This window comes from Sulfitobacter sp. 1A13421 (genome assembly GCF_043557285.1).
Taxonomy (GTDB): Bacteria; Pseudomonadota; Alphaproteobacteria; order Rhodobacterales; family Rhodobacteraceae; genus Sulfitobacter; species Sulfitobacter faviae.
The window spans coordinates 1-230686 of record NZ_JBIFFQ010000004.1 but is presented as its reverse complement, the minus strand read 5'-3'; the positions used below and the strand labels follow the sequence as shown (position 1 = coordinate 230686).

The 230686-nt window shown below is 63.2% G+C and carries 209 protein-coding genes and 3 tRNA genes (1 of these 212 cut by a window edge); 61 read left to right on the top strand and 151 right to left on the bottom strand.

Annotation, left to right across the window (positions count from 1 at the left end; genetic code table 11):
* The 6 genes from ACGYLI_RS10025 to ACGYLI_RS10000 all read right to left on the bottom strand — a co-directional run.
* On the bottom strand, positions 1-488 hold the 5' portion of the coding sequence (locus tag ACGYLI_RS10025; RefSeq protein WP_067262400.1) for a flagellar hook assembly protein FlgD. It extends 181 nt beyond the left edge of the window; only the first 488 of its 669 coding nucleotides appear in the window; it begins with the start codon at positions 486-488; the stop codon falls past the left edge of the window.
* An 11-nt stretch (positions 489-499) separates the two neighbouring features.
* Positions 500-1840: a flagellar hook-length control protein FliK gene (locus ACGYLI_RS10020; RefSeq protein WP_394419089.1), complete on the bottom strand. Its 1341-nt coding sequence runs from the start codon at positions 1838-1840 to the stop codon at positions 500-502.
* Between the two features lie 53 nt (positions 1841-1893).
* Complete coding sequence (locus ACGYLI_RS10015) at positions 1894-2523, bottom strand: hypothetical protein (protein WP_209217519.1); 630 nt, start codon at positions 2521-2523, stop codon at positions 1894-1896.
* Between the two features lie 276 nt (positions 2524-2799).
* A complete protein-coding gene (locus tag ACGYLI_RS10010) occupies positions 2800-3729 on the bottom strand; it encodes a flagellar motor protein MotB (protein WP_394419088.1) in 930 nt (309 codons plus the stop codon).
* Between the two features lie 42 nt (positions 3730-3771).
* Positions 3772-4242, bottom strand: a complete 471-nt coding sequence (locus ACGYLI_RS10005; RefSeq protein ID WP_067262409.1) for a MucR family transcriptional regulator — start codon at positions 4240-4242, stop codon at positions 3772-3774.
* 186 nt (positions 4243-4428) lie between these two features.
* Positions 4429-5526: a hypothetical protein gene (locus ACGYLI_RS10000; RefSeq protein ID WP_394419087.1), complete on the bottom strand. Its 1098-nt coding sequence runs from the start codon at positions 5524-5526 to the stop codon at positions 4429-4431.
* Between the two features lie 96 nt (positions 5527-5622).
* Here ACGYLI_RS10000 and motA point away from each other — a divergent pair, with 96 nt between their 5' ends.
* The 4 genes from motA to ACGYLI_RS09980 all read left to right on the top strand — a co-directional run bounded on the left by motA (position 5623) and on the right by ACGYLI_RS09980 (position 7682).
* The gene (gene motA, locus ACGYLI_RS09995; protein WP_067262415.1) at positions 5623-6489 is read left to right on the top strand and encodes a flagellar motor stator protein MotA; all 867 of its coding nucleotides are present in this window, start codon (positions 5623-5625) and stop codon (positions 6487-6489) included.
* Positions 6489-6743: a hypothetical protein gene (locus tag ACGYLI_RS09990; RefSeq protein WP_394419086.1), complete on the top strand. Its 255-nt coding sequence runs from the start codon at positions 6489-6491 to the stop codon at positions 6741-6743. Before motA ends, ACGYLI_RS09990 begins: the two co-directional genes overlap by 1 nt.
* On the top strand, positions 6740-7165 hold the full coding sequence (locus ACGYLI_RS09985; RefSeq protein ID WP_209217524.1) for a hypothetical protein: 426 nt from the start codon (positions 6740-6742) through the stop codon (positions 7163-7165). The genes ACGYLI_RS09990 and ACGYLI_RS09985 overlap by 4 nt, the downstream gene beginning before the upstream one ends.
* A gap of 178 nt (positions 7166-7343) precedes the next feature.
* Complete coding sequence (locus tag ACGYLI_RS09980; RefSeq protein ID WP_394419085.1) at positions 7344-7682, top strand: peptidoglycan-binding protein; 339 nt, start codon at positions 7344-7346, stop codon at positions 7680-7682.
* Between the two features lie 30 nt (positions 7683-7712).
* Here ACGYLI_RS09980 and ACGYLI_RS09975 read toward each other — a convergent pair whose 3' ends face one another.
* From ACGYLI_RS09975 to ACGYLI_RS09965, 3 genes are all read right to left on the bottom strand, one after another.
* Complete coding sequence (locus tag ACGYLI_RS09975) at positions 7713-8630, bottom strand: MYG1 family protein (RefSeq protein ID WP_394419084.1); 918 nt, start codon at positions 8628-8630, stop codon at positions 7713-7715.
* A gap of 90 nt (positions 8631-8720) precedes the next feature.
* Positions 8721-9803: an alpha/beta hydrolase gene (locus tag ACGYLI_RS09970; protein ID WP_394419083.1), complete on the bottom strand. Its 1083-nt coding sequence runs from the start codon at positions 9801-9803 to the stop codon at positions 8721-8723.
* A gap of 103 nt (positions 9804-9906) precedes the next feature.
* On the bottom strand, positions 9907-10623 hold the full coding sequence (locus tag ACGYLI_RS09965; RefSeq protein WP_271689262.1) for a GntR family transcriptional regulator: 717 nt from the start codon (positions 10621-10623) through the stop codon (positions 9907-9909).
* Between the two features lie 124 nt (positions 10624-10747).
* Between ACGYLI_RS09965 and ACGYLI_RS09960 the strand changes: the two genes are divergently transcribed.
* The 3 genes from ACGYLI_RS09960 (at position 10748) to ACGYLI_RS09950 (ending at position 14168) form a co-directional block, all read left to right on the top strand.
* The gene (locus ACGYLI_RS09960) at positions 10748-12097 is read left to right on the top strand and encodes a glutamine synthetase family protein (RefSeq protein ID WP_394419082.1); all 1350 of its coding nucleotides are present in this window, start codon (positions 10748-10750) and stop codon (positions 12095-12097) included.
* Positions 12097-13401 carry an FAD-binding oxidoreductase gene (locus ACGYLI_RS09955; protein ID WP_271692072.1) on the top strand — a complete coding sequence of 435 codons (1305 nt, stop codon included), beginning with the start codon at positions 12097-12099 and terminating at the stop codon, positions 13399-13401. The genes ACGYLI_RS09960 and ACGYLI_RS09955 overlap by 1 nt, the downstream gene beginning before the upstream one ends.
* A gap of 71 nt (positions 13402-13472) precedes the next feature.
* A complete protein-coding gene (locus tag ACGYLI_RS09950; protein ID WP_394419081.1) occupies positions 13473-14168 on the top strand; it encodes a haloacid dehalogenase type II in 696 nt (231 codons plus the stop codon).
* Positions 14169-14171: 3 nt separating this feature from the next.
* On the opposite strand, the gene ACGYLI_RS09945 is transcribed toward ACGYLI_RS09950, so the two are convergent.
* The 11 genes from ACGYLI_RS09945 to ACGYLI_RS09895 all read right to left on the bottom strand — a co-directional run bounded on the left by ACGYLI_RS09945 (position 14172) and on the right by ACGYLI_RS09895 (position 28610).
* The gene (locus ACGYLI_RS09945; RefSeq protein ID WP_394419080.1) at positions 14172-14906 is read right to left on the bottom strand and encodes an ABC transporter permease; all 735 of its coding nucleotides are present in this window, start codon (positions 14904-14906) and stop codon (positions 14172-14174) included.
* Positions 14903-15838, bottom strand: a complete 936-nt coding sequence (locus ACGYLI_RS09940; RefSeq protein WP_394419079.1) for an ABC transporter ATP-binding protein — start codon at positions 15836-15838, stop codon at positions 14903-14905. Before ACGYLI_RS09940 ends, ACGYLI_RS09945 begins: the two co-directional genes overlap by 4 nt.
* Positions 15835-16920, bottom strand: coding sequence for an ABC transporter permease (locus ACGYLI_RS09935; RefSeq protein ID WP_394419078.1), 1086 nt, complete (start codon positions 16918-16920; stop codon positions 15835-15837). Before ACGYLI_RS09935 ends, ACGYLI_RS09940 begins: the two co-directional genes overlap by 4 nt.
* A 98-nt stretch (positions 16921-17018) precedes the next feature.
* Positions 17019-17933, bottom strand: coding sequence for an ABC transporter substrate-binding protein (locus ACGYLI_RS09930; RefSeq protein ID WP_394419077.1), 915 nt, complete (start codon positions 17931-17933; stop codon positions 17019-17021).
* Positions 17934-18119: 186 nt separating this feature from the next.
* Positions 18120-21170 carry an efflux RND transporter permease subunit gene (locus tag ACGYLI_RS09925; protein WP_394419076.1) on the bottom strand — a complete coding sequence of 1017 codons (3051 nt, stop codon included), beginning with the start codon at positions 21168-21170 and terminating at the stop codon, positions 18120-18122.
* 4 nt (positions 21171-21174) lie between these two features.
* Entirely contained in the window at positions 21175-22254 is a 1080-nt protein-coding gene (locus ACGYLI_RS09920; RefSeq protein WP_394419075.1) for an efflux RND transporter periplasmic adaptor subunit, read from the bottom strand.
* A 2-nt stretch (positions 22255-22256) separates the two neighbouring features.
* On the bottom strand, positions 22257-22847 hold the full coding sequence (locus tag ACGYLI_RS09915) for a TetR/AcrR family transcriptional regulator (RefSeq protein ID WP_394419074.1): 591 nt from the start codon (positions 22845-22847) through the stop codon (positions 22257-22259).
* 120 nt (positions 22848-22967) lie between these two features.
* Positions 22968-23879 carry an AEC family transporter gene (locus ACGYLI_RS09910; RefSeq protein ID WP_394419073.1) on the bottom strand — a complete coding sequence of 304 codons (912 nt, stop codon included), beginning with the start codon at positions 23877-23879 and terminating at the stop codon, positions 22968-22970.
* Between the two features lie 120 nt (positions 23880-23999).
* Positions 24000-26243: a TRAP transporter permease gene (locus ACGYLI_RS09905; protein WP_394419072.1), complete on the bottom strand. Its 2244-nt coding sequence runs from the start codon at positions 26241-26243 to the stop codon at positions 24000-24002.
* 111 nt (positions 26244-26354) lie between these two features.
* Positions 26355-27335, bottom strand: a complete 981-nt coding sequence (locus tag ACGYLI_RS09900) for a TAXI family TRAP transporter solute-binding subunit (RefSeq protein WP_067268061.1) — start codon at positions 27333-27335, stop codon at positions 26355-26357.
* A gap of 288 nt (positions 27336-27623) precedes the next feature.
* Complete coding sequence (locus ACGYLI_RS09895; protein WP_394419071.1) at positions 27624-28610, bottom strand: zinc-dependent alcohol dehydrogenase family protein; 987 nt, start codon at positions 28608-28610, stop codon at positions 27624-27626.
* Positions 28611-28767: 157 nt separating this feature from the next.
* Between ACGYLI_RS09895 and ACGYLI_RS09890 the strand changes: the two genes are divergently transcribed.
* Positions 28768-29673, top strand: a complete 906-nt coding sequence (locus tag ACGYLI_RS09890; protein ID WP_394419070.1) for a LysR substrate-binding domain-containing protein — start codon at positions 28768-28770, stop codon at positions 29671-29673.
* Positions 29674-29689: 16 nt separating this feature from the next.
* Here the strand turns inward: ACGYLI_RS09890 and ACGYLI_RS09885 are convergent, their stop codons facing one another.
* From ACGYLI_RS09885 to ACGYLI_RS09810, 16 genes are all read right to left on the bottom strand, one after another.
* Positions 29690-30403 carry a hypothetical protein gene (locus ACGYLI_RS09885; protein ID WP_394419069.1) on the bottom strand — a complete coding sequence of 238 codons (714 nt, stop codon included), beginning with the start codon at positions 30401-30403 and terminating at the stop codon, positions 29690-29692.
* 47 nt (positions 30404-30450) lie between these two features.
* Positions 30451-30810: a response regulator gene (locus ACGYLI_RS09880; RefSeq protein ID WP_271692087.1), complete on the bottom strand. Its 360-nt coding sequence runs from the start codon at positions 30808-30810 to the stop codon at positions 30451-30453.
* Positions 30807-32810, bottom strand: a complete 2004-nt coding sequence (locus ACGYLI_RS09875) for an ATP-binding protein (protein ID WP_394419068.1) — start codon at positions 32808-32810, stop codon at positions 30807-30809. The genes ACGYLI_RS09880 and ACGYLI_RS09875 overlap by 4 nt, the downstream gene beginning before the upstream one ends.
* Positions 32797-33762 (bottom strand): PleD family two-component system response regulator, encoded by a 966-nt coding sequence (locus tag ACGYLI_RS09870; RefSeq protein ID WP_394419067.1) that lies wholly within the window; start codon positions 33760-33762, stop codon positions 32797-32799. Before ACGYLI_RS09870 ends, ACGYLI_RS09875 begins: the two co-directional genes overlap by 14 nt.
* A 4-nt stretch (positions 33763-33766) precedes the next feature.
* Entirely contained in the window at positions 33767-35182 is a 1416-nt protein-coding gene (locus ACGYLI_RS09865) for a hypothetical protein (protein WP_394419066.1), read from the bottom strand.
* Entirely contained in the window at positions 35179-37071 is a 1893-nt protein-coding gene (locus ACGYLI_RS09860) for a glycosyltransferase family 2 protein (RefSeq protein WP_394419065.1), read from the bottom strand. Before ACGYLI_RS09860 ends, ACGYLI_RS09865 begins: the two co-directional genes overlap by 4 nt.
* Before the next feature lie 6 nt (positions 37072-37077).
* A complete protein-coding gene (locus ACGYLI_RS09855) occupies positions 37078-39021 on the bottom strand; it encodes a cellulose biosynthesis cyclic di-GMP-binding regulatory protein BcsB (RefSeq protein WP_394419064.1) in 1944 nt (647 codons plus the stop codon).
* 12 nt (positions 39022-39033) lie between these two features.
* Entirely contained in the window at positions 39034-39369 is a 336-nt protein-coding gene (locus ACGYLI_RS09850; protein ID WP_394419063.1) for an Hpt domain-containing protein, read from the bottom strand.
* A 245-nt stretch (positions 39370-39614) separates the two neighbouring features.
* On the bottom strand, positions 39615-41915 hold the full coding sequence (locus ACGYLI_RS09845) for a molybdopterin cofactor-binding domain-containing protein (RefSeq protein ID WP_394419062.1): 2301 nt from the start codon (positions 41913-41915) through the stop codon (positions 39615-39617).
* A gap of 4 nt (positions 41916-41919) precedes the next feature.
* Positions 41920-42390 carry a (2Fe-2S)-binding protein gene (locus tag ACGYLI_RS09840; RefSeq protein ID WP_394419061.1) on the bottom strand — a complete coding sequence of 157 codons (471 nt, stop codon included), beginning with the start codon at positions 42388-42390 and terminating at the stop codon, positions 41920-41922.
* Positions 42391-42545: 155 nt separating this feature from the next.
* Positions 42546-43304: an SDR family NAD(P)-dependent oxidoreductase gene (locus ACGYLI_RS09835; protein ID WP_394419060.1), complete on the bottom strand. Its 759-nt coding sequence runs from the start codon at positions 43302-43304 to the stop codon at positions 42546-42548.
* A 27-nt stretch (positions 43305-43331) separates the two neighbouring features.
* The gene (locus tag ACGYLI_RS09830) at positions 43332-44954 is read right to left on the bottom strand and encodes an ABC transporter ATP-binding protein (RefSeq protein ID WP_394419059.1); all 1623 of its coding nucleotides are present in this window, start codon (positions 44952-44954) and stop codon (positions 43332-43334) included.
* Positions 44951-45790 (bottom strand): ABC transporter permease, encoded by an 840-nt coding sequence (locus ACGYLI_RS09825; protein WP_271689235.1) that lies wholly within the window; start codon positions 45788-45790, stop codon positions 44951-44953. Before ACGYLI_RS09825 ends, ACGYLI_RS09830 begins: the two co-directional genes overlap by 4 nt.
* Positions 45787-46758 carry an ABC transporter permease gene (locus ACGYLI_RS09820; RefSeq protein WP_271689234.1) on the bottom strand — a complete coding sequence of 324 codons (972 nt, stop codon included), beginning with the start codon at positions 46756-46758 and terminating at the stop codon, positions 45787-45789. The genes ACGYLI_RS09825 and ACGYLI_RS09820 overlap by 4 nt, the downstream gene beginning before the upstream one ends.
* Before the next feature lie 75 nt (positions 46759-46833).
* Positions 46834-48408 carry an ABC transporter substrate-binding protein gene (locus tag ACGYLI_RS09815; RefSeq protein ID WP_394419058.1) on the bottom strand — a complete coding sequence of 525 codons (1575 nt, stop codon included), beginning with the start codon at positions 48406-48408 and terminating at the stop codon, positions 46834-46836.
* A 99-nt stretch (positions 48409-48507) separates the two neighbouring features.
* Positions 48508-49326, bottom strand: coding sequence for a GntR family transcriptional regulator (locus ACGYLI_RS09810; RefSeq protein WP_394419057.1), 819 nt, complete (start codon positions 49324-49326; stop codon positions 48508-48510).
* On the opposite strand from ACGYLI_RS09810, the gene ACGYLI_RS09805 reads away from it, so the two are divergent.
* Genes ACGYLI_RS09805 through ACGYLI_RS09785 form a run of 5 tightly spaced genes read left to right on the top strand, consistent with a single transcriptional unit; the run spans position 49291 to position 55629 of the window.
* On the top strand, positions 49291-50319 hold the full coding sequence (locus ACGYLI_RS09805) for a histone deacetylase family protein (RefSeq protein ID WP_394419056.1): 1029 nt from the start codon (positions 49291-49293) through the stop codon (positions 50317-50319). The genes ACGYLI_RS09810 and ACGYLI_RS09805 overlap by 36 nt on opposite strands.
* Positions 50316-51878 carry an acetolactate synthase large subunit gene (locus ACGYLI_RS09800; RefSeq protein WP_394419055.1) on the top strand — a complete coding sequence of 521 codons (1563 nt, stop codon included), beginning with the start codon at positions 50316-50318 and terminating at the stop codon, positions 51876-51878. The genes ACGYLI_RS09805 and ACGYLI_RS09800 overlap by 4 nt, the downstream gene beginning before the upstream one ends.
* Positions 51879-51895: 17 nt before the next feature.
* Positions 51896-53185 carry an ArgE/DapE family deacylase gene (locus ACGYLI_RS09795; protein ID WP_394419054.1) on the top strand — a complete coding sequence of 430 codons (1290 nt, stop codon included), beginning with the start codon at positions 51896-51898 and terminating at the stop codon, positions 53183-53185.
* The gene (locus ACGYLI_RS09790) at positions 53182-54294 is read left to right on the top strand and encodes a phosphotransferase (protein ID WP_394419053.1); all 1113 of its coding nucleotides are present in this window, start codon (positions 53182-53184) and stop codon (positions 54292-54294) included. The genes ACGYLI_RS09795 and ACGYLI_RS09790 overlap by 4 nt, the downstream gene beginning before the upstream one ends.
* A gap of 3 nt (positions 54295-54297) precedes the next feature.
* Positions 54298-55629: an aspartate aminotransferase family protein gene (locus ACGYLI_RS09785; protein ID WP_394419052.1), complete on the top strand. Its 1332-nt coding sequence runs from the start codon at positions 54298-54300 to the stop codon at positions 55627-55629.
* Positions 55630-55639: 10 nt separating this feature from the next.
* On the opposite strand, the gene ACGYLI_RS09780 is transcribed toward ACGYLI_RS09785, so the two are convergent.
* The 9 genes from ACGYLI_RS09780 to ACGYLI_RS09740 all read right to left on the bottom strand — a co-directional run bounded on the left by ACGYLI_RS09780 (position 55640) and on the right by ACGYLI_RS09740 (position 67428).
* Positions 55640-57256 (bottom strand): ABC transporter ATP-binding protein, encoded by a 1617-nt coding sequence (locus tag ACGYLI_RS09780; RefSeq protein ID WP_394419051.1) that lies wholly within the window; start codon positions 57254-57256, stop codon positions 55640-55642.
* A 19-nt stretch (positions 57257-57275) separates the two neighbouring features.
* Positions 57276-58094 carry an ABC transporter permease gene (locus ACGYLI_RS09775; RefSeq protein ID WP_082852164.1) on the bottom strand — a complete coding sequence of 273 codons (819 nt, stop codon included), beginning with the start codon at positions 58092-58094 and terminating at the stop codon, positions 57276-57278.
* A gap of 2 nt (positions 58095-58096) precedes the next feature.
* Positions 58097-59053 carry an ABC transporter permease gene (locus tag ACGYLI_RS09770; RefSeq protein ID WP_394419050.1) on the bottom strand — a complete coding sequence of 319 codons (957 nt, stop codon included), beginning with the start codon at positions 59051-59053 and terminating at the stop codon, positions 58097-58099.
* A gap of 82 nt (positions 59054-59135) precedes the next feature.
* Complete coding sequence (locus ACGYLI_RS09765; protein ID WP_394419049.1) at positions 59136-60707, bottom strand: ABC transporter substrate-binding protein; 1572 nt, start codon at positions 60705-60707, stop codon at positions 59136-59138.
* A 394-nt stretch (positions 60708-61101) separates the two neighbouring features.
* Positions 61102-62712 carry a BCCT family transporter gene (locus ACGYLI_RS09760; RefSeq protein ID WP_394419048.1) on the bottom strand — a complete coding sequence of 537 codons (1611 nt, stop codon included), beginning with the start codon at positions 62710-62712 and terminating at the stop codon, positions 61102-61104.
* Positions 62713-62758: 46 nt separating this feature from the next.
* The gene (locus ACGYLI_RS09755; protein WP_394419047.1) at positions 62759-63886 is read right to left on the bottom strand and encodes a mechanosensitive ion channel family protein; all 1128 of its coding nucleotides are present in this window, start codon (positions 63884-63886) and stop codon (positions 62759-62761) included.
* A 3-nt stretch (positions 63887-63889) separates the two neighbouring features.
* A complete protein-coding gene (locus ACGYLI_RS09750) occupies positions 63890-65491 on the bottom strand; it encodes a sodium:solute symporter (protein WP_271689221.1) in 1602 nt (533 codons plus the stop codon).
* 60 nt (positions 65492-65551) lie between these two features.
* Positions 65552-66319 carry a PRC-barrel domain-containing protein gene (locus tag ACGYLI_RS09745; RefSeq protein ID WP_394419046.1) on the bottom strand — a complete coding sequence of 256 codons (768 nt, stop codon included), beginning with the start codon at positions 66317-66319 and terminating at the stop codon, positions 65552-65554.
* Between the two features lie 92 nt (positions 66320-66411).
* The gene (locus tag ACGYLI_RS09740; RefSeq protein ID WP_271692114.1) at positions 66412-67428 is read right to left on the bottom strand and encodes a sodium:calcium antiporter; all 1017 of its coding nucleotides are present in this window, start codon (positions 67426-67428) and stop codon (positions 66412-66414) included.
* Positions 67429-67635: 207 nt separating this feature from the next.
* Between ACGYLI_RS09740 and ACGYLI_RS09735 the strand changes: the two genes are divergently transcribed.
* Genes ACGYLI_RS09735 through ACGYLI_RS09700 form a run of 8 tightly spaced genes read left to right on the top strand, consistent with a single transcriptional unit; the run spans position 67636 to position 75910 of the window.
* Positions 67636-68247 (top strand): gluconate 2-dehydrogenase subunit 3 family protein, encoded by a 612-nt coding sequence (locus tag ACGYLI_RS09735; protein ID WP_394419045.1) that lies wholly within the window; start codon positions 67636-67638, stop codon positions 68245-68247.
* Positions 68247-70031 carry a GMC family oxidoreductase gene (locus tag ACGYLI_RS09730; protein ID WP_394419044.1) on the top strand — a complete coding sequence of 595 codons (1785 nt, stop codon included), beginning with the start codon at positions 68247-68249 and terminating at the stop codon, positions 70029-70031. Before ACGYLI_RS09735 ends, ACGYLI_RS09730 begins: the two co-directional genes overlap by 1 nt.
* Positions 70032-70053: 22 nt before the next feature.
* Positions 70054-70872, top strand: a complete 819-nt coding sequence (locus tag ACGYLI_RS09725; RefSeq protein ID WP_209217572.1) for a c-type cytochrome — start codon at positions 70054-70056, stop codon at positions 70870-70872.
* An 8-nt stretch (positions 70873-70880) separates the two neighbouring features.
* The gene (locus ACGYLI_RS09720) at positions 70881-71381 is read left to right on the top strand and encodes a c-type cytochrome (RefSeq protein ID WP_394419043.1); all 501 of its coding nucleotides are present in this window, start codon (positions 70881-70883) and stop codon (positions 71379-71381) included.
* Positions 71378-72319 carry a cytochrome c oxidase subunit II gene (coxB, locus tag ACGYLI_RS09715; RefSeq protein ID WP_394419042.1) on the top strand — a complete coding sequence of 314 codons (942 nt, stop codon included), beginning with the start codon at positions 71378-71380 and terminating at the stop codon, positions 72317-72319. The genes ACGYLI_RS09720 and coxB overlap by 4 nt, the downstream gene beginning before the upstream one ends.
* Positions 72316-74853 carry a cytochrome c oxidase subunit I gene (ctaD, locus tag ACGYLI_RS09710; protein WP_394419041.1) on the top strand — a complete coding sequence of 846 codons (2538 nt, stop codon included), beginning with the start codon at positions 72316-72318 and terminating at the stop codon, positions 74851-74853. The genes coxB and ctaD overlap by 4 nt, the downstream gene beginning before the upstream one ends.
* Positions 74850-75179, top strand: coding sequence for a hypothetical protein (locus ACGYLI_RS09705; RefSeq protein WP_067267230.1), 330 nt, complete (start codon positions 74850-74852; stop codon positions 75177-75179). Before ctaD ends, ACGYLI_RS09705 begins: the two co-directional genes overlap by 4 nt.
* A gap of 14 nt (positions 75180-75193) precedes the next feature.
* Positions 75194-75910, top strand: a complete 717-nt coding sequence (locus ACGYLI_RS09700; RefSeq protein ID WP_394419040.1) for a cytochrome c oxidase assembly protein — start codon at positions 75194-75196, stop codon at positions 75908-75910.
* Positions 75911-75915: 5 nt separating this feature from the next.
* Here the strand turns inward: ACGYLI_RS09700 and ACGYLI_RS09695 are convergent, their stop codons facing one another.
* The 10 genes from ACGYLI_RS09695 to ACGYLI_RS09650 all read right to left on the bottom strand — a co-directional run bounded on the left by ACGYLI_RS09695 (position 75916) and on the right by ACGYLI_RS09650 (position 84796).
* A complete protein-coding gene (locus ACGYLI_RS09695) occupies positions 75916-76557 on the bottom strand; it encodes a potassium channel family protein (RefSeq protein WP_394419039.1) in 642 nt (213 codons plus the stop codon).
* A 10-nt stretch (positions 76558-76567) separates the two neighbouring features.
* Complete coding sequence (locus tag ACGYLI_RS09690; protein WP_394419038.1) at positions 76568-78037, bottom strand: TrkH family potassium uptake protein; 1470 nt, start codon at positions 78035-78037, stop codon at positions 76568-76570.
* Positions 78038-78073: 36 nt separating this feature from the next.
* A complete protein-coding gene (locus ACGYLI_RS09685; RefSeq protein ID WP_394419037.1) occupies positions 78074-78769 on the bottom strand; it encodes a c-type cytochrome in 696 nt (231 codons plus the stop codon).
* Positions 78770-78772: 3 nt separating this feature from the next.
* A complete protein-coding gene (locus tag ACGYLI_RS09680; RefSeq protein ID WP_394419036.1) occupies positions 78773-79207 on the bottom strand; it encodes a c-type cytochrome in 435 nt (144 codons plus the stop codon).
* A 3-nt stretch (positions 79208-79210) separates the two neighbouring features.
* Positions 79211-80815, bottom strand: coding sequence for a flavin monoamine oxidase family protein (locus tag ACGYLI_RS09675; protein WP_394419035.1), 1605 nt, complete (start codon positions 80813-80815; stop codon positions 79211-79213).
* Positions 80816-80903: 88 nt separating this feature from the next.
* On the bottom strand, positions 80904-81872 hold the full coding sequence (locus tag ACGYLI_RS09670) for a Gfo/Idh/MocA family protein (RefSeq protein WP_394419034.1): 969 nt from the start codon (positions 81870-81872) through the stop codon (positions 80904-80906).
* A gap of 17 nt (positions 81873-81889) precedes the next feature.
* Positions 81890-82534 carry a hypothetical protein gene (locus ACGYLI_RS09665; RefSeq protein ID WP_394419033.1) on the bottom strand — a complete coding sequence of 215 codons (645 nt, stop codon included), beginning with the start codon at positions 82532-82534 and terminating at the stop codon, positions 81890-81892.
* A 204-nt stretch (positions 82535-82738) separates the two neighbouring features.
* Positions 82739-82885, bottom strand: coding sequence for a hypothetical protein (locus tag ACGYLI_RS09660; protein WP_156505615.1), 147 nt, complete (start codon positions 82883-82885; stop codon positions 82739-82741).
* A gap of 17 nt (positions 82886-82902) precedes the next feature.
* The gene (locus ACGYLI_RS09655; RefSeq protein ID WP_271689205.1) at positions 82903-84090 is read right to left on the bottom strand and encodes a zinc-dependent alcohol dehydrogenase; all 1188 of its coding nucleotides are present in this window, start codon (positions 84088-84090) and stop codon (positions 82903-82905) included.
* Between the two features lie 10 nt (positions 84091-84100).
* The gene (locus tag ACGYLI_RS09650; RefSeq protein WP_394419032.1) at positions 84101-84796 is read right to left on the bottom strand and encodes an SRPBCC family protein; all 696 of its coding nucleotides are present in this window, start codon (positions 84794-84796) and stop codon (positions 84101-84103) included.
* A 206-nt stretch (positions 84797-85002) separates the two neighbouring features.
* On the opposite strand from ACGYLI_RS09650, the gene ACGYLI_RS09645 reads away from it, so the two are divergent.
* Both ACGYLI_RS09645 and ACGYLI_RS09640 read left to right on the top strand, forming a co-directional pair.
* The gene (locus ACGYLI_RS09645) at positions 85003-85758 is read left to right on the top strand and encodes a transporter substrate-binding domain-containing protein (protein ID WP_394419031.1); all 756 of its coding nucleotides are present in this window, start codon (positions 85003-85005) and stop codon (positions 85756-85758) included.
* The gene (locus ACGYLI_RS09640) at positions 85755-86771 is read left to right on the top strand and encodes a cation transporter (RefSeq protein ID WP_394419030.1); all 1017 of its coding nucleotides are present in this window, start codon (positions 85755-85757) and stop codon (positions 86769-86771) included. The genes ACGYLI_RS09645 and ACGYLI_RS09640 overlap by 4 nt, the downstream gene beginning before the upstream one ends.
* 98 nt (positions 86772-86869) lie before the next feature.
* Here the strand turns inward: ACGYLI_RS09640 and ACGYLI_RS09635 are convergent, their stop codons facing one another.
* Entirely contained in the window at positions 86870-87724 is an 855-nt protein-coding gene (locus tag ACGYLI_RS09635; RefSeq protein ID WP_271692136.1) for an SDR family oxidoreductase, read from the bottom strand.
* A 270-nt stretch (positions 87725-87994) separates the two neighbouring features.
* Between ACGYLI_RS09635 and ACGYLI_RS09630 the strand changes: the two genes are divergently transcribed.
* Positions 87995-88219, top strand: a complete 225-nt coding sequence (locus tag ACGYLI_RS09630) for a hypothetical protein (protein WP_394418763.1) — start codon at positions 87995-87997, stop codon at positions 88217-88219.
* A 21-nt stretch (positions 88220-88240) separates the two neighbouring features.
* Here the strand turns inward: ACGYLI_RS09630 and ACGYLI_RS09625 are convergent, their stop codons facing one another.
* The 7 genes from ACGYLI_RS09625 to ACGYLI_RS09595 form a co-directional block, all read right to left on the bottom strand.
* Positions 88241-88486, bottom strand: a complete 246-nt coding sequence (locus ACGYLI_RS09625; protein WP_394419029.1) for a hypothetical protein — start codon at positions 88484-88486, stop codon at positions 88241-88243.
* Between the two features lie 66 nt (positions 88487-88552).
* Positions 88553-89392, bottom strand: coding sequence for a hypothetical protein (locus ACGYLI_RS09620; RefSeq protein ID WP_394419028.1), 840 nt, complete (start codon positions 89390-89392; stop codon positions 88553-88555).
* Positions 89393-89481: 89 nt separating this feature from the next.
* On the bottom strand, positions 89482-89799 hold the full coding sequence (locus ACGYLI_RS09615; protein WP_394419027.1) for a hypothetical protein: 318 nt from the start codon (positions 89797-89799) through the stop codon (positions 89482-89484).
* Between the two features lie 105 nt (positions 89800-89904).
* Positions 89905-90864 (bottom strand): calcium-binding protein, encoded by a 960-nt coding sequence (locus tag ACGYLI_RS09610; protein ID WP_394419026.1) that lies wholly within the window; start codon positions 90862-90864, stop codon positions 89905-89907.
* A 169-nt stretch (positions 90865-91033) separates the two neighbouring features.
* The gene (locus tag ACGYLI_RS09605; protein WP_394419025.1) at positions 91034-91387 is read right to left on the bottom strand and encodes a helix-turn-helix domain-containing protein; all 354 of its coding nucleotides are present in this window, start codon (positions 91385-91387) and stop codon (positions 91034-91036) included.
* Between the two features lie 227 nt (positions 91388-91614).
* Entirely contained in the window at positions 91615-91995 is a 381-nt protein-coding gene (locus ACGYLI_RS09600; RefSeq protein WP_394419024.1) for a hypothetical protein, read from the bottom strand.
* A gap of 102 nt (positions 91996-92097) precedes the next feature.
* Complete coding sequence (locus ACGYLI_RS09595; RefSeq protein ID WP_394419023.1) at positions 92098-93000, bottom strand: DUF305 domain-containing protein; 903 nt, start codon at positions 92998-93000, stop codon at positions 92098-92100.
* Positions 93001-93221: 221 nt separating this feature from the next.
* Here ACGYLI_RS09595 and ACGYLI_RS09590 point away from each other — a divergent pair, with 221 nt between their 5' ends.
* Entirely contained in the window at positions 93222-93473 is a 252-nt protein-coding gene (locus ACGYLI_RS09590; RefSeq protein WP_394419179.1) for a metal-sensitive transcriptional regulator, read from the top strand.
* Between the two features lie 12 nt (positions 93474-93485).
* Here ACGYLI_RS09590 and ACGYLI_RS09585 read toward each other — a convergent pair whose 3' ends face one another.
* Complete coding sequence (locus ACGYLI_RS09585) at positions 93486-93788, bottom strand: hypothetical protein (RefSeq protein ID WP_394419022.1); 303 nt, start codon at positions 93786-93788, stop codon at positions 93486-93488.
* 45 nt (positions 93789-93833) lie between these two features.
* Positions 93834-96113, bottom strand: coding sequence for an adenosylcobalamin-dependent ribonucleoside-diphosphate reductase (locus ACGYLI_RS09580; protein WP_394419021.1), 2280 nt, complete (start codon positions 96111-96113; stop codon positions 93834-93836).
* Positions 96114-96280: 167 nt separating this feature from the next.
* On the opposite strand from ACGYLI_RS09580, the gene ACGYLI_RS09575 reads away from it, so the two are divergent.
* The gene (locus ACGYLI_RS09575) at positions 96281-96700 is read left to right on the top strand and encodes a DUF1489 family protein (protein WP_394414438.1); all 420 of its coding nucleotides are present in this window, start codon (positions 96281-96283) and stop codon (positions 96698-96700) included.
* A gap of 3 nt (positions 96701-96703) precedes the next feature.
* Here the strand turns inward: ACGYLI_RS09575 and ACGYLI_RS09570 are convergent, their stop codons facing one another.
* From ACGYLI_RS09570 to hisS, 10 genes are all read right to left on the bottom strand, one after another.
* Positions 96704-98524, bottom strand: a complete 1821-nt coding sequence (locus ACGYLI_RS09570; protein ID WP_394419020.1) for an AMP-dependent synthetase/ligase — start codon at positions 98522-98524, stop codon at positions 96704-96706.
* A gap of 11 nt (positions 98525-98535) precedes the next feature.
* A complete protein-coding gene (locus ACGYLI_RS09565) occupies positions 98536-99330 on the bottom strand; it encodes an ABC transporter ATP-binding protein (RefSeq protein ID WP_271689106.1) in 795 nt (264 codons plus the stop codon).
* A 71-nt stretch (positions 99331-99401) separates the two neighbouring features.
* Complete coding sequence (locus ACGYLI_RS09560; RefSeq protein ID WP_271692183.1) at positions 99402-100610, bottom strand: ABC transporter substrate-binding protein; 1209 nt, start codon at positions 100608-100610, stop codon at positions 99402-99404.
* Positions 100611-100638: 28 nt separating this feature from the next.
* Positions 100639-100827 carry a hypothetical protein gene (locus tag ACGYLI_RS09555; RefSeq protein WP_394419019.1) on the bottom strand — a complete coding sequence of 63 codons (189 nt, stop codon included), beginning with the start codon at positions 100825-100827 and terminating at the stop codon, positions 100639-100641.
* The gene (locus ACGYLI_RS09550; RefSeq protein WP_394419018.1) at positions 100824-101708 is read right to left on the bottom strand and encodes a branched-chain amino acid ABC transporter permease; all 885 of its coding nucleotides are present in this window, start codon (positions 101706-101708) and stop codon (positions 100824-100826) included. The genes ACGYLI_RS09555 and ACGYLI_RS09550 overlap by 4 nt, the downstream gene beginning before the upstream one ends.
* The gene (locus tag ACGYLI_RS09545; RefSeq protein ID WP_394419017.1) at positions 101705-102709 is read right to left on the bottom strand and encodes a branched-chain amino acid ABC transporter permease; all 1005 of its coding nucleotides are present in this window, start codon (positions 102707-102709) and stop codon (positions 101705-101707) included. The genes ACGYLI_RS09550 and ACGYLI_RS09545 overlap by 4 nt, the downstream gene beginning before the upstream one ends.
* Positions 102710-102782: 73 nt before the next feature.
* Complete coding sequence (locus ACGYLI_RS09540; RefSeq protein ID WP_394419016.1) at positions 102783-103598, bottom strand: ABC transporter ATP-binding protein; 816 nt, start codon at positions 103596-103598, stop codon at positions 102783-102785.
* Positions 103599-103809: 211 nt separating this feature from the next.
* Entirely contained in the window at positions 103810-104499 is a 690-nt protein-coding gene (hisG, locus tag ACGYLI_RS09535; RefSeq protein WP_067624598.1) for an ATP phosphoribosyltransferase, read from the bottom strand.
* On the bottom strand, positions 104496-105578 hold the full coding sequence (locus ACGYLI_RS09530; protein ID WP_394419015.1) for an ATP phosphoribosyltransferase regulatory subunit: 1083 nt from the start codon (positions 105576-105578) through the stop codon (positions 104496-104498). The genes hisG and ACGYLI_RS09530 overlap by 4 nt, the downstream gene beginning before the upstream one ends.
* Positions 105578-107074, bottom strand: a complete 1497-nt coding sequence (gene hisS / locus ACGYLI_RS09525) for a histidine--tRNA ligase (protein WP_394419014.1) — start codon at positions 107072-107074, stop codon at positions 105578-105580. The genes ACGYLI_RS09530 and hisS overlap by 1 nt, the downstream gene beginning before the upstream one ends.
* 178 nt (positions 107075-107252) lie before the next feature.
* On the opposite strand from hisS, the gene ACGYLI_RS09520 reads away from it, so the two are divergent.
* On the top strand, positions 107253-107447 hold the full coding sequence (locus ACGYLI_RS09520) for a SlyX family protein (protein ID WP_082851915.1): 195 nt from the start codon (positions 107253-107255) through the stop codon (positions 107445-107447).
* 20 nt (positions 107448-107467) lie between these two features.
* Here ACGYLI_RS09520 and ACGYLI_RS09515 read toward each other — a convergent pair whose 3' ends face one another.
* Both ACGYLI_RS09515 and dnaE read right to left on the bottom strand, forming a co-directional pair.
* Entirely contained in the window at positions 107468-108034 is a 567-nt protein-coding gene (locus ACGYLI_RS09515; RefSeq protein ID WP_394419013.1) for a hypothetical protein, read from the bottom strand.
* A 94-nt stretch (positions 108035-108128) separates the two neighbouring features.
* Complete coding sequence (gene dnaE / locus ACGYLI_RS09510) at positions 108129-111665, bottom strand: DNA polymerase III subunit alpha (RefSeq protein ID WP_394419012.1); 3537 nt, start codon at positions 111663-111665, stop codon at positions 108129-108131.
* 200 nt (positions 111666-111865) lie between these two features.
* On the opposite strand from dnaE, the gene xdhA reads away from it, so the two are divergent.
* From xdhA to ACGYLI_RS09460, 10 genes are all read left to right on the top strand, one after another.
* Entirely contained in the window at positions 111866-113257 is a 1392-nt protein-coding gene (gene xdhA / locus ACGYLI_RS09505; protein WP_394419011.1) for a xanthine dehydrogenase small subunit, read from the top strand.
* A complete protein-coding gene (gene xdhB / locus ACGYLI_RS09500) occupies positions 113254-115668 on the top strand; it encodes a xanthine dehydrogenase molybdopterin binding subunit (protein WP_394419010.1) in 2415 nt (804 codons plus the stop codon). The genes xdhA and xdhB overlap by 4 nt, the downstream gene beginning before the upstream one ends.
* Complete coding sequence (gene xdhC, locus ACGYLI_RS09495; protein ID WP_394419009.1) at positions 115665-116420, top strand: xanthine dehydrogenase accessory protein XdhC; 756 nt, start codon at positions 115665-115667, stop codon at positions 116418-116420. The genes xdhB and xdhC overlap by 4 nt, the downstream gene beginning before the upstream one ends.
* Complete coding sequence (locus ACGYLI_RS09490; protein WP_394419008.1) at positions 116417-117934, top strand: ABC transporter ATP-binding protein; 1518 nt, start codon at positions 116417-116419, stop codon at positions 117932-117934. The genes xdhC and ACGYLI_RS09490 overlap by 4 nt, the downstream gene beginning before the upstream one ends.
* Before the next feature lie 42 nt (positions 117935-117976).
* Positions 117977-119059 (top strand): ABC transporter permease, encoded by a 1083-nt coding sequence (locus tag ACGYLI_RS09485; protein ID WP_394419007.1) that lies wholly within the window; start codon positions 117977-117979, stop codon positions 119057-119059.
* Positions 119059-119979 (top strand): ABC transporter permease, encoded by a 921-nt coding sequence (locus ACGYLI_RS09480; protein WP_394419006.1) that lies wholly within the window; start codon positions 119059-119061, stop codon positions 119977-119979. The genes ACGYLI_RS09485 and ACGYLI_RS09480 overlap by 1 nt, the downstream gene beginning before the upstream one ends.
* Positions 119980-120049: 70 nt before the next feature.
* Complete coding sequence (locus ACGYLI_RS09475) at positions 120050-121123, top strand: BMP family ABC transporter substrate-binding protein (protein ID WP_271689091.1); 1074 nt, start codon at positions 120050-120052, stop codon at positions 121121-121123.
* 161 nt (positions 121124-121284) lie between these two features.
* Positions 121285-122223 (top strand): aldo/keto reductase, encoded by a 939-nt coding sequence (locus tag ACGYLI_RS09470; protein WP_394419005.1) that lies wholly within the window; start codon positions 121285-121287, stop codon positions 122221-122223.
* Entirely contained in the window at positions 122220-122873 is a 654-nt protein-coding gene (locus ACGYLI_RS09465) for a DUF938 domain-containing protein (RefSeq protein WP_394419004.1), read from the top strand. Before ACGYLI_RS09470 ends, ACGYLI_RS09465 begins: the two co-directional genes overlap by 4 nt.
* Entirely contained in the window at positions 122870-123658 is a 789-nt protein-coding gene (locus ACGYLI_RS09460; protein ID WP_394419003.1) for a GH25 family lysozyme, read from the top strand. Before ACGYLI_RS09465 ends, ACGYLI_RS09460 begins: the two co-directional genes overlap by 4 nt.
* Positions 123659-123846: 188 nt before the next feature.
* Here ACGYLI_RS09460 and ACGYLI_RS09455 read toward each other — a convergent pair whose 3' ends face one another.
* From ACGYLI_RS09455 to ACGYLI_RS09440, 4 genes are all read right to left on the bottom strand, one after another.
* Positions 123847-124557, bottom strand: a complete 711-nt coding sequence (locus ACGYLI_RS09455) for a hypothetical protein (protein WP_394419002.1) — start codon at positions 124555-124557, stop codon at positions 123847-123849.
* A gap of 32 nt (positions 124558-124589) precedes the next feature.
* Positions 124590-127082, bottom strand: a complete 2493-nt coding sequence (locus ACGYLI_RS09450; protein ID WP_394419001.1) for an FAD-dependent oxidoreductase — start codon at positions 127080-127082, stop codon at positions 124590-124592.
* Between the two features lie 288 nt (positions 127083-127370).
* A complete protein-coding gene (locus ACGYLI_RS09445; RefSeq protein ID WP_394419000.1) occupies positions 127371-128774 on the bottom strand; it encodes an FAD-binding oxidoreductase in 1404 nt (467 codons plus the stop codon).
* A gap of 100 nt (positions 128775-128874) precedes the next feature.
* Complete coding sequence (locus tag ACGYLI_RS09440; protein ID WP_394418999.1) at positions 128875-129861, bottom strand: 2-hydroxyacid dehydrogenase; 987 nt, start codon at positions 129859-129861, stop codon at positions 128875-128877.
* Between the two features lie 155 nt (positions 129862-130016).
* On the opposite strand from ACGYLI_RS09440, the gene ACGYLI_RS09435 reads away from it, so the two are divergent.
* From ACGYLI_RS09435 to ACGYLI_RS09400, 8 genes are all read left to right on the top strand, one after another.
* Entirely contained in the window at positions 130017-130526 is a 510-nt protein-coding gene (locus ACGYLI_RS09435; RefSeq protein WP_394418998.1) for an SH3 domain-containing protein, read from the top strand.
* Between the two features lie 78 nt (positions 130527-130604).
* The gene (locus tag ACGYLI_RS09430) at positions 130605-131597 is read left to right on the top strand and encodes an NADPH:quinone reductase (RefSeq protein ID WP_394419178.1); all 993 of its coding nucleotides are present in this window, start codon (positions 130605-130607) and stop codon (positions 131595-131597) included.
* Positions 131598-131668: 71 nt separating this feature from the next.
* A complete protein-coding gene (locus ACGYLI_RS09425; protein WP_394418997.1) occupies positions 131669-133012 on the top strand; it encodes a mechanosensitive ion channel domain-containing protein in 1344 nt (447 codons plus the stop codon).
* Between the two features lie 62 nt (positions 133013-133074).
* A tRNA-Gln gene (locus tag ACGYLI_RS09420) sits at positions 133075-133149 on the top strand.
* Between the two features lie 105 nt (positions 133150-133254).
* A complete protein-coding gene (locus ACGYLI_RS09415; RefSeq protein ID WP_394418996.1) occupies positions 133255-133626 on the top strand; it encodes a polyketide synthase in 372 nt (123 codons plus the stop codon).
* A gap of 42 nt (positions 133627-133668) precedes the next feature.
* The gene (locus tag ACGYLI_RS09410) at positions 133669-134160 is read left to right on the top strand and encodes a copper chaperone PCu(A)C (protein WP_394418995.1); all 492 of its coding nucleotides are present in this window, start codon (positions 133669-133671) and stop codon (positions 134158-134160) included.
* A 33-nt stretch (positions 134161-134193) separates the two neighbouring features.
* Positions 134194-134553, top strand: coding sequence for a hypothetical protein (locus ACGYLI_RS09405; RefSeq protein ID WP_394418994.1), 360 nt, complete (start codon positions 134194-134196; stop codon positions 134551-134553).
* Positions 134554-134593: 40 nt separating this feature from the next.
* On the top strand, positions 134594-136003 hold the full coding sequence (locus ACGYLI_RS09400) for a PepSY-associated TM helix domain-containing protein (protein WP_394418993.1): 1410 nt from the start codon (positions 134594-134596) through the stop codon (positions 136001-136003).
* Between the two features lie 45 nt (positions 136004-136048).
* Here ACGYLI_RS09400 and ACGYLI_RS09395 read toward each other — a convergent pair whose 3' ends face one another.
* From ACGYLI_RS09395 to ACGYLI_RS09375, 5 genes are all read right to left on the bottom strand, one after another.
* Complete coding sequence (locus ACGYLI_RS09395; RefSeq protein WP_394418992.1) at positions 136049-136963, bottom strand: D-amino acid aminotransferase; 915 nt, start codon at positions 136961-136963, stop codon at positions 136049-136051.
* A gap of 232 nt (positions 136964-137195) precedes the next feature.
* Complete coding sequence (locus ACGYLI_RS09390) at positions 137196-138002, bottom strand: ABC transporter permease (RefSeq protein ID WP_209217161.1); 807 nt, start codon at positions 138000-138002, stop codon at positions 137196-137198.
* Positions 137995-138762, bottom strand: a complete 768-nt coding sequence (locus ACGYLI_RS09385) for an ABC transporter ATP-binding protein (RefSeq protein WP_394418991.1) — start codon at positions 138760-138762, stop codon at positions 137995-137997. The genes ACGYLI_RS09390 and ACGYLI_RS09385 overlap by 8 nt, the downstream gene beginning before the upstream one ends.
* Before the next feature lie 81 nt (positions 138763-138843).
* Positions 138844-140103 carry a cation:proton antiporter gene (locus ACGYLI_RS09380; protein ID WP_394418990.1) on the bottom strand — a complete coding sequence of 420 codons (1260 nt, stop codon included), beginning with the start codon at positions 140101-140103 and terminating at the stop codon, positions 138844-138846.
* Between the two features lie 173 nt (positions 140104-140276).
* Positions 140277-141296, bottom strand: a complete 1020-nt coding sequence (locus tag ACGYLI_RS09375) for an ABC transporter substrate-binding protein (protein ID WP_394418989.1) — start codon at positions 141294-141296, stop codon at positions 140277-140279.
* A 123-nt stretch (positions 141297-141419) separates the two neighbouring features.
* Here ACGYLI_RS09375 and ACGYLI_RS09370 point away from each other — a divergent pair, with 123 nt between their 5' ends.
* Both ACGYLI_RS09370 and rpe read left to right on the top strand, forming a co-directional pair.
* The gene (locus ACGYLI_RS09370) at positions 141420-144626 is read left to right on the top strand and encodes a 4Fe-4S double cluster binding domain-containing protein (RefSeq protein ID WP_394418988.1); all 3207 of its coding nucleotides are present in this window, start codon (positions 141420-141422) and stop codon (positions 144624-144626) included.
* A 65-nt stretch (positions 144627-144691) separates the two neighbouring features.
* A complete protein-coding gene (gene rpe, locus ACGYLI_RS09365) occupies positions 144692-145381 on the top strand; it encodes a ribulose-phosphate 3-epimerase (RefSeq protein ID WP_394418987.1) in 690 nt (229 codons plus the stop codon).
* 33 nt (positions 145382-145414) lie between these two features.
* On the opposite strand, the gene ACGYLI_RS09360 is transcribed toward rpe, so the two are convergent.
* The 15 genes from ACGYLI_RS09360 to lepA all read right to left on the bottom strand — a co-directional run bounded on the left by ACGYLI_RS09360 (position 145415) and on the right by lepA (position 162562).
* Positions 145415-146914: a class I adenylate-forming enzyme family protein gene (locus ACGYLI_RS09360; protein ID WP_394418986.1), complete on the bottom strand. Its 1500-nt coding sequence runs from the start codon at positions 146912-146914 to the stop codon at positions 145415-145417.
* Positions 146915-146967: 53 nt separating this feature from the next.
* Positions 146968-147735, bottom strand: a complete 768-nt coding sequence (locus tag ACGYLI_RS09355; RefSeq protein ID WP_394418985.1) for an oxepin-CoA hydrolase, alternative type — start codon at positions 147733-147735, stop codon at positions 146968-146970.
* On the bottom strand, positions 147732-148139 hold the full coding sequence (locus ACGYLI_RS09350) for a PaaI family thioesterase (RefSeq protein WP_394418984.1): 408 nt from the start codon (positions 148137-148139) through the stop codon (positions 147732-147734). The genes ACGYLI_RS09355 and ACGYLI_RS09350 overlap by 4 nt, the downstream gene beginning before the upstream one ends.
* Positions 148120-149253 carry an acyl-CoA dehydrogenase family protein gene (locus ACGYLI_RS09345; protein ID WP_394418983.1) on the bottom strand — a complete coding sequence of 378 codons (1134 nt, stop codon included), beginning with the start codon at positions 149251-149253 and terminating at the stop codon, positions 148120-148122. The genes ACGYLI_RS09350 and ACGYLI_RS09345 overlap by 20 nt, the downstream gene beginning before the upstream one ends.
* On the bottom strand, positions 149250-150449 hold the full coding sequence (locus tag ACGYLI_RS09340) for an acyl-CoA dehydrogenase family protein (protein ID WP_394418982.1): 1200 nt from the start codon (positions 150447-150449) through the stop codon (positions 149250-149252). Before ACGYLI_RS09340 ends, ACGYLI_RS09345 begins: the two co-directional genes overlap by 4 nt.
* Before the next feature lie 11 nt (positions 150450-150460).
* Entirely contained in the window at positions 150461-151636 is a 1176-nt protein-coding gene (locus ACGYLI_RS09335) for an acetyl-CoA C-acyltransferase (RefSeq protein ID WP_394418981.1), read from the bottom strand.
* Positions 151633-153729 carry a 3-hydroxyacyl-CoA dehydrogenase NAD-binding domain-containing protein gene (locus ACGYLI_RS09330; RefSeq protein ID WP_394418980.1) on the bottom strand — a complete coding sequence of 699 codons (2097 nt, stop codon included), beginning with the start codon at positions 153727-153729 and terminating at the stop codon, positions 151633-151635. Before ACGYLI_RS09330 ends, ACGYLI_RS09335 begins: the two co-directional genes overlap by 4 nt.
* Positions 153730-153745: 16 nt before the next feature.
* Positions 153746-154534: an IclR family transcriptional regulator gene (locus ACGYLI_RS09325; protein ID WP_067267052.1), complete on the bottom strand. Its 789-nt coding sequence runs from the start codon at positions 154532-154534 to the stop codon at positions 153746-153748.
* Positions 154531-155871, bottom strand: a complete 1341-nt coding sequence (locus ACGYLI_RS09320) for a TRAP transporter large permease (protein WP_067267050.1) — start codon at positions 155869-155871, stop codon at positions 154531-154533. The genes ACGYLI_RS09325 and ACGYLI_RS09320 overlap by 4 nt, the downstream gene beginning before the upstream one ends.
* Positions 155871-156404 (bottom strand): TRAP transporter small permease, encoded by a 534-nt coding sequence (locus ACGYLI_RS09315; RefSeq protein WP_067267049.1) that lies wholly within the window; start codon positions 156402-156404, stop codon positions 155871-155873. Before ACGYLI_RS09315 ends, ACGYLI_RS09320 begins: the two co-directional genes overlap by 1 nt.
* A gap of 26 nt (positions 156405-156430) precedes the next feature.
* On the bottom strand, positions 156431-157486 hold the full coding sequence (locus ACGYLI_RS09310) for a C4-dicarboxylate TRAP transporter substrate-binding protein (protein ID WP_394412332.1): 1056 nt from the start codon (positions 157484-157486) through the stop codon (positions 156431-156433).
* A 267-nt stretch (positions 157487-157753) separates the two neighbouring features.
* Positions 157754-158524 (bottom strand): MBL fold metallo-hydrolase, encoded by a 771-nt coding sequence (locus ACGYLI_RS09305; RefSeq protein ID WP_394418979.1) that lies wholly within the window; start codon positions 158522-158524, stop codon positions 157754-157756.
* An 80-nt stretch (positions 158525-158604) separates the two neighbouring features.
* Positions 158605-159435: a 3-keto-5-aminohexanoate cleavage protein gene (locus tag ACGYLI_RS09300; protein ID WP_394418978.1), complete on the bottom strand. Its 831-nt coding sequence runs from the start codon at positions 159433-159435 to the stop codon at positions 158605-158607.
* A 148-nt stretch (positions 159436-159583) separates the two neighbouring features.
* Complete coding sequence (locus ACGYLI_RS09295) at positions 159584-160621, bottom strand: hypothetical protein (RefSeq protein WP_394418977.1); 1038 nt, start codon at positions 160619-160621, stop codon at positions 159584-159586.
* Positions 160622-160759: 138 nt separating this feature from the next.
* On the bottom strand, positions 160760-162562 hold the full coding sequence (gene lepA, locus ACGYLI_RS09290) for a translation elongation factor 4 (RefSeq protein ID WP_067266602.1): 1803 nt from the start codon (positions 162560-162562) through the stop codon (positions 160760-160762).
* 235 nt (positions 162563-162797) lie between these two features.
* Between lepA and ACGYLI_RS09285 the strand changes: the two genes are divergently transcribed.
* Positions 162798-163139, top strand: coding sequence for a hypothetical protein (locus ACGYLI_RS09285; RefSeq protein ID WP_394418976.1), 342 nt, complete (start codon positions 162798-162800; stop codon positions 163137-163139).
* A 4-nt stretch (positions 163140-163143) separates the two neighbouring features.
* Here the strand turns inward: ACGYLI_RS09285 and ACGYLI_RS09280 are convergent, their stop codons facing one another.
* From ACGYLI_RS09280 to ACGYLI_RS09250, 7 genes are all read right to left on the bottom strand, one after another.
* Positions 163144-163605, bottom strand: a complete 462-nt coding sequence (locus ACGYLI_RS09280; RefSeq protein ID WP_394418975.1) for a low molecular weight phosphatase family protein — start codon at positions 163603-163605, stop codon at positions 163144-163146.
* Positions 163606-164109: a UPF0262 family protein gene (locus ACGYLI_RS09275; protein ID WP_269451601.1), complete on the bottom strand. Its 504-nt coding sequence runs from the start codon at positions 164107-164109 to the stop codon at positions 163606-163608.
* Positions 164110-164258: 149 nt separating this feature from the next.
* Complete coding sequence (gene hisD, locus ACGYLI_RS09270) at positions 164259-165560, bottom strand: histidinol dehydrogenase (protein WP_394418974.1); 1302 nt, start codon at positions 165558-165560, stop codon at positions 164259-164261.
* 51 nt (positions 165561-165611) lie between these two features.
* Positions 165612-165941 carry a hypothetical protein gene (locus tag ACGYLI_RS09265; RefSeq protein WP_394418973.1) on the bottom strand — a complete coding sequence of 110 codons (330 nt, stop codon included), beginning with the start codon at positions 165939-165941 and terminating at the stop codon, positions 165612-165614.
* Between the two features lie 30 nt (positions 165942-165971).
* Complete coding sequence (locus ACGYLI_RS09260; RefSeq protein ID WP_168612797.1) at positions 165972-166442, bottom strand: DUF2948 family protein; 471 nt, start codon at positions 166440-166442, stop codon at positions 165972-165974.
* Positions 166439-167710, bottom strand: a complete 1272-nt coding sequence (gene murA, locus ACGYLI_RS09255; protein WP_394418972.1) for a UDP-N-acetylglucosamine 1-carboxyvinyltransferase — start codon at positions 167708-167710, stop codon at positions 166439-166441. Before murA ends, ACGYLI_RS09260 begins: the two co-directional genes overlap by 4 nt.
* A gap of 3 nt (positions 167711-167713) precedes the next feature.
* Positions 167714-167890 (bottom strand): hypothetical protein, encoded by a 177-nt coding sequence (locus ACGYLI_RS09250; protein ID WP_168612795.1) that lies wholly within the window; start codon positions 167888-167890, stop codon positions 167714-167716.
* A gap of 85 nt (positions 167891-167975) precedes the next feature.
* On the opposite strand from ACGYLI_RS09250, the gene ACGYLI_RS09245 reads away from it, so the two are divergent.
* Positions 167976-168050, top strand: a tRNA-Thr gene (locus tag ACGYLI_RS09245).
* Between the two features lie 258 nt (positions 168051-168308).
* Here ACGYLI_RS09245 and ACGYLI_RS09240 read toward each other — a convergent pair.
* Entirely contained in the window at positions 168309-168830 is a 522-nt protein-coding gene (locus tag ACGYLI_RS09240; protein ID WP_394418971.1) for a superoxide dismutase family protein, read from the bottom strand.
* A 104-nt stretch (positions 168831-168934) separates the two neighbouring features.
* On the opposite strand from ACGYLI_RS09240, the gene ACGYLI_RS09235 reads away from it, so the two are divergent.
* A tRNA-Arg gene (locus tag ACGYLI_RS09235) sits at positions 168935-169011 on the top strand.
* 28 nt (positions 169012-169039) lie between these two features.
* Here ACGYLI_RS09235 and ACGYLI_RS09230 read toward each other — a convergent pair.
* The 3 genes from ACGYLI_RS09230 to ACGYLI_RS09220 form a co-directional block, all read right to left on the bottom strand.
* Positions 169040-169399: a response regulator gene (locus ACGYLI_RS09230; protein ID WP_394418970.1), complete on the bottom strand. Its 360-nt coding sequence runs from the start codon at positions 169397-169399 to the stop codon at positions 169040-169042.
* 6 nt (positions 169400-169405) lie between these two features.
* Entirely contained in the window at positions 169406-170854 is a 1449-nt protein-coding gene (locus ACGYLI_RS09225) for a histidine kinase dimerization/phosphoacceptor domain -containing protein (protein WP_394418969.1), read from the bottom strand.
* Between the two features lie 329 nt (positions 170855-171183).
* On the bottom strand, positions 171184-172683 hold the full coding sequence (locus ACGYLI_RS09220) for an MHYT domain-containing protein (RefSeq protein WP_394418968.1): 1500 nt from the start codon (positions 172681-172683) through the stop codon (positions 171184-171186).
* 437 nt (positions 172684-173120) lie between these two features.
* Here ACGYLI_RS09220 and ACGYLI_RS09215 point away from each other — a divergent pair, with 437 nt between their 5' ends.
* Positions 173121-174926, top strand: coding sequence for a histidine kinase N-terminal 7TM domain-containing protein (locus ACGYLI_RS09215; RefSeq protein ID WP_394418967.1), 1806 nt, complete (start codon positions 173121-173123; stop codon positions 174924-174926).
* A gap of 15 nt (positions 174927-174941) precedes the next feature.
* Here the strand turns inward: ACGYLI_RS09215 and ACGYLI_RS09210 are convergent, their stop codons facing one another.
* On the bottom strand, positions 174942-175649 hold the full coding sequence (locus tag ACGYLI_RS09210; RefSeq protein ID WP_394418966.1) for an SDR family oxidoreductase: 708 nt from the start codon (positions 175647-175649) through the stop codon (positions 174942-174944).
* Between the two features lie 67 nt (positions 175650-175716).
* The gene (locus ACGYLI_RS09205) at positions 175717-176436 is read right to left on the bottom strand and encodes a LuxR family transcriptional regulator (protein WP_168612790.1); all 720 of its coding nucleotides are present in this window, start codon (positions 176434-176436) and stop codon (positions 175717-175719) included.
* A 621-nt stretch (positions 176437-177057) separates the two neighbouring features.
* Between ACGYLI_RS09205 and ACGYLI_RS09200 the strand changes: the two genes are divergently transcribed.
* The 3 genes from ACGYLI_RS09200 to arsJ are packed head-to-tail and all read left to right on the top strand — an operon-like array spanning position 177058 to position 180154.
* Positions 177058-177900 (top strand): helix-turn-helix domain-containing protein, encoded by an 843-nt coding sequence (locus tag ACGYLI_RS09200; protein WP_394418965.1) that lies wholly within the window; start codon positions 177058-177060, stop codon positions 177898-177900.
* The gene (locus tag ACGYLI_RS09195) at positions 177897-178895 is read left to right on the top strand and encodes an ArsJ-associated glyceraldehyde-3-phosphate dehydrogenase (protein ID WP_394418964.1); all 999 of its coding nucleotides are present in this window, start codon (positions 177897-177899) and stop codon (positions 178893-178895) included. The genes ACGYLI_RS09200 and ACGYLI_RS09195 overlap by 4 nt, the downstream gene beginning before the upstream one ends.
* Positions 178892-180154, top strand: coding sequence for an organoarsenical effux MFS transporter ArsJ (arsJ, locus tag ACGYLI_RS09190; RefSeq protein WP_394418963.1), 1263 nt, complete (start codon positions 178892-178894; stop codon positions 180152-180154). Before ACGYLI_RS09195 ends, arsJ begins: the two co-directional genes overlap by 4 nt.
* Before the next feature lie 3 nt (positions 180155-180157).
* Here arsJ and ACGYLI_RS09185 read toward each other — a convergent pair whose 3' ends face one another.
* The 12 genes from ACGYLI_RS09185 to ACGYLI_RS09130 form a co-directional block, all read right to left on the bottom strand.
* Entirely contained in the window at positions 180158-181663 is a 1506-nt protein-coding gene (locus ACGYLI_RS09185) for a mannitol dehydrogenase family protein (RefSeq protein ID WP_394418962.1), read from the bottom strand.
* 72 nt (positions 181664-181735) lie between these two features.
* A complete protein-coding gene (locus ACGYLI_RS09180; protein WP_394418961.1) occupies positions 181736-182740 on the bottom strand; it encodes an ABC transporter ATP-binding protein in 1005 nt (334 codons plus the stop codon).
* 15 nt (positions 182741-182755) lie between these two features.
* Entirely contained in the window at positions 182756-183586 is an 831-nt protein-coding gene (locus ACGYLI_RS09175; RefSeq protein WP_394418960.1) for a carbohydrate ABC transporter permease, read from the bottom strand.
* Between the two features lie 12 nt (positions 183587-183598).
* Positions 183599-184465 (bottom strand): carbohydrate ABC transporter permease, encoded by an 867-nt coding sequence (locus ACGYLI_RS09170; protein ID WP_136720472.1) that lies wholly within the window; start codon positions 184463-184465, stop codon positions 183599-183601.
* 117 nt (positions 184466-184582) lie between these two features.
* A complete protein-coding gene (locus ACGYLI_RS09165; RefSeq protein WP_394418959.1) occupies positions 184583-185887 on the bottom strand; it encodes an ABC transporter substrate-binding protein in 1305 nt (434 codons plus the stop codon).
* 115 nt (positions 185888-186002) lie between these two features.
* Entirely contained in the window at positions 186003-187034 is a 1032-nt protein-coding gene (locus ACGYLI_RS09160; protein WP_394418958.1) for a LacI family DNA-binding transcriptional regulator, read from the bottom strand.
* A gap of 148 nt (positions 187035-187182) precedes the next feature.
* Complete coding sequence (gene eda, locus ACGYLI_RS09155; RefSeq protein ID WP_394412395.1) at positions 187183-187836, bottom strand: bifunctional 4-hydroxy-2-oxoglutarate aldolase/2-dehydro-3-deoxy-phosphogluconate aldolase; 654 nt, start codon at positions 187834-187836, stop codon at positions 187183-187185.
* A gap of 3 nt (positions 187837-187839) precedes the next feature.
* Entirely contained in the window at positions 187840-189648 is a 1809-nt protein-coding gene (edd, locus tag ACGYLI_RS09150; protein ID WP_394418957.1) for a phosphogluconate dehydratase, read from the bottom strand.
* Positions 189645-191108 (bottom strand): glucose-6-phosphate dehydrogenase, encoded by a 1464-nt coding sequence (gene zwf / locus ACGYLI_RS09145; RefSeq protein WP_394418956.1) that lies wholly within the window; start codon positions 191106-191108, stop codon positions 189645-189647. Before zwf ends, edd begins: the two co-directional genes overlap by 4 nt.
* 149 nt (positions 191109-191257) lie before the next feature.
* A complete protein-coding gene (locus ACGYLI_RS09140) occupies positions 191258-192184 on the bottom strand; it encodes a carbohydrate kinase (RefSeq protein ID WP_394418955.1) in 927 nt (308 codons plus the stop codon).
* A 3-nt stretch (positions 192185-192187) separates the two neighbouring features.
* Positions 192188-193372, bottom strand: coding sequence for an ROK family transcriptional regulator (locus ACGYLI_RS09135; RefSeq protein WP_394418954.1), 1185 nt, complete (start codon positions 193370-193372; stop codon positions 192188-192190).
* Between the two features lie 141 nt (positions 193373-193513).
* Positions 193514-194584 (bottom strand): alcohol dehydrogenase family protein, encoded by a 1071-nt coding sequence (locus ACGYLI_RS09130; protein WP_394418953.1) that lies wholly within the window; start codon positions 194582-194584, stop codon positions 193514-193516.
* A gap of 87 nt (positions 194585-194671) precedes the next feature.
* Here ACGYLI_RS09130 and ACGYLI_RS09125 point away from each other — a divergent pair, with 87 nt between their 5' ends.
* Both ACGYLI_RS09125 and ACGYLI_RS09120 read left to right on the top strand, forming a co-directional pair.
* The gene (locus tag ACGYLI_RS09125; RefSeq protein WP_394418952.1) at positions 194672-195205 is read left to right on the top strand and encodes a TetR/AcrR family transcriptional regulator; all 534 of its coding nucleotides are present in this window, start codon (positions 194672-194674) and stop codon (positions 195203-195205) included.
* Between the two features lie 18 nt (positions 195206-195223).
* Positions 195224-196159 carry a DMT family transporter gene (locus tag ACGYLI_RS09120; protein WP_394418951.1) on the top strand — a complete coding sequence of 312 codons (936 nt, stop codon included), beginning with the start codon at positions 195224-195226 and terminating at the stop codon, positions 196157-196159.
* A 14-nt stretch (positions 196160-196173) separates the two neighbouring features.
* On the opposite strand, the gene ACGYLI_RS09115 is transcribed toward ACGYLI_RS09120, so the two are convergent.
* The 7 genes from ACGYLI_RS09115 to ACGYLI_RS09085 form a co-directional block, all read right to left on the bottom strand.
* Positions 196174-197139, bottom strand: a complete 966-nt coding sequence (locus tag ACGYLI_RS09115) for a 2-hydroxyacid dehydrogenase (protein ID WP_394418950.1) — start codon at positions 197137-197139, stop codon at positions 196174-196176.
* A 3-nt stretch (positions 197140-197142) separates the two neighbouring features.
* On the bottom strand, positions 197143-197304 hold the full coding sequence (locus ACGYLI_RS09110; RefSeq protein WP_169306085.1) for a hypothetical protein: 162 nt from the start codon (positions 197302-197304) through the stop codon (positions 197143-197145).
* A 10-nt stretch (positions 197305-197314) separates the two neighbouring features.
* A complete protein-coding gene (locus tag ACGYLI_RS09105) occupies positions 197315-198670 on the bottom strand; it encodes an amidase (protein WP_394418949.1) in 1356 nt (451 codons plus the stop codon).
* A complete protein-coding gene (locus ACGYLI_RS09100) occupies positions 198660-200078 on the bottom strand; it encodes a TRAP transporter large permease subunit (RefSeq protein ID WP_394402454.1) in 1419 nt (472 codons plus the stop codon). The genes ACGYLI_RS09105 and ACGYLI_RS09100 overlap by 11 nt, the downstream gene beginning before the upstream one ends.
* Positions 200075-200659 (bottom strand): TRAP transporter small permease subunit, encoded by a 585-nt coding sequence (locus ACGYLI_RS09095; protein WP_093928097.1) that lies wholly within the window; start codon positions 200657-200659, stop codon positions 200075-200077. Before ACGYLI_RS09095 ends, ACGYLI_RS09100 begins: the two co-directional genes overlap by 4 nt.
* 75 nt (positions 200660-200734) lie before the next feature.
* Positions 200735-201865: a TRAP transporter substrate-binding protein gene (locus tag ACGYLI_RS09090; RefSeq protein WP_067266961.1), complete on the bottom strand. Its 1131-nt coding sequence runs from the start codon at positions 201863-201865 to the stop codon at positions 200735-200737.
* A 234-nt stretch (positions 201866-202099) separates the two neighbouring features.
* Positions 202100-203047 (bottom strand): SDR family oxidoreductase, encoded by a 948-nt coding sequence (locus ACGYLI_RS09085; protein ID WP_394418948.1) that lies wholly within the window; start codon positions 203045-203047, stop codon positions 202100-202102.
* A gap of 154 nt (positions 203048-203201) precedes the next feature.
* Here ACGYLI_RS09085 and ACGYLI_RS09080 point away from each other — a divergent pair, with 154 nt between their 5' ends.
* The gene (locus ACGYLI_RS09080; RefSeq protein ID WP_394418947.1) at positions 203202-204095 is read left to right on the top strand and encodes an AraC family transcriptional regulator N-terminal domain-containing protein; all 894 of its coding nucleotides are present in this window, start codon (positions 203202-203204) and stop codon (positions 204093-204095) included.
* A 25-nt stretch (positions 204096-204120) separates the two neighbouring features.
* Here ACGYLI_RS09080 and ACGYLI_RS09075 read toward each other — a convergent pair whose 3' ends face one another.
* The 7 genes from ACGYLI_RS09075 to ACGYLI_RS09045 all read right to left on the bottom strand — a co-directional run bounded on the left by ACGYLI_RS09075 (position 204121) and on the right by ACGYLI_RS09045 (position 213331).
* Positions 204121-205260: a M20/M25/M40 family metallo-hydrolase gene (locus tag ACGYLI_RS09075; RefSeq protein ID WP_394418946.1), complete on the bottom strand. Its 1140-nt coding sequence runs from the start codon at positions 205258-205260 to the stop codon at positions 204121-204123.
* A gap of 69 nt (positions 205261-205329) precedes the next feature.
* Positions 205330-206502 carry a M20 aminoacylase family protein gene (locus ACGYLI_RS09070; RefSeq protein WP_394418945.1) on the bottom strand — a complete coding sequence of 391 codons (1173 nt, stop codon included), beginning with the start codon at positions 206500-206502 and terminating at the stop codon, positions 205330-205332.
* Complete coding sequence (locus ACGYLI_RS09065; RefSeq protein ID WP_394418944.1) at positions 206499-208184, bottom strand: ABC transporter ATP-binding protein; 1686 nt, start codon at positions 208182-208184, stop codon at positions 206499-206501. Before ACGYLI_RS09065 ends, ACGYLI_RS09070 begins: the two co-directional genes overlap by 4 nt.
* A gap of 3 nt (positions 208185-208187) precedes the next feature.
* Positions 208188-209075: an ABC transporter permease gene (locus ACGYLI_RS09060; protein WP_067266950.1), complete on the bottom strand. Its 888-nt coding sequence runs from the start codon at positions 209073-209075 to the stop codon at positions 208188-208190.
* A 1-nt stretch (position 209076) separates the two neighbouring features.
* Entirely contained in the window at positions 209077-210018 is a 942-nt protein-coding gene (locus ACGYLI_RS09055) for an ABC transporter permease (protein WP_067266948.1), read from the bottom strand.
* A 112-nt stretch (positions 210019-210130) separates the two neighbouring features.
* Complete coding sequence (locus ACGYLI_RS09050; protein WP_394402441.1) at positions 210131-211741, bottom strand: ABC transporter substrate-binding protein; 1611 nt, start codon at positions 211739-211741, stop codon at positions 210131-210133.
* 33 nt (positions 211742-211774) lie between these two features.
* Positions 211775-213331, bottom strand: a complete 1557-nt coding sequence (locus ACGYLI_RS09045; RefSeq protein WP_394418943.1) for a M81 family metallopeptidase — start codon at positions 213329-213331, stop codon at positions 211775-211777.
* Between the two features lie 148 nt (positions 213332-213479).
* Between ACGYLI_RS09045 and ACGYLI_RS09040 the strand changes: the two genes are divergently transcribed.
* Complete coding sequence (locus ACGYLI_RS09040; protein WP_394418942.1) at positions 213480-214286, top strand: IclR family transcriptional regulator; 807 nt, start codon at positions 213480-213482, stop codon at positions 214284-214286.
* A 146-nt stretch (positions 214287-214432) separates the two neighbouring features.
* Complete coding sequence (locus ACGYLI_RS09035) at positions 214433-215851, top strand: amidase (RefSeq protein ID WP_394418941.1); 1419 nt, start codon at positions 214433-214435, stop codon at positions 215849-215851.
* A 97-nt stretch (positions 215852-215948) separates the two neighbouring features.
* Here the strand turns inward: ACGYLI_RS09035 and ACGYLI_RS09030 are convergent, their stop codons facing one another.
* The 9 genes from ACGYLI_RS09030 to ACGYLI_RS08990 all read right to left on the bottom strand — a co-directional run bounded on the left by ACGYLI_RS09030 (position 215949) and on the right by ACGYLI_RS08990 (position 225571).
* Positions 215949-217427, bottom strand: a complete 1479-nt coding sequence (locus tag ACGYLI_RS09030) for a chlorohydrolase family protein (RefSeq protein WP_394418939.1) — start codon at positions 217425-217427, stop codon at positions 215949-215951.
* Entirely contained in the window at positions 217412-218617 is a 1206-nt protein-coding gene (locus ACGYLI_RS09025) for an amidohydrolase family protein (RefSeq protein ID WP_394418937.1), read from the bottom strand. Before ACGYLI_RS09025 ends, ACGYLI_RS09030 begins: the two co-directional genes overlap by 16 nt.
* A gap of 12 nt (positions 218618-218629) precedes the next feature.
* Positions 218630-219370 (bottom strand): aspartate/glutamate racemase family protein, encoded by a 741-nt coding sequence (locus ACGYLI_RS09020; protein WP_394418935.1) that lies wholly within the window; start codon positions 219368-219370, stop codon positions 218630-218632.
* The gene (locus tag ACGYLI_RS09015) at positions 219370-220002 is read right to left on the bottom strand and encodes a flavin reductase family protein (RefSeq protein ID WP_168613626.1); all 633 of its coding nucleotides are present in this window, start codon (positions 220000-220002) and stop codon (positions 219370-219372) included. The genes ACGYLI_RS09020 and ACGYLI_RS09015 overlap by 1 nt, the downstream gene beginning before the upstream one ends.
* A gap of 5 nt (positions 220003-220007) precedes the next feature.
* On the bottom strand, positions 220008-221045 hold the full coding sequence (locus ACGYLI_RS09010) for an ABC transporter ATP-binding protein (protein WP_394418933.1): 1038 nt from the start codon (positions 221043-221045) through the stop codon (positions 220008-220010).
* Positions 221042-222007, bottom strand: coding sequence for an ABC transporter ATP-binding protein (locus ACGYLI_RS09005; protein WP_394418931.1), 966 nt, complete (start codon positions 222005-222007; stop codon positions 221042-221044). Before ACGYLI_RS09005 ends, ACGYLI_RS09010 begins: the two co-directional genes overlap by 4 nt.
* 9 nt (positions 222008-222016) lie before the next feature.
* Entirely contained in the window at positions 222017-222940 is a 924-nt protein-coding gene (locus ACGYLI_RS09000; protein WP_394418929.1) for an ABC transporter permease, read from the bottom strand.
* A gap of 12 nt (positions 222941-222952) precedes the next feature.
* Complete coding sequence (locus tag ACGYLI_RS08995) at positions 222953-223939, bottom strand: ABC transporter permease (RefSeq protein ID WP_394418927.1); 987 nt, start codon at positions 223937-223939, stop codon at positions 222953-222955.
* Positions 223940-224005: 66 nt separating this feature from the next.
* Positions 224006-225571: an ABC transporter substrate-binding protein gene (locus tag ACGYLI_RS08990; RefSeq protein WP_394418925.1), complete on the bottom strand. Its 1566-nt coding sequence runs from the start codon at positions 225569-225571 to the stop codon at positions 224006-224008.
* A gap of 201 nt (positions 225572-225772) precedes the next feature.
* Here ACGYLI_RS08990 and ACGYLI_RS08985 point away from each other — a divergent pair, with 201 nt between their 5' ends.
* Both ACGYLI_RS08985 and ACGYLI_RS08980 read left to right on the top strand, forming a co-directional pair.
* A complete protein-coding gene (locus ACGYLI_RS08985) occupies positions 225773-226468 on the top strand; it encodes a GntR family transcriptional regulator (protein ID WP_394418923.1) in 696 nt (231 codons plus the stop codon).
* A complete protein-coding gene (locus ACGYLI_RS08980; RefSeq protein ID WP_394418921.1) occupies positions 226468-227850 on the top strand; it encodes an amidohydrolase family protein in 1383 nt (460 codons plus the stop codon). The genes ACGYLI_RS08985 and ACGYLI_RS08980 overlap by 1 nt, the downstream gene beginning before the upstream one ends.
* A 58-nt stretch (positions 227851-227908) precedes the next feature.
* Here the strand turns inward: ACGYLI_RS08980 and ACGYLI_RS08975 are convergent, their stop codons facing one another.
* Both ACGYLI_RS08975 and ACGYLI_RS08970 read right to left on the bottom strand, forming a co-directional pair.
* Positions 227909-229363: a sodium:alanine symporter family protein gene (locus ACGYLI_RS08975; RefSeq protein WP_271688992.1), complete on the bottom strand. Its 1455-nt coding sequence runs from the start codon at positions 229361-229363 to the stop codon at positions 227909-227911.
* 442 nt (positions 229364-229805) lie between these two features.
* On the bottom strand, positions 229806-230615 hold the full coding sequence (locus ACGYLI_RS08970) for a hypothetical protein (protein WP_394418919.1): 810 nt from the start codon (positions 230613-230615) through the stop codon (positions 229806-229808).
* Positions 230616-230686 lie beyond the last annotated feature (71 nt).

The following is a 230686-nucleotide window of genomic DNA, read 5'->3' as shown; positions in this document are numbered from 1 at the left end:
GGCAAGCCCACGGAATCGAGGCGGTTCCACTCCACGTCGATCACCTCCCCTTCGGCGGTGGAGGGGCCGGGCATCTCACGGATCAGCGTGCCGTCTTCGGAGAAGATCCGGACGGTCACCTCCTCCGCCCCGGCGTTGAGCTGGTAGCTCAGCGGGAATTCATCTTCGGTCATGCGCACTTGGGTCGAGGGCACCAACACGTCGCGCCCGATCAATTGCAGGTCCGACATTGCACCCACGGTGGAAAGCATGGTCGAGATTTGCTCAAGGCTCGCGTTGGTGGCAATGCTCTGCTCCACTTGGGTCAACTGCGCCAATTGCGAGACGAACTGCGTCGAATCCACCGGGTTCAGCGGGTCTTGGTTCGAAATCTGCGCCGTCAGCAGGGTGAGAAAGCTGTTGTAGCTTTCCTGAAGCTCAGCGGATGAGGTCGCCGCCGCCGAGGTGTTGGCGGTGCTCAGGGTGCTTGCTGTGGTCGCGTCGATCATGGTCTCGCCTTTCAGGTGAGGATATCTAGCTGCCCGGCGCCGAGGCGGGGGCTGGAGGTCTGGGCCGTGGGCGCGGCGTCACCGCCCTGCGCGTCATCGGCCTGTGCTGTGGTCTGGGTGAACGCAGGGCCCTGTTGCTGCCCGCCGTTGCGGCCCCGGTCGCCAAAGGTCTGAAAATCGAGGTCCGCATTCTCGGCGCTGATGCCGCGCGATTGCAGCGCGTCCAGCAGTTGCTCACGGTCTTGCCGCAGCATGTTCAGGACCGAGGCGCTTTCGGTGGTCATGGCGATCTGCATGCGCCCTGCCTCACTGCGCACGACCTCGATCTCGATCTCGCCCATACCGTAGGGGGAGAGCGAGAACCGCAGCTTGTTGTCCGCCGTATCAAGGCTGCGGATCTGTTGGCTGACGTGCTGGCGAAGCTGTTCTTCCGGCGCGGCGGCAGGGTTCGGCGCGGGAGCCGGCGTGGGCTGCGGCGGGCTGAGGCGTAGCCGCTCGCTCTGCGGTGCCTGCGGCGCGGTCAAAGCGGCGACCTCGCGCAGGACGGCCTCCGCCGCCGGGGCATTTGTGCCGGGCTGGGCGGCCTTGGCGGCATCGACAGCGGCGCTGAAACGCTCGGCGGCGGCTGTGAGGCGCGGGTCTGCGGCTTCAATGCTCAAGTCCACCTTGGGGGCGGTCGTGCTGCCCTCGGCCTTCGCGGCGAGGGGCGGTTCTGTCGCCCCTACGGTGGCGGCTCTCGGGGCCGGTCCCTCACTCGGCAGGACCGTTTTAAACCCGCTCTGTTCGGCAGGGCCTTCGGCCTGCAACACTGGCGCGGCCCCTTCGGAGGCAATCACGCGCGCCCCCTGCTGGGCCTGCCCCATAGCCATACGTCCCACAACCGGCAGCGCGGCCGAGGCGATGCTCAATTGGCTCGCCGGGGTGGGCAGGCGCAGGGCACCGGCGATCCTCTCCTCCAATGCGGCTTCAAGGCTAGGATCATCCAAATTCGCCACCGCCTCCAGCGCACCGAGGTTTTCGGGCGGCGCTTCGCCCAAGGCTTCGGCAAATGCGGCGAGGGCGGCTTTCGGGGTGATTTGCTGGCTGGTCTCCTCCAACCCGGCGAGGGTGTGATCCATTAGGGCCATCAGCCCCTCTGCCGTCTCAAGGTCGATGTCCTCGGGCAGCGTATCGGGAGCGGCTGCCGCTGGCGCGGCGGCTTGCAGGTCTTGGCCCTGCGCCTCCGACGCGCCCCCCTGCCCGGCCAACCCCTGCATCAGGGCGGCAAAGCCTTCGGCAGCCCCCTTCCCCGAGGGCTGCCCGAGACCTGCGGCATTCGACACCGCAGGTGCTGCCTGAAGTTGAGCGATCATCTGACATCCTCCAACTTGGGATCCACGGCGGGATTCCGAAGGCTCTTGTAGGATCAGGAGATCCGCACGTTCCCGCGCTGATCTTCAAAGGCGCGGCGTGCGCTGCGGGCCTCGACGAGGGCTTTCAGCCGCAGGGTCCACTGGTTAAGGGTCACGGGCGTCTCTGTCCCGGTCAGCGCACGCAGCGAGATCTGCGCGCCCTCGGCGGGGGCTGCAAAGACCGAATGACTGTCGACCGGACGGCCCCAGTACTGCCCCAGAACCGCGCTTAGCCCCATGCGGAAGGCCGCAGGCTCAAGCCCCAGCTTGAGCAGCTCATCCGCCTCAGCGGCGTGATGGTAGGCCTGCCCCAAAGCGTGCAGAACGCTGTCTTCGTCCATCATCGGGAACAGGCCGCGCCCGATGATCCCGATCAGCACCTCGCCCACCAGCGCGCCGGCGGCTTGGGAGATATTGGTGAAATTGTCGCTTTTGCGAATAACGACGAGCGAGCCATAAGGCACATCGGCGTCGAGTTCTTCGGCAAGGATATCGCCAAGGCAAATGCCCGGGATCGGTTCGATGCAATCTGGCATTGCCACCGGGTGACCGGCCCAATCCTGCATCTCGAAGACCGAAGCTTGAACCGGAATCAGCGCCCGGATCAGCATGTTGAAATGACGGCCATCGGCCGATGAATCCATGTGGCAGGCACCCTTCCAGATGCCACCTATAAGTGAGTTTACCTGCATTTCCGCCTCGTTCAGGACGTTCTGTCCATGGTTTATCCGGGCGATTTTTAAAGGTTTTTTAGGTGCCCGGTGCTCGATTATTACATAAGGTCTAGATCGCAAGACCTTGACCGTCAACAATTTTACAAGACCGTGCCATTTTTTTGGGAATCAGCGGCAGGGATGTCGCACTTTTGCCAAGGATGGAAATCTCGCACAACCGGGCCGATAGAGCCTTGAAAACAAGGACTACTCGGCCTGATAGACCAAGCGAATCGAGATGCGACGGTTTTCCGGGGCCAAGGGATCGACCGGGCTGATCGGTTGCGTGTCGGCCACACCCGACACCCGCATAAAGCGCGCGCCTGCGATGCCGGCGGCCATCAACGTGCGGCGCGTGGCATTGGCGCGGTCTGCCGAAAGCTCCCAATTCGTATAGCCATTGTTCGCGCCAAAGGCGGCGGCATCGGTATGGCCCACAATCTCGACCGGCTGGTTCTGTTCGGCGATCACATCGCCGATGGCCAGCAGCAGCTCGCGGGTCTTCGGGGTTACCTCGGCGCTGCCCCGCGCAAAGAGCGACCGTTCATCTTGGTCCAAGACCTGAACCGTCAGCGCCCCGTTCGATTTCTCAAGCCGGACATTGCGTGCCAGATCGTTCAAAGCGCTGTCCGAGGTGATCCGCTCGGCGATGTCCTCGGCCATGCGGTCGATCTCGGACTGGCGGCGCTCGGATTCCTCGATCGCGGCGAGTGTGGCGGGATCGGCGGGCGCCGCGAGCTCGGGCGCTTCGGCATATTCCACAACCACGGCGGCGGGTTTATCACGCAGACGGCTGTCGAAGACCATCATCGGATTGTCACGGCCAAAGGTCGGCTTTTGCACATTGCCGGTGTTGTCGACCGCGCCGGTCATCACCCCTGCGGCCATCAACGGGCGCAGGTCCGCCGCCGCATCCGAAGAGGATCCGCCGTCCGACACCGTGGGGGTAAAGTAATTGGCGAGCCCGCGCAGCTTTTCCTCATCCGAGGCAGCAAGGATCCACAGCAACAGGAAAAACGCCATCATCGCGGTCATGAAGTCCGCATAGGCCACCTTCCAACCGCCGCCGTGGTGGGCGTGGCCGCCCTCCGCGTCGTAGCGCTTGATGATGATCATCGCGTTCTTCTTGTCAGCCATCACGCGGCCTCCCGATTACGCAAGACCGGGCACGGGGCCAGATCAGGAAAGCTCTGCGTTGTTGTCCGATTTGTCGCGGCTGTATTTGCCCAGCCCTGCGCGTTTGGCGTATTCGGCCTTGCGCTTGGAATAGCTCGGCGCGACCAGCGGCGTGTCGGCAGGCAGGTTGAACATCACGCGGTATTCCGCTTCGGTCAGCCCATGTTCGGCCCCGAGGTGACGTTTCAGCATCTTGAACCCCTTGCCGCAACACAGGCAAAAGATCGTGTCTTCGGTCATCGGCTGCTCGCCCGGTGCGGCGGTCATGCCCTGCGCCTTGGGCGCGACGGGGGCCACGGCGGCGGCGGGGATATTGGCCAATGCGGTGGCGGGAGCCTCAGCGGGGGTCGCGCGCAGACGCTCGACCAAGGTCAGGATATCGTCGATGGTCACGTCGCTGCGGCTGGCGAACCCCGAAACGATGGTCGCAATCGCGGTATCGCTCAGATTCTGCTTGGGGGGTACATTAGGCATGAAGCAACTTCCTTGTTAAGTTAATCTTGCCTTCTGCAAGGTTCGCGAAGCATTCAAAGAGCGCTTCGCAAGGGACGCAGCAAAGATAAATAATTCTTCGCCGTTTATTCTTATCACGATTCGAATTATATTTGGAACCCGCGCAAGCATTGGCAAGCACTTTTTCGCCATATCGTGCGGAATGCATCACGGCTCCATCTGCGCGACGGTTTTGAAGATCGCGCTTTTCGGGGCCGGATCGGGGGCTACGTCATTGCCGGTGGTCTGGGCGATGATCGTGCTGAACAGACCGGTCACCCCCAGCCCTGCCACCGCGATCAGTGGCACATGCAGGGACTTCCACAGGCTCTTGCGGGGTGCGGGAGGCTGCGGCGCCAATGCCGCGGGGTCGAGCAACTCAGGCTCGGGCGCCGGGGGCACCTCGATCGGCGCGCCGAACTCGACAAAGATGCCGCGCGGCATGACGGCCACCTTCACTTCGCGCCGCGCGCAGCTGTCGCTGAAGCCCGCGGGGAAGAGCTCAGCCGGGATATCGATCACCATATCATCCTTGGGCCGCCACTCTGCCGCCAGCGTGTCACGGGGGATATAAACCGAAGCGAAATCATCCCGAAAGGCGATGTCACGCACCAAGGTCGGCACCATGGGCAGCGGCTGTTCCGGGTTGGAGGCGATTCGCATCCGCCCCCCGGCAAGCCACATCTCAAGACGGACATAGAAACACTCCCCCGGCTGCACCTCGGCAGAGGGCATATAGCCTTCGGGCGGGCCCGAGCGCAGCTTGCGACGCTTGCGGTTGCCGATAGGGAAGATCTTGTTGGTGCTAACGCGCTGAAACTGGTCCAATTCGGGCCGCTGGCGCATCAACTCGTCGAAATCCAACCCCTCTTCGCGGGCGAAATTGTAGTTGATCAGATAATCCGCCGCCGTTTCCTCAAGCGTTTTGCTGTCCTGAATGGCCTTCAACAGCGCATTTTCCTCAGAAAACAACAGCCTACGGCAGGGGTGGCCCTCAACCTCGGGGCTGACGGCAAAGCTGCCCACGGGACGGTCGAGGATATCCGCTACCCGATCGAAAACTGCATGTTCTTCGTCATTGTGAAAGACCACGAACTCGCAAAGACCGGCGGCATCCATGCAAAGCAGCAGCCGCATCTCTTCGGGCCAGCCGGGCACAAGGACCGAAAGCTCAGAGGGATCGACGAAATAGGCGAAGGCATCGGGCTCGTGCAGAGCGTCGACATCATCCCTCAACTCTTCTTTGACCGAAAAACCACTATTCATCATAGAAACCCAAGTTCTTTCCTAGATAATACTTGTATAGACCCATTCGCTCAAGGATAAAGTAAGAATAGTTTCTTTTTGGAGGCGTGTGCAGCAATGACACTCTTGCTTGGTCTTGTAATGGTCTTCGGTCTGGTCTTTGGCGGCTTCATGCTGTCGGGGGGCAATATGGACATCGTCCTGCACGCCCTTCCCTACGAAGGCATGATGATCGGCGGCGCCTCCCTCGGGGCCTTCGTGATCGCCAACTCCTTTTCGGTGGTGAAGTCTTCGCTGGCCGGGGTGATGCGGGTGATCAAGGGGCCGCGCTGGAAGGCGGCGGATTACAACGATCTGCTGGCGCTGATGTTCGAACTAGCACGTCTTTATAAGACCAAGGGCATCGTCGCGATGGACGAGCATATCGAAAACCCCGAGGCCAGCCCGATCTTTCAGCGCTACCCCAAGCTGATGAAAGACCACTTCCTAACCGACCTCATCGCCGATAGCTTTCGCATGATGTCGATGCAATTCGACGACCGCTTCCAGATGGAAGACGTGTTGAACCGCAAGATCAAAAAACACCACCACGAGGCGCTCGTCTCGGCCCGCGCGATCCAGAGCATGGCGGACGGCCTGCCCGCCATCGGCATCGTCGCGGCGGTTCTGGGGGTGATCAAAACCATGTCGTCGATCGACAAGCCGCCAGAGATCCTTGGTGCGATGATCGGCGGTGCCTTGGTCGGCACTTTCCTTGGGGTTTTCCTTGCCTATTGCATGGTGCAGCCCATCGCAGGCCGGTTGGAGCAGATCGAGGAAGAAGACGGAGCGATGTATACGGTGATCCGCGATGTCATCGTGGCCATCGTGGCGGGCCATCCGCCCAGCATCTGCATCGAACTGGGCCGCGGCAACATTCCCACGACGAAACAGCCGAACTTCTCCGCCGTGGAGGCCTCGCAGCGCGAACTGCCTGCGGTATGATGCGCCCCCTGCCCCTGATCGTGCTGATCGCGCTCCTTGCCGGGCCGGGGCTGGCGGCGGGACCGGCCAAGGAAAAGGACGCGGAAGAGGTCGACAAGACCGCCGAAGCAGAGGCCCGGCTGCCCAATTCCATGCGCCGCCACGGTGTCATCGGCCATGTCCCCCCGATGGAGGGGCTGCCGCTGCTCGACGCCGAGATGCTGGAACGGATGCGCGAGCGGCTCATCGTTCTGTCACAGGGCGCAGAGCAGTGAAGCCAAAGCGCGGCGACGGGCTGGCGGTACTCTCGCGGCTGAAACGCTTTGAGATGGAGAATGTCGCGCTGGAGATGGCCGAGGTGAACCGCGCGCTGACCCAGATCGAGAACGAACGCCACAGCCTGATGGAACAGCTCAACGACCGGGGCGATCCTGATGCGGTGGAATCGACGCGGGTGGTTTCGGCCTTTATCCGCAACGTCTCGGAAACCATCCACCGCAAGGAAGCCGAGGCCGAGCGGCTGCGCGCCGACAGCGCAGGGATTCACGATAGGCTGAACGGGCTTTTTGCCGAGGCCAAGCGCATCGACCTGATCCGCAACCGCCGGGCCGAGGCCCGCAGGCAGGCCCTGCAAGAGGCCGAAACCGCCGCCCAAGCCGAAGGCTTTCTGTCGATCTGGCTCGACGATCAGCGCTAGTGGGCCTATCCATTTACGGGAACTATTTCGGAAAATTCCCCTAAATAGCGAACACCGGACAAGAAAAAACCGCAATTCGATTCCATCAAAGCCCCATTGAAAATGCCGCCCTGGGGAGGGGGGCGCCGAGGCCATCGCGTTTTTATTCCGGCTTCGGTATAGTTTGAGAGGATTTACGATGAAGCGAAGAGGATTTTTCACCGCCGCCGCCATCGGTGCCGCGTCTTTGAGCGTCAGCCCGCTCTGCGCGCAATCGGCGGAGGTGACCCTTGCCGAGGTGCGCGCCCTGTTCCAAAGCCGCGACCTCGGCGCGCGCCGGATGGTGCAGGACAGCCTGAAACACGAGGGCTATTATAAGGGGGCCATCGACGGCGCATGGGGGCCGAGGACCGAAGCCGCCTTTCGCGCGCTCATGGCCTCCGACCGCTACCAACGCCACGCGCCGACATGGACGTTTGCCCATGAGGTTCAGGTCAGCGAAACGATGTTCTTCCTGACTTCCGACGCCTATATGTGACTGCGCCCGGGGCCCTTTCGGGCCTCGGCCTTACCCCGCCTCCGCGACCGCCAGCTCGGCCATGCGCAGCGCCGCGTCCCGGTTTGCCGCCACGGCAATGAACCGCGCGTTATGACAGAACTTGGCCCCCGGCACGCCGCTTGCGGCCTCCAATTCGGCATCCGTTAGCCCGGCCCAAGCCTCGGGCAGATCGGCGCGGGCCTCGAAACTATCACCGCTTTTGCGGATCGTGGTCAGGGCCCAATCGTCCCCGCGCGGATGCACGACGAAGAGCAGGTGATCGGCCCCGGCCTTTTCCACCGCCGAGCGGAAGGGCATGCCCGTGGGCAGTTCCAAGACGCGCCCGCGGCCTGCCGCCTCAATCGCCTGCATCACCATCGCCTCGGCCCGGCGCTTGGCGGCTTTGCCCTTGATCGCGGCCTCCACAAAGGCCCGCGCGACAGGCAGGGCGGCCATGAAGGCGCGGTCGTCGGCATCCTCACCACGTTCGTCGAAAACGGGCTTTAGCGTCTCCAAGAGCACCGGCAGGGTCATGCCCGCCAGCGGCCCCGCGACCGAGGGTTCAAGCGCGCCATTGTCGATCAGGTCGACCGGCAGCACGAAGCCTTGGTCGAAACTGTGGTGGATATCCTCCACATCCGCCTCGGGCACTTCGAAGCTGCGCAGATAGTCGCGGCCATAGTGCTGCCAGACCAGCCCGAAAGAGCTGTAGGGCTGGCCATCCTCGCGCAGCGGTCCCGGGCGCTGGTGATGGTCAAAGATCAGCGCGTCGGCGTCATAGTCGCGGCCCACGTCATAGATGATCCGCCCCGCGCCGGGGGTGATCCACGCGGCATCGCGACTGCGCATCAGCACCGCCTCTGGGTAGAGCCGGGTCAGGATGACGGAGGACAAAAGCTCATCCGCGTGAAAGCCGCCCGAATGGGTGACAAGATGGGTGATGGTCATGGGGCTGGCTCCGCTGCGGCTGGGGAAATCGGTCAATGGTGGCTTGCGCCCCCATACTGCGCGGCGCGGGCCAAGTGCAAGCCGCCCGCCCTAGCGCGACAGCGCGACCAGCGTGGCCGAGACGGGGTCGAGGATGAAGGCCCCCACCTGCGCCCGGGCCTGCGCCAACCCATCGCGCCGCTCGGGCATCAACTGCACGAGAGAGGCAAAGCGGTTATGATGGGTGCCGTCCACCGCGCCGATGGCCGAGATATCGACCAGCAAGACGCCATAGCGTTTGGCCAGCGCCTGCACCGCGGGGGAGCTGGCACTGGTGCGCCCGATCCGAGGCCGCGCCCCGGCAAGCCCCGCCGAGATGCGCAGCGCCCGGTCGTCCGGTGCCACAAGGATGGCCATGGGCGGATCAAGCGGCCCGATCACCTCGACCTGTTTGCGAAAGACATCCACGTCGATGTCAGGCGCCGCAAGGACCACATCGCTCAGCCGGGCGATCACCGCATCATGCCCCGACAGGCGCAACTGCCGCAGCGCCTCCACCACCAGCCAGCCGCCCATGCTGTGGCCGAAAAGCGTGATCTCGCCCACGTCGGGATCGGCGGCGAGGGTGCCGAGCATGGCGGCCAGTTCATCGCGCGAATAGAGCGCCGCGTCCTTATCCGCGACATAGCCCACCACCGTCCCGGCAGAGGGCCAAGCGAAGAGGATCGGCTGCTCGGGCAAATGCCCATCCGCCGTCACCTGCGCCAACCGAAAAAGCGATTCCGGGAAGGTCTGGTTGTAGCCATGGACGAAGACCAGCACGTCCTGCCGCCCCCGGCCAGAGCGGTGGATATCGAGCCCCGGCAGCGGATCGCGCGCCGTCACCGCAAAGCTGCGGCTCGGGTCTGGCTTCTCATTGGGCCATTCGATCTTGCTGGCCTCATGGTCGGGCGGGATGGCGATGGTGAACCGCTCGTAATTCAGCGCCCGCGCGCGGGCGTCGGTATAGGTGCCGGTCTGCGGATCGCGCCCGCGGGTCGAGGCCACGGTGATCGCCAAACTCTGCGCAGCTTCGGCCTCGGGCACCACCGTCAAAGTCTCCCCGCCCGGGCGCGGTGCGCAGGCCGACAGTAAGACCACCGCAACCGCGCAGAGCGTCTGTAGCCCCCGGCCCCCAATCCCATGTCCCTGCATAACGCCCCCCGGCCCTTCCTTCGGCGCAGTTCTAGCCCAATTGGCCCATAAAGTCATAGACGAAAGGCCCCTGCGACTTCGACGAAACAGCCCCGCTTCTAACCTACGGCAGCCCGATCTCTCTGCCCGCCTCTGCCGCCAGCAGCTTGCGGCCCGTGTCGAGCACGCCGTCGACGATGTCATTGGCAATCGCCGCGCTCAGCGCCGCGCCATCGCGGGCAGTGAGGGCGGCCAGCACCTCTTTGTGGCGGTCGATCTGATAGTATTCCGCCACCTCGGTGATGACCTGCCGCTGGAAAGGGCCGAGTTGCAGCCAGATGCTTTCGATCATCGGCAAGGACGCCTGCGCGGGGTTCACGGAGTAAAGCATCCGGTGGAAGGCTTGGTTCAGCAGCGTCAGTTGATCCGCGTTTCTTTCGGCCACGAAACGGTCCATGCTGCCGTCGATCTCGGTCAGGCGGTCGATCACGATGTCCGAGATATAGGGCAAGGCGCGCAGGGCGGCGTGGGTCTCAACCGCGATGCGCAGGGCGACCAGTTCCTCAAACCGCTCGGGGGTCATCAGCGGCACGGTCAAGCGGCGGTTGTCCTTGATCTGGATGGCATGTTCCGAACTCAGCCGCCGCACCGCCTCGCGCACCGGGGTCGGACTGAGGCCGAGCCGCTCCGCAATGCCGCGCATGGTCAGCGAGGTGCCCGGCGTGATCGCGCCCAGCATGATCGCATTGCGCAGCCGCTCGTAAACATATTCCTGCGTCGTCCCGCCCGGAATTTCGGGGATTTCGGGAATGTTGAGCGCATCGTTATCGGTGTCGATCATCTGGCCGCCTTTAATCTTTCGCCGCCGACCATACGCCCGGGGGCAATTGACACACAAGCGGATAGTGATATGACATTCTAACAAATGGTATCACATTTTTAGGTTCGATATCGAAAGGAACCCCATGTCCGAGACCAAAGCCGAAGCGTGGTTGGCGCAACATCCCGAGATCGAATCGATCTTTGCCTGCGTTTGTGACCTCAACGGCACCATGCGCGGCAAACGGGTGCCCGCCGATCAGGTGTCCAAAGTCGTCGAAGGCGGGCTGCGCCTGCCGCTGTCCATCGTCGGCATGGATATCTGGGGCGAGGATGTTGAAAACAGCGAGCTGGTGTTCGAGACTGGGGATTCCGACGGGCTTTGCGACTTCACCGGGCGGCCCCTGATGCCGATCACATGGACCACGCGCCCCACGGCGCTGGCCATGCTTTGGATGCGTCAGGAAAACGGCAAGCCCTTCCCCGGCGATCCGCGTCGCGCGCTGGCCGAGGTGGCCGCGCGGTTCAAGGCGCGCGGGTTGACCCCCGTGGTCGCCACGGAACTGGAGTTCTACCTCTTCGACCCGACCGAGGATCACCCGCAGGCCCCCTGCTCTCCGGTCACGGGCAAACGGCTGGATTCCGACGGTGCGCTGTCGCTGGACGAGTTGCAGCATTTCGATGAGTTCCTGAACGAGGTCTATGACGCCTGCGAATTGCAGGGCATCCCGGCTGATGCCGCCATTTCGGAAAACGGGGCGGGGCAGTTCGAGATCAACATGCGCCATGTGGACGATCCGCTGCGCGCCGCAGATGACGCGGTGCTGTTCAAACGTTTGGTCCGCGGCATCGCCCGCAAACACGGCTTCGCCGCCACCTTCATGGCCAAACCCTATGGCGATCTGGCGGGCAGCGGCTTTCACGTTCACTTTTCCTTGGTGGATGAAAACGGCGTCAATGTCTTCGACAACGGCGGGGAGGAAGGCACGGCCCTGATGCTTAACGCCGTTGCCGGTCTGCTGGCCACGATGCAGCAAAACACGCTGACCTTCGCGCCGCATGAAAACTCCTACCGTCGCCTGCTGCCGGGCGCCCATGCGCCGACCAATGTCGCTTGGGGCTATGAGAACCGCACCGCCGCAATCCGCATCCCGGGCGGCGACCCCAAGGCCCGCCGCATCGAGCATCGCGTCGCCGGGGCCGACGCCAACCCCTATCTGGTGCTGACCAGCATCCTGGGCGGCGCGCTGTTGGGGATCGAGCAGGACATGCAGCCTGTCGCCCCGATCACCGGCGACGCCTATACAATGAAGCTCGACAACCTGCCGCTCGACTGGGCCACGGCCATCGACGCCTTCCGCAAGGGGCCGGATGTGCCCGGCCTGTTCTCTGCCCGGTTGCAGACCATGATGGTCGAATGCAAGACGCAGGAGTTGCGCAAATTTGCGCGGCAAGTGACCCATTTCGAATATGACACCTATCTGGAGATCGTCTGATGTCGCGCCATCCCTACGCCGGAGACGGCAGCCATACGTCAAGCTACTACGCCGCCTCGGCCAACCCCGCCCCCGCGCGCCCCGAATTGCAGGGCGATCACGAGATCGACGTCTGCATCGTCGGCGCGGGCTACAGCGGGCTGTCGACCGGTCTGCATCTGGCCGAAAAGGGCTATAAGGTCGCCATCATCGAAGGCGCGCGCGTGGGCTGGGGGGCCTCGGGGCGCAATGGCGGGCAGATCGTCAACGGGCTGAACGCGAGCCTGCAAACGATCAAGCGCCGCTACGGTCAGGACACCGCGACCTTCGTCGCCGGCCTGGTGCAAGAGGGTGGCGAGATCATCCGCGAGCGGGTCCGCACCTATGACATTCAATGCGACCTCAAGGACAAGAACATCTTCACCGGCCTCACCACGGCGCATATGCGCGAGTTGGAGGAGCGGCAGAAGCTCTGGCAAAGCTACGGCATCGACAATCAAGAGATGCTGGACAAGGAACAACTGCGCGCCCACGTCAATTCCGACCTCTACGAAGGCGGGCTGATCGACCATTCGGGCGGCCATATGCACCCCCTGAACCTCGCCCTCGGCGAAGCGGCGGCCTTTGAGAAGAACGGCGGCACGATCTATGAAATGTCCCCAGTCACGGATGTCGATCACGAGGCCGCCCGCCCCGTGGTCCGCACGGCCAAGGGGACGATGACCTGCAAGACACTGGTGCTTTGCGGCAATGCCTACCTCGGCCACGTGGTGCCGACGCTGGCCCCGCGTGTGATGCCCGTCTCGACCCAAGTGATGGCCACCGAACCGCTGAGCGAGGCGCAAGCCCATGCGCTGCTGCCCACCGATGCCTGCGTCGAAGACATTCGCTATATTCTCGACTACTACCGCCTGTCGGGCGACAAACGCATGCTCTTTGGCGGCGGCACTGTCTATGGCGGCGCGGACCCGCGCGACATCAAAGCCAAGCTCAAGCGCAACATGGACAAGGTCTTCCCCCAGCTGAAAGACGTGAAGATCGACTATGCTTGGAGCGGGAATTTCGCCCTCTCCTTCAGCCGCGTGCCGCAGATGGGCCGGATCGGTGACAACACCTATTTCGCCCATGGCTACAGCGGCCACGGCGTGACCGGTTCGCATACCTTCGGGCGTATCCTTTCGGAAGCGATCGACGGCGACCTCACCCGCTTTGACGTTTTCGCCAATGTGCCATGGTTCCCCTTCCCCGGCGGGCGGATGTTCCGCGTGCCCTATTCGGTCGTGGGGTCATGGTGGTACGGGCTGCGCGACCGCTTGGGTGTCTGAAACCTTTTGACAGGGCTGGGGGTTTCTTCACAGTGGCGGGCATGGCGCACGTCATGAGTGGAAGGACCCCCATGCCCGATCAAAAGCCCGCCTCCGTGATCGTCTTCGACGTGAATGAGACCCTGCTCGACATCACCACGTTGGAGCCGCTCTTCGCGCGCCTCTTCGGCGACGCTTCGGTGCTGCGCGAATGGTTTGCCGAGCTGATCCTCTATTCCCAGACCATGACCCTCTCGGGCCGCTACGCGCCCTTCGGCGCGCTGGCGGGTGGCGTCTTGCGGATGGTCGGCGCGAACAAGGGCGTGGCGGTCACGGATGAGGACCTGGCCGAGTTGAAATCCCGCATCGGCTCCATGCCCGCCCACCCGGATGTCGCCCCTGCCCTGCGCAGGCTGCAAGAGGCGGGGTTTCGACTGGTCACGCTGACCAATTCGCCCCCCTCTCCCGCGCCAACGCCGCTGGGTAGAGCCGGGATCGCCGACTTCTTCGAGCGAAGCTTTAGCGTTGATGAGGTGGCAAAGTTCAAACCCCATCCTGCGACTTACCAGATGGTGGCCGAGGCGCTTGATCTGCAAACCGATGATCTTTGCATGGTGGCTTGCCATCTGTGGGACACCATCGGCGCGCAGGCGGCGGGCTGTCAGGGGGCCTTCCTCACCCGGCCCAACAACAACCTAATCGAGGTGCAAGAGGTGCCGCAGCCGCATTACCTTTCGGACGATCTGGCGGATTTGGCCGAGCAGATCATCGCCGCGAACGGGCGCTGATCCTCAGCCGCCCATGCGCCGCGCCAACCGCGTTTCAAGCTGCACCATGGCGTCATAGATCAGCACCGCGAAAAGCCCCACGGCCAGCCCGCCCTGCACCACGAAGGCGGTGTTATTGGTCAAAAGCCCCGCGATGATCACCTCGCCCAAGGTCCGTGCCGCCACGGTTGAGCCGATGGTCGCCGTGCCAAGCGCAATGACCACCGACAGCCGAATGCCCGTCAGCGCTACCGACAGGGCCAGCGGCAGTTCCACCCGCCAGAGCCTTTGCCAACGGCTGAGCCCGATGCCGCGGGCGGCCTCCATCGTGGCGGGCGGCAGGTTGGTGAGGCCGGTGACCGCATTCTCGAAGATCGGCAGCAGGCCATAGAGAAACAGCGCCACCAGCGTCGGCCCCGCCCCGAAGCCCAAAGCCGGAACGGCCAGCGCCAGCACCGCCACGGGCGGGAAGGTCTGGCCCATATTGGTGATGGTGCGCGACAGCGGGCGAAAGGCCGCGCCCGCCGGGCGGGTTACGAGGACCGCCAGCGTCACCGCCACCACCGTCGCCGCAGCCGAAGCCATGGCCACCAGCGCCAGATGGCTTAGCGACAGCGACAAGAGCGAGGCGCGGGTGTAGATCACCGGACCATTCTCCGGAGCCAAGGGCGCGAACAGCGGGGCGAACCACTCAGGCCGCAGGACCAACGCCAACAGCACCGCCACCAGAAGCGGCCGCAGGATCCAGCCGATCCTCATGCGTGCTGCCCGGCCCGGGCGCGGATCGCATCGAGGGTCACCCGGCCCATCGGCACGCCGTCTTTCGCCACCGGCACTGCTGCGCGCCCCGTCCACAGGCAGGCCGAGAGCGCGTCGCGCAGGCTGGCATCGGCGGGCAGCGCTTCGCCTTCGGCGCTGCCCTCTTCCACCAATTCGGCGACGGGGATCAGTGAAAGAAGCCGCAGGGGCCGCTCCACATCGCCGACCATATCCGCCACGAAATCCGTCGCGGGTGCGGCGATGATCTCGGCCGGCGTGCCGTGCTGCACCAGATGCCCCCCGTCCATGACCGCCACCCGGTCGCCCAGCCGGATCGCCTCTTCCATGTCGTGGGTCACCAGCATGATGGTCGACCCCAGCCGCTGCTGGATGTGCCGCAGGTCTTCCTGCGCGCGGGTGCGAATGATCGGATCGAGCGCGCCAAAGGGTTCGTCCATCAGCAACAGATCGGGCCTTGAGGCCAAGGCTCGCGCCACGCCGACCCGCTGCTGCTGCCCGCCCGAAAGCTCCGCCGGATAACGGTCGCGGAATTGCGCGGGGTCCATCGAGAAAAGCGCAAGCAGCTCATCCACCCGCGCCGCGATCTTCTCGCGCGGCCAGCCCAGCAATTGCGGCACCGCGCCGATGTTGCGCCCCACCTTATGATGCGGGAACAGCCCGTGCCCCTGAATGGCATAGCCGATGCGCCGCCGCAGGATATGCGGCTTGACCGACAGCGTGGAGTCGCCATTGATCCGCACCTCGCCCGAGGTCGGTTCCTCCAACCGGTTGATCATCCGCAACAGCGTGGTCTTGCCTGAGCCTGAGGTGCCGACGATCACCGTGATCGTGCCCGTCTCAACCGTCATCGACACGGAATCCACCGCGCGAATGTCGCCATAGGTCTTGGTAATGCGGTCGATCTCGATCATGCGCTGTCCTTTGGAGTCTTGCGGGTCAGTTCGACCAATATGTCCATCACGATGGCGGCCGTGAGCGCCAGCACCACGGTCGGCAACGCGCCCAGCAGGATCAGGTCTGTCGCGGTTTGGTTCAGCCCTTGAAAAACGAAGGTCCCGAACCCGCCGCCGCCGATCAACCCGGCGATGACCGCCAGCCCGATATTCTGCACCAAGACGATGCGCAGCCCGGTAAGGATGATCGGCAGGCCCAGCGGCAATTCCACCCGCAGCAGGCGTTGCAGCGGCGTCATGCCCATGCCGCGCGCCGCCTCAAGCGCCGCAGGCGGGGCCGAGGCGAGGCCCGCGACCGTATTGCCCACGACGGGCAGCAGCGAATAGAGCACCAGCGCCAGAAAGGCGGGGGCAAAGCCGATGCCCGCGATGCCAAGCGCCCGCGCGCCGGGCAGATTGGCCCCCACCCAGCCGAGGATTGGGATCATCAGCCCGAACATGGCGAGCGAGGGGATGGTTTGCAAAAAGCTCAGCACCGGCAAGGTCGCCCCGCGCAGCCCCGCAAGACGGTGACAGAGCACGCCAAGCGGGAAGCCGATCACCGCCGCCGCGGCGAGAGAGCCGAAGGCCAGCCCGAGATGGCGCAGGAACTCCCGGCCAAAGGCATCGGCCCGGCTGGCGTATTCCTGCATCACCGAAAGCTCCGACAGCGCCCCCGACCACAGGATCGCGCCAAGCACCGCAAGCACGCCCGCCAGCACGGCCCCCCGCATCAGCGGCCCCGGTGCCATCGCGGCAAGAGCATCTGCCATGAGCAGCATGAAGACGACCAGCAGACACCAAAAGCCTACTGAGGGCGAGACACGTGCGTAGTCACCCGCCTCGGCCAGCAGGCCGGAGGCGCCTTGGGTCACCAGCCACAACAGCCCGCCCAAGCCCAAAGCCGCCCCAGCAATACGCAGGCCATTGCGGCCCGCAGGCAGCCCCATCAGCAGCCCCGCCCCGATCGCCGCAAGCCCCGGCAGTACCATCGGCAGACTGGCCACGCCCCATGCCATCACCCCTTCGCCCGCCACGATCCGGTTGGCGGCAAGGGTCATGAAAGGCACGCAAAGCGCTGCCGCGCCCAGCACAGCGAACAAAAGCCCCGGCGCAGAAACCCCTGCGCCGGGGCCAGTTATTGTGCGGGCGGCGGAGATCAGTCCAGCACCCCGGTCTCGGTCAGATAGGAGCGTGCCACGGCTTCCGCCGGCTCCCCGCCGACTTGAATCCGACCGTTCAGCTTTTGCAGCGTCGCCATGTCGAGCCCGGAGAAGATCGGGTTCAGCACTTCGGCGATCTGGGGGTATTCCTCCAACACCTCGGCGCGGACGATGGGGGCGGGTTCATAGACCGGCTGCACGCCCTTGTCGTCTTCCATCACGACCAGACCCGTGGCCCCCACGCCGCCATCGGTGCCGTAAACCATCGCCGCGTTCACGCCCGATGTGCCACGCGCCGCCGCCTGAATGGTCGCCGCCGTGTCGCCGCCCGACAGGATCACGGTCTGTTCTTGGCTCAGCTCGAAGCCATAGGTCTCTTGCATCGCGGGCAAGACAGCCGGAGAGGACACGAATTCGGTCGAGGCCGCGAGCTTCACCTCACCGCCCTCGGCCACCCATGCGCCGAAATCTGACATGGTGGTGAGGTCATTTTCCTCGGCCACCGGGCCGGTCACGGCGATGGCCCAAGTGTTGTTGGCCGGTGCGGAGTCGAGCCATGTGACGTTATTCTCACCGCCGTCCAATTCCTTGGCACGGGCATGGGCCTTGGCCGCGTCTTTCCAGACATCGCTTTCCGCTTCGTTAAAGAAGAAGGCCGCGTTGCCGGTGTATTCGGGGTAAATGTCGATCTGGTCCGACAGGATCGCTTCGCGCACGACCTGCGTGCCGCCCAGTTGCAGACGCCGCTCAACCGGCAGACCCGCATCTTCGAGCGCCAGTGCGATGACGTTGCCCAACAGGCCGCCTTCGGTGTCGATCTTCGACGAAACGGTGATCTCCGCCGAGGCGGCAGAGGCCAGAGTGGCGGCAAGGCCAGCGGCGGCAGCAGTAGAGAGAATGCGGGGACCCATGGGCGAGAACTCCTTGAAACAATGGCCTGACACGGCGACATGCCGTTTGAAAACGGTAAGGTAGCTGGCAATTTCGCGAAACCAAGGCGGGATTGCAGGGCGGCGCGGAATTTTTACCGCCCGGATACGACAAAGGGCGCGCCCGGAGTGACCGGACGCGCCCTTTGCCTTGCCGCCACGCGCCGGTCAGGCGGCGCGGGCAGCCTCCGCCTCCCGCGCGGCGCTGCGCTTGAAGAAGAGGAAGTAGAGCACCGGTGCCGCGATCAGCGTCAGGACCGAGGCAAAGGCCAACCCGCCCATGATCGTCGCGGCCATCGACTGGAAGAAGGCATCCGACAACAGCGGCAGCATCCCTAGAATGGTCGTCGCAGCGGCAAGGAAGACCGGACGCAAACGCGACGTCGAGGCTGTCACGATTGCCTCTTTGAGGTCCAGCGTCGGATCGGCGGCACGGGTGAGGTCGATCTCTTCGACCAGCACGATGCCGTTCTTGATCAACATCCCCGAGAGCGACAAGAGCCCCAGAAGCGCGGTGAAGGTGAAGGGCAGCCCCGTCCCCAAAAGCGCCAGACTCACGCCATTCACCGCCATCGGCACCAAGAGCCAGATGATGATCGGCTGTTTCAGCGCGTTGAACAGCAGGACCGAGATCAGAACCATGATGATGAGGCTGAGAGGCAATTGCTTGCCCAAGGCGGCCTGCGCCTCGCCCGCGCTTTCCAATTCGCCCCCCCATTCCATGGCATAGCCTTCGGGAATTTCCATCGCCTCGATGGTTTCCTGCACCTCGGCCTGCACCTGCGCCGCCGTGACGCCGCGCGGGATATCCGCGCCCACGGTGATCACATCGGCCCGGTCGCGACGGTAGAGCAGCGTGTCCTGCGGCTCGAACCGGAAACCGTCGATCACCTGCTCCATCGGGACCAGCGCATTGGTGTTCTGGGCATAGATCACATGATCCGTCAGCGCCAAATCGGCATCCTGCGGAGCGCGGATCACGATGGGGATCTGACGATCTCGCTCGCGGAAGGTGCCGCCGCTGGTGCCTTCGGTGGCGAATTTGAGGGTCTCCGTGATCTCGGTCCGCGAAATGCCAGCGTCCTGCGCGCGTTCTTCGGCATAGATCGGACGCAGCACCAATTCACGCTCGCGCCAGTCCTGACGCGGGGTGATGATATTGTCCGACGCCGCCTGCATCCGGTCCATCGCCTCATCCGCGAGATCGCGCAGCACATTGGGATCGCGGCCCGAGAAGCGCACCTCGATCGGGGCACCGCCGCCGGGGCCAAAGGCCAAACGCTTGGCCCGGAACTCCCCTTGCGGCACCGCATCGGCGGCGAAAGCCTCAAGCGCGTTCATCTCGTCTTGGATCACCTCAAGCGAAGACACCCGAACGATCAGATGCCCATAGCTGGGGTTGGGGTCTTCGGCCTGATAGGTCAGCATGAAACGCGCGGCACCCTGCCCCGCGTAGGAGGTCACGTCTTCGACATTATCCCGCGCCACCAGCCAGTCTTCGAGCACAGCCAGATCGTTGGATGTCTGATGGATCGACGACCCTTGGGGCAGTTTGTAATGCACGAAGTAAAGCGGCGTGTTGCTGTCGGGGAAGAACTGCTGCTTGATCTGACCAAAGAGGGCATAGCACACCGCCGTCCCGGCAATCAGCGCCACGATCACCAGCCAGCGCAGCTTGAGCGAGGCACGCAGCACGGCGGCATAGCCCTTGAAGATCGCGCCATCATAGCCGCCAGCCCCGCCTTCGACGCCGCGTTTGAAAAAGTAGTGCCCCAAAAGCGGCGTGGCGGTGATGGCCAACACCCAAGAGAGCAGCAGCGAAATCGCGATCACGGCAAAGAGCGAGAAGAGGAATTCGCCCGTGGCATCGGGGCTCAGCCCGATCCCGGCAAAGGCCATGATGCCGATGACGGTCGCCCCCAAAAGCGGGATCTGCGTCTTGCTCGCCGCCTCGGTCGCCGCTTCGCGTGAGCTTTTGCCCTGCTGCATGGAGATCTGCATCCCCTCGGCCACAACGATGGCATTGTCGACCAGCATCCCCATCGCGATGATCAACGCCCCGAGTGAGATACGCTCCATCTCAATCGCGCCGAGCGCCATGAAAAAGAGTGTCCCCACCACCGTCAGCAACAGGGTCGAGCCCACGACCACCGCCGCGCGCCAGCCCATGAAGACGGCCAGCACGGCCACAACGATGGCGACCGACATGGCGAGGTTCAGCAAAAAGGCGTTCGACGCGTCTTCGACCACCGCGTGCTGGCGGTAGATGGATTCGATCGAGATGCCCAAGGGCAGCGTTTCGCGCAGCTGCGCAAGCTTGTCGTCCACCCGTTTGCCGATATCGACGATATTCTCGGTCGCGATCCCGGCCACCCCGAGGGTAAAGGCCTCCTGCCCGTTGTGGCGGATCACCAGATCGGGGTTGGCCTCGCGGGTGCGGTAGATGTTGGTCACATCGGCAAGGTTGATCACCTGACCGCCAACACCGACCGACAGCGCTGCAATCTCCGACACGCTGTCAGAGCCTTCGGGCCGCTGGATCAGGGTGCGCCCGTCCTCGTCCTGAATGGCACCCCCGTCGACGATCTCATTGGCGCTGGAAACCGCGCCGACAATCGCCGTGGGCGGAATGCCGAGCGTGGTGCTCAGCGCAAGCTGCGGCTCGACATAAATGACCTCATTGGGCAGGCCCGAAAGCGCCACATCCGACACACCATCGACCAGCAGCAATTCGCGCCGCAGATAGCTGGAGAGTTCGTTGACCTCGGCGTCGGAATAGCCCTCAGCCGTCACGGCATAGTAAAGCCCGTAAACATCGCCGAAACCGTCGTTCACATAGGGCTGCGTGGCCCCGCTCGGCAGGGCGGCCTCATTCACGCGGTTGCGCAGTTTGGTCCAGATTTCCGGCAGTTCCGACCCGTCAAAGGTGTCCTGCATATTGACCGTGATCCACGAAAGGCCGGGCTGGTTCATGGATTCGATGTCCTTGATCTCGGACATCTTCTGGATTTGCGATTCCAGCGGTTCGGTGACCTCAAGGGCGACCTCTTCGGCAGAGGCACCGGGGTATTGGGTCACCACCACCGCCGTCTTGATGGTAAAGGCCGGGTCTTCCAGACGGCCAAGCGTGGCAAAGCCCCAGATGCCGCCCAAAAGACAAGTCAGCATGATGATCCAAGTATAGATCGGGCGGTTGATCGACAGACGTGCGATATCCATGCGCTCAGTCTCCGAAACCGACGAAGCGGCGCACGGCGGCACCGTCTTCAAGCTGGCTTGCGCCGCTCACCACGATCTCTTGCCCATCGGAAAGCCCGGCTTCGACTTTGACATCGCCGCGCGCGGTGGGGGTGATCTCAACCGCGGTGCGGGTCACCGTGCCTTCGCGCGCCCCTGTAGGGTCGAAGACCATGACATAGGTGCCACGGTCATTGCCGACCACGATGGCGGTATCTGGCACGATGATGCTCGACCCGCCGATATTCAGCGTGGCGCGCACCTCGACCGAGGCGCCGGGCAGCGGCACGAAATCTTCGGGCAATTCCGCTCCAAGGGTGATGCTATAGGTCTGGCCGACATCCGCCGTCTCGGCGTTGTATTCGCGTATTTGCATCGGGTAGGTATTGGCGTTGGCCGGAAACTTGGCCATGAACCGCACGCTGGGGTCGCGCCCTGCGCGCAGAAACAGGGTTTCGGGCACGTCGATCTCGACCCGCAACTCGGACATGTCATGCAGACGCACCACCGGCGTGCCCGCGCTGACGGTCGAGTAATTGGGCACCAACCGCGAGGCGACGATCGCGTCGAAAGGCGCGTGCAAGGTCGCGTTCTCAAGATCACGTTCGGCATTGCGCACCGCGATATCGTTCACCGTTACGGCGGTTTCGGCGTCTTGCAGATTGACCTCGGCCACCGAAGACCCGGCCAGCTTTTGATAGCGCTCCATCGTCCGGCGCGCCTGCGCGTCATTGGCCTGCGCCTGCTCTAGCGCCAGTTGAAACGGCTCCAGATCCATCCGGGCGACGACCGTGTCTTCACTGACCGTGGCCCCCTCTTCGACCGGGAATTCCTCGATCTGACCGCCGACTTGAAAGGCAAGGTCCACGGTTTCACGTGCAACCACCTTGCCAAAGAACACACGCTCAACCTCGGCGTCGCTGACCTTGACCGTTTGCAGCTTCACCACCGGCATTTCGGCGGCAGCCACCATCGGCGCGGCGATACCGCCGATCAAGGCCAGCGCAAATCCCAACACCCGCCCCGCGCCGGTCCCGCGCGTCGTCTCAACAAGCCACTTGGCCATGGTCAGTCTTCCTTATGAATAGCATCCTGCACGGGCCCAAGGGCGGCGGTCAGACTAAGTTGTTTGAGGGTGCGCAGCTGCGCGAGAAAATGGTCACGGTCCAGCGCATGCATGCCAGCGGCCTTGGCGGAACGTTGGATGAAATCGGCCAGCGCCTCGACACTCAAGCCATTGCGGGTGATCGACGCCTCATAGGGCATCAGCACCTTAGCGATCACGTCGCGAAAACGCCCGGCGGAACATTGCAGCGCCTCTTGGCTGACGGCATTGGCCCCGGCGATGAAATCCTGCGCATTGGGCATCGCCTGCATCGTGTCATAGCCGCGCACCACCATCCGATCAAAGATCAGATCAAGCTGCGCCGCCAGATCGGGCGCATTGGGCATCTCTTCGGCGATCTCTTCCAGCGCCAATTCTGTGTAGCGCCCTATCAGCCCGCGCAGAATGTCATCCTTGTTGCGAAACCGATTGTAGAGGGTCTGGCGCGAGACGCCCGCCTCTTCGCAGAGATCGCCCATGCTAGTGCGCTTGACCCCATAGCGGGAAAAGACATGCAGCGCAGCGTCCAGCACGGTCTTTTCAAGTTCGGTCATGCGGGCTCCTTGGCATTGGTCAAGGCGCAATTGGACATTCGAACCAAATATGTCAACCTGTAAATCCGCCGCCATGCGGCCTGCGCAGTTCACAATCGCGTTTTGCACATGGAGCGCGCTCTAGGGCGCGGAGATCAGACTGCCGAGATAGAGCGTGAGCGGCAGGGTGAAAAAGCTGAGCAGTGTCTGCGTGGTGATGATCGCCGCCATCAAGGGCGCATCGCCCCGCATCTCCCGCGCCAGCGTATAGCTGGCCACTCCGGTTGGCAGAGCCGCGAAGATCAGCGCGATTTGCAGCGTCAGCGGCGCGGGGTTCAGCGCCAGCGCGGCCAGCAGAACCGCCAGCGGGTTGACCAGATGTTTGCCGATGATCGACAGCCCGATGACCGAGACGGAGCCGGACAGCCCGCGCAGCCGCAGGTTGGCGCCGACGCAAAGCAGCATGATCGGCAGCGCCGCATCACCCAGGATGCGCGCGCTTTCATGCAAGACGGGCACATGGTGAAGCCCCGCGAAGTTAAAGAGCACACCTGCCAGGATGCCCAGGATCAGCGGGTTCTTGACCAAGCCTTTGAGGATGGATTTGCCGCCGCCGCCCAACTGCCGGGTCATCAGCGTCACCACCGTCACATTCACCACGGGCACCAGCAGGGCCGAACCGAGCACGGCAATCTGTAGCCCTGCCGTGCCAAAGACGGCTTCGGCAATCGCGAGGCCGATGAATGTGTTGAACCTTGCGCTGCCCTGCATCAGCGAACTGCCCTGCGGCGCGGCATAGGCCCGACCGAACAGCCAGCCACAAAAGATCGCTGCAAAGAACCCAGCGTAGAGCAGCAGGGCATAGTCGCCCAAGCCACCACTGAGGTCCGCTGCCGAGATCTTGGCAAAGAACAGCGCGGGCATCAGCACCCAATAGACCAGCCGGTCATTCAGGTTCCAGAACTTGGTCGAAGGGATGCCGCCCCGGCGCAGGCCATAGCCCATGAGGATCAGCGCGAAGACCGGCGCGATGGCCAGAAAGATAGTGAACATATTAACCGCCCGGAAGGATCGCGCGGACCCTAGGCGCGGCTTGGCCCGGATGCAACAGGGACCGTTGCCTCAAACGGGCGGCCCCGGCCCCAAAGGGCCGGGACATGGATCAATCACGGATCAATCGCTGCCGTGCACTGCGATTTGGGCGTCGGGTGCGGGGCGGAACTTCCACTGCACCGCAAAGATCACCGCCGCCACTGCGATGCCGATAAGGTCGGTCATCAGACCACCGGCGATCATGCAAAGCGCCGCGAGGATCAGACCCAGCCGGATGAACCAAGCCGCCCCGCTGCCCGCGAACCAGCCCTGCATGCCCGAAGACAGCAGATAGACCCCGAAGATCGCCGTGACGCCCGCGCGGATCACCTCGAACCACGTGCCGTCCATCAGGATCGCGCCGTTGTAGAAGAACATGAAGGGCACGATGAAGGCCGAGATGCCGATCTTGAAGGAGGCGACCGACGTCTCCATCGGGTTGGCGCCCGAAATCCCCGCCGCGGCATAGCTCGCCAGCGCCACGGGGGGCGTGATGGCCGAGACGACGGCGAAGTAGAAGACAAAGAAATGCGCCGTCAGCAGCGGAATGCCCAGTTGCACCAGCCCCGGCGCCACGACCGAAGCCGCCACCGCATAGGCCGCCGTGGTGGGCATGCCCATGCCGAGCAGAATGGCAATACACATGGCAAAGAACAGGGCGAGGAATTGGCTCGCCTCTGCCAGACCCAGCAGCACGGAAGAGAAACGCGCGCCGACACCGGTCAGGCTGATGACACCCACGATGATGCCCGCACAGGCGCAGACCGCGATGATCTGGATCGACATGATCCCGGCCAGGTCAAAGGCTTTGACGATGCTGCGCGGCCCCATGCGGAAGGGCGTGAACCACGACACCACCGCCGCTGCCGCCGTCGCCAGCGTGCCCGCGCGGATGATCGAATAGCCCATGAAAAGCGCATAGATCAGGATGATGATCGGGATGAACAGAAACACCCGGCGCAGCATGTCCTTGAGCTTGGGCAGTTCCTCGGAACGCATCCCGCGCATGCCCAGCTTGGCCGCTTCGAAATCCACCATGAAGTAGATCGACACGAAGTAGAGCACCGCCGGGATGATCGCCGCGACGGCGATATCGGTGTAGGGGATGCCCGTGATCTCGGCCATGATGAAGGCGCCCGCCCCCATGATCGGCGGCATGATTTGCCCCCCGGTCGAGGCGGCGGCTTCGACCGCGCCTGCGGTCCGGGCCGGGTAGCCAACCTTTTTCATCAGCGGAATGGTCAGCGAGCCTGTCGCCACCACATTGCCCGCCGAGGTGCCGTTGATCATCCCCATAAGACCCGAGGCAAAGATCGCGACCTTGGCCGGCCCCCCGCGTGAGCGGCCCGCGGCGGCAAAGGCGAAGTTGACGAAATAGTCCCCCACCTTCGATGCCTGAAGGAAGGCCGCGAAGATGATGAAGAGGATGATATAGGTCGACGACACCGCCGTGGTCGGCCCCAGAATGCCCGCATCGGTGTAGACCTGGCTAAAGAAGCGGGTCCACTGGATGTTGGGCGCGTTCAGGAAGCCCGGCAGCATGTCCCCGACGAAGACATAAACCAGAAAGACACCCGAGATCACGATGAGCGCAAGCCCCGCCACGCGGCGCGTCAGCTCCATGATCAGCGCGGTGCCTGCAACTGCGGCGATAGAGATACCGATGGGCGCAAAGGGCGTGCCCGTCGAGTTGCGCATCAAGGTGCCGTACATGGTGATCAGGTAAATCGCCACGGCCACACCGCAGATGGACAGCAACAGGTCCGCAGGCGAAACCTGCCCCCGCTCGCGCCCACGCAGCCACCCCACGACGATGCCGATGGCCGTCGCCGCCACCAGCGGCAGGCCATAGTGATAGATTTCGAGGGTCTTGAACTCGGGGCTCATGCCGTTCCACTGGGTGCCGCCAGCGATCTGGCTGGCGATGCTCCACGCGGTCCAAATCGAATAAAGCGCCGGGATCATCGCAGCCCATGCCACGAAATCCAGCGGATGACGGCCCTGCCCCTTGCCCTCATCCACAAAGGCGCGGGCGGAATAGAGGGTAAAGCCAAGGATCAGCGCGCCCGCGATGTGCACGATGCGGAAATTCCACGTCTCCATCGGGAAGGTCGGCAAAAGCGGGATGCGGATGCCGGTCAGCTCTCCGATCGACATGCCGTTGAGTGCCGCCATGTGAAAGAAGGCATAGATCGCCGACATGGCCGCAACGACCAGATAGGTGCGCCCGGTGAATATGCGGCGATTGCTTTCTACCGGTTCGTCATCGACCCTTTCGGCGACAATCGGGCCCTGCGGATCGGCGGCGCTATGCTGGTCTGTCATGGAGGCTTCCTTTCCCGATATCTGCGCGGGATCTGTCCCGACAATCAGGCGGGATGATGGCAAGATGCCGCCCCGATTAGGGACGGCATGCAAGTTTGTCTAGGCGTTCGCTTAGTTGCCGTAGATCATATCGTCGGAAATATCGGCATCCGCGTTCTCTTTGAACCAAGCTGCCGCACCGGGATGCCATTTCAGAACGGTGTTCTTCTCCCAGTTCTCAGGCAGGGTCGAAGCCGCCGCCTTGTGAATGCCCTTCATCCGCTCATTGTCGGACATGACGACATCCACAGCCGCTTTGACGAAGGATTCCGGCAGATCGCAGTTGGCAATCGCGAAGTTCCACATGGAGACCGAACGCGCGCCCTCTTCCAGCGTGGTGTAGGTGCTGGCGTCGATGGTGAACTCGGACACCGGGAACTCTTCGAGCAGTTTGGCCTGCTCTTCCTCGGTGAACTCGATGATGTTCACATCCGTCTGCACCTCAAGCTGGCTGACCGCAGGCACCGGCACACCGGCAGCAAAGGCGATCACGTCCAGCAGACCGTCCTGCAACTGGCCGCCCAGATCGGTCCAACCGCCGTTGCGGCGCTCATACTCGACGCCGAGCGTGTCCATCATGCGCGGGAAATAGGTGTCCGAGGTGGAGCCCGCCGGACCAAAGCCGATCTTGGCACCCGCCGGAATGTCGGCGACCGAGGAAATACCCGAGGACGACAGCGCGGTCACGGAGAAGGGTGTCTGATACATCGGGAACATCGCGCAGGCTTGGGTCATTTCTAGACCGGGGGCGATGGGGTTGGTGCCAGCCAGCGATTCCGCCGCCGGGCCCATTGTGGTCATGCCGAAGGCCGCCTCGCCGGTGTGGACCAGCGCCATGTTCTGCATCGGGCCGCCGGTGACTTCGCCGCCGCCGGTCAGGCCCAGTTCCTTGGCCACAAGGTTCGCCCAGCCCGAACCATAGGCGAAGTAGGTGCCGCCTTGGCTGGCCGTGCCGACAGTAAAGCTGCTCGGCCAGTCGGATTTATCCATGTCCTGAGCGGCGGCAGCGCCTGCCAGAATGGTGCTTGCGGCGAGGATTGCGGTGAATTTCATGTCTCTCTCCCTTGGTTGCTTTTAACGGGCGTCGGCACAGGGTGCCGCGCGCCGCTGCTGTATTCAGCTTGTCCGGCCAATTAACTGTACACTGACAGGCAGAGGCAAGTCCGAATTTATCGTGGAACCGGGGATGAGAGAGAAAGAGGCAGCCTACCGTTGGGTCAATGGCGCATTCTTTGGCAGTTGCGCGCCAGCGGCAGTGATTGAGGGAAGGGGCAGGCCGTCGAAAGCCCCGCCGCGCAGGAGACGCAGCGGGGCGTGATATTAATCAGTGTTCGACCTGACTCAGACGTCGACCACAACCTTGCCGATCGCCTGCCCGCTTTGCAGCCGCGCATAGGCATCGCCAACCGCGCTCAGATCAAAGGTCTTTTCGTCGAGCAGCGGCTTCACCGCCCCCTCGTCGACCATCGTGGCGAGATTGCCAAGGATCTCCCCATGCACAGCGCGGTTCACGTCATGCAGCATCGGCAAGAGCATGAAGACCACATGCAAGGACAGCCCGCTGAAATGCGCCGGGGTCAGGTCGATCGCCGACAGGGCTACGGTCGTCACCACATGACCGTTCAGCGCGGCGGCGGCAAAAGAGTTCGGCAGATTGTCCCCGCCCACGGTGTCGAAAACTGCATCGAAACCGCGGCCTGCGGTATGGGCGGCCACATAGTCTTCGATCTTCTCGGCTTTGAAGTCGATGGCCCGCGCGCCATAGCCTTCGATCACCGCCATTTGGTCATCCCCGGTGCCGGTCGAGGAGACCTCGGCCCCCATGTGCTTTGCCAGTTGCACCGCGAGATGGCCGACCCCGCCCGCGCCGCCTTGGACCAGCACCTTCTGCCCGGCTGCGACGCCTGCGCGGTGCAGCCCTTCCCAAGCGGTGATGCCCGCCAACGGAAGGGCCGCGGCCTCGCGCATCGACAGGGATTTGGGTTTATGGGCGATGAGCCGCGCGTCGGCGCGCATGAATTCGGCCAGCGCCCCTTGCAGATCGGCCAAACCACCGGCGCAGCCATAGACTTCGTCACCCACGGCGAAACCGGTGACACCTTCGCCAATCTCTTCGATCACCCCGGCGAAATCCATGCCCAAAACCGCAGGCAGGTCAGGCGACAGAGGCAGGTCTTTGCCCGCGTTTTTGATCATCGTGTCGATGGTGTTCACGCTGGTCGCCTTGACGCGCAGCACCACATGGCCGGGGGTGGCCAAGGGGCGTGGCAGATCGGCTTCGACAAAAGGCGCCTCTGCGCCATAGCTGGTGAGGGTCATGGATTTCATCGGTCTATCTCCCGTTAACATTGCATTGAGACAGAGATAGGCCAACATGGCGCGACAGATAATCGGATGAAACTTGAGTTCAGTTTCTCGTTATTGAATATAATACCAAGCACTATATTCTGACCCAGCGGATGATCCGCAGCAAGGACCGCGGCCCATGGATATCGACAACCTTCGCCTTTTCGTCATGGCTGCCGAACGGCTGAACATCTCAGCCGCCGGGCGGGATTTGGGGATGGCCCCGGCCGTCGCCAGCGCGCGTTTGGCCAAGCTGGAACAAGAACTCGGGGTTGAGCTTTTGCGGCGCACGACGCGGAAGGTCTCGCTATCGCTCGATGGGTCGGACTTTCTGCCCTATGCGCGTGAGATATTGGCCCAAGCCGATGCCGCGCGGGCCATTCTGGGCGGGACCAAGGCGGGGCCCAAGGGCATCCTGCGCTTCGCCGCCCCCAGCAGCTTTGCCCAGCGTCACATTATGCCGCTGTTGCCGGAATTCCACGAGACCTACCCCGAGCTCACCCTCGATCTGCGCCTTTCCGACACCCGGTTCGACGCGATCGAAGGCAGTTTTGACCTTGCCCTGCGCAGCGCGCCCTTGACCGACAGCAGCCTGCGGGGGCGCAAACTGGCCGATGACACCCGCGTTCTTTGCGCCGCACCGTCTTATGTGGAGGCCCACGGTTTGCCCCAGACCCCCGCCGGGCTGCGGGATCATCACCTGATCGCTTGGGGTGATCTTGAGCCCCGCGCGCTGATCGGGCCGGAGGGCGAAGCCGCCACGCTCATCCCACATGAGATGACCTGCCGCGTGATCATGGACGATGGCGATGCGCAACGCGAAGCGACCCTCGCGGGGGCTGGCATCTCGATCAACTCGCTTTGGAGCGTGTCGGACGAGCTTGCCTCGGGCCGATTGCTGCGGCTGTTGCCGGGCTGGCGGATGAACGACCGGTCGGTGCTTTGGCTGGTCTATCCGCGCTCAAACGTGCTGACACCCAAGACGCGATTTTTCATCGACTTTCTGATTGCCCACCTCGGCAACCGCCCCGATTGGCGGGATTGAGCAGACACGAAGCGCGTCAGAAGCGTTGCCAGACCCCGACTTTGACCTTGGTCACAGCGTCGGTGAATTCATGCGAAAGACCCAGTTCCAGAAAGCTGTTTTCCGAGACCTTGATCACATGCGACGGCGCAAAGGCCAATGTCTCATCCCCGTCTGACGGGGCCGCGAACTCCAGCTTGAAAATCGACAGGTTGCCACTCTCGTGGTTGATGCCGAAGGTGCTGTCGATCTTGCCCAGTGTTTCGCCGTCCTCGTAAATGGCAAAGGTGCTTTCCACCCCCAGCCAGCCGCTGCCCCAAGCCCCCGATACCGGACGGCCCCAAGACAGGCCGGGCCGCAGAGCCGCCACCGCGCTGCCATCCCGTTCGGCCCAGCCAAGACCGACTTCGGCGGCGAAAACATTGTCCCCGCCAAAGAGCTCCAGCGGATAGCGCAGAAAGGCGATGGCGCTGACCTGCCCCCCACTCTGACTCTTGCCGATGTCGAGGCCGAAAGTCAGTTTCTCGGCCACCCCGTATTCGTAGTAAAACGCACCGAAATCGCCAAAGTCGGGGCCATCTGCGGTCGTCTCATAGGACAGGGTGACAAAGCTTTTGTCTTCGCCCCGCGGCCACGCCGCCGATGCCACCTCACTTGCCGGGAGGGCGATGGTACCGATGGCCGAGAGGACGACAAGGCGGGACCATATGCGCCGCGTGGTTTCTGAGGGCATCTGTGCTGTTTTGGGCATGATAGGTTCCGCTTAGTCAAAGCCGCTAGGGGCTGCGCGATGAGGTATTAAACGATTGACCGAATGAAATCCGCGAGCTTCAGCGGTTTGAACGGTTTGTGCAGAATGTGATCTGCCCCGAGGTCGCGAAACTTCTTCTCCGACTCGGGCGAGGTTTTGGCGGTGCACATGACGATCTTCGTGTCGTCCAAATCCGCATTGGCCCGCGCACAGCGCAGCACCTCCATACCATCGGGGGGCGGCATCATCACATCCAGCATGATCACGTCAAAAGACTGCGTCTCCATCGTGGCAATCGCGTCGAGCCCGGTCGCCGCGAAGGTCGGTTCGATGTCATCTTCGGTCATGATCGCAAACTCGATCAACTCGCGGATGTCATCCTCGTCATCGACGAACAACACTCTCATGCCGATACCCCCTGCTTGGGCACGGCGCCGGTATCCCGGGCAAAACGCACATAGAACGTGGTGCCGGGGTTTTCGTCACCGTCTTCTTCCGAGCGCGTCTCAAAGCTCACATCGCCGTCTTGTCGCAACACCAGCTCCCGCGTGATGGCCAGCCCCAGCCCCGTTCCATTCGCTTGATTTTCGCGAGAGTGCACAGGGTCAGCGAACCTTTTGAACATACGATCATGGGCGGCTCTTGGGATGCCCGGCCCCGCATCGCAGACATAGAACGTGACCCATTGGTCGTCCACCTCGGCACCGATTTTTACCGTGCCGCCGCGCGGGGTATATTTCACCGCGTTGGAAATGAGGTTGGAGAAGATCTGCTGCATGCGCACGGTATCGACCCGCACATAGGCTTCCTGCGCCGCGTCGGGGCCTGTGTGGATGTCGAGTTGCACGTCGCGGTTTACCCCATAGCCGGTGTTGGCCGCGATGGCTTCCGACAGCACCTCCGACACCGCGACCCGCTCAGTCTGGATGCTGAGTTGGCGTTGGTCGATCGCCTGAAGGGTCAAGATATCGTTGACCAGTACCAACAGCCGGTCGGCATTGCGGGTGGCCATCGACAACAGCTTGCCCGCGTTCTTTGGCATGCTGTCGCCAAAGCGGTCATGCAGGATTTCGAGCGACCCGGCGAGGGACGTGAGCGGCGTGCGCAGCTCGTGATTGACCGAGGTGACAAAGGCCGTGCGCGCCGCCACCAGCCGCTCTTCGGCAGAAATGTCCTGAAGCACGTTATAGGCGATGTAATCCCCATGCAGATGCAGCTTCATCACCCGGCATTGCACCGCAACGCTCTCGTTCTCGGCGGTGGTGATCTGAATGCGGTGAACGGCGACGTCTTCGTCCATCTGCGAAAAGGGCGGGACCATGCCGCGCAGCTTTTGCACGGCTTCGATATCTGAGGACACGCCCATCAACTCACGCGCCTTGCGGTTGGAGCGGTGCAGCTTGTTGTTGTCGTTATAGACGATCAGCCCGTCGCCGACATTCTCAAAGATCGCGTCAAATTCGCTCTGCGCCACGCGGATCCGTTCGCGGTGCCGTTCGGAAGTGCGCAGGGCCTGCGCCAATTGGGTCGACTGCCGCCGCGCGCGGATCGCCGCGTTGATCACCGTCAGGAACAGGATCGTGGCAAGCCCCACGAAAACCAAGGTGCGCTGCCAGTAATTTTGCAGCACCGCCGGCTTGCTGCGCGTCACGTCGATATAGAGGTCCAGCGCCGGAATCTCCTTGCGGGCGCGGAACACGGGCGTATCGGGGTCGCGTGGAGGCCGCCCCGAAACAAAGGCCCGCTCTCCGTTAGCGGTTACCACCTCGACATACATGTCCTGTTGCAACCCATCTACCGCCAGCAGTTGGGAGTAGTAATCCTCGCCCAGCGAAGACGCCAAGACCCCGCGCGACCGGCCATCCATGCCGATCAAGGGCCATGCAATCGGGGTCAGCCGCCGCCCTGTGGCCCGCGACACGATGGGCACCCCGACCGTATATTCATCCACATCAAGGCCAATCGCCGCCTGAAAATAGGCCCGGTCCCCAAGGTACTGGCCCATAAGCGGCTTCACCGTGGCCCAAAGCACAACCCCATCGGCGCCGATCAGCACAAGCGCATCGACCTGCTCGGTCTCCTGCACGGCGGCATTCATCAGATCACCGTATTGCGCCTCGAACTGCGCGGGGTTGCTCAGACGCGCGGTCGACAGCTCATCGATCAGCCCCCACATCCGCACATTCGCAACCGAGAGAGAGGCATCGACCGCCTGCTCGTAAAGCTCCGCGAAATGCTCAAGCTCCACCTCTGCCCGGGTCGTGGCGCGTTTGTAGTCCGACCAGGTCAGGACCGCGAGCCCCACGAAATAGATCAGAACGGCAGCCGAAATCAGCGCCCAGAACAGGGTCTGCGCGCGCGAAGACGGTTCCGCATCAGCTTTGTTGGTGGGCTCAGTGCTGACCATTCTCGGCTTGGTGTCCTATGTCATTGGCGGCAAGGCAGATGCTGCCCCGCGCGCTTGTTATTCCAGCACTTTCGACGCCTTGAATGCCCCGCGCAAGCGAGGTGGCGACAGCCGCATCCGAGGGCGGCACGACACAGGCGCTGACGCTCAAGGGTCGCGAGGTCCAGCCTTCTTTCACGGTGGCCGAAGCCTCCGCCACGGCTGAGATAAACTGCTGCGCCCGCGCTTCAAGCTGGGCGCGATCCGCGTGGAGCGCGCCATAGACGAAAAGATCATCCTCCCAATGGGCGAACCCGTCTTGCGCGGGGATTTCGACCTTGCCGAAAAGCCCGGCCACGCGGCGCTGAAGCTCTTGCCGCTGCGCGCGCGCCGCATCGGATTGGTCACGGTCGCCATCAATACGAAAGACGATCAAGCCGAGGTCTTTTTGCATCGCGGGCGACAGCGACATGAGATGCCCCTGAAACCCGGATTTACTGCCCAAAAGGCTGGGCACCGTGGCCTCTGACACGCTCGGCGCGGCACGGCGGCGCGCGCTGCGGTTTTCGCCCGAACGGCGGCGGTCCAACTCGGATTTCAGCCGCAGGCAACTGCGCATACGGGCCTGAAGCTCAATCCGGTTGAAGGGTTTTGTGACATAGTCGTTGGCCCCCGCCATGAAGGCTTCGGAGAGAGACCCCATATCTGTTCGGCTGGTCAGCATAATGATCGGCACATCGCTCCATCTGTCCAAGGCACGGATACGGGCGCAAAGCTCGATACCATCGATATCGGGCATCATTATGTCCATCAGGATCAGGTCCGCCGTGGCCTCATCGCTTTCGATCGCGTCGAGTGCACTGCGCGGATCGATGAAACTGACGACATCGTCAAAGCCAAGCTCAGAAAGCGTCGCGCTGATGAAATCCTGCGCGATATCCGAGTCGTCGACTGCGATAATTCGTGGGCTCATGATTTTAATTCCACTCGTTAACTCTTTCAAAAACACGCCATCGGCTGTTTTGAAAAACCTCCTCATACCCCGGCATCTGCGATTGCTTCAGCTGCGGGAACCTGCGCAGAATTCTGTCTGCTGTGGCCTGCCCCTCCGCTTGCCGCGGGACCACGATATAATTTGTGCGCGGCACGCCCCCCTCAAGCGCCCAGTCGTAGGCAGGCTCTCCGGCGATCACCAGCCGGTCGATACTCCCCAGACCGACGACGATCTCGGGGTTTCTCTCAACATCTACCATTATATCAGACTTGTCGCGCAAGAATGAAACGACCTCTCGCGCGGGGCGGGACGCTGCGTTTTCCGCGCCGAGCATCGCGTTGGTCCAAGCGCGGGTCTCGTCATGGGCGACATGGCGCATCACAATCGCCGAGGTCAGCAGCGACAGCGCCAACAGCGCGATGGCAATCGGCTCGCGCAGGGACAGGTTCGGCCAAAAGCGGATCGCGGCGACCAAGACCCCCAACATGGGCGCCAGCGCCATGGCCGGGTCGCCTTCGACATGGAAAAAGACGTTGAGCGTATAGCCACCCAGCACCGCCCCGACCGCTGCCAAGAGCGGCATGAACAGACGCGGCACCATGATATTGCGCAGGATCGCGATAAGGGCCGCCGGGCCAAGCCCGGCCAGAATGACCAGATGCTGCCGCAAGGTCAGCGGCGTGGCGCTTTCCGACAATAATGGGATCAGGCGGCTGTCGAAGATCATGCTGACGAACATCAGCGCCCCCACGGCGGCGGCCACGGGATAGAACATCGCCACCAGATAGCCGGTCGAGGAGACCGCGATCATGCTAGGCCGTGCCGCGACGATCATAAAGGGCATCGCCCCGAGGCAAAGCATCAGGCCATAGCTGTCCGACAGGGCCACCACCAAAAGCCCCACGGCCACTTTCATCATATCCGGCGCGTTGCCCGTGAGGCGCAGATTGACGATCCCGCGCGCAAAGAGCCATGTGCCCAAGATGCAAAACATCGTCTCTGGCCCATCGGCCAAGGCCCGCAGGAAAAACGGGTTCAGCGCCAAAAGCAGCACCACCAGTGCCGAGGTCACGCCCGAAAACCCGCCCGTGTCGCGCAGGTTGAGGAACCACAAGACCAGCAGCCCTGCCCCCACCAGCGCGGAGAGCACGAAGGGCACCGGCACCTGCGTGTCGGGCAAGACCGCCTGCCCCAAAAGCGACAGCGCATAGGGCACGGGCGGGTAGAAGGCATCGCTTGCCTTGAACTGCGCCGGCCCCTCGATCTGTACGATTGATTTCGCCCAAAGGTCGGTCACGTCCATCGACAAAAAGCCATGCGCCTCGGTCCAGCCGAGGGTGAGCAAAAGCAGCAACGCCAGCGCGACAAAGCCGAAAGACCATGAGGCGGCGCGGATCATTGCGCGGCCTCAGTCGCTTCGGCACTGGCTTCGGCCACCTCATTGGCGGTGTGTTTGGACAGGCCGTGCTGGGTCTTCTCCCAGTAGAACGGGTTAAAGATCAACTGCGACAGCGCCTTGTAAGAGGCCACGGTCATCAGCACCCAATAGCCCACCACGGTGATCCCCCAAGGCGCCAGATCGGTCCACCTGCGCCGGAAGGGTGCCACCATCGTGAGATAGATCAGCAGCCCATTGCCCGCCAAGAGGTTCACCAACGACAGATAGAGCACCGGCAGCGGGAAATAGGGGGTGATCACCTCGGTCCCGAAGATCAGCCAAATGGCAAAGATCGACCAAAAGACCGGGTTCAACAGGCCCGAGAGCACCGTGCCCCCGATAAAGAAGACAAAGCCAAAGACGCCCGCCGCCCCGACCGATTGCCACAGGTGAATGGGTCTGCGGCTGTGGACGAGGAAGGTCTGCATATAGCCCTTGATCCAGCGCGAGCGCTGGCGCACCCAGTTCGGGATCGAGACATTGGCCTCTTCAAAGGTCGTGGAATCGATGACGCCCACGCGGTAGCCCTTCTGCGTCAGACGAATGCCCAGATCGGCGTCCTCGGTCACGTTGAAGGGATCCCATGCGTTCAACTCCCGCAGCACATCCATGCGGAAGTGGTTCGAAGTGCCCCCCAGCGGGATCGGCACGCCCAAACGCTCCAACCCCGGCAGCATCAGGTCGAACCACAGCGAATAGTCCAGCGTGAACATCCGCGTCAGCCAGTTCTCCCGCGCGTTGTAATAGTTCAAACGGCATTGAATGCAGGCGGTATTGGGCGCGGATTGGTTGAAGGCGGCGATGACCTTTTTCAACTGATCCGGTTCGGGCTTATCCTCGGCGTCGAAGATCACGAGGAAATCACCCTGCGCATAGCGCAGCGCAAAGTTGCAGGCCTTCGGCTTGGTCTGCGGGTGGGAGGCCGGGACGCGGATGATCTCGAACACGCCTTCAAGGTCGAGCTTGCGCGCCGCGTCGATGGTCTCGTGGTCGCCCTCCTCCAGCACGATCTTGATGTCGAGCTTGGCCAACGGATAGTCGAGGTTGCGCAGCGCTTGGGCAAGGATCGGCAGCACCTCAGGCTCGCGGAACATCGGCACCAGCACGGTATAGATCGGCAGGTCTTCGTCGCGCAGCAGCGATGCCTCGGCCGCGATGGCCCGCGATGAGGTTTCCTGCGCAGCACCGCCAAGCCAGACCAGCAGCGCTTTGAACAGGAAGTTGCCGGTGTAGAACACCGTCAGCAGGACGTTCAGCACGATCAGCGTGACCACGGGGGCAAAAGCCAGCCCCAGCAGCAGCGCCGAGATCATGAGGTAGATCACCAAGATCTGCGGCGGGGTCACGACGTTCTGCGCCGACATGTCGGGGTCAAGCTCGGCGAGCGCAAAGACCGCCTCATGCGAATGCTTCTCGCGGAAGGCGCGTTGCAACTGCCATGACACATCGAAATGCGAGGCCACGACGATGGTCACGCCAGAGCCGTAGACTTCGCGGATATGCAGCAGCGTGCGCGGGCCGGGGCGCGAGGTGGCCACCGTCAGCGTGCCATCCTCAGCCCGGCCAATCGGCACCGTCATGAATTGGTTCATCACCACCGGATCATACTGGCGGATCAGATCGTCATCGGAACGGTCCTCGATCAGATCGACCAGCGTCAGCCCGTGGTAAAAGGCGATCTCGCGGTAGAGGGTCTGCGTGGTCAGCCAGCGCCGCGACAGAAGAACCTTGACCAGCGAGACATTCCACTCCTCAGCCAGATCCTCTGCCGCGTCGAGCTGTTCCGCCGTCAGCGCGCCACGGTCAAGCAGCAGCGAACCAATGGCTTCGCTTTCGGCATCCAACGGCACGGTGGCTTACGTCTCGTCTTTGCCGCGACGGGCGCGGTAGACGCGCTGGAACACGATCAGCACAAGCAGCGTCACCAGCACCCAGATGGCCCCCACGATCCAGGGGCGGTATTTGGCCAGCATCTGTGCAAGGCTGGTGCGGTCGGGGTAGACGACATCAACGAGCGGGCTGCGGTCGGTGGCGGTGGCAAGGATCACCCCCTCCTGCCCGATCAGCGCCAGATCGCCCCGGTCCAGCATCATCGGACGCTCTGGCGTCAGCTCCGGTGCGGGGCCATTGCCCGGGCGCAGCCACAGGCCACGGGTATCGCCCCGGGTGACGATCTGCACCACGCCAAGGCGCGACAGGTCTTCGCCCGAATAGATCAGGTTGTCTTGACGGTCGCGCACCTCGATACGGCCCTGATCAAAGGTGATCAGCGGCTCTGCATCGCCGGGGTTCTGGTCAGAGATCACAAAGAAGGGCTCGTCCCCCTCAAGCGCCTCGACAGAGGCGCGCGGCAGGATGGGGGCGCGGTCGGGGATCACGCTGCCCGCGACACCTGCAAGCCACGGCAGGGTCTGCGCGAAATCAAGCGAAAGCGCGGGGTCGAGCACGACCTGAACGCCATCGGCGAATTCCTGTCGCAGGGTAAAGAAGTCCCGATCCTGCGCTGTGGAATCCGAAAGCAGCAAGGCGCTGCCGGGCAGGATTTGCGCCGGATAGCCCTGCGGTTTGAACCGGCACTCGCCGCCCGAGGGCTGACGCTGGATCGACACGCGCAGCAGGTTGTCACGGCCCAGCAGGCCGCTCGGCACTGAAAAGGTCAACTGCTCTGGCCGGCCACTGTCAAGCGGGCGGTTGCCCAGCAGCGTGTCATTCAGAAAGACCGAGGCCGTCGCCCCCCGCCCTTCGGGATCAAGCGCTGCGGCCACATGGAGGTTCACACCAGACACGCCCTTGCCCGCCGGAAGGTCGGAGGATTGGAACGGCACGAAGAAGTCTTCGGTCGAGACCACGGGGCGCGGGGTGAGGTCACCCTCCAGTGCCGACAGCGGCAAACGGTCATCAAAACGGGCTGGTCCCCCGGCCACATCGACCACGGTCGCGCCTTCGTTCGACAGGGCCGACCACTCCGAGACCAGTTGCCACAGCCCCACCTGCGGATCGCTGCCGCGCAGGTTCAAAACCGGCAGGCCCGCTTGATTGTCCACGGTCATTTCGCTCGCCACGCCGGAGGTGGATACGTCCAGTTGGATGACCCCCTCGGACCATGCGCCCGATGTGCTGGCCCCGTCACCTCCAAAGGTCAGCCGCCCGGCCTCAGCGTCAAACAGCGCCGCGGCGCGGGTCGCAGCCGCCAAGGCGGCGAGGGAGTCGTTGCCCCCGATGGCCAGACGCGTATCCGCAGGGCGCAGCCCGGCGAATGCCGCCGATGTGTCGATCTCAGACGGGTCCAATTGCAAGGTCACGGAAGAAGCCGCCGTGATCTCAAGAAAATCCCCCGAGGCGCGTTCGTCCACGCAGACCCGATCGCTGAAAGCCCCGGAATAGGACAGGCCCACGGCGATGAACCCGCCCGAGACGTCTTCTGGGCTGAGCGGGACCGGAACGCTCAGGCGCCCTGCCCCATCGGGCAACGCCTGCGAGGTTACCGGACGGCCCGCGACCGAGACCTGCAAATAGCGATCCACCTCGGTGGTGGAGGCATGTTCAAGCTCAAGCTGCAAACTGCCCGAACTCAGCGCATCCGGGTTGGGCAGCGGGATATAGATCGTCGCATTGCCCGAAAGCTGCCGGAAGGACAGACCATTTTGAAAGCCAAGCTCCGCCAGATCGAAGGTCCGCGCGATCAGCCCCTCTTGGACCTGCTCTGTGGGGGCGTTCGCCGCGTCCTCACCCGGGGCCGTTTGAGCGTGAACTTGAAACGGCAGCAGGGCCGCCAATAAACCGATTGCGGGATACTTCATGGGTAGGCTTTCTTAAATTTTTTCAGCGACGCTGCGAGCATCGGCCAGAGCCGTTTCAATTATACGAATGTCATCGGTCGACAAGGGCGCAGAGGATTCATCGGCATCTTCGGCCACGCGCAACCCCTTGCGCAGGCGATCTTCGATCTCGGCATATTCCAGCATCGCGGCATTGCCAGCCAGATCGTGCAGCATGCGGTGGACCTTGCGCGCCTTGGTCTCGCGCGGGTCAGCGCCATCCGTCTCGCGCAGCGCATCGGCCACGGCTTGCAACCGCTCCGGCATCCCTTGAATAAAGCGCTTTCGCGTCGCAGCGACGCGTTGTTCATATGTCTCGGTAGGTGCCACAGATCGTCCTTCGTACCCGCCCGCAAAGAAGCCCAGATAGCTCGTTTAGATTATTGTTCGAAACCTGTCAGAATTATGGCGCAATGGGCGATTTTCTAAGTTTTTAAGCGTGAATGCTCAAAATTTGAGCCGTTGAATTTAGGCAACTGCCCCGCAGCCCAGCGAATGCGCAGCCCCACCTCACCAGCCGGCGCCCTCAGACCAAATGGAAGGCGGGCGCGACATGTCGCGCCCGCCTTCTCTTATCAGCTTTCCAGCGCCGCAAGAATCGCATCGCCGGTGATCGGCAGATGACGCACCCGCGCCCCGGTGGCGTTGAAGATCGCATTTGCAATCGCCGGGGCGATGACCGTGGTGCCCGGCTCTCCGAGACCCACGGGCACTTCCGTGCTCTCGACGAAAGCGACCTCGATCTGAGGCACATCGACCATCCGCAGCGGCGTGTAAGACCCAAGGTTCAGGTCGACGACATTGCCGTCTTCGATCCGCGTGCCCTCATGCAGAGCCATGGACAGACCCCAAAGCGCCGCGCCCTCGCATTGCGCGCGCGCGCCGTCGGGGTCGACCACAGTGCCGCAATCGAAGGCCAGCCACATCTTCTCGACCGCGACCTCCCCAGTTTCGGCATCCACCGCCAGTTTGACGGCGGCGGCGGTCCAAGTCGGCATGGTGCGCGATTGGCCAAAGGTGGTGGCGATCCCGATTGCCGTGCCTTCGGGCAACTCCGTCTGGCCATAGCCTGACATCTCGGCCACGCGCTGCAAAACAGCGGCTTGCCGCGACGCCCCGCCCACCGCATTGGGGGCGGAACCTGCGTTGATACCCTCGGCCTTCAGGTGATCCAGACGGAACTGCAACGGATCGGCGCCGACTTTATGCGCCGCCTCATCCATGAAGCTTTCCACGGCGAAGTTGGTCCAGCCCGGCCCGACCGAGCGCAGCCAACCGGGGCGGAAGGTCGCATTGGCCAGATCGTTCGAAATCGCCCGCACGCGATGCGCACCGACCGAATACCAGTGATCCGCGCCATCGATGGCGAAGGGGTCATAGGGTTCTTCGTTGACGCCCTTGGGCATGAAGCCCGGTGCCATCACCTGCGTCGGCCAACCGGCGGCGGCGTGATGCTCCATCCCGGTGATGGCTTTGCCCTCATCGAATGCCATGCGCAGCTTTTGCACCGAAGGCGAGCGGATGCTGTCGAACTGGGCGTCTTCCTCGCGGGAGAAGACCAGTTTCACCGGCTTGCCCACGGCCTTGGAGGCCAGCGCGGCGGGCACGATGTAATCGCCGTTCAAACGCCGACCAAAGCCACCGCCCAGCATATAGCTGCGCATCACGATCTTGTCGGCAGGCACCTCCAGCGCGGCGGCCAGCGTCGGCAAGATCAGCGATTGCCACTGGTTGCCTGCATGGGTCTCCCAAACGCCATCGGCGTTTTGGAAGACGGTCGCATTCACCGGCTCCATCTGGAAGTGCAGCACGGATTGCGTGGTGTATTCGGCCTCTAGCGTCTCGGCGGCGGCATCGAAAGCAGCGCGAGTCTCGGGCTGCTCGGTATGCAGGATCGACCCTGCATCACTGTCGATCAATTCGCGTGAGCGGGCGTGGATATCGTCTTCTGAGACATCCGCCGTCTCGCCAGCCGTCCAATCGACGCTGATCTCATAGGTGGCCATCCGCGCGGCATGGAGCGTTTTGCCCAGCACCACGACCCAGCCCGGCACGGTGCCCGACGGATCATCCAGCACCACGGTCTCAAGATAGCCTTTGACCTCTTTCGCGGCGCTGTCATCGACTGAATTGACCTTGGAGCCATAGCGCGTCGGCGGCAGCATCGGCACGCCATAGACCATGCCATCGACCTTGGCATCCAGACCATAGATCGCCTGCCCCGTGGTCTTCGTATCCAGATCAAGCGGATGCACGTCCTGCCCCACGAGCCGCAGATCGGCATGGGGTTTCAGCGGCAGGGCCGCCAATTCGTCTTCGGTAAAGCTGCGGTCGAGCCCTTCGGCCACCAGATCGCCATAGCTGATGCTCTGCGTGCCATCGGTCACGGCCCCGTCGCGCGCGGTCAGACCGGCGGGATCGACGCCCCATTTGGCCGCCGCCGCTTCGATCAGCGCGGTGCGCCCGGCGGCACCCGCCTGACGGTAGACCGGCCAGCTTTGCCAGATCGACCAGCTGCCGCCGGTGACCATCAGGCCCCATCTCTCAGCCGTGTCGACATGGGTGATATGCACATTTTCCCAAGCGACTTCCAACTCATCGGCCAAAATGCGGGCGATGGCGGTGCCGACGTGCTGACCCATCTCAGCGCGGATGATGTTGACGTTGACCTGACCTTCGGCGTCGATCCAGTACCACATCGACGGCTCAAAGGGCTGGCCATTGGGCGCGATCGGCGTGCCATCGGGCACGGCAGGATTCATCGCGGCATTCGACGCTTGCGGGAAGCCAAAGGCAACGCCAGCGGCCGTCATCGACACCAGAAACCCGCGGCGGGTCATCTGCGGTTGCGCGTCGGAGCCTTTCAGGCGGGACATCAGATTAGCCATTGTCGGTCTCTCCCATTGCGGTTGCGGCGTCGCGCACGGCTTGGCGGATGCGCGGATAGGTCATGCAGCGGCAGAGGTTGCCGGTCATCACCGCGTCGATGTCTTCGTCGCTGGGGTTGGGCGTGTCTTTCAACAAAGACGCCGCCTGCATGATTTGGCCCGACTGGCAGTAACCGCATTGCGGTACGCGCAGGTTGCGCCATGCTTCTTGAACCGGGTGCTTGCCCTCTTCGTCCAGCCCTTCAATCGTGGTGACCGACAGGCCCTCTACATCCGCAAGATAGGTGATGCAGGACCGTGTGGCGGTGCCGTCGATATGCACGGTACAAGCGCCGCAGGCCCCGATGCCGCAGCCAAACTTGGTGCCGGTAAGACCGATTTCATCGCGGATCGCCCACAGTAGGGGCATGTCCGGGTCTGCGTCGACAGAGATCTGCCGCCCGTTCAATTCGAATTTTATCATGAAGTGGTTGTCCCTTGGGGTATGATTTGCCTGAGGGGAGCGCGCGTATAGCTGCCCTGACATGAGGAGCTGTACATAGGTCTAATGCAGCGCAGGCACAGCGCCAGATTGACGTCATCACGGAATTGTCAGAACGAAGGCGCGCGCGTGTGGCCTCAGACGTGCTGCCCGCCGTTCACCTCAATCTTGGTCCCAGAGACGTAAGAGCTTTCCTCGCTGCACAGGAAATAGATCGCCCGCGCGACCTCATCGGGCTGACCAAGACGGCGCAGCGGAATGGTCTGCACAATTTTATCGGTGCCTTCGCTGAGGATTGCCGTGTCCACCTCGCCAGGAGCAATGGCGTTGACCCTGACGCCAAGCGGGCCGAAATCATGAGCCATCTCGCGCGTCAGTGCGGCGAGCGCCGCCTTTGAGGTGGCATAGGCCGCCCCGGCAAAGGGATGCACCCGCGACCCGGCGATGGAGGTGACATTCACCACCGACCCGCGCCCGGCGGAAAGCTCATCCTGAAGCCCGCGCGCCAAAACCACAGAAGCGAAGAAATTCACATGAAACACCTCACCCCATGTCCGCAGATCGGTGTCGAGCGTGCTGAGCCGGGCGCCATCCTCGCCCTTGGGCGAGACGCCCGCGTTGTTGACCAGAGCATGCAAAGGGTTGCCGCCCAAAAGCCTTTTGACCTGCGCGACCGCCTCTATCGTCTGGTTCGGGTCACTCAGATCGACCTGCACATGGTCCTGCGCCCCGCCCGGCCAAGGGCATTCGGGCGAGAACGCCTGCCGCGAACAGCCGATCACCCGCCAGCCCTTGTCGGCGAAAGCCTTGGCCGTGGCATGACCGATGCCCCGGCTGGCACCGGTCAGCAGCAGTGTCTTCTGGTCGTGATCCGCAGGTTTCATCGTCTGATCCATCTTGGGCGCAGCGCCTGAGGTAGCGCCCTAATCGGCCGCCGCCAGCGCGCGTTCATACTCCTGCCCCGGAATAGCGTCGAGCAGGCTGCGCGTATAGGCGGTATCGGGGTCGTGCAGCACTTTGCTGACCGGCCCCGCCTCAACGATCTGGCCCTTTTGCATCACGATGATCCGGTCGCAAATCCGCGCCGCGACGCGCAGGTCGTGGGTGATGAAGAGCATCGACAGATGGAGCCGGGTTTTCAACTCGGCCAGCAAGTCGAGCACTTGGGCCTGAATGGAGACGTCGAGGGCCGAGACGGCCTCATCCGCGATGATGATCGACGGGTCCAGCGCCAATGCGCGGGCGATGCCGATCCGCTGCCGTTGCCCGCCCGAGAACTCATGCGGGAAACGTTTCATCGCGCTTTCGTCCAGCCCGACCAGTACCAGCAACTCGCGCGCCTTGGCCTTGGCCTCCTTATCCGGGGTGCCATAGGCAACCAGCCCTTCGGTAAGGATGCGCGACACCCGCGCGCGGGGGTTGAGCGAGGAAAACGGGTCTTGGAAAATCATCTGCAACTTGCGCCGCTGCGCGCGCAACTCGGCCCCCGACATCTCCGCGATGTCGACACCGTCCATCAGGACGCGCCCCCCGTCAGGGTCAAGCAGCCGCACCAAACAGCGCCCGACGGTGGATTTGCCCGAACCGGACTCCCCCACGATGCCGATGGTTTCGCCGGCATAAAGCTCGAAACTCACGTCCTGCACGGCCTTCACCACCCGGCGCTTGCCAAAAAGCGTGCCAGAGCCGGTGGAGAAGGTCTTTTGCAGGCCTTCGACTTTCAAAAGCGGGCTGCGTTCGACTTCTGCCGCGGCTTCGGTCTTGGTCAGCCGGGGAATCGCGTCGATGAGAGCGCGGGTATAGGGGTGCTGGGGCTTCAGCAGCACCTCTTGCGCCGGGCCAGCCTCGACGATCTCCCCCTTTTTCATGACGATCACCCGGTCGGCGATATCGGCCACCACGCCAAAGTCATGGGTGATGAAGATCACCGCCATGCCACGCTTGCGCCGCAGGTCTTCGATCAGCTTGAGGATCTGTGCCTGCGTGGTCACATCAAGCGCGGTGGTCGGCTCATCCGCGATCAGGATGTCAGGCTCCAGCGCCAAGGCCATCGCGATCATCACCCGCTGCCGCTGCCCGCCCGAAAGCTGGAAGGGATAGGCCCGGATCGCCGCTTCGGGGTCGGGAATGCCGACCTCCTCTAGCAGCTTGAGCGCCCGCGCGCGGCGTTCGGCCCCGGTGAGCGCGCCGTGGGCCTCGAACACCTCGGCGATTTGCGCGCCGATCCGCATCAGCGGGTTTAGTGCGCTGAGCGGTTCTTGGAAAATCATCGAGATGCGGCTGCCGCGCAGCTTCAGCATCTCTTTCTCCGACAGGCCGAGGATAGACTGCCCGTCAAAGGTGATGCTGCCCTTGTCGGGCAGAACCCCCTGCGGCAACAGCCCCATCACCGCATTGGCCGACATGGATTTGCCCGACCCGCTTTCGCCCACAATGCAGAGGATCTCCCCCGGGGCGAGGTCAAAGTTGATGTCCTTCGCGGCATAGAGCCGATCCGCCCCCATGGGCAGAGCGATAGACAGGTCACGGATGCTAAGCAGGGTCATTCGGATTTCCTCGTCAATCGCGGGTTCAGCGCGTCGTTCAGACCTTCGCCGATCAAGTTCAGCGCCAGCACGGTCAACAGGATCGCCATGCCCGGCAAGAAGGACAGCCACCATGCGGTGCGGATCACGGTGCGCGCGGCCCCGATCATATAGCCCCAAGACATGATGTTCGGATCACCCAGCCCCAGAAAGGACAGCGAGCTTTCCAGCAGGATCGCCTGCGCCACCATGAGCGAGGCCAGCACGATGATCGGCGGCAGCGCGTTGGGCAGAATATGCCGCGTGATGATCTGAAGATTGCCGAGGCCCGAGAGGCTCGCCGCCTCGACAAACTCACGGGTTCTGAGCGACAGCACCTCGCCGCGCACCAGACGCGCCACCGGCGGCCATGACACGATGGAGATCGCGATGATGACGAAGGTCAGGCTGGGCTGGAAGATCGCCAAGAGCACGATGGCCAACGCAAAGCTCGGGATGGTCTGAAAGAACTCGGTAAAGCGCATGAGCGCGTCGTCGATCCGGCCGGCGAAATACCCCGCCGCGGCCCCCACCGGCACGCCGATGGCCAGCGCCACGATGGTCGAGACCAGCCCGACCAGCAGGCTCACATAAGCGCCATGCGCGAGCCCTGCCATGACATCACGGCCAAGCGCATCGGTGCCCAGAAGCAGCCCGTCTTGGGTGAAAGGCGGTAGGAAGGGGCGTTGCACCATTTTCCACGGGCTCTGCGGAAAGAGGATGGGCGCAAGGATGGCGGCGGCTATGACGAAGGTCAGGATGACCAAGCCGATCACCGCGCCACGGTTATAGCTGAAACGTTTCCAAAAACTCATCATGTCGTCAGCCTTATCCGCGGATCAACAATGACATAGATGACATCCGTGATCAGGTTGAACAGCAGCACCATGGCCGCCGAAATGTAAAAGACCCCGAGGATCACATTGTAATCACGCTGGTTGATCGCCTCGAACATCAGCCGCCCGATGCCGGGCCATGCAAAGACCGTTTCGGTCAGGATCGCTCCGCCAAAGATCTGCCCCGCCTGAAGCCCGGCCAGCGTGATGACGGGCAAAAGCGCGTTGCGCAGAATATGCCGCCGCTGGATGACGCCGCGGTTCAGCCCCTTGGCGCGGGCGGTTTTCACGAAATCCAGCCGCGAGACTTCGAGCATCGAGGCCCGTGTCATGCGCATGTAGATCGCCGTGAAAAACAGCCCCAGCGTCGAGGCCGGCAAGATCAGATGTTTCGCCACATCCAACACATGGGCGAGGCCGGTGTAACCCGCGCCAATGGTGGAATAGCCAAAGCCCGGCAACCATTCGAGCCAGACCGAGAACACCAGCGTCGCCATCAGCGCCACCCAAAAGAGCGGGGTTGCATAGAACAGCAGCGCGAAGGTCGAGATGATCGTGTCACCCCACCGCCCCTGCCGGGCAGAGGCCGCGACACCGGCGGTCACGCCCAGCACCAGCGACAGCACGAAGGCCACGCCGGTCAGCAAAAGCGTCGCGGGCAGGCGGTCGCCGATCATCTCGGCCACTGGCATCTGCTGGCGGAAGGAATAGCCAAGGTCGAGCTGCACCGCGCCTTTGATGTAAATCCACAACTGCATGTAGAGCGGCTGATCCAAGCCGAAACGCGCCCGCAGGTCTGCAAGAAATTTCTCGTCCGCCGCCCCGGCTTCGCCCGCCATGACCGCCGCAGGGTCACCCGGTGCCGCATGGATCAGCAGGAAATTGAAGACAAGGATCGCCAGCAGGATAAACACTGCCTTGACCAACCTGCCCAATATGAAACGTATCACGCTATCCGCCCCGTGTTGTTCTGTTAGATGCCCGAGCCGCCGCGGCGGCTCGGACCATGAGCGTTGTCGCTCTTGTTACTTATCAAGCCACACGTCGCGGAAACCGTCGTTCACGCCAAAGGCGGTGTTGACCGGGTTCTTCACGTCGCAGCGGTAGATGGTGGGGAAGCCCAGCTCCAGAAGCCAGATGTTCGGCACATCCTCGACGATCGCGTCTTGGATCTCCTTATAGGCGGCCTTGCGCTCTTCCGGGCTGGCCATCAGGGCCGCTTCGGCAAAGAGCTTGTCGGTCTCGGGGTTCTGGTAGTTCGCCACGTTGTTCCAAGGCGAACCGGGGGCGGCATTGTCGCCCATATAGGTCCGCGAAACGCCAAGCGCCGGATCGCCGTATTGGTAGAGATAGGTAAAGGCGAGGTCGAAGTCGCGGTCGGCAACCTTCTGGTTCCAGCCCGCCACATCCGAGGGCACGATCTCGGACTTCATGCCGATCTCGCTCAGGTTCTGTTTGACCGCCTCGGCCCAGCGCTGCCAAGTCTCGCCGTAAGGCAGGCCCAAGATGCGGATGGTCTCGCCGTCATAGCTGCTTTCTTCCAGCAGGGCTTTGGCCTTTTCCGGATCATAGGAGATGTCCGGCGTGTCGCCGTCATAGAAACGGGTGGAAGACGACAGCGGGCCGGTCGAAACCTTACCCAGACCGTTCCACAGCGCGTCCTTGGCGAACTGGCGGTCGACGCCATGCATGATCGCCTTGCGCACTTTCACATCGTCGAGCGGCTTGTTGTCGTTGTTCACCCACATCCAAGACAGCGGGCCGAAGTATTCCCAGCCCTTGTCGGTGATGCAGGTGTTTTCCATTGCCTGAATGCGCGCCACGTCAAAATTCTCGACCGAGCCGCCGGGCAGCACGTCGACCTTGCCGGTCTCATAGGCCACGGCGCGGGAGGCCGCATCGGGGATCACATGGTAATAGACTTCGTCAACGTAGGGCTTCCCCTCCATATAGTAGTCTTCGTTCTTCACCAGATGGATGAAGCTGCCTTTTTCCCATTTGTCGAACTTGAACGGGCCGGTGCCGATGGGCGTATTGTTCGCCTCGTTGTTCGCGAAATCCGTGCCTTCATAGATGTGCTTTGGGATCATCGGCGCGGTGCCCGGCTCGAAAATACCGATGAAGGGGCCGAAGGGCTGTTTGAGGTTGAAGACCACCGTGTGGTCATCAGGCGTCTCGATGCTTTCGACATGTTCCATATAGGTGCGCATCCGCGAGTGGCTTTCGCGCAGGAACTTATCCATGGAGAATTCGACATCCGCCGAGGTGAAGGGCTCACCGTCATGGAACACCACGCCCTCGCGCAGTTTGAAGGTATAGGTCTTGCCGTCTTCGGAAATCTCCCATGATTCAGCCAGCTGCCCTTCGGGCTGGAGGTCGAAATCATAGCGCAGCAGACTTTCGTAGATATCGCCGCCGACCATCTGCGTCGGGCCGTTCTGCACAAGGCCGATCATCAGGCTGGGCGGCTCGGGCTGGATCACGACGTTAAGCGTGCCGCCGGACTTCGGCTCACCATCCTGCGCGGCCAAAGGCCCGGCCATCGCCAGCGCCAGAACGGCTGCGGTTAATTTAGTGGTTTTTAGCATGTAAATCCCCATTGGTTTTGCTGAAACTCGCCCAAGGGCAGCGTCCGATCTGACGTCGGCTTCTTGCAGTCGCTTGGGTGGTCGCCGCGCGATAGGCGGCGTCTTGATGGCTCATTCACTTACGGTGAATGATTGGATGTATCTTATGATCCCCTCCTTTGCGTCATCGATGTCTGCGCGCATTTCCGCAGCCGCGGCCGCGGGATCGCGATTCTCACAGGCTGCAATAATTGCCTGATGATGTCGAACCAGCCCCATTTGCTCTCGCGCATAGTAACCCGCGATCAGCGGCCCCATGCGGAGCCATAGCCCGCTGAGGATGGCCAACAGGATCGGCATCTCTGCCGCCTCGACCAGCGCGAAATGGAACTCTTGATTATACTTCACCGCCTGCGGCCAGCGCCCGGCCACCGCTGCGGCCTCGTTCCGTTCCACGATCTTTTTCAGGCGGCGGATTTCCTTGGGGCCAACCATCTCAGCGGCGCGACCGGCGGCAAAGCCCTCCAGCTCGCGCCGGATGCTCGCGATTTCAAGATACTGCGCCTCTGTCAGCACCGGCACGCGCACATCGCGCACGCTGCGCTGGACCAAAGCCTCATCCCGCAAGAGCCGCTGCACCGCGTCGCGCACCGGGGTCGAACTGGTGCCCAACCGCTCTGCCAAACCGCGAATGGTGACCTTTTCATTCGGGCGAAGCCTGCCTTCCACCAAGTCCTGACAGACCCGATCATAGATCGCATCGCCCAATGAAACTTGATTGATCTCGGCCATCGCGCCCTCATCCTTACTGGCCGACTTGCTGCCAGTTTTGATGCATGATGCATCATTTCTATTGAGCCTGCAAATTAAAACTGCAATGCTCAGCCGCAACGACATCAGACCACAGGGAATGTGATGAAAGTCTTTTTCGACGAACGCCAGCTTGGCCATGCGCCGACACATTACTTTCGGCGCGGCGCGGCGATGCCGCATCAAGAACAGCCACAACGTGCTGAAATTCTACGCGATATGTTAATCGGCGAAGGGTTTGAGATCAGCAAACCCCAAGACCACGGGCTGGCGCCGATCAAGGCGGTGCACAACCCCGATTACGTCGACTTCCTGCCCGATGCCCATGCCCGTTTCGTCGAAAGCGCGGGGCCGGATGCGCTGGCTATCCCCACCATGCACCCCGGCGTGCGGCGCGGGAAAGAGCCCAAGGACATTCACGGTCAATTGGGCTGGTGGATGACCGACACTTCGACCCCGCTGACCGAAGGGTCATGGGACGCGGCCTATTGGTCCGCCCAAACCGCCATTGAGACGGCCCAAACGGTGGCGGAGGGTGCCCGCGCGGCCTATGCGCTCTGCCGTCCGCCCGGCCACCACGCGATGCGCGATTGCTCGAACGGGTTTTGCTTTTTCAACAACGCCTGTATCGCGGCAGAGCACCTGACCCAGACCTTCAAAAAGGTCGCGCTGATCGACATCGACGTGCACACCGGCAATGGCTCGCTCGACATCCTCTATGAACGCGGCGACATCTTCTTTTGCTCGCTGCATCCCGATCCGGCCACCTACCCCACCTTCTACCTTGGCCATGCCGATGAGACGGGCGAAGGCAACGGGGCGGGCAAATCGCTAAACCTGCTGCTGGAGCAGGGCGCGAGCCAAGATGAGGTGCTGGCCCTTCTCGACAAGGGCATCGCCGCGATCCGCGATTTCGGAGCCGAGGCGCTGGTCGTCTCGCTGGGCTTCGACATGGCCGCCGACGATCCGCTGGCCGCCGTGAAGGTCTACCCCGACGGCTTTGGCGAAATGGCCCGGCGCTTGGCGGCGCTGAACCTTCCCACCGCATTGATCCAAGAGGGCGGCTACCTTGGCCCCTCCCTTGCCGATAACGCAAAATCATTTCTCACGACATTCCGCGAGGCCACAGCATGAGCAAGACACCCAAAGATATGAATGGCGCGGAAAGCGTTGTGCGCAGCCTGCATGCGGGCGGGGTGGAGGTCTGTTTCGCCAATCCCGGCACCTCCGAGATGCAATTCGTCGACGCGCTGGACCGCACCAAACTGATGCGCTGTGTCCTGGGCCTGTTCGAGGGGGTGGTGACCGGCGCCGCCGATGGCTATGCGCGCATGGCGGGCAAACCGGCGGTGACCTTGCTGCATCTTGCCCCCGGTTTCGCCAATGCCGCCGCCAACCTGCACAACGCCCGCAAGGCGCGGGTGCCCATGGTCAACCTTGTGGGCGATCACGCGCTGCGGCATCAGAAATACGACGCCCCCCTGTCGGCGGATGTCGAAGGCGCCTGCGCCCCCTTCAGCGACTGGGTGCGCTCGGGCCGTGACGCGGCCAGCTTTGCCGCCGATGCGATGACCGCCCTCGCGGTCGCCCAAGGCAAGCCGGGCAAGGTCGCCACGCTGATCGCACCCGCCGACATCGGCTGGGACGCGGGCGGCCAGATGGCCGAGGTCGTGGCCCCCGCGGCCCCTGCCCCGCTGGATGAAGCCGCGCTTGATGCCGCCGTCAAAGCCTTGGAGAGCGGTGAGAAGACCGTGCTTCTGGCCGGCAGCGGTGTGCTGGAAAACCAAGAGGCGATGGCCCTGCTGCACGGCATCGCGGAAAAGACCGGGGCCGATATCCTCGCCCCGACCTCGAACCGCCGGTTGGAGCGCGGACAGGGGCGGTTTGCCGTTAACAAAATCCCCTATCCGATCAACGCGGCGCTCGAATGCCTTGCCCCCTACCGCCGCGCCATCCTGATCGAGACCCCGCCGCCGGTCGCCTTTTTCGCCTACCCCGGCAAGCCGAGCCTACTGTTGCCGGTCGACTGCCATAACGTGACGCTCGCCCCCGTCGATGCCGATGGCGCCACCGCATTGGCCGCTCTGGCGGACCGCATCGGTGCGAAACCCGCCACCCCGCGCGACCACGCGCGGCCCGCGGCACCACAGGCGGGAGGCATCAGCCTGCAAAACCTCGGCGCGGCCTTGGCCAATGCGCTGCCCGAAGACGCAATCGTGGTGGATGAGGCGGTCTCCTCCGGCGGGGCCACTTTCCCGGCGGGCGACAGTGCCGCGCCGAACACTTGGCTCGCGCTGACCGGCGGGTCGATCGGCATTGGCATCCCCCTTTCCGCCGGGGCCGCCATCGCCTGCCCCGACCGCCCGGTGATCACGCTGCAAGCCGATGGCTCGGCCATGTACACCATTCAGGCGCTCTGGACCCAAGCGCGCGAGAATTCCAACGTCACCACCATCATTCTGGCCAACCAGTCCTATGAGATCCTAAAGGGCGAATTGCACAACGTCGGCGCTCAACCCGGCCCCGACGCGCTGAGCATGCTGAACCTCGACCGCCCGCAATTGGATTTCGTGGCCATGGCCAAGGGCATGGGCGTGCCCGGCAAACGGGTCGAAGACATTGCCGAGTTGATGCGCACCATCGAAGAGGCCGCGAAAGAGCCCGGCCCCTTCCTCATCGAAGCGATGCTGTAACCCCGAAAGGACACGCCATGCCCCTTGATCCAGACCTCAAGTCTCGCATCCTTCAGGCTGTCGAAGACGGATTTGCCGAACAGGTGAGCTTTACCCAAAAGCTCGTGCAAATGCCCTCCCTGCGCGGCCATGAACATGCGATCCAAGACCTGTTGTTTCGCAGCCTGCAAAGCCGTGGCTACGCGATGGACCGCTTCAAGATGGACCGCGCCGCGATCGAGGCGCATCCCGGCGGGTCGAAATACTCCGACGATCATTCCGACGCGCCCATCGTCGTGGGCATCCACCGCCCGCGCGATGAGCGGGGCCGCTCGCTGATCCTGCAATCGCATCTCGACGTGGTGCCCGAGGGCTTGCACGACATGTGGGACGATCCGCCCTATTCGGCCAAGATCGACGGCGATTGGATGTATGGCCGGGGCGCGGGCGATATGAAGGCAGGCGCGGCTGCGAATATCTTTGCGCTCGACGCGCTGCACCGCATCGGGCTGCAACCGGCGGCGACCGTCTATGTGCAATCCGTGGTCGAGGAGGAATCCACCGGCAACGGCGCTTTGCAGACTTTCCTGCAAGGCTACACCGCCGATGCGGTCTTCATCCCCGAACCCGAAGAGGAAATGCTGGTCCGCGCCAACACCGGCGTTATCTGGTTTCAGGTGCAGTTGCGCGGCGTGCCGGTCCATGTGCGCGAAATGGGCGAAGGGGCCAATGCCATTGATGCCGCCACCCGCGTCATCACCGCCCTGCGCGAGATGGAGGAGGATTGGAACGCCGAGAAGGGCCAGCACCCGCATTTCGAAGGCGAGGCCCATCCGATCAACCTCAACATCGGCAAGATCGAAGGCGGCGATTGGGCGTCATCGGTGCCGTCATGGTGCAACATCGATTGCCGCGTCTCCATCTATCCGGGCCGCAGCGCCGAGGATGCCGCGCGCGAGATCACCGAGCGGGTCAAGGCCTTCGCCCAAAGCGACAGCTTCCTGTCGAACAACCCGCCCAAGGTGGTCTTCAACGGTTTCCACGCCGAAGGCTATGTGCTTGAGCCGGGCAGCGAGGCCGAAGCCGTCTTGGAACGCGCCCATGAAGAGGCCATCGGCGCGCCGCTGCAATCCTTCATGACGGCGGGCTACCTCGATACGCGGGTCTATGCGCTTTACAACAAGATCCCCGCGCTCTGCTACGGGCCGAAATCGCGCAACATTCACGGGATCAACGAATCCGTTAGCCTCAGTTCGGTCAAGAAGATCACCCAAGCCATGGCGCTTTTCATCGCCGAATGGTGCGGGACCGAAGGCACCGCCCCATGACCGAGGCCGGGATCACGCCCCATGGCGGCCTGCCCCCCTTCCTCAGCGGTGTGCTGGTCGAAAAGGCCGGGGCCCAGACCGACCTGCTGGCACAAGACCCGCCCGCCTTTGACGCGGCCCGCGCAGCAGAGGTCGCGCTGCGTTTCTATGGTATCTCGGGGGAGATCGAACCGCTTGCCGCCGAGAAAGACGCGAACTTCCTGATCACCCTCACCACGGGTGAAAAAGCCCTGCTAAAGATCACCAATGCCGCCGAAGACCGGGCGGTGACCGACATGCAGACCGCGGCGCTGATGCATCTGGCTGCCACCGACCCCGAACTGCCCGTGCAACGCATCTGCGCCAGCCTGAACGGCAAAGCTGCCGAGGTCGCCACCGCAGCCGATGGGCAGCTCCATGTCGTCCGCCTGATGTCCTTCCTCGGCGGCACGGTGCTCAGCAATGCCACACCGCAGCCCGACCTCTACCGCGCCTTGGGGGATTTTCACGCGCGGGTCACCCTTGGGCTGCGCGGGTTCTTTCACCCCGCGGGGGGCCATTTCCTGCAATGGGACATCAAACAAGCGGGCCATCTGCGCCCCCTCTTGGCAGATGTGCAGGACGCTGGGCTGCGCAAGCAATTGCAGCATACGCTCGACCATTTCGACGCGGAAACCGCCCCGCAACTGCCACATCTACGGGCGCAGATCGTGCACAACGACTTCAATCCCCATAACATTCTGGTCGACGCACCACAGGCGCAGTACCCCGTCGGTCTGATCGACTTCGGCGATATGGTGCATACGCCGCTGGCCTGTGATCTGGCGGTGGCCTGCTCCTATCAACTCGGCCAAGGCACAGACCCGCTGGCCGCCATTTGCGAGATGGTCGCGGGCTTCGCCGCACGGCTGCCGCTGGAGGCCGAAGAGGTCGCGCTTCTGCCCAGTCTGATCCGCCTGCGCCATGCCACCACCTTGGCAATCGGCGCCTCCCGCGCGCGGCGCTATCCCGAGAATGCCCCCTATATCCTGCGCAACGCCGCCGCATCGCAACGCGGGCTGGCCGCGCTCGACCAAGTGGGCGACGCCGCCGCGATCAAAGCCCTGCACCATGCTGCGGGAACGGAGTGACCGATGACCATGATCAACGCCTATGACAGCGCCCAAGCCGAGGCCCTTAGCCCTGCCGACCGCGCCCTGATCGACCGCCGCGCCAAGGCGCTTGGCCCCGCCTACCGGCTGTTCTACGACCAGCCGCTGCATATCACGCGCAGCGAGGGTGTCTGGCTTTATGATAAGGACGGGCGCAGATATCTCGATGCTTACAATAACGTCGCATCGGTCGGCCATTGCCACCCCCGCGTGGTCGAGGCGATCACCCAGCAGTTGGGCGTGCTGAACACCCACACCCGCTATCTGCATGAAAACGTTGTTACTTACGCCGAACGGCTGCTCGCCACCATGCCCGACGCACTCGGCCATGTCATGTTCACCTGCACCGGGTCCGAGGCGAATGACATCGCCCTGCGCATCGCCCGCAGCTATACCCGGCGCGAGGGCGTCATCGTGACCCGCCTCGCCTATCACGGGCTGACCGAAGCGGTGGCCGAACTCTCCCCCTCTCTGGGCGAATTCACCCCGCGCAGCCCGCGCATCCGGCTGATCGACGCGCCCGACACGCTGCGCATCCCCGAGGCGCAACAGGGCGCCAAACTCGCCGCCGATCTGGCCCAAGCGATTGCCGAGATGCGCGCCGATGGGATCGAGCCTGCGGCCTTCATCGTCGATACGATCTTTTCCAGCGACGGGCTGCATCCCGATCCCGCGGGGTTCCTGCAACCGGCGGTCGATCTGATCCGCGCCGAGGGGGGGCTTTTCATCGCCGACGAAGTGCAACCCGGCTTTGCCCGCACCGGCTATGCCTTCTGGGGGTTCCAGCGCCACGGGCTGGTGCCTGACATGGTCACGATGGGCAAGCCGATGGGCAATGGCTTCCCCCTTTCCGGCACCGCGATGCGGCCAGAGCTGGTGCAAGAATTTGGCGAAAAGGCGCGGTATTTCAACACCTTTGGCGGCAACCCCGTGGCCGCCGCCGCAGGCATGGCGGTGCTCGACGTGATCGCGGATGAGGGATTGCAGGACAATGCCACAGCCGTCGGCGGTTTCCTCAAGAGAGGCTTGCAAGACAACGCCACCCGCTACCCCGAGATCGGCCATGTGCGCGGCGCGGGGCTGTTTCTGGCGGTCGAATGCGTTACCGCGCGCGAGACCAACGCCCCCGATGCCGCCCGCGCCAAATTCGTGGTCAATCATCTGCGCCAGAATGGCGTCTTGATCAGCGCCACCGGGCCGGGGGCCAATGTGCTGAAAATCCGCCCCCCGCTTGTCTTGCAGCAGGCCGAGGCCACGCTGTTTCTAGAGGCGACCGAAGCCGCCTTCGCCGCCGCGCGGGCCGAGGGGGTTTAACCCTGCGGCCCTACTGCGCCTCGCGCAGGGACCGCTCCCGCGCGCGGGCCTCGGTCAGCCATTCCGGGTCCATCTGCGGCACCGATGTCAGCAGCCGCTTGGTATAGGCCTGCTTTGGATCGCCGAAGATCTCGTCACGCCCGCCCTGCTCCACGATCTGGCCATTCTTGAGCACGATCACCTTATGGGCGATCGCCTCTACTGTGGCCAAGTCATGAGTGATGAACATGAAGGTCAGGTCCAGCTCGGTCTGCAGCCGCACCAAAAGCCGCAGGATCCCTTCGGCCACCAATTGGTCCAGCGCGCTGGTGACCTCGTCACAGATGATGAACTCGGGCTCGGCTGCCAGCGCCCGCGCGATGCCCACGCGCTGTTTCTGCCCGCCCGAGAGTTCGCTGGGTTTGCGGTCAAGGAAAGCGCGGTCGAGGTCGACCAAATCCATCAGTTCCGCCACCCGCGCCTGAAGCTCTTGCCCCCTGCGGCCCGTGAACTTGCGCACCGGGCGGGCCAAAATCTCGCGGATACTGTGGCGCGGGTTCAGCGAGGTATCCGCCGATTGATAGATCATCTGGATGTTGCGCAGCGTCTCGGCCCCGCGTTTGGCCAGCCGTGGCTCAAGCGGCGCGTCGTTCCAGAAAAACTGCCCGGCGACGGGGGGCAGCAGCCCTGCAATCACCCGCGCGAGAGTCGATTTTCCCGATCCGCTTTCCCCGACGACGGCGGTGGTCTGGCCGCGCGGGAAGGTGAAGTTGAGATTATCCAGAACCGTCATCGGCCCATAGGCGGCCGAGACCCCCTCGCAGCGGATCAGCGCTGGAGCCTCTCCCGTCTCGGCGTCGGGGCGGCGGAAGGAGCGCACGGCCCAGAGCGAGCGGGTGTACTCCTCTTGCGGGGCATCCAGCATGGTTTTGGTTGGCGCGGTCTCCACCGCCGCGCCATCCTTCATCACGCAGATGCGGTCGGCCATCTGGCTCACCACCGCCAGATCATGGGTGATATAGATCGCCGCCGTGTCATATTGCTCCACAATGTCGCGGATCGCACCCAACACTTCGATCTGGGTGGTCACGTCTAGGGCGGTCGTCGGCTCGTCAAAGATGATCAGGTCGGGGCGGCAGGCCATGGCCATCGCCGTCATCGCCCGCTGCAACTGGCCGCCCGACACTTGGTGCGGGTAGCGAAAGCCGATCTCTTCGGGGTTGGGCAGTTGCATCTGACGGTAGAGCGCGACGGCGTCCTGCTCTGCCGCCGCGCGGCCCGAGACACCGTGCAAACGCGGCGCTTCGGTATATTGGTCAATCAGCGTCTTGGCGGGGTTAAAGCTCGCCGCCGCGGATTGGGCGACATAGGCGATGCGTTTGCCGTGCAACCGGCGCAATTGCCCGCGCCCCATGCCGATCAACTCGGTGCCGTCGAATTCGACGCTGCCCCCGGCAAAGCGCACCCCGTCGCGGACATAGCCCATCGCTGCCAAGCCGGCGGAGCTTTTGCCTGCCCCGCTTTCGCCGACAAGGCCCAACACCTCACCCCGGTCAAGCTCCAGATCGAGCCCTTTGATGATCACATTCGGCCGCGCGCGGCTGCCTGCCTCAAGCCGGAGACCGCGAATGTTCAGAAGATTTCCCATATGCTTGGCCCCTGCTCGGTTAACTTTTCAGACCGCTGGCGCGGTGCAGCATCCAATCGACGATCAGGTTGATCGCAACGGTCAACAAGGCGATGGCAGCCGCCGGGATCAGCGGGGTGATATCGCCAAAGCTGATCAAGGTGGCGTTCTCTTTCACCATCGATCCCCAATCCGCCGTGGGCGGCTGGATCCCGATGCCGAGAAAGGACAGCGCCGCGATGAAGAGAAACACAAAGCAAAAGCGCACGCCGAATTCAGCGATCAGTGTGGACCAGATGTTGGGCAGAATTTCGCGCCGCAGCAGCCACGGCGTGCGCTCTCCGCGCAGCTTGGCGGCCTCGACAAAATCGAGGCCCACCACATTCATCGCCGCCGCGCGCGACAGGCGGTAGACCGGCGCCACATAGATCACCGCGATCACCCCGACCATATTGGGGATCGAGGGGCCGACAATGGCCAAGAGCATCAGCGCCAAGATCAGCGGCGGCACGGCCATCAGCACATCGACGAGCCGCGACAGGACTTCATCCAGCCAGCCCCCTTTGAGCGCGGCCAGCATCCCCAGCGTGGCCCCGACCGAAAAGGAAATGGCCGTGGTCAGCAGCGCCAGCCCGACGGTGTTGCGGGCACCAAAGATCATGCGTGACAGCATATCGCGGCCCAGATTGTCGGTGCCGAGCGGATGCGCACCACTCCACGGCAGATAGGCGTCGCCCACCACCTCCGTCTCGCCATAGGGCGCGATCCACGGGGCGAAAAGTCCGGTGATGGCCACGAGGACCAGCACCACCATGCCAAAGATCGCCGAAGGAGGCGCGGATTTCAGCAAAGATTTCATCGTTATCTCCCGTGCCGCAGACGCGGGTTCGACATGATCGAGATGATGTCGGCCAGAACGTTCAGCGTGATATAGACAGCGGCAAAGAACAGCCCCACGGCCTGCACCACCGGGAAATCCCGGCTGGAAACCGCATCGACCAACAACTGGCCCAGACCGGGGTAGGAAAAGACGACCTCAACCACCACCACGCCGACCACCAGATAGGCAAGGTTCAGCGCCACCACATTGACGATCGGCGCCAGCGCGTTGGGCAGCGCGTGTTGCAGAATGATGCGCCAGCGCGGCACGCCCTTGAGGCGGGCCATCTCAATATAGGGCGAGGCCAACACGTTGATGATGGCCGCCCGCGTCATCCGCATCATATGCGCCACGACCACCAGAATAAGCGTCAGCGCAGGCAGAAAGCTGCGATAGAGCGCGTCCCAAAACCCCGTGGCGCTGTCGATCCGTGCCAGCGTGGGAAAGACGCCCGCTTTGATCGACAGAAACAGGATCAGGACATAGCCTACGAAAAACTCGGGCATGGAGATGGCGGAAAGCGCGGTCAGGTTGACGCCGCGGTCAAACAGCGTGTTGCGCCACAGCGCCGCCAGAAGCCCAAGGATCACCGCCAGCGGGGCGGCGATGACGGCGGCATAGACGGCCAGAAACATGGTATTGGCAAGCCGCGGGCCCAACAGCTCAGACACCTCGCGCCCCGAGGCCAGAGAGGTGCCGAAATCGCCGCGCAGCACACCACCGAGCCAATCGAAATACCGAAGATGCGCAGGCTGATCGAGGCCAAGCTCGGCGCGAAAGGCCGCGAGGGTCGATTCAGTCGCCGATTGGCCAAGGATCTGCTGCGCCAGATCACCGGGCAAGAGTTCGATGCCAACGAACATGAGGGCGGATACGACAAAGAGGGTCAGAATGCCGAGGGACACTCGGCCGATAACAAGCTTCTGAAGCCGGGACATTTTAAGGTTTTCTCCGGCCCGGGGCGGGCCATTGGTGCGGGAAACGGACGGCCCTTGGGGGCCGCCCGCGTGAAGCTGTGGCTTAGGACATCCACCAGCGTTCGATGAAGCGCTGGCTGTCGAGATCCCACATCTCGGACACTTCCTCGGGCATCTGAACGCTTTCGCTCATGGCCGAGACATACTGACCGAAGGCCGGGATCAGCGCGCCGCCCTGCTCTTTCACGATCTTCTGCATCTCGCCGTACATCTCAGCCCGGCGGGTCTGGTCCAGCTCGGGCCGGGCCTGCAACAGCAGCTCATTGAAGCGCTCATTGTCCCATTTGGTCTCGTTCCACTCCGCATCGGCGGCGTAGCCGGTCGAGAACATGAGGTCAGGCGTCGGACGACCACCCCAATAGGAGCAGCAGAAGGGCTTTTGCAGCCAGACGTTCGACCAATAGCCGTCATCCGGTTCGCGCTTCACGTCGATGTTCAGCCCCGCAGGCCGCGCGCTTTCGGCAAAGAGCACGGAGGCATCCACCGCCCCGTTGAACGCCGCATCCGAAGTCGAGAGCGTCACGTCGAGGCTTTCCAGCCCCGCCTGTTTCAGATGGTACTTCGCCCGCTCCGGATCATAGGTGATCTGTTCCAGATCGTCGTTGTAATAGGGCATGGAGCGGGAGATCGGTTGGTCATTGCCCACGGTGCCATAGCCGCGCAGAACCTTCTCAATCATGTCTTCGCGGTTGATGCCGTATTTCAGCGCCATGCGCACGTTCATGTCATCGAACGGGGCTGTGTTGGTCTGCATCGGCATGATGTAATGCAGCGTGCCGTCCTGGGTGTGGATCTTCACATTGGGCGCGCGGCCCAGAAGGTTGATGGTTTTGAGGTCGGGCCGGTCGATCAGATCGACCTCACCGGTCATCAGCGCGTTCATCCGGGCCGCCGGGTCGCCGACTTTCAGGATCACGACCTTGTCGAAATGCGCGCGGCCTTCTTTCCAGTAGTCATCGCGGCGCGAGAGTTCGACCCGCACGCCCGGCTCGAAGACATCGATCACATAGCCGCCGGTGCCGATGCGGCTGTTGGGGTCAATCGTGCCATCGCCGGTGTCTTGGCGAATGCCGAGGTGGTAATCATTGAAGATGAACGGGAAATCCGCGTTGCCCGCGGCCAGTTCAAAGATCACAACCTTATCGCCATCGGCGCGGATATCGGTGATCTGCTCAAGCAGCGGTTTGATACCGGATTTGGATTCGGGCCCCATGTGGTGACGGATCGAAGCGATCACGTCATTCGCCGTGGCCGTCTTGCCGTCCGAGAATTGCGCATTTTCGCGCAGGCGGAAGGTCCATGTGGCCGCATCGCTGCTGGCCTCAAAGCTCTCGGCAAGGTCGGGCTGGGCGGTGCCGTCGGGGGCGATCTCGGTCAATGTGTTGAAGACCGCATAGCCGCTGGCGAACATGAAGTCGTTGTTGAAGGTCGCAGGATCAAGGCTGTCGGAGGTCGAGCCTTGGGTAAAGCCCACCCGCAGGGTGCCGCCCTTCTTGGGTTGCGCCTGTGCCCGCGCTCCGCGTGGCAGGATAAGCCCTGCCCCCACGGCGGCGGCGGTCCCGGCTAGAAAGCTGCGACGGCTCGGGCCGGTTTGACGGTTTGTGAAATTGGTCATTGTATCCCCCTTTGTTTGTTTTCTTGCTCGAACGCTCTGACAAAGCGCTCGGCGTCTTGCTGCGGTGCCGCGTCATTGGCCGCCGCCCTCGCACTGGCGTGGGCGCTTTGCCCAGCCGCAGGCGCGGTCGAAACACGCGGCCAAAGGATGGCGCGCGCCCCTCTGCGCTGCGATCCGTCGCGGCATTTCGCCCGCCGCAACGATCTTGGCCATAGGCATAGCCGGTTCCGACGCCGGGGTATAGATACCCCGGTCGCCTGTCGCGAAGTTACGTTACGGCTAGTGATGTTTTACCGGAAGATCAAGATGTTAAGGGGTGGCGGGTGGGAGACCTCCCCCGCCACCCCTCCTGCGACCGCTGCAAACCGGCGGTCAGTCGGGGCCGCAAACCGCCTTAAAAATCCCCTAGCTTTGGCCGCCCGTTGACCGAAACATTGTCGATATCCTCAAGCTTAAAGCCGCGCACCAAGGACGGTATCATCATGCAGACCAGCACAAAGATCGGCAGCCCCACCACGGTGATCACCTGCTGCAAAGCGGTGAGCCCAGTGTCGCCCGTCAGCAGGATCAGCATCGCCGCGACCAGCCCTTCGGCAAGGCCCCAGAAAACCCGCTGGCGCACGGGGCCGGGTTTGGCATGGCCGGTGCAGAGCATATCGACGACCAGTGAAGCGGAGTCCGACGAGGTGGCAAAGAAGATCGCGACGATGATGATCGCCACGCCTTGGACGAAGAGCGTGAAGGGGAAATGCTCAAGAAAGACGAAAAGCGCGAGGGGGATGCTCTCTGCCACCGCCCGGCTGATCTCGCCCGCCTGATCGCCCATCGCTTCCCGCGCCGCCGTGCCGATGCCGTCAAAGCCGATGGCCTGCCAGCCGAAGATCGAGAACCAGATCAGCGTGAAGGCCGTGGGCGCAAGCAGGACACCAAAGACAAATTCCCGAATGGTCCTGCCCCGTGAAATCCGCGCCACGAACAGCCCGATGAAGGGCGACCAAGTGACCGTCCACGCCCAGTAAAAGACGGTCCAATCCCCTTGCCAGCCCCAATCCCCGTTCGACGGGTTTCGATTGGCCAGCATATCGTTCCAAAAGGCCAGCCGTGGTAGGTTTTGCAGATAAAGCCCCGCGGTTTCTACGATGCCGCGCAAAAGAAACAGGGTCGATCCGGTCACCAGCACAAAGATCATCAGCAGAACTGCCATGCCGATGTTGATGTTCGACAAGAGCTTCACCCCGCTGTCGAGCCCCGCCACGATTGAGCCGACAGCGACCATGGTCAGCACGGCGAGGATCATGATCTTCAGAAAGGTCGAAGCATCCCAGCCAAAAAGCTCGGACAGCCCCGCCGCGATCTGCGAAGAGCCGAGACCGAGAGACACCGCCACGCCGAAGATCGTGCCCAAGATGGCCACGATATCAATGGCTTTGCCCACCGGCCCGTGAATACCCTCACGCAGCAGGGGATAAAAAACCGAGCTGACGCGCACCGGCAGATCATAGCGGTTGATGAAATAGGCGAAGGCCAGACCGGGCAGCGTGAAAATCGCCCAAGTGTGCAGCCCAAGGTGATAGATCGCGATTGAAATCGCATCTTTCGCCGCCTGTTCCGAATAGGGTTCTACCCCCGGCAGGGGCGGTTTTTGAAAATGGCTGATCGGCTCGGCCACGCCCCAGAACATAAGAACGGTGCCGATGCCCCCGGCAAAAAGCATGGTGAACCACGACAGGTTCGAATACTCCGGCTCAGAGCCTTTCGGCCCCAATCGGATATGGCCGTGGCGCGACGCGGCGGCCCAAATCAGAAAACCCAGCCAGACATTCACGCCCAGAATGAAGAACCAGCCAAGATTGGTGACGACCCAAGCCCTACCCACGGCAAAGATGTCTCCGATGGGTTCGGGCACCGCGATCAACAGCAGAACGAAAAGCGCGGCGAGCCCGGCTGAAATGAAAAAGATGACCGGGTCCGTTTTCAGACCAAGACGCCGTGCGAGATTTTCCACCTATTTTTCCTTTGTTGTTCGTTTCCTTGGTCGGCTTTGGGCCCTTTTAGGGCGTCACCGGAGCCTCACCTTTCGATGACATGTCCGGCTCATCACGGCTGCGGATCTCCATATTCCCGCGCAGACGCGGCAGGGCTTGGGGATGCTCTTTTTGCAGCCAGTCGATCATCTTCTCGCGGATTTCACAGCGCAGATCCCATGCCTGTGGTGAGGTCCGGGCGCTAACAAGACCGCGCACGGCGATACTGTCTTTCTCGGTCTCGGAAACCTGCAGGTTGACCACCTGCCCGTCCCATAGGGGGGAGGCTTTGGCCAGTTCCTCAAGCTTCGCGCGCATTTCGCCAATCGGCACCGTGTAATCGAGATACCAAAACACCGTCCCGATGATCGACGCGCTTTCGCGGGTCCAATTCTGAAACGGCTTTTCGATAAAATAGGACAGCGGCACCACCATGCGCCGCCAATCCCACAGACGCACGACGACATAGGTCGCGAAAATCTCTTCGACCCAGCCCCATTCGTCTTCGACGATCACCACATCTTCGAGTCTGATGGGCTGGGTGATGGCGATCTGAAGCCCCGCGATCAGATTGGTCAACACCGGGCGGGCCGCCAGCCCAACCACCAGCCCCGCCGCCCCGGCCGAGGCGAAAAGCCCGGCCCCGTATTTCTGCACGCTTTCAAAGGTCAGCAAAACGCCAGCGGCGGTGAAAATCCCCAAGATGATGGTCACGGTCCGGCGCAGCACGCGCGCTTGGGTCACGAACTTGCGGGCAGAAAGATTGTCTTCGACGTCCAACCGATGCCGCCGCACGGCGCGTTCGGCGAAATGATTGGTCAGCAGGATCAGCGTCCAGCCGACGAGGATGATCAGCAAGACCAGAAACAGATGCGCCGCCCCATCCTGCCAGCCGTAAAGCCGCACATTGGGCAGAACCCAAGCAAGCGCTGCGACCACGGCGGCAAGGCGCAGCGGCCTGCGCGCCCGGCGCAGCAAGGACCGCCCGGTGATGTTCTTTTCCGAGATCACGCGGTCGAGAACACGGTATCCGATCCAATGCACCGCCAGCCCCGCCGCACAGGCCAGAAGCACGGCAAGCAGGGGGCGGACGAAATCGGGCGCGGCTTCAAGCTGCGTCGCAACACCTGTCGCTATGCGGTCCAGCGTCTCCATCGCTTAGGCCCACCAAACCACCATCGCCAGCGTGGCCACAACAAGCAGCCCGGCCCAGAGGGTGCGATCCTGCCACAGCGGTTTCTCCCATTGGGTAAAGATCTCCTTGGCCTCTTCCCCCTGCCAAACGAGGTCTTCGATATTCTCTTTTTCCTTCGGCGAGGTGGCGTAGGAAATACCGAAATGCAGGATAATCCCGATGGTCATCATGATCGAGGACATCACCGTATAGTGGATTTCCGGCAGCCCCATATAGGCCCAGTAATTCGTCACCTCTTTCAACACGAAAAGCGGAATGCCGATGATGAGGCCAAACATGATCGTCCAAAACGCGCCGTTGCCGTTCAACCGTTTGAACATCAGGCCGAGGATATAGACCACCACGATGGTCGGCACGATATAGGACAGCGAGGATTGGAAATAGCTGAACAGGCTTTCAAACCCGGCAATCATCGGGGCATAGATCGCGCCAAAGACCATGACGCCCGCGGTGACCAGTTTGCCCATCCAGACCTGACGCTCTTCGCTCACGTTGAACATCGGCTCGGCAAAGTCCTTTACCACCAAGGTCGAGGCAGAGTTCAAGGCGGAGTCGAGCGAGGACATGATCGCCGCGATCAGTGCCGCCATGATCAGCCCGCGCACGCCAATCGGCATCAGCTCAAACGCCAGCGTAGGGAAAGCAAGGTCAGGCGTCTCAAGATCGGGGTAGAGCTTGAGCGCGATCACCCCCGGCAGCACCATCAAAAAGATGTTCGGCAGTTTCAGGAAACCGGCGAAGATGGCCCCGATCTGCCCTTCTTTCAGGTCCTTCGCGCCCAGCGTCCGCTGCACGACGAACTGGTTGATCGTCCAATAGTAAAAGCCGAGCAAGATAACGCCCAAAAGCCCCGTCCACGGCAGGAAATCATCGTCCGCGGGCAGGATCATATGGGTCATATCTTCGGGCGTGCCGGTGAACAATTCCTCCCAGCCGCCGATCTCATCAAGGCCGATCCAGAACAGGGCGGCGGCCCCGATGATCAGCAAGATCGCCTGCACCGTATCGGTCACGACCACCGCCGATAGACCGCCCAGAATGGTGTAGATGCCCGCCACCAAAGCCAGCACGGCGACAGCGGCCCAAAGATTGAGGTAGCCGGTGACATTCGAGATCACCAGACCGCCTGCATAAAGCGCGCCCGCCGTGTCGATGAACATGATGGCGAGGATGGTGAAAAGCGAAAACGCCCGGCGCGAACGGACGTCATAGCGTTCTTCCAGAAATCCCGGCACGGTCGAGATTTTGGCCCGCAGGTAAGACGGCAGAATGAATATCGCGAATAGGATCAAGACCAGCGCCGCGGTCCATTCGTAATTGAAGATTACGACGCCATTCGCATAGGCCCCGCCCATCAGCCCCACAAAGCTGGAGCCGGACATGTTGGAGGCAAAAAGCGAGAAGCCGATCAGATACCAAGGCAGGGAGCGCCCGGCGAGGAAGTAATCCTCGGACCCGCCGGATTGTTTGCGCGAAACGTAAATACCATGGGCAACGACACCGATAAAATACGCCACCACAATCGCATAGTCGATGAGGTGTAGATCAAATTTCGCGCTCTCCATCATGCTCTCCTAAAATATTCTTTGCGCCTAATTCCGAGGTTGGCCCGCGCGGCCACTGGCTCAGTTATCCTCTTCCCAAGGCTCCATTTCCTGCAATTGCTTCTCGGTCGCCGAGACATAGGCTCGCAGATCGTCCCCGCCCAAACGGCGCAACTCGATCATATCCAGCGGCACGGCGACCTGCGTTTCGCCCAAGCCAAGGAAGCCGCCGATGTCGAGGATCACCATCTTGATCTGGCCATCTACGCTAAAGGTGACCTGCGAAATCTCACCGATCCAATTGTCGTTCTGGCCAAAGGCCGCGAGTCCTAGAAATTCTTCCGAATCCAGATCGCTCAATTTAACGATCTCGATCTTTTCGCCACCTTCGCGCATATCGGCGGCCCGCAGACGCACGTCGTCTTCGTTGTATTCCGGGGCGGCCTTCAGGTCTTCTTTCTGCCCGGTATAGAGCAGGAAGAACTCGTTCACTTCATCCGCGTCCGGCAGGAAACGCAGATCATCAAGGGACAGCACCCGCGTGACCCCTTTGCCGAGAAATCCGCCCGCATCGACGATGATGCCGCGCAGTGTTCCATCGCGGCTGATGACCACTTCAGAGATTTGCCCGGCCATGGTCCAGCCTTCCATGGGTTCTTTCAATTCTTCGAGGTCGATCTCGGCCAGCGGCTCATCCTTTGCGGGCAAAAACAGCTTGTGGCCATTCAGGCTCGACAAGGCGATCATCGTGTCTTGGGGAATGAATTGCGGTGTCTCAGTCTCGGATCGCAGTGCCGTGGCGGCGAGGCTGCCAATCAGCGTAATTGCTAAAAGCGGCGCGTTTCTCATGATTATCTCCTGCTGAAAATTCGGTCGGGCAAAGCCGGTATCATCATAGGAGTAACGGGATTTTGATGAGATAGTTCCCTTGTTACGTGAATTTAGAGAACCTGCACCGCAAGCGCGCCTGCGTAGATCACCAGAAGGCCGATACTCTCCCAACCAATCCCTTTGCGCTGCCGGAAGATCAGGCCAAGGATCAGAACCGCCGTCATCATCATCGCCACGGTGAGCCAAAACAGGTCATCCGCAGTGATCGCGTGATAGAGCGATCCGTCGCGATAGCCGATATCTGATAGTGTCAGGAACAGCGTGTCGAACGTATTGCCGCCGATGATCCCGCCCACGGCCAATTGCAGCGCCCCGCGCCGCACCGCGACGAGGGTGGTCACAAGCTCGGGCAGAGAGGTGAGCACCGCCGTCATCGTGGCCCCCACCACGGTATCCGACAGGTCGAACCGGTCCGAGATTTCCGCCGCGATCCGCGCCACGGCGAAGCCGGAGAGGCCCATCAGCACCAGCAAGATCAGAAAGGGCACCACCAATGCGCCCACGGGTTTCTCGGCCTCTTCGTCATCCTCCGGTTCATCCGCGCGGGTGTCCGAGGTGGATACCGGATGCCACATCGGCTCTTCCCGCAGCCGGGCGGTGGCCCGCATGCCATAGGCGTAGAGCGCGAACAGCGCGACACTGGCGGGATGGATGCCCCAGAACGCCACCTCCGGCGCGGTGAAGGCCATCAGCGGCACCGTCAGCAAAAGCAGCAGCAGCCCCGCCTGAAAGACATTGGCCAGATCAGCCGCCGCATGTTCAAGGTTGGCCCTACGGTAAATCATATCCGCTAAGGCCAGAAAGGCCGTCTGCGCCGCGATCCCCCCGATGCCGTTCGAAAAGGCCAATGAGGCCCGCCCGTCCAGCGCCGAGGTCAGTGAGACGACGGTGCCAGACATGGAAGTGGCAGCGCCGAGCAAAGCCGCGCCAACCAGCGCCTCCCCCCAGCCGGTCCGGTCCGCGATCTGGTCGCTGAGCCCCGTCATACGGTAGCCGGTCACGAGAATGACAAGCCCGGCGAGGCCGCCAAGAGCGAAGAGGATCGGGGTGGAAAGGCTTGCAAACATGCCCGGTCAACGCGCGAGGGGGCGATCCGTTCGCGCGAATTAGTGAAAAAGTTCACAAAGTTCCGGAACCCCACGGGAAGTTTACCGTTGTTGTGATGCAGACCTATTTTTCAAGCGGAGCCGCAATTTATGGCAAAGCTCTTTTCACGGCGAGCTATTTTAGCCCAAATCGCACTTGGTACAGGTGCCGCGACAGTCGGATTGCCGGTGCAACACGCCTTTGCCGCCCGCGATGATCGGCCTTGGGCGTTTTTCACGAATGACGAAGCGCGGTGGATGGCCGCCGTGGTCGATGTTTTCATTCCCCAAGATGAGTTTCCCTCGGCCTCGCAAGCCGGTGTCGTCGACTTTATCGATTACCAGATGGCCACGGCCTATGGCGCGGGGAAAGGGCTCTACCTTGAGCCGCCTTTTCCCGATGGGGCTGTGGCCGAACAGGGGTATCAGCTTGAGTTCACACCGGCCCAACTCCTCCGCCAGGGGATAGAACAGGCCCGCCAATTGGGGGATTTTGCCACGATGGATGCCACCGCCCGCGCCGATCATGTCGAAGATCTATCGAACCGGGATGATTTTATCGGCACCCTGATCGCCGAATTGTGGAAGCTGACGCGGCAGGGTTATTTCGCCGATCCGATCTATCTGGGCAATCATGATTACGCCGGCTGGCGCATGGTCGGGTTCCCGGGGGCGCATGCCTATTACACTGAGCGGGTGGATGAACACGAACGTTCGGTCACGCCGCCGCCGCGCGGCATTGCCCATGATCGTGGCGGCTCCCCCTACCCGCCCCGCGCGATTGGCGGAGGGTCTGACTGATGGCACCCAGAACGCTTCCCAAAACCGATGTCTTGATCATTGGCGGCGGCTGGACCGGTCTGACCGCCGCCTACGAATTGGCCCATGCCGGGCAGCGCTGCGTCGTGCTGGAGCGGGGCAAGCAGCGCCATACCGCCACATCCTTCGGCGCGCCCGAGGAACATGACGAACTCAAATACGCCCACCGTTACGAGCATATGGTCGACGTCAAGAAAGAGACGCTGACCTTTCGCAATAACCGTGACCAGCAGGCACTGCCGATGCGGCGGCTGGGGTCGTTCCTGCCCGGATCGGGCCTTGGCGGCGCGGGCATCCATTGGAACGGCCAGCTATGGCGGCCCCTGCCCTCTGACCTTGAGATGCGCAGCCATTACGAAGAGCGCTACGGCAAGGATTTCATCGGCCCCGACCTCAGCATTCAGGACTGGGGCGTCACCTATGATGAGCTTGAACCGCATCTCGACTTTTTCGAACGGATTTGCGGAGCCGCCGGGCAGGCTGGCAACCTAAACGGCGACGCACTTGCCGGGGGGAACGTCTTTGAGGGGCCGCGCAGCGCGGATTACCCCAACCCGCCAATGCGCCAGCCCATCTCCAACACGCTCTTTGGCAAGGCGGCCGAGCGGATGGGGTTGAACCCCTTCCCCATGCCTTCGGCCAATGTGACCAAAGCCTATGTGAACCCCTATGGCGCGCAGCTGCACCCCTGCACCTATTGCGGCTTTTGCGAGCGTTTCGGCTGCGGCTACTACGCCAAGGCCGACCCGATCATCTGCGTCTATGACCGGATCAAGGACCACGAGAATTTCGAGATCCGCCTGAACGCACAGGTGCTGCGCATCGAGAAAAGCGAAGACGGCAAGACCGCGACCGGTGCGATCTATCTTGATGAGAACGGCGAAGAGGTCTTTCAGCCCGCCGATACGATCTGCATGAACGCCTATGCGCTGTGGAACGTGCATCTGATGCTCGTCTCCGGCCTTGGCAAACCCTATGACCCCGAAACCCGCACCGGTGTGGTGGGCCGCAATTACAGCTATCAGACCGTTGCCGGGGTCGATGCCTTTTTCGACGATAGTGTGAAGACCGACCCCTATATGGGCGCGGGCGCGCTCGGCGTAGTGATCGACGATTACAACGGCGACAATTTCGACCATAGCGATCTGGGCTTCGTCGGCGGCGGCTATATCGCCTGCAAGCAGTACCATGGCCGGCCCATCGGCTATCAGCCGGTGCCCGAGGGCACGCCGAAATGGGGCGCGGAGTGGAAACGCGCGGTGCGCGAAAACTACAACCATCACGCCGATTTGGTGGTGCATGGCTCTTCGGTCTCGACGCCCGAGAATTACCTCGACCTCGATCCAACATGGACCGATGCCTATGGCCGCCCGCTGCTGCGCATGACCTTCGATTTCCCCGAGAATGACCGCAAGATGTCGGACTATGTGATGCAGCGCGCGATGGAGGTCGCCCGCGAGATGGACAATGTGACTTCCGTCAGCGGCAGCAACAACGCGGCGATCGACAGCCACTATGACATCGTCCCCTATCAGACCACCCATAACGTCGGCGGCGCGGTGATCGGCACCGACCCCGAGACCAGCGTGGTCAACCGCTATGGCCAGATGTGGGACCATCACAACGTCTTCGTCTTCGGTGCCTGCCTGTTCCCGCAGAACCTCGGCTACAACCCCACCGGGCCGCTGATGGGCCTCGCCTATTGGACACTCGAACACATGAAACGCGACTACCTGCCGAACCCCGGCCCCTTGATGGATGCCTAAGACAGATCGAAAGGACCGCCCCATGACATTCCGTACCGTTCTGACGACCTGTAGCGCGATCGCCGTTCTCGGCATTTCCGCCGGTTTCATCCGCGCCCAGAATTACGAGGCCGCCCCCGGCATCTCGGCGATGGAGCAACGTTTGCAAGACGACGTTCTGCGCTTCAACGCGACAGTGAACACCGAGGTCGACGACGATGTGCTGGAACTTGGTCGGCTGGTCGCCATGGGCGGATCCGAGGCGGGCGACAGCGGCATGGCCTGCATCACCTGCCACGGCGGCGATGGCGCGGGCGACGGCTCGGGCGCCTTCCCCCGGCTGGCCGGTCAGGCCGGGTGGTACACCTATAAGCAGCTCAAGGACTATGCCTCGGGCGACCGGCAGAACCGTGTCATGTCGGGCATCGCCAAGAAGTTGACCGAAGAAGAGATGGAGGCAGTCGCGGCCTACTACGCCACGATCTCGGCTCCCTACACCCCGCCCTTGGGCGATGTGGACGGCATGACATTGCAATGGGGCGGCCAGCTTGGCGCTGTCGGCTCGGCTGAGCGCGGCGTGCCCGCTTGTGTAAATTGTCACGGGCCAAGCGGCCTCGGCAACCCGCCTTCGGTGCCCTACCTTGCCGGGCAATATGCCAGCTACATGGCGCATCAATTGCAGATGTGGAAAGAGGGCAAGCGCGACAATGACGTGGACAACGTCATGTCCGCCATCGCCAAGAAGATGACCCAGAAAGACATCGACGCCGTCAGCGCCTATTACAACCGTGTCCGCCCGACGCAGCCGCTGCCGCCCGAGACGTCACCGCTGTTGGAGCCTTCCACGGCGCCGACGCAGTGAGCTGAGGCATGCGCGTCTTCACCGTCATATCGGTTCTGCTGCTGACCGGCCTCGCGATGGTCTGGTCGGCCCTGCCGCCGCAAAGCAGCTTTGCCGCCGCAGTGGCCGATCCGATGCGAGAGGCCTCTCGGCAGGTTTCGGACTGGGCCCGGATCAACATTCGCCAAGGACTGGTGGAAAAGACCCCGGATTACGAAGCCGCCTCGCGCCGGTTTCTGGATGCCGACCCGCAGCGCGGGGTTGCCCTGATCCGGCTTCATGGCTGCGGCGCTTGCCACCGCGTGCCGGGGCTGCGCGATGCCCAAGGCACCGTTGGCCCCGACCTGCATGATTTCGCCCGACAATCCTATGTCGCGGGCGTTTTGCCGAACCGCCCCGGCGATCTGACCCGTTGGTTGATGAACCCGCCCGCCCATAGCCCTGAGACCGCCATGCCGAACCTTGGTCTGAAACGCGACGAAGCGCGCGACATTGCCGCCTATCTTCTGGGATCGGAGGTGCGCGAATGAGCGAGACCGCACAGTCCACGCTTGGCGAATACGGCGTGCAATCCGCCCTGGCGCCAGAGGGGGTCGGCGCCACGGCGATCAACGGGCTGACCATCGGCATGACGGTCGCTTTCGGCGTGGTCTTCGTGCTGCTGCTGCTCTTCGTCTGGAGCGTCCTCGCCGGTAAGCTCGCGCCGCGCAAATGGTGGATCTGGGCGGGGGGCATTGCCCTGCCGCTCGTCTCGGTGCTGATCCTGATGGGCTTTTCTACCGTCATCCTGCAACGCATCACCTTGGAAGACCCAGAAGCGCTGGTCATCGAAGTGACCGGCAAGCAATTCTGGTGGGACGTGGTCTATGACCCCGAAGGCTGGGCCATGCGCGGCGCCAATGAGATCGTCATTCCCAAAGGCCGCCCGGTAACCTTTCGGCTGAAATCGAGCGACGTGATCCATTCCTTCTGGGTGCCCAAGCTTACCGGCAAGATGGATATGATCCCGGGCCGGGTGAACAGCTTGCCGGTCATGGCGACCGAAACAGGGCGTTTTCGCGGGCAATGTGCCGAGTTCTGCGGGCTGTCGCACCCCAAGATGGCCTTTGAGGTCGTCGTGATGGAGCCCGAAGACTTCGACGCTTGGATGCAACGCAGCAGTGGCGAGGCGCGAGACGCGGCCACCACGGAGTTGACCCGCGGACGCGATGTCTTTGTCGAGGCGGGATGCCCCGCCTGCCATACCATCCGCGGCGTGGCTGAGACCGGAACGCTTGGGCCCGACCTGACCCGCGTGGGCGCGCGCGGCAGCCTTGGCGCGGGGATGTACCGCATGAACCAAGGCACGCTCGCGGGTTGGATCGCGGATCCGACCGCGATGAAACCGGGGGCCAAGATGCCTTCTTACAACCATCTGCCGGGGCCCGACCTGCGCGCGCTCTCGGCCTATCTGGCGAGCCTTAAATGACGGACCGTAAAGCATATGTCGTGGATCTGCCCGAGGATCAAACCTATTCCGGCAGCGCCAAGGGCGCGCCTGACAAGGGGTTCGAGCAGATTTGGGACGCCCCACCGGGCATCCGCTATCTGTCCTCGGTCAGTCACCGGGTGGTGGGCAAACGCTTCCTCGTCACCGGCTTCGTCTTTTTCCTGATTGCTGGTTTCCTCGCCCTGCTGGTGCGCACCCAACTCATCGTGCCGGACAACACCTTCCTTGATTCCGAGACCTACAATCAGGTCTTCACGATGCATGGGACGATCATGATGTTCCTCTTCGCGATCCCCATGCTCGAGGGGTTCGCGGTGCATCTCATCCCGCTCATGGTGGGCGCGCGCGACCTCGTGTTTCCGCGGCTCGGGGCCTTTGGCTATTACTGCTACCTGTTTGGCGGCATCATCGTGCTGTCGTCCTTCGTCTTCGACGCCGCCCCCGCGGGGGGCTGGTTCATGTATGTGCCGCTCTCGACCAGCGCCTATACGCAAGACCTCTCGGCGGATTTTTGGCTCATCGGCATCACCTTTGCCGAGATCGCCAGCGTGACCGCGGCGGTGGAGATCATCGCCGCGATCCTCTGCACCCGCGCGCCGGGGATGAGCCTGACCAAGATGCCGATCCTGATGTGGTATCTGCTGATCACCGCCTTCATGATCGCCGTAGGCTTTCCGCCGCTGATCATCGGTTCGATCCTTCTGGAGGCCGAGCGCCTTCTGGGCCTGCCGTTCTTTGACATCGCGCTTGGCGGCGATCCCCTGCTTTGGCAGCACCTGTTCTGGCTTTTCGGTCACCCTGAGGTCTACATCATCTTCCTGCCCGCCGCGGGCATGGTGGCCACGATGCTGCCGACCTTCGTGGGAAAACCGCTTTTCGGCTATGGGTTTGCCGTCGCGGCGGTGGTGACGATGGGTTTTCTCAGCTTCGGTCTCTGGGCGCACCATATGTTCGCCACGGGTCTGCCGGTGATGTCGCTGACGCTGTTCTCCGCCGCCTCTACGATGGTGGCGATCCCAACGGGGGTACAGATTTTCTGCTTCCTCGCCACGCTGGCGCAGGGAAAACCGCGGATGGAGGTGCCGATGCTCTTCATCCTCGGCTTCCTGTTCATCTTCGTGTTGGGCGGCCTCACCGGCGTGATGGTGGCCGCCGTGCCCTTCAACCTTCAGGCCCATGACAGCTACTTCGTGGTGGCGCATCTGCACTATGTGCTGATCGGCGGCTTCGTCTTCCCGATGTTCGGCGCGCTCTACTACTGGATGCCGCATTTCACCGGGCGGATGATGTCGGACACGCTGGGCCGCTGGGTCTTTTGGCTGATGTTCATCGGGTTCAACGTAACCTTCTTCATGATGCATCTCACCGGCATGCGCGGCATGCCGCGGCGGATCGCCAGCTACCCCGAGGGGCTGGGCTGGGACCGGCTTAACATGCTGTCGTCGATCGGCTCTTACATCCTCGCCGCGGGCGTGGTGCTCTTTGTCTTCGACTTCTTCTGGCACCAGCGTCACGGGCTGCGGGCGCGGCGCAACCCGTGGGGCGCGGGCACACTCGAATGGCTCTATCCGCCGATCCCGCCGGGGTTCAACTTTCACGCCATTCCCACCGTCCGCTCGCGTGAGCCGCTTTGGGATCAGCCCGAGCTGCTGGACCGCCCGGCGCATAAGGTGGAAGGCGCGCTGCGCCCCACCACCGACCACCGGCGCGAGACTATGGGCAATGACCCCGTGACCGGCGCGCCGATGCAGATCGTGCGCCTGCCCCATCCGACATGGGTGCCGCTGATCACGGCCTTCGGTCTGGCGCTTGGCTTTGGCGCGACGCTGGCTTCGGCCTATTGGCTGGTGGCGGTCGGTTTCGCCATCGCGCTGGCGGGGATCACCGCGTGGATTTGGGAGCCGTCGGACAGCGGCGTGCTGCGCGACAGCGGCTTGGGCAAACTCCGCCTGCCTGTCAATATCGTCGATCCGCGCAGTCACCTGCATTTGGCGGTGGTGGGCACCATGCTGATCTCCGCCGCGCTCTTTGCCTCACTGCTCTTTGCCGGGCTTTACCTGTGGAACACCCAGCCCCATTGGGCCGAGACGACACCCGCCGCCGATCCGCTCATGGCGGGTCTGGCAGCCCTCGCCGCTTTGGGCCTGCTGCTGTTCAGTTGGGCCAGCCGCCGGGCGGCCTATGGGGCCAAGGTCAAATCGGTCATCGCCGTCGATCTGGGACTGGCCGTGGGGGCCATCGCCTTGGGCGCGCTGTTGTTCCTGTCGATCCAAGAGGTTGATCCCTATGGGTCGGCCTATGCCGCCGTGGGCTGGGCGCTTTTCGCCTTCGTGGCGGGATACCTTGCCGTGGTGCTTTACTGGTCGCTCATCAATGCGCTGCGCAAAGCCGTGGGCGCGGTCCAGCCGGGGCAGATGCTGCCCAACCTGCTCATCGCCACATTCGCCAAGGTGGTGGCCATCATGGGCGGGGTCACGGCGGCGGCCTATCTGCTGGCAGGAGGCGCGATATGAGAGGTCTGACCAAAGGCATCGCCAAACCGGCCCTGCTCTGGGCGCTGCATTTCACGCTGATCTACGCGCTGATCTCAGCCGCCTGTGCGCCGCGCGCGCTGCTGGGGCAGGACCATCTGCTGATCACCGCCGTCGTGCTGACGCTTGCCATGGCGATGGTGCAAATCTTTTGGATGTGGCGGGGCGCGCATAGCGGACGGCGGTCGGACCTGAACCGGGATGAGACAGCCCTTTTACGCGCCGGATGGTGGACCGGGCTGATCTCGCTCATTGCCACGCTCGCCAATCTTACCCCCGTGCTGATTCTGCCAGGCTGCCACGGATAGAGAGAGGACCCCTCATGCAACAGGACGCCTATACGCCATTCTGCGGCACACCGCCCCTCCCCGGTGAGCTGTTGACCCGCTGGACCCTCGACCCCTTTCTGCTGGTCGGGCTGCTGGCATTCGCGGCCTTGCTCTGGACGCGGGCCGAGCGGCGGGGCCAAGCGCTGAGCGGTGCTGCGCTGGTGGCCTTTTTGTTCATCTCACCGCTCTGCGCGGCCTCAATGGCGCTGTTCTCGGCCCGGGTGGGGCAGCATATTCTACTCACGCTGATTGCCGCACCGATGATCGCGGCGGCGCTGCCGAAGGTACGGCTGCCGCTCTGGCCCCTCGCCTTGGTCTTTGCCCTGCTGTTTTGGGGGTGGCACAGCCCGACGCCTTATGCGGCGACCTTGCAGTCCGACCTTGTCTATTGGGCGATGCATCTGTCGCTGACAGGCTGCGCGATTGCGCTCTTCATGGGGTTTCGCGGTGCCGGGGCGCAGGCGGCGGTGCCTGCGGTCTTTACCGCAGCACAGTTGACCGCCTTTGCGGTGACCCTCACCCTCGCCCCCACGGTGTGGCATGGCTGGCACGAGCTGACCGCCCTGCCCTATGGGCTTTCCGCCTTGGCTGACCAGCAACTGGCGGGCGCGCTGATGTGGGTCGCAGGCGGCGGGCTATTCATGGTGCTGGTGGCGCTTCAGGTGCGGCAACTGCTGCGGCACGACAGTTTGGCCCAAAGCGCGGGCTGAGCGGGTTAGCCTGCCGCGAAGGCTTTGGTCAGGTCTTCTTGCCTGTCGCGCGGCAGCACCACGATCAGAACGTCGCCCTCTTGCAGGGTGACATCCCGGCCCGGCAACTGCTCTTCCCCGTCGCGGATCAGCGCGACAAGACGGCCTTGCCCCGGCAGGTCCAACCGCTCCCCGGCCAAACGCTCGGGCACGGTGACACGGGTCAGCAGCAGATCGTCCTGGAGCAGCGGCTCTTTCATTGCCTCGTCATCGCCGGTCAGCATATCCACGATGTTTTCGGCGACCTTGGCATGGGGGTTGATCACATCGTCCAAACCCAATTCGCAACAGACCCGCAGCAGCGCATTTGAGGTGATCTGCGGGATCACCCGGCCATAGCCGATAGAGCGGCCAATGAGCGCCGCCAGAATGTTTATCTCGGAGGCGTTGGTTACGGCGATGCACACGTCGTCTTCGTCGCGGAAGGCCTCGCGCAGCACATCGGGGTTGCTGCCGTCACCCTCTATCATGCCGCAGTCGATCCGCTCTGCCGCTTGTTCTAACAACTCGCGCGACTTGTCGATCAACACGACTTCGCGGTCGGTTTCGATCAACTCCTCCGCAATGGCGAGGCCAAAGCTCGACGCGCCGATGATGACGATACGCATGGGTAATCTCCTAACTTGGGCGGGTCCAACTGCGCGGCAGCAAAAGCGCCAGCACCGCGATGAATTCCAACCGGCCCAGCCACATGGCAAAGGCGACCGAGAGTTTCAGATCGCCGGGCATGTCGGCTCCCACCGCCCCGGTTGAGAGGCCCACGGTCGAAAGCGCTGAAATCGTGTCGAACAAGGCGGGCAACGGGGGGTAGCCATGGGCCACGAAGTGAAACCACAAGAGCCCCGCAAAGCTGAAATAGATGAGCACCAGCGCCAAAAGCGACACAACCGCTTCGGTCGAGACGGGCCGGCCACTGTGGCGCAGGGGGGCGATGGCATGCTCCGTGAGCCGCACATGCTGCACCGCATGGACCACGGCGCCGATACAGACATGCAGACGGCTGAGCTTTAGCCCCCCCGCCGTCGATCCGGCATCGCCGCCCCAAAGCATCGCCAGCAACAGGATCAGCAACGCGGGACCGGCATCATAGACCGGCCCCGTGGAAAACCCCGCCGTTGTCAGCCCCGAAATCAGGTTCAGCGCATGGGCATAGAGCGTAAGTTCGCGATCTTGGGAGGTGGTCAGCACCGCGGCGAGGTAAATGACCAAGGCCACCGCAATCGCCACCAGCACCCGCTGGACCGAGCCGAGCTTCCAAGCCTCACGGTGCCGCCCCTGGCCGACAAAGACAAAGACCAGCAGCGATATCGCGCCCAAGACGCAGGACAGGATGACCATGCCCTGCCCCAGCGGCGTATAGCTCGCCAGACTGTCGGCGCGGGGCGAGAAACCGGCGGTCGAGATGGCGGCGAGGGTCAGCACCAGAGCCTCGCGCCAATCGGGGATCACCAGCATGGTCAGCAGCACCATGACCAAGGTCAGCGCGCTATAGACGGTCAGAAGCTGCCGCGCCTGCTCTCGGGTCGAGGAGATGCGATCCCCCTGCTGGATATCGACCCGCCCCAGACGCCGCGCAGGTCGCCCCCGCGGCAGCAGCAGGGCCAGCACCGCCGTAGCGATCACCAGACCGCCGCACCATTGCATCCAGCCGCGCAGGACGTGCCCCGCGAAAGGCCAGCTTTCCGCCTCCTGCGCGACGGTAAGGCCGGTGGTGGTGATGCCGCTCACCGCCTCGAAAAACGCATCTATGGGGGGCATGCCAAGGGTGACGAAAGCGGGTGTGGTCAACAGCGCGGCGATGAGAAAGACCAAGGCCACGGTCATCATCGCTTCCATCCCGCGCATGTCATCAGGCAGCGGGCGCGACCGCACCGCGACATGCACCATGCCCGAGAGGACAACCGGCGCGAGCAGGACCAGCGCCAGCAGCAAATCCCCCTCGGCCAATGCCCAAGCGCCGGGTGGCAGGCACAACGCACCAAAGATCGGCGCGTGTTTGCCGAGGGTCAGCGCAATTACACGCGGCCGCGCGACGGTCATCACGGTCGAGGATCCCGACCGGAAGAAAGAGGCCGGGCGAATTGCCATCAGCTTGGGGCCATCTGTATCCGTAGTGGTGTAGCTTTATTCCGCATCAGGCGGCGTCTGCTGGTAGTATAGGGCAACCGCGCGGATTTCCTCATCGCTAAGCGATTTGGCGATGTCTTCCATGACGTTAAGCGGCCCATTCGCCCGGTCGCCGTTCTGCCAAGCCACCAGTTGATCGGCGATATACTGCGCCGATTGCCCTGCCAAACGCGGAATCGCCGCGCCGCTTGTGTCGCTGCCACCGTGGCATTGGTTGCAGGCTGGCACGCTGTCACTGCCAGAGGCCGCAAGCGCGCCGCCCTGTTGCACCACATCGGTCGGGGCACCGTGATCGAACTTGGACAGTTTCGGCGCGACGGAGGCGTAGTAATCCGCCACGGCCAAACGCTCTTTTTCAGTCAACCGCGTGGCGATGGGCACCATGATCGGGGAAAACCGTTCACCCGCCATGAAGGCCTGAAGCTGCGCTTCGATATAGTCAGCAGGCAACCCGGCCAGACCGGGCATCTCGCCCAAGCCCGCACCCGCATCATCCAGCCCGTGGCAGGCCATGCATTTCATGCCGACACCGCCCTGCTGCGCGCCACCCGAGGCGACGGTGCGGCCCAAAGCGGTATCGGGGGCACGTTCCACGCCGCCATCATCGGCGTCGTCAAAGAGCGGTGGCGGAGACTGCGCCGCAGCGGCACAGGCCATGAGGGCGGCAAAGGGAACAAGAATTGAAAGTCGCATGGTCTACCCCTCCTCCAGATCGGCGAACTCGGCCCGCATACGCTTGACCTCTTCGGCGGTGACATCGCCTTCGTAGTCATTGCCCAAGTTGGTTTGGATGTAGGACACGATGGCGGCGACCTGTTCATCATCCAGCCAATCGGCAAAGGCCGGCATGGCGCCATTGCCTTCAAGGATCAGGTTCACCGGATAGCGCTTGTGACCCAGCCGCGGGTTGGCGGCCAAAGCGGGGTATTTCCCGGCCCCATATGCCCCCTCGCCCTCTGGCCCGTGACAGCCCGAACAGGCGCGGCGGTAAAGATCGGCCCCCTCGCGATCGGTGAATTTCTCAGTGGTGGAGCCCAGATCACGCCGGCCGACATCGACCTGAGAATTGTCCTCCTGCGCAAGGCCCGGCGTGGCGAGCGCCATGAGCAGGGGAAAGATCAGATAACGCATGGTTCAACCCTCCTTCACCGCGCGGTCATGGACCTGTCGCACCGCATCCAGAGCGGAGAGCAGAGAGCCTTCCTGCCAGCCCGGCAGATAGCTGATATGCTCCCCCGCGCAGACGAAACGGTTGTCCATGGTCGCGGCGATCTCATAATCGCGGCCCCGGTCATCCCAATCGGAATAACAGCCCAGCATCCACGGCACCCGGTGCCAGCTCAGCACCACACCGCTGCTGAATTCATCCCGGTACTGCGGGTGGATCCGCGCGCCTTGTTCCAGCACGGTTTCAAGCCGCTCTTCGGGCGACATCGAATTGAAGGCATAGGCATGCGGCCCATAGGCATAGCAGCCCAGCAACACACCCGGCCCATCGGAATGCATCTCAGCCGAGGGATAGCTGATCTCGGCAATCGGCAGGTCGGTCAGGGTGATGCCGCCGTAAATTTGCTCATCCCGTTCCCAAAAGCGGCGCTTCATCTCAAGCCCGGCTTTCACCGCCTCATGGTAATGCAGCGCCCGCATGACGCGGCGCATGTCGGCAGAGACATCGACATCAAGCTGGCTGAGCACGGTAAAGGGGATGGTGCAGATACAGTAATCCGCCGTTTCAACCCCGCCCTCGCCTTCGCCATCGGCGCTGGAATATTCCACCTCGACCCCGCTTTCAGTCTGCCGGATCCGGTCAACCTTGGCGTTATAGGTGATCGTATCCTCCACCTCGCGAGCAAAGGCATGGGCGATCTCTTCCATGCCGCCCACGGGCTGGAACATCGGCGCATGGTGGCGGTAGGTCGTGTGGTTGCGCATCTTTTCCCAAAAGCGGGATTTCAGCAGGTCTTCCAAGGCAATCGGCTCAGAAGGTTCAGGCGCGGCGTTGTAAAGCCCCCCGCCCGGCGCGCCATTCTCAGGATAGCCGCGGTATTCAGCGGTATCGAGACTGGCCTCATAGCTGTAATCATTGTTCAGGATGCCAAAGGATTTCAGGGATTCCAAAAGGATCTCAGTGTCCTCTTTGGTCAGCGCGCTATCAAGCCGCCCTTTATCGACCGATTTGGCCAGCAATTCCGTGATCTGGCCCACGTAATCCGCCCAAGCATGGCCATAGCGAATTGGTCTGCCGTCGAATGCCGTTTGCGAATGGAGATAGGCGTTTTGGTTTTCCTGAACGAATACTTCCAGCGGCACGTTCAACCGGTGGCAATAGTCCAAGAGCGCCAGATGGTGATGCGGAATGCGCCAAGGGCCGATGTTGATATATTGCCCTTTGGAGAATTCGACCTTTTGCTTATAGCCACCCAATTCTTCGAATTCATCGCCGCCTTTGAGGGTCCAACAGCGGCCCCCGGCGCGCTTTTGATACTCTAGGATGCTGACTTCGTAGCCCGCGTTGCGCAGCTCCAGCGCGGCGCACATGCCCGCAAGACCCGCCCCAAGCACAACAACCTTGCGCCCCTGAGGTGCGCCGGAAAGTTTGATGGGGCCTTTGTAAGGGCTTTGCCGGGCATGCCCGAGGGAGGACATGGCGTGCAACATGGTGGAGGAACCAGCGGCCAGACCGATCATTTTCAAAAGATCGCGCCGTGATGGGGGCCGGACGTTGGAGGGGTGGGACATAAAGACCGCTCCTATTTCAGGTAATTTTTTTGACCAATTAACGAAAGAACGCCCGCCGTAGGCCATTGTTCCAAGAAGATCGGAAAAATCACGATCCGCCGCGATTGAGGTTCATTGCATCAAGCATGGCATTGACCTGCGCGGCGTCCTGCGGCGGCACGAGGCCGGTCGCATCCTTGCCTTCCAAAGTGTCCAAGAACGGCTCCACCCCCTCGCCCGCATCAAGCGGGGGAAGCTCTATGCTCTCGACCGGTTTCTGCTGCCCTCTGAGGCCGAGGTCCAGCACGCCCGCCCGCAGACGCGCCCAACCGGCCTCGCCCACGATGTCCAACTCAAGACGCATTTCGCTATCCGTCCAGCCTGCCTCAACCACGCCGGTGGCGGGCGGGGCCGCGAAATGGATCAGGGCCGCGCCGTGGTCATCCACCGGCCAGCCAAGCGCGTTGCCCGTGACCGCATGGCCCGAGGCGATGGGGCCGACGAGCCATTGCAAAAGGTCGATGACATGCACCGCCTCATCCACGAACCCGCCATAGCAGGCAAGCGCCGGGTCGGTCATCCAGCAATCGAGGTCCAGCCAATCGGCATAGCCGCCGTCATGGGAAAAGCGTCCGCGGGCCTCTAACACCTGGCCCAATGCGCCCCGCGCGATACTGTCGTGCAGGTGGTTGAGCGCTGCGGACCTGCGCAGGAAATACCCCGTCGCCAAGACCAAACCCTTTTCGCAGGCCAAGTCAGCGCAGCGGCGCGCCGCATCGGCGCTGCCCGCCATGGGCTTTTCGACAAAGACCGGCAGACCGGCGTTCAGGGCGGCGGTGATGTCCTCCTCATGAAACACCGTTTCGCTGCACACAATCGCGCCGCGCACATCCAATCGGGCAAGATCAGACAAGGCCACCCGACTGGCCTTGAGCTGGCCACAAAGCGCCTCTTGGCGGGCCTCATCCCGGTCGAAAACCTGCGAGACGCGCCAGCCGCGCTGTTCGATATGCGCCAGATGGTCGGACAGATGCACATGCGCCCCGCCGAGCAGAACCAAATTCTTGTCAGTTGTCATAACTGTTTCCCCCCGCATCAATCGCCCAACAGAAAACGTGACAGCGTGATCTGAACCGCGAAAACAGTGTCGCCGCCTTCGGTGTGGTTCACGTAGCTGAGCAATGACGCATCGAGCGGCGCGTTGCCCTCGTCGAGATCGTAGTTCACCCCGACCTCATAGCCCGTATAATCCAGAATATCGTCCCGCTCGACAAAGGCATAGGCATCAACGCGGTCGTTGAACGTATAGCCGCCTTCGAGCTTATAGACCCAATCGCCCCGCTCCGGCTCGACCCCCAGATCGACGGTGGCTCGCCACTCTTCGCTCACGCTATAGTCGAATTTGCCATGCAACTCGCCGCGCACATCGCCCGTCTCATCGCGCAGAAAGCGGGTGTAATAGGCGTCATAGGCCAGTTTCTCCGTGAGATCGCCACGGTGGCCCAGCGTCAGTTCGAATTGCGCGTCATCCCTTGGGTCGTCCAGCGATAGAACGAGGGCATGGAAATAGGCCGGGCCATAGGCGACCTCCGCAAAAGCCTCGATCTCCGCGCTTTCGGCGGCACCGGGGCCATCGTTGAGACGGTAAAAGAATTTCGGCGTGACGCCCACCTCTAGGCTCCAATCCGAGGCGGAGGTGTTCCGCTCCATCTCTGGGGCTGTGGCGGTTGTCTGATCCACCGTTTGCGCCAAGGCCCCAGCGGGGGCCAGAAGGCATATGAGCGATAGGGTTTTGTGAAACTGTGGCATCCTTTTCTGCCTTTCTATGAAATCGGTTAATATTCGCGGGGTCTAATCTGCCCCTTCTGCGTGCGTGAGATGGCGCCCGGAAAATGCCCGGGCGATACGAAAAAGCAGCGCGATTTTCTCGCGCTGCTTTGCCGTTCACTTCTCTTGCTTCACCACCTTTTGCGGGTTCTTTGGGTCGAACTCCTCGGGGCGGTGCGCCGCGCCCTCGTGGTCGTCCTGCGCATTGTGGCGCTCACGATGGGGCGGGCGTTTCTCTTTGGCGTGATCTGGCTCGTTTGGCATGTCACTCTCCTTTTTTGCTATGCAGCGGCCTGCATGCCGGGTTTGAGGACCACTTTGGTCCAGTCGTTCTGATCGAAGCGGAAGTTGTGATAGCCCTTGGCGGCCTGCTCCAGCGGCAGGCGGTGGCTGATCATGAAGCGGGTGTCGATCTCGCCCTCGGCGATGCGGTGCAACAGCTCCTTGGTGTAGCGCTGCACATGGGTCTGGCCGGTGCGGATTTGCAGACCTTTCTCCATCATCGCGCCCAAGGGGAACTTGTCGAGGAAGCCGCCATAGACACCGGGGACCGAGACGCGACCGCCCTTGCGGCAAGCCATGATCGCTTCACGCAGCACATGGCCTCCGTCAGCACCGACGCCGACCGCCTGTTTGACGTTGTCCATCATCGTATCGGGCGCGAAACCGTGGCTTTCCATGCCGACCGCATCAATCACCGCATCGGGGCCGTGACCGCCCGACATCTCCATCAGCGCCTCCAGCACATGGGTCTGGGTGTAGTCGATGACCTTGGCCCCCATCTGCCGCGCGAGGTTCAGACGGTTCGGGTAGTGGTCGATCGCGATGACCTGCGCGGCCCCCATCTTGAGCGCGCTTTGCACGGCGAAAAGCCCCACCGGGCCGCAGCCCCAGACGGCGACGGTGTCGCCCTCTTCGATGTCGGCGTTTTCGGCGGCCATCCAGCCGGTCGGGAGGATATCCGACAGGAACAGCACATCGTCATCGTCGAACCCTTCGGGAATGACGATCGGGCCCACGTCAGAGAAGGGCACCCGCACATATTCTGCCTGTCCGCCGGGATAGCCGCCGGTCAGATGAGAATAGCCAAACAACCCGCCGACCGCGTGGCCGAATTGCTTTTCGGTCAGATCCTGTTTGTCCGCCGGGTTGGAGTTGTCGCAGGCCGAATACTGGGTCTTTTTACAGTGAAAGCAGGAGCCGCAGGAAATGGTGAAAGGCACCACCACCCGCTGGTCTTTCTTAAGGGTGCTCTTGGGGCCGGTCTCGACCACCCGGCCCATGAACTCATGGCCCAGAATATCGCCCGCCATGACGCCGGGGATCACGCCATCATAAAGGTGCAGGTCAGAGCCACAGATCGCGGTCGAGGTGACCTCGATAATGGCGTCGCGGGGGTTGACGATTTCCGGGTCGGGGACCGTATCGACCCGCACGTCGTGCTTGCCTTGCCATGTCAATGCGCGCATGTCTCTCTCCTCACTTGTCCGATTTGCGATTGGCGGAGGTGGCGATCTCGCCGGTCTCCATCAGCATTTTGAACCGCTTCAAATCCCGCCGCCCTTGAAGCGCGGGTTCGGTCTGAAACAGCTTGGCGATCCAGCGCCCCAACTCCCCGGCGGGCGGGTTATAGGCGATGATCGCCTCCACCTCGGTGCCCCGGTCGCCCGGCGCGTCGCGGAACGAGACTTTGCCCTCGGTATCGATCTGCGAACTGTCGAGGGCGCGCCACGCGATCTCTTTTCCCGGTTTGTCACTGACCACCTCGGTCTCGACCCGCAGGTCTGTCCCCGCCGGGCCTGCGATCATCCAACGGAACTGACCCTTCGCGACGTCGATCGGCTCGACCGCCTTCACGTTCTCCATGAACTCTGAGAGCTTTGTGAAGTCGCGCCAGTGGCGGTAGAGTTCGTCACGCGGACGGTCGATCGTCACCGTGCGTCCGACAACGGCATAATCCCCGAAACGCGCCTGTTTCGCACTGCGCCCGGGCGCGGAATCTGCTGGCCGATGGCCCAGCCCGTCACGATCCCGCCGCGCGGCGTAGAGCGCATAGGCAGAGGCCCCGGCGAGCGCGCCGACGCCAAGCCCCCAGAACAGCGAGCTTTGCCGCTCTGTCAGCGCGTCCCGCGCGCTCTCAGTGGCGCTGCGTTGGTCGTAAGGATAAGATGTCATCAAGAAACCTCCTGTTTCTGAATATGGCAGACCGAGTGTTTCAACTGGAACGCGAGGGTCGCAGCAGGTGTTCCGAAGAAGTGGCTCCAAAGCGCGGCTCCGGCGGAAATCAATCCATCGTGTGCAGCGGTCGCGCTGCCCCTAACAGGAACTTTTCGGGAAACCGCCCGTTGATCCCCTGCGATCCGGCCCAAAGGAATAATGTAATGACGCCCCGCGAAACTACGCCGCATGGTGCCAAAGGCGTGGACAATTCAATTGGTTTGAAAATTTTGATCCCCCTCGCTGCCCTAAGCCTGCTCGCCGCTTGCGACGACCTGCGGTTCCCTCGGGATGTGGAAGACACCCTCGAAACCGTTCTTTCTAAACAGAAAATGACCGTGGCGGTATCGGAAAACCCACCATGGGTCGTGCTGGCAGACGGCCAGCCGCCGCAGGGGGTCGAAGCCGACCTGACCCGCGCCTTCGCCGAAGCCTTGGGGGTGGCCATCGAGTGGAAGCACCTCGGCGCCTTCGCAGCGTTGGAGGGGTTGGAGAAGGGTGACATCGACCTTGCCATCGGGGGTTTCACCCGTAAGGACGTGACCCCGGTAAAAGGTGCCGCGCCGAGTTACGCCTATTTCGAGGAGTCCTTTGTCATCGGCAGCCGGGGGCCAGACGCCCTGCCCCATGACATCGAAGGCCAACGCGTTTTCGTACCGCCCCACCTGCCCCTCGCCGCGCTGGTTGAAAAGGAAGGCGGCATTCCGGTGGATCAATGGGCGGAAGATCTCAACCTCGCCGCAGTTCCCCATTGGCAACTTGATGAGAAAGACCTTACCGCCACCGAAACCACGCTACAGCGGGCGCAGCATGTCGTTGCCGTGCAGCAGGGCGAAAACGCTTGGCTGATGGAGATCGAAGGCTTTCTTCGAGATGAGGCCGGAACCATCGGGGCGCGTCTGCGCGCATCCGCCCCATGACCCGCTCCATCCGCACCATGCCCAAAGCGCAGAAGAAAGCGCTGCACCGCGCGCGCTGGCTTGAGGTCATCTGGATCGCGGTCTTGGGGTCGATCGTGGCGGCGATCTATTTTGCAGTGGGCAGCAGCCAAGCGATGAAAACCGCTTGGATTGAAGACCTGCTCAGCTTCGTGCCGCCCATTGCCTTTCTGGTTGGCTCGTGGATCGAAGGGTGGAAGCCCAACCGCCGTTTCCCACTGGGCTATATCCGTGTCACATCAATCGCTTATCTGATCAGCGCCGTGTCGCTCGGCGGGGTCGGGATTTTTCTTATCGTCGATTCTTCCATCGCACTGTTCAAACAGGAGCACCCCACCATCGGCAGTGTCGAGCTTTTCGGCACCACCATTTGGTTCGGCTGGGTGATGATCGCGGCGCTGGCCTATAGCGTCGTGATGCCGGTCATTTTCGGCCATCTGAAAATGAAACCCGCCAAGATGCTCCATGACAAGACGCTCTATGCCGATGCGATGATGAACAAGGCGGATTGGATGACAGGGCTTGCCGGGATCGTGGGCATCCTCGGGATCGGCATGGGCTGGTGGTGGGCCGATGCGGTCGCGGCCATCGTGATCGCCTTGGATGTGCTGCACGACGGTTTCAAACACACAGGCGCGGCGATCCGGGACCTCAGCGATGAGATGCCGCGCACGATAGAGGATAAAGAGTTCGACCCGCTAATCGAAGAGGTGCAAAATACTTTCAACGCGCTGCCATGGGTCGGCGAAAGCCGCCTGCGCCTTCGCGAAGAAGGGCGCTTTCTGACCGGCACGATCTATGTCGTGGCGCATGAAGACGGCGGCACGCCCGAGAGGGTCGAGGCGGCGGAGGCCGAACTGCTCGACCTGCATTGGCGCATTCACGACATCTCGATCATGCCACGGACCGAAATTGCGGAGTCGGTCACGATTGAAGGGGCGGATGACGGCACTCTGCCGCTGCGGTCCGGCGCCCGGCGGCGTCCGGTGGGGTGACCGAGGGCGCATCGCGTCCAATTTAAAACTGACCTACAGCCACGCCCCCGCATCGACTTTGCCCCGCGCCATCGCACGCGGGGCAACATTCATCTGGCTTATCCGCCGACCAACGTGCCGCCGTTCGGATGCAGCACCTGCCCGCTCATATAAGACGAATCCTCGCAGGCGAGGAACAGCAGCGACGGGGCCACCTCATTCGGCTGACCGGGGCGGCCAAGGGGGGTATTTTCGCCAAATTCCTCAACCTTATCCGCCGGGAAGGAGGCCGGGATCAGCGGTGTCCAGATCGGCCCCGGGGCCACACCGTTGACCAAAATCCCCTTGGGTGCCAGCTTGCTCGCCATGGCCCGCAGGAAGGACAGGATCGCCCCTTTGGTCGACGCATAGTCAAGCAGTAGGTCCTGACCCTTATAGGCGGTGATCGAAGTGACACAGATGATCCGCGCGCCCTTTTTCAAATGCGGCAGCGTTGCCTGCGTCATCAGGATCATGCCGATGATATTGGTGCGGAACGTGCGTTCGATCTGCGCTTCTTCGATGTCTTCGAGGCTTTCCTGCGCGTGCTGTTCGCCCGCGTCATTGACGAGAATGTCAATCTTGCCAAAGCTCTCCATCGTGCGGCTTACGGCATCTTTGCAAAAGGCTTTTTCACCGACATCGCCTTCCAGCAACAGCGCCCGACGGCCCTCGGCCTCGACCAATCGCTTGGTCTCTTCCGCGTCGCGGCTTTCGTTGCGGTAGACGATGGCGACATCCGCCCCCTCGCGCGCATAGAGCAGCGCCGTGGCGCGGCCGATCCCGCTGTCGCCCCCGGTGATCAGCGCCACCTTATCCTTGAGCCGGTCGGAACCGGGGTAGCGCGGGGTATAATCGGGCGCGGGGTCCATCTTATGCTCTCGCCCGGGCTGGCTCTGTGGGCTGTCGAGGGCATCAAAATTCTGATCTGTCATGGTGCATTCCTATCTGTTGTGGCCCCGCGCGGGCGGAGCGTTCAAAAAACTAGGGTTACAAAGGGGCAATGATCGCTTTGCCGGTCTGGTTTCAGCGCGGCAGCGGGATAAGAGGAATTTCGCGCATCACGGGTGTTGCTCGTAGGGCCCGGTCGCCTTCCCGCGTCGCTGCCTTCCAGCGGTGGCAAGCCCCCGCCAATCACCAGCGGGCCAAGGAACCAAGCATCAGCCCCATGGTTTTTCAGGTAACTTTGAGAAGGAGTATACCCCATGCGAATGAGCGCATTGCTGATCTTCGGCGCCGGTGCCGCGAGCCTCGCCTATCTGATGAACCGCCAGTCCCGCGCCCAAAGGGCGGTGGCATATGACCGGGCGCAAGACCACGTCCGCGTCGCGGGCCCGCGCGAGATGATCGACCCACCCCGTAAATGGAATATCGTGGATGAGGCGGTCGACGAATCCTTCCCCGCCAGCGATCCGCCCGCGACCTATTGATAGCGGGCTGCGCGTGGCCGGTTAGAATACGAATTTCCGATCCTGAGCCACCGCGCTTCCCGTCAGGTCGCCTTGCAGAAAGATCACCCCATGCGCGCCGAGGCCGACCGCAACACCGCCCTCTCGCGCCGTGATCTCAAGATCATCGAGCCCCCTGATGCCAGAGAGCGAGAGCTGGATCACATCGACGCCGGGGGTGAAGTCGGTGATGACATCGCCCTGTGCAACCTCCCCTCGGAAAAGCCGAAAACGTCGTCGCCCGTCCATCCCGTGACGGTGTCTGCCCCCGCCCCGCCAACGACCGTGTCATGCCCGATGCCGCCGTTTAGCTGGTCACCTTATGCCCACCTCATCGTAATCCCGCGTGCGAATGTTCCACTCGGTGATATGCAGATCCAAGTCTTTCTCGAAATGGGCGTCCCAGACCTCGTAATCGCGGTCGATGAACTTTTGCTCGCTGCTTGAATCGGTATAGGCGAGGTCGGTTTTATTGTAATAATAGTGCTCGACCACGCCATCCAGCGCGGCGCGGGCATCACTGTCCAATTCGCCGATGATCGCTTCGTTGGCGGCGGTCAGACGGGTGATATAGCCGCGCGTGTCCTTATCACCGGTAAAGTCCGGCTCCCCCGTGGGGGTGGCCATCTGCACGATAATATCCGCCTGTTCGGCCTCGGACAGCCCCGCCGCCAGCATACCATCGCGCAGGCCCAAGACCGCGAGGTTGGCCTTTTGGCCGTATTCGCTTTCGGCCATCCGCGCCCAGTATTCATTCCCGACTTCAAAGGCTTCGACCAAATCGCCATAGTCCGCCATGACTTTCTCGGCGAAGGGCGTCACTTGTTCTTCAACGAAGGCGGCGTATTCCTCGACCGTCATCAGCCGGGTCGCGATGACGAGGGTGACTTGCACATCGTTGTCGCGCGCCCAATCCAGCATCTCGATGACTTCGGGCCGAAGATCGTGGCCGCCTGCGCCATTCGGCACCATCTCAACCACGTTGAGCCATTCTTCCCCATCCACCAGCCCGTCGAAAGGGTCGCCCTGCCCGCCCGGAAAGCGGATATGTTCGATCTCGAGCGCGTCGGTCGAAGCGGTGAAATTCTCCGTGGGCAGCCCTGCATCGGTGTTCACCGTGAAAACCGCGTTCCCCCCGAAATGGTCATTCGTCACCACCGCCCCTGTCGCCGTGGCCGAGGTGAGGGCCGTCGAAAGATCGACCCCGCGTGACAGCGCCCCCTCCCGCGCCGGGGCGAAAGCCTCTACCGCTTCCGCCCCGCCTTCCTCTTGGCCGCTCCAGACGGCTCACTCCCGGCGAGGTTCGTCAGCCATGAGCTTAGCTCTGTGATCTCCGTAGGGGTGACGCCGAGCAGATGCGCCACGGCCTGACCTTCGTATAGAACGAGCGTGCTTGCCCCCTCGCCGCTCGTCTCAAGCGTCACACCGGCGGCCACCTCTTCTGCGCTCAGAGGAATGCCGTTTTCATCCACCAGCGTCACAGGTTCGGGCATGCCGTCTTCGGACAGCACTTCATAGCCGAATACCGTGATCGGCTCTGCGTCCCCCCCACTGAGGGTCAACTCATAGCTGTCGCGCCCCTCGAACCCCGCGATGAAATCGCCATCGTCGGCGCGGATGGTATCCCAGCCCGCCCCGCCAAAGACTGTATCGGCGCCCTGCGCCCCCTATCCGTCGCGCCCGTCCAACAGATCGTCACCGTCCCGCCCGCGCAGCCAATCCCCGCCGCCGCTGCCAGTCAGGCTGTCATCCCCGGCCCCGCCGTTGAGGTGATCGTCCCCTGCGGTTCCGGTCAGCACCTCACCCGCTTCGCCCAGCCCCTCTTCATGGACCTGAAAGTTGCCGATCCAGATGGTCTGATGAAACAGCTCTTCGGCGGTATAGCCTTCGATAATGGCGACTTGCTGGCTTCCGAATACGATGCTCGCGCCAGAGCCATCCGGCATGTCGCCGATACCTGCGTTCAAAGACCCATCGAAAAAGGCGCTGCGCGGATAGATGGCCCCCTCGGGGTCGGTAAAGAAGACTTGGTCGGGCCGTTCACCATAGTCCGCACGCGAGAAGTCGAGATCGGTGATGACAACCGGGGCGGCACCGTCGCGCCCGGTGGGCACCATGAAACGATCCGCCCCTTCGCCCCCGGTCATCCGGTCGCCGTCATCCCCCCACATGCGATCATCGCCCTCGCCACCTGCGATGTGATCCGGCGCGCCGAGGGCTGAATCGAGGGCGAGGATGATGTCGTTCCCCGCCCCGCCAGTGAAATCGTCGGCCCCTGAGATATCGTCGAACAGGTCATCCCCGGCGCCGCCGATCATCCTGTCATCGCCAAGCCCGCCGAACAGCCGGTCGGACCCGGCACCACCGCGCGCCACATCATCGCCCGGCCCGGCAAGGATCGCGTCATCGCCGGAAAGGGCTGAGATCGTATCGTCGCCCGAAAGCCCCCGGATAAGGTCCGCGCCATTGGTGCCGGTAATCAGGTCATCGCCCGAGGTTGCTCCGACATCCGTGGGGTTTTCGCCTGTGTCGTCGTCTTCGTCGGGCAAGGGAGCGGGGTCTGCCTGTCCACCAAGGGAAAGAAACATCAACCCGAGCAATGGCGCCGCGATCATCAAAGACAGCATTCGCCCTTCTCCTCAATACTTTGCCTCCGCGGCGGCGCGTTGAACCTGCGCGCCACCGAAGCGGACCAGCGTCGGCCCCGGCGCGAGATGCGGCGTTTGCCCGAGGGCTATTCAGTTATCCGTAAAAGGGCTATCCGATCCGCGCGGCCACTGTCCGAATTGCGTAGCCTCAGAAGGGTTTGCGGCTCTGGTCGGTCGCCCGCGCCAAGGTGGCCGAAGGCGCCTCGTTATATTTACGGCGATAGGATTGGGCGAACCGACCCAAGTGAGAAAACCCACAGTCCAGCGCGATTGCCGTCACCGAACCGCCCGCGCCGGACAGAAGCCGCGCTCTGGCTTTCGTCAGCCGAATGGCGGTCAGATGCTCCCACGGGGTCTGCCCCGTCGCTCGGAAGGCCTCCTGAAGCCGCCGGTCGCTTCCGCCCGTCATGTTGAAATGATCCGGCGCGCTGAACAGCATAGAACGGCAGTCACTGCCCCGGCGCGCGCTTTCTTCCCAATGCTTCACGTCGTATCTGAGCATAACTCGCGGCGTCCCACCGGTTCCAATAGCGCAAGGTTAACATACTTCGCCCGTGTGCAAGGTCTTTTCCAAGTTCGCAGGCGAGGTACAAGGTCAGACGCTCGCCAAAAACAAAAGCACCGCAGCGGTCAGAATTGCGATCATTCCCCCGACCCGCCAATTACTTGGCTGCGGGGCGACGGCATAGGCCGAGAGCAAGAGAACATTCGCGAATGACGCGGCCCAGGTTACCAAATGCGGATAAGAGCCCGCCAGCCTCGGCGTGGCCCGGACTCGTGGCCATATACCGTGATACCAGCCGCGAGGGCACAGAGTCCGAGAGCAAGAGAAACCCGCGTCAGTAGTCCTGCGCTTCCCACCGCGCGCGAGGACGCCCGCCAGACCGATACGCCAAGAAGCGAGATCACCAGCCATCCGACCCAGTAGAGCCATTCCGGCGTGGCCTCGAAAACGATATGCGAAATCACCACGAAGGGCCCGAAACACAGCGGCAACCAGCAAAGAGCGGCGCAGAGCCGCAAGTTTGACCCCGCGCCAGAAGCGGCCCCGCGCTGCGAAAGCGACAGCAGCAGGAAGCCGATGATCCCGATAATGAGGCTGGCTGTCACTCTGGGCACTCCGCGTTTGGGCTCACCCTATTGGGAGAGAGCGATATTGCGCAAGCCGTGGCCAAAGGGAGGGCACCAATCCGACCTGCCCCTTCCGACCCGTTACATCTCGCTCTTGCAGTCCAAGAACCCGCGGTAGCCAACGGTCAGTCCACGGTCGAGGTGGAATTTCAACTCGGCTTCCGAACGGCTCAGGTCACCGTCCGTATCGGTCCATTCCGCCCCGGCGAGGGGGGCAACGGTCACGTCGACGCCATCGGCGGTGAAGCCCGCACCATCGGCAAGGGCGGCTTGGTCAATGGTCTCATTGGATTGCATCTCGATCAAGGTGCCCGACAGTTTAATGCCCCCGGTGGTGCCCGCCATCACGAGGGTCGGATCGCCTTCGTTGGTGCGGCTGAACTGGCAGGTGGCCTCAGCGCCGAGCAAGCTGTCTACATCCTCTGCGGTCAATGCCGCCGGGTCGACCGCGGCCACCTCGGCCGAAGAGAGAGCCTCTTCCACGGTGCCGACCTCCGCCGCGCCTTCTTCTTTGCCAAGCTCCGGGTCAATCGCATCGCCGTTCTCTTCGATATCGGCGATCAGGCTGCGCATCTCGGCGATTTCCTTGCGCTGTGCCGCAATGATGTCATCGGCCAGTTTGCGCACGCGTGGGTCGGAAAGCTCAGCCCGCTCGGAGGTCATGATTGCGATCGAATGGTGCGGAATCATGGCGCGCATATAGCTGGTATCGCCGACCGTCGCTTGGCTGCGGACCAGCCATAGGGTGAGCGCGAAAACCACGATGGAGCCGATATAGATGGCGATGTTGATGGCTTTGTTCGAATACATCGACAACATGAAACTAAGCATAATGACCGTCATCACGGCCCCCATCAACAGCGCCATATAGGTCCGCGTTTCACTGAAGAAGACATGTTCGAACGCGTAGGTGTTGAGGTACATCAGGCCAAACATCACGATGGTGGAGGTCGCGATCATTGCGGCGAAACGCCAATAGGACATGGGTGTCTCCTTTATCAACTTTATGCGCGATGCGCCTTGGCACCGTGGCAATCAAGGGCGGGGGAGGCTATGATCGCCAGACCCGATGCGGGCCCTTGCAACGCGCCGGCAGAATGCGAGTGAGGCGGCCCCAGATACCCCCATGTGGAATGTGAACCGGCGACGGTCGTCTTAGTTCCGATGGGTGGAGGCATCAGACGTGGAAGCAGAACAAGGCAGCGATCCTCGAGCGGCTGGCGCGGCTGGAAGGGCAATTGCGCGGCGTCACGCGGATGGTCGACGAAGGGCGCTATTGCGTCGACGTGCTGGTGCAAACCGCCGCCGTCCGCTCGGCCCTGCGCGCCGTGGAGCGCTTGGTGATCGAAGATCACGCCAACCACTGTATGGAAGAGGCGATCCTATCGGGCGATCGTGAGGAGCAGCGGCAGAAGTTCAGTGAGTTGGTTGCGTTGCTGGAGAAGGCGCGGGATTGAAGGGGTACCGTTTTAGGGCTTTGCCAGTGGCGACATCAACGGAATTTTCAACTGACCTTTGCGCTCCGGGCCAAGGTCCGCGACGGTCAGGTGGTGTTGTGGCTGAAATCCATCTGGGATCACCCCCTTACCTTCTGGGCGCTGCTTGGCGGTTGCAGGAAGGAGGCCACGGCGATTGAAGCCGCGGTCGTCTGGCGCCGAAAGACGACGGTGTGCCAACCGTGAAATTCGGAACGGATGGCAGGCTGCGCGTTCAGCCCCTTGAATTACAACGCAAAATGCCGACCCTTTCGGATCGGCATTCAGCAAACTCATTTTCCGACAGTTTCTAAAACCGAGCGCTTCATAAGGCGCGTTTGATCACCCACACTTACTATGCCCGCAGCTCCCGCAGGTCATGCAGCCCTCGACCATCCGCATGTCGAACTGACCGCAAGACGGGCAGGATTTGCCGCGCGGGGCGTCGAGGCCGACGACCTTCGCCCGCGGGTCGGTCTTCAGCCCCATGCCCTCGCCCGCGATGAAGCCGGTGGCGATCATATGGCGCTCGATCACACCGCCGATGGCCGCGAGGATTGAGGGGATGTATTTGCCCTGCATCCAAGCCCCGCCGCGCGGGTCGAAGACGGCTTTCAGCTCTTCCACCACGAAGGAGACATCTCCGCCACGGCGGAACACGGCAGAGACCATGCGGGTCAGCGCCACTGTCCAGGCGAAATGCTCCATGTTCTTCGAGTTGATGAAGACCTCGAAGGGACGGCGGTGACCGTTCAGCACGATGTCGTTGATGGTGATGTAGAGCGCGTGCTCGCTGTCGGGCCATTTGACCTTATAGGTGTTGCCCTCCAACTCGGCGGGGCGGTCCAGCGGATCGGACATATAGACGATCTCGCCGCCTTCGCTGACCTGATCGGGACTGTCGGCGGGTGCCTTGTCGCTCTTCTCGGAAGAGACGCTCAGAACCGAACCGGTCACATCGTTGGGGCGATAGGTGGTGCAGCCTTTGCAGCCCGTGTCCCACGCCTGCATGTAGACGTCCTTAAAGGCATCAAAGGAGATGTCCTCGGGGCAGTTGATGGTCTTAGAGATCGAACTGTCGATCCATTTCTGCGCCGCGGCCTGCATCTTGACGTGGTCGGCGGGCGGCAGGGTCTGGGCGTTGACGAAATAGTCGGGCAACGGCGCGTCACCCTTCAGCTCGCGCCACATCTGCACGGCGTAGTCGACGACCTCTTCCTCGGTCCGGCTGCCGTCTTTTTGCAGCACCTTGCGGGTGTAGGCATAGGCAAAGACCGGCTCGATCCCCGAGGACACGTTGCCCGCATAGAGGCTGATCGTGCCAGTGGGCGCGATGGAGGTCAAAAGCGCGTTGCGGATACCATGTTCGCGGATCGCCTCGCGCACGTCGTCGTCCATCTGCTGCATGGTGCCGGAGGCGAGGAACTTCTCGGCGTCAAAGAGCGGGAAGGCCCCCTTCTCTTTCGCAAGGTCCACGCTTGCCAGATAGGAGGCGCGGGCGATGGCTTTGAGCCATGCCTCGGTCTGCGCCGCCGCCTCGTCAGAGCCGTAGCGCAGGCCGACCATCAACAGCGCATCGGCAAGGCCGGTAACACCCAGACCGATGCGGCGCTTGTTCTGCGCCTCGGCAGCCTGTTCGGGCAGCGGGAAGTTCGACACGTCGACCACATTGTCCATCATGCGAACAGCGGTGGCGACCAACTCGCTCATCGCGTCTTGGTCGAGATGGGCGTCGTCCTCGAAAGGCTGAGCGACCAGACGGGCAAGGTTGATCGAGCCCAGAAGGCAGGCGCCATAGGGCGGCAGGGGCTGCTCGCCACAGGGGTTGGTGGCGGCGATGGTCTCGCAATAGTTCAGGTTGTTGGCGGCGTTGATGCGGTCGATAAAGATCACGCCCGGCTCGGCGTAATCATAGGTCGCCTGCATGATCTTGTTCCACAGATCGCGCGCCTGCACGGTTTTGTAGACCTTATCGCCAAAGACGAGGTCCCAGGACCCGTCGGCCTTCACGGCCTCCATGAAGGGGTCGGTGACCAGCACGGACATGTTGAACATGCGCAAACGCGCGGGGTCGGACTTGGCGGCGATGAAATCCTCCACATCCGGGTGATCGCAACGCATGGTCGCCATCATCGCACCGCGGCGGCTGCCTGCGGACATGATGGTGCGGCACATGGCGTCCCAGACATCCATGAAGGACAGCGGGCCGGAGGCATCCGCCGAGACGCCCAACACATCCGCGCCGCGCGGGCGGATGGTGGAGAAGTCATAGCCGATTCCCCCGCCCTGCTGCATGGTCAGCGCGGCCTCTTTCAGCATGTCGAAGATGCCGGACATGCTGTCGGGCACGGTGCCCATGACGAAGCAGTTGAACAGGGTCACGCGGCGCGCGGTGCCCGCGCCTGCGGTGATCCGGCCTGCGGGGAGGTATTTGAAATCCTCCAGCGCGTTGAAAAACTTGTCTTCCCAGACGTCCGCCTTCGATTCGACCTGCGCGAGGTCGCGGGCGATGCGGCGCCATGTGTCCTCCACCGTGACGTCCTTCGGGGTGCCATCGGCCCCTTTAAAACGGTATTTCATATCCCAGATTTGTTCGGCGATCGGGGCGGTAAAGCGGGACATGGGGTAACTCCTGAAGTCGATTGGCAGGGGGTCTTATTAGCTAGCCTATGGCGGGCTGCAAACAGTAAATTCACCTCCAGCATACAAGAATTTGCATGTGATTGAAATCCAACTACCTTATATGGCGTGGATCAAAGGAATCGCTGGGGGGCGATGTGACCGGTAAAATGAACCTGATAAAGCTTTCGGTCGGCACCGAAGGCGTCGAAAGCCTCGCCAAATGGCAGGCGCGCAAGGACGTGCGCACGCATGACGGGCTGCCGCGCCATGTGACCCGCATGTGGCCCAAGCGCGAGGCCGAGATTCTCAACGGCGGCTCGATCTACTGGGTCATCAAAGGCGTGATCCAAGCCCGCCAGCGCATCGTCCGGCTGGAGGAGATCACCCGCGCCGACGGCATCCGCCGCTGCGCCATCGTGCTCGATCCCGAGATCATCCGCACCCAGAACAGCCTGCGCCGGGCCTTTCAGGGCTGGCGTTACCTCAAGCCCGAGGATGCCCCGCCCGACCTGCCCGAGGGCCGCGAGGCCGAGGCGGAACTGCCCGTGGAATTGAACCGCGCGCTGGCCGAGATCGGCGTGCTCTGAGCCTCAGTTGGCGTAGAGCGCCTCGATCTGATCGCCGTAAAGCTCGTAGACCTTGGCCCGGCGCACCTTCATCGTCGCGGTCACCTCGCCGTCGTCGTGATCAAGCTCCTTGCGCATCAGCCAGACCTTCTTGACCTGTTCGACCCGCGCCAGATCGCGGTTCTGCTTGGCCACCTCCGCGTCGATCAACTCCTGCACCTTTGGGTGCTCGGCCAGCGAGCGGAAGGTGGTATAGGCGATCCCCTGCCCCTCGGCCCAGAGCCGGACCGTATCCATGTCGATCTGCACCAGTGCTGTCACATAGGGCCGCTTGTCGGCCACGGCGACCACCTCCTTGATGAAGGGGCTGGCCTTGATGACATTCTCGATATGCGCGGGCGCGAGGTTCTTGCCCGCGGCGTTGATCATGATGTCCTTCTTGCGGTCGATCAGCGTGATCGAGCCGTCGGCCTCCTCGCGGCCCACGTCGCCGGTATGCAGCCAGCCGTCACGGAGCGTCTCGGCGGTGGCCTTGGGGTTCTTGTAATAGCCCTTGAAGATGGTCCCGCCCGAGAACAGCACCTCGCCATCCTCGGCGATCTTGGTGCGCACCCCGCTGACCGGAAAGCCGATGCGCCCGTCGCATTGCCCCCATGAGCGCTGGATCGTGCCCACGCCCGAGGTCTCCGACATCCCCCAAGCCTCGCGGATATTCACGCCAATGCCGCGCATGAAACCCAGCAGTTCGGCGCTGATCGGCGCGGCGGCGGAGATCGCGAAACTGGTCCGCCCGAGGCCGAGATAGCTGCGGATATGACGGTAGATCAGCGCGTCCCAAAAGGCGTGGGCGAGCCGGTCCCCGGCGCTCCACTTGTCGCGTCGGATCATGCCGCGCCGCTGCGCGCCCTTCAGCGCCATCAGCGTCATCGGTCCCTTGATGCGCCCGGCGGTCTGCGCCTGAACCAGCACGCCCGCCTGCATCTTCTCCCAGATCCGCGGCACGCCGAAGAAGACCTGCGGTGCGACCTCCCGCAGGTCAAGCGTGATGGTCCGAAGACTCTCGCCAAAGTTCATTACGAATTGCTGCGCCAACCCGTTGATCACCGTCACCGCCTGTTCCGCGATGTGGCACAGAGGCAGGTAGCTCAGCACATCCGTCCCCGGCGGGTAGTCGCCAAAGACATCCCGCGCCACGCCTACGCCCGCGTGGATGTTGCCATAGGAAATCTCCGCCGCCTTGGGCAGCCCGGTGGAACCGGAGGTGAAGACCATCATGGCGGTGTCGTCGGGCTCGATCCCCGCCTGCCGCGCGCGCAGGTCGTCTTGCAATTCCGAAAGCCGCGCCCGGCCCCTGTTGAGCAGGTCGTCGAAACTGATCAGCCCCAGCAGATCCTCGCCCCGCGTGCCCTTGGGGTTGAAAATTACCAGCTGGCGCAGCTGCGGCACCCGGTCGCCCAACTCCTTGATCTTGTCGAGCTGTTCCTGATCCTCAATGAAGAGCACCGTGCTGTCCGAGGCGTTGATCAGATGCTCCAACTCCGCCGCCGGGCTGGTGGGATACATGCCCACGACCACGCCCGCCGCGGCGTTGATGCCGAACTGCGCCTGCACCCATTCGCTGCGGTTCTCGCTCAGGATGCCGACATGATCGCCCGCCTTCAGACCCAGATCGACAAGCCCCGCGGCGGCGGCCTGCATGATCTCCTGCAGCCCGGCCCAGGTGATCTCGTTCCAGATGCCGAATTCCTTTTGCCGCATCGCCACCCCGTCGGGGCGGTTCTTGGCATGGTTGTGCACCATGCGCACCAGCGGCGCGAAATCGCCCTTGAACTCGTCAAATGCCATCACGGGCCTCCCTAGCTGAGCCAGCGTTTGCGGCGCTTGTAATGTTTCACGTCGCGGAAGGACTGCCGCGCGCCGCCCTCCTCGCCCATGCCGAGGTAGAAGGACTGGATGTCCTTGTCCCCGCGCAGCTTCTCCACATCGCCCTCCATGACGATCTGGCCGCTTTCCATGATGTAACCGTAGTCGGCGACCGAAAACGCCACGCCGGCGTTCTGCTCCACCAGCAGGATCGCGGTGCCGTCCTCTTGGTTCAGCCGCTTGATCGTGTCGAAAATCTCAGCCACCACCTTGGGGGCAAGGCCGAGCGACGGCTCGTCCATCAGGATGAGCTCGGGCCGCGCGATCATCGCCCGGCCAAAGGCCAGCATCTGCTGCTCCCCGCCCGACAGATAGCCCGCGATCTGCCGCCGCCGCTCCTTCAGCCGCGGGAAGAAGGCATAGACTTTGTCGTAATCCGCCTTCGCCTGCCGTCGGTCCAGCGCATATGACGCCGCAATCAGATTATCTTCCACCGTCATCTCGCTGAAGATCCGCCGCCCCTCGCGCACGTGGAACAGCCCCTGCTGCACCAGACGGTCGGGCTGGATCGACATGATCGACTGGCCCTTGAAGGAAATCCGCCCCTCGCCTACCTCGCCGTTCTCAAGCGCCAGCAGGTTGCTCGCCGCCTTCAACGTCGTGGTCTTGCCCGCGCCGTTGGTGCCAAGCAGCGTGACGATTTTACCGTCCGGCACCTCGAGCGACAGCCCGCGCAGCGCCTGCACCGTGTGGTGGTAGGTCACTTCGATGTTCTCGATGGTCAGCACGCGGGGCCCTCTCTCTTTTTGGCCAGAAATACTTCGGGGGTCCGGGGGCAGCGCCCCCGAACCTCCATCATTTACACCGTGAACCAGTCCGATTTCGGCGTGAACAGCCCGTCCTCGGGGTTGTAGCCATAGACGCGGCCAGTCCCGATGGCGTTGTTCTCCATGCTTACCGGACCGCCGAAGAAGCCGCCCGAATCCCAGTTCGAGATGCCTGAGAGCTTCTCGGCGATGTTGTCCGGTGTCAGTTCCAGCCCGGCCTCGGCAGTGTCGCGGAAGGCCTTCATGGCGATCTCCAGCCCGCACATGGTCTGGATTGCCCATGTCGACATGTAGTTCTCCAGGGGCGTGCCTGCGAACATCTGCTTGCTGAGTTCAGCGTACTGCTGGTAGCGCGGCGCGTCTTCGCGGTCATAGAAATAGCGGTAGGGCATGACGCCCTCGTAGCCCGCAAGGAAGGGCCCCGCCTCGGCGGTGATCCGGTCGGCAATGAGCTTTTCCATGCCCCAGAAAGTGCCTTTGAACTTGACCGGCAGGCCGAATTGCCGCGCGCCGCCGATGAGCTGCGGCCAGACGCCGGTAACATAGCCCTGCAGGATGCAGTGATCCGCGCCGGATTGCGCCAGCTTGGTGACATGGGTCGGGATGTCCGCGCCCTCGGCCTTGGTGCTTTCCTCAAGCACGACTTCAAGGCCCAACTCCTCCGCCGTCTTGCGGCCATGTTCGATCGGGTCGCGCCCGAACTCGGTGTTGGAGAAGATGAAGGCCACCTTCTGCCCGCCCTCGTTCTTGATGTTCTGCAGCAGAATATCAAACTGGCTCTGGTAGGTCGGGCCCGAGAGATACTGATAGGGATGGGTCGCCGGGTCGGCGAGTTCCGAGGCAAAGGAGGTCGAGCCCATGATGCGGGCGTTCTCGCCCTTGAGTTCAGGCGCGATCAGCTTCATCGCCCCGGTGCTGTCGGCGAAATAGCCGATCATGTTCTTGCCTTCCGAGGCCAGCGCGCGCTGGTAGTTATTGAGCGCGTTCTGCGGCACATAGCCCGAATCCTCGGTGACGAAGCGAATGGGCACACCAGCCACGCCGCCCTCGTCGTTGAACAGTTTCGCGGCCATGGCGAAGGCAGGCGCGACCAATTGCCCCGCCGTGGCGAAGGGCCCGGTGAGCGGCAGCGAGGCGCCGAGCACATATTCCTTGGGCTGGGCGCGCAGGATCATCGGCGTGCCGATGGCCGCCGTCGCGGCAGCCGTGGTGGCGAGGAAGGATCGGCGGTTCATGGTCATCTGTCTTCTCCCTGATGTGGCCTTTTGATTACCCGCGCGCAAACGGCCAACGGTTTGCGGCGCGCAGGATGCGGTCGACGATCTGGTTGATGCCCAAGGGCTCCTTGAGCAGAAACAGCACCAGCAGCACGCCAAAGGCGATCTGCTGCAAGGGCGCGCGCAACTGCCCGGCGCCGGCGCTGTCCCCAGCCAGCGCGCCGAAGAGCACCTTGATCACCTCGGGTACCATGACGACGATGATGACACCGAAGACCGCCCCATCGTGCGCCCCATGCCCCCGATGATCAGCGCCGCCACGAGGTTGAGCGAGAGCGCCAGTTCGAACTGTTCGGGCAGGATGCGGGCGTAGAAATAGGCGAAAAGCGCCCCGGCAAGGCCGCAGTAGGCCGCTGAGAGGGCAAAGCTCATCAACTTGTAGCGCAGAAGCGAGATGCCGAGGATCTCGGCGGAATAGTCACGGTCGCGGATCGCGATGAAGGCGCGCCCCACCCGGGTGCGGATCAGGTTTTGCGCCGCAAGTAGCGAGATCAGCCCCACCACTGCGATCAGGCCGAACATCTCGCGCTTGGTATCCAGCTCCCAGCCCAGCAGGTTCGGCACATTGGTGTTGAGCCCCACCATGCCGCCGGTCCAGGGGGCAAAGAGGTCTTCCTCAATCAGGAAGATCACGATGAAGTTCGCCGCCAGCGTCGCCACGGCAAGGTAGAGCCCCTTGACCCGCAGGCTCGGCAGCCCCACGAGCACACCCACCGCCGCGGCCAGCGCCACCGCCAGCGGCACCGAGACGAAGGGCATCAGTCCTGCCGGGATCACCCCCGCCCCGAGGTTGCCGAAGATCGTCACCGCATAGGCGCCGATGGCGACGAAAGCGCCGTGGCCCAGCGACACCAGACCGGTATAGCCCGTCAGGATGTTGATCCCCACAACCGCGATCAGCAGGATGCCCATCTGGCTCGCGATCAGGATCAGGTAGTCGTTGCCGAACAGCGTGAAGAGCACGAGCGCAAGGATCGAGCCGTAGACGAAGGCCTGTTTGTAGCGGTTGTTCAGCACCCGCTCGTCGGCGGCATAGCTGGACTTCAGGTTGGCGTTGATCATATCCGCTCGACCTCCTTTTGCCCCATCAGGCCGTGGGGTCGCCAGATCAGTACCACCAGCACGGTGACGTAAGGCACGATCTCGGCCCAGCCGCCGCCCATCTGCCACTGGGTCATGGCTTCGAGCACGCCCACCACCATCGCCGCGATCAGCACGCCGACGTAGCTATCCAGCCCGCCCATCAGAACGATCGCCAGAACCGAAAAGCCAAAAAGCCCGAGGCTCGGCGAAATGCCGTTACGGGTGGCGAGGATCGCGCCCGCGATGGCCCCCGTGGTGCTGGCCAGCACCCAGGCGCGGGAAAAGACCTTGGGAACCGAGATGCCCATGGAATAGGCGGTGGACTGGTCTTCGGCCGTGGCGCGGATGGCGATGCCGCCCTTGGTAAACTTCACGAAGGCGACGATGCCACCAAACAGCAGCAGCGCCACGGCCATGTTCACAAGATCGGTGCCGAAGAGGAAAATCATCGTGCCGAAAAGCTCGAAGCGGATCGGCATGTTGGGCGCGATATAGGGCACTGAGGCGGCATCCGCCGTCCAGATCAACTGCGCCGCGCCCGACAGGATCGAGATCAGACCCACCGTCACCATGATCATGGCAAAGATCGACTGCCCCATCAGCGGGCGCATCAGCACCCGCTCGATCACCCGGCCGAGGATCGCGTTGCAGACCAGCGCGCCCGCCAGTCCCAGCAGGATGCGCGGCAGGTTCGCCACCCAGTCGAGCACCGCCGCCACGGGCGAGAACATCGGCAAATCGCCCCGCATCTCGACCATCCAGCCGGGCTGCCACGAGGCCAGCCAGCCGGGCGCCCAAGGCTGCGCGGGAACGATCACGGCGAAGGTGAAATAGAAATAGGCGCCGAACATGATCAGGTAGCCATGGGCGAAGTTCACAACCTTGGTGGCCTTGTAGACGCTCACGATGCCCACGGCGATCAGCGCATAGATCGCCCCGGCCATCAACCCGTTGATCCCAAATTGCACGAACTGCCCCATCAGAGCGCCTCCCTTTCCTTATCCTCGGAATTTTTCAAAAATTCCGTCGCGATTTCTTCAAAAGAAATCGGCGTCATGCCGCGGCCCCCAGATAGGCTTCGATCACCGCCGGGTTGTTGGAGACCTCCTCGGGCGTGCCGCTGGCGATCTGCTGGCCGAAGTTCAGCACGACGATGCGGCTACAGATGTCCATCACCATGTGCATGTCGTGCTCCACCAGCAGGATCGTGGTGCCGAATTGCTCCTGCACGTCGAGGATGAAACGCGCCATGTCGGCGGTCTCTTCGCGGTTCATGCCCGCGACCGGCTCGTCCAGCAGCAGCACGCGCGGGCGCATCGCCAGCGCGCGACCCAGTTCGACCCGTTTCTGCAAACCGTAAGGCAGCATCGTGATCGGGTATTTGCGGATGTGGTCGATCTCGAGAAAGTCGATCACCTGCTCTTCGATCTCGCGCCGCAGCTCCAACTCGGCCTTCTGCGCCGCCCCGAAATAGCGCAGCGCCTGCCAGACATTGGTCTTGAGCCGCGTGTGGCCGCCAAGTTTGATGTTGTCGAGCACGGTCATGCCGCGAAACAGCGCGATGTTCTGAAAGGTCCGTGCGAGGCCAAGGCCCGCGCGCTTGTCGGGGCTGAGCGTTGTGATATCCTGACCCTCAAAGGACACGCTGCCCCGGTCGGGCCTATAAAACCCTGAAATCGCATTGAAAAGTGAGGTTTTGCCCGCGCCGTTGGGGCCGATCACCCCGGTGATCTCTCCGGCCTTGGCTTCGAAATTCACCCCCTGCAGCGCCTTGATGCCGCCAAAGGACAGATGCAAATCCTCAACCCTCAGCAATCGCCCACTCCCATGCGGCGACGGCTGCGGCCCCCCGCAAGGGGCGCGTGACATCCGATCATCGACGGATCCTCCCTATGTCCCGACCCCTGCCCCTTTTGGCGGTGCTTGTGGTATCGGCCTGTTGACCCTTTCACCCTATCCGAAGCGCGGCATCTCGCAAGTCTTTCGGTTAGGTGCGCGGCAAAGCGCCCCCGCGCCGAAGCGGCTCGGAGGGTGCAATGCCATGGAAGGGAAGGGAAAAACCCGGGGCTGTGACGCTACGTCAGGTCAGCTGTGCGATCAGGGTTTTCAGCGCTTTGCGGCTGTGATCCTCAAGGGGCGCCATGCGCGAGCGCCAGAGCGTCGCCTGCGATTGCAGGATCAGCCCGTCGCTGAGGATCTTCAGGTGATTGGCGCGCAGGGTCTCCCCGCTGGAGGTGATGTCGGCGATGGCCTCGGCGGTCTCGTTCAGCACCGTGCCCTCGGTCGCGCCTTGGCTGTCGACCAGCGCGTAGTCGGCCACGCCATGTGTGCGCAGGAACTCCCGCACCAGCCGGTGATACTTGGTGGCGATGCGCAGGCGGAAGCCATGTTCGGCGCGGAAGGCGGCGGCGGCGGCGTCGAGATCATCCAGCGTATCGACATCGACCCAAGCCTGCGGCACCGCGATGATCAGGTCGGCATGGCCAAAGTTCAATTCCTCCAGCGGCTCGACCAGTTGATCCCAAAGCGCCAGTTTTTCCTGCACCAGATCGGTGCCGGTGACGCCCAAATGGATCCGCCCCGCCGAGAGTTCGCGCGGGATTTCACCCGCCGAAAGCAGCACGAGCGAGACATCCTCGATCCCCTCGACCTTGCCCGCATATTCGCGGTCGGACCCGGTGCGTTGCAGGCTGACGCCGCGCGCGCCGAACCATTCAAAGGTCTTCTCCATCAGCCGCCCCTTGGACGGCACACCCAGTTTCAGCGTCATTGCCCGGCCTCCAGTTCCAGCATCAGGCCGGGGCGCATCACACCGCCCACCGCCGGGATTTCATCGCCCTGCCCCAGCCGCCGGGTCAGCGCGTCATAGCGCCCGCCGCTGGCGATGCTGGGCAGATCGGGCCGCGAAGCGGCGCGGAAGGCAAAGACGAAACCGTCGTAATATTCCATCGAAGACCGGCCATGGCTGGCCTCAAAGAGCAGCGCGTCGGTGTCGATCCCGCGGGCGCGCATCGCATCGGCGCGGGCCGCGACACGGGCCACGGCATCGCCGATGGCGGGCATGTCGACAGCCAGATCGCGCAGGCGGCTCAGCGCGTTGGGCAGGGTTTCCCGCACCTCCAACAGCGCCTCGAAAAGGTCGACCTGCTGCGCGGAGATCGGCGGCGTCTGCGCATCCTCGCGCAGGGCCGCGACGCGGGCTTCGATCTCGGCCCATGAGCGCAGCCCCACCATCGGCGCGTCGCATGTCACCTCGGCCTCGGCCAGCAGCGCCTTGCGCCCGGCAGGCACCGGGCTACGCCCAGCATAGCGGTCGAGCAGCGCGCGAAAGCGGCGCGGGCGCCAGATGTGACGCATCAACGCCTGTTTGCGCGCAGGCGATGTGCCCAAGCCCTGCACCGCCGCCATCAGCACGCCGATGTCGCCGGTCACCGGGCGCACCGGCAGCCCCTGCATCGCCTCGGCGATCAGGGCGAAAACCTCGGCATCCGCCGCCGCCGGATCGGCGCGGTCGAAGACTTCGAAGCCAACCTGAATGTATTCGTTGGCGCGGTTCGGGTCGTGTTCCTGACGGCGGAAAACCTCGCCTGAATAGGTGTAGCGCGCAGGCTCGGCCCCGTGAGCCATATGCATCTGCACCACGGGCACGGTGAAATCGGGGCGCAGCATCTGCTCCCCGCGCAGCGCGTCCGAGGTGACATAGGCGCGCGCACGGATATCCTCGCCATAGAGGTCCAGCAGCGTGTCCGCCGGTTGCAAGATCGGCGGCTCGACCAGAACGGCGCCCTGCCCCTCGAAAATCGCGCGCAGGGAGGCCGCGCGCGCCAGCGTTTCGGAACGTGTGGGCATCAGCTTGTCCGATCCAGAATATCGCGCACCGCTTTGATCAGATCGCCGCGTGGCACCTCATATTGGTTGGGGCGCTCTTTCCACTCGTCATGGCTGGCCTCTTGCGCCAGTTGCGCGCCCAGCACCATGTCCTTGATCTGCACCACGCCGCGGTCCTTCTCGTCACCGCCTTCGATGACGACCACGGGGCTTTGCCGCTTGTCGGCGTATTTCATCTGGTTGCCGAAGTTCTTCGGGTTGCCGAGGTAGACCTCCGCCCGGATGCCCGCCTGCCGCAGCTCGGCCACCATGGCCTGATAATCGGCCATGCGGTCGCGGTCCATCACGGTAACGACGACGGGGCCTGTCGCTTCGGCCTCAAGCCGCCCTTTGGCGGCCAGCGCGGCGAGCAGACGGTCGACACCGATGGATACGCCGGTCGCTGGCACTTCCTGCCCGGTGAAACGCTTCACCAGATCGTCGTAGCGTCCGCCGCCGGCGACCGAGCCGAAGTTCCGCGCGCGGCCCTTCTCGTCTTTGATCTCGAAGGTCAGTTCGGCCTCGAAGACCGGGCCGGTGTAATAGCCAAGGCCACGCACGACGGAGGGGTCGATCTCCACCCGGTCGGGGCCATAGCCGCCCGCCGCCAGCAGGTCCGAGATAAGCTGCAACTCATCCACGCCCTGCACGCCGACCTCGGAGCCTGTCACCAAGTCGCGCAGCCGCGCCACCGTCTCGGCCCCGGTCTCGCGCTTGGCCTGCATGAAGCCCATCACGACTTCGGCCTGCGCCTCGCCCAACCCCGCGCCCTTGGTGAAATCGCCGCTCTCGTCCTTGCGGCCCTCACCCAGCAGCGCGCGCACGCCCTCCGGCCCCAGCCGGTCGAGCTTGTCGATGGCGCGCAGCACGATGCCGCGTTCGGCTTCCTTGTCGTCGCCCGCAAGCCCCGCCACTTCGAGCACGCCGTTCAGCACCTTGCGGTTGTTCACCCGCACCACATAGTCGCCGCGTGCAATGCCCACTTCCTCGAGGCAATCGGCCAGCATGGCGCAGATCTCGGCATCGGCAGCGACCGAGGGCGCGCCCACGGTATCGGCGTCGCACTGGTAGAACTGCCGAAACCGCCCGGGCCCGGGCTTCTCGTTGCGCCAGACCGGGCCCATGGCGTAGCGCCGGTAGGGCATCGGCAGGTCGTTGCGGTGCTGGGCATAGACCCGCGCCAAGGGCGCGGTCAGGTCATAGCGCAGCGCCAGCCAGTCACCGGGCTTGTCGCCCTCGGCATCCTCTTGCCAGGCAAAGACGCCCTCGTTCGGGCGGTCCACATCGGGCAGGAACTTGCCAAGCGCTTCGACCGTCTCCACGCCCGAGCTTTCCAGCGCGTCGAACCCGTAGCGGTGATAGACGGCGGCGATCTTGTTCAGCATCTCGGCCCGATGGGTCACCTCGGTCCCGAAATAATCGCGGAACCCTTTCGGGGTTTGCGCCTTGGGACGGGGGGTTTTCTTGGGCTTTGCCATGGCAAGGATCCTCGGTGCATCAATTGGCCTCGCGTCTAGCCCAAGCCCCCCGCAAGAGCAAGTAACGCGGCATCCCGCCCCTGTCCCGCGCCGCCGGTCCGTGCTAGATCGCGCAAAAAGGATGCGCGCCATGACCGACCAAAGCCCTGATCACACCCCAGACCAAACAGCCGATCATATCAGCCGCCTCGAAGAGCAGATCGCCCATCTGACCCGCGCGGTCGACGATATGTCAGAGATCGTCACCCGTCAGGAGGCCGAGATCGTCACCCTGAACCGCCGCGTCCATATGCTGATGCAGCGCGAAGGCGAGCGGGACGCCTCGGGCGGTGGCGCGGTCCTTTTGGGCGATGAGCGGCCCCCGCATTACTGAGCGGCAGCGCCACGCCCCCGTCAATTGGCTGATTTCATTGCCACGGCGGCGACGGCCCCGTCATGCACCAGCACCTCGGACCAGCGCGCGGTCTGGCCCAAACGCTCATAGGCGCTGACGAAAAAGGTCGTCGTGTCGAGCGTGCCGATCTGCCGCCCGCAGGGTTTGCCGCGCCCCGCCCCGCAGACGCGGGCCTTGATCGCCTCATAGGCCGCGTCGGTCTCGGCTGTGGGCAGGTTCTCCCCCCCCGGGCCGTAGTGCAGTTGCTCATAGACCGAAGGTGTGCCGAACAGCACATTGGCCGCCGTCAACTGGCGCGCGCAATCATCCGCAAAGCCGGTGATGTAGAAACTGCGCGCCCCGGCGCTGCCGGGCTGCGAATCGAACAACCGATAGCCCCGCGCCGCGGGTTCCTCGACCAGTTGCCCCAATTCGCTTAGGTCCAGATCGCAGACACGGGCCACCTCACCAAACGGCAGGGCGGTACCGAATGAAACCTCGGAGACCTGCGGGTTCGGCGCGGTGGGAGCCATGGCGCAGGCGGAGAGCAACGTCCCCATAATCAAAAGGCCGATGCGTCGTTTCATGCTCTGCTCCCCATTGCTTGGCAGGCAGGTAGCGCAGCCACCCGCCGCCGTCCACTGGATGCGGCAACGCGGGAGGCCGCCGAGGCGGCGGAGGTCAGATTTCCTCGACCTCCATCACCCCGTCGAGCGAGCGGATCGCGCCCTTGATCTGCGGTGTCACCGGGAATTCGCGCCCCAGATCGACCTCGACCTCACCGGGCAGGCTTGGGTCCATCAGGCAGAACTGCACCGGCCCTTTGCCCGCGGCCTTCACCGCCTGCCGCGCCCCGTCGAGCACATCGGCCACCGATTGGATCGCCCCCGGCCCGTCGATGAAGACCCGCAGCCCCATGCTGCCCGCATCCGCCACCGCCGCGTCGATCGGCCCGATGCCGCGGGCCAGCAGCTTCAACTGGTCGCTTTCCATCGTGGCCTCGACGGTGACGACGACCTTGGAGCCGACCTCCAGATGATCGCGCGAGGCTTCGAGCACGTCGGAGAAGATCGTCACCTCGTAGCCGCCCGTGGGGTCCGAGAGTTGCGCAAAGGCAAAGCGGTTGCCGCGCGCCGACTTGCGCTCCTGACGGCCCGCCACGACGCCCGCGAGCCGCGCGTTCATCGCGCCGCGGGTCGAGACCTTTTCATTGAGCTCATCAAGCGTGAGGAAAGGCAGACCGGTCTCCCGCGCCCATTTGCGTTTCAGGGGTGGCATGTAATCGTCCAGCGGGTGGCCCGAGAGGTAGAAGCCCACGGCCTTGAACTCCTCGGCCAGACGCTCCGCCGACTGCGAGTCGTCGCAGGGCAGCATCCGCGGCTCGGGCAGGTCGTCGCCCGCCTCCCCAAACAGCGAGACCTGGTTGGAGGCCTTCTGCTCGTGGATCGCCGCCGAATAATTCACCAGCCCGTCGAGCGACTGGAACACCCGCCGCCGGTTGCTGTCGAGCTGATCGAACGCGCCCGAGCGCACCAGCATCTCCAGCGGGCGCTTGCCCACGCGCTTGAGGTCCACGCGCCGCGCGAGGTCAAAGAGCGTGGCGAAGGGCTTGTCGACACCATCCACCTTGCGCCCCTCGGTCACCAGCCGCATCGCCTCCAGCCCGACGTTCTTCAACGCGCCCAGCGCATAGACAAGCGCGCCGTCGACCACTTTGAAAGTGGCATCAGAGCGGTTCACGCAGGGCGGCACCCAAGGCAGTTCGAGATGTTTGCGCACCTCCTCGAAATAGATCGCCAGCTTGTCGGTAAGGTGAATATCGCAGTTCATCACCCCGGCCATGAACTCGACGGGGTGGTTCGCCTTCAGCCATGCGGTCTGGTAGCTGACCACCGCATAGGCCGCGGCGTGCGACTTGTTGAAACCGTAGTTGGCGAATTTCTCCAGAAGGTCGAAGACCTCCGCCGCCTTCTTCTTGTCGACGCCATTGGCCATCGCGCCCTTTTCGAACTTAGGGCGTTCCTTGGCCATTTCCTCGGCGATCTTCTTACCCATCGCACGGCGCAACAGGTCAGCACCGCCGAGCGAATAGCCCGCCATGACCTGCGCGATCTGCATCACCTGTTCCTGATAAACGATGATGCCTTGGGTCTCTTCAAGGATGTAGTCGATGCTGGGGTGCACCGATTCCAACTCGCGCTTGCCGTTCTTGACCTCGCAATAGACCGGGATGTTCTCCATCGGGCCGGGACGGTAGAGCGCCACGAGAGCGACGATGTCCTCGATACAGGTCGGCTTCATGCGCTTGAGCGCATCCATCATGCCGCTGGATTCCACCTGGAAGACCGCGACGGTCTTGGCGCTGGAATAGAGATCGTAGGTGGCCTTGTCGTCGAGCGGGATGGTGGCCACGTCATCGACATGGCCCTCGGGCGGCTCGTAAATCTGGCGTCCGTCCGCGGCGATATGCAGATGCCGCCCGCCCGCCTTGATCTGGTCGAGCGCGTTCTGGATCACGGTCAGGGTCTTCAGACCCAGAAAGTCGAACTTCACCAGCCCGGCCTGTTCGACCCATTTCATGTTGAACTGCGTCGCCGGCATGTCCGAGCGCGGGTCCTGATAAAGCGGCACCAGATGATCCAGCGGTCGGTCGCCGATCACCACGCCCGCCGCGTGGGTGGAGGCGTTGCGCAAAAGCCCCTCGACCTGCTGGCCGTAGGTCAGCAGCCGGTCGACGACCTCCTCGTTCTTTGCCTCCTCGCGCAGTCGTGGCTCGTCCGCCAGCGCCTTCTCGATGGAGACGGGTTTCACCCCCTCCACCGGGATCATCTTCGAGAGGCGATCCACCTGCCCATAGGGCATCTGCAACACCCGCCCAATGTCGCGCACCGCCGCCTTCGACAAAAGCGCACCGAAGGTGATGATCTGCCCCACCTTGTCGCGGCCGTATTTCTCTTGCACGTAGCGGATCACCTCCTCGCGGCGGTCCATGCAGAAGTCGATGTCGAAGTCGGGCATGGAGACCCGCTCGGGGTTGAGGAAACGCTCGAAGAGCAGCGAGTAGCGCAGCGGGTCGAGGTCGGTGATCGTGAGCGCATAGGCCACCAGCGAGCCCGCACCGGAGCCCCGCCCCGGGCCAACCGGGATGTCGTTGTCCTTGGCCCATTGGATGAAGTCGGCAACGATCAGGAAGTAGCCGGGGAAGCCCATGCCTTCGATGATGCCCAGTTCGAAATCGAGCCGTTTTTGGTATTCTTCCACGCTCACCGCATGGGGGATCACCGCCAGACGGGCCTGCAGGCCTTCGTTGGCCATGCGGCGCAGCTCGGCGACCTCGTCGTCGGCGAACTTGGGCAGGATCGGATCGCGGCGGTAGGCCATGAAGGCGCAGCGCTTGGCGATCTCGACAGTGTTGCTTAGCGCCTCGGGCAGGTCGGCAAAGAGGGTCGCCATCTCGGCCTGCGACTTGAAGTAATGCTGCGCGGTCAAACGGCGGCGCGGCTGGCTCTGGTCGACATAGGCGCCCTCGGCGATGCAGATCAGCGCGTCATGCGCCTCGTACATGTCGGGCTTGGGGAAATAGACGTCGTTGGTCGCCACCAGCGGGATGTCCATGGCATAGGCCATCTCGACGAAGCCGCGCTCGGTCAGGCGTTCGGCCTCGGGCTGGCCGCCGTCTTCCGGGTGGCGCTGCAACTCGACATAGAGCCGGTCGCCGAAGGCCTTGTGCAGCCGCGCCATCAGCGCTTCCGCCGCCGGGCGCTGGCCACCCTGCAAAAGCATCCCCACCGGCCCCGAAGGCCCACCGGTCAGGCAGATGAGGTCGGCGCTCAGTGCCTCAAGTTCGGCCAGCGTCACCTCGGCCACCGCCCCGCCCTTATCAAGGTAGAGGCAGGAGTTCAGCTTCATCAGGTTCTCATAGCCCAATTCGCTCTGCGCCAGCAGCACCACCGGCGCGGGCGGGCGCGGCTTCTCACCGGGCTGGACCTCGACATAGGCCACATCGACCTGACAGCCGATGATCGGCTGCACGCCCGCGCCCGCCATCGCGACCGAGAACTCGAGGGCGGCGAACATATTGTTGGTATCGGTCAGCGCCAGCGCGGGCATTTCCGCGTCACGGCACATGCCGGGCAGCTTTTTCAGCCGCAGCGCGCCTTCCAGCAGGGAATACTCGGAATGGCTGCGCAGGTGAATGAATCGGGGAGCATCTGACATGGGCGCAAACTATGCCAGCCGCCTGCCCGGCACCAGCGCCGGATGCGGCGGTGCTGCATTTTTCGCCCAAGGTATTTTTTCTTGCCAAAACGCCCCCCACCCCGCTAGCCTGACCTCTACCTCGCCCGCGCCCGGTTCTACGCCGCATCGAACCCCGCGCATGTTTACGGGCCACTTTGTACCGCGGCGGATGAGAACCAATGGACATCACTTTTCTTCTCAATGGAGAAGTCGTGTCACTCTCCAACGTGTCCCCGACCACCACCCTGCTCGACTGGCTGCGCGAAGAGCGTGGCCTGACCGGCACCAAGGAGGGCTGTAACGAGGGCGACTGCGGAGCCTGCTCGGTGATGATCACCGATGAAAACGGCAGCCGCGCGCTCAATGGCTGTATCCTGTTTCTGCCGCAGGTGAACGGCAAGGCCGTCACCACGGTTGAGGGCATGGCGAGCGCCGATGGCACGCTGCACCCGGTGCAGGAGACGATGATAGAGCATCACGGCAGCCAGTGCGGGTTCTGCACGCCGGGCTTCGTGGTCTCGATGGCCACAGCGCATCTCAACGGCGCGCGCGACCACGACGTGCAGCTTGCCGGCAACCTCTGCCGCTGCACCGGCTACGCGCCGATCATCCGCGCCGCCGAAGCCGCGGCGGACAAGCCCGTGCCGGAGCATCTGCTGGGCCTCAAATCGAAGCTCAAACAGGACATCCCCGCCCCCGCCAAAGCCGAGGGCGCGCCCCATGTGCAGCCCGAGAGCAGCGATGAACTGGCCGCGTGGTATCTCGACCACCCCGACGCGACGCTGATCGCCGGGGCGACGGACGTGGGCCTTTGGGTCACCAAGGGCTTCCGCGATCTGGGCGCCGTGGCTTTCCTCAACCGCTGCGCCGATCTGCGCGGTATCACCGAGGATGAGACCGGCCTGCGCATCGGCGCCATGACAACCCTGACCGAGGTGGAGGCAAAGCTTTCCCCGCTGTTTCCCAGCCTGGGCGTGATGCTGCGGCGCTACGGCTCGACGCAGGTGCGCAATGCGGCGACTTTAGGCGGCAATATCGCCAATGGCTCGCCCATCGGTGACGGCCCGCCCGCGCTGATCGCGCTTGGCGCCACGCTGCACCTGCGCCGTGGCGATGCGCGCCGCGAACTGCCGCTGGAGGACTTCTTCCTCGACTACGGCAAGCAAGACCGCGCGCCGGGCGAATTTGTCGAGGCGATCACCGTGCCGCGCCAGCACGACACGCTGCGCTGCTACAAGCTGTCGAAGCGTTTCGATCAGGACATCTCGGCGGTCTGCGGCTGTATCTCGATCACCGGCAATGGCTCTGAAATCCTCACCGCCCGCGCGGCCTTCGGCGGCATGGCCGCCACCCCGAAACGCGCCGCCGCGGCGGAAACGGCCCTTGTCGGCCAGCCGTGGAACGAAGAGACCATCCACAAGGCGATGGAGGCGATGCGCGACGACTTCACCCCGCTGTCGGACATGCGCGCCTCCGCCGCCTACCGGATGCAGGCGGCGCAGAACATGCTGCTGCGTTATTTCCACGACGCCAATGGCACCCCCACCAATCTGCTGGAGGTCTCGGCATGAGCGTTGCAAAGCCCCTTCCCCATGACGCCGCGAAGCTGCATGTCACCGGTGCCGCGCGCTATGTCGACGACATCCCCACCCCGCGCGGCACGCTGCATCTGGCCTTTGGCCTCAGCCCCGTCGCGGCGGGCGATCTGACCGGGCTCGACCTCTCCGCCGTGCGCGAAGCCCCCGGCGTCGTCGCGGTGCTGACCGCCGACGACCTCGCGCATGATTGCGACACCTCGCCCTCGAACCATGACGAGCCGCTTCTGGCGACCGATCAGGTGCATTACGCGGGCCAGCCGCTTTATCTGGTGGTGGCCACCAGCCACCTTGCCGCGCGCCGCGCCGCCCAGTTGGGCAAACCGCAAATCACCCCGCGTGACCCGATCCTGACCGTGGAACAGGCGCTCGCGGCCAACAGCCGTTTCGAGGATGGCCCCCGGATCTACCAGAAGGGCGATGCCGAGACCGCGCTGTCGAAGGCCGGCCGCCGCCTCTCGGGCCAGATCGAGATGGGCGGGCAGGAGCATTTCTACCTCGAAGGTCAGGCCGCTATGGCGCTGCCGCAGGACAATGGCGACATGCTGGTGCATTCCTCGACCCAGCACCCGACCGAAATTCAGCATAAAGTCGCCCATGCCATTGGCCGCCCCATGCACGCCGTGCGGGTCGAGACCCGGCGCATGGGCGGCGGTTTCGGCGGCAAGGAAAGCCAGGGCAACGCGCTGGCCATCGCCTGTTCCGTGGCCGCATCGCTGACCGGCAAGCCCTGCAAGATGCGCTATGACCGCGATGACGACATGATCGTCACCGGCAAGCGGCACGACTTCCGCATCAGCTATGAGGTGGGCTTCGACGACGCAGGCCGCATCACCGCGCTGGACCAGACCCATTACACCCGCTGCGGCTGGTCTATGGACCTGTCGCTGCCCGTGGCCGACCGCGCCATGCTGCATGCCGACAACGCCTATCACCTGCGCGACATCCGCATCACCTCGCACCGTTTGCGGACCAATACCGCCAGCGCCACGGCGTTTCGCGGTTTCGGCGGCCCGCAGGGGATCGTCGGCATCGAGCGGGTGATGGACCATATCGCCCAAGAGTTGAGCCTCGACCCGCTCGCCGTGCGCCGCGCCAACTATTACAGCGACAACGCCCACCGCCCGACCGAGGTGGAGAACACCGGCACCGCGATCGACAACCGCACCCCGCCGGAGGCCGAGGCCGATCTATCGTCACGCGGCGCCCCCCCTGCTCCCGGCGCGCAACCGTCGATCCCGGCCACCCCCTCGGACGTGCAGACCACGCCCTACCAGCAGCCGGTCACCGACTGCATCGTTAACGCGCTGACCGACCGGCTGGTCGAGAGCTGCGATTACGAGGCGCGCCGCGCTGCCATTGCCGAGTGGAACGCGCAAAGCCCGCTGATGAAGCGCGGCATCGCAATCACGCCGGTGAAATTCGGCATCTCCTTCACGCTCACTCACCTCAATCAGGCGGGCGCGCTGGTGCATGTCTACCAAGACGGCTCGATTCACCTGAACCACGGCGGCACCGAGATGGGGCAAGGGCTGTTCAAGAAGGTGGCGCAGGTCGCCGCCGCGCGCTTCGGCGTCTCGCCCGAGGTGGTCAAGATCACCGCCACCGACACTGCCAAGGTGCCCAATACTTCGGCCACGGCAGCCTCTTCGGGTTCGGACCTCAACGGCATGGCGGCGCAGAACGCCTGCGACACGATCCGCGACCGGATGGCCGCGCATCTGGCCGAACGCTACCAGACCACCCCCGATCAGGTGGTATTCGCCGACGGCATGGTGCGCATCGGCGGAGAGGAGATCACCTTCGCCGCCGCCGCCGCCTCGGCCTATGAGAACCGCGTGAGCCTTTCCGCCACCGGCTACTACAAGACGCCCGAGATCGAATGGGACCGGATCGCCGGACGCGGGCGGCCGTTCTACTATTTCGCCTATGGCGCGGCCTGCACCGAGGTGGTGATCGACACGCTGACCGGCGAAAACCGCATCCTGCGCACCGATATCCTGCATGACGCCGGTGCCTCGCTGAATCCGGCGCTCGACGTCGGCCAGATCGAAGGCGGATACGTTCAAGGCGCAGGCTGGCTCACCACCGAGGAACTGGTCTGGGACGAGACCGGCACCCTGCGGACCCATGCGCCCTCGACCTACAAGATCCCCGCCTGTTCGGACCGCCCGCCGGTTTTCAACGTGGCGCTCTGGGATCAGCCGAACCCGGCGCAGACCGTCTACCGCTCCAAGGCCGTGGGCGAGCCGCCCTTCATGCTGGGCATCTCGGCCTTCATGGCGCTGTCGGATGCGGTGGCGGCCTGCGGCCCGCATTACGGCGACCTGCAAGCCCCGGCCACCGCCGAGGCCGTGCTCGCCGCCGTTGGACGGGCGCGGAAATGACCGCGATCTTCGTCGAGGTCACCGCCACGCGCGGCTCGGCCCCGCGGGATGCGGGCACGGCGATGAAGGTCACGCCTGATGCAATCGCGGGCACCATCGGCGGCGGCGCGCTGGAGCATCAGGCCATCGCGCACGCCCGCCAGATGCTGGCCGAGGGCCGGTGCGAAGACAGCCAGACCCTGCCGCTCGGCCCCGGTCTGGGGCAATGCTGCGGCGGCGCGGTCAGCCTGCGCTACACCACCACGCCGCGCCCGCTGGACACGGCCACCCCCTTACCCTTGCCGGATGTGCAGAGCGACGTGCCGCTCTGGCTCTGGGGTGCGGGGCATGTGGGCCGGGCGGTGGTGGCGGCCTGCCCGCCCCGGGCCTTTGAGATCACATGGATCGACAGCGCCCGCGACCGTTTCCCCGACCAGATCCCGCCCCATGTCACCGCCACCCCCGCCGCCGACATGCCGCGTCTCGCCGCCCATGCGCCGCGCGAGGCGCACCACCTGATCTTCACCTATTCCCATGACATCGACCTCGCCCTCTGTGCCGCGCTGCTCAATCGCGACGCCGCGAGCGTCGGGTTGATCGGCTCTGACACAAAAAAGTCACGGTTTTCCCGCCGCTTGCGTGACATGGGGTTGGATCCCTCTGGCATCACCTGTCCAATTGGCGATAAATCGCTGGGCAAGCTGCCTGCGCAAATTGCCCATGGCGCGTTGACCGCTCTCATCGCCCGGACCCAGACAAAGGTTTCCGCATGACTGATTCACTTCTCGACCTCACCGGGTTGACCAAGGCCTACCCCGGCGTCGTCGCGAACGATGACGTGTCCCTGCGGATCGCTCCGGGCGAGGTTCACGCCCTGCTGGGCGAGAACGGCGCGGGCAAATCCACTTTGGTTAAAATGATTTACGGTCTGGTCAAACCCGACGCGGGCCAGATGCGGATGCGGGGCGAGAGCTTTGCCCCCACCGACCCCCATGCGGCGCGGCAGGCGGGCGTGGGCATGGTGTTTCAACACTTCTCGCTTTTCGACGCGCTGAGCGTGGCGGAAAACATCGCCCTCGGCATGGAAAACCCGCCGCGTATGCGCGAGCTGAGCCAGCAGATCCGCGATGTGTCGGACACCTACGGCCTGCCGCTTGCGCCGGACCGCACCGTCGGTGACCTCTCAGCGGGGGAGCGTCAGCGGGTCGAGATCATCCGCTGCCTGCTGCAAGAACCGAAGCTGCTGATCATGGACGAGCCGACCTCGGTCCTGACGCCGCAAGAGGTTGAAATCCTTTTCAAAACCCTGCGCAAGCTCAGCGCCGAAGGCACCGCGATCCTCTATATCTCACACAAGCTCGAGGAAATCCGCAGCCTGTGCGACAGCGCCACGATCCTGCGCTTGGGCAAGGTCGTCGGCCATTGCACCCCGCGTGAGACGTCGGCACGCGACATGGCCGAGATGATGGTGGGCTCTGCGCTGAAAACGCCGACCCGCGACAGCAAGGAACCGGGCGAAGTGACGCTGCGGCTGAACAACCTCTCGGCCCGGTCGGCCCATGCTTTCGGCATGCCGCTGCGCGATATTTCCGTCGAGGTGCGGCGCGGGGAGGTGCTGGGCATCGGCGGCGTTGCGGGCAACGGGCAGGACGAATTACTCAACGCACTGTCGGGCGAAACGCTGGTCGGCGCAGGCATGATCACCTTTGACGGGCGCGACATCGGGCTTCTTGGCCCCACCGCCCGCCGCGCGCTTGGCGTGTTGACCGCCCCCGAAGAGCGGCTGGGCCATGCCGCCGTGCCGGATATGTCGCTGACGGAAAACGCCATGCTGACCTGTGCGGCGCGTGAGGGGCTGGAGCGCGGCGGCATGCTCGACTGGGGCAAGGCGCGCAGCTTTGCCGAGAAGATCATCAAGACCTTTGACGTGCGCACCCCCGGCCCCGCCAATGCCGCGCGCTCGCTCTCAGGCGGCAACCTGCAGAAATTCGTCATTGGGCGCGAGGTGTTGCAACGGCCCGAGCTGCTGGTGGTGAACCAGCCGACATGGGGTGTTGATGCCTCTGCCGCCGCCGCGATCCGGCAGGCGCTTTTGGACCTCGCTTCCGGCGGCACCGCCGTGATCGTCATTAGCCAAGACCTTGATGAGCTGATGGAGATTTCCGACAATTTCGCCGCCCTGAACGAAGGCCGCCTGTCGCCGTCCCGCCCCGCGCAGGGGCTCACGGTCGAAGAGATCGGCCTGATGATGGGCGGGGCACATGGCATGGAGGTGGCGCATGTCTAAGCCGAGCCTCTCATCTTTCACTCTGACCATTGGGGGTGATCTGTGATCCGCCTTGAAAAGCGTCCGCAGCCCAGCCGGGCCCTCTCGCTGTCGACACCGATCATGGCGGTGCTGGCCACTTTCATCTTCGGCGGGCTTTTGTTCGCGGCCTTGGGCAAAGACCCGATCGAGGCGCTGCAAACGATCTTTTGGCAACCCCTGTTTGGCGATTACGCCTTTTACTACCGCCCCCAACTGCTGATCAAAGGCGCACCCTTGGTGCTGATCGCCATCGGCCTCAGCCTTGGGTTCAAGGCGGGCATTTGGAACATCGGGGCCGAGGGGCAGTATATCATCGGCGCCCTCTTTGGCGCGGGCGTGGGGCTGGCATTCTACCCGCTTGAGGCGTGGTATATCTTTCCGCTGATGGTCCTCGCCGGGGCGCTCGGCGGTTGGCTCTGGGCGATGATCCCGGCGCTTCTCAAGGTGCGTTTCGGCACCAATGAAATCCTCGTCTCGCTGATGCTGGTCTATGTGGCGGAACAATTCCTTGCCTCCATGTCACTGGGATTGCTGAAAAATCCTGAAGGCTACGGCTTTCCCGGCTCGCGCAACCTGCAACAATACGCTTCTGCCCATAACGCCGAACTCTTCGCAGGCTCTGGCATGCACTGGGGCGTGGTCGCAGCACTGATCGCGGTGATCTTTGCCTATGTCCTTCTCGCACGGCACCGGCTTGGCTTTGCCATCCGCGTCACCGGAGAGGCGCCGCGCGCGGCGCGTTTCTCGGGCGTGAACCCGGCGCGGCTGGTGCTGTTTTGCCTCGGCACCTCTGGCCTGCTCGCCGGTCTTGCGGGCATGTTCGAGGTCGCTGGCCCCTCGGGTCAGGTCACCATCGACTTTAACGTGGGCTATGGCTTTACGGCGATCATCGTGGCCTTCCTTGGCCGGTTGCACCCGATTGGCATCCTGCTTGCCGGGGCGCTGATGGCGCTGACCTATATCGGCGGGGACATCGCGCAGTCCAACCTCGGCCTGCCCGCCGCCGCCATTCAGGTGTTCCAAGGCATGCTCCTGTTCTTCCTGCTCGCGCTGGACGTTTTCACTCATTACCGGCTGCGCTTTGGCGCGGCGGAGGCTGCCTGATGGATCTTTCCGCAATCAACCCGCTCTTGTTCGTCGCAGGCTTTCTCGTGGCCGCGACGCCGCTGATCTTCGCCGCCATCGGCGAATTGGTGGTCGAGAAATCCGGCGTGCTAAACCTCGGCGTCGAAGGCATGATGATCACCGGCGCGATCTGCGGCTTTGCCACGGCGGTCGAGACCGGTTCGCCGCTTCTGGGCTTTGCCGCCGCCGCTGTCGGTGGTGCCGTTCTCAGCCTGCTCTTCGCCTTCCTGACCCAAGTGGCACTGGCGAACCAAGTCGCCTCGGGCCTGTCGCTCACGCTCTTCGGCCTCGGCCTCTCGGCGCTGATCGGGCAAAGCTACGTCGGGATCAAACCACCACGCCTGAGTGACATCGACTTTGGCCCGCTGGCCGACATCCCGGTGATCGGGCCAATCCTTTTCACCCATGACATCATCCTCTACCTCGGCATCGCGTTGGTCGCTGGTGTCTGGGCGGTGCTGAAATTCACCCGTGCGGGCCTGATCCTGCGCGCGGTCGGCGAAAGCCACGACGCGGCCCATGCGCTCGGCTACAAGGTCAAACGCATCCGCACTGCGGCAATCCTCTTTGGCGGCGCCTGCGCGGGCTTGGGCGGGGCTTACATCAGCCTCATTCGCGTGCCGCAATGGACCGAAGGCATGACCGCCGGCATCGGCTGGATCGCCCTTGCCCTTGTCGTCTTCGCCTCTTGGAAGCCATGGCGCGCGCTTTTGGGTGCCTATCTTTTCGGCGGCATCACCCAGTTGCAACTGAACTTGCAAGGCGCGGGCGTTGCCATTCCGGTAGAGTATCTGGCAATGTCGCCGTATATCATCACCATCATCGTTCTGGTGGTGCTGTCGGCGGACAAAAGCGCCGCGCCGGCCTCTCTGGGCCGTACCTTCCACGCCTCGAACTAGGGGCATCACGTCACGCGGCATCGCCCGCACATCAAGCCCCGGCAAGGGGCACGCAAACAGGGGAAACCTCATGAAACTAACCACCCTTATGACCAGCGCGGCCCTTGCGCTCGGCCTTGCTTCGGGCGCTGTGGCCCAAGACAAGACCAAGGTCGGCTTTGTCTTTGTCGGCCCCGTGGGCGACGGCGGCTGGACCTACGAGCATAACGAAGGCCGCTTGGCCGTCGAAGAAGAGTTCGGCGACAAGGTCGAAACCGTCTTCGTCGAAAGCGTTGCCGAAGGCCCCGATTCCGAACGTGTGATGACGCAGATGGCGCTCGACGGTGCCGATCTGATCTTCACCACCTCCTTTGGCTACATGGACCCCACCATCAACGTGGCCAAGAAATTCCCCGATGTGAAATTCGAGCACGCCACCGGTTACAAACGCGCCGACAACGTCTCGACCTATTCCGCGCGTTTCTACGAAGGCCGCGCCATTCAGGGCCACATCGCGGGCTCCATGACGGAAAGCAACATCATCGGCTACATCGGCTCCTTCCCGATCCCGGAAGTGATCCGCGGCATCAACTCCGCCTATATCCACGCCAAGAAGGTAAACCCCGACGTTCAGTTCAAAATCGTCTGGGCCTACACGTGGTTTGACCCGGCCAAGGAAGCCGACGCCGCCAAGGTTCTGATCGAACAGGGCGCCGACGTGGTGCTGCAGCACACCGATTCCACAGCACCCCAAGCGGCTGCACAGGAAGCGGGCAACGTGATCACCTTTGGCCAAGCCTCCGACATGGCGCAATATGCACCCAAGCCGCGCGTGTCCTCGATCATCGACAACTGGGCGCCCTATTACATCGACCGCGTCAAAGCGGTGATGGACGGCACATGGGAAAGCCAAGACACATGGGACGGCATCGGGCCGGGCATGGTCGGCATTGGCGAGATCACCGACGCCGTGCCCGCAGATGTGAAAGCCGAAGCGCTGGAACTGAAAGAGAAAATCGCATCGGGCGAGTACCACCCCTTCACCGGTCCGATCAACAAACAGGACGGTTCCGCATGGCTGGCCGAAGGCGAAACCGCAGATGACGGCACGCTGGCGGGCATGAACTTCTATGTCGAAGGCATCGAAGGCACCATTCCTGAGTAAGCCGCACTGGCTGACCGACGACAGGGGCGCACGGGCAACCGCGCGCCCCTTTTTCGTCGCCGCCCCGGTCGGGGCCCCATGCGTGCGGTCCCCAAGCGCCCCGCCGCCTGCCCCTACGTAAACCCATTGCGCGCGGGCAGCGCACATGCCACCAATCTTGCATGACACAGATGCTCACCAGCCTTGATGGCACCCCCGCCAGCCGCCTCGCCTTCGGCACCATGCAGTTCGGCGGGCGCGCCGATGCGGCAGCCTCCCGCGCGATGTTCGACGCCTGTATCGAGGCCGGGATCACCCATTTCGACACGGCCCATGTCTATACCGACGGGGCGTCAGAGCGCCTTCTGGGCCAGTTCGTCCAAGACCGCCGCGAAAGCCTGATCATCGCCACCAAAGCCGCCTATACCGGCGGCGCGGGCCGGGCCAATATCCTCGCCTCTGCCGAGATATCCCGCCAGCGGATGCAGCTTGATACGCTCGATGTGCTCTACCTCCACCGCTTCGATCCCGACACCCCGCTGACCGAAAGCTTCGCCGCGCTGGCCGACCTGCAACAACAGGGCCATATCCGCCAAGTGGGCCTGTCGAACTTCGCCGCATGGCAGGTCGTAAAAGCCGCCCATATCGCCGCCGACTTCGGGCTTGAGATCGCGGTGATCCAACCGATGTACAACCTCGTCAAACGTCAGGCCGAGGTCGAGATCCTCCCCATGGCCGACGATCTCGACATATTGGTCGCCCCCTACTCCCCGCTGGGCGGCGGGCTGTTGACCGGAAAATACGCTGAGGGCGGCACTGGCCGCCTGAGCGAGGATGACCGCTATGCCGCCCGCTACGGGCAAGAGGGGATGCACGGCGCCGCTGCCGGTCTTGCCGCCCTCGCGCGGGATCTCGGCACCCATCCCGCAACCCTCGCCGTGGCCTGGGCAGCGGCCCATCCCACGAAGCCGACGCCGATCATCTCGGCCCGCTCCTTGGCCCAACTAGAGCCGTCGCTCGCCGCGCTGACCTACCTGATGACGCCGCAGACCTACGCTGCCATCTCGGCCCTGTCGCCGACACCGCCCCCGGCCACCGACCGGCTGGAAGAGCAGGCATGAGCCGCCTGCCCCCCAACGCCAGCGTCGCCGAAGACGCACGCGGTGACCGCCTCTTCGCCCCCGCCGCCGCGCGCAATCTCGACGCGCTTTGCGACCTGCTAGCCACCCACGCCCCGCCCCGGGGCCGTGCGCTGGAAATCGCCAGCGGCACCGGCCAGCATGTCGTGGGCTTCGCCAAACGCCTGCCGAGCCTCAGCTGGCAACCCAGCGACATCGACACCGCCCGCCGCGCCAGCATCAACGCCTATGCAGCCGAGGCCGCCTTGCCCAATATCGCCCCCGCGCTGCCGCTCGACGCGACCGAGCCCGGCTGGGCGGGCGACCACGGCCCCTTCGACCTGATCATGCTGGCCAATCTGCTGCATCTGATCTCGACCCCCGCCACCCGGTGCCTGATCGATGAAGCCTCCGCAGCCCTCGCCCCCGGCGGCACGCTGATCCTCTACGGCCCGTTCAAACGCGACGGCCAAACCACCTCCCCCGGCGATACCCGCTTTGACGCCCAACTGCGCGCCGCCGACCCCGCGATCGGCTATAAGGACAATACCGAGATGGCCCGCTGGCTCAGCGATGCAGCCCTCAGCCCGATCGACAAAGTGGACATGCCCGCCAACAACCTCGCCTTCATCGCCAGAAAGCCCAGCCCATGATCCTCCGCCGCGCCCTGATCCTGTCGCTCCTCGCCCTCGCCGCCTGCGGCTCCCCCGGCAGCCCGCCCCCGGCCCCGCCCGGCGTGCTCTTCCCCGCCGCCTTCGGCGACAGCGACCCGGTGAGCTTCAAAGGCCGCACCCCCGCCGCCTACCCCGTGCACGGCATCGACGTGGCCCGTTTCCAAAACGATATCGACTGGAACACAGCCCGCCGCGCCGGGGTGAACTTCGCCTTCATCAAGGCCACCGAAGGCGGCGACCTCAAAGACATCAACTTCGACAGCCACTGGCAAGGCGCGGGCCAAGCCGCCGTGAAACGCGGCGCCTATCATTTCTACTATTTCTGCACCCCGCCCGAAGATCAGGCCCGCTGGTTCATCCGCAACGTGCCCAAGACAGGCGGCATGCTGCCCCCGGTGCTTGATATGGAATGGAACCCCTTCTCCCCCACCTGCGCCCATGTCCGCCCGTCCGCTGCCGCCGTCCGCGATCAAATGCGCCGCTGGCTGCGCGTGGTGGAAGCGCATTACGGCCAACGCCCCATTATCTACACCACACCCAAATTCTACCGCGAGAACGACCTTGGCCGCTTCCGGGGGTACGACTTCTGGCTGCGCACCACCGCCAAAACCCCAGCTGAAACCTACCCCGGCCAAACATGGCGCTTCTGGCAATACAGCGCCACGGGCATCGTCCCCGGCATCGGCGGCGACGTGGATCTCAACGCCTTCTCCGGCAGCCGCGCCGACTGGCAAAACTGGGTCGCCACCCGCGCCCTGCGCTAAAACCAACGGGGGAGCGCCCCTCCCCCTCCTTCATCCTTTCTCAAATACCTTTGCGCCACCCTGCCGCAAAAGCGACGTGATCGGTTACCCCCCCAAACCAAACGCCTCCAATAGAAACGCCACCCCGCCCTCTTCATCCTTTCCCAAATACCTCTGCACAACGTCCACCCCAGACGCCACGCCACCCTTCACCCCCGCGCATAATACCGCGCCACAACGAACAGCCCGCCCACCAACAAAAGCGGCAACAAGAATATCCGAAATACATGCACCCCGAGCACCGCCAAAAGCGCGCCGATCAACTCATCCGCGCGGCTCCAAAGGTTGCTGGCAAGCTGCCGATACTCCGTCAAACCCGGTTCTTCCTCACCCAAAGCCTCGCTGCCGCCGACATTTGCGGTGATCTCCTCGATCACCTCCATGTTCCGCAGATAGACCCCTTCGGTGAGCTGTCCCGCCAGCGGCTCAGACACCACTAAGGCAAGCGGAAGCGCCAACCCCAGAAACCCGCCATACCACGCCAACCGCCGGGGCAGCCCGGCATGACCGCGCTTGCTCAAAGCCCAAACCGCCAGCGCGACAGACAACAGCCCCAACCCGATCGCACTCACCGGACCAAGCGCCACGGCGATCACCCCCGTGGCCACCATGACACCGAAAACCAGCCCCGCGATCCGCTCCACCGTGTCGTCAATCGGCTCCAACACCTTTAGTGGCCGCGCCGAGCCGGAGGCGATGAAGGACAGCCCCACCTCGATCTCCTGCGCGGTGGAGAGAAAGGCATTCAACGTGCGCAGCGTGACATAGGAAGCCGCCGCCGTGGTCGCCACATCCGCGGCATAGCCCTGCGCCGCGCCGACCACGGGATTGTCGCGCAGCAGCGCCGCCGTCAGCGCCAATACGCAAAAAAGTGCAAGCAGCCCGCGCCGGATCAACCGTCCGCCCGGATGCGCTGGTTCTTCGGATCATAGGGGCTGTCTTCGACCACCTCGGCCTCCCACAGTTGATCAAGCATCTTTACCTTCAGCCTCGTGCCTACCACCGCATCCTCGGGTTTGACATAGCCCATGCCGATGCTCTTGCCGAAGGCCACGGAGTAGCCCCCCGAGGTCAGCCGCCCGGTCCGGGTCTCGCCATTGTAAAGCACCTCACGGCCCCAAGGATCGGCATCCTCTGGCCCATCGATCAGCACGGTCACGCATTTCGCGCGGATGCCGTGATCGACCATCGCCTGCTTCCCGTGAAACTTCTTGTTCAGGTCGACGAAGCGCGGCAAATCCGCTTCCAAAGGCGTCGCATCCCGGCCCAGCTCATGCCCAAAGGCGCGATAGCTCTTCTCCTGCCTCAGCCAGTTCTGCGCCCGCGCGCCAACCAGCTTCATCCCATGCGGCGTGCCTGCCTTCTCCAACTGGTCGAACAGATGGTTCTGCATCTCGATCGGGTGATGCAATTCCCAGCCGAGCTCCCCGGTATAGGCCACCCGGATCGCGCGCACCGGCACCATGCCCAACTCGATGTCGCGCATGGTGAGCCATGGGAACCGCTTGTTGCCCAACACCGTCTCCGGCGCCGCATCCCGCACCAAGGCACCCAAAACATCCCGCGACTTCGGCCCGGCAATCGCGAAGACACCCCACTGCGTGGTCACGTCATGGCACTCAATATAGCCGACCTCAGGCATCTTATCGGCAATCGCCTTGCTCAGATAATCGCTGTCATAGGCCGTCCATGCCCCCGCCGAGACGAGGTAATATTCGTCCTGCGCCAAACGCACGATGGTATATTCCGTCCGCGTCGTTCCCGCCTCGCTCAAGGCATAGGTGAGGTTGATCCGCCCCACCGAAGGCAGCTTGTTGCAGGTGAACCAATCCAGAAACGCCGTTGCCCCCGGCCCGCGGACCAGATGTTTGGTAAAGGCCGTGGCATCGATCAGCCCGACCCCCTCACGGATCGCCCGCGCTTCCTCCACGGCATATTGCCACCAGCCCCCGCGCCGGAACGAGCGGCTGTCATGATCGCTAAATCCCTCCGGCGCAAAATAATTCGGCCGCTCCCAGCCATTCACCTGCCCGAATTGCGCCCCCCGCGCCGCCTGCCGGTCATAGGCGGGCGAGGTGCGCAGCGGACGGCACGCGGGCCGCTCCTCATCAGGATGGTGCAGAATATAAACGTGGTCGTAGGCTTCCTCGTTCTTGCGCGCGGCATATTCCGTGGTCATCCAATCGCCGTAGCGTTTGGGATCGAGGCTCGCCATATCGATCTCGGACTCGCCCTCCACCATCATCTGCGCCAGATAATAGCCGGTGCCGCCAGCCGCCGTGATCCCAAAGGAAAACCCTTCCGCCAGCCACATATTGCGCAGTCCCGGCGCTGGCCCCACCAAGGGGTTGCCATCGGGCGTATAGCAAATCGGCCCGTTGAAATCATCCTTCAGTCCGCAATCCTCGGCCGAGGGGATGCGGTGGTTCATCGCCATATATTGCTCTTCGATCCGCTCCAGATCGAGCTGAAACAGATCGGCCCGGAAGCTGTCCGGCACCCCATATTCAAACCGCGCCGGCGCGCCCTTTTCATAAACCCCAAGGATCCAGCCACCACGCTCTTCGCGCACATAGCTCTGCGCATCGGCATCGCGGATCACCGGATGCTCCCCGTTGCCCGCTGCCCGGTAATCGACCAAGGCCGGATCGCGGTCCATGACGATGAACTGATGTTCCACGGGAATCGCTGGCATCTTGATGCCCAGCATCCGCGCCGTGCGCTGCGCATGGTTGCCGCTCGCGGTCACCACATGTTCCGCCGTGATGACGATCTGCTCCTCCGACGGGACAAGGTTGCCGCCCTTCTCGACCATCTTGGTGCAGGTCACTTCCCAATGCGTCCCATTCCAATGGAACCCATCCGCCTGCCACTTGCGCTCGATCGCCACACCACGCTGCCGCGCCCCCTTGGCCATCGCCATGGTCACATCGGCGGGGTTAATATAGCCATCGGTCTGGTGATAAAGCGCCCCCTTCAAATCCGATGTCTCGATCAGCGGCCACTTTGCCTTAATCTCATCGGGGGTTAACCATTGATAGGGCACGCCGCAGGTCTCGGCGGTGGAAGCATAGAGCATATACTCATCCATCCGCGCATCCGTCTGGGCCATACGCAGATTGCCCACCACGGCAAAGCCCGCGTTCAGCCCCGTCTCCGCCTCCAGCGTCTTATAAAACTCGACCGAATACTGATGAATATGGGTCGTCGCATAAGACATGTTGAACAAGGGCAAAAGCCCCGCCGCATGCCAAGTCGAGCCAGAGGTCAACTCGTCCCGCTCCAAGAGCATCACATCATCCCAACCGGCCTTCGCCAGATGATAGGCGATCGACGTGCCAACCGCGCCGCCCCCGACAACCAATGCTTTGACTTGCGTTTTCATCTGCCAATCCCCCTGCGCTAGGCCCACTCCCGTTGTACGCAGCAGCACCACGCCCCGCAGGCAGCAGCCGACCCAACATCGTCAAAAACCGACCTCACCCGCTCCCCCAAAGCGCCACCTCAGCCCAAGCGCGCGCGCCCCACCTTCATCCTTTCTCAAATACCCTGCACAACCTCTCCCACCGCACAACATCTAGGCAGACCACACCGCCCCCCCCCACCTTCATCCTTTCCCAAATACCCTGCACGCCCCCTCCCGCCGCACAACATCAGGGCAAAACACCCCATCTCACCCCGGCAAAATCTTCCCCGGGTTCAAAATATTCTGCGGATCCAGCGCCGCCTTCACGGTCGCCATCACATCCACCGCAGCCCCCAGTTCCTTGCGCAGATAGGGCCGCTTGCCCTGCCCAATCCCATGTTCGCCGGTGCAGGTCCCATCCATCGAAATCGCCAGTTCCGCCAGCCAGCTGACGAAGGCCTCGCCGCGCGCGACTTCTGCGGGGTCGTCCATGTCGATCAACAAGGACGCGTGAAAATTCCCGTCCCCTGCATGGCCCACGATTGGGGCGATCAACTGCAACTCTTCCGCCCGCGCTTGGGCCGCCACCACGGCATCGGCGAGGCGCGAGATCGGCACGCAGACATCCGTGGCCACCGCCTTGCAGCCCGGTCTCAGCGCCAGCACCGCCCAATAGCCGTCATGGCGGGCCTGCCATAGCTTGCTGCGTTCTTCGGGGGTCGTCGTTGCGGCATAGCCGCTGCCGCCGAACTCTTCCGAGAGCATGCCAAAGGTCTCGGCTTGTTCCACCACGCCCGCTTCGGAGCCGTGGAATTCCAGCAGCAAAAGCGGTGTTTCGGGCAGGGTCAGCTTGGAATAGGCGTTCACGGCCTTGACCACATCGGCGTCCAGAAGCTCGATCCGCGCCACGGGCAGGCCGTATTGGATGACCGCCATCACGGTCTCGCAGGCGGCCTGTACCGTCGGGAAGGAACAGCGGGCCGAGGACATCGCCTCGGGGATGCCTTGCAGGCGCAGGGTGATCTCGGTGATGATCCCAAGCGTCCCTTCCGAGCCCACGAAAAGCCGCGTCAGATCGTAGCCCGCCGAAGATTTCCGCGCCCGCCCGCCGGTGCGGATCACCCGGCCATCGGCCAGAACCACCTCAAGGCTCAGGACGTTGTCCTTCATCGTGCCATAGCGCACCGCATTGGTGCCGCTGGCCCGCGTCGCGGTCATCCCCCCGAGCGACGCATTCGCGCCGGGGTCGATCGGAAAGAACAGCCCCTGATCGCGCAGATGGGTGTTGAGCGCCTCGCGGGTCACGCCGGGCTGCACCCGGCAGTCCAGATCGCCGGCATTGACCTCAAGCAGGCGGTCCATCTGCATGACATCGATGCAAATCCCGCCCGCGGGGGCGTTCACATGCCCCTCAAGCGAGGTGCCCGTCCCGAAGGGGATCACCGGCACCCGATGGGCGGCGCAGATACGCACCGCCTGCGCCACCTCTTCGGTCGAGCGCGCCATGACCACCGCATCAGGCGCCTGCGTGTCGATCCATGTGGTGGTATGGCCGTGCTGTTCGCGAATGGCTTGGCCAGTTAGCAGATTGTCCCCGAAGGCTTGTTGTAACTCGTCCAGCGCGGCGGTGATCCCCACCTCATTTCGCGGCAAATCTGCGATTTTGGTCACGTTCTATCTCCCAATAGCATCCTCACGCCGCAAAATCTTGCGGCGGCATCTTTGTAAATTAATCACACGAAAGGCCCGCGTTGCCGCAGCCGTCCGTGGGTCAGAGCATGGAAGGCACGACCTGATCCGGCGGACGGTGGCCGTCGTCGAAGGTCTTGATGTTGATCAGGACTTTCTCGCCCATCTCAATCCGCCCTTCCAATGTGGCAGAGCCCATATGCGGCAGCAGCACGACGTTCTTTAGCTCGCGCAGGCGCGGATTGATCTCGCGACCATGTTCATAGACGTCCAGCCCCGCGCCCTTGATATCGCCAGATCGCAGCATCCGCGTCAGCGCGTTCTCGTCGATCACCTCCCCTCGGGAGGTGTTCACGATCACCGCGTCGGGCTTCATCAGACCCAAGCGGCGGGCGTTCATCAGATGGAAGGTGCTGGGGGTATGGGGGCAGTTGATGCTGATCACGTCCATCCGGCTGACCATCTGATCAAGGCTCTCCCAATAGGTGGCCTCTAGCGCGCCCTCGATCTCTTCGCGCAGGCGTTTGCGGTTGTGGTAATGCACCTGCATGCCAAAGGCCCGCGCCCGGCGCGCCACGGCCTGACCGATGCGGCCCATGCCCAGAATGCCCAGACGGCGCCCGCCAACGCGGCCCCCCAAGAGTGCCGTGGGCGCCCAGCCGTCCCAATTGCCCGATTGCATCACCGCCATGCCCTCGGGCATGCGGCGGGTCACGGCAAGGATCAGCGCCATGGTCATATCAGCGGTATCGTCGGTCAGCACGCCGGGGGTGTTCGACACCAGCACGCCGCGCTGGCGCGCGGTGGCCACATCGATGTGATCGACCCCGGCCCCGTAGTTGGCGATCAGCTTCAGCCGCTCGCCCGCTTGGGTGATCAGCGGCGCGTCGATCTCATCGGTGATGGTGGGCACCAGCACATCGGCTTGACGCATCGCCGCGCCCAATTCCTCGCGGGTCATCGGCCTGTCATCTTCGCGCAGGGTCACGTCAAACAGCTCTGACAGCCGTGTTTCCACGGCCTCTGGCAACCGTCGCGTCACTACAACACTCAACCGCTTCTTTGACATGCCTGCTCTCCCGGTCTTGGCGTCGCCTCGTTTCGCGGGCATGGTGTCTCATGCAGCGACGAGGCACAAGAACTCGCGCCGGAAAAAGAGCAACAATAACCCGCAGATTTGCACAGCACCGACCCACAGCAGTGAACCGCATAGCAGGCAATTCCATGATAACCGCTTTCTTTCGCAGCGCCCTGATGGTGGGCGCGCTGCTTTTGGCACAGGCGACCTCCGGCGTCGCAGAAGAGGCGCGTGGACAGGTTACGAACCTGCCCCTGCCCCGTTTCGTTTCGATGAAAGCCTCCGAAGGCAATGTGCGCCGCGGCCCGTCCCTGTCGCACCGGATCGACTGGGTCTACAAACGCCGCGAACTGCCGCTCAGGGTCACCGCCGAACACGGGCATTGGCGCCGGGTCGAAGACCGCGACGGCATGGGCGGCTGGGTGCATTACTCGCTTTTGTCCGGCACCCGCACGGTGCTGGTCGAACAAGACATGCTACAATTGCGCATCAATCCCGATCCCAAAGCCGCCGTCGTGGCGCGGCTGGAACTCGGCGTGGTGGCCCGTCTGGGCGAATGCACGCTGGAATGGTGCGAATTGCGGTCAGGCGGCTTTACCGGCTGGGCGCCCAAGGTCCGGCTCTGGGGTGTTGGCCCCAAGGAACTGCGCGAATAACTCCGCCCCGCCGCGCCAATTGCATGATCCCGGCGCATGCGCCACTCTGCCCGCAAAATTCAAGCCGGAGAGAGCGCCATGCAAGCCATCACCTATGACCAATTCGGAGCCGCCGCCGAAGTGCTGCGCCTGTCGGAGGTCGACAGCCCCGCCCCGCAAGCCGGAGAGGTCTGCGTCGCGCTCAGCCATTCGGGCGTGAACCCGTCGGACGTGAAGGCCCGCGCGGGCACCCGCCCCGGCGTCAGCAAACCGCCCTTCCCGCAGGTCATCCCCCATAGCGACGGCGCGGGAGAGATCGTCGCCGTGGGCGCGGGCGTCGATGCGAGCCGCGTGGGCCAGAAGATCTGGATCTGGAACGGCCAGTGGCAACGCGGCTTTGGCACGGCGGCTGAGCAGATCACCCTGCCCGCCCATCAAGCCGTGCCCCTGCCCGATGGCGTCTCGTCCGAGGTCGGCGCGCAGCTTGGCATTCCGGGGCTGACCGCCTGCCACGCCGTCTTTGGCGGCGGCGGGGTGGCCGGGGAAACGGTGCTGATCCAAGGCGGCGCAGGCACGGTGGGCTATCTTGCAGTGCAACTGGCGAAATGGGGCGGGGCCAAGGTGATCGCCACCTGTAGCCCCCGCGACAACGATCTGCTGCGCGATGCAGGCGCCGATGCCGTGTTCAACTACGCCGACCCCGATCTCGCCGCCGCCGTGCTCGATGCCAATGGCGGCAAGCCGGTCGACACCATCGTAGAGACGGAGTTCGGCCTGAACATCACCACCGACACCGAGGTCATCGCCCCCAATGGCCGCATCGCCGCCTATGGCTCGGCGGCGGAAATGTCGCCGGTGCTGCCCTTCTATCCGCTGCTGTTCAAGGCGGTCACGATCGACATCATCCTGATCTACCTGCTGCCCGCAGGCCCGCGCGAACAGGCAATCAACCGGTTGCACCACGCGTTGGAGGACGGCGCCCTGCGCTGCCCCGTCGACACGGTCCTGCCGCTTTCTGAGGCCGCCCGCGCCCATGAGTTGGTCGAGGCCGGACAGCGCAGCGGGGCGGTGCTGCTCGATTGTCAGGGGTAACGCGCTAATTGGCCAAGCCACCGTCCCCCGTCGCCCGGGGCGGTGGCCCATCCCGCTGACGGAGTTCCCCCATGCGCCTCACCGCCGCCCTGCCCCGCCTGTTCCTCTGCCTGCTGCTGAGCTGCGCGCTGCCCCTCACCCCGGCCTTTGCGCAGACCAGCGACCAGCCCGAGGGCACCATCGCCGTCGAAGGCGATGCCACGGCGGACGCCGCCATCGCCAAACGCATCCGCGCCATCCTGCGCGAGCTTGAGGGGTTCGAGAAGGTCCGCGTCTCTGTCGCCTCCGGCATCGTCACGCTGACCGGCACCACGCTTGACACCGCCAGCGCCGCGCGGCTGAACGATTTGGCGGGCCGTGTCGAAGGGGTGGTGGCGATCCGCAACGAGGTGCGCGAAAGCACCGATGTGGCCGAGCGGCTCAACCCCGCCGTAGAGCGTTTCCGGGACCGGATGGCGCAGGCCCTGGCCTTCCTGCCGCTGGCCCTGGTGGCGCTTGGGGTCTTTGGCCTGATCATCGTCGCCGGGCTGGCGCTGGCGCGGCTGCGCAACCCTTGGGATCGGCTCGCCCCCAACGCGTTCATCGCTGACATTTACCGCCAGATCATCCGGCTGGCCTTTGTCATCGCAGCACTGGTTGTGGCGCTGGATATCCTCGGCGCCACGGCGCTGCTCTCGGGCATCCTTGGCGCGGCGGGGATCGTCGGCCTCGCCATCGGTTTCGCGGTGCGCGACACGGTCGAGAATTTCATCGCCTCGGTCATGCTATCGATCCGCCAGCCCTTTCGCCCCAACGACACGGTCGAGATCGACGGCGACACCGGCAAGGTGATCCGCCTGACCAGCCGTGCCACGATCCTGCTGACCTTTGACGGCAACCACCTGCGCATCCCCAATGCCACCGTCTTTAAAAGCCGGATCACCAACTATTCGCGCAACGCCGAGCGGCGGTTCATCTTTACCCTCTCGGTCGCCAGCGACGCCGATCTGGCCCGCGCCCGTGATTTGGCGCTGGAAGTGTTGAACGACCTACCCTTTGTCCTATCCAGCCCCGAAGCCGCCGCTTGGGTGGACGAGGTCGCCGATCACTGGATCAACATGCAATTCGCCGGTTGGATCAACCAAGAAAGCACCGATCTTGTCGCCGCCCGCAGCGAAGCGATTCGCCTGACCCTCTCAGCTTTCGATGCGGCGGGCCTCACCGCGGGGCCACCGGCCTATCGATTGATCTCTCATGGCGAATCGCTGTCGGACGGACCCATCGATTCGCCGCAAACGGCAGCCGCACCCACGAATCCCGCCGCTGTTCAGCCCGTCGACCCCCAAACCGAGCGGGAATTGACCCGCATCGTCGCGCAGGAACGTGCCGAATTGCCCAGCAAAGACCTGCTCTCTGTTGATGCCGCCGAAGAATAGGCTAATTTCTTTAAAACGGGTCTTGCGCCCCGGGCCAGAGAACTTTAGTTAGCGCCCTGTGTTGGGATGTAGCCAAGTGGTAAGGCAACTGTTTTTGGTACAGTGTACCGTAGGTTCGAATCCTACCATCCCAGCCAACACTCTCCCCCGATAGCCCCCCTGCACAGCGCCCGGCCTACGACATCGCGTCGCAGATCAAAGCGCCCTATAGCCTTGCCGCGACAGCCGGGGTATCAGGGCGCATGTCCGCCGTTTCGCGCATATCCTCGCTTCGGGTCAGCCTGACCCTCTTGCTGCTGCTGGCCCTTGCCAGCTTGCCTTTCGCCCATCGGGCGACCGCGCAGGTGCAGCAGGATCCGGCGTTCATCGCCTTTATCCAAGCGGGCGGCACGTTGAGCGACCTTTGCGATGGGCCGGTCGAAGGGCAGAACCATGCGGCATTGGATTGCGAAGCCTGCCGCATCGTCAACGCGCTGATCTTGCCCAGCCCGGCGGATGTCTTGCTGCCGCGCGCGGCGCTGCACTTTGCCACGCCCCGCCTGACCCGCGCCTTGGGCGCACCACGCAGCCCCGCCGGGGCGCCACCGCCTGTCCGGGGGCCTCCCTTCGTCTGAGCCACCACCTTTTTTACACATCTCAGACAATGGAACATGACAATGAAATCTCTCTATACCGCAGCTTTGGCTGCCCTCCTTGCCCTGCCCGCCGCCGCGCATGAGTACACCGCAGGCGCTTTGACCGTCGATCACCCGATGGCCTATGAGACCCCGAAAACCGCCCGCGTGGGCGGCGGCTATCTGACGATCACCAATGGCGGCGACACTGCCGATCGTCTTGTCAGCATCAGCGCCGAGGGCTTTGACGAAGTCTCTCTGCATGAGACGACCACCGATGACATGGGCGTCGCGCGCATGTCCCATGTGGACGGCATCGACCTGCCCGCGGGCGAAACCGTCACCCTCAAGCCCGGGGGGCTGCATGTGATGTTCATGGGTCTCGACGGTGACCCTTTTGAGGAAGGCGAGAAAATCCCCGCCACCCTGACCTTTGAAAAGGCCGGGACCTTGGATGTGACGTTCAATGTCGAAAGCCGCCGCGGGCATGACGCGGGCGGAATGGATCACTCCTCGCACGAGCATAAACACTAAGCCCGAGCCAATCGCAGGATGCGCCGCAAGGCGTTGACCGGCCCGCTTCAACACCTCTGCCTCTGGGCGGTGGTGTTGTTGTTTGGGGCGTTCTCGGCGCTCGCGCCCGGAACCATGCCAGAGCGCCAGCAAGGCGCGCTGACCATGGTGCTGTGCACGGGCTACGGGGTGGAGACGGTGACCATCGGGCCGGATGGCGAACCGGTGCAGCCCGAGCACAAGCCCTGCGACTGGAACCAGCACTCCCTCGCGGCCCTACGCAGGGGGCAGGCGGTGCAGCCCTTGGCCGTCACCTTTCACCCGGCGCCACCGCTGCCCCCTGCCCCTGCCACAGGGCCCAAACCGCGCCGCGCCTCTGTCAAACGCGCAAGGGCGCCGCCACGGGTTCTCTGACCTCCAAACCACATATCAATTCAGTCAGAGGACCAAACACATGGTTTCCATCGATCCTGCAGGCGCGGCAGCCCTGCAAAACGACAACACGCAACGTGCGAACAGCTTTTACCGCGCCGCTTGGCGCTGGCATTTCTATGCCGGGGTCTATGTTATCCCCTTTTTCATCATGCTCGCCCTGACCGGGCTTGTGATGCTTTGGATTGCCTTCATCGGCGGCCGGGACGGAGAGCGGATTGCCGTCACGCCCCAAGACGCGCCCCTTGCCCTCTCCGATCAGGCCGCCGCCGCGCAGGCCAGCATCGAAGGCGGTACCCTTTTGCAATATGTCGCCCCCCGCGCCGATGATCTGGCCGCGATCTTTCGGGTGGACGCGCACGACGTGGCGACCATGGTCGCCGTCGATCCCTATACCGCCGAAGTCCTCGCCAGCTTCCCGCGCCGCAGCGGTTGGTACGACATGGCCGACAACATCCACGGCAGCCTGCTGCTGGGTGTCACCGGCGACCGCATGATTGAGATCGCGGCATCGCTTGGCATGGTGCTGATCGCCACGGGGCTCTACCTCTGGTGGCCGCGCGGCACCGGTTTGCGCGCGGCGTTGCTGCCGCGACTAGGCCGTGGGCGGGCCTTATGGAAATCCCTGCACGGGGCGATCGGGCTTTGGGTGTCGGTCGTGCTGTTCTTCTTCCTGATCTCCGGACTGTCATGGGCCGGTATCTGGGGCGAGAAGATGGTGCAGGCATGGAGCCAGTTCCCGGCGGAGAAATGGGAAGCCCCGCTATCGGATGACATCCACGCCAGCATGAACCACGGGCCCAAGGAGGTGCCTTGGGCGCTGGAGCAAACCCCGATGCCCGCCTCAGGCAGCGATGCCGGGGTGGCAGGATTGGCCGAAGGCACGCCCGCCACGCTTGACACCATCGACGCGCTGGCCCGGCAGATCGGCTTTGACGCGCGCTATCAGATGAACCTGCCCCGCGGCAAGGACGGTGTTTGGACGCTGAGCCGGGATTCGATGAACACCGATGCCGAAGACCCCACCTGCGACCGGACGGTGCATATCGACCGGCACACGGGCAAGATCCTCGCCGATGTGCGCTATGCGGATTATTCGCTGGCCGGGAAGGCGATGGCCGTGGGCATCGCGCTGCATATGGGCACTTTGGGTTGGCCGAGCGTTCTGGCCAATACGCTGTTTTGTCTCTCGGTGATCTTTCTCTGCGTCTCGGGCGTGGTGATGTGGTGGAAACGCCGCCCGGCAAATCCTGCCGGTTGGCTCTCTGCCCCACCCGCGCCGCGCAATATGACGCTGTGGAAAGGCGCGGTTGTGGTCGGTCTGGCCGTGGCGCTGGCCTTTCCGATGGCGGGGGTCACCCTGCTGGTCGTGGGTCTGCTGGATTGGCTCCTGCTCCGCCGCGTGCCCGCGCTCAAGCGCATGGTCTCCTAAGATGCCGCCCGCCCCTCTTCGCGGGGGCGGGCACCCTCGCGGCGTTCAGGCCGTGTGCTGTTTGATCAGCTCTTTGTACAGCGCTTGGATGCGTTTGGTGACAGGCCGCTCGCCCGTGCCGATAGATTTGCCGTCGATCTCGGCCACCGGGGTCTGCGCGCCAAAGGTGCCGGTGAGGAAGGCCTCATCCGCGCCGTAAGCCTCGTAGAGCGAGAAGTTCTTTTCCTTCATCGGGATGCCGTTTTCATGGCACAGGTCAATCACCTTCTGCCGCGTCACCCCGTTCATGCAGTAGTCGCCCGTGGAGGTCCAAACCTCGCCCCGGCGCACGATGAAGAAGTTGCAGGCGTTTGTGGTGTTCACGAAACCATGCGGGTCGAGCATCAGCGCCTCATCCGCGCCCGCTTCCTCGGCCTGAAGGCAGGCGATGATGCAGTTGAGCTTGGAATGGCTGTTAAGCTTCGGGTCTTGGCTGTGCGGTAGGCCGCGCACCTGCGGGACCGAGGCCAGACGGATGCCCTTGGATTGCAGCCGGTCCACGGGTTTGGAATGCTCCATGATGATCACCAGCGTCGGCCCAGTGGTGCTAAGCGACGGGTGTTGAAAGGGTTTGTCCTTGATCCCGCGGGTCAGCATCAGGCGGCAGTGCACGTCATCATGCATGTCATTGGCCTCCGCCGTGCGGCGCAGGGCGTCGGCGATGCCGGCCTTGTCCATCCCCACGTAGAGTGAGATCGCTTTGCAGGAGTTGAAGAAGCGGTCCATATGCTCATCGAAGAAGGCCCATGTGCCGTTGTAGAGGCGCATGCCCTCCCAAATGCCGTCGCCCAGCATGAAGCCCGCGTCATAGACCGAGACTTTGGCTTCGTCGCGGTGCAGGATGTCGCCATTGACGTAGATCTTGATGTCGCGGTTGCGCGCGTCTTCGTCGGCGGCGTGGGTGGTGGTGTGTTCGGTCATGATGGGGTCCGTTGGTGAGGGCGGTTGGCGCTATTGATACGCAAATGGTCCGCTCTTACCACCCCGGCCCGGAATCAAGCCGCAGGCGCCGGGCCATCGCCTGCCCGCCCGGACGGGTTGGCGATTTGGTGAGGCTGAGCGTGGCCTCGCGGGACGCACATCACGGTTGAACCATAAAGTGGCACGAGGGACCGTCAGATCGCCTACCCGCGGGCAGGCGCTGGCCCTTGTGTTATACCCGCCAGCTCAACACGCGCCGCTCCACAAAGGCCACAGCCGCCGACACCGCCACGCCCAGCAGCGACAAGATCACCACCCCCGCAAACAGCCGCTCCAAGTCATAAAGACTCCCCGCCTGCAGGATATACGCCCCAATCCCATATTCCGCGCCCAGCATCTCTGCCGCCACCAGCAGGATAATCGCGATCGTCAGCGAAATCCGCAGTCCCGAAAGGATCCCCGGCATCGCGCCGGGCACCACGATCTTGGACACGATCGACCACCAGCCAAGCCCGAAACTCTGCCCCATGCGGATCAGCACCCGGTCCACATTGTCCACCGCCGCATAGGTCGCCACCACCGTGGGCGTGAAGGTGCCAAAGGCGATCAACGCGTATTTGCTGGCCTCATCAATCCCGAACCAGATGACGAAGAGCGGCAGCAGCGCGATCTTAGGGATCGGGAAAATCGCGGCCACCAGCGGCACCAGCCCCGCGCGGACCAAAGAGAACAACCCGATCAACACGCCAATACCGATGCCCAATGAGGCACCGATCAGCGCGCCCACCGCCAGACGGGTCAGCGAGGGGCCGAGGTGTTTGAACAGCATCCCCGACTGGTAAAGCTCTTGAAAGGTCAGCAAGACATCGCTGGGCCGCGGCAGGGTCAGGGGCGAGATGAAGCCGCTGCGCGTGCCCCATTCCGCCAGCAGGATCAGCACCACGAAAACCGCAAGCCCCACGCCGCGCCGCGTGCCGGGCTGGAAGCCACCGCCGCGAAAAGTGACCTCGCGGGCATTCACATCCGTCATTTCAGCCATCGATCAACTCCGCATCCGCCGCCGCGGCCTCATCACGCATCAAGCCCCAAAGGTGCTGCTGCTGCGCCTCCAATGCCGGGTCGCCGTGGCGCCGCTCGGCCAGTGGCATGTCCAACTCCACCACCTCACGCAGCTCACCCGGACGGCGCGACAGGACGACGATCTTATGCCCCAGCCGCACCGCCTCGGCGAGGTTGTGTGTCACATAGACCGCCGTGAAAGGCTGCCGCGTCCAGAGCGCCACAAGGTCATCCATCAGCAATTCGCGGGTCTGGCTGTCAAGCGCGCTCAGCGGCTCATCCATCAGCATCACGGCGGGGTTCACCGCCAGCGCCCGGGCAATCGCCACCCGCTGTTTCATCCCGCCCGACAACTGCTTGGGCAGCGCATCGGCGAAATCGGTCAGCTTGGTCCGCGCCAAGACATCGGCGATGATCGCCTCGCGCCGCGCCTTGCCCAGCCCATGCCCCTCCAGCACCAGCGCCACATTGCCGCGCACCGTGCGCCAAGGCAGCAGGGCGAAGTCCTGAAAAATATAGGTCAGCGGGTTCAGACAGTCCGCAGGCGCATCGCCCATTTGCAACACCCGACCTTCGCTGGGGCGTTCCAACCCGCCCAGCATCCGCAGCAAAGTGGATTTGCCACAGCCCGACGGGCCGACGATGCAGACGATCTGGCCGGAGGGAATGTCGAGCGTGATGTCACGCAACACTTGGGTATCGCCATAATAATGGCTGACGGAGGAAAGCTTGAGGTCCATGCCGCCCTTTTTCAGCAAAAACGCCCCGCGCGCAATGTGCGATCCGCAAGCGGGCGCGACCGCCCTGCCCCGCGGGGTCGGTTAGGAGCGCGGCTCCCCCTTACCGCGCAGCCCGTCCACCGCGATCCCGGCGGTGAACCCATGCACCAAGGTCGACAGAAGGATGGCAAAACCCACCATCGCCCACAGCGGCTCCTCGTCCAAAAACTCGACCTTCCCCGCCGCATAGGCAAGGTAATAGATCGACCCGATCCCCCGTATCCCATAGAGCGCGATAACCCAGCGGGGGCGCGTCTCAAGCGGCGTGCCCATAAGCGACAGCCACCCCGCCAAGGGGCGCACGACAAAGATCAGCGCCAGCACGATCACCGCGCCTGCAAGGGTCAGATCGCTCAGCAAGGCAGGCATCACCGCGCCAATCGCCACCAGCAAAAGCGCCGTCAGCGCATGTTCAACAGCGGCGGTGAAGTCATGCAAACGGCGGTGGAATGCATGATCCGCCTCGACCCGCCGGATCACCAGACCGGCCATTGCCACGGCGATAAAGCCATAGCCCTCGGCCAATTCGGTGGTGCCATAGCACAACAGCACCCCCGCCAAGGCCACCACGCCCGAGGAGGTTTCGGCCAGTACCGCATTGCGCGGCACCGCGAAGAGAACCTGCCCCAAGGCCCAGCCCCCCGCAGCCCCCATGACGGCACCCACGGCGATGCGCCAAAAGACGTCCCGCGCCAGCCATTCCACGCCCCAAGACGCCGGGGCCAACCCCTCGGCGGCGACCAGAATGCCAAGGTAGACGAAAGGAAAGGCCAAGCCGTCATTGAGTGCCGCCTCGGTCGTCAGCGCGAAACGCACCGGATGCTCGCCACCCTCATGCGGCGGGCCGACCTGCACATCGGCGGCCAGAACCGGATCGGTGGGCGCCATCACCGCCCCCAAGAGGATCGCGCCCGCCGCAGTCATCCCCGCAAAGGCCCAGCCCATCAGCGCGACCGACAGGATCGTCAGCGGCATGGTCAGCGCCAGCAACCGCGCCGTCGGCCCCCAGCGGGACCAATCCGAAAGCCGGTCTATCCGCAGCCCCGTCGCGAAAAGCGCGACGATCACGCAAAGCTCCGACACGACCTCCCAAGGGAAGGGCATGGTGCGCGGGTCGGGGAATGTCGGCATGCCGGGGACAAGGGCGAAGACCCCCATGCCCAAAAGGATCAACAGCCCCGAGGCCGCAGGCTCTCGCCGACTGAAGAAACGGGGCAGCCAATGGGCAAGGATGACCACCGCCCCCACGGCCCCTAATGCGAAATGATAGCCGTTCAGGGCGAAAAAACTGCCGTCGCTCACCGTCGTTTCCCGTTTTCTGGTCAGGGGCTTGGCCCCGCATCAGCATCATAGGTATTTTCGCACGGCGGTATTGCCAGTCATGCGCGGCGGAAATCCCCTTGCAGGCCCAAAAGGAAAAGGCGCGCCCGTGGGGAGCGCGCCTTGCACTGCGTAGCATTCAGAGAGTCGCGCGATCAGCTGCCCATCGTCTCAACATAAGAGGTGTCGATCAGCGTGTCCAAAGTGATGTCGGCATCGACCAACCCTTCGGACTGGAACCACTCCAACTGATCGCGGACCGAGGCGACGTTCAGCTTGGCCCCTTCGTTCAGGCGCATGGTGCCATTGATGATCGAAGGCGCGGCCTTGTCGCGCGGGCGGTCGGTGTAGACATATTTGTGGATCAGATCGACCATCTCATCCACGCCCGCATCGCCGCCTTCCTTGGCGATCATCGCCGCGTTGTAATCGGCGACACCTTTGGAATAACCGGCGAGGAAATTCTTGGTCATCTCCTGCTCATTCGTGGCGTTTTTGGTCGAGGTGAAGACCGTGGTCACCTGATAATCCGGCAGATAGGTCGCCACATCACCGATGATATGCACGGCACCCGACCCGGCCAGCGGCTTGGCGATATGCGGCACGATCGACCATGCGTCGATCTGGCCCGACTTCAGCGCGCCGATCACCGCGCCGACCTTTTGCAGCGGCTTGAACTTGAGGTCGATCCCCTCAGCCGCGGCCATTTTGGAGCCCATATAGTGGAAGGACGACCCCGCCTGCGTCATGCCAAAGCTCTTGCCGTCCAACATGCCCGGCGCGGTGATGCCCGCCTGATAAGCCGCGTCGGAGACGAGGAATTTCTGCCCGTCGATGCCCTGCTCTTCTTGCAGGCCGCCGCCGATCACCTTGACCGCGCCCTTTTGCGCCAGCGACACCAGCCCACCGGAAATCGCGGTGATCGCATAGTCCACATCGCCGCTGGCAATCGCCACGGCCATTGGCTGCGCGGCCTCGAAAAAGCGCAGTTCGACATCCAGACCGGCCTCTTTGAAATAATCCCGTTCAAAGCCGACGAAGCTGCCCGCGTGGCTGGTGAAACGCAGCGCGCCCAGAGTGATCTTGCGGTTCTGCGCCAGTGCCGGTGCCGCCAGCCCCACAGCCGTTGCGGCGCCCAAAGTTGCGATGGCCTGACGGCGGGTGAACAGGGTCATGATCTTACTCCTCCAATTTTGCCGCAGCATGGTCGGCGGCTGCGCAAAAAGTCAAGCGAGAGCGGTATTTACCGATACAACCAAGACTAGCATATCATCCCAAAGCGTGGCATCGATTTGTCCATGAAGCTCTTTTCGTCCAAGACCCGCCCCATGCACCTCGGCCCCTTTCCGCTGGAACGGCTGCGCCGGTTACAGGCACCGCATGACCGGCTGCCCAAGACGCCCGAGCCGGAACTGCGGTTCGAGCGACCCGAGGCACCGCAGAGCATCTGCAACGCCATGGCCCCCTTTCAGGCGATGATGGACGTGCTGCGCGACGGGCCTGTCAACAGGGCGGGCGCAGTGATCCCCGACAGCCCGCAGGAGCGGGCCAACCATCTGAAATCCTTTGGCTATTACAACGATGCCTCGATGATGGGCATCTGCGCCCTGCCGCGCGCGGCAGGGCTACCCTACCCGCGCCGCAGCCAAGGCACCGCGCAATTGGCCGAAGGTCTGCGCAGCCGCCAGACCAAGACGCTGGCCGCGGGCGTCGATGTAATCATGGCCAACCTGCGCGACGCCGTGGATGCGCCAGAAACCCCGATCGACGGCCACAGTCATGCGCTGGTGATCCTCACCGCCTACCCCCGCGACCCGCGCGGGGGCGAGCCGGGCAGCGACTGGATCATGGACGCGCAAGCCGAGCGCGCCTGCCTGCGCGGGACCGAGAACGCCACCGTGCTCGCCGAATACATCCGCCAGTTGGGCTTCGCAGCCAAGGTCCATTCCGCCACGACCTCGGAAGTAAACCTCGGCCAGCTGGCCGTGGCCGCGGGGCTCGCGGTGGTGGAGGGCGGCAGGCTGCAAGCGCCATGGATCGGCCCGCGTTTCGGGCTGGCCGTGGTCACGACCGACATGACACTCGCCCCTGACATGCCGCTTTGCCCCTTGGCCGAACAGCCGTGGTCGGTGCTGAAAGGCCCACATTGGCAGTTTGGCATCCACGGCGGGATCAGCGCGCGCGACGTCGACCCTTACGCGCGGCGTGATTATGCCATGGGCCCGCATCCCTTCGAGACGTTGAAGCGGGTGGCGGAACCCACCACCTACATCGACGCCCCCAATGTGCCGCGCGTGCCGAAGCGTGGAGACCTCTTCGCACGCGGGCAGTTCGGCGACATGGGGCCGAAGGTGCAAAACGCCATGAAGGGCGGGCATCACGTGATCAAATCCGCCCCCTCCGCCGCACAGCGCCGCCTGCTGGGCGCGCTGATCCTGTTGCAGGACGGGCCGGTGAACGAAGACGCCCCCGAGGCCGGGGATGCCGCCCGCAATGCGGCGAACCTCAAGGCAGCGAGCTATTTTCTGGGCGCCGATGCCGCGGGCCTCTCGGCCTGCCCGGAGTGGACGTGGTACAGCCACGATGCCACCGGCACCCCGATCACCCCGCCGCATGACCAAGCGCTGAGCCTGATCATCGACCAGGGGTATGACACGATGGAAGGCTCTTCGGGCGACGACTGGATCGCCGTGTCGCAATCCATGCGCGCCTACCTGCGGTTCTCGATGCTGGGCGGCGTGCTGGCGCAGCATCTGCGCAACCTCGGGCATTCCGCCAAGGCCCATACGGTGATGGACGGCGACGTGCTGCAACCGCCGCTCCTGCTGCTGGCGGGCTTGGGCGAGGTCAGCCGCATCGGGGAGGTGATCCTGAACCCCTTTCTCGGCCCGCGACTGAAATCCGGCGTGGTCACCACCACCCTGCCCGTCGCCCACGACAAGCCCATCGACTTCGGCCTGCAAAAGTTCTGCGAGGCCTGCAACAAATGCGCCCGCGAATGCCCCTCCGGCGCGATCACCGCGGGGCCGAAGAAGATGTTCAACGGCTACGAGATTTGGAAATCCGACAGCCAGAAATGCGCCACCTACCGGATCACCAACCAAGGCGGCGCCATGTGCGGGCGCTGCATGAAGACCTGCCCGTGGAACCTAGAAGGGCTCTTTGCCGAAGCGCCCTTCCGCTGGGCCGCCTCGAACATTCCCGCCGCCGCACCGCTCTTAGCCAAGCTCGACGACAAGGTCGGCAAAGGACGTCTGAACCCGGTGAAGAAATGGTGGTGGGACATCGAACGCAAGCCCTCGGGCCAGTTCGATACCCCCGCGCAACCCGTGAACGCGCGCGACCTGCAACCGGAGTTGGACCTTAGGTTTGAAGACCAGACCCTCGCCGTCTACCCCGCCCCGCTGGCCCCGCACCCGTGGCCCTATCCCGACCCGATGAACCGCGAGGCCGGGATCAAGGCCCATGCCGCCCTGATCAGGGCCGATGAACACCGCCGCAAGACGGCAGCGGGGGAGACCGACCACCTGCATCTCTACAAAGTCGGCAGCGATACCCCGGTGCTCGACCTGCGGATCACCGCGGTGGAGGAGCTGAACGCCACGACAAGGCTTTACGACATCGCCCACCCCGAGGGGCATGACCTGCCCGCATGGACGGCGGGCGCGCATCTCGATCTGGTGGTGGCCCCGGAATACCTGCGCCCCTATTCGCTCTTGGGCGACCCCGAAGACCGCAGCCGTTACCGCATCGCCGTGCTGCGCGAGGAAGCGGGCCGCGGCGGTTCGGCCCTGCTGCACCGGGTGTTTACGCAGGGCCGCCGCATCTTCGTCGGCAAGCCGGTGAACCATTTCAAACTTATCGAAGACGCCCCCCACAGCCTACTGATGGGCGGCGGCATCGGCATCACGCCGATGATCGCTTTCGCGCATCGTCTGCATGCGCTCGGGCGGCCCTTCGATCTGCATTATTCTGCCTCGACCCGCGAGGCCGCGGCCTTTGCCAAGGAACTGGCCGCCATGCCCTGGGCCGACCGGGTGCATCTGCATATCTCCGCCGAGGGCACCCGCGCCGACCTGCCCGCGATCATGGCCCGCGCGCCCGAGGGAACCCATGTCTACACCTGCGGGGCGGACGCCTATATGCAATCGGTCATGGCCGCTGCCGAGGGCGCAGGCATCCCCGAAGAGGCGCGGCATCTTGAATACTTCTCGACCCCCGAGCTGCCGGATTACGAGAACCACCCCTTTACGCTAAAGCTCACCTCGGGCCGCGAAATCGACGTCGGGGCCGAGGAGACAGCCGCCGAGGCGCTGATCGCGGCGGGGGTGCCGGTGGACCTGAAATGCTCCGACGGCATCTGTGGCGTCTGCAAATGCGGGCTGCGCGGCGGCGAGGTCGAACACCGCGACTTCGTGCTCTCGGCCAAGCAACGCGAGGGGGCGATCATCCTCTGCCAGTCCCGCGCAGCGCAGCCCGGCGGGGTGCTGGAGCTCGACCTCTAGCCCTCTTTCCCCGGGGGCGGTCAGCCGTTATGAGGGGCCAACCCTCGTAACAAAGGCCTGCCCCCATGACTTTCGACCGTTCGATCAAGATCGCCCCCTCCATCCTCGCTGCCGATTTCGCCAATTTCGGTGCCGAATGCCAAGCCATCGAAGCCCAAGGCGCCGATTGGGTGCATGTGGACGTGATGGATGGCCATTTCGTGCCCAACATCACCTTCGGCCCCGCCACCTGCGCGGCGATCCGGCCCCATATCAAGGGCGTGATGGACGTGCATCTGATGATCGCCCCGGTCGATCCCTATATCGAAGCCTTCGCCAAGGCGGGCGCCGATTTCATCACCGCACATGTCGAGACTGGCCCGCATATCCACCGCACCCTGCAAGCGATCCGCGGCGCGGGTGCCAAGGCGGGCGTGGCGCTGAACCCCGGCACGCCGGCGAGCGCGGTGGCCGAGATCCTCGACATGGTCGATCTGGTCTGCGTGATGACCGTGAACCCCGGTTTCGGCGGGCAGAAGTTCATCGACATGACCGCCAAGATCCGCGAGCTGCGCAGCATGATCGGCGACCGGCCCGTGCATATCGAGATCGACGGCGGCGTCGATCCCAAGACCGCGCCGCTGGTGGCGCAGGCCGGGGCCGATGTGCTGGTGGCGGGCTCTGCCGTCTTCAAGGGCGGTTCGGTCAGCGATCCTGCGCCCTATGGCGAGAACATTCGCGCGATCCGCGCCGCGGCAGAAGGGACTTACGTCTGATAAAGATGCGGGGCTCCTCTGCGCCCCGCCCCGTCACGCCAGTTGATCGGCAAAGGCCGTCAGCAAGCGGTGCTTCAGGATCTTGCCCGTGGGCGCTGCGGGGAGATCAGTGGCCACGATGATCTGTGCGGGTCGTTTGTAGCCGGTGAGCCGTTCCTTGACGAAACCGCGCAGCTCCTCTGCCGTGACCTCGTCCCCCGGTGCCACCTGCACGAAGGCCAGCACCTCTTCATCGCCCTCGCGTCGCCGTCCGACCACCGCCGATTGCACCACGCGCGGGTGATCGTTCAACGCGGCTTCCACCTCAGGCGGGTAGACGTTGAAACCGCCGTGGATGATCAACTCTTTTGAGCGTCCGAGGATGTGCAGCCGCCCCTCCTCATCGAGCTTACCCAGATCGCCGGTGTGTAGCCAGCCCTCGGCGTCGATGGCTTTGTCGGTCTCAGTCGGGTTGCGGTAATAGCCCTTCATCACATGCGGGCCGCGCACCAGCACCTCGCCCTCGCCCGCGCCATTGCCGCCGGGGGCTTGGTCGTCGATCTTGCACTCGGTGCCCGGCGTCACCGGCCCGACGGAGGTATCGGGGGAGCCAAGCGCATTGGTCGTGGCCGATGCGCCCGAGCAGGTCTCAGTCATGCCGAAACCGTTTTGCAAGGGCAGTTCGTAGAAAGCCTCGGCCTTGCGCTTCCATGCGGGATCCAGCGGCGCGCCGCCCGAAGAGACATAGCGCAATGTCGGGCTGGCCAGTTTCGCCATGCCACCTTCGCGCGAGTATTGCATGACGAGCGCGTGCATCTGCGGCACCGCAGGCAGGATCGTCACGTCTTCATGGGTCGCGGCATGCAGTTTCGCGGCGGAGAAGCGGCTTTCCTGCCGCACCTTCGCGCCCGCGCTAACCGCAGCCATCAGCACCGAGACAAGGCCGAAGACATGGGTCATCGGCAAGACGCCATAGACCACATCGCCCGGCACCATCTGGCGCAGATCGGCAGAGGCCCGCGCGCCGAAGCGCAGGTTGGAATGGGTCAGCATCACGCCCTTGGGGTCACCCGTGGTGCCGGTAGTATAAAGCAACACCGCCACGTCATGCAGATCGGCATCCGGGCTGCTGGGCAGCGGTGTGGCAAGGTGCAGGCTGCCGAAATCGCCCGTAATTTCGCGCGCGTTCAGCCGTTCCGCATGGGCCGCCGCCTCGGGCGAGACCTCGCAGGTCAGCAGAACCGCCGCCGGGGTGGCGTGGTTGATGATGCGGGTGACCTCGGCCTCGCTCTGGCGGGCGTTGACGGGGATCGCCACGGCGTCCAACTCCCACGCGGCATAGAGCCCGGCCACGGCGGAAACGCAGTTTTCCACCATCAACAGCACGCGGTCGCCCGCCTGCACCCCCGCGGCGCGCAATTCCGCCGCCAAGGCCCGACGCGCGCGGTCCAGATCGGCAAAGCTCCAAGCCGCGCCGCTGGCGTCGCTCAGCGCTGGTGCCTCTGGGCGGGTCGCCAATTGCTCAGCTAGAAAATCCTGTACCCTGGCATTCATGGGTGTCTCCTCCTGCCTAATAGCGGCCCCCTCCTCCGGCAGCCGCCGCCCGGCTAGAACCGGGGCTTTCGTTTCTCCAAAAAGGCCGCGATGCCCTCGGCGGCTTCGTCGCCGCCCGCGGCGCGGGCCATGGCGTTGCGCTCGGCGTCGAGCTGCGCGGCTTCGTCGGTCTCATAGGCCTGCCCGACCAAGGCCCGGATCGTGGCTTGCGCGTCGCGCGGGCCCGCGGCCAGCGTGTCGGCCAGCATCAGCGCCTCGTCGAGCGCGCGGCCATTGGGGCAGATGCGGTTGACCGCGCCCAGTTCGGCAAAGCGCATGGCCATGACCGGGCGGCCCAGCAGGCACATCTCCATCGCCAAGGGGCGCGGCAGGAGCCGTGCGAGTGACGCCGTCAGCCCCGCATCGGGCACAAGCCCGGCCTTGACGTAGGCGGCGGTGAACTGCGCGTCCTCGCAGGCCACGATCATGTCGCAGGCCAGCGCCAGTGACAGGCCCGCGCCCGCGGCACCACCTTCGACGGCGGCAATGACAGGCACCGGGCAGGCGCGGATCGACCGTACCAGATCATGCAAGGCATCGACCCGCTCGCGGCGGACCTCCTCGGTCAGCTTGCGGCGTTCGATGAGCACGTTGAGGTCACCCCCGGCGCAGAAGAACCGCCCCTCGGAGGTCAGGATCACCGCGCGGATGCGCGGCTCCTCGGCAAGTCGCATCGCCTCGGCAATCGCGTCGTAGAGCGCGGGCGTCAGCGCGCCGCGTTTCTCTGCGTTGCCGTTCCAGACGATCAGCCGGTCGCCGCGGTCCTCGATACGTGCGCTCATGTCTTGGCCCTCTTGAATACGCCGGTGGCGCGCGACAGCAGGCGGCCTTCGGCATCGTGCAACTGCGCCTCGGCGTAGAGAATCTTGAAGCCCCCGCCGGTGACGCGCCCTGTGGCGATGATCCGCCCCTCGCGGACCGCGCCGATGTAGTCGGTGGTCAGCGAGAGCGTCAGCATCGGCACGAAAGGCCCGCTCATCGCGCAGTGCCGCGCGCAGGCGAAACCGGCGGCAACGTCAAGCATCAGCGTATGCAGCCCGCCGTGCAGCACGCCCGAAACATTCAGGTGCTGCGGGCCGAGGTCGAGCGTCACGCGGGTGCTGCCATCGGGGTTCGACAGGTCGGGGGTAAACCCGATCAGCTGCTGAACCCCGCTGGTCGGTGCATCATGCGGCGGATAGTGCAATGAACCGCTCCAAATGATGGTCAACATCGCCAAAGCGGTGGTCCGCCATGGTGATGCGCTTGGCGATATGCGCCAGTTCGTACTCCTGCGTCATGGCGATGCCGCCATGCATCTGGATCGTGTCCTCCGCGACCAGACGGCCAACGCGGCCCATCAGGTTCTTGGCGGCCGAGACGTGACGCTCGCGGCTGGCGCGGTCGTCCTCCAGATGGCCTGCCGCGTTGATCACGGCCGAGCGCGCCTGTTCGAGGTCGATGAGCAGGTCCGCCATGCGATGCGCCAGCGCTTGGAAGCTGCCGATGGGGCGGCCGAACTGCTTGCGGGTCCCGAGGTACTCGCGAGTGAGGTCGCAGGCGGTCTCCATCGCGCCCAGCGTTTCGGCGCAGAGCGCGGCGGTGGCCATGGCGGTGCGTGTCTCGATGGCGTCAAATGCCTTGCCCGCCGCGCCCAGACGGGCGCTTTCCGGCAGGGTCACGTCATCCAGCGTTACCTCGGCGGCGCGGCCACCGGCCAAGAGCGCGTAGCCGGTCACGGTTAAACCCTTCGCATCCGCGGGTACGAGGAAGAGCGAGATGCCATCGCGGTCCCCTGCCTCCCCGCTTTCGCGGGCGGAGACGACGAGCAAGTCGGCGGCCTCGGCATTGGCCACCACGGCCTTGCGGCCGCTGAGCACGATCTGGTCGCCGTTTTGCGTGGCCGAGGTGGTGACCCGCTCGAGGTCATAGCGGCTGCCCGGCTCGCCATGGGCGAAGGCCAGTTGCAGCGCGCCGCCGATCAGTTGCTCGATATGCTCTTGCTGTTCTTCGGTGCCGAGATCGGCGATCAGCCCACCGGCCAGCACGGCACTGTCCAGAAGCGGTTCGACCACCCCGGCGCGGCCCAGCTCTTCGAAGACCACGGCAAGGTCGAAACCCGCACCGCCGAAACCGCCCTGTTCCTCGGTGAAGAGCGCGCCGATCACGCCCAGTTCGGCCAGACCTTCCCAGATCTGGGTCGAATAGCCGGTCTCGCTTTCAAGGATGCGGTTGCGGGTCTCAGTGTCGTATTTGTCACGCAGGAAGCGCCGCAGGCTGTCCTGCAGCATCTGGCGTTCTTCAGTCAGGTCGAAATTCATTTGCCACCTCCCAACATGGTCTTGGCGATGATCTGGCGCTGGATCTCGTTGGAGCCGCCGAAGATCGACAGTTTGCGGTTGTTGAAATATTGCGCGGCCACGGGGCCGGCATCATTGGGATCGGGCAGCGCATCGTTGCTGCCTGCCACGGCCTCGGAGGCGAAGGGCATTGCGTAGACCCCAGCCGCACGGCGCGCGAGGTCGTTGATCTCCTGCCGGATGATCGTGCCTTTGACCTTCAGCATGGAGCTTTCCACGCCCGGCGCCTGCCCTGCAGCGGCTTTCGAGATGATCCGCAGATTGGTGGTGGCCATCGCCATCAGGTCGATCTCAGCCTGTGCCACGCGGGCGGCGAAATGCGGGTTCTCGATCAGCGGACGGCCCCCGGCCATCTCGGACTTGGCGATGCGTTTGACGGCCTGAAGACCGGCTTGGGAGAAGCCCACGCCCGCGATGTTGGTGCGCTCATGGGTCAGCAGGTACTTGGCGTAGGTCCAGCCCTTGTTCTCCTCGCCCACGAGGTTCTCGGCAGGCACCTTGACGTTGTCGAAGAAGACCTCGTTCACCTCGGCGCCGCCATCCAGCAGGATGATCGGGCGCACGGTGATGCCCGGCGTCTCCATGTCGATCAGCAGGAAGGAGATGCCCTCTTGCTGTTTCACGTCCTTGTCGGTGCGCACGAGGCAGAAGATCATGTTGGCGTGCTGGCCCAGCGTGGTCCATGTCTTCTGGCCGTTGACCACGTAGTGATCGCCGTCCTTCACCGCGGTGGTCTTCAGCGAGGCGAGGTCCGACCCGGCGCCCGGCTCGGAATAGCCCTGACACCACCAGTCTTCGCCCGAGAGAATCCGCGGCAACCAGTAGTCCTGCTGCTCTTTCGAGCCGAACTTCTGCAGCACCGGCGCCAGCATCGACAGGCCAAAGGGCACGATGCGCGGCGCGTGGTGGGCGGCGGCCTCTTCCTCGAAGATGTGGCGCTGCACGGCGTTCCACGCCGCCCCGCCGAACTCCTTGGGCCAGTTGGTCGCGAGCCAGCCCTGTTCGTTCAGGATCGCGTGCCAGCGCTCGTGGTCATCCTTGGTCAGCTCCTGCCCGCGGCGCACCTTCTCAGAAAGCTCGCTTGGCAGTTTCTCGGCGAGGAATTGACGCACCTCCTCGCGGAAGGCGCGTTCTTCGTCTGTATAGCTCAGGTCCATGTCGGCCCCCTTTAGTAGATTTCGAAGAGGCCAGCCGCCCCCATGCCGCCGCCAATGCACATCGTCACGACGCCCAGTTTCACGCCTCGGCGGTGGCCTTCGCGCAGGATGTGGCCGGTCATCCGCGCCCCGGTCATGCCGAAGGGATGGCCGATGGCGATGGAGCCGCCGTTCACGTTGCATTTGTCGGGGTCGATGCCCAGACGGTCGCGGCAATAGAGCGCTTGGCTGGCAAAGGCTTCGTTCAACTCCCACAGGTCAATGTCATCGACGGTCAGTCCATGACGCTCCAGCAGGCGCGGCACGGCGAAAACCGGGCCGATGCCCATCTCGTCGGGCTCGCAGCCCGCCACGGCGAAGCCGCGGAAGGCGCCCATGGCCTGAAGCCCCTGCTGCTCGGCTTGCTTGCTGTCCATCAGCACCAGTGCTGCGGCACCGTCCGACAACTGGCTGGCGTTACCGGCGGTGATGAAGGCCCCCTCGCCGCGCACCGGCGTGAGGCCCGCAAGCCCTTCCATCGTGGTGCCGGGGCGGTTGCATTCGTCGCGGTCCACGGTGACCTCGCGGGTGGAGACCTCCTTGATTTCCTTGTCCTGCACGCCCATGGTGGTCTGCATCGGCACGATCTCGTCGTCGAAGAGACCGGCCTCCTGCGCCTTGGCGATCAGCTGCTGGCTGCGCAGACCGTAGGCGTCCTGATCCTCGCGGCTGATGTTGTAGCGTTTGGCCACGATGTCGGCGGTGTCGATCATCGCCATGTAGACCTCGGGCTTGTGCTCTTCCAGCCAAGGCTCCTTGACCGATTTCACATGCGGCTGGATCAGCGAAATGCTCTCGACCCCGCCCGCGACCATCGGGCCTGCGCCTTCCATGCAGATGGCGTTGGCGGCCATGGCGACGGTCTGCAAGCCGGACGAGCAGAAGCGGTTCACGGTCACCCCCGAGGCGGTCACCGGCAGGCCCGCACGCAGGGCGATCTGGCGCGCGATGTTCGATCCGGTCGCCCCCTCGGGGTAGCCGCAGCCGATCATCACGTCTTCGATGGCCGAAGGCTCAACGCCCGAACGTTTCACGGCTTCGGCGACCACATGGCCGCCCATGGTGGCACCGTGGGTCATGTTGAATGACCCGCGGAAGGATTTGGCCAGCCCGGTGCGGACGGCAGAGACGATTACGGCCTGTTTCATTTGGCAGCTTCCTTGTTCAGATCATCAAAGTTGCGGTTGGTCTTGACCAGTTCGGCCAGCAGCGGCGCGGGCTTCCAGAACCAAGGGTCCTGCTCGGCGAACCCTTCGATCGCCGCCAGCACGTTGGGCAGGCCCTGAATATCGGCCCATTTCATCGGGCCGCCCCAGTAGCGCGGGAAACCGTAGCCGAAGAGCAGGGTCATATCGATGTCGAGCGGGCGTTTGGCGATGCCCTCTTCGAGCACCTTGGCGGCCTCGTTGACCATGGCGCACATGTAGCGGCGCACGATCTCGGCGTCGGTGAACTCGCGCGGGGTGATGCCGCGTTCTTTCTGCTCTTCTTCGATCAGGCGGGTGATTTCCGGGTTCGGCGTGCCGCCGCGTTTGCCCTTCTCATAGATATAATAGCCCTGCCCGGTCTTCTGGCCAAAGCGACCCTGCTCGCAGAGCCGGTCGATATAGGTTGGCACCCGCTCTTCGGGGTGGCGCGTGGCGGCCTTGCGCTTGCGCGTGGCCCAGCCGATGTCGAGCCCGGCGAGGTCGGCCACGGCGAAGGGGCCCATGGCGAAGCCGAATTTCTCCAGCGCCGCGTCGATCTTGTAGGGGCTGGCGCCGTCCAACACCATGTGGTCCGCCGCGGTGCGGTAGGTGGCGAGGATGCGGTTGCCGATGAAGCCGTCGCAGACACCTGCGCGGACAGAGACCTTGCCCAGTGCCTTGCCAAGCGCGAAGCCAGTGGCGACCACGTCTTTCGCGGTCTTGTTGGCGACGACGACCTCGAGCAGTTTCATCACATGCGCGGGCGAGAAGAAGTGCAGCCCGATCACGTCCTCAGGGCGTTTGGTGGAGGCGGCGATCTCGTTCACGTCCAGATAGGAGGTGTTGGAGGCCAGCACGCAGCCGGGCTTGCAAACCGCGTCGAGCTTGCCGAAGACGTCCTTTTTCACGTCCATGTCCTCGAACACCGCTTCGACCACCAGATCGACGTCCTTGAGGCTGTCGTATTCGGTGGAGACGGTCAGCGCCGTGCCGGTCAGGTGATCGAACTTCGCCTGATCAATCTTGCCGCGTTTCAGCGCACCGGCGAGGTTGCCGGAGATACGCTCATGCGCGGCCTTGGCGGCCTCCTCCTTCATCTCGATCAACACGACCGAAAAGCCCGAGAGCAGCGCCGCCGTGGCGATGCCCGCGCCCATGGTGCCGCCACCGATGACGCCGATGGCTTTCAACTCGCGCGGCTCGACACCCTTGAGTTCCGGCAGGTTGCTGACCGCCCGTTCGGAGAAAAACGCGTGGATCATGCCCTGCCGCTGGTCGGTGTTCATCAGCTCCGAGAAGATGCGGCGCTCGGCCTTCATGCCCTCTTCGAAGGGTTTTTCGACACCTGCCTGAACGGCGCGCACCGCCTCGGCAGGGGAAATCTGGCCGCGACCTTTTTTCAGCGTCGCATGATAGGCGGCATCCCAGTCGATCGGCGCGGGCGCGGGCATCTCGCAGATCGGACGCCGCTCGGCACCGCTGTCGAGCAATTCGCGGACGTAAGCGAGGCCCACTTCCTGCGGATCGCCCTCCTCCACGCGGTCGACGATGCCCATCTCAAGCGCTTGTGGCGCCTTGATGTGGCGGCCTGTGGTGATCGCATCGAGCGCGGGTTCAACGCCAATCAGACGCGGCAAACGCTGGGTGCCGCCCGCGCCGGGGATGAGGCCAAGGTGAACTTCGGGCAGACCCACGCGGGCCGAAGGCTGGGCGATGCGGTAATGAGCCGAGAGCGCAACTTCGAGACCGCCGCCGAGGCTCACGCCATGCATGGAAGCGACGACCAGCAGCGGCGAGGCTTCGATGCGGTTGCAGAGATTAGGCAGATGCGGCTCCATCGGCGGCTTACCGAATTCGGTGATGTCGGCCCCGGCGATGAAGGCGCGCCCCTCGCCCACGATCATCACGGCGCGGACGCCGTCTTCGGCCTCGGCACGGTCCATGCCGTCCGCCAGCCCTTGGCGCACGGCTTGGCTCAGCGCGTTGACGGGCGGGTTTTCGATGCGCAGCACGACGATGTCGTCATGGCGCGAATAGGCAATCTTGTCGGTCATTTTAATAACTCCTTTTCTATCCGCGCCGGGACAGGGCCGGCGCCCGTCCGGTGCGTTGTTCGATGCCGCTGACCACGTCGCGCAGGGCTGGCCCCACTTGTGACAGAATGCGGTCGTCGGGCAAGTCCGCCGGCAGTGCGCCGCAGCTAAAGGACACCGGCTCTCCGAACTCACCGGCGTAATAGGGCACGCTGACCGCGTTTACATTGCGGGCATAGCGGGTGTCGGGCGGGGCCAGCACGAAGCCCTGCGCCAGCAGTTGCTCATAGCCCTCACGGCGGAAATCGCGCAGCCGGTCGTCGGGTTCCAGCGCTTCGAAACGGTCTTCGTCGAGGCTGGCCAGCGTGGCCAGACCCGAGGAGGATCCATAGACCGGAATGCGGTGCCCCGGCTCCAGCCAGATCGTCGAGGCCGTGCGCGGCCGCCAAGTGCGCACCAGCATCATCCGGTCGCCATCGCGCACGGCGATCAACGCCAGCGTGCGGGTCTCATCCGCCAGTTCCTGCATCGCATCCGACGCCATATCCACGAAACTCACCGCGACAGAGGCGACGGAGCCGAGCGCTATCGCCGCAGGCCCAAGCCGAAACTTGTCGTTGCGCCCGCCATGGGCCAGATACCCCAGCTCGCAAAGCGTATAGGTCAGCCGCGACACGGTGGGTTTCGGCAGCCCCGTCCGCTCAGCGATCTGGGCATGGCTCAGCCCACTATCGCTGGCGCGAAAGGCCCGCAGAATGCCAAGCCCCCGCGCCAGCGTATTGGCGAACTTGCGGTCCGTGCCGGTATCGGATGCCGCCTGATTCATCGCGCCGCCATCGGGATCAAAAGCGAGATCATCGGGAAGGACATGATCAGGATCAGCACGATCACGTCGACGCTGAGAAAGCGTGTGATCCCGGCGAAGATTTTGTCGATCGGCGCTTCACGGCCCACCACGTTGGCGATGACGAAGACGTTGAGGCCGACGGGCGGGGTGATCAGACCAATCTCCAACAGTTTGATGACCACGACGCCGAACCAGATGAGGTTCAGATCGTAGCTTTCGACCAGCGGGATCATCAGCGGCAGGGTCAGCACCATGATGCCGATGGGATCAAGGAACATGCCCAAAAGCAGGTAGATCAGCGCGATGCAGAGCATCAGCACCACCAGCGACATCTGCGCGTCAGAGACGAAGCCCACGATGGTGCCCGCGACGCCGGTCAGCGCGACGAAGGCCACGAATATCTTGGCCGAGGCGGCGATGAGGAAGATGGCGGAGGTCTGCACGCAGGTTTCCTTGACCGCGGCCCAAAGACCGGCCCAGTCAAGTTTTTTCTGCGCAAAACCGATCAGCGTGGCCGAGACGACGCAGACCGCTGCGGCCTCGGTCGCCGTAAAGATGCCGCCGTAGATGCCGCCGATGATGAGCACGAAAAGCAGCAGTGCGGGCCAGCTTTCCAGCGCTGCGGTCCAACGCTCCCCGGCGCTGTAGCGCTGGTCGGTCGAGGGGGCGACCGATGGATCGCGCCAGACCCAAACGGCGATGACCAGCACGAAGCCCATCAGCGTCAGCAGCCCCGGCAGAACACCGGCGAGAAAGAGCGAGGAGATCGAGGTCTCGGTGAAGATGCCGTAGATGATGAAGAGTACCGAAGGTGGAATAAGCGAACCCAGCGTGCCACCCGCCGCGACCGAGGCGGTGGCGAGGCGCGGGTCATAGCCCATGCGCAGCATCTCGGGCGTGCAGATCTTGCCCATAGTCGAGGCGCAGGCAATGGACGAGCCGGTGATCGCGGAAAACCCGCCGCAGCCCATGACGGAGGCCATGGCCACCCCGCCCGGCAGCTTGGTCAGCCAGACCTTGGCCGCATGGTAGATTTTCGTCGTGATATCCGCGCGGTAAGCGATATGTCCAAGCGCCACGAAGAGCGGGATCATCGACAGATCGTAGGAATGGATAAGGTCGAAGGAGTTCGAGAACACCATCGAGGTGGTCGCCTTGATCGCGCGCTCGGGCATGAAGGTCCCGGTGCGGAAGGCGAAGATAAAGAAGGTGGCGACGGTCGCGACCGAGGCCAGCGTGAAGGCGATCGGCACCCGCAGGGCCAACATGATCAGTACCGCGGCAAAGGCGATCATTCCGATGGTCGAGGCATCCATTAGCGCAAGTCCTCTTCAACCATAAGGTCAGCCGCGTGATGTTGCTCATCCGAGACGACGCCGCCCGCAAGAACGGTGCGCCCGTCGCGCCATGTCAGCTCGGCCAGCCGCAGGAAAGTGGCGATCATCCCGATCAGGAACAACAACCGCCCCGGCCACTTGGGCAGGTTCAGGTCGCCATAGAAAAAGCTGCCCTTCTCCACCACGGAGAGGAATTCGCGCCCGCCGGAATAGATCAGCGGCGCCAGCGCCAGCATGCCGATGGCAGAGCCTGCCACGATCAGCACCGAACGCGCGCGTTCGGGGAAACGGTCGGTCACGAAGGCGACCGAGACATGCGCACGGGCCGCGGTGGCGGCAGCGAGGGGCAGCAGGATGGCGGCGACCATGAGCTCTCGCACCATGGTCACGCTATCGGGCACCTGACTGGCAAAGAGCGCGCGGGCGATCACGTTGGAGGTGATCAACACCCCCAAGGCGATCACCGCTAAGGCCCCCAGTCCCAACAGGATTTTCTCCAGATTTACCAACATATGCTGCCCCTCCCCACTGTCAGCGATCAGTTACCGGCGGCGTCCCATGGGTAGCCGTTGGCGTCACGCTCCTCGGTGTATTTGGCGATCAGCGCCTTATACTCTTCCAGCAGTTCCTCACCGGGCAGACCGGCGGAGCTTGCCGTTTGCACCCATTCGTCAAGGAACTTCTCACCGGCTTTGACCAGTTTCGCGCGGTCTTCTTCGGGCAGGGTGATGACTTCGACGCCCTGCTCTTTCATGGAGGCGATGGCCTTTTCGTTGGCGGTGGTGATCAGACGACCGAATTCATCGGCCATGTCCGCGCCAACCTCGGCCAGAGTGGCCTGCTGCTCTTCCGTCAGGCTGTCATGCATGTCCTTGTTCATGAAGATGCCAAGGCCGCCGACCTGACCCCAATCGAGGATCGTGTAGCTGTCCATCACCTCGGCCTGTTTCAGCGCGGCAACGGCATAGCTGTAGCCCTGCGAGCAGTCGATCAGCCCGGTGTCGAGCCCTTGGTAGGCGTCGTAGATCGACATGTTGACCATGTTCGCGCCCTCCTCGCCGAAGACCTTGCCATAGGCGCCGACGCCGCGGACCTTCTTGCCCGAGATATCGTCGACGGATTTGATCGCGCCGCCCTTGCAGCCGATGTTCACCTGAGAGGTGGTCCAAGTGCCGATGTAGACGAGGTTCTTGTCGGCGAGGTCTTCTTGAATGGCTTCGTTGCTGCGCATCAACTCATCCGTGGCGCGCATGCCAACCCAAGCGTCGGGGTTGTTCACCGGCAGGTCGGCGATACCGTAGCCCGCCATCTCTTGCGGGTAGTAAACCGCGATGACCGAGCCGGTGTCGGCCACGCCATCGGCCAGCGATTGCACGGCGGCATTGGCTTTGAACAGCGCCCCGCCCCACTGGATGTCGAGGCGCATATCGCCGTCGGACCGTTCGGCGACCTGATCGGCGAACCACTGCAACGCCTGCGCGCGCGCACCGCGGTTCGGCCCGGCTTCCCCATGAATCAACACGGTCTCAGCGCTTACCGCGCCACCAGCCAGCGCCAGAGCTGCGGCGCAGCTCAGGTGTTTGAAAATTGTCATGTCGGCTCCTCCCAGAGACTTGTTTCGCAATGCGAACCGTTGTTTCGCATTTGTCGCAGGTCACGCTAGTCCGCGGACCGAAGGCGATCAAGCGAAACTTCGGCCAAAGGCAGGTAGAGCGGTTAGGCTATTGAATTTGTTAAGGGAAAATTTCCCGAAGGATGGTGCAGGCGTGGAACAGCCCCACCATATCCCGGAATCGGCTGTTCGGATCGACCGGCCCGTAGAAAAGGCGACCACGCCCGCTCAGGACGTGGCCGCTGCATTTTAATACCAGTCGCCGAATTTGACCTCGACATCGGTGCCGACGCGTTTGGCGAACTCTTGCGGGTCTTGGGTGCCGCCGTCTTTGCCCCGGAAGTGATAGGGGTAGACGTAAGCGGGCTTGAACTCGGCCACCGCCGAGGCGGCGGCGTTGGAATCCATGGTGAAGGGCAGGTTCATGCAGACGAAAGCCAGCGAGATATCGGTCAGCCCGCGCATCTCGGGCGTGTCTTCGGTATCGCCCGAGATATAGACGCGGAAGCCGTCGAAGCCGAGGATATAGCCGTTGTCGCGCCCCTCGGGGTGGAACTTCTTGCGCTCTTCGGTGGTGTTATAGGCCGGGATCGCGTTGATCGGCAGGCCGTTGAACTCGGTATTCTCGCCATTGGCAATTTTGCTGGCCTTGGCGGCAAGCGCTTCGGGCAGCATGTCGAACACCGCTGGGTTGGTGATGATCTGCACGTCATCGCCTGCCAGTGCGGCCAGCGTATCGGCATTGTAGTGATCGCCATGCTCATGGGTGATGAGGATCAGATCCGCCGCCGGGAAATCGCTGTATTGCGCGGGCTCGCCCACCGGATCGACATAGATCACGCCCTTTGGCGTCTCCAACACGATGGAGGCGTGATCGACGGGGTGCACGGTGATCGGCCCTGCGTCGGTGTCGAATGTATCACCGTTCTGCGTGGCGGCGCGGGCGGCGAAAGGCAGCAGCGTCACGACGCCAGCTGCGGCGGCGGAGGTGGCAAGGAAATGGCGGCGGGTCTGGGTCATTTCAGGCTCCTGTTGGTTGCTGGAACGGGACATAGCGGCCCCGCCCCGCATTTCAACGCGGCACCCGTTTTGCGGCAAGCCTATGAGGGGCGCAGGCCGAGAATCTCACGCGCTTGTGCAGCCGTGGCAACGGGGCGCTCATATTTCGCGCAGAGATCCGCCGCGCGCTGGATCAGCGCCGCGTTCGACGGCGCCAGCGTCTCGCGGTCCAACCGCACGTTGTCCTCGAGTCCCGCCCGCGTATGGCCACCCGCCGCGATGGCCCATTCGTTCAGCACGATCTGGTTCGGCCCGATCCCGGCGGCACACCACTGCGCATCGGGCGCCAAGCGGTTGAGCGTCTGGATATAAAAATCAAAGGTCTCACGGTCCACCGGCATGGCGTTTTTCACGCCCATGACGAATTGCACATAGAGCTGGCCGGGGATGCGCCCGTCACGGTTCATCTCGGTGGCCTTGTGGATGTGGCTGAGATCGAAGGCTTCGATCTCGGGCTTGATCTCATGGGCTTTCATCTCCGAGGCCAGCCAATCGACCAATTCCGGCGGGTTCTCGTAAACCCGCGTCGGGAAGTTGTTGGACCCGACCGAGAGCGAGGCCATGTCGGGCCGGAGCGAGAGCATCCCGCCCCGCTCCCGCCCCGCGCCCGAACGCCCGCCGGTGGAGAACTGGATGATCATGCCGGGGCAATGTTTTTGCACGCCTTCCATCAGTCGCGCGAATTTTTCGGGATCGGAGGACGGAGTTTCATCGTCGTTGCGCACATGGGCGTGGCAGATCGAGGCCCCGGCCTCAAAGGCCGCATGAGTCGACTCGACCTGCTCAGCGATCGAGATCGGCACGGCGGGGTTGGCGGCTTTGGTGGGGACGGAGCCGGTGATGGCGACGCAGAGGATGCAGGGGGTGGTCATGGGTGGGGGTCCTGTGGCGGGGGTGTTTGGGGCGGAAGGTCGCATATGGCGGGGGCGGTGTACATCGGTTAGCGGAGAGGATGAGAGGTCAGTGTCTACCACCGCGCCCGAACCCAGATCAGGTTTGGCGCTCCAAATCTCGTATAACTTACCGACAATAGTGGACTTCAGGACGCTCAGCGATCAGATTGACCCGCTGAACATTCGACAAAGGTAGAAAAGCATACATTGCATCCGAATGACATTTTCCTTGCTTGGTATTAAAAACCAAGAAACCATCGCCTGACGAAAATAGAATATAAAACAGGCTACGATCGGTACTTTCAATATTTGCCCTCGAGTTAATTAACCTCGAATATAGCTTTTCTTGTCCGAGCATAAAGCTGATAGCGAGAACCGCCCATCCGATCACCATCAGACCAAGACTTACGGATGTATATCTATTTTCGGACCTGAGCAACGACCTCGCAAATTCCGAAAAAGGGAGCTGCAAGAGCCAGCGCTTTGTAGAAACGGTGTGACGTTGCTGCAGCACGAAGCCGGTGATGGCCGCGAACATTAGCCCCGAGAGAACCCAAGCAAAACTCCTTGATCCGAAAAGGAAGAAGGAACTTCCATAGTACACTTCGCTAAAGACGAAAATAAATAGCGCAGCAAACACCGTGACACGGGCGCTAGATGCATTTCGCGCAAGAGCCCTAAACTTTTGTTTTCGCTTCGTTGACCGCCTAGAAAACTGAGCGGCCATTTCCGAAACAATAGCTACGAGGCCCCAAGATAGTACCGTCGAAAGAAATGAGGAAGTGAAAACACTAATTGTGAAGGTAGTCGCAAACAAAAACAGGAATGTTGAATCTAGAAATAAAACTAAATCACGCGGGCCAGCATACACGAATCCTGCTAGATGAGCGGTCGAGACTGACAACAAAACGGCAACAGCCAGGCCAATCTTCTGAACCTCAGTAAACGACTTTCTCATATTGAACCAATTTGCCTCTGATCCAGTAAAACGTAAGGCATTGCGGATCAAAGCACTAGGGAGGATAGCTGCGATGGCTCTGCACGCGGTGAAATACACCTCTCGAATACATTGAAAGAGACCACATTCGTAAGACGACTGTGCCGATAGGTCAGCAATCGGCTGCGGCACCCGAGCGCCAAGGCGCAACTCGTGGGCACCGCCCAACTATATTTCAAACGCTTCATGGAAGTCTTTGCCGGGCTCAGGCCCCGGATCGGCCATCGGCACCCAAACACAACCGAGCGGGAACGCGCATTGCTGCGCAATACGCTGCCTCCCGCGCGCTCTAAAAATGGCCAGCTTTTAGCTGTCCATTTTTAGAGCGGAAATAAACGCCTCCTGCGGGATATCCACCTTCCCGAACTGGCGCATCTTCTTCTTACCAGCCTTCTGCTTCTCCAGCAGCTTCTTCTTCCGCGTGGCGTCGCCGCCGTAGCACTTCGCCGTCACGTCCTTGCGCATCGCCGAGAGCGTCTCGCGCGCGATGACCTTACCGCCGATGGCCGCCTGGATCGGGATCTTAAACATGTGGCGCGGGATCAGGTCTTTGAGCTTTTCCACCATCGCCCGGCCGCGCATCTCGGCGCGGTCGCGGTGCACCATGGTCGAGAGCGCATCGACAGGCTCGTCGTTCACGAGGATCTGCATCTTGACCAGATTGTCCTGACGGTAGCCGATCATCTGATAATCAAAACTGGCGTAGCCCTTGGTGACCGACTTCAGCCGGTCGTAGAAATCGAACACCACCTCGTTCAGCGGCAGGTCATAGACCACCATGGCGCGCGAGCCGGCATAGGTCAGGTCTTCCTGAATGCCGCGGCGGTCTTGGCAGAGCTTCAGCACGTCGCCAAGGTAGTCGTCGGGCACGAGGATCGTCGCCTTGATCCGCGGTTCCTCCATGTGATCGACCAGCGTCATGTCGGGCATGTCGGCGGGGTTGTGCAGCTCTTGCATCTCCCCGTCCTTCATGTGGACGTGGTAGATCACCGACGGCGCGGTGGTGATGAGGTCGATGTCATATTCGCGCTCGAGCCGGTCGCGGATCACCTCGAGGTGCAAAAGGCCAAGGAAGCCGCAGCGGAAGCCGAAGCCAAGCGCGGCGGAGGTCTCCATCTCATAGGTGAAGGAGGCGTCGTTCAAGGCGAGCTTCTCGATCGCCTCGCGCATGTCCTCGAAGTCATTCGCGTCGACCGGGAAGAGGCCGCAGAACACCACCGGCACCGAGGGTTTGAAGCCCGGAAGTGCTGTTTCGCACTTGCGCTTCTCATGGGTGATCGTGTCACCGACGCGGGTGTCGCGGACCTGTTTGATCGAGGCGTTGAGATAGCCGATCTCGCCGGGGCCGAGACTGTCGACGCCGACCATCTTGGGCCGGTAGACGCCTACGTCGTCCACATCATAGGTGCCGCCGGTTTTCATCATGCGGATGCGGTCGCCCTTCTTCAGGGTGCCCTCCACGATGCGCACGATACAAATAACGCCGAGGTATTGGTCGTATTTACTGTCCACCAGCATCGCCTTGAGCGGCGCGTCGGGGTCGCCGCCCGTGGGTGCGGGCAGCTTGTTGACGATCGCCTCCAGCACGTCCGGGATGCCGACGCCGGTTTTGGCCGAAATCAGACAGGCCTCGGAGGCATCGATGCCGATCACGTCCTCGATCTGTTCGCGCACGCGGTCGGGGTCGGAGGCGGGCAGGTCGACCTTGTTCAGCACCGGCACGATCTCATGATCTGCGTCGATGGCGGTATAGACATTGGCCAGCGTCTGCGCCTCGACCCCCTGCGTGGCGTCCACGACCAGCAGCGAGCCCTCGACCGCCTGCATGGAGCGCGCGACCTCATAGGCGAAGTCGACGTGTCCGGGCGTGTCGATCAGGTTCAACACATAGGTCTTGCCGTCTTTCGCCGGGTATTCGATGCGGACGGTGTTGGCCTTGATGGTGATGCCCCGCTCCCGCTCGATATCCATGTTGTCCAGAAGCTGGCTTTGCATGTCGCGTTCGGCGACCGTGCCGGTGAGTTGGATCAACCGGTCGGCCAGCGTGGATTTGCCGTGGTCGATATGCGCCACGATGGAGAAGTTGCGGATGTTTTCAAGCGGTGTCATGCAAGGGGATATGGCGCAGTGCTGCGCCTGCGTCAATTGGCCATGAACGCGCCCATGCCCCCTGCCCGCCCTTCACGGCGCTTTATCGCGGGCCAAGGGGCGCAGCCCCCCAAAGGAGAATTGCGCGAAGCCCCGTTTTGCGGCATAGTGGCGGGCAGAGCAGACCGGGCCGACAAGGGGAAAACCCCATGGTCCAAAACAATAGGGCAAATCAATGCGGACAGTTGCAAGTTTGATGGCGCTCGCCATCTTGGCGGGTTGTGGCGGATCACGTTATTCCAGCGATGCCGCCTTAGGACGTTTTTCCCCGACACCGGTGCTTTTCGCCACGGGACCAATTCAAAAGGCCTGTCTGGCCGATGGGCGCCGCGGCTCCAGCCATGCGCGCTGCGGCTGCGTGCAGGCGGTGGCGGATCAGACGCTGTCGCGCTCGGACCAGCGCCAAGGTGCCAAGATTTTCCGCGACCCGCACCGTTTGCAGGAAATGCGCCAATCCGACAACAAAAGCGAGAACGCTTTCTGGAGCACATGGAAAGCCTTCGGCCAAAGCGCCGCGGCGGCCTGTTCCAACACCTGAGCGCTCAGCTTTCGCTGAGCGGCGGGCCAAAGCGGTCAATCAGCCGTCCGACGATCTGATCGCGGGCGGCGCGAAACTGGGTCAGCTTGGCCTCGCGCCCCTCGCCCAGCCCGGTGGGATCGAGGATTGGCCAATATTCCACATCAAGATGGTAAAACCGCGTCAGTTCCAGCGCCCGGCGCTGGCTGGCAGGGCTAAGCGCGATCACAAGGTCGAATGACCCCAGATCGTCGCCCCATTCCTCCATCTCGTCGAAACTGCGGCTGCGGTGGCGGTCGAGCTCCACCTCCAGCTCTCTGCATACGGCGATAGAGAAGCCGTCAATCTCTATATCGTTCTTGACGCCGACGGATTGGACATAGGTGCCGGTGCCGTAGAACTTCTTCATCAACCCCTCGGCCATGGGAGAGCGGACGGCGTTATGATCGCAGCAGAAGAGAACGGATTGAGGCAGCACCTGCGTCATTTATCCGCCGAAATGCAGAACGCAGATCAGGGTAAATAGCCGCCGCGCGGTGTCGGTGTCGATCTCGGCCTTGCCCGAGAGCCGCTCTTGCAGCACGCGGGAGCCTTCGTTGTGGATGCCGCGCCGGGCCATGTCGATCGTCTCGATCTGGCTGGGGGGCAGCTTCTTGACCGCTTCGAAATAGCTTTCGCAGATTTGGAAGTAATCCTTCACCACCTGCCGGAATGGCCCGAGGGAGAGGTGGAATTCCGCTGCCTTTTCAGCCGCCTCGGTCTGCACATCAAAGACCAGACGTTTGTCGCGGATGGAGAGGGACAGATGGTAAGGCCCTTCGGGCACCGGCCCCTTTTCGCGTTCGGGCAGGATGAAACTGTTCTCTTCCAGCAGGTCGAACATGGCCACCTTACGCTCCTGATCGATCTCGGGCGTGGGCGGCGGCATGTTCGCGTCATCAAGCGCGATATGGGTGATGCGGGTCATCGGCGCATCCTTTTTGCTGGCGATACCCTTTCGTGGATAGCGCAGCGGTGGAGAGGGGGCAATGCGCGAGAGCACGCGCGCCCGCGATTGCGCCCCGTCAGCGCATTTGACGATACGTCAGAAGCATCGACAGGACCGAGAGCGCGCAGGCGGGAGCAGCGCTGCCCCCTGCCCTAGTCGTTGAGTTTGCGCAGACGCGCGGTGACCGACAGGCCATGCGCCTCAAGGCTTTCGGACTGGGCCAGCCGCTCTGCCGCGGGGCCGATGGCCTTGAGCGCCTCGGGCGACATCTGCGCCAGCGTCGTCCGCTTCATGAAATCCAGCACCGACAGGCCTGAGGAGAAACGCGCCGAGCGCGCCGTGGGCAGAACGTGGTTCGGCCCGCCGACGTAATCGCCAATCGCCTCGGGCGTCCATTGGCCGAGGAAGATCGCCCCAGCGTGGGTGATCTTGTCCGACAGCGCCTTCGGGTCCGCCACGCAAAGCTCGAGGTGCTCGGGCGCAATGCGGTTGCTGAGGGCGGTGGCGGCGTCGAGGTCCGGCACGGTGATGATCGCCCCATTGTCGCGCCAGCTTGCGCCCGCGATGGCGCGGCGTTCGAGGGTAAGCAGACGTTTCTCAACCGCCTCTTCCACCGCGCGGGCAAAGGCAGGGTCAGTGGTGATCAGGATGCTCTGCGCGCTCTCGTCATGTTCGGCTTGGCTGAGCAGATCGAGGGCGATGAAATCGGGATCATTCTCTCCATCAGCGATGACAAGGATCTCGGATGGCCCCGCGATCATGTCGATGCCGACCTTGCCAAAAACGCGGCGTTTGGCGGCGGCGACGAAAGCGTTGCCGGGGCCGGTGATCTTGTCCACCGGGGGGATCGTTTCAGTGCCATAGGCCAGCGCCGCCACGGCCTGCGCGCCGCCGATGCGGTAAATCTCATCCACCCCGGCGATGCGGGCGGCCAGCAGCACCAGCGGGTTCAGCACGCCATCGGGCGTCGGCACGACCATCGCCAGACGCGCCACCCCCGCTACCTTGGCCGGGACCGCGTTCATCAGCACCGAGGATGGGTAGCTCGCCAAGCCGCCGGGCACATAGAGGCCCGCGGCGGAAACCGGCGTCCAGCGCCAGCCCAAGGTGGCGCCATCGGGGTCGGTCCATTCCGCATCCTCTGGCAATTGCCGGGCGTGATAGGCGCGGATGCGGTCGGCGGCGAGTTCCAGCGCCTTGCGGTCTTCGGGGGAGACTTCGGCCACGGCGGCGTCGACCTCTTCCGCGCTGATGCGCAGGGTCTCGGCGGTCAGGGTCACGCGGTCGAATTTCTGCGACAGGTCGATCACGGCGGCATCGCCGCGGGCACGCACATCGGCGATGATCTCGGCCACCACGGCGTCGACATCGGGGCTGTCCTCACGCTTGGCGTTCAGCAGTTTGTCAAAAGCCGCTTCGAAATCGGGAGCGGAGGCATCGAGCGTGACAGGCATGGGTTCAAGCTTTCGAAAAAGGGGCCGCCGCGTTGGGCTGGCCCAAAGGTGTTAAGACGCAGAGGGGCGGCGCAGGCTCGGTTCGGCCCGCAGGCCCGAAGTTTTAGAGGTGGCAGCGGGGGCGGCACGCTGCGCCAGTCGCATGGCGCGGGTGTCTTGGGCATTGTCGAAAATCGCGCGCGCCACCTGCGCCACCAAAATGGCGAAGAGGCCGCCAGAGACCAACGCGAGCGGCACGACCAAAGTCGCGACCGAGAGCGACGCGATGAGTTGCACTGCGCCCAAGACGCAGCCCAAGAGGATCAGCGCCCAACCGGACACCTCGGTCAGCAGCGCGGTGATCCGGCCCCGGGTAAATCTATTCTGTTTCAGTTCAGGCATCTTGCGATCCTTGCCCGCCATGCGGCGGCGTCACTCAGGGTGAACGGGCCGTTTCTTGGACGGGGCGACATAGGGGCGGGTCACATCCTTGAGCGTCACCTCAAGCGCTTCGACCTCCAACCGGATCGCGCCGTCTCCGGCCAATGTCAGCGTCACATGGCCCGAGGGCGCGTCGCCCTCTTCAAACGCGATATCCAGCAGCGACAGAATCGTATCGGCATCGCCCTGCGGCACACCTTGGCTGGCGACACGTTGCACGTTGTTGAACATCAGCACCGATTGCACCCGCTCGGGCGCATGACGCGCCGCCCCCGTATCCTCATGCCGCAAGCGGTTCAGCAGCAGCGCAAAGCGCGCGCCTGCGCGGTGCCAGCGCATTTCGGAGGCGGGAAAGACCGCGTCTTGGGTCAGCGAGGCGATCACCGTCAGATCATCGGCATCCAGAGCACCGAGGTTTAGCGGCGCTTCGCGGCCATCTTCGAAACGTGCATCTTCGGTCATTTGTCGCTGATCCTTTCGATATCCGCCCCAACGCCACGCAGTTTGGAGACCACATGCTCATAGCCGCGATCAAGGTGGTAGACCCGGCTGACCGTGGTCTCCCCAGTGGCGGCCAACCCGGCGAGGATGAGGGAAATCGACGCCCGCAGATCGGTCGCCATAACCGGCGCCCCTTTGAGCTTTTCGACCCCGGTGACCTTGGCCGTGCCACCCTGCACATCAATCCGCGCGCCCATGCGGATCAGCTCAGGCGCGTGCATGAAGCGATTCTCGAAAATCTTTTCTTCCAGAACCGAGGTGCCTTCGGCGGTGCAGAGCAGCGCCATCATCTGCGCTTGAAGATCGGTCGGAAAGCCTGGGAAAGGCTCGGTGGTGACATCCACTGCCGAAATCCGCCCGTTGCACCGCGCGACCTTGAGACCCGCATCAGTCTCGGTCACGTCGATGCCCGCCGCGTCGAGCTTTTCGCAAAACGCCTCCAGCAGGTCGATTCGCCCGCCCAGAAGCTCGACCTCACCGCCGCAGAAGGCGGGGGCCAGCATATAGGTGCCAAGCTCGATCCGGTCGGTCACGACCTTATGGGTGGCGCCATGCAGGCTGTCGACTCCCTGAATGGTGATGCTGGAGGTGCCATCGCCTTCGATCTGCGCGCCCATGGCCCGCAGACAATCCGCCAGATCGACGATCTCGGGCTCGCGCGCGGCGTTGTTGATGACGGTGGTGCCCTTGGCAAGGGTCGCGGCCATCAAGATATTCTCGGTCGCCCCGACAGAGGCGAAGGGGAAGTCGATCACCGCCCCCTTCAGTTTACCGCCCGCGGCCTTGGCATGAAGATAGCCGTCCCGCAGGTCGATCTCCGCCCCCATCTTGGCCAGACCGTCGGTGTGAATGTCCATCGGGCGCGCACCAATCGCGCAGCCGCCGGGGAGCGAGACTTCGGCATGACCTTCGCGCGCCAAAAGCGGCCCCAAGACCAGATTCGACGCCCGCATCTTGCGCACGATGTCATATTCCGCGCGCGTGTTGATCTCCCCATGGCTTGCCATGGTGATGACCTTGCCGTCCTGCATCGCGGCCACTTCGGCGCCGAGAGACTGCAAAAGCTGCGTCATCGTGCGAATGTCGCTCAGACGCGGCGCATTGGTCAGCGTCAGCGGCTCTTCGCTCAGCAATGTGGCGGGCATCAGCGCCAGACAGGCGTTTTTAGCACCCGCGATGGGAATTTGCCCGTTGAGCGCACCGCCGCCCCTGACCAGAATGGAATCCATCGTTCAGCTGTCCTTTTCCGGCCCCTCGGGGCCATTGCCTGTATCCTGCGCCACATCCTCGGCCCGCGCGCGCGCCTGCGCCTTGCGCCGCGCCATATTTGCCTTGAGCGCAGCCTTCAGCCGCGCCTCCCGCGCAGAGGGTGTTTTGGCGTTCTTTTCCGGGGCGTTTTGCTTTGCCATGCCGCCTATCTAGCGCAGGGGGCAAGAAGGGTCCAGATCAGGGGTTGCGCCCCCTTTCGATTACGGCTAATCACCCGCCCACGGCGCTGCTGTAGCTCAGAGGTAGAGCACTCCCTTGGTAAGGGAGAGGTCGAGAGTTCAATTCTCTCCAGCAGCACCATGAAACTTCCTTTTTTCCGGATAAGCATGTATAGCATTAGTGCTGGTCTCTCGACTTACGCCCGCCGCTACGCGTCAGTCTGAGTGCGAGAGTTCAATTCTCTCCAGCAGCACCATGAAACTTCCCTTAGTTATCGAAGTACCCCCGCGAGAGTGCCGCTCGTTTCTTTAAAGCCAACGCTACACGCCTAACCTATACATCGAATCGACACCCCCGCCCCGATAACCCGGGACGGAGGCGGCAAAACCTCACATCAAATCACGACGCCTCAAACACGCCACAAGCGATACGCGAACCCGCGTCGCCCGAAGGCTGCGATTCGTAATCGTCTGCGCCGCTGTGAATGATGAAGGCCGCACCGTCATCGTCTTTGATCATGGTCTCGATATCGAGCAGGTCGAGAAAGACTTCGGCTTCCAGCACCCCATCTTCACCCACGACCATATTGGGCATATCACCGGGATGCGGCCCACCTTCGACGAGCACACCGTGTTTGCGGTCCCCCGCGATATGGCCACCGGCGGATTTGAAATCCTCTGCCGAACAATCACCGGTCTCATGCAAGTGCACGCCGTGGGTACCCGCGGGCACGCCGGTTACGTCGATCTTGACCAAGGTGCGGCCCGATGCGGTCGTGTTCAGCGAAACATTGCCTGAAATATCGTTCGAATTGCCCGCGAACTGAGCCGTCGCCGCCGTTTGCATATGGCTTTCGGCCTGCGCCGCCACGGCGCCTGTTGTGGCCAAAGCGGCCCCGAGTAGGATATTGCGCAGATACATGGCTTCCTCCTTTGGGTTATATGTCCGATGACGGCTCAACCCGCCCGGCCCGCGTCGGGTTCCTCTTGATGCAGGGCGAGGCTTGCCCCTATAAGCGGCCGAGTGCTCCCTTAGCTCAGCTGGATAGAGCAGCCGACTTCTAATCGGCAGGCCGAGGGTTCGAATCCTTCAGGGAGCGCCACTTTCTTTCACACTTGGGCCCTCCCCACCTAAGCGCGCGAAAAGTCCTCGATCGCCGCGGCGATCAGATGCGGGAAGGTCGGCTTGCCAAGCATGGCGACAGGCTCAAGCGCGCTTAGCCGCTGCTGGGTGAGATCGTCCAGATTGCCGCTCATGAAGACGCAGCGGATGTTGTGCTCCGCCAGCAGCCACTGCGCCACCGCTTCACCGGAATCGCCATTGGCGAGCCGCAGGTCCATGAAGACCAGATCGGGCCGGGTCTGCGTCACCACCTCCCGGCAGGTCGCGAAATCCTTGACCGGGCCAAGGACGGAATGTTGAAGCTGTTCGAGCTGCATCTGAAGGTCCAAGGCAATCAAGAATTCGTCTTCGACAATCAGAATATTCACCGGGCATCACCCGGCGGGCATGGGAACCTCAATTTCAACGCAATAACCATGCTCTGTCGCCCTCTTGCCCATCGTCGCCCCAAGCTGGCCGACAATGCCCGCCACGATCTTCGAACCGAGACCGACCCTACCTACACTCTCCGCGTTGCCGATCCCATCGTCCGACACCGTTAACGTCAAAAGGTCTCCCTCTTGATGCAAACGAACATCAACCCTGCCCTGTTCCCGCGCGACGAAGGCATGTTTATGCGCGTTGGTCACAAGCTCATTGATCAGCAGCGCAAGGTTGATGGCCAAATCGGTCGGCACGATGACCGACGGCGCGTCGACGACAGTCTCGATCTGCTTGCTATCGGTCTCGGTACTGGCTGAAAGGAAATCGACAAGCTGCGGGATGTATTCACCGACATCCACATGGGTAACGTTATGCGATTTATAGATAAGTTCATGGACGGAGCTTACCGCATGCACCCGGAGCGAGGCCTGTTGCAGGCTGTGTTTCACAGACGCATCGTCCACCGACGCAGCCTCAAGACGCAGAATGCTCGACACCAGATGCAGGCTGTTCTTGATCCGGTGGTTCACATCGCCAAGCAGTGTTTCCTTCTGCTTAAGAAGCTTGTCACGCTCGGTCAGGGTCTTCTGCAAGATCTCTTCGCGCTTCTTGGAATGGGTCAGATCGAGGGTGGCACCGATGAACCGCGCGGGCTTGTCATGTTCGAAAAGAACTTCACCACGCGTGTTCAGCCACCGGGTTTCCCCATTGGGCAAGACGATCCGATAATCGGCATTCACGGTGGCATCATTGGCCATCGTTTCGCCCAAGCTTTGGTTCACATGCGCCAGATCATCGGGATGGATACGCCGGAACAGCTTGGCCATGGGGATTGTCCCCTCGGTATCGGCATAGCCGAACAGATTGGCCAATTCCTGCGAGATATTCGCGGTCCCCGTCTGAAGGTCCAACTCGCCATAGCCGATCCCCGACACCTGCTTGGCCAGATTGAGCCGTATCGCCTGATCACGGCGACCGATAAATTCCGAGGTGACATCCTCGACATGGTGGATCAGCGCGATCAGCTTGCCATCTTCGAACACGGGCGTGTTCAACGGTTGCCAATATTTCTCTTCAAAGGCCCCGTCGGCGCTGTCGCGAATGGGAATATTGTACTTCTGCACGGCCATACGGTGCTGTTTGCCCGTGGCGGCGACGATCTCAAGCGACTTGCCCAGATTATTAGTGCCATCTGCCGTCGCGTCGGAAGGGTCATCCGGGAAAGCGTCGAACAGATGTTTCCCGACGAGGTCCTCCGCTTTTGACCCGGTGATGAATAGGTACCGGTCATTCACGTCGATAATCTTCAAATCGGTATCTAGAACGAGATACCCGTGGGGGGATGCCGCAAAAATTGCAGATCTCGACACGCTACCGTTCGCCGATCTTTCACCACCCATATTCTTCCCTATAAACTTCCTTCAATCTCTCTGGCCACCATATCCCCTTAACTTTGAACAGAAAAGCTCGGCCCCCTTAATATAAGTTAAGCAGCGATATGGCGGCGCGCCGCAGCAAATGATGGACCGCTCAATTATTCGGCAAGCTAAGAACTCAGGCAATGAATGACGCGCATAAATGGCGCGTCTTTTTACGATTGGCGCTTTTGCGCCTCTATTCAAGCCGCAGCACCCTGAGGCGTGCCAATTGAATTAAGACTGCGCGAATTCGCTTACTCGACGGGCGTATTCAGAGGGAGAGGCCCCGCCCCGAATTGGGAAAGGGCCGATCACGCGGCCACAAGCGCTTCCTCTGCCGCGATTTCCGAGGCGCAGAGGGGCAGATCGACGGTGAACTTCGTCCCAATGCCAACGGTGCTCTCTACCCGGATGTCCCCCTCATGCGCGGCGGCGAGTTTTTTGCTGATCGCAAGGCCAAGACCAGTGCCGCCATCGGCGCTTTTGCTGGCTGTTTCCGCTTGAATGAAGGCTTGAAAAATCCGCTGCAAATCCTCTGCCGGCATCCCGCAACCGTTGTCTTCGACCTCAAGTCGGCATGTATCGCCGACCTGCTTGGCGCGCATGCGAATGCTGGAGGCCGAAGAGAACTTCAGCGCGTTGCCCAAGAGATTGATCAGGATCTGTTTGCAGCGCCCGCGGTCGGCGAAAACGTCGAATTCATCATATTCGATTTCCAGCATCGCCTGTTTTTCCTTGGCCAGCCCCTGAAATTGCTCTGCCAATTCGGCCAGCAAATCGCCCGCCGCAAAAGAGGTTCTGTTAAGCTTCACGGAATTCAATTCAATGCTCGTATAGTCGAGAAGTTCGTTGATAATGGTCAACAGATGGTCGCCCGCCGATTTGATACGCCCGCCGTAGCGCTCTGTCTGGTCGCCCAACTCATCGAAATGCACCTTGGTGATCGGCTCGTTCGGCTTCAGCTTGGCCATGGTATGGCCTTTGAGGTTCGTCAGGAAGCTGGCGTAGCCGTTGATGATGGTCAGCGGCGTGCGCAGCTCATGGCTCAGAACACTCATGAACTCCGACTTGGCGCGGCTGGCATCGCGGGCCTCATCCCGCGCTTGGCGCAGCTCGACGATGTTCTCCATCCGGGTGCGGTTTTCGATGAAATAGGTGAAAAGCCCGCCCATCACGATCATCGCAGCCGTCCCCGCGATGACCATCGCCAGCAATCTGAATTCATCCGGGTTGCTATGGCCGGTCAAACAGGTCGGCGTCACATGAAAGGCGGCCATGCCGGTAAAATGCAGCCCGATGATCGCCAGCGAAAAGCTGCCCGTCATCTTGCCCGTGGCGTTTTTCTCATTTTGCGCACCAAAGAACAAAGCCACGGTCGATAGCACCATGGCCAGCAGAACCGAGGCGACGAGATAGGTCTTGTCCCAAAAGATGACCCCCTCGATCCGATAGGCGACCATCCCGGTGTAATGCATGGCCGAGATCGACAGCCCCAAGATCACCCCGCCAATCACGGTGGTGACCCGCCTGCGGAACATCCCGGCGATCAAAATGCCGACCGTAGAGCCGATAATCGCGATCAACAGCGAGGCGAAGGTTAGCCCGAAATCAAAGCTGACCGGCGCGTCGGGCTGATAGGCCAGCATGGCGATGAAATGCGTGCACCAGATGGCGATGCCCGAGGTCACGGCGGTCAGAAAATACCACAACAACGCCTGTCGCGGCGTTTGTTTAAGCGCGTGCCGGTAAAGGTTTGCGATCACCCAGCTGCCGAATGCGCACAAAAGCGCGGCAAGCAAGACCAGCGTCATATCGTGGTCCGAGTGCATAGAATGAGCCACAGTCAGCATTTTTAAACCTCAAGATAATGAGGCCAGTGTTGCGCAAGGATTGCGTCGAAACATTGTTCGAGTGCGTTCTTTTTGGCGGTAATTCCATCTGGCAAAACCGCGGGCGGGGCCTGATTGCACCGGATGCCCCCATACCGGCTTTGAACAAGCATCTGGCGAAATGCCGCAACGGCCCTCTGCCATCGACTGCACCTTGAACCCCGTTCTCAGCGCCCTTCGCCCCCTCTTTCGCAGAGGCAACCGGCCCGCCTTGCACGCATGATGAACGGTACTTGCGGCCCCAAATCACATCCAAGGGTTGCATTTACCGGCCATAATACGCCACTACAGCGCCAAACTTGCGCCGCATTTTAATGCTGGTCTGCGCACATTCATTTTGGTTCATAGGTATTTCCGCCATGCTAACGTGTTTCCAAGGGCTGATGCTCGACCCGGTCTATTGGACCGTGCTCGCCGTCAGCACGATCGCCGCAGCTGTCGCCTTTTGGACGCTCAAGTTCCAAGAGTTCCATGGCAAAATTTACTATGCGCTCACCTTTTTGGGGATGATCTGGACCCTGATGATGGTCGGGGCCGAAGCCGCAACTCCCGCCTACGCCTGCCAGATGCAACAGGCGCAGCTTGCGTGGCTGGGGCATGGGCTGGTGCCGGTGGCGTGGTCCTTCTTTATCTTCGAATATGTCGGCCCCTCCAGCCGGTCGCGCGGATGGGTGAGCCTTCTGGCCCTGATTGCCGTGCCGCTTGCGGCCTTCGGCCTTGCCGCGACGAACGATTGGCATCATCTGATCTATACCGCCGAAACCGCACTTCAGCCGGGCGACGATCAGATCACCTTTGAACATGGGCCGGGGTATTTCCTCGTTCTTGCCGTGCTCTATTGCTTTGTGATGGCGACGCTCATCTGGCTGGGCCGAGCGTTCTTTCGCGCGAAACAGGCCGCTTGGCCGCTGCTGACGATGCTGGTGGTGATCACGCTGATCCCATTGGGCGCGAACGCGGCCTATGCGCTGCTTGGTTTTACTGTCGTCGGCCTTGATCCGACCGCCTTCATGTTCACCTTGGGCATCTTCGCCTTTTCGTGGTTGCTGGTCACGAACAAGACGATGGACATGCCCTCGGTCGGGCAATCGACCCTGTTTGACACGATGAGCGAACCGCTGATCCTTTTGGACGCGCGGCGCCACGTCATCCGCTCGAACGCCGCGGCCAAGCGCAGCGGGCTTCTGTCCGATCCAACATTGAGCCACGATCTGATCGCGGGGATCGAAGCACAAATGGCGCAGAACGGCTCGGCCCATATCACCTGTAGCGAACGGCTGTATGAGCCGCGCGTTCAACCCATCGAAAACCCCCTCGCCCCCGCGGGCCCCGCCATCGGATGGAGCGTTACTTTCGTCGATGTCACCGACCGGATCGCCACCACCACGGCCCTAGAGCGAGCGCTGAGAGAGGCGGATGAGGCGAACCGCGCCAAGGATGAATTCATCTCGGTCGTCAGCCATGAGCTGCGCACGCCGCTGACCTCATTGAAAGGCGGCTTGGCTCTGGCCCTCAGCGGTAAGCTGGGTGAGATCAAAGGCCCGCTGCGCTCCTCGCTCGACATTGCCCATCGCAACGGGGTGCGCCTGTCGCGGTTGGTCGATAATATCCTGCTGGTGCAAAAGCTTGAGGTGCAGGCGCTCTCGCTCGAATGGCTGCCGGTCGACCTGCCTGCCCTGCTCCGCGAAAGCATCGAGGAAAACCGCATGTATGCCCATGAGCGCGGCGTGCGGCTGGATATCGGCAGTGTCGGCCAGCCCGCCGTGGTCTTGGGCGATGCCTTTGCCATCCGACAGGTGGTCGACAACCTGATATCGAACGCGGTGAAATTCTCGAATGTGGGGGACAAGGTGGAGGGCACGCTGACCACCAACAACGGGCGCGTGCGGGTCTCGATCCGCGATCATGGGCGCGGCATTCCCGCGGGGATGGAGGAAAAGGTCTTTGGCCGCTTCGGGCAGCTTGACGACGATGGTCAGAAATCGACCCAAGGCTCCGGCCTTGGCCTGCATATCTCCCGCCAACTGGCGCGGCAGATGGCGGGTGATCTGTTTTACGAAAGCGAAGTGGGCGTCGGATCGACCTTCCATGTCGAATTCGGCATCGGGGCCGAGGCAAAGACCGCCCAGCAAGCGGCCCCAAGCGCGTTGCAAAGCACTGACTAAGCCCCGCGCCCGCGCTTAAAGTTCGATACGGATATCGTGGATCCACAGTTTCGGCGGACGGGACAGGACAAAGACCACCACATCGGCCAGATCATCCGGCTCGGTGAAAATATGGTTCGGCACGTCCTCTCCGGCCTTGGCGAACATGCCGGTGTTGGTGCCCGACTGATACAGCCCGCCCACCCGCACGCCGGTGTTTTCCTCATCCGCCTTCAGCACCTCGGTAAAACCGCGCACGCCGTATTTCGTGGCCGTATAGACCGACTGCCCCGCCTGCGCCACGACACCGGATTTGGAGACGACATTGAGGATGATCGCCTCGTCATTGTCGCGCAGCGCGGGCAGCGTGGCCTGCGTCATCTGCATGAGGCCGGTCAAATTGGTCTGCACCGTCGCTTGCAGCATTTCGGGCGCGATCGTGTCGAGCGGCCCTGCCTTGTGCCAGATCCCTGCGTTGTTGATCAGGATGTCCAAGCCGCCAAAACGGTCCACCACCTGCGCGGCGGCCTGATTGATCGCCGAAGGGTCTTGCAGATCGCAGGTCAGCCCCACCGCCTCTGCCGCGCCGGCGGCTTGGCAGGCTTCGGCCACGGCCTGAAGACGGGTCTCATCCCGGCCCAGAATGGCCAGCCGCGCACCCGTCTCCGCCAGTTTCAAACAGATGTGGCGCCCGATCCCGTCGCTGCCGCCGGTGACCAAAATACGTTTGTCGCGCAGTTCCATATCGCTCTCCTATGTTGCGGGCGGCTTACCGCGCCGCGAAGCCGCCGCCAAGCCCTGCCCCGCCCGGTCAGATCGTGATGATCTGCGCCCGGATCGCCTTGGCCACCGCATGGGTCTTGTTGGTCACGTCCAGCTTGGCACAGGCGTTATACAGATGATGGTTCACCGTGCTGGCCGCCACCGTCATGATCTGCGCCGTCTCCCATGCCGTTTTGCCCACCGCGGCCCATTTCAGCACTTCCTTTTCACGGTTGCTCAGCCGTGGCCCCGGCGCGGCGGGGGCGATATCCGCCACCATATCGCTTTGGATCAGACAGCCCAGATAGATCGCATCGGCGATGATCCCGCGCTTGTACTTGCGCCACTCGTGAATGCGCAGGTCAGAGTTCAGCGTCAGCACCGCCTTGCCATGCGCGTGGTCCCGAATGGGGATCGACACACCGTTCTGGCGCACGCCGAACTCCATCGCCTCGCCAAAGAAATTGCGCGTGGTCCGGTCGACCTTGGGCAGCTCGCTCCAATCCACCGGCAGGGTGCCTTCGAGGGATTTGTCGACCACCGGGTCGATCAGATGGTAGTTTTCCTCTTGGTAGCGCGTCAGCCAAGCGGGATCATAGGTCGAGTGAATGACCGGATCGCTGCCACTGGCGCCGGTCTTGTGAAACCCCAGATAGGACAGGTTGTTCAGCCCCATATCCTGCGCCAAGACCTGCAACATCTCGGCGGGTTTGATGTCGGGGCGTTGTTCTTTCAATAGGAGGTAGCGGTCGGAAAGCGGTGTCACCATAGGGCGGCGTTCAAAAGCTCATGTGATTAAAAACTGAGCATTCAGTTAGGGCACCTCAACCAGTGAGGGAACATGCTCGCCGTCAGATGATTTCTCGGAATAGGGGAAACGGGCCAAAACGTTGCAATTTTGTCCCGATGACCAAGGGTCAAGCGAAAGAGCCGCCCGACGAAAGGTCGGCACGTCCGCCTGCCCGCGAAGCGGTGCAGAGCATAAAGCGGCCCCCGCCCGAAAACCAATGCGCCCCTTACAAAAACACGATCGTCCAACACAGCGGACAGGGGCGCGGCTTCCGAAAGCGGGGACCGAAACAGAGCCAAATGGCGGGCCCTGTCAAAAGGTCGCGTCAGCCTGAGCGCGCATCTTATGTCTGACGGCCATTCAGCACAGCCGCAAACTCGGATAGCAAGATTCGCGCCGTCGATCTTCAAGCATTTGTTATAGTTTGATTAAATTTCCGGCGCATCTTGACTGCGCGCGCCGGGGCGCATCTGTAAAGCTGGTAATATTTATAGGTTTCGATGAATCGCCGCGGATAGGGGCGATACGGGCGCAGCCGATTTGGCACTGTTACAAAAACTTCACTGGCGTAAAGCCGAATAATTCTGTAATTCATGAATTATGGAACAAGTGATCCCCAACCGTCTCGCCACCCTTGGCCATCCGCAGCGCCTCGCGCTGTTTCGGCTGCTTATGCGCCGCTACCCTGACAGGGTGCCCGCGACCGAACTGGCGCAGGCGCTCGGCCTCAAGCCCAACACCCTCTCGACCTATATCGGCGCGCTGATGCAGGCGGGGTTGGTGAGCCAAGAACGGCAGGGCACATCCCTGCGCTATGCGATCGATATCGAGGCCGCGCGGGACACCATCGGCTACCTACTGAACGACTGCTGCCGTGGCCGGCCCGAAATTTGCCTCCCCCTCACCTCTTCAGATGGAAACGCCCCCATGACCGACGACAAGTTCAACGTCCTGTTCATCTGCACCGGCAACTCCGCCCGGTCGATCTTTGCCGAAAGCATCCTGCGCGACCTCGCAGGGGACCGGTTCAACGTCTATTCGGCAGGCACCCGCCCGCAGTCTGAGCTGAACCCATTCGCCGTCGATGTGCTCAAGCAAAAGGGCCATGACGTGGCCCACCTCAGGTCAAAACATATCTCTGAGTTTCAGGCCGCGGATGCGCCTGCCTTCGACTTCGTCTTTACCGTCTGCAATCAGGCCGCCAATGAGGAATGCCCCACATGGCCGGGCCAGCCGATCACGGCGCATTGGGGGCTGCCCGATCCGGTCAAGGTCGAAGGCTCCGACGCGGAAAAGAGCCTCGCCTTCCAGCAGGCCTATGGCACCCTGCGCAACCGGATGCTGGGTTTTACCAGCCTGCCACTTAGCTCGCTCGACCGTATCTCGCTGCAAAAGGCGCTGGATGACGCGGGCCAAACCGACAAAGAAGGAACTCCCGCATGACCACCTACGCGATCAACGGCCTTGGCCGTATCGGCAAGCTCGCCCTGAAACCCCTGCTGGATCAAGGGGCCGAGATTGCATGGGTCAACGATGCGGTGGGTGACCCGGAAATGCATGCCCATCTGCTGGAATTCGACACGGTGCACGGGCGTTGGCAGGCCGATTTCGCCCATGACGCCGACAGCGTGACGATCAACGGCACCCGCCTGCCCTTCATCGGCACGCGTGACCTCAGCGCGCTGCCGCTTGACGGGGTGGATGTGGTGATCGATTGCACCGGCGTCTTCAAGACCGAGGCGAAACTCGCCCCCTATTTCGAAGCCGGGGTGAAGAAGGTGGTGATCTCGGCCCCCGTAAAAGACGGGGATGCGGCCAATATCGTCTATGGCGTCAATGATGATGTCTATGATCCCGCACGGCACCGGATCGTCACGGCGGCAAGCTGCACGACCAACTGCCTCGCCCCGGTGGTGAAGGTCATCCATGAGGCGCTGCGGATCAAACATGGCTCCATCACCACGATCCATGATGTGACCAACACGCAAACTATCGTCGACCGCCCCGCCAAGGACCTGCGCCGCGCGCGTTCGGCCCTGAACTCCCTGATCCCGACGACCACCGGCAGCGCCACGGCGATCACGCTGATCTATCCCGAACTCAAAGGCCGCCTGAACGGCCATGCGGTACGGGTGCCGCTGCTGAACGCTTCGCTGACTGACTGTGTCTTTGAGGTGGAGCGGGAGACGACCGTGGAAGAGGTAAACGGCCTGTTCAAAGCTGCCGCCGAAGGGGCGTTGAAAGACATCCTTGGCTATGAGGAGCGCCCGCTGGTCTCGACCGATTACACCAATGACACGCGGTCCAGCATCGTCGATGCGCCCTCCACCATGGTGGTGAACGGGACGCAGGTTAAAATCTACGCGTGGTACGACAATGAGATGGGCTATGCCCACCGTCTGGTCGATGTGGCGCTGATGGTCGGGGCAAGCCTGTGAGCCAGAGCGCGACCCGCCCTGAGGGGCTCTCGGCCTATATCGCGGTCACGGCGGCCTATTGGGCCTTCATGCTGACCGATGGCGCGTTGCGCATGTTGGTGTTGCTGCATTTCCACCGGCTGGGCTTTTCGCCGGTGCAACTGGCCTATCTCTTTGTGCTGTATGAGATCGCGGGCGTCATTACCAACCTCTGCGCGGGCTGGATCGCGGCGCGCTTCGGGCTGGCCTCGACGCTCTATGCGGGGCTGGGGTTGCAGATCGTGGCGCTGCTGGCGCTGGCGCAGCTTGACCCCACATGGGCGGTTGGCGCCTCGGTAGTATTCGTCATGCTGGTGCAGGGGGCCAGCGGCGTGGCCAAAGATTTGGCCAAGATGTCATCGAAATCCGCCGTCAAACTGCTCGCCCCGGCTGAGGATGGCGGGCTGTTTCGCTGGGTGGCGCTGCTGACCGGCTCCAAGAACATGGTCAAGGGCTTGGGCTTTCTGCTTGGCGCAGCCCTGCTGGCGACGCTTGGCTTTGTCTGGGCGGTGCTCGGGATGGCCGCGATCCTTGCGCTGATCCTGATTGCCGTGCTGACCGCCATGCCGCCCGGCCTGCCCAAGGGCCGCAAGGGAGCGAAGTTCTCGGAAGTCTTCTCAAAATCCGCCAATGTGAACTGGCTCAGCGCGGCGCGGGTGTTCCTCTTCGGCGCGCGGGACGTGTGGTTCGTGGTGGGCATCCCGATCTATTTCTACGCAGTCCTCTCGGATGGCACGGAGGAAAGCAACCGCGCGGCCTTTTTCATGATCGGCACCTTTATGGCGGTCTGGGTGATCCTCTACGGGCTGGTGCAAATCTACGCCCCGCGCCTACTCCGCGCGAAATCCCGCCCGGCAGGAGCCCTGATCTCAGCCGCGAAGGGCTGGGCATGGTCGCTTGCCGCCGTGCCTGCGGCGCTGACGCTGGCGGCGCTGTTCAGCGACGGGCCGCAGGGCTGGCTCACCGTGACGCTTGTGATCGGCCTCTTGGCCTTTGGCGCGGTCTTTGCGGTGAACTCATCGCTGCATTCCTACCTCATCCTCTCTTTCACCAAGGCAGAGCGGGTGACGATGGATGTGGGGTTTTACTACATGGCCAATGCCGCCGGGCGGCTCTTGGGCACGCTGATGTCGGGGCTGAGCTATCAGATCGGCGGCCTGCCCCTGATGCTGGGCGCGGCGGCGATCATGGTGGCCTTGTCGGCGCTGCTGGTCGGGTTCTTGCAACCCGACCAGAGCTAACGGTTAGCCTACCTTGCTGGCGCGACCGTTGCTCTGCTCAGCCTGCGTATAGGCGTCCATCGCCGCGACAGCGCCCTCGTCCCAAATGAGCGTGAGCCAAGCGACAAAGGCGTCGCGGAAGGCTTCGGCCTGCGCGAGATCGCCATAAAGACGGTCTTGCTCCAACCACGCTTCGGGCCGCATGCGTGCAGTCTGCGCCACGGCTTTCAGCTCGTCCCAGATCGGATCGTTTGCCACGATCTCGCTGCCATCCTCCCGCGTGCCTGCACACATCCGCGCCCAGAGTGCTTCGACCAAGGCCAAACCACTGACTGAACGCCCCGCCGCCAGTTGATCCCGCAGGATCGGCAGCACGAACCCCGTGTGCCGCGCCGAACCGTCAAAGGCGACGCGGCGGGTGGTGTCGACGATGCGCGGGTTCGAGAACCGCTGCTCGATCAGATCGAGATAGGCCAGCGGCGTCATGCCCGGCACCGGGGCGACCGTCTGGGTGATCTCTTCGGCCTGCACGCGGTGGAACATCGCACGGATCGCCGGATGCGCCATGGTGCCGGAAATCGTCTCGATCCCCAGCACCTCACCGACATTGGCCAAGACCTGATGGCCCGCGTTGAGGATGCGGATCTTCATCTTCTCATAGGCGTGCACCTCGTCCGAGAAGGTGGCCCCCACCTGATCCCAATCCGGGCGGCCCGCGCAGAAGTCGTCTTCGATCACCCATTGGCGGAAGGCTTCATGGGTGACTGGGGCGGCATCGTTCACGCCGAACTCCCGCGCCTGTGCGATCTCGGCGGGGCCGGTGGCCGGGGCGATGCAATCGACCATGGAGTTGGGGAAACTGGCGTTTGCCTCGATCCAATCGGCCAGTGCCGGGTCGGACATGCGCGCCAGCGACACGACCGCTTGGCGCAGGATATCGCCATTGCCTTGCAGATTGTCACAGCTCAGCCCGGTGAACGGCCCCTGCCCCGCATCGCGGCGCAGCCGCAGGGCCGCGACGATGGCCCCAAAGGCGGTGCGCGGGGTTTCGGGATGGGCCGCGTCATGGATGATATCCGCATGGGCCGCGTCGAACCCCTTGCTGACTGGGTCAATGTAATAGCCGCTTTCGGTGACGGTCAGCCCGACAATACGAATGGCCGGATCGGTCATGGCGCGGATCAGGGCGCCGTTGCCCTCTTCGATCGGCAGGTAGTCGATCATGGACCCCACCACCTCGGCCGAGGTCTGCGCGGGGTCGAGTTCGATCAGCGTCGTCAAACAGTCCTGCGCCAAGAGCTTCTCGCGCATGGCCGCATCAAAGGGGCGCACGCCCGCGCCGAGGATCGCCCAGTCATGCGCTTGGCCGTTCTGCATCAAGCGGTGCAGATACCACGCCTGATGCGCACGGTGGAAATTGCCGACGCCAATATGCACGATGCCGGGGGTCAGGGCGCTGCGGTCATAGCTGGGGTGGGCGATGTCGAGATCACCCAGCGTCGCGTTCGAGAGGTCTACCAGTTTATCCATGATCCACATCCTTAAAGGGCCGCGCACCGGGGAAAGGGTACGGGGGTTGGCCTGTCATTTCTGCCGCTTGCATTACTCGACCCGAAGGCCCTGCGCGTCGAACCGGTGCAGCTTGTCCGCCTGTGGGGTCAGGAAAATCCGGTCCCCATGTCGGACCGACAATTCGCCATCCACGCGCACGGTCATCGGGTCGCAGCCCGCCACGCCATGGACGTGCAAGAAGGTGTCGGAGCCCAGATGCTCGGCCACGCCGATGGTACCCTCCCATGCGCCTTCGGTGGTGGATACGTCGAAATGCTCGGGCCGGATGCCGATGGTCGGCGCGCCACGCGCTTCGGCCTCAACGCCCTTGATCAGGTTCATCTTGGGCGAGCCGATGAAGCCCGCGACAAATTCGTTGCGCGGCTTGTAATAGAGCTCAAGCGGGGAGCCGACCTGTTCGATATGGCCCGCCCGCAGCACGACAATCTTGTCGGCCATGGTCATCGCTTCGACCTGATCGTGGGTGACGTAGATCATCGTCGTGGCCAGCCGCTTATGCAGCTCGCTGATTTCAAGCCGCATGCCCACCCGCAGCGCGGCGTCGAGGTTCGACAGCGGCTCGTCGAAAAGGAAAGCCGAAGGTTCGCGCACGATGGCACGGCCAATCGCGACCCGCTGGCGCTGGCCGCCAGACAGTTGGCCCGGACGGCGGTCAAGATAGTCGGTGAGGTTCAGCGCCTTGGCCGCAGCTTCGATCCGGCGCTGCTGTTCATCCGCCGGAACGCCCGCCATCTTCATCGGAAAGGCGATGTTCTTGCGCACCGACATATGCGGATAAAGCGCGTAGGATTGGAACACCATCGCCAGACCCCGTTTCGCGGGCGGCACATGGGTCGCATCGGTGCAGTCGATCTCGATATGGCCCGAGGTGATGTCCTCCAGGCCCGCGATCAGCCGCAGCAGGGTCGATTTCCCGCAGCCCGAAGGGCCGACAAATACCGTGAACTCGCCATCTTCGATGGTCAGATCAAGGGGCGGAATGACTTCCACATCGCCGAAGCTTTTGGAAACCTGATTGAGTTTGATTTGTCCCATGTGACTGTCCCTTGCTTACTTGACCGCGCCGAAAGTCAGGCCGCTGACGAGTTGTTTCTGGCTGAACCAGCCGAGGATGAGGATTGGCGCGATGGCCATAGTGGAGGCCGCGCTGAGCTTGGCGTAGAAGAGGCCCTCGGGGCTGGAATAGCTCGCGATGAAGGCGGTGAGCGGCGCGGCCTTGGCCGCGGTGAGGTTGAGCGTCCAGAAGGCTTCGTTCCATGCGAGGATGAAGTTTAACAGCAGGGTGGAGGCAATGCCGGGGATCGCCATGGGCGTGAGGACGTAAAGCACCTCTTCGCGCAGGCTTGCCCCATCCATCCGTGCCGCTTCCAAGATCTCACCGGGGATTTCGCGGAAGTAGGTGTAGAGCATCCAGACGATGATCGGCAGGTTGATGAGCATCAAGATGATGACCAAGGCGATCTTGCTGTCGAGCACGCCGAACTGGATGCAGAGCAGATAGATCGGGTAGAGCACGCCCACCGCGGGCAGCATCTTGGTCGAGAGCATCCAGAGCAGAATGTCCTTGGTCCGCTTGCCGGGGACGAAGGCCATCGACCATGCGGCAGGCACCGCGATCAGGATGCCAAGGACGGTCGAGCCCCCGGCGATGACGATGGAGTTCCACAGGAAGCGCCCGTAGTTCGACCGCTCCAGAACCGCCTCGTAATTCGCCAGCGTCCAGTCGAAGCCGAGGAAGATCGGCGGATCGGCGATGGCCTGTGCTTCGGTCTTGAAGCTGGTGAGGATGGTCCAAAGGATGGGGAAGAAGATCAGGAAACCGATGCCCCAAGCGAGGGCCGTGTTGACGATCTTGCGTTGCCTTGTGACTGCGCGTGCCATGATGTCTCCTCCTCAGGCGTCCAGGTTCTTGCCGACGATGCGCATCAGGAAGATGGCGACGATATTGGCGAGAATGATTGCATAGACACCGCCCGCCGATCCGAGGCCGATGTTCTGGCTTTCCAGCACGCGCTGGAAGATGAGATAGGTCAGTGTTTTGGTGCCAAAGGCCCCGCCCGTGGTCACGAAAATCTCCGCGAAAATCGACAAGAGAAAGATCGTCTGGATCAGGATCACCACGGTGATTGCGCGGCCCAGATGCGGCAGGGTGATATAGGCGAAACGTTTGGTCACCGGCGCGCCGTCCATCTCGGCGGCGTCAAGCTGCTCGCGGTCGAGCGACTGGATCGCGGTGAGCAGGATCAGCGTCGCGAAGGGCAGCCATTGCCAGGATACGATGATGATGATCGACGACAGCGAAGCTTGGCTCATCCATTGCACCGGGGTGGCGCCAAAAAACTCCCACAGATGCGCGAACAGGCCATAGTTCGGGTCCATGAACATGTTCTTCCACACCAGCGCCGATACGGTGGGCATGACGAAGAAGGGCGCGATGACGAGGATGCGGACAAAGCCCTGCCCCCACATCGGCTGGTTCAGCAGAAGGGCAAGTAGGATGCCAAGGCAGACCGTAATCGCCAGCACGCCGCCGACGATGATCAGCGTGGTCATCACCGAGGGCCAGAAAGAGCTGGAGGTGACGAAGCGCACATAGTTGTCAAAGCCGACCCAACCCAGATCACCGCCGCGCATCGGCAGGTATTTCTTGAAAGAGAAGTAGAGCGTCATGGTCAGCGGGATGAGCATCCATCCAAGCAGCAAGACCACCGCCGGGGCCATCATCAGGCGTGCCGCTGATCGGGAATGTTGGGTAGCCATCGGGCACATCTCCTCTGCCGGCGGCGAATGCCGCGTTTAGGTGAAGGGTATCATATCGGGTGGTGGGGCGGAAAAGGGCGGCGGTGTTCGCCGCCCTTTAGCCTGTGAAGCGGCGGCTTAACGGTAGCCTGCGGCTTCCATTGCGTCGTTGGTCAGGTCTTGGGCCTTCTCAAGCGCCTCTTCGACGGTCTGCTGACCGGCATAGGCGGCAGAGAACTCTTGGCTCACGTCGGTCGCGATGCCTGCAAACTCGGGGATCGCGGCGAATTGCACACCGACGTAAGGAGTCGGATCGACGGTGGAGTTCTCAGGATCAGCCGAGAGGATCGAGTCGAGCGTCATCTGCGCGAAGGGCACTTTCTGATACTCGGGGTTCTCGTAAAGCGACTTGCGCGCGCCGGGAGGAACGTTTGCCCAGCCTTCGTTCTCGGCGACCATCTCGATATAGTCTTTCGAAGTGGCCCATTCGATGAACTCTTTCGCGGCATCTTCTTTCTGAGTGCCCGCCGGGATTGCCAGCGCCCATGCCCAGAGCCAGTTGGAGCGTTTGCCAAGGCCCGTGTCCGGCGCCAGCGCAAAGCCCACCTTGTCGGCCACGGTGGAATCCTCGGGGTTGGTCACGAAAGAGGCCGCCACGGTGGCGTCGATCCACATGCCGCATTTGCCCTGCTGGAACAGCGAGAGGTTCTCGTTGAAGCCGTTGGAGGCATAGCCCGCCGGGCCGCTTTCATCCATCAGGTCTTTGTAGAAGTTAATCGTGTTGGCCCATGCCTCGGTGTCGAACTGGGCGTTCCAGTCTTCATCGAACCAACGCGCGCCAAAGGAGTTGGACATCGCCGTGATCAGCGCACCGCCCTCGCCCCAACCGGCCTTGCCGCGCAGGCAGATGCCGTTGATGTCGTTGTCGCGATCGGTCATGGCGGCGGCGGCTTCGCGGATAAATTCCCATGTCGGGTCTTTCGGCATTTCCATGCCGGCTTTTTCCATCAGATCGGTGCGGTACATGATCATGGAGCTTTCGCCGTAGAACGGTGCCGCATAAAGCGTGCCGTCATGGCTCAGGCCGCCGGCCATGGCGGGCAGGATATCGTCTGCGTCGTATTCTTCGCTGAGGTCATCCAGCGGCACCAGCCAGCCGTTCGCGCCCCAGATCGGCGTCTCATACATGCCGATGGTCATGATGTCGAAAGAGCCACCCTTGGTCGAGATGTCGGTGGTGACGCGCTGGCGCAGGACGTTCTCTTCCAAGGTGACCCACTCCACTTCGTGGCCGGTCTCTTCGGTGAATTTGTCGGTGTAGCCTTGCATGCGGATCATGTCGCCGTTGTTGACGGTGGCGATGGTGATCGTCTCGGCAACCGCGCCGCCCGCCATGATCAGGCCCAAGGCCGTCGCGGCGTAAAGTGATTTATCGCAGAACATCGATAGTTCCTCCCTCTATAGATGATGAACCGAGACTAACGACCCACGCAACGCGCAGTCAAATTAAATTTTACGCGCGATAACTATTTTATGAGCAACTTGCGAACTCAATGGCTTAGGCCGAGGCGCGCATCACCAGTTTGCCGTCAAACAGCGTCTCTTCGCGTTCGGTCAGTCGGGTTTCGCTTTCGATAATACGGAAAAGCGTACTGGCTGCACGATTCGCGATGGCACCGTAATCCTGCGCGATGGTGGTCAATGGCGGGCAGGTATAACGCGAGAATGGGTGGTCGTCCTGCCCCGCGATCCGCATGGCGCAATCCTTGCCATGCCCCACGCGCAGCCCCATCTCATAGGCCGCCGAGAGCATCCCGATGGCCAGACGGTCATTCGAGCAAAGCACCGTATCCGTCTCGAACGCCCCCGCCGAGATCAGCTTGCCGCCCTCGGTCGCGCCGATCTCTTCAAAGTTCCAGCCCTCCCCCGGCACCTGATGGATATGTGGTGCAAAGCCGTGCCGCTCCATCGCTTCCAGATAGGCTTGGCGGCGCTTGTTGGCGTTGGGGTTGCTGGGGGTCTTCATCTCGAAAAAACAGGGCGGCTCACCGCTGCGGCAGAGGTATTCAACGATCAAATCAACGCTTTGGAAGTTGTCGGTGCCGACGAAAGCCTCGCAAACCCCTTCGACATTGGCGTCAAAGGCCACCACCGGTACATCCTTGCAAAAGCGCGCGATCTCGTCACGGTCCGAGGCTTTGCCGAAGGGCGCCAGCAACACGCCCGCCGGTTTCAGCGCCCGAAGCGAGTCGAGATTGGCGCGCTCCTGCGCCGGGTTGCCGTGCGAACTGAGCAAGATCGGGCTATAGCCCTCGGCCAGACAGGCCAGTTCCACCTCGCGGCCAATCTCGGAAAAGAACGGGTCGGCAAGGTTGGGCACGACCACGCCGATGTTGCGGGTTTTGCGGCGGTTCTGGTTCACCGCATAGACGTTCGGGCGATAGTCATACTGGCTCAGCGCGGCTTCAATCCGCTCCCGGGTCGAGCGCCGCACGCTGTCGGCATCGTTAAAGTACTTCGACAGGGTGGGCCGCGAAATGCCGCTCACGGCGGCAAACTCCTCCATATTGCGGATCTTCTGCTGGCCCATCTTAACCCTCCCTTGACGAAACGCTGCGCGCGTAAACTAAAGTCAATATAGAGATAAGTTCGCCCAGCCAGCAAGGGTTTGGTGGCGTCAGGCTTTCCGCGGCCCTCTGGGGTGCAACGGAAAGCTCGCGCCTGGCCCTCTTCCGGGGTTAACCGGCCTTGCCCAATTGCGCTGCGGCGCGGGCCAGCGCTTCGATCCCGGCCCAGTCTCCGGCATCGATCAGCTTCTTCGGCGCGACCCAACTGCCGCCTGCGCAAAGCACGTTGGGCAGGCTCAAGTAGCTTTCCGCATTGTCGGGGCTGACACCGCCTGTCGGGCAGAAGGTGATCTGCGGCAGGGGCGCGCCAATGGCCTTGAGCGCAGGCGCGCCACCCGAAGCTTCGGCGGGGAAGAACTTCAGCATGTCATAGCCGCGCGCGAACAACTGCATCGCCTCGCTCGCCGTGGCGGCGCCGGGCAAGAGGGGAAGCTCTTCCTCTTCGCAGGCCGCGATCAACGCATCGGTGGCACCGGGCGAGACGCCAAAGGTCGCCCCCGCCCGTTTCGCTGCACGCACATCTTCGGGGGTGACCAGCGTGCCCGCCCCCACATGGCCGCCCGCGACCTCAGCCATGGCGGCAATCGCGTCGAGTGCGGCAGGGGTGCGCAGAGTCACCTCCAACGCAGGCAGCCCCCCGGCGATCAGTGCCTCGGCCAAGGGCCGGGCGTCGGCGACATCTTCGATCACCAACACGGGCACGATCGGGGCAAGCGCACAGATTTCGCGGGTGCGACGGCTGGCGTCTTTTGCAGTAAGGGTCATGGATCAGCCTCCAAAAATGGTTGCGCCGGTGGTAGCAGAACCGACGGTGTCGCGGAACATAGCGAACAACTCGCGCCCCGTCCCGGCATGATAAGCAGAAAGATCAGCGGTGACGTTGGGACGGTCATCGAACCCTTCGGCCAGCACGTCGAGCGTCCCTGCCACGGCGTCAACCCGCAGCAGATCACCGTCTTGCACCCGCGCGATGGGGCCACCGTCGACCGCCTCAGGGCTGACGTGGATCGCCGCAGGCACCTTGCCCGACGCGCCCGACATGCGCCCATCGGTGACCAACGCCACCTTCTGCCCGCGCCCCTGAAGGATCGACAGAAGCGGCGTCAGGCTGTGCAATTCGGGCATGCCGTTGGCTTTGGGGCCTTGGAAGCGGACGACGACGACCAGATCGCCGGTCAGCTCCCCGGCCTTGAAGGCCGCCTTCACCTCGTTCTGATCCGCAAAGACCCGCGCCGGGGCTTCGATAACGTGATGTTCGGGCGCCACCGCAGAGACCTTCATACAGGCGGTGCCGAGCGACCCGGCCATGCGGCGCAGCCCGCCGGTGGGCTGGAAAGGATCGCTGGCGGGGCGGAGGATCTTCTCGTTCAGGCTCTCGCCTGCGCCCTTCTCCCAAACCAGCCCCTCGGCCTTCAGCTTCGGCTCGGCGGTGTAATGCTCCAACCCCTGCCCGGCGACGGTCTGGGTGTCGGGGTGCAGATGGCCGGAGTTGAGCAATTCGCCGATCATATAGCCCAGCCCCCCGGCGGCGTGGAAATGGTTCACATCCGCCAGACCGTTGGGATAGACCCGCGCCAGCAGTGGCGTGACGTCAGAGATGTCCGAGAAATCCTCCCAATCCAGAATGATCCCCCCGGCCCGCGCCATGGCGATAAGGTGGATCAGCAGGTTTGTCGACCCGCCCGTGGCGTTGAGCCCGACGATCCCGTTCACGAAGGCCTTTTCATCCAGAACCGAGGCGACGGGGGTGTAATCATTGCCCAAAGCGCTCAGCGCCAGCGCACGTTTCGCGCCTTCCTGGGTCAGCGCATCGCGCAAAGACCCGTTCGGCGACACAAAACTCGCCCCCGGCAGGTGCAGCCCCATGAACTCCATCAGCATCTGGTTGGTGTTGGCGGTGCCGTAAAAGGTGCAGGTGCCCGGCCCGTGATAGGCGGCCATCTCGGCGGCCATCAGCGCATCGCGCCCGACCTCGCCCGCGGCGAACTGCTGACGCACCTTGGCTTTCTCGTCGTTCGACAGCCCGCTTTCCATCGGCCCGGCAGGCAGGAAGACGGCCGGCAGATGGCCGAAAGCCTGTGCCGCAATCACCAGCCCGGGCACGATCTTGTCGCAGACCCCAAGGAAAACCGCCGCGTCAAATGTGTTGTGGCTGAGCGCCACCGAGGCCGCCAAGGCGATCACATCACGCGAGAAAAGCGACAGTTCCATCCCCGCTTCCCCTTGGGTCACCCCGTCGCACATGGCGGGCACCCCGCCCGCGACCTGTGCGGTGCCCCCCGCCGCGCGTACGGCCTCGCGGATCAGATCGGGGTAGCGCTCAAACGGCTGATGCGCCGAGAGCATGTCGTTGTAGGTCGTCACGATCCCGAGGTTGCCCGCGCTGGTGATCGCCAGCCGGTCCTTATCCGCGCCAGAGGCGGCATAGGCATGGGCCTGCCCGCTACAGGATAGATGCGCGCGGGCCGGACCCTTGGCGCGGGCGGCTTCCATCCGGTCGAGGTAAGGCCGCCGGGTCGCCTCGCTGCGGGCGATGATACGGTCGGTGACGCGGTCAATCGTGGAATGCAGGGTCATGTCTCGTCCTTTCGTGTGATCTCGCGCCAGCGGCGGCCGTCGCGGTGCATCAGCATCAGCGCCTCTTCGGGGCCCGAGCTGCCGGGGTCATAGGGGTACGGGGGTTGCCGGGTCTCTTCCCAGCCGTGAATGATCGGATCGGCCCAAGCCCAAGCGGCTTCGACCTCGTCCCCGCGCATGAAGAGCGTCTGATCGCCACGGATCACATCCATGATGAGCCGCTCATAGGCGTCCTGCGGGGTGCCCTGTTCGCCCAAAGCATCGGCGAAGGTCATATCGAGCGACACTTCGGCCAAACGCATGCCGCCGGGGCCGGGGTCTTTGATCGTGTTGCGCAGGGTGATGCCCTCGTCCGGTTGCAGCCGAATGATCAACGCGTTGCCCTTGTGTCCTTCCGTCGCGGGGAAGATCATATGCGGCGGATCGCGGAAGATCACCGCGATCTCGGAACTGCGCCCGCGCAGCTTTTTGCCCGTGCGCAGGTAGAACGGCGTGCCCGCCCATCGCCAATTGGCGATCTTGACCTTCATCGCGACAAAGCTTTCGGTGCGGCTTTCGGGGTCGCCCGCATGGTCGCGGTAGCTGCCCTCGCCATTGGCGGCGCGGTATTGGCCGCGGGCGATGTCCTTCTGTGCCACAGGCTCAAGCGCCTCGATCACCTTCACCTTCTCATCCCGCACCGCGTTGGGGTCAAAGCGCGAAGGCGGCTCCATCGCCGTCAGGCACAACAGCTGCATCAGGTGGTTCTGCACCATGTCGCGCATGGCGCCGGACTTATCATAGTATTCGCCCCGCCCTTCGACACCGAGGCTCTCGGACACGGTGATCTGCACATGGTCGATATGTGTGGAATTCCACAAGGGCTCCCACAGCGCATTGGCGAAACGCAGCGCCATGAGGTTCTGCACCGTCTCTTTGCCAAGGTAGTGGTCGATCCGGTAAATCTGGCTTTCGTCGAAGTTGGCACGCAGATCGGCGTTCAGCGCCTGCGCGGTTTCCAAATCATGGCCAAAGGGCTTTTCGACGACGATGCGGCTTTCGGCTGTGGCGATGCCGTGGTCATGCAGCTTGCCACCAATCGTGCCGAAGAGCGACGGCGAGACCGAGAGGTAGAAGGCCCGCACGACATCATCGCGCATCAGGTCTTTGAGATCCGCCCAGCCCGCATCGCCAGAGGCATCCACGCGCACGTAATGCACCATGCCAAGGAACCGCTCCAAAGCGGCACCCTCTTGGGCCAGCTTGGGGGCGAACTCCAGCAGGCTGTCGCGGATCATCTTTCGAAAAGCGTCGGCATCAAGCTCGGAACGGGCCGCGCCGACGATCCGCGCGGCCTCGGGCATCTGGCCGACGGTGAAGCGGTGGAACAGACCGGGCAGAATCTTGCGCCGGGCAAGATCGCCGGTCGCGCCGAAAATAACGAGGTCGAAAGGATCAACGGGGATTACGCGCGATACCATGGGGTCAGCCCTCCTGCCTGCGTCGGCGCCCTATGGCACCCTGTTTTCGATTGGGCAAAGCCATCGCCATCCCCTTCGCGCCCTCCTCCGGGCGGCCACTGGTAGCGCTAACATATTTGAGCGAAAAAGATAGGCGGTTCTTCAACATTTCATATTTCCTCTACCCAAGGTGGGCTCGCCCCGGCCCGCGAAACGGTCACGGCGGCAACCCGCGCGCCATAGGCCAGCGCTTCGGACAGCACCTTTGGCGCGAGGGTGACAAGCGCAGATTTATGCAACTGCCCAAGCTCCGACATCTTGGCCAGAACGCCTGCGTTGAACGTGTCGCCCGCGCCGACCGTATCGACGATTTCGGCTTTCACGGCGGGCACTTGCACCTCTTCGCCATTCGCCAGATAGCCTGTTGCCCCCTCGCCCCCGCGGGTCAGGATGACAACCGATGGGCCCTTCTTTAGCAACTCGCCCACCTTGTCACGCAGCGACAGCGGCGCGGGGTTGATCCAGTTCAGGTCCTCATCCGACACTTTCACGATATCCGACAGCACCAGCATCCGGTCGAGCCTTTGGCGATAACGTTCGATATCCTTGATGAAACCGGGGCGGATGTTGGGGTCGATCATCACCGCGCGGCCCTCGGCGTTGCGCGCCAACAGCTCGGCATAGGCATCCGCCCCCGGCTCGCAGGCCAGACTGATCCCGCCAAAATAAAGCGCCGAAACCTCGCTGGACAAGGCGGGCATATCCTCGGGCGTGATCATCCGCCCGGCGGAGTTTTCGTCATAGAAATCATAGGTCGCATGGCCGCCCACCAGCCGCACGAAGGCCAGCGTCGTCGGCCGGTCGGACAGGACAACATGCGAGACATCCACATGGCTTGCCTTCAACCCGTCGACCAACTGCCGCCCGAACATGTCCGACGACAGGCCCGAGAGCATACCCACCTGCGCGCCGAGCCGCCCCAAGGCGATGGCCGTGTTGAACACCGCCCCGCCCGCATGGGGCACAAAGCCGTCAGGGCCTGCCTTGGTCGGGGTCGGGATCATATCGATCAGGGCTTCTCCGCAGCAAAGGATCATCTGTCAGCCTTTCAAAAATGCGTCGCGGTCGACGAGGAAACGGTCAGAAAGCGGCAAGCTCGCCGCACCGAGCGCGCGGGCGTCGCTGCCGACGGTGCCTTCGCGCAATTCTGGTAGGGTGACCCCCGGCAGGGGCCGGGCGGCAAGATGGCGGCGGGTGCGGGCGACCAATTCCGCGCGAACCTCTGCTGGAACCGACCCGTCGATCATCACCGTGTCGAAATCAATCAAACATGTCGCGGCCCGGATCGCCTGCGCCAATGCCTCGGTCGTGCTGTCGAGCCATGGGTGCAAAATGTCATCGCCAAAGCCCCAAGCCGCCGGATCGCTCCAAGGGGCGCGGCGGGTCTCCCCGGCCTCTTGCAAGGCGCCCTCCAAAGTCGCCAAAGAGGCCACATCGACCAATTGCCGCGCCGCATCTCCGGCCAACGGCATGGAGCCGAGCGCCCCGGCATTGCCGCTTTTGCCGGTGTAGAGCTTGCTGTCCAGCACCAGCCCGCCGCCGACGAAATAGCCAATGTAGAAATAGAGGAAATCGCGCGGTTTGTCCTGCGCGCCAAAGACCAGTTCCGCCCCACAAGCGGCAGAGGTGTCATTGCAGATATAGACCGGCAGATCGACCAATTCCGCCAAAGCCGCTTCGATATCAAAGGTCTGCCACGCACTCAGATCGCCGCCCGCGACTTCCCATTCCCAGATGCCAAACGGCAGGGCCACGCCCAGCCCGGCCACCCGCGCCTGCTGCTCGGCTGAGAGTGAGGCAAGCGCCTCCTGCAAAGCGCGCGCGGCAAAGGCCATGACCGCATCGGGCGTGGGATGGGCGTAGGTCTCGCTGCTGTGGCGGGTCACCTGCCCTTCGAAATCGGTCAGGATCAATTCGACGCTGCGCCGCCCGACCTTCAGCCCCAGAAAAAACGCGCCCTCGGCGTTCAGGCTGATCGGCACCGATGGCTGCCCGACCCGGCCCCGCACACGCGCGCCTTTCTTCAGCAGACCCTCCGCTTCGAGGGCACGCATGATGACGGAGACGGTCTGCGCCGAGAGGCCCGTGAGCCGGGCAATCTCGGCCTTGGAGGTCGGTCCGCTGCGCCGGATGAGCGACAGGACCAGCCGTTCGTTATAAGCCCGCATCCCGCTCTGGTTTGAGCCGCGCGCGGGGCGGTCGGCGACTGTCTGTAGCTGCTGCAAACTTGCCTCCCCCCGGTTCATGCGGCGTTTCACCGGAGAAATCCCAGATGGGAGCAAGTGAGTCAACGCTTAAATCAATCTAATTGAGTTATTCCGCGATGAAGGGCCGACCGCCCAGAGACGAGCGGCCCGCTTTTGCGGTTAATCCGCCACCGTGATCCCGATTTTCCCCATATGGGACTTTTCGATGAACGCCTCCTGCGCCTGCTTCAGATCGCGCAGCGCGTAGGTTTCCGCCACGACGGGCCGGATTTCCCCGCGTTCGATATAGCCCACCAGATCGGCAAAAACGCTCGGCTCCTGCCGCGTGCTGCCCATCAGGGTCAGGTCCTTGAGGTAAAGCGTGCGCAGGTCCAACTCCACGATCGGCCCGGCAATCGCGCCCGAGGTCACATAGCGCCCGCGCGTCACCAGCGCGTCAAGCAACTTAGGCCAACCCGCCCCGCCCACGAGGTCGAGCACCACGTCATAGCTGTCCTCCGGCAGGGCCGCATCCCGGTCGAACGTCTCATCCGCGCCAAGCGCCCTCAGCGCCTCCATCTTGCCGGGGCTGGTCACCGCCGTCACATGCGCGCCGCGCCGTTTCGCCAGTTGCACCGCCGCCGAGCCGACCCCGCCCGAGGCGCCGGTGATCAACACACGCTCGGCCCCCAAAGCGGCACGCTGGATCATCCCCTCGGCCGTCGAAAAGGCGCAGGGAAAGGACGCAAGCTCAACGTCCGTGAGGGTGCTGTCGACCCGCAGCGCATTGCTGGCCTCGGCGGTGGCATATTCCGCAAAACCGCCGTCCCGCTCCGATCCGAAGGTGACGAGATCATCCGGACCCGCGCCCGCAGGGCTGTACATGGGCCGGATCAAAACCCGCTCGCCGATGCGGCCTTGATCGACACCCGCGCCCACGGCCACGACCTCTCCGCAGCAATCGGCCCCTTGGATGCGCGGAAAACTCAGTGCGCCAGACCAGCCGCCATCGGCGTCCGACGCGCCGCCGTAGCCTTCGCTCGCCGCCGAGCCGGTGTCGCCGCGCACCGCTTTAGAATACCAGCCCGTGCGCGTGTTCACATCTGTGTTGTTCACCGCCGCCGCGCCGACGCGAACCAGAACCTCACCGGCGGCGGGCTTTGGCAGCGCGACATCCTCGCGCCACTCCAGCTTGTCCAAGCCGCCGTGGCCGGTCAGCAGCATGGCTTTCATGGTCTTCGGTAGGGTCATCGCTCGGGCTCCTTCAGCGGCGGAATGGTTAGTGTAGAATGATTGCTCTACTTGCGTAGGTAGAGCGCCCCCTCTACATCGTCAAGCATGACAGATACCAAAAGCAAGATCGCCGCCGGGCTTGAGCGCGCCTTTGCCACGCGCGGCTTTGCCGAACCCAGCGTCGAAGACCTGCGCGATGCCGCGGGGGTGAGCCTGCGCACGCTGTACAAATACACCCCCTCGCGCGCGGAAATGGTGCTGGCGGCACTGGAGAACCGGCAACAACGCTACCTCGCGCTTGTCTTCGGCGATCTGCCCGAGACCCCGACCGAGGCGCTGGAGACGATTTTGGCCCGCGTCGGGCAATGGATGGAGACGGAAACCTCTCACGGCTGCCTGTTCCATGCCGCCGTCGCGGCTGATCCCGGCAGCGAAAAACTGCACGCCTTGCTCTCGCGCCATAAGGCCGAGGTCGCGGCCAAGGCCGCCGCAGCCGCCGATCTGCCGGGTGCGGAAACCGAGTTGCTGTTGATCCTCGAAGGGCTCACACAGACTTGGCCGCTGCGCGGGGCGCAGGCCGTGACTGCCGCGCAGCATTTGGCCAAAACGCTGCTGCGCGATACGCGCCAGCACCAATGACATGCTAGGGACGTTTCCATGATGCAGGGCTACCGCTGGGGCGTGATCGCCATCCTTTTCGCTGCGGTGGTCTGGGGCACGACCGGCACCGCCGCCACTTTCGCCCCCGAGGTCAGCGCCGCCGCCATCGGTGCCGCTGCCATGGGGCTGGGCGGGATCGCGCAGGCCCTCTGGGCCGGTCGGGGCATTCTGAACCAGCGCGCGCGGCTCTGGCAACAGCGCCGCCTGCTGATCATCGGCGCGCTGGCCGTGGCGGTCTATCCGCTGGCCTTTTACGGCGCGATGCGGCTGGCGGGGGTGACGGTGGGCACGGTCATCACCATCGGCTCCGCCCCGCTGCTTTCGGCGCTGATCGAATATCTGCTGGATGGCCGCCGCCTGACCCTGCGATGGTGCCTCGGCGCGGCGGTGGGGCTGATCGGCATGGGGCTGATCTGCTTGGCCGAAGGCGCGGCGCACGATATGGCGGCGGGCGCGCCCTCGGTTCCCTTGGGCGTCTTGCTGGGTCTGATCGGCGGCTTCACATACGCGCTTTATTCATGGAGCGCGCGCCGGATGATGCTGCAAGGCATGGGCTCGACCGTCGCCATGGGGGCGACCTTTGGGCTGGGTGGGCTGTTGCTGATGCCGGTGCTGGCGATCTCGGGCGGGGCGTTTCTGGCCTCTTGGACCAACGCCGCGGTGGGGCTTTATATGGCAGCCGTGCCGATGTTTCTGGGCTATATCGCCTTTGGTTACGGCCTCGCCCGGGTGGAAGCGAGCACGGCGACCGTGATCACCCTGTTCGAGCCCGTCGTCGCGGCGGTGCTGGCCGTTCTGATCGTGGGTGAACGCCTGCCCCCGCTGGGCTGGATCGGCGTGGCGCTGGTGATCGGCTGCTTGGCCGTCATCACCCTACCCGCCCCACGAGGGTCGGGGCGAAACACCCCCGCCCCGCCACCGCGCACCACCTAGAAGAGCCGCTGCCGCTACAGCTGATCCGGCGGCGTCTCGCCCCGGAAAAAATGATCGAGATTGTCCAGCGCCTTGAAGCCCATCGCGTCGCGGGTGGCCACGGTGGCGCTGCCGACATGGGGCATCATCATCACGTTATCATGGGCAGCAAAGGCCGGGTTGCCGCCCGGCTCGGTCACGAAGCAATCCAACCCCGCCGCGCCGACATGGCCCGAGGTGAGCGCGTCGAGCAGCGCCGCCTCATCCACCAGATTGCCCCGCGCGGTGTTGACGATCACGCAGCCTTTGGGCAGCCGCGCCAAACGCGCGGCGTTCATCAGGCCCACCGTCTCAGGCGTTGCCGGGCAGTGCAACGAGAGGAAGTCGGAGACCGCCAGCAGGTCGTCCAATTCGGCGTGATAGGTGGCCCCCGCCTCCGCCTCCGCCTCCGGGTCAAGACGGCGGCGGTTGTGGTAATGCACTTCCATATCCAACCCGCGCGCCTTGCGGGCAAAGGCCCGGCCCACGCCGCCCATCCCGATGATGCCAAGCCGCGCGCCGGAAAGCTGTTTGCCCACCAGCATCGCAGGCGACCACGACTGCCACTGCCCGCTGCGCACCAGCTGATCCCCGGCAACCGCGTGACGGGCCGCCCCCAGCATCAACATCAGCGCCAGTTCCGCCGTGGCATCCGACAGAACACCGGGCGTGTTCGTCACCACGATCCCCCGCGCCTTGAGACTGGGCAGATCGCAGTGATCGACGCCCACGGAATGGTTCGCGATGATCTTGAGCCGGGGGGCAAGTCGGGCCACCACATCGGCGCTGAAATGTTCGGAATGGCAGGGGATCATACCATCGACCCGCGCGCTCATCGCGATGATGTCCTCGGCGCTGCCGGGCTTGTCGTCGGGATCCCAGATCACCTCGTAATCCCGCCGCGCGCGGTCGAGCGTGGCCTCTGACAGCTGCCGGGTGATCCAGATGACGGGTTTACCCATGGCTCAGTCCCGATCTTTCCGACTGGAGGTGAAGAAATCATAGGCCACAAAAGCCAGCGTCACCGCGACGATGATGATCAGGTCGATGCTGGGCACCTCCACGGCGAGGATCAGCAAAAACACCGCAATCGCGGCAAAGGCGAGCAGGGCAAGTAGGCGGTTCATGGTCTCATCCTCATTCAGTTGCACCATCGGCCCGGTCGAAAAGCCACTGGGCGCTGCGCATCAGACGCCCGTCTTGACCGTGACCGCCGACCAGTTGCACCCCCATCGGCAAGCCCTCTTCCGAGGTCATCAACGGCAGGGTCACACAGGGGCTGCCGCAAAGCGTCCAAAGACCGTTGAAAATCGGATCGCCGGTGGTCTCCAACCCACGCGGCGCGGGGCCGGTGGCTGCGGGGCAGAGCAGCACATCGCAACGGGTCAGCAACTCTTCCAGCGCGGCGGTCAGCACCTTGGGCAAGTCGCGGGCCGATTGGTAATCGCGGGCAAGCACCTTATTGCCCGCCTCCATCGCCTCCCGCGCCACGGGTGAGAGCAGCTCGGCCCCGTCGCGCAGATAGGGGTAGAAGTGATAGGCCATCTCGGCAAAATTGATGCGTTTGCGCGCCTCGGCAGCCTCGTTAAAGACCGGCGGCAGGTGCATCTCGAAAGCCTGATCGCCAAGGGCCGCGACCAATTCCTCGAAAGCGGCGTGCAGCTGCGGATCGGCATCCTCCCACCCCGGCGGGCGGACAAAGCCGAAAACCGGCGGGATCGGCGGCGCGCTGGTCGCCTCGGCCAAGAGCGCGGGGGTCGGGGCAAGCTCGGTCGCGCGGTCTTCGGGATCATGGCCAAACAGCACCTCGGCCAGCAGCGCGGCCCCGGCGGGATCGCTGGCAAAGACGCCAATGGTGTCGAGCGAGGGCGATTGCGTCAGCACCCCCCGGCGCGGGATCGCGCCGAAAGTCGGTTTGAACCCCGTGACCCCGCAAAAGGACGCAGGCCGGATCACCGACCCGCCGGTTTGCGTGCCGATGGCCAAGGGCACCATCCCGTCTGCCACCGCCGCCGCCGACCCTTGGGACGAGCCGCCGGGGCTATGCGCCGGATTATGCGGATTGGTGGTCTTGCCCGGATGCATGAAGGCCAGTTCGGTGGTGACCGTCTTGCCCATGATGATCGCGCCTTCGGCCCGCAGCCGCTCGACGATGAAAGCATCGCGCAGCGGCACGCGCCCCTTGTCCTGCGCCGCGCCGTTCTCAGTCGGGATGCTGCGCGTGTCGATCACGTCTTTCAGCCCCACCGGCAGCCCGTGCAGCCGCCCCAGCGGCCTGCCCGCCCGGCGATGATTGTCGAGCGTTCGGGCCTGCGCGCGGGCAAACTCGGGGTCGAACCACGCCCAAGCGCCCACCACCTCCTCGCGCGCCTCAATCCGCGCGATGTAGCTTTCCACCAGCGCCAGCGCATCCAATGCGCCGGTCGCCAAACGGTCCCGCAGTTCGACCACGCCAAGCGCCGCCGGGGCGGTCATCCGTGCCTCAACGTCCATAGAACACCTCCGGCAGGTAGAAGACGATCTGCGGGAAGACATACATCAGCACCATCGACAGGATCACGCAGAAGAGGAACGGCATCACGCCCGCGAAAATCTGCGTCAGACGCAACTCGGGCGGGGCGATCCCCTTGAGGTAATAGGCCGACATGGCCATCGGTGGTGTTAAGAAACTGGTCTGTAGGTTCAGCGCCACGAGGATGCCGAAAAACAGCGGATCAATCTCGAACACCGCCAGCAGGGGCAAGAAGATCGGCACGAAGATGATGATGATCTCGGACCATTCCAGCGGCCAGCCGAGCAGGAAGATGATAAGCTGCGCAAGGATCAGGAACATGATCGGCGACAGGTTTAGCGATTGCACGAACTCCGAGATCACATGCTCCCCGCCGAGGTAGGAGAACACCGCCGAGAAGGTGTAGGAGCCGACGAAAAGCCAGCAGACCATCGCCGTGGTGCGCACCGTGAGGTAGACGCTTTCGCGCATCCGCTGCCATGTCATCGCGCGGTAGATGAAGGCGAGGAAGATGCCGCCCAATGCACCGATCGAGGCCGCCTCTGTCGGGGTGGCGAGGCCAAAGAGGATCGAGCCCAGCACCGCGAAAATGAGGAAGGCCAGCGGCAGGAAGGAGGTGGCGATCATCAGCAACAGCTTGCCCATCGGCATGTCTGGCACCTCATCCGCCGTGGGGCGCGGGGCCGATGAAGGCTGCAACAGCGAGCGCCCGATGATGTAGATCAGGTAGAGGCCAACCAGCGTAAGCCCCGGCAGGAGTGCGGCCGCATAAAGCCGCACGATGGAGACATTCGTCGCCGCCGCATAGACGATCAGCATGATCGAGGGCGGGATCAGGATGCCCAGCGTGCCCCCCGCGCAGATGATGCCGGCGGCAAAGGACGGGTTGTAGCGCGCCTTCAGCATCGCGGGCAGGGCCAGAAGCCCCATCAGCGTCACCACCGCGCCGACGATGCCCGTGGCGGTGGCGAACAGCGCGCAGGTGATCAGCGCGGCCACGCCCATGGAGCCGGGGATGTTCTTGGAGGCGATGTTGAGCGTGGTGAAGAGCCGGTCCACGATATTCGACCGCTCCACGATATAGCCCATGAAAAGGAACAGCGGCACCGCCGTCAGCACTTCGTTCGACATCACCGTAAAGGTCTGGTTCACGAAAAGGTCGAATATTCGGTTGTTGAAGAACCCATCTATCCAGGTCGACCATTGCTCCCATTGGCCGGCCCCCTCGTCCAGCCGGTCGAAACTGCGCCACATGCGGCGCGCGTCGAAATAGGCGTAGTAGCCAAAGCCGATGCCCATGGCCATCAGCGTGAAAGCAATCGGAAAGCCCAAGAAAACAAAGACGATGAACAGCCCAAGCATCATCAGGGCGATTTGCGGATCGGTCATGTGAGATGGCCCTTTTCGGCCTTGTTGGCTTCGCGCATCATGAGGTCTTCGGTCTCAAAGACGTCTTCCTCGGCTTCGAGCCAGTAGTTGGAACGTATGGCGATGAGACAACGGCAGACCTGCGCGATGCCTTGGATGAACAGCAGTATCCCCGCCGCCACGATAATCGCCTTGAATTGGTAGATCGGCACCCCCGCCGGGCTATTGACCGACACCTCGCCGTAGGACCACGAGCGGGCGGCGTATTTCCACCCCGCGAGGATCAACGCCGTGACCCCGGGAAAAAAGAAGATGATGTAGAGCACGAGGTCGATCATGCCTTGGGTGCGCGGCTGGAACAGCCGGTAGAGGAAATCCCCCCGCACATGGCCGCCCCGCGAAAGCGTATAGGCCCCGCCCATCATAAAGAGCGTGCCATACATGATGAAGGACACGTCCAGCGCCCAAGCCGTGGGATTGTTCAGCACATAGCGCACAAAAACTTCGTAGCCCGTGCCGATGGACATCAGCAAAATGAGCCACGCAAAAGCCTTGCCGAACCATGCGGAAAGGTTATCGGCGAACCGAATGAAAGATATCATGATGCCCTCGGTATCTCGCACGAACCCCGGCACGCCATGCGCCGGAGTTCGCGGTGATGTTATGGGTTTGCGGGATCAGAGTTTGATCTTGCCGGGAAAGTAATGCTCGTAAGCAAGCCCATAATCCGGCGAGTTCATCAACTCGTAATAGGCCACGCGGTCGACCCATTCGCGCTGGCTGTCGAGGGTCTTTTTCATGAAGGGATCGGATTCCAGCTCGGGGATCAGCTCATCCCATGCTTTAAGCTGCGCATCCAAGATTTCCTTGGACGTGCGCCGCACGGTCACGCCAGCCTCGTTTTGTAGGAACTGAAGGTCCGCCGAATAGCGGTCCATCGCCTTGGCCGTGTTCGCGGTCGAGGCCGCCTCAACCGCGTATTTCAAGATCGCCTGAAGATCGGGGTCGAGGTCTTCGAGGAACATCTTGGAGAACAGGAACTCAAAGCTCTCGGAGGCTTGGTGATAGGACGAAAGGTAGTAGTTCTTGGCCACGTCCTGCGCGCCGAAGTCCTTGTCCGACGAGGGGTTGTTGAACTCAAAGGCGTCGATCACGCCGCGCTCCATCGCGGGCACGATCTCACCGCCCGGCAGCTGTGCCACCGACATGCCCAGCTTGGCCATCAGATCGGCCGCCAGACCCACGGTGCGGTATTTGAAGCCCTGCAGGTCGTCGACGGTATTGACCTCATTCTTGAACCAGCCGAAGGGCTGGGCGAACATCGGGAAGCCCATGTAGCCCACAACGTCGAGGCCCATGATATCCTGCGTCAGCTCGTTATAAAGCTCCTGACCGCCGCCTTGATAGAACCACGACAGCATCGTGGTGGCAGAGCCGCCGAAAACCGGGCCGGTGCCAAAGAGCGATGCGGCCTTGTTCTTGCCGTACCAATAGACGGGCACCGAATGCGCCGCGTCGATCAGACCGTCGTTCACCGCATCAAGCACCTGAAACGCCGCGACGACCGCGCCCGCGGGCAGCACGTCGACCTTCAGACGCCCGCCTGACATCTCCTCGACCCGCGTCGCATAATCGCGGGCGAAGTCTTGCCAGATGTTCGCGTCGTTCCACGACGTCTGCATCTTGATGACGATCGGCGCTTGGGCCAGCACCGCCGGTGCGGCCAGCATGCTCCCCGTCGCCGCCCCCCCAGCAAGTGCGGACTTCGTCAGGAACGAACGTCGATTGAACTTTTTAGTCTCAGTCATGTTTCCTCCTCCCAGAATGGTCGCCCCTTTGCTTACTTGAAATACGCTATTGGTCGGGCGACCCGAGATCAGAGACTAACCAAATGATCTCATTTGGCAAGAATAGTCCGCAAGGGACTCTTCAAGTGCAACTTTATTGTGCAAATGCTTCAAAAATCGACACTCTCCTTCGGCGCGGATGGCCCGCGGATATCGCGCGTTCTGAGCAGGGCGGAGACAGGCCCCACCCGCCCCTCAAACCGCCCAGCGAAAGCCGGTTTCCGCCTCGGACCGTTCCCAGAGCCTGACCATCGTCTCTTTGTCATAGGCATAGGGCTCCAACCTGCCGCGCCCGACCGGGCCGACCATCTCCATCCGGCCTGTGGGGCCATAAAGCGCGCGCTGCTCTAGCCCATCCTCGGTGGCGCACATGACCTCGGGATAGGCGCCGCGCTCCGCCGTTTGAACGATCGGCAGTTTCGACATCAGCCACCAAGTGAACCGGGTCATCAGCCCGCCGCTGGTGCGGATCAAAGAGGTGGCCGAGGCGCCGGGGTGGCAGACATAGACCGCCACGTTCCTCCCCGCCCGCGCGACGCGGTCCTGCAACTCATAGGCAAACATCATCTGCGCCAGCTTGCTTTGGCTATAGGCCGGGTTGGCGCGGTAATTCTTGTCCCAGTTCATGTCGTCGAACTGAATAGTGCGCAGGCCCATCTTGTAGCCGAGGCTGGCCACCACCACGATCCGCCCATTGCTTTCGTCGATCCGGTCAAAGAGCAAGCCGCAGAGCAGGAAGTGGCCGTAGTGATTGGTGCCGAGCTGGCTTTCGTGGCCCGCCTTGGTCAACTGGCGGTTTGGCACCTGCGCGATGGCGGCGTTGCAGATCAGCGCATCAATGCGGGGAATGTCGCGCAGAACCTCTGCCGCCGCGCGGCGCACCGACTGCAAATCGGCGAGGTCCATCTGCACGAAACGCACCCGCGCCGCCGCGCCAAATTCGTCTTTCAGCTTGGCCACCGCCTCTGCTGACCGTTCCGCGCTGCGGTTCAGCATCACCACCGCGGCACCTTTGCTCAGCAAGGTCCGCGCTGCCTGAAATCCGGCCCCCGCATTGGCCCCGGTGATCACGAAGGTCTTCCCCTCTACCCCGTCAATCTGCTCAGGGGTCCAGCCGTGCGCGCCGAAAGTCTTATCTGTCATGGTCTCGTTCCTTAGCTTTATTGAGGCATCGCGCCCCGTTGACCTTGCAGATAAATCTCAGCCCCCTACGGAAATAGACCGGATCGTCGCGATTACTTGCCTGATCCTCTCACAGCCATTGCATAAAACGCTCATGCGGCCCTAATCTCCACGCATGGGCAAAGACCAAATCCGCCATATCATCGAACGGCACAGCCATACCGACGGGCTGACCGAAACCGGCATCAAGGGCGTGCAGTATTTCCGGGCGACCAGCGCGATCCCCTGCGCGCCCGCGGTCTATGAACCCTCTGTCATCGCCATCGTCAGCGGCGCGAAAGAGGCCGTGCTTGACGGTCAGCGCTATGTCTATGACGACAGCCGCTATATGTGCTGCCCGATGTCGATGCCGGTCAAAGCGGGCACGCCAAGCGCCTCGCCCCAGACCCCTCTATTTGGCGTCTACATCGCTCTGGATGCGCGGCTGATGGCGGAGCTTTCGCTTGAAATGGAAAGCGCGGGGAGCCTCCTCCCCCCTGCCCCCGCCGACCTGCGCGCCGAGGGGATTAAACTCGCGGCATGGGACGGGGCTTTCTCCGACGCCCTGCTGCGCCTGCTGCAATTGAGCGAAAGCGAAACCGACCGCGCCGTGCTGGCCGAGGCGCGCCTGCGGGAACTGTACTACGCCATCTTGAAAGGAGAGGCAGGGCTCTTCGCGCGGCGGGCCTTCGGGGCGGGCAATGCCGTGGCGCGGGCCATCTCGCATGTCGCGGCCCATCTCGACGCGCCCATCTCCATCGACGCCATGGCCCAACGCGCGGGCATGAGCCGCGCGGTATTTCACCGCAAGTTCAAACAGGTAACGACGATGTCGCCGATACAATTCGTCAAATCCATGCGCCTGAACAATGCCGCTGTCAAAATCGCAGGCGGCGCCACGGTCAGCGAAGCGGCAATGGCGGTGGGCTATGTCAGCGCCTCGCAATTCAGCCGAGAGTTCAAACGCATGTACGGCCAATCCCCCCGCGAATGGAGCGACGCGCAGCAGATGGCAGCGGGGGTGGTTTAGAGGGGGTCTCCGCCCCCTCCCCACCTCAAGCCGTCAACCGACAGAACAACCCCGCCGCCAGTTTCGCGCGTTCGGTGAGACTGCCGACATAGATATGCTCCTGCAACGTATGCAGACCCTTGCCACGCACTCCGATGGAATCCAGCGTCGGCAGGCCAAGGAACCCGGTGAAATTACCGTCCGATCCGCCCCCGGCAGAGCTTCCGGTGATCTCGATCCCCAGTTCGCCCCCAATCTCCTGCGCGAGCTTCAGCATCGCCATCGTGCCGGGCTGGTCGGGCTCCCAAACCGGGCGGGTGACGCCGCGGCGGATTTCCATGATCACATCGCCTTCGTCCGAGTTCAGCGCCATCATCTTTTCCACGCCTGCGTCGAGCTGCTCTTGTGTTTTTGCCATGGTGAGCACTTCGGCATCGCAGACCGAGGACACGCAGTTGACCCATTGGCCCGCGTGAAAGACTCCGAGCGAGAAGGTGCAATCCTCGGTGGTCATGCCTTCGATCGTGCCCACGGCCTTGGCCATCTCCGCGATGGCCGAGCGGCCTTCGGAGAGCGCCCAGCCCGCGTGGCTGGGGCGCCCCCGGGTCTGGAGGTTGAATCGCGCGATGGCGTAGCGCCCGATCACCGCGCCGCCGTCGGGGCGGGCAGGTTCGGGGACGAGGATGTATTTATGGCGCTTCGCCTCTTCTTCGATCAGACGGCGGGTGGCGGGGGTGCCGATCTCCTCATCCGGGGTGAAAAGCACCGTCACCGGCAGCGGCGTCTCGACCCCGGCGGCCTGTAGCTTGCGCAGCGCATCGAGGTAGACGTAATTGCCGCCCTTCATGTCCATCAGACCGGGACCGTAGCAGATATCGCCTTCGCGTTTATAAGGCAGGCTCGCCAAGGTGCCGAGGGGGTGAACCGTGTCCATATGACCCAAAAGCAGAATGCCCCCCTCGCCCGCGCGGGGATGGGGCATTTCAGCGCGCAGGCTGTCGCCCAGCCCCATCGGGCTTGGAATACGTTCCGTCCGCGCGCCCAAGACCGCCAGATCGTGCTGCGCCACATCCATCATCCGGTTCACCGCCGCCCCGTCGAATGTGGGGCTTTCAGTTTCGATCCATGGGCGCAGCCCGGTGAGCATCTCTTCGGTATCAAAAGGCAGATCGAGCGGGTTGGTCATGTTCAATATCCTTTCCTCCGCCGCGCGACAGCGGGCGGTTGGCTTAAATTAAATGATTGGCGCAAGGGCCTAGCCGCCGACCTTTGGCAGGCGCGTCTCGACAATCCGCGCGTAGATCGAGGCACCGACAGGCAAAATGGCGTCGTCCAGCACGAAGCCGGGGTTGTGCAAAGGCACGCTGCCCGCATGGCCCACGCGGCAATAGGCCCCCGGCACGACCTTCAGCATATCGGCAAAATCCTCCGACCCGCTGGCCTGTTCGGTCGAGACATGGGCGTTCTCGCCGCCCACCACGCTGGCCGCTGCTTCGACATAGGCGGTGGTCAGTTCGGGGTCGTTCATCAACACGTCAAAGACATTGCGGATGTCGACTTCGATCTCGATCCCATAGGCGCTGGCCATACCGGCGCAGAGTTCGCGCATCCGGGCCTCGGCCATTTCGATCACATCCTCATGGAAATAACGGATCGTGCCCGCAATACTGGCGGTATCTGGCACCACGTTATAGGCCGAGCCCGCGTTGAATTTGGTCACCGAAAGCACGATCGGCTTGGTCGGCGGGGTGTTGCGGCTGACGACCGATTGCAACTGCTGCACCAGCGCCGTGCCGATGACGATGGGATCGCGCGACTGATGCGGCATGGCGGCGTGGCTGCCGGTGCCTTTGACTGTGATATCGAAAAAGGCCGCCCCCGCCATCGCCGCACCGGGGGTGACATTGACCACGCCCGGCTCTGCATTCGGATCGTTGTGCATGCCGTAGATTTCGTCGCAAGGGAATTTCTCGAAGAGCCCCTCCTCCAGCATCCGGCGCGCGCCGCCCAAGCCTTCCTCGGCAGGTTGAAAGATCAGCACCACGGTGCCGTCGAAATCACGGGTTTCCGCCAGATAGCGCGCTGCGCCCAAGAGCATGGTGGTGTGGCCGTCATGGCCACAGGCATGCATCCGCCCGGGGTTGGTCGAGGCATAGGGCACGCCGGAATCTTCGACAATCGGCAGCGCGTCCATATCCGCGCGTAGCCCGACACGGCGGTTGCCACCGCCCGCGCCCTTGATGATGCCGACAACCCCGGTGCCGCCCAGCCCTTCATGCACCTCGTCCACGCCATAGGCGCGCAGCTTTTCGGCCACGATGCCCGCGGTGCGGACCTCTTCGAACCCCAGTTCGGGATGGGCGTGGATATCTTGGCGGATGGCGGTGAGATCGGCGGCAAAGGCTTCGATCTTGGGAAGGACGGTCATGCGGTGGCTCCTGTCGTCATGGTGGCGCTGCCGAGCGCGCGGTAGTTAGCAAAATCCCAATGGCGGCCCGGGGCCGCTTCGATCAGGTTGCGTGTGTAGTCGTGATGCGGGTTGGCCAGCACATCGCCCGCAGGGCCGTATTCAACGACCTGCCCGCGCTGCATGACCAAGACCTCGTCACAAATCTGCGCGGCGACCCGCAGGTCATGGGTGATGAAAAGCATGGCCACGCCGAACTTCTCTTGGATGTCATCCAAAAGGTCGAGCACCTGCGCCTGCACGCTCACATCAAGGGCCGAGACGGCCTCATCCGCGACCAGCAGATCGGGCTTCATCGCCACCGCCCGCGCGATGGCGATACGCTGGCGCTGCCCGCCTGAGAATTGATGCGGATAGCGGTCGAGTGCATCGCGCGGCAGGTCCACCAATTCCATCAGTTCAGCCGCATGGCGCATCGCCTCTTCGCGCGGGGTGCCGAAGTTGATCGGGCCTTCGCAAAGGCTGCGCGCCACGGTCCAGCGCGGGTTAAGCGAGCGGTAGGGGTCTTGGAACACGATTTGCAGATGTTTGCGGTGATCGCGCAGCTGACGACGCGAAAGCTGCGCGATCTCGGTCCCCGCCACGTTGACACTGCCCGCTGTCGGGTCGATCAGCCGCATGATGGCCCGCGCCACGGTGGATTTGCCTGAGCCGGATTCGCCCACGATGCCCAGCGTCCGCCCCGGTTTGATGGTAAAGCTGACATCCTGCGCGGCTTTCACACCCTCGTTGCGGCGCAGGAAACCGCCGCCGCCATAGGTCATGTCGAGCCCGGCCACACGCACCACTTCGCTTTGCGATGCCGCCGCCCTTGCGGGCCGCGGGGTGAGGTTGGGCACGGCGGTCAGCAGAGTGCGGGTATATTCCTTCTCCGGCTTGGTCAGCAGCTTTTCAATTGGCGCGCGTTCGACGATCTTACCCTGCTGCATCACCGTCACGGTATCCGCGATCTCGGCCACCACGCCCATGTCATGGGTGATGAAGAGGACGGCGGTGCCATGGCGCTCTTGCATCTCGGCGATCAGCTTGAGGATTTGCAACTGCGTCGTCACATCCAGCGCCGTTGTCGGCTCATCCGCGATCAGCAGATCGGGGTCGAGGATCAGCGCCATGGCGATCATGATGCGCTGGCGCTGCCCGCCCGAAAGCTGGTGCGGAAAGGCCGAGAAGATGCGGTTCACATCCGGCAGATGCACCTGATCCATCATGTCGAGCGTGCGTTTCTTGGCCTCGGACTGGCTGAGATCACTGTGCATGTTCAGCACTTCCATGATCTGTTCGCCCACCCGCAGCACCGGGTTCAACGCGGTCATCGGCTCTTGAAAGATCATCGCGATGCGCCGCGCGCGCAGCTGGCGCATTTGCGCATGGCTGGCGCTGGTGATCTCGAAATCGTCCAGCGTGATGCTGCCGCTTTGCACCTCCAGCGCCGATTTCGGCAGAAGCCCCATGGCCGCGAGCGAGGTTACGGATTTGCCTGAGCCAGATTCACCCACCAAGCAATGCGTCTCGCCCGCGCGGATGGTGAGGTCGATCCCGTCGATCACCGGCTTGGCCTGTGGCCGCCCGGCAAGCCCGATGCGCAGGTCGCGCACTTTGAGCACCTCACGCGCGTCGGAGAAGTCTTTGGTCTTGAACTGCATCTCTCAGCCCTCCCGTTTCTTCATGCGCGGGTCGAGCAGATCGCGCGCGGTATCGCCCAAAAGGTTGATCGACAGGATGCAAAGCGACAGCAGCAGCCCCGGCCAGAAGATCAGCCCCGGCTTGATCTGGAAATAGGTCCGCCCCTCGGCCATGATGTTGCCCCACGTGGGGATCTCGGTGCTGACGCCCGCGCCGAGGAAACTCAGGATCGCCTCGATCAGGATCGCCGAGGCGCAGATATAAGTGCCTTGGACGATCAGCGGTGCCATGGTGTTGGGCATCAGGTGCTGGATCAGGATCTTGGGCATCGACGAGCCGAGCGCGATGGCCGCCTCCACATAGGGTTCCTCCCGTGCCGACAGCACGACCGAGCGCACCAGCCGCACCACGCGGGGCACCTCCGGCACCGTAATGGCGATGATGACCGAGCCGAGCGACGGCCCGTTCAGCGCCACGAGGGCAATCGCCAGAAGGATCGCGGGGATCGCCATCAGGCTGTCCATGATCCGCATGATGATGCCATCCGCCACCCGAAAGAAACCAGCGACAAGGCCGATGGCCAAGCCGATAGCAACGCTGACCAAAGCCGCCCCGACCCCGATCAGCAGCGACACGCGCCCGCCGGTCATCACCCGCGAGAACGTATCGCGGCCATAGGGGTCGGTGCCCAAAAGATACTCTTCGGAAGGCGGCTTGAGCCGCGCGGCAGAGTTCATCGCCAGCGGGTCATATGGCACGTAAAGCGGTGCCAAGATCGACGCCAGCACGATGGCCAGGAGGATAAGCGCCGCCAGCAGCGGGCCGATACCGACCCTTGCGCCCGCAGGCAGGGAAAGCAGTCCGGTCAGCACCTGAAAGGCGCTGTGACGGGATTGGGGTTGCTCGATCATGTCAGTACCGGATCCTTGGGTCGAAGAATGAATAGGAGACGTCAACCAAGAGGTTCACGAAGACGTAGATGCCCGCCGTCAGCAGGATCATCGCCTGAATGACGGGGTAGTCGCGCGCGAGGATCGCATCGACCGTAAGCCGCCCGATGCCGGGGATGTTAAAGACGCTTTCCGTCACCACCACGCCCGAGATCAGCAGCGCGAAACCAGTGCCGATGATGGTCAGGATCGGCACGGCGGCATTGCGCAGCGCATGGCGAAACAGCACGACATTCTCGCGCACGCCCTTGGCCCGGGCGGTGCGGATGTAATCTTCGCCCAGCACTTCGAGCATGGAGGCCCGCGTCATCCGCGCGATAAGCGCCACATAGATGGTGGCCAGCGTGAGCGAGGGCAGAATGGCGCGCGAGAAGAACGGCCCGATGCCCTCCGAAGGCGCCTTGTAGCCTTGCACCGGCACCCAACGCAGTTCGATCGCGAAAATTTGGATCAGGATATAGCCGATCACGAAGACCGGCACCGAAAAGCCCAGCACCGAGAAGGACATCACCAGAAAGTCGACCCAAGTGCGGTGACGCCATGCGGCGATCACGCCCATCGGCACCGCCAGCAGGACAGAGATGGTGATGGTCATCAGCGCGATGTTGATGGTCGGCCCCAGCCGGTCGCCCAACATGCCCGCCACAGAGGTGTTCGACAAAAGCGAGACGCCCAGATCGCCGCGCAGCAATTGCCCGATCCATGTGAAGAATTGTGTCAGCAGCGGATCGTTCAGACCCAGACGGTCACGGATCCGTTCAAGCTGTGCGGGGGTGGCGGCATCGCCGGCGAGAATGGCTGCCGGATCACCGGGGGTGAGACGCAGCAGGAGGAAGACGAAGATGGCGACGATCAGCATGACCGGGATCGTGGCCAAGACGCGCTTCAGGATATAGACGAGCATTTTCCGGAAGGTCCCTTTCGGCGGAAAGAAGGCAGGCCCGGAAGCGGGGGCGCTGCCTGCGGGCAGAGATGACGGTGGAGAGCGCGGCGGCCGCGCCCTCCGAAAGGCTGGATTACTCCGCCTCTTTGGTCATGTTCCAAAACACCGGCACGGGCGATGGCAGCATGTTCTGGATCGTGTTCCGACGCGCCTGCGGGATCAGATATTCACCCATCATGATGTAGTTGACGTTATCCATGACGTGTTTCTGGATCTCGACGGCCACTTCCTTTTGCGCCTCGGGCCCTTCGGCCTTCATGAACTTCGCGCGCAGCTCTTCGACCTTGGGGTCATCGGGCCAGCCGAACCACGCCTCGTCGCCACGGCCACTGACCATCACGTTGGTCAGCGGGTCCGAAATCTCGGGCACCATCCAGTTGGTGAAGAACATGTTCCAGCCACCCTCAGAGACCGGGCTTTGCTGGGCGCGGCGCTGCACTACCGATTGCCAGTCCATCGACTGCATGTCGACTTCGAAACCCGCCTCGCGCAGGGCTTGGGCGGCCACCACCGGCTGGTTGATCAAGCTGATCACATCCGTCGGCGCCATCAGCACGATGGGCGTGCCGTCATAGCCTGCTTCTTCGAGCAGAGCCTTCGCCTTTTCCGGGTCCGCGCCGCCGGTCACGATCTCCGCATCCGCTTCGTCACCCAAGGGTGTCGAACAACCAAAGATCGCGCCGCAGACGTTGTAATAGGCCGGGTCGCCCTGCATCGTTTGCAGCATGGATTCTTGATCCAGCGCCGCCATCGCCGCCTGACGCACCAGCTTGTTGTCAAAGGGCGGGTGCAGGTGGTTGGGCCGACCGATGGTGACATAGCCAAGGTCATCGCGGGTCTCGACCGTGACCTCGGGGCTGGCGTCGAGGATCGGCAGCAGGTCGATCTGCACCTGTTCGAGATAGTCAATCTCCCCCGCCGAGAGCGCGTTGATCGCAGTGAGCGCGTCGGGCATCGTGGTCCAGACCACACGGTCGACATTGACCACCTTACCGCCCGCCATCCAGGAGGCTTCCTCGTCACGCGGGACGTAGTCGTCGAACTTCTCATAGGTGACGTTCACGCCAGGCTCGTATTCATCTTGGTTAAAGACGAAGGGGCCGGAGCCGATATATTCCGTGATCGTCTCATCCGCCGAGGTTTCGGCCACACGCTTGGGCATGATGAAAGGCGGCACGGCAGATTGTTTGGAGATCACCGACAAGAGCGGGCCGAAAGGCTCGGTCAGGGTCCAGACGACAGTCTTCTCGTCGCTGGCTTCAAGGCTCTCGGTCACGTCAAAGATCAACTGCCCGCCGCCGTCACGCTTGCCCCAGCGTTTGAGCGAGGCCACGACATCTTCGCCAGTCACCGGCGCGCCGTCATGGAACATCAGCCCATCACGCAGGGTGAAAGTATAGACGAGCCCGTCATCCGAGACTTCCCAGCTGGCCATCTGGGGCTGCGGCTCAAAATTTTCGTCTACGGCGGTCAGCACGTCATAGACCATATAACCGTGGTTGCGGGTGATATGCGCGGTAGTGATGACCGGATCGAGAACCCGCAGGCCCGAGTGCATGACCGCCGTGATGGTCGTTTCGCCATCCTGCGCCGCCAGAGAGCCGGGTGCCAAAAGCGCCGTGGTCGCGGCAAAGGCGGCGGCAAGTCCGCGCGACTGTTTCAGTGCCGATCGTAGAGGTATCATGTGGTTTTCCCTTGTTGAGTGATCTTTTGGTTTTTATTGGGCCAAGGCGGTCTTGCCGCCCTGGTCGGGTGGTGCGTTTTGGGCACCATTGGCCCCGAAACGGGGGCCATTCGGGGACAGCCGAAGCCCTGCGCGCAGGCGCGTGAAGGGCAAATCGGCCGGATTGAGGGGCATCGGCCCCGGCGCACAGGCGACAAGGATGTCGCGCGCGATGGGGGCAAAGTCTGCGCGGAAATGGGTGGAGCTTTTGACCACCAAGAGATCCATCTCTTCGGGTTGGATACCGACAAAGCGAAACATCTCGCGGTCGGCCATCTGGGCGATGCGGCTGGTCACGACGACATGGACCCCGCCGATGCGCAGGCAGGCCGAGGGGCCGAGGTTCAGCGCCGTGCCGCCATAATAGGGGCCGGTCGCGCGCAGCGTTCCGTCGCAAAGATGCTGGACCGTCGCCACCGTTTCAAACGGCGCGTCATCCGTGATGTCGGCGTGGCCGCCAAGGCGCAGGTTAACCTCGGCACCGACCCCGGCCTGATGCGCCGCTTCGGCGGCGGCGGGGTCGACGATCAACCCGATGGCCGCGTTCTGGGCCTCGGCCTTGACGAGCGCGCGCAACATGCCCGTGGTGGCCGAAACGCCGCCCGCGCCGGGGTTGTCTTGAGTGTCGGCGATGACCACAGGCCCGCGCCCCGGCCCGGCGGCGCGGGATAGCGCCTCTGCCACCGCGCTGTCGGGGTCATAGGCCTCATTTTCCAAAAAGGCGGGCGCTGCCGCCTCATAGGCTGCGGCAAGCCTGTCGGCGGCGGCGTCTGCTGCAGTCTGCGTCTCGCCATAGGCGACGGCCACGGGGCCGCAATCGGGAATATCCGCCGCCGGGAAACCCATGAACAGGCTGGCCGAGAGCGCCCCCGCGGCTTCACAGGCGGCGACCCCTTCATAAAGCTCACGCCCCGGCGACATTTCGGTCGATTGAAACGGGATCGGCACCAGATATGACATCTGGCGAAAGGCTTTGGCCGGGCGCTGGCCGGTCGTCATGATCCGGTCGAGCTGGCGGGCCGCGGCAGCGCCGGTATCGGCCATGTCCACATGCGGATAGGTGCGAAAACCGACGAGCACATCGACATTCGCAACGAAATCTTCAGAGATATTGCCGTGTAGATCAAGCGCCGTGGCGATGGGCCCATCCGGCCCCACGACCGCACGCAGACGGCGAACCAACTCCCCTTCCCCGTCGTCGAGATGCTCCGCCACCATGGCGCCGTGCAGATCCAGAAAGACCCCGTCGAGCGGCCCGGCCTGCCGAATGCCTTCGATAATCTCGCCCGCAATCGTCTCATAGGCGTCGCGGCTGACATGGGCCGAGGGGATCGCCCCCGCCCAGAGGATCGGCACGATGTCCCAACCCTGCGCTTGGCCCACCCTCAGCGCGCCCGCCATGCCAAGGTTAACCTCTTCGAAGGCGGGCAACATCGCCGCGCCGCGCACCATGGGGACATAGCCGCCGCCCAGTTGGAAAGCCTGCATATCCGCCGGATTGGGGGCGAATGTGTTTGTCTCGTGCAGAAAGCCCGCAACAGCCACGCGCATTCCAGAACCACTTTCCAAACCTGTCTCCTTCGCCTTCTCGGCCCCGTCATCCGTGGGACCACGCCCATTGTGTATCGCATTGCAATACAGCTATAGTGCACAGCAAGCGTAAGCGGCGCTTTAACGATTCGTCAACTACAGGCCATTTATGAGTAGATTTTTCCGTGAAGACGCCCCGCAGGCGGCGCAGAATCAGGCAGAGGGCGACCGTTTGTTCGTCCGGGCGGCAGATCGCGCAATGCAGGTGCTGGGCGCCTTTCACAACGCGACCGGGCCGATGACCCTTTCCGACATCGCCAAGACCGCAGGCATCGACCGATCCGCGGCACAACGACTGGTCCATACGCTCACCAAACTCGGCTATATCCGGCGCAGCGGGGATGACCGGGGCTACCTGCCGGGGATCCGCCTGCTCGATCACACGCTTGATTTGCTGCGGCTCGACCCCGTGGTGCAGAAAGCCACGCCCGTCCTGCTGGAACTGCGCAAATCCCTGCGCGAACGAGTCGATCTCAGCCTCTATGACGAGACGCGCCTGATCTATGCCCTGCGCATGCAAAGCAAACGCGAGACCTTTTTCGCCACCCTCGTGGGCCATAGCGTGCCGACCTTCTGCACCGCGGGCGGGCGTGCCGCGCTGGCACAGCTTCCCGATGACGCGGCGCGCGAAATTCTCACCCGCGCGCCCTTGCACCCCTTCACCGCCAGCACCAAGACCGATCCCGAAGCGATCATGGCCGAGCTTAGCATCGCCCGCGAAAACCGCTTTGCCGTGGTCTGCGACGAATATGCCTTGGGCGAAGTCGCGGTGGGCGTCGCCATCACCGACCGGAACGGCGCGCCTCTCAGCGCGATACATCTCGCAGGCTCCCTTTCGGAATACACGCCGGAGGAATTTGTCGCCAAGGCTGCCCCCCTCGCCATAGAGGCCGCCAGCGCCATCATGGCCGGGTGAGCGCCCAAAGCCTCGAATATAGCCGCCCCCGCCTTCGGCAGAGGGTTGCGCCGCGAATTTACTTGCGTTGCTAAATTCTTTCTCCGAAGTTCGCGACATCAGGGCGCGGACGCGGCTTTGAAAACGACTGAACGAAAGGAACCGGAATGACCGACAGTAAACCGCTTTGGCAATGGGACGCGCAGGAAATCGCAAGCGCGACCCGCGCAGGAAAACTCTCGGCGGTTGAAGCGACCGAGGCGGCGATCGCCCGCATGGAAGAGGTCAATCCGGCTTTGAACGCGGTGGTCGAGACCCTCGCCGATGAGGCCCGCGCCGAGGCCGCCGCCCTAGACAAAAGCGACGCGTCCAAAGGGCCGCTGCATGGTGTTCCGGTCACGATCAAGATCAACGTCGACCAAAAGGGCCATGCCACAAGCAACGGCGTGCCCGCCTTCAAAGACATCATCGCGCCCGAGGATGCGCCGGTGGTGCGCAACCTCAAACAGGCGGGTGCCATCGTGATCGGGCGCACCAACACGCCGGAGTTTTCCTTTCGCGCCGATACCGACAACCCGCTCTACGGGCGCACCCATAACCCTTGGGGGCAGCATCTTTCGGCGGGCGGCTCGTCCGGCGGGGCGGGGGCGGCTGTCATGGCCGGGATCGGCGCGCTGGCCCATGGCAACGACATCGGCGGCTCCTTACGTTTCCCGGCCTCGGCCAATGGCGCGGTGACGGTCAAGCCGGGGTTGGGCCGCGTGCCCGCCTACAACCCCAGCCAAAAGGCCGAGCGCGGTCTCTTGGCGCAATCCATGTCGGTGCAGGGGCTGATCGTGCGCAAGGCGGCGGACCTCCATCTGTCGATGCCAAGCCTGATCGCCGCAGATGCGCGCGACCCTTTCCATGTGCCTCTGCCCTGGCGCGGCGAAGCGATCGAAGGCCCGATCCGCGTGGCCTTCACCCGCGATGATTTCGGCTTTGGCCTGCACCCGGATGTTGCCACCGCGCTCGACAAAGCCGCCTCTGCCCTGTCCAACGCAGGCTACGCCGTCGAAGAGGTGGAACCGCCCCTTGCCTATGAAGCTGGCAAAAACGGCTATCGCGCCCTGATGGGCGAAGTCGAAGCGCTGATGGGCGAGGACATCCGAACCCATGGTTCCGACGATCTGAAGGCGATTTTTGAGGATTACTACGCCGAATACCCGCCCTTCAAAGGCACCGAACAGCTTGCTATGCTGGCCAAACGCACCCATTACGCGCGCGAATGGTCGCTGTTTCTTGAGGACTATCCCCTCGTGCTGACCCCCTTCATGTTCGCCCCCTTCTTCACCGCCGGGCGCGACACCGAAGGCCCCGAAGGCGTGCGCGAAGTCTTGGGCAAGGGGCTTTGGTCCTTCGTCATAAACTTCACCGGCCTGCCCGCGGGCAACATCCCCACGCATATCGCGGAACTGCCCCAAGGGCCGCAGCCCATCGGCGTGCAAATCGCAGGCCGCCGCTGGCGCGAGGACCTGATCGTTGACGCGATGACGGCAATCGAAGGTGAGATTGCCCCGGTTTGCACGCGACTGTGGGGGGCGTGAGCTAGCCTCAAAGTGTGACTCCGATGGCCCGCATCTACTGTGAGGCGGGCCATTTTCTAAAGATAACTCAGGCGGACGCGGGCGTCGTCCACAGCGGCTACGCGTCTTTGACCCCGTAGCTGCCCGCGAAAATCTCCTCCACCGGGGGATGAAACAGCGTCCTGTCAGGATATTGCGCGACCATCCGGTCGAACTGCGCCTGCGCTTTGGCGTGATAGGCCATGTCGTCGACGCCGGGGATGACACCATCGCGCATGACGAACAGCCCCGCGATCATCACATCCGATACGTCGCGGCCTGAGCCGCTAAGCAGGATCGTCTGAATGGGGTCGATGCGCTGCCCGATGTCAGGGCTGTCCAGCCGGATGACGTTCAGGTCGGCGGCGGCCCCCGGGGCCAGCCGGCCCAGATCCGGACGGTTCAGGGCCGCTGCGCCGCCGAGGGTGGCGGCATCATAGAAGTCGGCGGCGCGGACGGCGGTCGGATCACCCTCCGCGATGCGGGCGGTCATCACACCCAGGGCCATGTTCTGGATCATGTCGGCGGGATGCGTGTCGGTGCCCATACCGATGGGGACGCCGAGGTCGCGGAACCGTGCGAAGGACTGCATGATCTTGCCGCTACGGGCCATCACCAGCGGGCAATGGGCAAGGGCGGCACCGGAGGCCGTCAGGATTTCGAGATCAGGTGCGGCATGGGTGATGCCGTTGAGGCCCGACAGGAACAGCCCATGTGGCAGGATCGTAGATGGGGCGAAAAACTCGGTATCGCGCAGCAGTTCCAACGGGCTTTTGCCATGCTGTTGTAGCACCAGATCATATTCCAGCCGCGACTGGCAGCAATGCAGGCGGATCGGCACGCTCAGATCGCGGGCAGCGGCACCGCTGCGACGGAGAAGCTCGGGGGTGCAAGTCTCGATCCGGTCGGGGGCCAGCATAGTGCGGATCAGCCCGCCGTGGCTATTCTCGTGCCGCGCGACAAAGGCTTCGGCCTCGGCCAGCCCCGCAAAGCCGCGCGGTTCATCATAGTGAAAACCGATTTGCCGATCTTCATTCACCTCCAGATTGCCGCTGCGATAGGCGGGGCCAAGGTAGACCCGCAGCCCGAGGTCCGCCGCCGCCTCTGCCGCGGCGTCGAACTCCTCTGCCGTCTCGCCCCAAGCGCGGTAAAAGAGCGAGGCAATGGGCAGCGCCGTGGTGATGCCGTTGCGGATCAGCCGGGTGAAGGCATAGCGTTTCTGAAAGGCCAGTTCCTCGGGCGTGTACATTTCGCGCGGGCCAGCGGCCATGTAGCTCTCGGGCCAGACGCGGCCCTTCAACTCCGGCGGATGGTTGTTATAGCCAAGCACAGTGGTGTCGAGATCGGCCAGCGCATCAAGATCGATGAAGCCCGGCCCGATCAGCGCCTCGCCAAAGTCGATGGTCTCGGCCACATCGCCTGCGAAATCATGGCCGACGTGCAGCACCTTTTCGCCTTCCACGACCACGGTGCCATTGCGGTAGAGGCAGTGTTGCCCGTCCTCATGCCCCACGACCCAAGCGGCGGTCAGGGCGCTGCGTTTCAAGCGCTCTGCCATGTCGCCTCCGTCTCGCCGTTGCGGGCCACGATCTGGCCGCCCGATAGGACCAAGCGGCGCGGCGGGCGTTGGGTGATGGCCCCCGAGACGGCCTCCACATCGACCAACACCAGATCGGCGCGGCAGCCTTCGGCAAGGCCGTAGCCCTCAAGCCCCATGACCCGCGCCCCTTCGGTAGTGCAGGTGTCGAGCGCCCAGCCGACCTCCACATCCGCGCGAAAATTGTTGCGCAGGCCGACGAGCATGGCGCGTTCCAACATGCAGGCGTTGCCGTAAGGGGTCCAAGTGTCGCGGATGCCGTCGTTGCCCGCGCAGATCGCGATGCCACGCTCGCGGCAGGCGGCGACTGAGGGCACCGGGCGCGCAGCGGGGGCAGTGGTGGCCAGCGAGACCTCCAGCGCCGCGATCCGGTCGAGCAGCCCCGCCACCCGCGCCTGATCCCCCATGCCGAGGCAGAAGGCGTGGCTGACCGTCACCCTGCCCTGCATCGCCAGCGCCTCGGTCCGGTCGAGGATCATTTCAAGGCTAAACGCCCCCATCTCCCCCGGCTCGTGCAGGTGGATGTCGATCGGCTTGCCGTGTTTCTCCGCCAGCCCGAAGACCGCGTCGAGCTGCCCCTTGGGGTCACGGTCAATGCCGCAGGGGTCGAGCCCGCCGACGATATCGGCGCCCTCGCGCAGGGCTTCGTCCATCAATTCCAGCGTGCCGGGGCGGATCATCAAGCCCGATTGCGGAAAGGCGACGGTCTCGATCTGCATGACATCCGCATAGCGCGCCCGGGTGGCGGCCACGCCCCGGTGCAGGCTCAACCCATGCTCGGTGTCGATATCGACATGGCTGCGGATCGCCGTGGTGCCCTTGGACAGCGCCAGCGCCACCTGCCGTGCCGATTGCCGCTCTGCGTCCATGTCCAACTCGTGACGCAGCTTGCGCTCGGTGTCGATCATCTGTTGCAGGCTTTTGCCCTGCTGATGCGGGTGCCAGGGCATGCCCCAGAGCGTCTTGTCGAGATGTGCGTGCGCATCGACGAGGCCCGGCAGCGCCAGCGAGCCGCCACAATCCTCAACGGTGACCTCCCCCATCGGCGTGATCTCAGGCGCGATCTGCGCGATGCGCCCGCCCGCGATCAGCACATCGGCGGCATCCGCCCCCATGAGGCGGAGGTTCTTGAGCAGCAAAGGCTTGGTCATGTCTTGTCCTGTCTATCGTGTCAGAGGGGCGAGGCGCGCTTGCGGTGCGGGGGATTGCTTGGCGCGTGGCAGGGCATAGGCGCCGGTCTTGGCCGTCACCAGCCCAGTCGCGGCAAGGCCAGCGGCCATGCGGATGGCAAAGCCCACACCGTCGATCACCGGCACGCCCGCGTCGCGGCCCAGTTGTTCCAAATGCGCGCTCATGCCTGCGCAGCCCAGCACCACGGCCTCGGCCCGGTCTTCCTCGACCGTCTGGCGGATCTTGCGGGCGATCAGCGGCAGGGTCTGCACCGGCGCATATTCGAGGTCGAGCACCGGGATGTCGGCGGCATGTACGGCGCAGAGCGCGCGGCCACAGCCGTAACGGTCGCCAAGGTCTTCGATGATCGGCACGGCGCGGGGCAAGGTGGTCACGACCGAGAAGCGTTTGGCGATCCGCCCGGCTGCAATGAGCGCGGCTTCGCACAGACCAATCACCGGCCCCTTGGCCACGGCCCGGGCAGCATCAAGACCGGGATCATCGAAACAGGCGATCACATGGGCCGCAGCCCCCGCCGCTTCGGCCTCAAGAATGGCGTCGAGCATGGCGGGCACGGCGCGGGCCTCATCGGCATAGCCTTCGATGCTGGGCGGTGTCGCCCGCGCGGTGGCGGCAACAACCTCAACTCCCGGCCCGGCCTGGGCGCGGGCGGTGCGGGCGATGGCCTCGGTCATGCCCGCGGTCGAGTTTGGATTGATCAGGTGAATTTTCATCAATTGGCTTTCTGTGTCACGCCAACCGGCGGCGTCTCGGGAACCTTGAGCTCGAACTGCCGGTCGGAGGTGATGTAATTGTCGGCATGCAGCCGCGCGATGGGCTGATAATTTTCGGGCCGGACATAGCGGCCCGCCTCGTCAAGGCAGTTGTCGCGCACATGCATCTGCACGACACGGCCCAGAATGATCTCGCGCCGGGCATAGCGGATGGTCTCTTCGACCACGCACTCCATGGCGCAGGGGCTTTCCGCGATCCAGCCGCCGTCGATCTGGCTGGCGGGGGTCATGGTCAGCCCGGCGGTCGCGATCTCATCCACGTCGGGCGCGTAGCTGATCCCGCAGGTGATCATCGCCTCGGCCAAGGCCATGTCGACCATATTGACGCAAAAGCTCTGACGCCGGTCGATGTTGGTGACCGTGTCCTTGATACTGCCGTCGGGACGGCACTGGATGCCGAGGATCACGATCGGCGGCTCCTGCGAGAAGACGTTGAAAAAGCTCATCGGCGCGGCATTGGGCACACCATCGGCGCTCAACGTGGTGACCAGCGCGATGGGGCGCGGCGCCACGAAGCTCGACAACAGCCGGTAGCGGTCGCGTTCTGGCAGGGTGGTGAAATCGAACTCCATCCCCCCTACTCCGCCGCCAACCGAAGCCAGGGCTTCAGCCGCCCCTCATCCGCCGCGTGACAAGCCGACTTCTGCCCACCCTCGCGCAGGTTGAGCCCGGGGGCCATGCTCCGACAGGTGTCATTCGCCATCGGGCAGCGCGGGTGAAAGGCGCAACCGGGCGGTGGCGAGATTGGATTCGGCACCTCTCCTGCCACGGGCGCGCGTTCGGCGCCGCCGACGGTCAGCTTCGGCACCGTTTCCATCAATAGACGCGTGTAGGGGTGCTGCGGGTTGCCAAAGATCTCTTCCTTCGGGCCGACCTCTACGATCTTGCCCAGATACATCACCGCCAGCACATCCGCCATGTACCAGACGACCGCGAGATCGTGGCTGATAAAGATGTAGCTCATGTTGAACTCGTCCTGCAGGTCCTTCATCAGGTTCAGGATCTGGCTTTGCACACTCACATCCAGCGCCGAGGTCGGCTCGTCGCAGATCAGCAGTTCGGGGCGTGTCGTAAGCGCGCGGGCGATGGACAGGCGCTGGCGTTGGCCGCCGGAGAACTCATGCGGGAATTTCTTGGCATCGGCGGGGTTCAGACCGACCTGGCTCAGCAGTTTCTCGACCTCCCGGGTGACCTCGGCCCGGGTCTTGCAGATGCCGAAGTTCTTGAGCGGCTCGCCGATGATGTCGCGCACCCGCCAGCGCGGGTTGAGCGAGGCATAGGGGTCTTGAAAGATCATCTGCATTCGGCGGCGCAGGGCGGCGGGTTTGCCGGGAGGCATATGGGTGATGTCGTCCCCCTCAAAGCGGATCGTGCCGCCGCTCGGGCTGTGCAACCCCATCAGAAGCCGCGCCACGGTGGATTTGCCGCAGCCCGACTCGCCCACCACGGCAAAGGTCTTGCCGCGCGGCACCTCAAAGCTGATGTCGTTCACCGCCGTCAGGATACGGCGCGGGCGGCGTTCCAGCAGCCGGTTGAGGAAGGGTTCGGACACGTCGAAGCGTTTCGAGATGTTCTGCACGCTGAGGATGTCGTCGGGGGTGATCTGGGGGGTCATGACGTCTCTCCGTAAAGGTGGCAGGCGACTTGGCCGGTGCCGGCGTCCTGCGGCGCGGGGCGGATGCTGTGGCAATGGTCCATCGCCCGGGGGCAGCGCGGCGCAAAGGCGCAGCCGGGCGCGGGGTTGCGCAACCCGGGCATGGCGCCTTCGATCTGCGTGAGCCGCCGGTCGCGGATGCCGATCTGCGGGATCGAGGCCATGAGGCCGCGGGTATAGGGGTGCAGCGGCTCTTCGATGACCTGTTTCACATCGCCGATCTCGCCCAGCCGCCCGGCATACATCACCGCAACGCGGTCCGCCGTCTCGGCGATCACGCCCATGTCGTGGGTCACCAGCACCACCGCCGTGCCGTTCTCGCGGCAGAGCCGCTTCAGCAGGGAAAGGATCTGCGCCTGCACGCTGACGTCGAGCGCCGTGGTCGGCTCATCCGCGATGATGAGCTTGGGCTCGGCACAAAGCGCCAGCGCGATCACCACCCGCTGCCGCATTCCGCCCGAGAACTGGTGCGGATATTGGTCGAGCCGCGCCTCGGGGGCCGGGATGCCGACTTCGGCCAGCCAGTCGATGGCCCGCTGGCGGGCGGTCTTCTGGTCGAGGCCGAGATGCACGCGCATCGTGTCGATAAGTTGCTCGCCCACGGTATAGACCGGGTTGAGGCTGGTCAGCGGGTCTTGAAAGATCGCGCCGATCTCCTTACCGCGAATGCGGCGCATCTTGTCGGCGGGCAAGTTGTCGATCCGCGCGCCGCGCAGCCGCACCTCGCCCGAGCGGATCAGGCCGGGCGGTTCGATCAGCCCGGTGATCGCCGCCCCCGTGATCGACTTGCCAGCGCCGGATTCACCCACCAGCCCGAGGATTTCGCCTTCGTCGAGGTCGAGGCTCAGCCCCTTGACGGCCTCCAGCGGGCCGCGCCGGGTGGGGAATTCGACAACGATGTTGTCCAGTTCGAGAAGTGACATGGGATTACCTCAGCGCAGTTTGGGGTTGAGCGCATCGCGCAGCCAGTCGCCCAGCAAGTTGACCGCCAGCACAAGGATCGCCAGCGCCGCGGCGGGAAAGACGACGACCCACCAGATGCCCGAGAACAGAAACTCATTGCCGATCTGGATCAGCGTGCCGAGTGAGGGCTGGGTGGGCGGCATGCCGACACCCAGAAAGCTCAACGTCGCCTCGGTCAGCACCGCCATGCCGAGGTTGATCGTCGCGATGACCAGCACGGGCCCCAGCACATTGGGCAGGATATGTTTGATCATGATTGCCAGCTTGCCGGTGCCGAGGGTGCGCGCCGCCTCAATATATTCCTTGCGACGTTCCACCATGGTCGAGCCGCGCACGGTGCGGGCATATTGCACCCAGTTGGTCAGCCCGATCGACAGGATCAGCACAATGAGCGCCGACTCGGCCTGCGCCGAACTGGGCAGCGCACCGCGCAAAATGCCGTTGATCAAAAGCGCCACGAGGATCGGCGGAAAGCTTAGCAGCACATCGGCGATCCGCATCAGCACCGCATCGACGATCCCGCCAAGAAAGCCGCCCAAAAGGCCAAGCGCCACGCCCATCACGGCGGCAAGGATCACGCTGGCGAAACCGACCAGCAGGGAAATCCGCATCCCGTACATGATCGACGAAAGCACGTCGCGGGCCTGCGTGTCGGTGCCAAGCAGGTAGGCGACGCTGCCACCCTCGGCCCAGGCGGGGGGCAACTCGCTGTCGAAGAGGTCCAGCTCGGCGATGTTGAACGGGTCCTGCGGCGCAAGGCTCGGGGCGAAGATCGCCGTGAGGAACATCGCCAGCAGCACCAGCGCCGAGATCACCGCCACGCGCGACTTGCGGAAGCTATAGGTGATATCGCTGTCCCAGAAGGCGTAGAGAATGGGCATGAAGTTTGACATGGGGGAACCTCCTCAGACGCCGCGCGCGGGCGTTCTTTCGGCCCGCAGGCGCGGGTCGGCGACGTTGTACAAAAGGTCGACCAGCGTGTTGATGACGACGAAGATGAAGGACACCAGCACCAGATAGGCGGCCATCACGGGGACATCGGTGAAGTTCACCGCCTGAATGAACAAGAAGCCCATCCCCGGCCACTGAAAGACCGTCTCGGTGATGATGGCAAAGGCGATGAGCCCGCCCAGTTGCAGACCAAAGATCGTCATTACCGGGATAAGCGTGTTCTTCAGCGCGTATTTGAAATGCAGCAACCGGTTCGGGATGCCGCGGGCCTTGGCGAACTTGATGTAATCCGCGCGCAGCACCTCCAGCATCTCGGCCCGCACCAGCCGCATGATCAGCGTCATCTGGAACAGCGCCAGCATGATCGCGGGCAGGATCAGCGCCTTGAGGCCGGATACCGTCAGGAATCCCGTGGTCCACCAGCCGAGATCGACCACCTTGCCGCGTCCGAAGCTTGGCAGCCATCCCAGCGAGACCGAGAAGACAAGGATCAGCAGAATGCCGGTGACGAAGGTGGGCACCGAGATCCCTAGGAGCGAGATCACCTGCAACCCTTGGCTCAGCCAGCCGCGCGGGTTGAGGGCGGTGTAGATGCCCAAGGGCACCCCAAGTGCCAGCGCCAGACCCGCGGCGACCAGCACCAGCTCGGCAGTGGCGGGAAAGCGTTCGGCCAGAAGGTCCGAGACGGGGCGGTTGTTGCGATAGGACTGACCAAAGTCGCCCTGCGCCGCATCTGCGATGAAACGCCCGTATTGCACCAGAACGGGGTCGTTGAGCCCCAGTTTCTCGCGCATTTCGGCGCGGTCTTGCACGGTGGCGTCTTCGGGCAGAAGGTTGGAAATCGGGTCACCCAGAAAGCGGAACATCAGAAAGGCGATCGAGGCGACGACGAGCATCACCAGCGCGGCCTGTATGATGCGGCGGATAAGAAAGGCGAACATGCTGGCCTCCGGCTGGCAAGGTTATCGGTGGGCGGGCGTGGGGAGGGGCGCCCGCCCGGGGGCAGGTTACTCGATCCGGGCGAGCCAGAGGCGCGGTTTGTCATCCGCGGTCTGGGGGATCTTCACCGCATCACGCGCGGCCCACGACAGGGGCTGGGCGTGCAGCGGCAACCATGCCACTTCTTGATCTGCGATGCGGAAGGCTTCGACCATCATCTCCATCCGCTTTTCGGCATCCAGCTCGGTCGCCACGGCCTTGGTCAGACGGTCGACCTCGGCGTTGGAATAGCCGCCGGGGTTCCATGTGCCCATCTGCCCCTCGGGCGTGTGCAGCATCGCCGAGAGCACCGAGAAGCCGTCGAGCATCGGCAGCGTGGCCCAGCCCAGCATGAACATATCGGTCTCATTGGCGCGGGCGCGCTCGAAGTGAATCGCCTTGGTCTCTGCCGTGAGGTCCGCTTTGACGCCGACGCGGGCAAACATCGCGGCCAGCGCCTGACAGATCGCGGCGTCGTTGACATAGCGGTCATTGGGGCAGTTCATGTTCAGGCTGAAGCCTTCTGGGTAGCCGGCATCGGCCAGCATCTGCTTGGCCTTTTCGGGATCATAGGCGGGGATTTCATCGAGCCCTTCGTCAAAGCCCGACACCTGCGGGGCCACCAAACCGCCAAGATTGCGGGATTTGCCGCGCATGATCTTGTCGCGCAGCAGGTCATAGCTGATGGCATGAACCAGCGCCTGACGGACCTCGACCTTTTGCAGCGGGTTGTCGTCTTGATTGGGATTGTTCGACGTGTCGGACATATTGAAGCCCATCATGATCGCGCGCAGGCCCGGGGCCTCCAACACATGCATGCCCTCGGTCGCCTCGATGCGCTTGGCGTCCTGCAGGGGCGAGGGCACGATCATGTCCAGCTCGCCCGAAAGCATCGCCGCCACGCGGGTCGCATCGGAGTTGATCGGGTTCAGCTCGATCCGGGTCAGGTTGTGCTGCGGCTCGTCCCACCAATCTTCGTTCACGGTCAGCACGGTCTGCGCGTCCGGGGTACGGGATTCAAAGCGGAAGGGGCCGGTGCCGTTGGCGTTGGAGGTGGTGTAGCCCTCCTCGCCCTTCTGCGCGTCGATCGGGTCAAGCGCATCATGTTCTTCGAGCCAGCCGCTGTCGAAGATCAGCACATTGGTCAGGAAGTTGTTCAAAAGCGGGTTCGGGCCGTCGAGCATCAGATCGACAGTCATCTCATCGACCATCTTGGCATCGATCAGACCGGCGATATTGCCGCGAATGGGGGAATCTTCATGTGCGGCCCGTTTGACCGAGGCCACCACGTCTTCGGCTGAGAAATCTTGCCCGTCGTGGAACTTGATCCCCTCGCGCAGTTTGTAGCGCACGGTGGTCTCGTCGATCTGCTCCCAACTGGTGGCGAGCGCCGGTTCGATCTTGAGATCGGCGTCGTAGCGGACCAGCGCCTCATAGACGTGGTTCAAGAAAGAGACGGTGAAACTGTCGGTCATCGAATGCGGGTCGAGACCGTAGAGGTCGCCGTTGGTGCCTAGGCGGAAGGTTTCGCCCTGCGCCATGCCAGCGCAGCTGAGTGCCAGAGCCGAGGTGAATAGAAATTTGCGCGGTGTCATTGTTATCTCCCTGTTCGTGCCGCCCTGCGAGCACAGCGGACCTGCATCACAGCGACTAAAGCTAGGCTGGCATGATTCCATTTTTCTGTCTACAATTATTGTTAACAATCTGTGCTGACATAAATTGCTTGCACTTTATCGGGCGTTTCGACGACTATTGAGGCAAATTTAGTAAATAAAGATTTGAGGGGGGGCCGATAGGTGACAGGAGCAAAGCTCACGGAGAAGCAGATCTATGAACGGATCTGGAGATCCATCGCCGAACGTCGCTTGCCGCCCGGCACGCGATTGAAAGAGGAACGGCTGTGCGAAATCTTTGGCGCCAGCCGTCCGCGCATTCGGCGGGCGTTGGACCAACTGACCCATGACGGGCTGGTCAGCCACATCCCGAACCGCGGCGCTTTTGTCACCACACCATCGGTCGACGAAGCCCGCGATGTCTTTTTCACCCGCCGCGTCGTGGAACGCGGCGTGATCGAAGCGCTGAAGAAACACGGCGCGCAAGAAAAACTGGCCGCCTTGGAAGCCCATATCGCCGAAGAACGCGAAGCGCTGGCGGCAGGGGACACGGCGCGTATCATCCGGCTCTCGGGCGCCTTTCATATGCTGCTGGCCGAACTCGCCGCCTCTCCCCTCTTGGCCGATATCCTGCGCGACCTCGTTTCAAAAAGCACCTTGGTCACGGCTGTGTTCAAACCGAAATGCGATACGCAATGCGGCCCGGACGAACATGCCGCCATCGTCGCGGCCCTCGCCGCAGGGGATTTCGACACCGCGATGACAGAGATGGAGGCCCATCTTCTGGAAGCGGAGCGCACTTTGAAACTCGAAGCCTCGCAAGACGGCGCTGCGGCGCAGGACGATGTCCTCGGGGCCGCGTTGAGCGAGGACTTGTAATGACCAGCCATGCGATCACCCACACGACCGCGATCACGATGGACGCGGAGCGACGTGTCATCGACAATGCCACCGTGCTGTTCGAAAACGACCGTATCACCGCCGTCGGCCCTGCAGGCGATGTGCCCCTCCCCGAAACCGCCGAGGTGATCGACGGGCGCGAAATGATCACCCTTCCGGGGCTGATCGACAGCCATGCCCACGCAGGCCACGGGCTGACGCGCAACCTCGGCGGCGGCGATGGCGATGCGTGGTTTCAGGCCTGCGAGACGATCTACACCCGCGGCTCCACCCCCGCGTTCTGGCAGGCCGAAGCCCGGCTTTCGGGGCTTGAGCGGCTAAAGGCGGGGATCACCACCTGCACGATGCTGCTTGGCGGCGGGGCGGATCATTACCGCACCGATACGGTAGAAGCGGGCAATCTCCATTGCGATGCCACGCGCGAGATTGGCATCCGAACGATGCTCGCCGCGGGCCTGAACCGCCGCCCCTTCCCCAAGCCCTACCGCAGTCTGGACCTTGCCCGGGAGGTCAGCCTGTCCTTCGAGGATCAGCTAGAGGTCTGCGCTGAACTCGCGCAAACCAACGGGGATTTCCTGAACGATGGCGCGGGGGTCTGCCTCATCATGCCGGTCTATTCGCCCGCGGACTTTGCGCAGGCCCCCGAGGACATCCGCGCGATGTGCCGCGCCGCGATGGACCTGCGCGAAAAATATGGGCTGCTGTTCACTCAGGATGGGCACCGGTCCGGCTCCATCGCGCTGGCCGAAGACCTCGGCATCCTCGGCCCATGGGCCTATCTGTCCCATTCGGTCGACCTCACCCCCGAGGATATGGCCGCGGCCAAACGCAGCGGCGCGTCGATCGTTCACAACCCCTCGGCCATCATGTCGGTTCTGGGCCGTTGCCCCGCGCCCGAACTGCGCGAAATGGGGGTGAACGTGGCCCTCGGCTCGGACGCCGCAGCGCCGGACCGGGGCTATGACATGTTCCGCCACATGGCCCAATGCCTGCACTACCACCGCCGCCACTTCCGCGACCCGGAGGTGATGATGCCGCGTGATGTGCTGGAAATGTGCACCATCGACGCCGCCAAGGCGATTGGGATGGAGGCCGACCTCGGCTCACTCGAACCGGGCAAGAAGGCGGATATCGTCATGCTCGACCGCCGCAAACCGCATCTCTACCCGCCGATGATGCCCTTCACCACGGTCGCGCAATTTGCCAATGCGGCGGATGTGCATACGGTCATCGTAAATGGGAAAGTCCGCTTGAGAGACCGCGAAACGGCACTGGACGAAGCCGGCATACTCGATGCCGCTGCGGGGGAACTGAATGCGGCCCTCGCCCGCTGCGACCTGTCGCATCTTCTCACAGAATAACGGAAATCACGCGCGAAAGGGGAAAGGCGAGGGGTCACCCCCTCGCCTTCCCTTGCGTTCAGTCGGGCTTGGCGCCTTCCGTTTCACGGGCAACATTGCTGTTCCAGATCGTATGGTCGACGCCATCGCCAAGCTCGGCATATTCGGCGATCCTGAACATCGGCTCCTTCCCCGCCTTGCGCTGCGCGAAATAATCCCGCGTGAGTTTGGCAACGGTCTTGGACAGGATCAGGATAGCGATCAGGTTGACCGTCGCCATCAGCGCCATGGAGGCATCGGCGAAGTTAAACACGGTCGTGACCGCCTGCAACGAGCCCCAGACCACCATCGCGATCACAAGCGCCTTCAACACGAGAAGCGGGATACGCTTGCCCATCCCAAGGAACTCCATCGCGTTCTCGGCATAGGAATAATTTCCGATGATCGAGGTAAAGGCGAAGAACAGGATGGCGATCCCGATGAAGATCGGGCCGAATGCGCCGATATGCTGCTCCAGAGCGATCTGGGTCAGCGCCATGCCGGTCGCCGCACCTTCGGAATGGTCGACCACGCCCGAGAGCAAGATCATCAGCGCTGTGGCCGTGCAGATCACCAGCGTATCTATAAAGACGCCAAGCCCCTGCACCAGCCCTTGACTGGACGGATGGTGCGGATCGGGCACCGCGACGGCGGCGATGTTCGGGGCCGAGCCCATGCCCGCCTCATTCGAGAACAGACCGCGCTTCACACCGTTGAGCAGGGCCACCATGAAGCCCCCCGTAAAGCCGCCTGCCGCCGCTTCGAAACCAAAGGCCGATTTGACGATCAAGGCCAGCATGGCGGGCACATCGGCGATGTTCAGAACCACGACGAGCAGCGCCACGACGATATAGAGCCCGGCCATGGCAGGAACGATCTTTTCCGCGACCCGCGCGATGGATTTGATCCCGCCGAAGATGACGATGCCCGCAAAACCGCCGACGACAAGGCCGGTGACGAGTTTGGGAATGGCAAAGGCTTCCTCCATCGCGACGGAGATCGAGTTTGCCTGCACCGCCGAGAAGATCAGGCCGAAGCTGATGATAAGGCAGACCGAAAAGACATAGCCCATGGCGTTCGACCCGATGCCCCGGGACATGTAGAAGGCCGGCCCGCCACGGTATTGCCCATCCGCGTTCCGAACCTTGTAAAGCTGCGCCAAGGTCGATTCCGCATAGGCCGTCGCCATGCCGACGAGCGCCACAACCCACATCCAGAACACAGCCCCCGGCCCGCCGAGATAGATCGCCACAGCCACCCCGGCGAGGTTGCCCGTACCGACCCGGCTGGCGAGAGAGATCGTCAGCGCTTGAAATGGCGAAATGCCCGCGGCGGAAGTGTCACGCGAGGATCTGACCACGCGAAAGAATTCGGCGAAATGCCGGAATTGCAAGAAACCAGTGCGCCAGGTGAAGTAAAGCCCGACAGCCAGCAGGCCATATACGAGGACGTAGCCCCATAAGACGGTGTTCAGGAAATCGACGATTGCGGTCATATTCTTGTCCCCCTCGTTTGCATGTTCAACAACTAACGCGTCGGCAGACAAGGGAAAGCTTTGAACCGAAATGAAAACGCCCGGCGGGCGTCAGTATCGATCGTCGCGGGGCTGCACGCCACCGCACGAAAATGGGGTGTTACCTGCTACGCGGTCAGATGAACAGTGGCGCAGGCCGAAGGGTGGGAGCATGGCCCGCGCAAGCAAGCGACCGCCTTCACACCCCCAGTCTTCACACCCTCTGTAAAACTATACCAAGTTTTTCCCGCCATGAGATTTTGGATATTTTTGTCCAATATTATCAAAATCTTATAAGAACCCAAAAATATCAAAACTTTAAGTTTTTCCCGTAACAAACCTAAGTTTTTCCCGCCTCTTTCGAATTCCTGAACAAAAAAAGGGTCCGCAATGCGGACCCTTGGCAAAAATCGTTAAAAGGAGATCAGATGGCGCGGCGCTTGACGGCCTCCGAAAGAGAGAGGACGATAACTGCCAACCCAATTTTGTCAGGCAGCCGAAACGCCGAAAGATCGCCTTCTACGATAGCTTTGATCAATTCAGCAGTCGTGCCGCCTCCACGCTGACAGGTATATGCAATAGAATGGAGATCCTCGACCTGAGATTGGTCCACTTTTGGCAATGCTTCGAACGGCGCCAGAAACGTATCGAGGTGACGCTTGGCGAAGACGACATTCCGGACCGCGCCGCGAGAATTGCGCGGAACCAGTGGCAACAGCAGGTCGGCGGCATAAAGAGCCTGCATCTGAGTAAGAGAAGCGCCGATGTAGTCGGGTACGTCTGACAGCGGGACAGCCGTTTCGAAGTCTGAAACCAGTGTAGCAATTTCGTCTGCTTCGAACCTAAGCAATCCACTTTCCGCATCAGTGGCCCCCGGCGGCACGCGGTTCAACTTCTGAAGGAGACGGGACATCCGGGTGCGGTTGATACCGACGGTTTCGGCGAGGCTTTGGACACTGTGATACCGCCGTTTCCTGACCTCAACGCCAAGAACCTTTGTACCGACGTCCACGGCATCATGCTCAATGATATGGTCCCTCAGGATATCGCGGATCGGACCCGGTTCGTACCCCTTGCTCCGACGGTCCAACCAATCGAACAGCAGGCCGTAGTGCGCCAGCGGACCCGCTTGGACGGCGCGTGCCGGAGAGTTGCCGCGGATTTCATCCAAAGCCTCGATAACCCCTTCTGGTCCACGGACGAAATGATCAAAGCCAGCTTGGATGGCTGTCAATCGGCAGGCAATCTTGACCCCCTATCGGCATCCAAAAATGACCCCCATCGGAGCGCTCGGTAGCTGGCCCG

Excerpts from the sequence above, each read along its gene's own strand:
- ACGYLI_RS10020 (WP_394419089.1), bottom strand. The coding sequence starts at position 1,840 with ATGATCGCTCAACTTCAGGCAGCACCTGCGGTGTCGAATGCCGCAGGT.
- ACGYLI_RS10015 (WP_209217519.1), bottom strand. The coding sequence starts at position 2,523 with ATGGATTCATCGGCCGATGGCCGTCATTTCAACATGCTGATCCGGGCG.
- ACGYLI_RS10010 (WP_394419088.1), bottom strand. The coding sequence starts at position 3,729 with ATGGCTGACAAGAAGAACGCGATGATCATCATCAAGCGCTACGACGCG.
- ACGYLI_RS10005 (WP_067262409.1), bottom strand. The coding sequence starts at position 4,242 with ATGCCTAATGTACCCCCCAAGCAGAATCTGAGCGATACCGCGATTGCG.
- ACGYLI_RS10000 (WP_394419087.1), bottom strand. The coding sequence starts at position 5,526 with ATGAATAGTGGTTTTTCGGTCAAAGAAGAGTTGAGGGATGATGTCGAC.
- motA (WP_067262415.1), top strand. The coding sequence starts at position 5,623 with ATGACACTCTTGCTTGGTCTTGTAATGGTCTTCGGTCTGGTCTTTGGC.
- ACGYLI_RS09990 (WP_394419086.1), top strand. The coding sequence starts at position 6,489 with ATGCGCCCCCTGCCCCTGATCGTGCTGATCGCGCTCCTTGCCGGGCCG.
- ACGYLI_RS09980 (WP_394419085.1), top strand. The coding sequence starts at position 7,344 with ATGAAGCGAAGAGGATTTTTCACCGCCGCCGCCATCGGTGCCGCGTCT.
- ACGYLI_RS09975 (WP_394419084.1), bottom strand. The coding sequence starts at position 8,630 with ATGACCATCACCCATCTTGTCACCCATTCGGGCGGCTTTCACGCGGAT.
- ACGYLI_RS09970 (WP_394419083.1), bottom strand. The coding sequence starts at position 9,803 with ATGCAGGGACATGGGATTGGGGGCCGGGGGCTACAGACGCTCTGCGCG.
- ACGYLI_RS09965 (WP_271689262.1), bottom strand. The coding sequence starts at position 10,623 with ATGATCGACACCGATAACGATGCGCTCAACATTCCCGAAATCCCCGAA.
- ACGYLI_RS09960 (WP_394419082.1), top strand. The coding sequence starts at position 10,748 with ATGTCCGAGACCAAAGCCGAAGCGTGGTTGGCGCAACATCCCGAGATC.
- ACGYLI_RS09955 (WP_271692072.1), top strand. The coding sequence starts at position 12,097 with ATGTCGCGCCATCCCTACGCCGGAGACGGCAGCCATACGTCAAGCTAC.
- ACGYLI_RS09950 (WP_394419081.1), top strand. The coding sequence starts at position 13,473 with ATGCCCGATCAAAAGCCCGCCTCCGTGATCGTCTTCGACGTGAATGAG.
- ACGYLI_RS09945 (WP_394419080.1), bottom strand. The coding sequence starts at position 14,906 with ATGAGGATCGGCTGGATCCTGCGGCCGCTTCTGGTGGCGGTGCTGTTG.
- ACGYLI_RS09940 (WP_394419079.1), bottom strand. The coding sequence starts at position 15,838 with ATGATCGAGATCGACCGCATTACCAAGACCTATGGCGACATTCGCGCG.
- ACGYLI_RS09935 (WP_394419078.1), bottom strand. The coding sequence starts at position 16,920 with ATGACCCTTGCCGCCAACCGGATCGTGGCGGGCGAAGGGGTGATGGCA.
- ACGYLI_RS09930 (WP_394419077.1), bottom strand. The coding sequence starts at position 17,933 with ATGGGTCCCCGCATTCTCTCTACTGCTGCCGCCGCTGGCCTTGCCGCC.
- ACGYLI_RS09925 (WP_394419076.1), bottom strand. The coding sequence starts at position 21,170 with ATGGATATCGCACGTCTGTCGATCAACCGCCCGATCTATACTTGGATC.
- ACGYLI_RS09920 (WP_394419075.1), bottom strand. The coding sequence starts at position 22,254 with ATGGCCAAGTGGCTTGTTGAGACGACGCGCGGGACCGGCGCGGGGCGG.
- ACGYLI_RS09915 (WP_394419074.1), bottom strand. The coding sequence starts at position 22,847 with ATGACCGAACTTGAAAAGACCGTGCTGGACGCTGCGCTGCATGTCTTT.
- ACGYLI_RS09910 (WP_394419073.1), bottom strand. The coding sequence starts at position 23,879 with ATGTTCACTATCTTTCTGGCCATCGCGCCGGTCTTCGCGCTGATCCTC.
- ACGYLI_RS09905 (WP_394419072.1), bottom strand. The coding sequence starts at position 26,243 with ATGACAGACCAGCATAGCGCCGCCGATCCGCAGGGCCCGATTGTCGCC.
- ACGYLI_RS09900 (WP_067268061.1), bottom strand. The coding sequence starts at position 27,335 with ATGAAATTCACCGCAATCCTCGCCGCAAGCACCATTCTGGCAGGCGCT.
- ACGYLI_RS09895 (WP_394419071.1), bottom strand. The coding sequence starts at position 28,610 with ATGAAATCCATGACCCTCACCAGCTATGGCGCAGAGGCGCCTTTTGTC.
- ACGYLI_RS09890 (WP_394419070.1), top strand. The coding sequence starts at position 28,768 with ATGGATATCGACAACCTTCGCCTTTTCGTCATGGCTGCCGAACGGCTG.
- ACGYLI_RS09885 (WP_394419069.1), bottom strand. The coding sequence starts at position 30,403 with ATGCCCAAAACAGCACAGATGCCCTCAGAAACCACGCGGCGCATATGG.
- ACGYLI_RS09880 (WP_271692087.1), bottom strand. The coding sequence starts at position 30,810 with ATGAGAGTGTTGTTCGTCGATGACGAGGATGACATCCGCGAGTTGATC.
- ACGYLI_RS09875 (WP_394419068.1), bottom strand. The coding sequence starts at position 32,810 with ATGGTCAGCACTGAGCCCACCAACAAAGCTGATGCGGAACCGTCTTCG.
- ACGYLI_RS09870 (WP_394419067.1), bottom strand. The coding sequence starts at position 33,762 with ATGAGCCCACGAATTATCGCAGTCGACGACTCGGATATCGCGCAGGAT.
- ACGYLI_RS09865 (WP_394419066.1), bottom strand. The coding sequence starts at position 35,182 with ATGATCCGCGCCGCCTCATGGTCTTTCGGCTTTGTCGCGCTGGCGTTG.
- ACGYLI_RS09855 (WP_394419064.1), bottom strand. The coding sequence starts at position 39,021 with ATGAAGTATCCCGCAATCGGTTTATTGGCGGCCCTGCTGCCGTTTCAA.
- ACGYLI_RS09845 (WP_394419062.1), bottom strand. The coding sequence starts at position 41,915 with ATGTCCCGCCTGAAAGGCTCCGACGCGCAACCGCAGATGACCCGCCGC.
- ACGYLI_RS09840 (WP_394419061.1), bottom strand. The coding sequence starts at position 42,390 with ATGATAAAATTCGAATTGAACGGGCGGCAGATCTCTGTCGACGCAGAC.
- ACGYLI_RS09835 (WP_394419060.1), bottom strand. The coding sequence starts at position 43,304 with ATGGATCAGACGATGAAACCTGCGGATCACGACCAGAAGACACTGCTG.
- ACGYLI_RS09830 (WP_394419059.1), bottom strand. The coding sequence starts at position 44,954 with ATGACCCTGCTTAGCATCCGTGACCTGTCTATCGCTCTGCCCATGGGG.
- ACGYLI_RS09825 (WP_271689235.1), bottom strand. The coding sequence starts at position 45,790 with ATGATGAGTTTTTGGAAACGTTTCAGCTATAACCGTGGCGCGGTGATC.
- ACGYLI_RS09815 (WP_394419058.1), bottom strand. The coding sequence starts at position 48,408 with ATGGGGATTTACATGCTAAAAACCACTAAATTAACCGCAGCCGTTCTG.
- ACGYLI_RS09805 (WP_394419056.1), top strand. The coding sequence starts at position 49,291 with ATGAAAGTCTTTTTCGACGAACGCCAGCTTGGCCATGCGCCGACACAT.
- ACGYLI_RS09810 (WP_394419057.1), bottom strand. The coding sequence starts at position 49,326 with ATGGCCAAGCTGGCGTTCGTCGAAAAAGACTTTCATCACATTCCCTGT.
- ACGYLI_RS09800 (WP_394419055.1), top strand. The coding sequence starts at position 50,316 with ATGAGCAAGACACCCAAAGATATGAATGGCGCGGAAAGCGTTGTGCGC.
- ACGYLI_RS09795 (WP_394419054.1), top strand. The coding sequence starts at position 51,896 with ATGCCCCTTGATCCAGACCTCAAGTCTCGCATCCTTCAGGCTGTCGAA.
- ACGYLI_RS09790 (WP_394419053.1), top strand. The coding sequence starts at position 53,182 with ATGACCGAGGCCGGGATCACGCCCCATGGCGGCCTGCCCCCCTTCCTC.
- ACGYLI_RS09785 (WP_394419052.1), top strand. The coding sequence starts at position 54,298 with ATGACCATGATCAACGCCTATGACAGCGCCCAAGCCGAGGCCCTTAGC.
- ACGYLI_RS09780 (WP_394419051.1), bottom strand. The coding sequence starts at position 57,256 with ATGGGAAATCTTCTGAACATTCGCGGTCTCCGGCTTGAGGCAGGCAGC.
- ACGYLI_RS09775 (WP_082852164.1), bottom strand. The coding sequence starts at position 58,094 with ATGAAATCTTTGCTGAAATCCGCGCCTCCTTCGGCGATCTTTGGCATG.
- ACGYLI_RS09770 (WP_394419050.1), bottom strand. The coding sequence starts at position 59,053 with ATGTCCCGGCTTCAGAAGCTTGTTATCGGCCGAGTGTCCCTCGGCATT.
- ACGYLI_RS09765 (WP_394419049.1), bottom strand. The coding sequence starts at position 60,707 with ATGACCAATTTCACAAACCGTCAAACCGGCCCGAGCCGTCGCAGCTTT.
- ACGYLI_RS09755 (WP_394419047.1), bottom strand. The coding sequence starts at position 63,886 with ATGGAGACGCTGGACCGCATAGCGACAGGTGTTGCGACGCAGCTTGAA.
- ACGYLI_RS09750 (WP_271689221.1), bottom strand. The coding sequence starts at position 65,491 with ATGGAGAGCGCGAAATTTGATCTACACCTCATCGACTATGCGATTGTG.
- ACGYLI_RS09745 (WP_394419046.1), bottom strand. The coding sequence starts at position 66,319 with ATGAGAAACGCGCCGCTTTTAGCAATTACGCTGATTGGCAGCCTCGCC.
- ACGYLI_RS09740 (WP_271692114.1), bottom strand. The coding sequence starts at position 67,428 with ATGTTTGCAAGCCTTTCCACCCCGATCCTCTTCGCTCTTGGCGGCCTC.
- ACGYLI_RS09730 (WP_394419044.1), top strand. The coding sequence starts at position 68,247 with ATGGCACCCAGAACGCTTCCCAAAACCGATGTCTTGATCATTGGCGGC.
- ACGYLI_RS09725 (WP_209217572.1), top strand. The coding sequence starts at position 70,054 with ATGACATTCCGTACCGTTCTGACGACCTGTAGCGCGATCGCCGTTCTC.
- ACGYLI_RS09720 (WP_394419043.1), top strand. The coding sequence starts at position 70,881 with ATGCGCGTCTTCACCGTCATATCGGTTCTGCTGCTGACCGGCCTCGCG.
- coxB (WP_394419042.1), top strand. The coding sequence starts at position 71,378 with ATGAGCGAGACCGCACAGTCCACGCTTGGCGAATACGGCGTGCAATCC.
- ctaD (WP_394419041.1), top strand. The coding sequence starts at position 72,316 with ATGACGGACCGTAAAGCATATGTCGTGGATCTGCCCGAGGATCAAACC.
- ACGYLI_RS09705 (WP_067267230.1), top strand. The coding sequence starts at position 74,850 with ATGAGAGGTCTGACCAAAGGCATCGCCAAACCGGCCCTGCTCTGGGCG.
- ACGYLI_RS09700 (WP_394419040.1), top strand. The coding sequence starts at position 75,194 with ATGCAACAGGACGCCTATACGCCATTCTGCGGCACACCGCCCCTCCCC.
- ACGYLI_RS09695 (WP_394419039.1), bottom strand. The coding sequence starts at position 76,557 with ATGCGTATCGTCATCATCGGCGCGTCGAGCTTTGGCCTCGCCATTGCG.
- ACGYLI_RS09690 (WP_394419038.1), bottom strand. The coding sequence starts at position 78,037 with ATGGCAATTCGCCCGGCCTCTTTCTTCCGGTCGGGATCCTCGACCGTG.
- ACGYLI_RS09685 (WP_394419037.1), bottom strand. The coding sequence starts at position 78,769 with ATGCGACTTTCAATTCTTGTTCCCTTTGCCGCCCTCATGGCCTGTGCC.
- ACGYLI_RS09680 (WP_394419036.1), bottom strand. The coding sequence starts at position 79,207 with ATGCGTTATCTGATCTTTCCCCTGCTCATGGCGCTCGCCACGCCGGGC.
- ACGYLI_RS09675 (WP_394419035.1), bottom strand. The coding sequence starts at position 80,815 with ATGTCCCACCCCTCCAACGTCCGGCCCCCATCACGGCGCGATCTTTTG.
- ACGYLI_RS09670 (WP_394419034.1), bottom strand. The coding sequence starts at position 81,872 with ATGACAACTGACAAGAATTTGGTTCTGCTCGGCGGGGCGCATGTGCAT.
- ACGYLI_RS09660 (WP_156505615.1), bottom strand. The coding sequence starts at position 82,885 with ATGCCAAACGAGCCAGATCACGCCAAAGAGAAACGCCCGCCCCATCGT.
- ACGYLI_RS09655 (WP_271689205.1), bottom strand. The coding sequence starts at position 84,090 with ATGCGCGCATTGACATGGCAAGGCAAGCACGACGTGCGGGTCGATACG.
- ACGYLI_RS09650 (WP_394419032.1), bottom strand. The coding sequence starts at position 84,796 with ATGACATCTTATCCTTACGACCAACGCAGCGCCACTGAGAGCGCGCGG.
- ACGYLI_RS09645 (WP_394419031.1), top strand. The coding sequence starts at position 85,003 with ATGACGCCCCGCGAAACTACGCCGCATGGTGCCAAAGGCGTGGACAAT.
- ACGYLI_RS09640 (WP_394419030.1), top strand. The coding sequence starts at position 85,755 with ATGACCCGCTCCATCCGCACCATGCCCAAAGCGCAGAAGAAAGCGCTG.
- ACGYLI_RS09635 (WP_271692136.1), bottom strand. The coding sequence starts at position 87,724 with ATGACAGATCAGAATTTTGATGCCCTCGACAGCCCACAGAGCCAGCCC.
- ACGYLI_RS09630 (WP_394418763.1), top strand. The coding sequence starts at position 87,995 with ATGCGAATGAGCGCATTGCTGATCTTCGGCGCCGGTGCCGCGAGCCTC.
- ACGYLI_RS09625 (WP_394419029.1), bottom strand. The coding sequence starts at position 88,486 with ATGGACGGGCGACGACGTTTTCGGCTTTTCCGAGGGGAGGTTGCACAG.
- ACGYLI_RS09610 (WP_394419026.1), bottom strand. The coding sequence starts at position 90,864 with ATGCTGTCTTTGATGATCGCGGCGCCATTGCTCGGGTTGATGTTTCTT.
- ACGYLI_RS09605 (WP_394419025.1), bottom strand. The coding sequence starts at position 91,387 with ATGCTCAGATACGACGTGAAGCATTGGGAAGAAAGCGCGCGCCGGGGC.
- ACGYLI_RS09595 (WP_394419023.1), bottom strand. The coding sequence starts at position 93,000 with ATGTCCTATTGGCGTTTCGCCGCAATGATCGCGACCTCCACCATCGTG.
- ACGYLI_RS09585 (WP_394419022.1), bottom strand. The coding sequence starts at position 93,788 with ATGAGTTTGCTGAATGCCGATCCGAAAGGGTCGGCATTTTGCGTTGTA.
- ACGYLI_RS09580 (WP_394419021.1), bottom strand. The coding sequence starts at position 96,113 with ATGTCCCGCTTTACCGCCCCGATCGCCGAACAAATCTGGGATATGAAA.
- ACGYLI_RS09575 (WP_394414438.1), top strand. The coding sequence starts at position 96,281 with ATGAACCTGATAAAGCTTTCGGTCGGCACCGAAGGCGTCGAAAGCCTC.
- ACGYLI_RS09570 (WP_394419020.1), bottom strand. The coding sequence starts at position 98,524 with ATGGCATTTGACGAGTTCAAGGGCGATTTCGCGCCGCTGGTGCGCATG.
- ACGYLI_RS09560 (WP_271692183.1), bottom strand. The coding sequence starts at position 100,610 with ATGACCATGAACCGCCGATCCTTCCTCGCCACCACGGCTGCCGCGACG.
- ACGYLI_RS09550 (WP_394419018.1), bottom strand. The coding sequence starts at position 101,708 with ATGATCAACGCCAACCTGAAGTCCAGCTATGCCGCCGACGAGCGGGTG.
- ACGYLI_RS09545 (WP_394419017.1), bottom strand. The coding sequence starts at position 102,709 with ATGGGGCAGTTCGTGCAATTTGGGATCAACGGGTTGATGGCCGGGGCG.
- ACGYLI_RS09540 (WP_394419016.1), bottom strand. The coding sequence starts at position 103,598 with ATGTCACGCGCCCCTTGCGGGGGGCCGCAGCCGTCGCCGCATGGGAGT.
- hisG (WP_067624598.1), bottom strand. The coding sequence starts at position 104,499 with ATGACGCTGAAACTGGGTGTGCCGTCCAAGGGGCGGCTGATGGAGAAG.
- ACGYLI_RS09530 (WP_394419015.1), bottom strand. The coding sequence starts at position 105,578 with ATGCCCACACGTTCCGAAACGCTGGCGCGCGCGGCCTCCCTGCGCGCG.
- hisS (WP_394419014.1), bottom strand. The coding sequence starts at position 107,074 with ATGGCAAAGCCCAAGAAAACCCCCCGTCCCAAGGCGCAAACCCCGAAA.
- ACGYLI_RS09515 (WP_394419013.1), bottom strand. The coding sequence starts at position 108,034 with ATGAAACGACGCATCGGCCTTTTGATTATGGGGACGTTGCTCTCCGCC.
- dnaE (WP_394419012.1), bottom strand. The coding sequence starts at position 111,665 with ATGTCAGATGCTCCCCGATTCATTCACCTGCGCAGCCATTCCGAGTAT.
- xdhA (WP_394419011.1), top strand. The coding sequence starts at position 111,866 with ATGGACATCACTTTTCTTCTCAATGGAGAAGTCGTGTCACTCTCCAAC.
- xdhB (WP_394419010.1), top strand. The coding sequence starts at position 113,254 with ATGAGCGTTGCAAAGCCCCTTCCCCATGACGCCGCGAAGCTGCATGTC.
- xdhC (WP_394419009.1), top strand. The coding sequence starts at position 115,665 with ATGACCGCGATCTTCGTCGAGGTCACCGCCACGCGCGGCTCGGCCCCG.
- ACGYLI_RS09490 (WP_394419008.1), top strand. The coding sequence starts at position 116,417 with ATGACTGATTCACTTCTCGACCTCACCGGGTTGACCAAGGCCTACCCC.
- ACGYLI_RS09480 (WP_394419006.1), top strand. The coding sequence starts at position 119,059 with ATGGATCTTTCCGCAATCAACCCGCTCTTGTTCGTCGCAGGCTTTCTC.
- ACGYLI_RS09475 (WP_271689091.1), top strand. The coding sequence starts at position 120,050 with ATGAAACTAACCACCCTTATGACCAGCGCGGCCCTTGCGCTCGGCCTT.
- ACGYLI_RS09470 (WP_394419005.1), top strand. The coding sequence starts at position 121,285 with ATGACACAGATGCTCACCAGCCTTGATGGCACCCCCGCCAGCCGCCTC.
- ACGYLI_RS09465 (WP_394419004.1), top strand. The coding sequence starts at position 122,220 with ATGAGCCGCCTGCCCCCCAACGCCAGCGTCGCCGAAGACGCACGCGGT.
- ACGYLI_RS09460 (WP_394419003.1), top strand. The coding sequence starts at position 122,870 with ATGATCCTCCGCCGCGCCCTGATCCTGTCGCTCCTCGCCCTCGCCGCC.
- ACGYLI_RS09450 (WP_394419001.1), bottom strand. The coding sequence starts at position 127,082 with ATGAAAACGCAAGTCAAAGCATTGGTTGTCGGGGGCGGCGCGGTTGGC.
- ACGYLI_RS09440 (WP_394418999.1), bottom strand. The coding sequence starts at position 129,861 with ATGTCAAAGAAGCGGTTGAGTGTTGTAGTGACGCGACGGTTGCCAGAG.
- ACGYLI_RS09435 (WP_394418998.1), top strand. The coding sequence starts at position 130,017 with ATGATAACCGCTTTCTTTCGCAGCGCCCTGATGGTGGGCGCGCTGCTT.
- ACGYLI_RS09430 (WP_394419178.1), top strand. The coding sequence starts at position 130,605 with ATGCAAGCCATCACCTATGACCAATTCGGAGCCGCCGCCGAAGTGCTG.
- ACGYLI_RS09425 (WP_394418997.1), top strand. The coding sequence starts at position 131,669 with ATGCGCCTCACCGCCGCCCTGCCCCGCCTGTTCCTCTGCCTGCTGCTG.
- ACGYLI_RS09415 (WP_394418996.1), top strand. The coding sequence starts at position 133,255 with ATGTCCGCCGTTTCGCGCATATCCTCGCTTCGGGTCAGCCTGACCCTC.
- ACGYLI_RS09410 (WP_394418995.1), top strand. The coding sequence starts at position 133,669 with ATGAAATCTCTCTATACCGCAGCTTTGGCTGCCCTCCTTGCCCTGCCC.
- ACGYLI_RS09400 (WP_394418993.1), top strand. The coding sequence starts at position 134,594 with ATGGTTTCCATCGATCCTGCAGGCGCGGCAGCCCTGCAAAACGACAAC.
- ACGYLI_RS09395 (WP_394418992.1), bottom strand. The coding sequence starts at position 136,963 with ATGACCGAACACACCACCACCCACGCCGCCGACGAAGACGCGCGCAAC.
- ACGYLI_RS09390 (WP_209217161.1), bottom strand. The coding sequence starts at position 138,002 with ATGGCTGAAATGACGGATGTGAATGCCCGCGAGGTCACTTTTCGCGGC.
- ACGYLI_RS09385 (WP_394418991.1), bottom strand. The coding sequence starts at position 138,762 with ATGGACCTCAAGCTTTCCTCCGTCAGCCATTATTATGGCGATACCCAA.
- ACGYLI_RS09375 (WP_394418989.1), bottom strand. The coding sequence starts at position 141,296 with ATGACCCTGTTCACCCGCCGTCAGGCCATCGCAACTTTGGGCGCCGCA.
- ACGYLI_RS09370 (WP_394418988.1), top strand. The coding sequence starts at position 141,420 with ATGAAGCTCTTTTCGTCCAAGACCCGCCCCATGCACCTCGGCCCCTTT.
- rpe (WP_394418987.1), top strand. The coding sequence starts at position 144,692 with ATGACTTTCGACCGTTCGATCAAGATCGCCCCCTCCATCCTCGCTGCC.
- ACGYLI_RS09360 (WP_394418986.1), bottom strand. The coding sequence starts at position 146,914 with ATGAATGCCAGGGTACAGGATTTTCTAGCTGAGCAATTGGCGACCCGC.
- ACGYLI_RS09355 (WP_394418985.1), bottom strand. The coding sequence starts at position 147,735 with ATGAGCGCACGTATCGAGGACCGCGGCGACCGGCTGATCGTCTGGAAC.
- ACGYLI_RS09345 (WP_394418983.1), bottom strand. The coding sequence starts at position 149,253 with ATGAATTTCGACCTGACTGAAGAACGCCAGATGCTGCAGGACAGCCTG.
- ACGYLI_RS09340 (WP_394418982.1), bottom strand. The coding sequence starts at position 150,449 with ATGGACCTGAGCTATACAGACGAAGAACGCGCCTTCCGCGAGGAGGTG.
- ACGYLI_RS09335 (WP_394418981.1), bottom strand. The coding sequence starts at position 151,636 with ATGAAACAGGCCGTAATCGTCTCTGCCGTCCGCACCGGGCTGGCCAAA.
- ACGYLI_RS09330 (WP_394418980.1), bottom strand. The coding sequence starts at position 153,729 with ATGACCGACAAGATTGCCTATTCGCGCCATGACGACATCGTCGTGCTG.
- ACGYLI_RS09325 (WP_067267052.1), bottom strand. The coding sequence starts at position 154,534 with ATGAATCAGGCGGCATCCGATACCGGCACGGACCGCAAGTTCGCCAAT.
- ACGYLI_RS09320 (WP_067267050.1), bottom strand. The coding sequence starts at position 155,871 with ATGGATGCCTCGACCATCGGAATGATCGCCTTTGCCGCGGTACTGATC.
- ACGYLI_RS09315 (WP_067267049.1), bottom strand. The coding sequence starts at position 156,404 with ATGTTGGTAAATCTGGAGAAAATCCTGTTGGGACTGGGGGCCTTAGCG.
- ACGYLI_RS09310 (WP_394412332.1), bottom strand. The coding sequence starts at position 157,486 with ATGACAATTTTCAAACACCTGAGCTGCGCCGCAGCTCTGGCGCTGGCT.
- ACGYLI_RS09305 (WP_394418979.1), bottom strand. The coding sequence starts at position 158,524 with ATGACCCAGACCCGCCGCCATTTCCTTGCCACCTCCGCCGCCGCAGCT.
- ACGYLI_RS09300 (WP_394418978.1), bottom strand. The coding sequence starts at position 159,435 with ATGACCACCCCCTGCATCCTCTGCGTCGCCATCACCGGCTCCGTCCCC.
- lepA (WP_067266602.1), bottom strand. The coding sequence starts at position 162,562 with ATGACACCGCTTGAAAACATCCGCAACTTCTCCATCGTGGCGCATATC.
- ACGYLI_RS09285 (WP_394418976.1), top strand. The coding sequence starts at position 162,798 with ATGGCGCTCGCCATCTTGGCGGGTTGTGGCGGATCACGTTATTCCAGC.
- ACGYLI_RS09280 (WP_394418975.1), bottom strand. The coding sequence starts at position 163,605 with ATGACGCAGGTGCTGCCTCAATCCGTTCTCTTCTGCTGCGATCATAAC.
- hisD (WP_394418974.1), bottom strand. The coding sequence starts at position 165,560 with ATGCCTGTCACGCTCGATGCCTCCGCTCCCGATTTCGAAGCGGCTTTT.
- ACGYLI_RS09265 (WP_394418973.1), bottom strand. The coding sequence starts at position 165,941 with ATGCCTGAACTGAAACAGAATAGATTTACCCGGGGCCGGATCACCGCG.
- ACGYLI_RS09260 (WP_168612797.1), bottom strand. The coding sequence starts at position 166,442 with ATGACCGAAGATGCACGTTTCGAAGATGGCCGCGAAGCGCCGCTAAAC.
- murA (WP_394418972.1), bottom strand. The coding sequence starts at position 167,710 with ATGGATTCCATTCTGGTCAGGGGCGGCGGTGCGCTCAACGGGCAAATT.
- ACGYLI_RS09250 (WP_168612795.1), bottom strand. The coding sequence starts at position 167,890 with ATGGCAAAGCAAAACGCCCCGGAAAAGAACGCCAAAACACCCTCTGCG.
- ACGYLI_RS09240 (WP_394418971.1), bottom strand. The coding sequence starts at position 168,830 with ATGTATCTGCGCAATATCCTACTCGGGGCCGCTTTGGCCACAACAGGC.
- ACGYLI_RS09225 (WP_394418969.1), bottom strand. The coding sequence starts at position 170,854 with ATGGGTGGTGAAAGATCGGCGAACGGTAGCGTGTCGAGATCTGCAATT.
- ACGYLI_RS09220 (WP_394418968.1), bottom strand. The coding sequence starts at position 172,683 with ATGACGCTGGTCTTGCTTGCCGCGCTTTTGTGCGCATTCGGCAGCTGG.
- ACGYLI_RS09215 (WP_394418967.1), top strand. The coding sequence starts at position 173,121 with ATGCTAACGTGTTTCCAAGGGCTGATGCTCGACCCGGTCTATTGGACC.
- ACGYLI_RS09210 (WP_394418966.1), bottom strand. The coding sequence starts at position 175,649 with ATGGAACTGCGCGACAAACGTATTTTGGTCACCGGCGGCAGCGACGGG.
- ACGYLI_RS09205 (WP_168612790.1), bottom strand. The coding sequence starts at position 176,436 with ATGGTGACACCGCTTTCCGACCGCTACCTCCTATTGAAAGAACAACGC.
- ACGYLI_RS09200 (WP_394418965.1), top strand. The coding sequence starts at position 177,058 with ATGGAACAAGTGATCCCCAACCGTCTCGCCACCCTTGGCCATCCGCAG.
- ACGYLI_RS09195 (WP_394418964.1), top strand. The coding sequence starts at position 177,897 with ATGACCACCTACGCGATCAACGGCCTTGGCCGTATCGGCAAGCTCGCC.
- ACGYLI_RS09185 (WP_394418962.1), bottom strand. The coding sequence starts at position 181,663 with ATGGATAAACTGGTAGACCTCTCGAACGCGACGCTGGGTGATCTCGAC.
- ACGYLI_RS09180 (WP_394418961.1), bottom strand. The coding sequence starts at position 182,740 with ATGGGACAAATCAAACTCAATCAGGTTTCCAAAAGCTTCGGCGATGTG.
- ACGYLI_RS09175 (WP_394418960.1), bottom strand. The coding sequence starts at position 183,586 with ATGGCACGCGCAGTCACAAGGCAACGCAAGATCGTCAACACGGCCCTC.
- ACGYLI_RS09170 (WP_136720472.1), bottom strand. The coding sequence starts at position 184,465 with ATGGCTACCCAACATTCCCGATCAGCGGCACGCCTGATGATGGCCCCG.
- ACGYLI_RS09165 (WP_394418959.1), bottom strand. The coding sequence starts at position 185,887 with ATGTTCTGCGATAAATCACTTTACGCCGCGACGGCCTTGGGCCTGATC.
- ACGYLI_RS09160 (WP_394418958.1), bottom strand. The coding sequence starts at position 187,034 with ATGGGCCAGCAGAAGATCCGCAATATGGAGGAGTTTGCCGCCGTGAGC.
- eda (WP_394412395.1), bottom strand. The coding sequence starts at position 187,836 with ATGACCCTTACTGCAAAAGACGCCAGCCGTCGCACCCGCGAAATCTGT.
- edd (WP_394418957.1), bottom strand. The coding sequence starts at position 189,648 with ATGACCCTGCATTCCACGATTGACCGCGTCACCGACCGTATCATCGCC.
- zwf (WP_394418956.1), bottom strand. The coding sequence starts at position 191,108 with ATGGTATCGCGCGTAATCCCCGTTGATCCTTTCGACCTCGTTATTTTC.
- ACGYLI_RS09140 (WP_394418955.1), bottom strand. The coding sequence starts at position 192,184 with ATGATCCTTTGCTGCGGAGAAGCCCTGATCGATATGATCCCGACCCCG.
- ACGYLI_RS09130 (WP_394418953.1), bottom strand. The coding sequence starts at position 194,584 with ATGACCCTACCGAAGACCATGAAAGCCATGCTGCTGACCGGCCACGGC.
- ACGYLI_RS09125 (WP_394418952.1), top strand. The coding sequence starts at position 194,672 with ATGACAGATACCAAAAGCAAGATCGCCGCCGGGCTTGAGCGCGCCTTT.
- ACGYLI_RS09120 (WP_394418951.1), top strand. The coding sequence starts at position 195,224 with ATGATGCAGGGCTACCGCTGGGGCGTGATCGCCATCCTTTTCGCTGCG.
- ACGYLI_RS09115 (WP_394418950.1), bottom strand. The coding sequence starts at position 197,139 with ATGGGTAAACCCGTCATCTGGATCACCCGGCAGCTGTCAGAGGCCACG.
- ACGYLI_RS09110 (WP_169306085.1), bottom strand. The coding sequence starts at position 197,304 with ATGAACCGCCTACTTGCCCTGCTCGCCTTTGCCGCGATTGCGGTGTTT.
- ACGYLI_RS09105 (WP_394418949.1), bottom strand. The coding sequence starts at position 198,670 with ATGGACGTTGAGGCACGGATGACCGCCCCGGCGGCGCTTGGCGTGGTC.
- ACGYLI_RS09100 (WP_394402454.1), bottom strand. The coding sequence starts at position 200,078 with ATGACCGATCCGCAAATCGCCCTGATGATGCTTGGGCTGTTCATCGTC.
- ACGYLI_RS09095 (WP_093928097.1), bottom strand. The coding sequence starts at position 200,659 with ATGATATCTTTCATTCGGTTCGCCGATAACCTTTCCGCATGGTTCGGC.
- ACGYLI_RS09090 (WP_067266961.1), bottom strand. The coding sequence starts at position 201,865 with ATGACTGAGACTAAAAAGTTCAATCGACGTTCGTTCCTGACGAAGTCC.
- ACGYLI_RS09085 (WP_394418948.1), bottom strand. The coding sequence starts at position 203,047 with ATGACAGATAAGACTTTCGGCGCGCACGGCTGGACCCCTGAGCAGATT.
- ACGYLI_RS09080 (WP_394418947.1), top strand. The coding sequence starts at position 203,202 with ATGGGCAAAGACCAAATCCGCCATATCATCGAACGGCACAGCCATACC.
- ACGYLI_RS09075 (WP_394418946.1), bottom strand. The coding sequence starts at position 205,260 with ATGACCAACCCGCTCGATCTGCCTTTTGATACCGAAGAGATGCTCACC.
- ACGYLI_RS09070 (WP_394418945.1), bottom strand. The coding sequence starts at position 206,502 with ATGACCGTCCTTCCCAAGATCGAAGCCTTTGCCGCCGATCTCACCGCC.
- ACGYLI_RS09065 (WP_394418944.1), bottom strand. The coding sequence starts at position 208,184 with ATGCAGTTCAAGACCAAAGACTTCTCCGACGCGCGTGAGGTGCTCAAA.
- ACGYLI_RS09060 (WP_067266950.1), bottom strand. The coding sequence starts at position 209,075 with ATGATCGAGCAACCCCAATCCCGTCACAGCGCCTTTCAGGTGCTGACC.
- ACGYLI_RS09055 (WP_067266948.1), bottom strand. The coding sequence starts at position 210,018 with ATGCTCGTCTATATCCTGAAGCGCGTCTTGGCCACGATCCCGGTCATG.
- ACGYLI_RS09050 (WP_394402441.1), bottom strand. The coding sequence starts at position 211,741 with ATGATACCTCTACGATCGGCACTGAAACAGTCGCGCGGACTTGCCGCC.
- ACGYLI_RS09045 (WP_394418943.1), bottom strand. The coding sequence starts at position 213,331 with ATGCGCGTGGCTGTTGCGGGCTTTCTGCACGAGACAAACACATTCGCC.
- ACGYLI_RS09040 (WP_394418942.1), top strand. The coding sequence starts at position 213,480 with ATGAGTAGATTTTTCCGTGAAGACGCCCCGCAGGCGGCGCAGAATCAG.
- ACGYLI_RS09035 (WP_394418941.1), top strand. The coding sequence starts at position 214,433 with ATGACCGACAGTAAACCGCTTTGGCAATGGGACGCGCAGGAAATCGCA.
- ACGYLI_RS09030 (WP_394418939.1), bottom strand. The coding sequence starts at position 217,427 with ATGGCAGAGCGCTTGAAACGCAGCGCCCTGACCGCCGCTTGGGTCGTG.
- ACGYLI_RS09025 (WP_394418937.1), bottom strand. The coding sequence starts at position 218,617 with ATGACCAAGCCTTTGCTGCTCAAGAACCTCCGCCTCATGGGGGCGGAT.
- ACGYLI_RS09020 (WP_394418935.1), bottom strand. The coding sequence starts at position 219,370 with ATGAAAATTCACCTGATCAATCCAAACTCGACCGCGGGCATGACCGAG.
- ACGYLI_RS09015 (WP_168613626.1), bottom strand. The coding sequence starts at position 220,002 with ATGGAGTTCGATTTCACCACCCTGCCAGAACGCGACCGCTACCGGCTG.
- ACGYLI_RS09010 (WP_394418933.1), bottom strand. The coding sequence starts at position 221,045 with ATGACCCCCCAGATCACCCCCGACGACATCCTCAGCGTGCAGAACATC.
- ACGYLI_RS09005 (WP_394418931.1), bottom strand. The coding sequence starts at position 222,007 with ATGTCACTTCTCGAACTGGACAACATCGTTGTCGAATTCCCCACCCGG.
- ACGYLI_RS09000 (WP_394418929.1), bottom strand. The coding sequence starts at position 222,940 with ATGTCAAACTTCATGCCCATTCTCTACGCCTTCTGGGACAGCGATATC.
- ACGYLI_RS08995 (WP_394418927.1), bottom strand. The coding sequence starts at position 223,939 with ATGTTCGCCTTTCTTATCCGCCGCATCATACAGGCCGCGCTGGTGATG.
- ACGYLI_RS08990 (WP_394418925.1), bottom strand. The coding sequence starts at position 225,571 with ATGACACCGCGCAAATTTCTATTCACCTCGGCTCTGGCACTCAGCTGC.
- ACGYLI_RS08980 (WP_394418921.1), top strand. The coding sequence starts at position 226,468 with ATGACCAGCCATGCGATCACCCACACGACCGCGATCACGATGGACGCG.
- ACGYLI_RS08975 (WP_271688992.1), bottom strand. The coding sequence starts at position 229,363 with ATGACCGCAATCGTCGATTTCCTGAACACCGTCTTATGGGGCTACGTC.